189 protein-coding genes, 2 tRNA genes and 2 pseudogenes (1 of these 193 cut by a window edge) are annotated in these 197,595 nt (G+C 56.6%); 90 read left to right on the top strand and 103 right to left on the bottom strand.

What is annotated here, in order from left to right:
• Positions 1-744 precede the first annotated feature (744 nt).
• Positions 745-1,077 (top strand): hypothetical protein, encoded by a 333-nt coding sequence (locus tag AC1DIG_RS02985; protein ID WP_054597882.1) that lies wholly within the window; start codon positions 745-747, stop codon positions 1,075-1,077.
• Positions 1,078-1,230: 153 nt separating this feature from the next.
• Here the strand turns inward: AC1DIG_RS02985 and astA are convergent, their stop codons facing one another.
• The 7 genes from astA to AC1DIG_RS02950 all read right to left on the bottom strand — a co-directional run bounded on the left by astA (position 1,231) and on the right by AC1DIG_RS02950 (position 8,526).
• A complete protein-coding gene (gene astA / locus AC1DIG_RS02980; protein ID WP_103317241.1) occupies positions 1,231-2,265 on the bottom strand; it encodes an arginine N-succinyltransferase in 1,035 nt (344 codons plus the stop codon).
• A 31-nt stretch (positions 2,266-2,296) separates the two neighbouring features.
• Positions 2,297-3,313: an arginine N-succinyltransferase gene (locus AC1DIG_RS02975; RefSeq protein ID WP_477766054.1), complete on the bottom strand. Its 1,017-nt coding sequence runs from the start codon at positions 3,311-3,313 to the stop codon at positions 2,297-2,299.
• A 132-nt stretch (positions 3,314-3,445) separates the two neighbouring features.
• Entirely contained in the window at positions 3,446-4,795 is a 1,350-nt protein-coding gene (locus AC1DIG_RS02970; protein WP_427527380.1) for an APC family permease, read from the bottom strand.
• Between the two features lie 144 nt (positions 4,796-4,939).
• Complete coding sequence (locus tag AC1DIG_RS02965) at positions 4,940-5,692, bottom strand: N-formylglutamate amidohydrolase (RefSeq protein WP_477766053.1); 753 nt, start codon at positions 5,690-5,692, stop codon at positions 4,940-4,942.
• Positions 5,676-7,028, bottom strand: coding sequence for a type I glutamate--ammonia ligase (locus AC1DIG_RS02960; RefSeq protein ID WP_477766052.1), 1,353 nt, complete (start codon positions 7,026-7,028; stop codon positions 5,676-5,678). Before AC1DIG_RS02960 ends, AC1DIG_RS02965 begins: the two co-directional genes overlap by 17 nt.
• Complete coding sequence (locus AC1DIG_RS02955) at positions 7,025-7,669, bottom strand: cysteine hydrolase family protein (RefSeq protein ID WP_477766051.1); 645 nt, start codon at positions 7,667-7,669, stop codon at positions 7,025-7,027. The genes AC1DIG_RS02960 and AC1DIG_RS02955 overlap by 4 nt, the downstream gene beginning before the upstream one ends.
• A 2-nt stretch (positions 7,670-7,671) precedes the next feature.
• Complete coding sequence (locus AC1DIG_RS02950; protein WP_477766050.1) at positions 7,672-8,526, bottom strand: MurR/RpiR family transcriptional regulator; 855 nt, start codon at positions 8,524-8,526, stop codon at positions 7,672-7,674.
• 258 nt (positions 8,527-8,784) lie between these two features.
• Here AC1DIG_RS02950 and cobF point away from each other — a divergent pair, with 258 nt between their 5' ends.
• Positions 8,785-9,552 carry a precorrin-6A synthase (deacetylating) gene (gene cobF / locus AC1DIG_RS02945; protein ID WP_477766049.1) on the top strand — a complete coding sequence of 256 codons (768 nt, stop codon included), beginning with the start codon at positions 8,785-8,787 and terminating at the stop codon, positions 9,550-9,552.
• A 9-nt stretch (positions 9,553-9,561) separates the two neighbouring features.
• Here cobF and AC1DIG_RS02940 read toward each other — a convergent pair whose 3' ends face one another.
• Positions 9,562-10,902: a substrate-binding domain-containing protein gene (locus AC1DIG_RS02940; RefSeq protein WP_477766079.1), complete on the bottom strand. Its 1,341-nt coding sequence runs from the start codon at positions 10,900-10,902 to the stop codon at positions 9,562-9,564.
• Positions 10,903-11,090: 188 nt separating this feature from the next.
• Positions 11,091-11,903 carry an exodeoxyribonuclease III gene (gene xthA, locus AC1DIG_RS02935; RefSeq protein WP_477766048.1) on the bottom strand — a complete coding sequence of 271 codons (813 nt, stop codon included), beginning with the start codon at positions 11,901-11,903 and terminating at the stop codon, positions 11,091-11,093.
• A 351-nt stretch (positions 11,904-12,254) separates the two neighbouring features.
• Between xthA and AC1DIG_RS02930 the strand changes: the two genes are divergently transcribed.
• From AC1DIG_RS02930 to AC1DIG_RS02900, 7 genes are all read left to right on the top strand, one after another.
• On the top strand, positions 12,255-12,905 hold the full coding sequence (locus AC1DIG_RS02930) for a GNAT family N-acetyltransferase (RefSeq protein ID WP_477766047.1): 651 nt from the start codon (positions 12,255-12,257) through the stop codon (positions 12,903-12,905).
• Positions 12,906-12,970: 65 nt separating this feature from the next.
• On the top strand, positions 12,971-14,698 hold the full coding sequence (locus AC1DIG_RS02925) for an autotransporter assembly complex protein TamA (protein WP_477766046.1): 1,728 nt from the start codon (positions 12,971-12,973) through the stop codon (positions 14,696-14,698).
• On the top strand, positions 14,695-18,366 hold the full coding sequence (locus AC1DIG_RS02920; RefSeq protein ID WP_477766045.1) for a translocation/assembly module TamB domain-containing protein: 3,672 nt from the start codon (positions 14,695-14,697) through the stop codon (positions 18,364-18,366). Before AC1DIG_RS02925 ends, AC1DIG_RS02920 begins: the two co-directional genes overlap by 4 nt.
• Before the next feature lie 248 nt (positions 18,367-18,614).
• Positions 18,615-19,088: a MarR family winged helix-turn-helix transcriptional regulator gene (locus AC1DIG_RS02915; RefSeq protein WP_477766044.1), complete on the top strand. Its 474-nt coding sequence runs from the start codon at positions 18,615-18,617 to the stop codon at positions 19,086-19,088.
• Positions 19,085-20,560, top strand: coding sequence for an efflux transporter outer membrane subunit (locus AC1DIG_RS02910; RefSeq protein WP_477766043.1), 1,476 nt, complete (start codon positions 19,085-19,087; stop codon positions 20,558-20,560). Before AC1DIG_RS02915 ends, AC1DIG_RS02910 begins: the two co-directional genes overlap by 4 nt.
• Before the next feature lie 15 nt (positions 20,561-20,575).
• On the top strand, positions 20,576-21,778 hold the full coding sequence (locus AC1DIG_RS02905; protein ID WP_477766042.1) for an EmrA/EmrK family multidrug efflux transporter periplasmic adaptor subunit: 1,203 nt from the start codon (positions 20,576-20,578) through the stop codon (positions 21,776-21,778).
• A 64-nt stretch (positions 21,779-21,842) separates the two neighbouring features.
• The gene (locus AC1DIG_RS02900) at positions 21,843-23,372 is read left to right on the top strand and encodes a DHA2 family efflux MFS transporter permease subunit (protein WP_477766041.1); all 1,530 of its coding nucleotides are present in this window, start codon (positions 21,843-21,845) and stop codon (positions 23,370-23,372) included.
• Between the two features lie 109 nt (positions 23,373-23,481).
• On the opposite strand, the gene AC1DIG_RS02895 is transcribed toward AC1DIG_RS02900, so the two are convergent.
• Positions 23,482-24,231: a UDP-2,3-diacylglucosamine diphosphatase gene (locus tag AC1DIG_RS02895; RefSeq protein WP_477766040.1), complete on the bottom strand. Its 750-nt coding sequence runs from the start codon at positions 24,229-24,231 to the stop codon at positions 23,482-23,484.
• Positions 24,228-24,731: a peptidylprolyl isomerase gene (locus AC1DIG_RS02890; protein WP_019689807.1), complete on the bottom strand. Its 504-nt coding sequence runs from the start codon at positions 24,729-24,731 to the stop codon at positions 24,228-24,230. Before AC1DIG_RS02890 ends, AC1DIG_RS02895 begins: the two co-directional genes overlap by 4 nt.
• Before the next feature lie 263 nt (positions 24,732-24,994).
• On the opposite strand from AC1DIG_RS02890, the gene AC1DIG_RS02885 reads away from it, so the two are divergent.
• Together AC1DIG_RS02885 and cysS are read left to right on the top strand one after the other, a co-directional pair.
• Positions 24,995-26,692 carry a glutamine--tRNA ligase/YqeY domain fusion protein gene (locus tag AC1DIG_RS02885; protein ID WP_477766039.1) on the top strand — a complete coding sequence of 566 codons (1,698 nt, stop codon included), beginning with the start codon at positions 24,995-24,997 and terminating at the stop codon, positions 26,690-26,692.
• A gap of 20 nt (positions 26,693-26,712) precedes the next feature.
• Complete coding sequence (cysS, locus tag AC1DIG_RS02880; protein WP_477766038.1) at positions 26,713-28,095, top strand: cysteine--tRNA ligase; 1,383 nt, start codon at positions 26,713-26,715, stop codon at positions 28,093-28,095.
• Positions 28,096-28,370: 275 nt separating this feature from the next.
• Here the strand turns inward: cysS and nuoN are convergent, their stop codons facing one another.
• From nuoN to AC1DIG_RS02770, 22 genes are all read right to left on the bottom strand, one after another.
• Entirely contained in the window at positions 28,371-29,834 is a 1,464-nt protein-coding gene (gene nuoN / locus AC1DIG_RS02875; RefSeq protein ID WP_145020016.1) for an NADH-quinone oxidoreductase subunit NuoN, read from the bottom strand.
• A 7-nt stretch (positions 29,835-29,841) separates the two neighbouring features.
• Positions 29,842-31,374 (bottom strand): NADH-quinone oxidoreductase subunit M, encoded by a 1,533-nt coding sequence (gene nuoM, locus AC1DIG_RS02870; protein WP_429538571.1) that lies wholly within the window; start codon positions 31,372-31,374, stop codon positions 29,842-29,844.
• 39 nt (positions 31,375-31,413) lie between these two features.
• Complete coding sequence (nuoL, locus tag AC1DIG_RS02865; RefSeq protein WP_427547085.1) at positions 31,414-33,267, bottom strand: NADH-quinone oxidoreductase subunit L; 1,854 nt, start codon at positions 33,265-33,267, stop codon at positions 31,414-31,416.
• Positions 33,264-33,572: an NADH-quinone oxidoreductase subunit NuoK gene (gene nuoK / locus AC1DIG_RS02860; protein WP_054597859.1), complete on the bottom strand. Its 309-nt coding sequence runs from the start codon at positions 33,570-33,572 to the stop codon at positions 33,264-33,266. Before nuoK ends, nuoL begins: the two co-directional genes overlap by 4 nt.
• A 4-nt stretch (positions 33,573-33,576) precedes the next feature.
• Positions 33,577-34,077, bottom strand: coding sequence for an NADH-quinone oxidoreductase subunit J (nuoJ, locus tag AC1DIG_RS02855; RefSeq protein WP_019689817.1), 501 nt, complete (start codon positions 34,075-34,077; stop codon positions 33,577-33,579).
• 9 nt (positions 34,078-34,086) lie between these two features.
• On the bottom strand, positions 34,087-34,632 hold the full coding sequence (gene nuoI, locus AC1DIG_RS02850) for an NADH-quinone oxidoreductase subunit NuoI (RefSeq protein ID WP_218570730.1): 546 nt from the start codon (positions 34,630-34,632) through the stop codon (positions 34,087-34,089).
• Between the two features lie 12 nt (positions 34,633-34,644).
• Positions 34,645-35,652, bottom strand: a complete 1,008-nt coding sequence (gene nuoH, locus AC1DIG_RS02845; RefSeq protein WP_019689819.1) for an NADH-quinone oxidoreductase subunit NuoH — start codon at positions 35,650-35,652, stop codon at positions 34,645-34,647.
• Entirely contained in the window at positions 35,649-38,363 is a 2,715-nt protein-coding gene (gene nuoG, locus AC1DIG_RS02840) for an NADH-quinone oxidoreductase subunit NuoG (protein WP_427547088.1), read from the bottom strand. The genes nuoH and nuoG overlap by 4 nt, the downstream gene beginning before the upstream one ends.
• Before the next feature lie 137 nt (positions 38,364-38,500).
• Positions 38,501-39,856, bottom strand: a complete 1,356-nt coding sequence (nuoF, locus tag AC1DIG_RS02835; RefSeq protein WP_019689821.1) for an NADH-quinone oxidoreductase subunit NuoF — start codon at positions 39,854-39,856, stop codon at positions 38,501-38,503.
• Positions 39,853-40,350, bottom strand: coding sequence for an NADH-quinone oxidoreductase subunit NuoE (gene nuoE / locus AC1DIG_RS02830; RefSeq protein ID WP_007970445.1), 498 nt, complete (start codon positions 40,348-40,350; stop codon positions 39,853-39,855). Before nuoE ends, nuoF begins: the two co-directional genes overlap by 4 nt.
• 2 nt (positions 40,351-40,352) lie before the next feature.
• Positions 40,353-42,137, bottom strand: a complete 1,785-nt coding sequence (nuoC, locus tag AC1DIG_RS02825; RefSeq protein ID WP_427547414.1) for an NADH-quinone oxidoreductase subunit C/D — start codon at positions 42,135-42,137, stop codon at positions 40,353-40,355.
• A gap of 73 nt (positions 42,138-42,210) precedes the next feature.
• Entirely contained in the window at positions 42,211-42,885 is a 675-nt protein-coding gene (locus AC1DIG_RS02820; RefSeq protein ID WP_019689823.1) for a NuoB/complex I 20 kDa subunit family protein, read from the bottom strand.
• Between the two features lie 10 nt (positions 42,886-42,895).
• Positions 42,896-43,309: an NADH-quinone oxidoreductase subunit A gene (locus AC1DIG_RS02815; protein ID WP_019689824.1), complete on the bottom strand. Its 414-nt coding sequence runs from the start codon at positions 43,307-43,309 to the stop codon at positions 42,896-42,898.
• Positions 43,310-43,948: 639 nt separating this feature from the next.
• A complete protein-coding gene (aceA, locus tag AC1DIG_RS02810) occupies positions 43,949-45,274 on the bottom strand; it encodes an isocitrate lyase (protein WP_477766037.1) in 1,326 nt (441 codons plus the stop codon).
• Between the two features lie 496 nt (positions 45,275-45,770).
• A complete protein-coding gene (locus tag AC1DIG_RS02805; RefSeq protein WP_477766036.1) occupies positions 45,771-46,592 on the bottom strand; it encodes a secretin N-terminal domain-containing protein in 822 nt (273 codons plus the stop codon).
• Positions 46,593-46,818: 226 nt separating this feature from the next.
• Positions 46,819-47,244, bottom strand: coding sequence for a GNAT family N-acetyltransferase (locus tag AC1DIG_RS02800; RefSeq protein WP_477766035.1), 426 nt, complete (start codon positions 47,242-47,244; stop codon positions 46,819-46,821).
• A complete protein-coding gene (locus AC1DIG_RS02795; RefSeq protein WP_477766034.1) occupies positions 47,237-48,403 on the bottom strand; it encodes a ribosomal protein uL16 3-hydroxylase in 1,167 nt (388 codons plus the stop codon). The genes AC1DIG_RS02800 and AC1DIG_RS02795 overlap by 8 nt, the downstream gene beginning before the upstream one ends.
• A gap of 85 nt (positions 48,404-48,488) precedes the next feature.
• The gene (gene purB / locus AC1DIG_RS02790; RefSeq protein ID WP_103319869.1) at positions 48,489-49,859 is read right to left on the bottom strand and encodes an adenylosuccinate lyase; all 1,371 of its coding nucleotides are present in this window, start codon (positions 49,857-49,859) and stop codon (positions 48,489-48,491) included.
• A gap of 137 nt (positions 49,860-49,996) precedes the next feature.
• A complete protein-coding gene (gene hflD / locus AC1DIG_RS02785; RefSeq protein ID WP_054597850.1) occupies positions 49,997-50,620 on the bottom strand; it encodes a high frequency lysogenization protein HflD in 624 nt (207 codons plus the stop codon).
• Positions 50,617-51,750 carry a tRNA 2-thiouridine(34) synthase MnmA gene (gene mnmA, locus AC1DIG_RS02780; protein ID WP_477766033.1) on the bottom strand — a complete coding sequence of 378 codons (1,134 nt, stop codon included), beginning with the start codon at positions 51,748-51,750 and terminating at the stop codon, positions 50,617-50,619. Before mnmA ends, hflD begins: the two co-directional genes overlap by 4 nt.
• 59 nt (positions 51,751-51,809) lie before the next feature.
• Positions 51,810-52,256: an NUDIX hydrolase gene (locus AC1DIG_RS02775; RefSeq protein ID WP_477766032.1), complete on the bottom strand. Its 447-nt coding sequence runs from the start codon at positions 52,254-52,256 to the stop codon at positions 51,810-51,812.
• A 241-nt stretch (positions 52,257-52,497) separates the two neighbouring features.
• Complete coding sequence (locus AC1DIG_RS02770) at positions 52,498-54,723, bottom strand: NADP-dependent isocitrate dehydrogenase (protein ID WP_477766031.1); 2,226 nt, start codon at positions 54,721-54,723, stop codon at positions 52,498-52,500.
• Between the two features lie 492 nt (positions 54,724-55,215).
• Between AC1DIG_RS02770 and icd the strand changes: the two genes are divergently transcribed.
• Positions 55,216-56,472 (top strand): NADP-dependent isocitrate dehydrogenase, encoded by a 1,257-nt coding sequence (icd, locus tag AC1DIG_RS02765; RefSeq protein ID WP_071550691.1) that lies wholly within the window; start codon positions 55,216-55,218, stop codon positions 56,470-56,472.
• Positions 56,473-56,552: 80 nt separating this feature from the next.
• Here the strand turns inward: icd and cspD are convergent, their stop codons facing one another.
• Positions 56,553-56,816, bottom strand: a complete 264-nt coding sequence (cspD, locus tag AC1DIG_RS02760) for a cold shock domain-containing protein CspD (RefSeq protein WP_477766030.1) — start codon at positions 56,814-56,816, stop codon at positions 56,553-56,555.
• Positions 56,817-57,039: 223 nt separating this feature from the next.
• Between cspD and clpS the strand changes: the two genes are divergently transcribed.
• Complete coding sequence (clpS, locus tag AC1DIG_RS02755) at positions 57,040-57,402, top strand: ATP-dependent Clp protease adapter ClpS (RefSeq protein ID WP_201197126.1); 363 nt, start codon at positions 57,040-57,042, stop codon at positions 57,400-57,402.
• A gap of 29 nt (positions 57,403-57,431) precedes the next feature.
• Complete coding sequence (gene clpA, locus AC1DIG_RS02750; protein WP_427537189.1) at positions 57,432-59,702, top strand: ATP-dependent Clp protease ATP-binding subunit ClpA; 2,271 nt, start codon at positions 57,432-57,434, stop codon at positions 59,700-59,702.
• A gap of 1,379 nt (positions 59,703-61,081) precedes the next feature.
• On the opposite strand, the gene infA is transcribed toward clpA, so the two are convergent.
• The 4 genes from infA to trxB all read right to left on the bottom strand — a co-directional run bounded on the left by infA (position 61,082) and on the right by trxB (position 63,872).
• Entirely contained in the window at positions 61,082-61,300 is a 219-nt protein-coding gene (gene infA, locus AC1DIG_RS02745) for a translation initiation factor IF-1 (RefSeq protein WP_002553999.1), read from the bottom strand.
• Between the two features lie 111 nt (positions 61,301-61,411).
• Positions 61,412-62,119 carry an arginyltransferase gene (locus tag AC1DIG_RS02740; protein WP_477766029.1) on the bottom strand — a complete coding sequence of 236 codons (708 nt, stop codon included), beginning with the start codon at positions 62,117-62,119 and terminating at the stop codon, positions 61,412-61,414.
• Between the two features lie 58 nt (positions 62,120-62,177).
• Positions 62,178-62,858: a leucyl/phenylalanyl-tRNA--protein transferase gene (aat, locus tag AC1DIG_RS02735; protein ID WP_477766028.1), complete on the bottom strand. Its 681-nt coding sequence runs from the start codon at positions 62,856-62,858 to the stop codon at positions 62,178-62,180.
• Positions 62,859-62,921: 63 nt separating this feature from the next.
• Complete coding sequence (gene trxB, locus AC1DIG_RS02730) at positions 62,922-63,872, bottom strand: thioredoxin-disulfide reductase (RefSeq protein ID WP_477766027.1); 951 nt, start codon at positions 63,870-63,872, stop codon at positions 62,922-62,924.
• A gap of 329 nt (positions 63,873-64,201) precedes the next feature.
• On the opposite strand from trxB, the gene ftsK reads away from it, so the two are divergent.
• From ftsK to cysG, 6 genes are all read left to right on the top strand, one after another.
• Positions 64,202-66,607 carry a DNA translocase FtsK gene (ftsK, locus tag AC1DIG_RS02725; RefSeq protein ID WP_477766026.1) on the top strand — a complete coding sequence of 802 codons (2,406 nt, stop codon included), beginning with the start codon at positions 64,202-64,204 and terminating at the stop codon, positions 66,605-66,607.
• 58 nt (positions 66,608-66,665) lie between these two features.
• Entirely contained in the window at positions 66,666-67,289 is a 624-nt protein-coding gene (gene lolA, locus AC1DIG_RS02720) for an outer membrane lipoprotein periplasmic chaperone LolA (protein WP_019689841.1), read from the top strand.
• 165 nt (positions 67,290-67,454) lie between these two features.
• A complete protein-coding gene (locus AC1DIG_RS02715; protein ID WP_020723510.1) occupies positions 67,455-68,780 on the top strand; it encodes a replication-associated recombination protein A in 1,326 nt (441 codons plus the stop codon).
• Entirely contained in the window at positions 68,777-69,151 is a 375-nt protein-coding gene (gene crcB / locus AC1DIG_RS02710) for a fluoride efflux transporter CrcB (RefSeq protein WP_477766025.1), read from the top strand. Before AC1DIG_RS02715 ends, crcB begins: the two co-directional genes overlap by 4 nt.
• 16 nt (positions 69,152-69,167) lie before the next feature.
• A complete protein-coding gene (gene serS, locus AC1DIG_RS02705; protein ID WP_477766024.1) occupies positions 69,168-70,448 on the top strand; it encodes a serine--tRNA ligase in 1,281 nt (426 codons plus the stop codon).
• Positions 70,449-71,843: a siroheme synthase CysG gene (gene cysG / locus AC1DIG_RS02700; RefSeq protein WP_477766023.1), complete on the top strand. Its 1,395-nt coding sequence runs from the start codon at positions 70,449-70,451 to the stop codon at positions 71,841-71,843.
• 139 nt (positions 71,844-71,982) lie between these two features.
• Here the strand turns inward: cysG and AC1DIG_RS02695 are convergent, their stop codons facing one another.
• The 9 genes from AC1DIG_RS02695 to AC1DIG_RS02655 form a co-directional block, all read right to left on the bottom strand.
• Entirely contained in the window at positions 71,983-72,990 is a 1,008-nt protein-coding gene (locus tag AC1DIG_RS02695) for a glutathione S-transferase family protein (protein WP_477766022.1), read from the bottom strand.
• An 88-nt stretch (positions 72,991-73,078) separates the two neighbouring features.
• Positions 73,079-74,062 (bottom strand): glycosyl transferase family protein, encoded by a 984-nt coding sequence (locus tag AC1DIG_RS02690; RefSeq protein ID WP_477766078.1) that lies wholly within the window; start codon positions 74,060-74,062, stop codon positions 73,079-73,081.
• 14 nt (positions 74,063-74,076) lie between these two features.
• A complete protein-coding gene (locus tag AC1DIG_RS02685) occupies positions 74,077-74,412 on the bottom strand; it encodes a TusE/DsrC/DsvC family sulfur relay protein (protein ID WP_477766021.1) in 336 nt (111 codons plus the stop codon).
• Entirely contained in the window at positions 74,409-74,708 is a 300-nt protein-coding gene (gene tusB / locus AC1DIG_RS02680; RefSeq protein WP_477766020.1) for a sulfurtransferase complex subunit TusB, read from the bottom strand. The genes AC1DIG_RS02685 and tusB overlap by 4 nt, the downstream gene beginning before the upstream one ends.
• Entirely contained in the window at positions 74,708-75,070 is a 363-nt protein-coding gene (tusC, locus tag AC1DIG_RS02675; protein WP_477766019.1) for a sulfurtransferase complex subunit TusC, read from the bottom strand. Before tusC ends, tusB begins: the two co-directional genes overlap by 1 nt.
• 3 nt (positions 75,071-75,073) lie before the next feature.
• Positions 75,074-75,466: a sulfurtransferase complex subunit TusD gene (tusD, locus tag AC1DIG_RS02670; protein ID WP_477766018.1), complete on the bottom strand. Its 393-nt coding sequence runs from the start codon at positions 75,464-75,466 to the stop codon at positions 75,074-75,076.
• A gap of 65 nt (positions 75,467-75,531) precedes the next feature.
• Entirely contained in the window at positions 75,532-76,236 is a 705-nt protein-coding gene (locus AC1DIG_RS02665) for a YoaK family protein (RefSeq protein WP_477766017.1), read from the bottom strand.
• 3 nt (positions 76,237-76,239) lie between these two features.
• Positions 76,240-76,569 (bottom strand): DUF6388 family protein, encoded by a 330-nt coding sequence (locus tag AC1DIG_RS02660; RefSeq protein WP_477766016.1) that lies wholly within the window; start codon positions 76,567-76,569, stop codon positions 76,240-76,242.
• 59 nt (positions 76,570-76,628) lie between these two features.
• Positions 76,629-76,877, bottom strand: coding sequence for a hypothetical protein (locus AC1DIG_RS02655; protein ID WP_477766015.1), 249 nt, complete (start codon positions 76,875-76,877; stop codon positions 76,629-76,631).
• 198 nt (positions 76,878-77,075) lie between these two features.
• On the opposite strand from AC1DIG_RS02655, the gene AC1DIG_RS02650 reads away from it, so the two are divergent.
• Complete coding sequence (locus AC1DIG_RS02650; RefSeq protein WP_019689855.1) at positions 77,076-77,414, top strand: hypothetical protein; 339 nt, start codon at positions 77,076-77,078, stop codon at positions 77,412-77,414.
• Positions 77,415-77,425: 11 nt separating this feature from the next.
• Here AC1DIG_RS02650 and AC1DIG_RS02645 read toward each other — a convergent pair whose 3' ends face one another.
• Positions 77,426-77,869 (bottom strand): GNAT family N-acetyltransferase, encoded by a 444-nt coding sequence (locus AC1DIG_RS02645; protein WP_477766014.1) that lies wholly within the window; start codon positions 77,867-77,869, stop codon positions 77,426-77,428.
• Positions 77,870-78,180: 311 nt separating this feature from the next.
• Between AC1DIG_RS02645 and AC1DIG_RS02640 the strand changes: the two genes are divergently transcribed.
• The 3 genes from AC1DIG_RS02640 (at position 78,181) to AC1DIG_RS02630 (ending at position 79,977) form a co-directional block, all read left to right on the top strand.
• Positions 78,181-78,816, top strand: coding sequence for a lytic polysaccharide monooxygenase auxiliary activity family 9 protein (locus AC1DIG_RS02640; RefSeq protein WP_477766013.1), 636 nt, complete (start codon positions 78,181-78,183; stop codon positions 78,814-78,816).
• Positions 78,817-78,970: 154 nt separating this feature from the next.
• A complete protein-coding gene (locus AC1DIG_RS02635; RefSeq protein WP_477766012.1) occupies positions 78,971-79,564 on the top strand; it encodes an NUDIX domain-containing protein in 594 nt (197 codons plus the stop codon).
• A 221-nt stretch (positions 79,565-79,785) separates the two neighbouring features.
• Positions 79,786-79,977: an SPOR domain-containing protein gene (locus tag AC1DIG_RS02630; protein WP_477766011.1), complete on the top strand. Its 192-nt coding sequence runs from the start codon at positions 79,786-79,788 to the stop codon at positions 79,975-79,977.
• An 82-nt stretch (positions 79,978-80,059) separates the two neighbouring features.
• Here AC1DIG_RS02630 and AC1DIG_RS02625 read toward each other — a convergent pair whose 3' ends face one another.
• The 5 genes from AC1DIG_RS02625 to AC1DIG_RS02605 form a co-directional block, all read right to left on the bottom strand.
• Positions 80,060-80,260 carry a hypothetical protein gene (locus AC1DIG_RS02625; protein ID WP_024264678.1) on the bottom strand — a complete coding sequence of 67 codons (201 nt, stop codon included), beginning with the start codon at positions 80,258-80,260 and terminating at the stop codon, positions 80,060-80,062.
• Between the two features lie 91 nt (positions 80,261-80,351).
• Positions 80,352-81,065 carry an SOS response-associated peptidase family protein gene (locus AC1DIG_RS02620; protein ID WP_477766010.1) on the bottom strand — a complete coding sequence of 238 codons (714 nt, stop codon included), beginning with the start codon at positions 81,063-81,065 and terminating at the stop codon, positions 80,352-80,354.
• Positions 81,066-81,093: 28 nt separating this feature from the next.
• Positions 81,094-81,747, bottom strand: a complete 654-nt coding sequence (locus AC1DIG_RS02615; protein ID WP_477766077.1) for a TetR/AcrR family transcriptional regulator — start codon at positions 81,745-81,747, stop codon at positions 81,094-81,096.
• Complete coding sequence (locus AC1DIG_RS02610; RefSeq protein ID WP_477766009.1) at positions 81,734-82,585, bottom strand: 3-hydroxybutyryl-CoA dehydrogenase; 852 nt, start codon at positions 82,583-82,585, stop codon at positions 81,734-81,736. Before AC1DIG_RS02610 ends, AC1DIG_RS02615 begins: the two co-directional genes overlap by 14 nt.
• Positions 82,586-82,601: 16 nt before the next feature.
• Positions 82,602-83,786: an acetyl-CoA C-acyltransferase family protein gene (locus AC1DIG_RS02605; protein WP_477766008.1), complete on the bottom strand. Its 1,185-nt coding sequence runs from the start codon at positions 83,784-83,786 to the stop codon at positions 82,602-82,604.
• A 133-nt stretch (positions 83,787-83,919) separates the two neighbouring features.
• Here AC1DIG_RS02605 and AC1DIG_RS02600 point away from each other — a divergent pair, with 133 nt between their 5' ends.
• Positions 83,920-84,942 carry an AraC family transcriptional regulator gene (locus tag AC1DIG_RS02600; RefSeq protein ID WP_477766007.1) on the top strand — a complete coding sequence of 341 codons (1,023 nt, stop codon included), beginning with the start codon at positions 83,920-83,922 and terminating at the stop codon, positions 84,940-84,942.
• Positions 84,943-84,990: 48 nt separating this feature from the next.
• On the opposite strand, the gene AC1DIG_RS02595 is transcribed toward AC1DIG_RS02600, so the two are convergent.
• The 6 genes from AC1DIG_RS02595 to AC1DIG_RS02570 form a co-directional block, all read right to left on the bottom strand.
• Complete coding sequence (locus AC1DIG_RS02595; RefSeq protein ID WP_019689867.1) at positions 84,991-85,404, bottom strand: VOC family protein; 414 nt, start codon at positions 85,402-85,404, stop codon at positions 84,991-84,993.
• 218 nt (positions 85,405-85,622) lie between these two features.
• Positions 85,623-87,086: a GDL motif peptide-associated radical SAM/SPASM maturase gene (locus tag AC1DIG_RS02590; RefSeq protein ID WP_477766006.1), complete on the bottom strand. Its 1,464-nt coding sequence runs from the start codon at positions 87,084-87,086 to the stop codon at positions 85,623-85,625.
• Positions 87,087-87,347: 261 nt separating this feature from the next.
• Complete coding sequence (locus tag AC1DIG_RS02585) at positions 87,348-87,926, bottom strand: DUF1842 domain-containing protein (RefSeq protein ID WP_477766005.1); 579 nt, start codon at positions 87,924-87,926, stop codon at positions 87,348-87,350.
• 53 nt (positions 87,927-87,979) lie between these two features.
• A complete protein-coding gene (locus tag AC1DIG_RS02580) occupies positions 87,980-88,612 on the bottom strand; it encodes a DUF1842 domain-containing protein (protein WP_477766004.1) in 633 nt (210 codons plus the stop codon).
• Between the two features lie 40 nt (positions 88,613-88,652).
• Positions 88,653-88,841, bottom strand: a complete 189-nt coding sequence (locus AC1DIG_RS02575; protein ID WP_477766003.1) for a DUF1843 domain-containing protein — start codon at positions 88,839-88,841, stop codon at positions 88,653-88,655.
• A 303-nt stretch (positions 88,842-89,144) separates the two neighbouring features.
• Positions 89,145-90,686 carry an FAD-dependent oxidoreductase gene (locus AC1DIG_RS02570; protein ID WP_477766002.1) on the bottom strand — a complete coding sequence of 514 codons (1,542 nt, stop codon included), beginning with the start codon at positions 90,684-90,686 and terminating at the stop codon, positions 89,145-89,147.
• Between the two features lie 212 nt (positions 90,687-90,898).
• Here AC1DIG_RS02570 and AC1DIG_RS02565 point away from each other — a divergent pair, with 212 nt between their 5' ends.
• The 4 genes from AC1DIG_RS02565 (at position 90,899) to AC1DIG_RS02550 (ending at position 94,976) form a co-directional block, all read left to right on the top strand.
• On the top strand, positions 90,899-91,423 hold the full coding sequence (locus AC1DIG_RS02565; RefSeq protein WP_477766001.1) for a cupin domain-containing protein: 525 nt from the start codon (positions 90,899-90,901) through the stop codon (positions 91,421-91,423).
• Between the two features lie 310 nt (positions 91,424-91,733).
• Entirely contained in the window at positions 91,734-93,023 is a 1,290-nt protein-coding gene (locus AC1DIG_RS02560) for an NAD(P)/FAD-dependent oxidoreductase (protein ID WP_477766000.1), read from the top strand.
• A gap of 25 nt (positions 93,024-93,048) precedes the next feature.
• On the top strand, positions 93,049-93,606 hold the full coding sequence (locus AC1DIG_RS02555; RefSeq protein ID WP_019689871.1) for a helix-turn-helix domain-containing protein: 558 nt from the start codon (positions 93,049-93,051) through the stop codon (positions 93,604-93,606).
• 23 nt (positions 93,607-93,629) lie between these two features.
• Positions 93,630-94,976, top strand: a complete 1,347-nt coding sequence (locus tag AC1DIG_RS02550; RefSeq protein WP_477765999.1) for a glutamine synthetase family protein — start codon at positions 93,630-93,632, stop codon at positions 94,974-94,976.
• 48 nt (positions 94,977-95,024) lie between these two features.
• Here AC1DIG_RS02550 and AC1DIG_RS02545 read toward each other — a convergent pair whose 3' ends face one another.
• On the bottom strand, positions 95,025-95,699 hold the full coding sequence (locus AC1DIG_RS02545) for a DUF3313 domain-containing protein (protein WP_477765998.1): 675 nt from the start codon (positions 95,697-95,699) through the stop codon (positions 95,025-95,027).
• Between the two features lie 473 nt (positions 95,700-96,172).
• On the opposite strand from AC1DIG_RS02545, the gene AC1DIG_RS02540 reads away from it, so the two are divergent.
• Positions 96,173-96,246, top strand: a tRNA-Cys gene (locus tag AC1DIG_RS02540).
• Positions 96,247-96,861: 615 nt separating this feature from the next.
• Here the strand turns inward: AC1DIG_RS02540 and AC1DIG_RS02535 are convergent.
• Positions 96,862-97,065: a helix-turn-helix domain-containing protein gene (locus tag AC1DIG_RS02535; protein WP_154909240.1), complete on the bottom strand. Its 204-nt coding sequence runs from the start codon at positions 97,063-97,065 to the stop codon at positions 96,862-96,864.
• Positions 97,066-98,623: 1,558 nt separating this feature from the next.
• Here AC1DIG_RS02535 and AC1DIG_RS02530 point away from each other — a divergent pair.
• Positions 98,624-98,689 carry a hypothetical protein gene (locus tag AC1DIG_RS02530; RefSeq protein WP_477766076.1) on the top strand — a complete coding sequence of 22 codons (66 nt, stop codon included), beginning with the start codon at positions 98,624-98,626 and terminating at the stop codon, positions 98,687-98,689.
• Positions 98,690-99,024: 335 nt separating this feature from the next.
• On the opposite strand, the gene AC1DIG_RS02525 is transcribed toward AC1DIG_RS02530, so the two are convergent.
• A complete protein-coding gene (locus AC1DIG_RS02525) occupies positions 99,025-99,492 on the bottom strand; it encodes a resolvase (protein WP_477765997.1) in 468 nt (155 codons plus the stop codon).
• 633 nt (positions 99,493-100,125) lie between these two features.
• Between AC1DIG_RS02525 and AC1DIG_RS02520 the strand changes: the two genes are divergently transcribed.
• The 5 genes from AC1DIG_RS02520 to AC1DIG_RS02500 all read left to right on the top strand — a co-directional run bounded on the left by AC1DIG_RS02520 (position 100,126) and on the right by AC1DIG_RS02500 (position 102,176).
• Positions 100,126-100,320 (top strand): hypothetical protein, encoded by a 195-nt coding sequence (locus tag AC1DIG_RS02520; protein WP_477765996.1) that lies wholly within the window; start codon positions 100,126-100,128, stop codon positions 100,318-100,320.
• Positions 100,321-100,337: 17 nt separating this feature from the next.
• Positions 100,338-101,066, top strand: a complete 729-nt coding sequence (locus tag AC1DIG_RS02515) for a metallophosphoesterase family protein (RefSeq protein ID WP_477765995.1) — start codon at positions 100,338-100,340, stop codon at positions 101,064-101,066.
• A gap of 67 nt (positions 101,067-101,133) precedes the next feature.
• Positions 101,134-101,538 (top strand): DUF6957 family protein, encoded by a 405-nt coding sequence (locus tag AC1DIG_RS02510; protein ID WP_477765994.1) that lies wholly within the window; start codon positions 101,134-101,136, stop codon positions 101,536-101,538.
• A 48-nt stretch (positions 101,539-101,586) separates the two neighbouring features.
• On the top strand, positions 101,587-101,943 hold the full coding sequence (locus AC1DIG_RS02505; protein ID WP_477765993.1) for a hypothetical protein: 357 nt from the start codon (positions 101,587-101,589) through the stop codon (positions 101,941-101,943).
• Positions 101,944-101,990: 47 nt separating this feature from the next.
• A complete protein-coding gene (locus AC1DIG_RS02500; RefSeq protein ID WP_477765992.1) occupies positions 101,991-102,176 on the top strand; it encodes a hypothetical protein in 186 nt (61 codons plus the stop codon).
• A 129-nt stretch (positions 102,177-102,305) separates the two neighbouring features.
• Here AC1DIG_RS02500 and AC1DIG_RS02495 read toward each other — a convergent pair whose 3' ends face one another.
• The gene (locus AC1DIG_RS02495; RefSeq protein ID WP_477765991.1) at positions 102,306-102,605 is read right to left on the bottom strand and encodes a hypothetical protein; all 300 of its coding nucleotides are present in this window, start codon (positions 102,603-102,605) and stop codon (positions 102,306-102,308) included.
• Positions 102,606-102,804: 199 nt separating this feature from the next.
• Between AC1DIG_RS02495 and AC1DIG_RS02490 the strand changes: the two genes are divergently transcribed.
• Entirely contained in the window at positions 102,805-103,104 is a 300-nt protein-coding gene (locus AC1DIG_RS02490; RefSeq protein ID WP_477765990.1) for a hypothetical protein, read from the top strand.
• A 51-nt stretch (positions 103,105-103,155) separates the two neighbouring features.
• Here AC1DIG_RS02490 and AC1DIG_RS02485 read toward each other — a convergent pair whose 3' ends face one another.
• Positions 103,156-103,317 carry a type II toxin-antitoxin system CcdA family antitoxin gene (locus AC1DIG_RS02485; RefSeq protein ID WP_477765989.1) on the bottom strand — a complete coding sequence of 54 codons (162 nt, stop codon included), beginning with the start codon at positions 103,315-103,317 and terminating at the stop codon, positions 103,156-103,158.
• 260 nt (positions 103,318-103,577) lie between these two features.
• Here AC1DIG_RS02485 and AC1DIG_RS02480 point away from each other — a divergent pair, with 260 nt between their 5' ends.
• From AC1DIG_RS02480 to gabD, 8 genes are all read left to right on the top strand, one after another.
• A complete protein-coding gene (locus AC1DIG_RS02480; protein ID WP_477765988.1) occupies positions 103,578-104,489 on the top strand; it encodes a LysR substrate-binding domain-containing protein in 912 nt (303 codons plus the stop codon).
• 146 nt (positions 104,490-104,635) lie between these two features.
• Positions 104,636-107,314 (top strand): aconitate hydratase AcnA, encoded by a 2,679-nt coding sequence (gene acnA, locus AC1DIG_RS02475; RefSeq protein ID WP_477765987.1) that lies wholly within the window; start codon positions 104,636-104,638, stop codon positions 107,312-107,314.
• Between the two features lie 248 nt (positions 107,315-107,562).
• On the top strand, positions 107,563-108,615 hold the full coding sequence (locus AC1DIG_RS02470) for a lactonase family protein (RefSeq protein ID WP_477766075.1): 1,053 nt from the start codon (positions 107,563-107,565) through the stop codon (positions 108,613-108,615).
• 59 nt (positions 108,616-108,674) lie between these two features.
• Complete coding sequence (locus tag AC1DIG_RS02465; protein ID WP_477765986.1) at positions 108,675-109,997, top strand: MFS transporter; 1,323 nt, start codon at positions 108,675-108,677, stop codon at positions 109,995-109,997.
• A 167-nt stretch (positions 109,998-110,164) separates the two neighbouring features.
• On the top strand, positions 110,165-111,418 hold the full coding sequence (locus AC1DIG_RS02460; protein WP_477765985.1) for an OprD family porin: 1,254 nt from the start codon (positions 110,165-110,167) through the stop codon (positions 111,416-111,418).
• 31 nt (positions 111,419-111,449) lie between these two features.
• Positions 111,450-112,181: a transporter substrate-binding domain-containing protein gene (locus AC1DIG_RS02455; protein ID WP_477765984.1), complete on the top strand. Its 732-nt coding sequence runs from the start codon at positions 111,450-111,452 to the stop codon at positions 112,179-112,181.
• A gap of 74 nt (positions 112,182-112,255) precedes the next feature.
• A complete protein-coding gene (locus tag AC1DIG_RS02450; protein ID WP_477765983.1) occupies positions 112,256-113,899 on the top strand; it encodes an acetolactate synthase large subunit in 1,644 nt (547 codons plus the stop codon).
• Positions 113,900-113,953: 54 nt separating this feature from the next.
• Positions 113,954-115,396: an NADP-dependent succinate-semialdehyde dehydrogenase gene (gene gabD, locus AC1DIG_RS02445; RefSeq protein WP_477765982.1), complete on the top strand. Its 1,443-nt coding sequence runs from the start codon at positions 113,954-113,956 to the stop codon at positions 115,394-115,396.
• Positions 115,397-115,713: 317 nt separating this feature from the next.
• Here the strand turns inward: gabD and AC1DIG_RS02440 are convergent, their stop codons facing one another.
• Entirely contained in the window at positions 115,714-116,199 is a 486-nt protein-coding gene (locus AC1DIG_RS02440) for a MaoC family dehydratase (RefSeq protein WP_477765981.1), read from the bottom strand.
• Between the two features lie 41 nt (positions 116,200-116,240).
• Entirely contained in the window at positions 116,241-116,858 is a 618-nt protein-coding gene (locus AC1DIG_RS02435) for a LysE family translocator (protein WP_477765980.1), read from the bottom strand.
• Positions 116,859-117,046: 188 nt separating this feature from the next.
• Here AC1DIG_RS02435 and AC1DIG_RS02430 point away from each other — a divergent pair, with 188 nt between their 5' ends.
• Positions 117,047-117,499, top strand: coding sequence for an Lrp/AsnC family transcriptional regulator (locus AC1DIG_RS02430; protein WP_477765979.1), 453 nt, complete (start codon positions 117,047-117,049; stop codon positions 117,497-117,499).
• A gap of 49 nt (positions 117,500-117,548) precedes the next feature.
• Here AC1DIG_RS02430 and AC1DIG_RS02425 read toward each other — a convergent pair whose 3' ends face one another.
• Both AC1DIG_RS02425 and AC1DIG_RS02420 read right to left on the bottom strand, forming a co-directional pair.
• On the bottom strand, positions 117,549-118,376 hold the full coding sequence (locus tag AC1DIG_RS02425) for an EamA family transporter (RefSeq protein WP_477765978.1): 828 nt from the start codon (positions 118,374-118,376) through the stop codon (positions 117,549-117,551).
• A gap of 29 nt (positions 118,377-118,405) precedes the next feature.
• Positions 118,406-118,768 (bottom strand): NUDIX hydrolase, encoded by a 363-nt coding sequence (locus tag AC1DIG_RS02420; RefSeq protein WP_477765977.1) that lies wholly within the window; start codon positions 118,766-118,768, stop codon positions 118,406-118,408.
• A 386-nt stretch (positions 118,769-119,154) separates the two neighbouring features.
• On the opposite strand from AC1DIG_RS02420, the gene AC1DIG_RS02415 reads away from it, so the two are divergent.
• The 8 genes and pseudogenes from AC1DIG_RS02415 to AC1DIG_RS02380 all read left to right on the top strand — a co-directional run bounded on the left by AC1DIG_RS02415 (position 119,155) and on the right by AC1DIG_RS02380 (position 128,929).
• Positions 119,155-120,195, top strand: coding sequence for a DMT family transporter (locus AC1DIG_RS02415; RefSeq protein WP_477765976.1), 1,041 nt, complete (start codon positions 119,155-119,157; stop codon positions 120,193-120,195).
• Between the two features lie 295 nt (positions 120,196-120,490).
• Positions 120,491-120,832: a hypothetical protein gene (locus AC1DIG_RS02410; protein ID WP_477765975.1), complete on the top strand. Its 342-nt coding sequence runs from the start codon at positions 120,491-120,493 to the stop codon at positions 120,830-120,832.
• A gap of 100 nt (positions 120,833-120,932) precedes the next feature.
• Positions 120,933-122,189 carry a TolC family protein gene (locus AC1DIG_RS02405; RefSeq protein WP_477765974.1) on the top strand — a complete coding sequence of 419 codons (1,257 nt, stop codon included), beginning with the start codon at positions 120,933-120,935 and terminating at the stop codon, positions 122,187-122,189.
• A complete protein-coding gene (locus AC1DIG_RS02400; protein WP_477765973.1) occupies positions 122,186-123,670 on the top strand; it encodes an efflux RND transporter periplasmic adaptor subunit in 1,485 nt (494 codons plus the stop codon). The genes AC1DIG_RS02405 and AC1DIG_RS02400 overlap by 4 nt, the downstream gene beginning before the upstream one ends.
• Entirely contained in the window at positions 123,667-126,825 is a 3,159-nt protein-coding gene (locus AC1DIG_RS02395) for an efflux RND transporter permease subunit (protein WP_477765972.1), read from the top strand. The genes AC1DIG_RS02400 and AC1DIG_RS02395 overlap by 4 nt, the downstream gene beginning before the upstream one ends.
• Positions 126,822-127,172 (top strand): copper-binding protein, encoded by a 351-nt coding sequence (locus AC1DIG_RS02390; protein WP_477765971.1) that lies wholly within the window; start codon positions 126,822-126,824, stop codon positions 127,170-127,172. Before AC1DIG_RS02395 ends, AC1DIG_RS02390 begins: the two co-directional genes overlap by 4 nt.
• Before the next feature lie 229 nt (positions 127,173-127,401).
• Positions 127,402-128,369 (top strand): annotated as a pseudogene (locus AC1DIG_RS02385) (DUF4113 domain-containing protein); the annotation flags it as partial.
• 194 nt (positions 128,370-128,563) lie between these two features.
• Positions 128,564-128,929, top strand: a complete 366-nt coding sequence (locus tag AC1DIG_RS02380) for a histone-like nucleoid-structuring protein, MvaT/MvaU family (RefSeq protein WP_477765970.1) — start codon at positions 128,564-128,566, stop codon at positions 128,927-128,929.
• A 173-nt stretch (positions 128,930-129,102) separates the two neighbouring features.
• Here AC1DIG_RS02380 and AC1DIG_RS02375 read toward each other — a convergent pair whose 3' ends face one another.
• The 4 genes from AC1DIG_RS02375 to AC1DIG_RS02360 form a co-directional block, all read right to left on the bottom strand.
• Complete coding sequence (locus tag AC1DIG_RS02375) at positions 129,103-129,669, bottom strand: NADPH-dependent FMN reductase (RefSeq protein ID WP_477765969.1); 567 nt, start codon at positions 129,667-129,669, stop codon at positions 129,103-129,105.
• A 40-nt stretch (positions 129,670-129,709) separates the two neighbouring features.
• A complete protein-coding gene (locus tag AC1DIG_RS02370; protein ID WP_477765968.1) occupies positions 129,710-130,261 on the bottom strand; it encodes a cupin domain-containing protein in 552 nt (183 codons plus the stop codon).
• Positions 130,262-130,356: 95 nt separating this feature from the next.
• Positions 130,357-131,472, bottom strand: a complete 1,116-nt coding sequence (locus tag AC1DIG_RS02365; RefSeq protein ID WP_477765967.1) for an alcohol dehydrogenase catalytic domain-containing protein — start codon at positions 131,470-131,472, stop codon at positions 130,357-130,359.
• 69 nt (positions 131,473-131,541) lie between these two features.
• Positions 131,542-132,123, bottom strand: coding sequence for an amino acid synthesis family protein (locus AC1DIG_RS02360; RefSeq protein WP_477765966.1), 582 nt, complete (start codon positions 132,121-132,123; stop codon positions 131,542-131,544).
• Positions 132,124-132,249: 126 nt separating this feature from the next.
• On the opposite strand from AC1DIG_RS02360, the gene AC1DIG_RS02355 reads away from it, so the two are divergent.
• From AC1DIG_RS02355 to AC1DIG_RS02345, 3 genes are all read left to right on the top strand, one after another.
• A complete protein-coding gene (locus tag AC1DIG_RS02355; RefSeq protein ID WP_477765965.1) occupies positions 132,250-133,101 on the top strand; it encodes a fumarylacetoacetate hydrolase family protein in 852 nt (283 codons plus the stop codon).
• Positions 133,102-133,141: 40 nt separating this feature from the next.
• Positions 133,142-133,702 (top strand): VOC family protein, encoded by a 561-nt coding sequence (locus AC1DIG_RS02350; RefSeq protein WP_057397099.1) that lies wholly within the window; start codon positions 133,142-133,144, stop codon positions 133,700-133,702.
• A 124-nt stretch (positions 133,703-133,826) separates the two neighbouring features.
• Complete coding sequence (locus AC1DIG_RS02345; RefSeq protein WP_477765964.1) at positions 133,827-135,464, top strand: bifunctional 3-(3-hydroxy-phenyl)propionate/3-hydroxycinnamic acid hydroxylase; 1,638 nt, start codon at positions 133,827-133,829, stop codon at positions 135,462-135,464.
• A gap of 138 nt (positions 135,465-135,602) precedes the next feature.
• On the opposite strand, the gene AC1DIG_RS02340 is transcribed toward AC1DIG_RS02345, so the two are convergent.
• On the bottom strand, positions 135,603-136,289 hold the full coding sequence (locus AC1DIG_RS02340; RefSeq protein ID WP_116264904.1) for a GntR family transcriptional regulator: 687 nt from the start codon (positions 136,287-136,289) through the stop codon (positions 135,603-135,605).
• A gap of 436 nt (positions 136,290-136,725) precedes the next feature.
• On the opposite strand from AC1DIG_RS02340, the gene AC1DIG_RS02335 reads away from it, so the two are divergent.
• From AC1DIG_RS02335 to hisN, 7 genes are all read left to right on the top strand, one after another.
• Positions 136,726-137,136 (top strand): GlcG/HbpS family heme-binding protein, encoded by a 411-nt coding sequence (locus AC1DIG_RS02335; protein ID WP_477765963.1) that lies wholly within the window; start codon positions 136,726-136,728, stop codon positions 137,134-137,136.
• A 116-nt stretch (positions 137,137-137,252) separates the two neighbouring features.
• On the top strand, positions 137,253-138,905 hold the full coding sequence (locus tag AC1DIG_RS02330) for a DUF1302 domain-containing protein (protein WP_477765962.1): 1,653 nt from the start codon (positions 137,253-137,255) through the stop codon (positions 138,903-138,905).
• A 24-nt stretch (positions 138,906-138,929) separates the two neighbouring features.
• Positions 138,930-140,279 carry a DUF1329 domain-containing protein gene (locus tag AC1DIG_RS02325; protein WP_477765961.1) on the top strand — a complete coding sequence of 450 codons (1,350 nt, stop codon included), beginning with the start codon at positions 138,930-138,932 and terminating at the stop codon, positions 140,277-140,279.
• Positions 140,280-140,364: 85 nt separating this feature from the next.
• On the top strand, positions 140,365-141,489 hold the full coding sequence (locus tag AC1DIG_RS02320) for a WD40/YVTN/BNR-like repeat-containing protein (RefSeq protein WP_477765960.1): 1,125 nt from the start codon (positions 140,365-140,367) through the stop codon (positions 141,487-141,489).
• A complete protein-coding gene (locus tag AC1DIG_RS02315) occupies positions 141,486-143,888 on the top strand; it encodes an efflux RND transporter permease subunit (protein WP_477765959.1) in 2,403 nt (800 codons plus the stop codon). Before AC1DIG_RS02320 ends, AC1DIG_RS02315 begins: the two co-directional genes overlap by 4 nt.
• Before the next feature lie 82 nt (positions 143,889-143,970).
• Entirely contained in the window at positions 143,971-144,729 is a 759-nt protein-coding gene (locus tag AC1DIG_RS02310) for a hydroxypyruvate isomerase family protein (protein WP_477765958.1), read from the top strand.
• A gap of 99 nt (positions 144,730-144,828) precedes the next feature.
• Entirely contained in the window at positions 144,829-145,620 is a 792-nt protein-coding gene (gene hisN / locus AC1DIG_RS02305; RefSeq protein WP_477765957.1) for a histidinol-phosphatase, read from the top strand.
• A 324-nt stretch (positions 145,621-145,944) separates the two neighbouring features.
• Here hisN and AC1DIG_RS02300 read toward each other — a convergent pair whose 3' ends face one another.
• The 4 genes from AC1DIG_RS02300 to AC1DIG_RS02285 all read right to left on the bottom strand — a co-directional run bounded on the left by AC1DIG_RS02300 (position 145,945) and on the right by AC1DIG_RS02285 (position 150,331).
• On the bottom strand, positions 145,945-146,766 hold the full coding sequence (locus AC1DIG_RS02300; protein WP_477765956.1) for an SDR family oxidoreductase: 822 nt from the start codon (positions 146,764-146,766) through the stop codon (positions 145,945-145,947).
• Positions 146,767-146,919: 153 nt separating this feature from the next.
• A complete protein-coding gene (locus AC1DIG_RS02295) occupies positions 146,920-148,119 on the bottom strand; it encodes an MFS transporter (protein WP_477765955.1) in 1,200 nt (399 codons plus the stop codon).
• A gap of 86 nt (positions 148,120-148,205) precedes the next feature.
• On the bottom strand, positions 148,206-149,228 hold the full coding sequence (locus tag AC1DIG_RS02290; protein ID WP_477765954.1) for an alpha/beta hydrolase: 1,023 nt from the start codon (positions 149,226-149,228) through the stop codon (positions 148,206-148,208).
• A gap of 53 nt (positions 149,229-149,281) precedes the next feature.
• On the bottom strand, positions 149,282-150,331 hold the full coding sequence (locus AC1DIG_RS02285; RefSeq protein ID WP_477765953.1) for an NAD(P)-dependent alcohol dehydrogenase: 1,050 nt from the start codon (positions 150,329-150,331) through the stop codon (positions 149,282-149,284).
• Between the two features lie 164 nt (positions 150,332-150,495).
• On the opposite strand from AC1DIG_RS02285, the gene AC1DIG_RS02280 reads away from it, so the two are divergent.
• The 3 genes from AC1DIG_RS02280 to AC1DIG_RS02270 all read left to right on the top strand — a co-directional run bounded on the left by AC1DIG_RS02280 (position 150,496) and on the right by AC1DIG_RS02270 (position 153,442).
• Entirely contained in the window at positions 150,496-151,413 is a 918-nt protein-coding gene (locus AC1DIG_RS02280) for an AraC family transcriptional regulator (protein ID WP_477765952.1), read from the top strand.
• Positions 151,414-151,444: 31 nt separating this feature from the next.
• Complete coding sequence (locus tag AC1DIG_RS02275; protein ID WP_477765951.1) at positions 151,445-152,347, top strand: LysR family transcriptional regulator; 903 nt, start codon at positions 151,445-151,447, stop codon at positions 152,345-152,347.
• A gap of 105 nt (positions 152,348-152,452) precedes the next feature.
• Positions 152,453-153,442, top strand: a complete 990-nt coding sequence (locus AC1DIG_RS02270) for a zinc-dependent alcohol dehydrogenase family protein (protein ID WP_477765950.1) — start codon at positions 152,453-152,455, stop codon at positions 153,440-153,442.
• A gap of 117 nt (positions 153,443-153,559) precedes the next feature.
• Here AC1DIG_RS02270 and AC1DIG_RS02265 read toward each other — a convergent pair whose 3' ends face one another.
• Positions 153,560-153,769, bottom strand: coding sequence for a hypothetical protein (locus tag AC1DIG_RS02265; protein WP_477765949.1), 210 nt, complete (start codon positions 153,767-153,769; stop codon positions 153,560-153,562).
• A gap of 517 nt (positions 153,770-154,286) precedes the next feature.
• Between AC1DIG_RS02265 and AC1DIG_RS02260 the strand changes: the two genes are divergently transcribed.
• The 3 genes from AC1DIG_RS02260 (at position 154,287) to AC1DIG_RS02250 (ending at position 158,100) form a co-directional block, all read left to right on the top strand.
• Positions 154,287-154,502: a hypothetical protein gene (locus AC1DIG_RS02260; RefSeq protein ID WP_477765948.1), complete on the top strand. Its 216-nt coding sequence runs from the start codon at positions 154,287-154,289 to the stop codon at positions 154,500-154,502.
• Between the two features lie 154 nt (positions 154,503-154,656).
• Positions 154,657-157,428 (top strand): UvrD-helicase domain-containing protein, encoded by a 2,772-nt coding sequence (locus tag AC1DIG_RS02255; RefSeq protein ID WP_477765947.1) that lies wholly within the window; start codon positions 154,657-154,659, stop codon positions 157,426-157,428.
• A gap of 423 nt (positions 157,429-157,851) precedes the next feature.
• Positions 157,852-158,100 (top strand): hypothetical protein, encoded by a 249-nt coding sequence (locus AC1DIG_RS02250; RefSeq protein ID WP_477765946.1) that lies wholly within the window; start codon positions 157,852-157,854, stop codon positions 158,098-158,100.
• Positions 158,101-158,226: 126 nt separating this feature from the next.
• Here AC1DIG_RS02250 and AC1DIG_RS02245 read toward each other — a convergent pair whose 3' ends face one another.
• The gene (locus tag AC1DIG_RS02245; RefSeq protein ID WP_477765945.1) at positions 158,227-159,333 is read right to left on the bottom strand and encodes a reverse transcriptase family protein; all 1,107 of its coding nucleotides are present in this window, start codon (positions 159,331-159,333) and stop codon (positions 158,227-158,229) included.
• Between the two features lie 72 nt (positions 159,334-159,405).
• Positions 159,406-159,660: a hypothetical protein gene (locus AC1DIG_RS02240; RefSeq protein ID WP_477765944.1), complete on the bottom strand. Its 255-nt coding sequence runs from the start codon at positions 159,658-159,660 to the stop codon at positions 159,406-159,408.
• A 703-nt stretch (positions 159,661-160,363) separates the two neighbouring features.
• On the opposite strand from AC1DIG_RS02240, the gene AC1DIG_RS02235 reads away from it, so the two are divergent.
• The gene (locus AC1DIG_RS02235; RefSeq protein ID WP_477765943.1) at positions 160,364-160,996 is read left to right on the top strand and encodes a hypothetical protein; all 633 of its coding nucleotides are present in this window, start codon (positions 160,364-160,366) and stop codon (positions 160,994-160,996) included.
• A 271-nt stretch (positions 160,997-161,267) separates the two neighbouring features.
• Here the strand turns inward: AC1DIG_RS02235 and AC1DIG_RS02230 are convergent, their stop codons facing one another.
• The 4 genes from AC1DIG_RS02230 to AC1DIG_RS02215 form a co-directional block, all read right to left on the bottom strand.
• Positions 161,268-161,744: a hypothetical protein gene (locus tag AC1DIG_RS02230; RefSeq protein WP_477765942.1), complete on the bottom strand. Its 477-nt coding sequence runs from the start codon at positions 161,742-161,744 to the stop codon at positions 161,268-161,270.
• A gap of 37 nt (positions 161,745-161,781) precedes the next feature.
• Complete coding sequence (locus tag AC1DIG_RS02225; RefSeq protein ID WP_477765941.1) at positions 161,782-162,954, bottom strand: DUF3800 domain-containing protein; 1,173 nt, start codon at positions 162,952-162,954, stop codon at positions 161,782-161,784.
• A gap of 59 nt (positions 162,955-163,013) precedes the next feature.
• Complete coding sequence (locus AC1DIG_RS02220; RefSeq protein ID WP_477765940.1) at positions 163,014-163,382, bottom strand: hypothetical protein; 369 nt, start codon at positions 163,380-163,382, stop codon at positions 163,014-163,016.
• A gap of 120 nt (positions 163,383-163,502) precedes the next feature.
• The gene (locus AC1DIG_RS02215) at positions 163,503-164,117 is read right to left on the bottom strand and encodes a histidine phosphatase family protein (protein WP_477765939.1); all 615 of its coding nucleotides are present in this window, start codon (positions 164,115-164,117) and stop codon (positions 163,503-163,505) included.
• A 134-nt stretch (positions 164,118-164,251) separates the two neighbouring features.
• On the opposite strand from AC1DIG_RS02215, the gene AC1DIG_RS02210 reads away from it, so the two are divergent.
• Positions 164,252-164,758 carry a 3'-5' exonuclease family protein gene (locus AC1DIG_RS02210; protein ID WP_477765938.1) on the top strand — a complete coding sequence of 169 codons (507 nt, stop codon included), beginning with the start codon at positions 164,252-164,254 and terminating at the stop codon, positions 164,756-164,758.
• A 154-nt stretch (positions 164,759-164,912) separates the two neighbouring features.
• Here the strand turns inward: AC1DIG_RS02210 and AC1DIG_RS02205 are convergent, their stop codons facing one another.
• The 5 genes from AC1DIG_RS02205 to AC1DIG_RS02185 all read right to left on the bottom strand — a co-directional run bounded on the left by AC1DIG_RS02205 (position 164,913) and on the right by AC1DIG_RS02185 (position 168,914).
• Positions 164,913-165,530: a 3'-5' exonuclease gene (locus tag AC1DIG_RS02205; protein ID WP_477765937.1), complete on the bottom strand. Its 618-nt coding sequence runs from the start codon at positions 165,528-165,530 to the stop codon at positions 164,913-164,915.
• Between the two features lie 118 nt (positions 165,531-165,648).
• Positions 165,649-167,427, bottom strand: a complete 1,779-nt coding sequence (locus AC1DIG_RS02200; RefSeq protein WP_477765936.1) for a hypothetical protein — start codon at positions 167,425-167,427, stop codon at positions 165,649-165,651.
• A 124-nt stretch (positions 167,428-167,551) separates the two neighbouring features.
• Positions 167,552-168,058, bottom strand: a complete 507-nt coding sequence (locus tag AC1DIG_RS02195; protein WP_477765935.1) for an ABC-three component system middle component 5 — start codon at positions 168,056-168,058, stop codon at positions 167,552-167,554.
• Positions 168,052-168,624 (bottom strand): ABC-three component system protein, encoded by a 573-nt coding sequence (locus tag AC1DIG_RS02190; protein WP_060708137.1) that lies wholly within the window; start codon positions 168,622-168,624, stop codon positions 168,052-168,054. Before AC1DIG_RS02190 ends, AC1DIG_RS02195 begins: the two co-directional genes overlap by 7 nt.
• Positions 168,621-168,914, bottom strand: coding sequence for a hypothetical protein (locus AC1DIG_RS02185; RefSeq protein WP_477765934.1), 294 nt, complete (start codon positions 168,912-168,914; stop codon positions 168,621-168,623). The genes AC1DIG_RS02190 and AC1DIG_RS02185 overlap by 4 nt, the downstream gene beginning before the upstream one ends.
• A gap of 353 nt (positions 168,915-169,267) precedes the next feature.
• Between AC1DIG_RS02185 and AC1DIG_RS02180 the strand changes: the two genes are divergently transcribed.
• The gene (locus AC1DIG_RS02180) at positions 169,268-170,806 is read left to right on the top strand and encodes an AAA family ATPase (protein WP_477765933.1); all 1,539 of its coding nucleotides are present in this window, start codon (positions 169,268-169,270) and stop codon (positions 170,804-170,806) included.
• Positions 170,803-171,654, top strand: coding sequence for an HNH endonuclease (locus AC1DIG_RS02175; RefSeq protein ID WP_477765932.1), 852 nt, complete (start codon positions 170,803-170,805; stop codon positions 171,652-171,654). Before AC1DIG_RS02180 ends, AC1DIG_RS02175 begins: the two co-directional genes overlap by 4 nt.
• 593 nt (positions 171,655-172,247) lie before the next feature.
• Here AC1DIG_RS02175 and AC1DIG_RS02170 read toward each other — a convergent pair.
• Positions 172,248-172,490: an AbrB/MazE/SpoVT family DNA-binding domain-containing protein gene (locus tag AC1DIG_RS02170; RefSeq protein ID WP_477765931.1), complete on the bottom strand. Its 243-nt coding sequence runs from the start codon at positions 172,488-172,490 to the stop codon at positions 172,248-172,250.
• A 179-nt stretch (positions 172,491-172,669) separates the two neighbouring features.
• Here AC1DIG_RS02170 and AC1DIG_RS02165 point away from each other — a divergent pair, with 179 nt between their 5' ends.
• Entirely contained in the window at positions 172,670-172,900 is a 231-nt protein-coding gene (locus AC1DIG_RS02165) for an AbrB/MazE/SpoVT family DNA-binding domain-containing protein (RefSeq protein ID WP_477765930.1), read from the top strand.
• An 871-nt stretch (positions 172,901-173,771) separates the two neighbouring features.
• Here the strand turns inward: AC1DIG_RS02165 and AC1DIG_RS02160 are convergent.
• The 6 genes from AC1DIG_RS02160 to AC1DIG_RS02135 all read right to left on the bottom strand — a co-directional run bounded on the left by AC1DIG_RS02160 (position 173,772) and on the right by AC1DIG_RS02135 (position 179,763).
• Entirely contained in the window at positions 173,772-174,173 is a 402-nt protein-coding gene (locus tag AC1DIG_RS02160; protein ID WP_477765929.1) for a hypothetical protein, read from the bottom strand.
• Between the two features lie 40 nt (positions 174,174-174,213).
• Positions 174,214-175,182 (bottom strand): hypothetical protein, encoded by a 969-nt coding sequence (locus tag AC1DIG_RS02155; protein WP_477765928.1) that lies wholly within the window; start codon positions 175,180-175,182, stop codon positions 174,214-174,216.
• A gap of 307 nt (positions 175,183-175,489) precedes the next feature.
• Positions 175,490-175,852: a hypothetical protein gene (locus AC1DIG_RS02150; protein WP_477765927.1), complete on the bottom strand. Its 363-nt coding sequence runs from the start codon at positions 175,850-175,852 to the stop codon at positions 175,490-175,492.
• Positions 175,853-176,500: 648 nt separating this feature from the next.
• A complete protein-coding gene (locus AC1DIG_RS02145; RefSeq protein ID WP_477765926.1) occupies positions 176,501-177,508 on the bottom strand; it encodes a relaxase/mobilization nuclease domain-containing protein in 1,008 nt (335 codons plus the stop codon).
• 167 nt (positions 177,509-177,675) lie between these two features.
• The gene (locus AC1DIG_RS02140) at positions 177,676-177,969 is read right to left on the bottom strand and encodes a plasmid mobilization protein (protein ID WP_477765925.1); all 294 of its coding nucleotides are present in this window, start codon (positions 177,967-177,969) and stop codon (positions 177,676-177,678) included.
• A 420-nt stretch (positions 177,970-178,389) separates the two neighbouring features.
• Entirely contained in the window at positions 178,390-179,763 is a 1,374-nt protein-coding gene (locus AC1DIG_RS02135) for a recombinase (RefSeq protein WP_477765924.1), read from the bottom strand.
• 79 nt (positions 179,764-179,842) lie between these two features.
• On the opposite strand from AC1DIG_RS02135, the gene AC1DIG_RS02130 reads away from it, so the two are divergent.
• Positions 179,843-179,927 (top strand) — tRNA-Leu (locus AC1DIG_RS02130).
• Between the two features lie 448 nt (positions 179,928-180,375).
• Here AC1DIG_RS02130 and AC1DIG_RS02125 read toward each other — a convergent pair.
• Positions 180,376-180,486 (bottom strand): annotated as a pseudogene (locus AC1DIG_RS02125) (tyrosine-type recombinase/integrase); the annotation flags it as partial.
• A gap of 104 nt (positions 180,487-180,590) precedes the next feature.
• On the bottom strand, positions 180,591-181,226 hold the full coding sequence (locus tag AC1DIG_RS02120; RefSeq protein WP_477765923.1) for a LysE family translocator: 636 nt from the start codon (positions 181,224-181,226) through the stop codon (positions 180,591-180,593).
• Positions 181,227-181,819: 593 nt separating this feature from the next.
• Between AC1DIG_RS02120 and AC1DIG_RS02115 the strand changes: the two genes are divergently transcribed.
• Together AC1DIG_RS02115 and AC1DIG_RS02110 are read left to right on the top strand one after the other, a co-directional pair.
• Complete coding sequence (locus tag AC1DIG_RS02115; protein ID WP_054597749.1) at positions 181,820-182,023, top strand: hypothetical protein; 204 nt, start codon at positions 181,820-181,822, stop codon at positions 182,021-182,023.
• Positions 182,024-182,138: 115 nt separating this feature from the next.
• On the top strand, positions 182,139-182,291 hold the full coding sequence (locus AC1DIG_RS02110) for a hypothetical protein (RefSeq protein WP_477765922.1): 153 nt from the start codon (positions 182,139-182,141) through the stop codon (positions 182,289-182,291).
• Positions 182,292-182,453: 162 nt separating this feature from the next.
• Here AC1DIG_RS02110 and AC1DIG_RS02105 read toward each other — a convergent pair whose 3' ends face one another.
• The gene (locus AC1DIG_RS02105; RefSeq protein ID WP_477765921.1) at positions 182,454-182,891 is read right to left on the bottom strand and encodes a glycine zipper domain-containing protein; all 438 of its coding nucleotides are present in this window, start codon (positions 182,889-182,891) and stop codon (positions 182,454-182,456) included.
• Positions 182,892-183,167: 276 nt separating this feature from the next.
• On the opposite strand from AC1DIG_RS02105, the gene AC1DIG_RS02100 reads away from it, so the two are divergent.
• From AC1DIG_RS02100 to AC1DIG_RS02080, 5 genes are all read left to right on the top strand, one after another.
• Positions 183,168-183,410, top strand: a complete 243-nt coding sequence (locus AC1DIG_RS02100; protein ID WP_477765920.1) for a hypothetical protein — start codon at positions 183,168-183,170, stop codon at positions 183,408-183,410.
• 412 nt (positions 183,411-183,822) lie between these two features.
• Positions 183,823-184,221, top strand: coding sequence for a YfeK family protein (locus AC1DIG_RS02095; protein WP_477765919.1), 399 nt, complete (start codon positions 183,823-183,825; stop codon positions 184,219-184,221).
• 290 nt (positions 184,222-184,511) lie between these two features.
• A complete protein-coding gene (locus tag AC1DIG_RS02090; protein ID WP_477765918.1) occupies positions 184,512-187,079 on the top strand; it encodes an EAL domain-containing protein in 2,568 nt (855 codons plus the stop codon).
• 162 nt (positions 187,080-187,241) lie between these two features.
• The gene (locus AC1DIG_RS02085; protein ID WP_477765917.1) at positions 187,242-187,670 is read left to right on the top strand and encodes a hypothetical protein; all 429 of its coding nucleotides are present in this window, start codon (positions 187,242-187,244) and stop codon (positions 187,668-187,670) included.
• Between the two features lie 299 nt (positions 187,671-187,969).
• Entirely contained in the window at positions 187,970-188,149 is a 180-nt protein-coding gene (locus AC1DIG_RS02080; RefSeq protein ID WP_477765916.1) for a hypothetical protein, read from the top strand.
• Between the two features lie 62 nt (positions 188,150-188,211).
• On the opposite strand, the gene AC1DIG_RS02075 is transcribed toward AC1DIG_RS02080, so the two are convergent.
• On the bottom strand, positions 188,212-188,964 hold the full coding sequence (locus AC1DIG_RS02075; protein WP_477765915.1) for a carbonic anhydrase: 753 nt from the start codon (positions 188,962-188,964) through the stop codon (positions 188,212-188,214).
• 241 nt (positions 188,965-189,205) lie between these two features.
• On the opposite strand from AC1DIG_RS02075, the gene AC1DIG_RS02070 reads away from it, so the two are divergent.
• The 7 genes from AC1DIG_RS02070 (at position 189,206) to AC1DIG_RS02040 (ending at position 196,206) form a co-directional block, all read left to right on the top strand.
• Positions 189,206-189,448: a DUF1652 domain-containing protein gene (locus AC1DIG_RS02070; RefSeq protein ID WP_477765914.1), complete on the top strand. Its 243-nt coding sequence runs from the start codon at positions 189,206-189,208 to the stop codon at positions 189,446-189,448.
• 198 nt (positions 189,449-189,646) lie between these two features.
• Positions 189,647-189,877, top strand: coding sequence for a hypothetical protein (locus tag AC1DIG_RS02065; RefSeq protein ID WP_477765913.1), 231 nt, complete (start codon positions 189,647-189,649; stop codon positions 189,875-189,877).
• Entirely contained in the window at positions 189,870-190,265 is a 396-nt protein-coding gene (locus AC1DIG_RS02060) for a hypothetical protein (protein WP_477765912.1), read from the top strand. Before AC1DIG_RS02065 ends, AC1DIG_RS02060 begins: the two co-directional genes overlap by 8 nt.
• Positions 190,266-190,619: 354 nt before the next feature.
• Entirely contained in the window at positions 190,620-193,451 is a 2,832-nt protein-coding gene (locus AC1DIG_RS02055; RefSeq protein ID WP_477765911.1) for a xanthine dehydrogenase family protein molybdopterin-binding subunit, read from the top strand.
• A complete protein-coding gene (locus tag AC1DIG_RS02050; protein WP_477765910.1) occupies positions 193,444-193,983 on the top strand; it encodes a (2Fe-2S)-binding protein in 540 nt (179 codons plus the stop codon). The genes AC1DIG_RS02055 and AC1DIG_RS02050 overlap by 8 nt, the downstream gene beginning before the upstream one ends.
• A gap of 2 nt (positions 193,984-193,985) precedes the next feature.
• Entirely contained in the window at positions 193,986-195,233 is a 1,248-nt protein-coding gene (locus tag AC1DIG_RS02045; protein WP_477765909.1) for a c-type cytochrome, read from the top strand.
• 1 nt (position 195,234) lies between these two features.
• Entirely contained in the window at positions 195,235-196,206 is a 972-nt protein-coding gene (locus AC1DIG_RS02040) for an XdhC family protein (RefSeq protein ID WP_477765908.1), read from the top strand.
• Positions 196,207-196,274: 68 nt separating this feature from the next.
• Here AC1DIG_RS02040 and AC1DIG_RS02035 read toward each other — a convergent pair whose 3' ends face one another.
• The 3 genes from AC1DIG_RS02035 to modC all read right to left on the bottom strand — a co-directional run.
• Entirely contained in the window at positions 196,275-196,505 is a 231-nt protein-coding gene (locus tag AC1DIG_RS02035; protein WP_054597737.1) for a hypothetical protein, read from the bottom strand.
• Between the two features lie 149 nt (positions 196,506-196,654).
• Entirely contained in the window at positions 196,655-196,876 is a 222-nt protein-coding gene (locus AC1DIG_RS02030) for a hypothetical protein (protein WP_477765907.1), read from the bottom strand.
• Between the two features lie 85 nt (positions 196,877-196,961).
• Positions 196,962-197,595 carry the 3' portion of a molybdenum ABC transporter ATP-binding protein gene (gene modC / locus AC1DIG_RS02025; protein WP_477765906.1) on the bottom strand. Its footprint extends 455 nt past the window's final position, so 634 of the gene's 1,089 nt are visible here — the last part of the coding sequence; the start codon falls outside the window, past its right edge — the gene reads right to left on this strand; the stop codon is at positions 196,962-196,964.

Here is a 197,595-nt window from a genome sequence, read left to right as displayed (position 1 = left end):
GGTGTCCATCAGGGGGCATCGCCTACGGTCTGCTTCGCGACGACCTCCTCTCGATGTGTCCGGCTGCGCCGTACGGCGCTGCGCGCCCACCCCCTGATGAACACCTCCACTCGGCCTCCCGAAGGGGCGGGTGGATCAAGATCAACAGCGGCAGGCGAGCTAACGCTCGGCCTGTTGAGTGGTTGGGGCGCGCTACTTCATTTTGGGTGGGTGATATCCGTAGCAGCTGTCGAGCCTGCGAGGCTGCGTTCGAGGACGAAGTCCTCGCAAATCCTGGGAACACGGTTTTCCTGGAAGAACGTGGTGCCTGATTTTACGACCGCTGCGCGGCCGAACGCAGCCTCGCAGGCTCGACAGCTGCTACGGGCGTAGTCCTGCGTGGCATTTCAACGCTGTATAGATTTCTATGCCGCTCAGTCGATGAAGTTTCTGGGCGAACTCGTCGGATATTTCCCGCATGCTGTGGCGGTGTGCATGAACTGGTGCGTGATGGGCATCATCGATAGTCTTGGGCTGTCACTGCAAATTCAGTGACAGGGTGTGGAAGCCCTTCTATCGTTAGGCGCACAAAGCGCCACCAGTTCGGCGTTTTTTATCGTCTGAGTTTTATGGTGGCTGTGCGCGGGGCGCTTTCGAGCGCGCCGGGTGCCTAACGTCCCGGTCTTCCACACCTGCGTACAGCCGCCACCTATTGCGTGGAAGTGATGTCTGGCGGCTTCAACCCATACGTTAGGAATCAGAACAATGAACACCTACACCCCCAATCCACCCTACGTCCCGCCAACCTCCCATCCTTCCAACCGCTACATGGCCCTCACCAGCAACTGCTCCGACATGCCCACCCTGTTCGTCGACACCCACGCACCACTCGATATCCTGCTCGACGCTGCCCGTTATCGCATTCGTGCGGTGACTCAGGTGCTGGAGAACCTGGCGATGCGCGGGGAGATTGCCAGCGATTCGGTGATCCTTAACGACTTCGCCTTGTTGTGCGCCATTCCGTTGCGTGATGGTTGTGATCTGCTGGATGTGCTCGGGCGGCGGTTGCCAGAACCCGTTTCGGCGTCAGTTAAATAGAGTGTTCAGTGGGGTCTGTTTTTTTCTCGATCCTGCGACAAGCTTTTCACGAATTACTTACATCCTGAAGCGCAGATTGAACTGACAAAAGGATTTGACCCCATCAAGCAGAAAGCCCGCCATGTGCGGGTTTTTTGCTATTTGTCTGGCACGTTATGCGGCTACCGCCTGCTGTTGTTGCTTGAGCAACGGCACGGCACGCACGGAGCTGCCAGCTTGCAATTGCAGGCGCTTGGCGGTCAGGCGATCGACCAGCAAGCTGTTGCCGACCAGTCGGGCGCGTGCGGCGGTGATGCGGCAGTTTTCCAGGCGCTGGTTATGGATCAGCCAGAGCGGCGCGTTGTCGTCAGGTGTGCCGACCATCAGGTCCAGCGACTGGCTGTTGCGCACGGCACGGATTTTCGAGACCTGGGCTTCGATGACCGGGCCGCCGTCGAAGATGTCGATGTAACCCTTATGGGCAAAGCCTTCGTTGCAGAGGATTCTGCGCGCCGGTTCGGCGTTTTGATGGGCCTTGCCGATCACTGCCTGAGCTTGCTCGGTGAGCATGCAGGTGTACAGCGGCTGACGTGGCATCAGCTCGGCGATGAACGACTTGTTGCCGAGCCCGGACAGGTGATCGGCGTGGCTGAAATCCATTTTGAAAAAATGTCGACCCAGGCTGTCCCAGAACGGCGAGCACCCGTGCTCGTCGGCGCTGCCGCGCAGTTCGGCGATCAGTTTTTCGCCAAACAGGTGCGGGAACTCGGCGACAAACAGCAATCGCGCAACCGACAGCAGCCGGCCGTTATGGCCCTGACGCTGATCCGGGCGCAGGAACAACGAGCAGATTTCCGATTGGCCGGTCATCTCGTTGTTGAGGAACAAGGTCGGGATTTGTCGACGGATTCCCAGGTCTGCCGAGGTGTTGACCGTCAACCCGACGCGGTAGTTGTACCAGGGCTCGCGCAGCCCGACGGCACCTGCCAGGGCGCTGACGCCGATCACTTGCTGATCGTCGTCTTCGAGCACGAACAGGTAGTCGGCGTCGGCCCGTTCAACCTGACCGGCAAAGGTCCGCTGCGCCCAGCGGACGCGCAGGGTCAGACGTTCTTCGTTGGCCGGCAGCGAAGTGAACCCCGGGCCGGCGCTGCGTGCCAGCGCCAGTAACGCCGGCAGGTCGGTCATTTGAACCGGGCGCACGATCATGATGGAGCTCCTTGAGTGCGGAAGACCTGCTTCATAGCGCAATCAGCCGAACCGGGCCGCCATCGTCCAGTTGCAAGGCGTCGAGCTGAGTGGCGTCGAGCATGACGGGTTCGTCTGCGCTCCAGTCCAGTTCGGCGACAATCGCCCGGTAGTTTTCCAAAGAGTCATTGCTCAGCAGGTACGACGTCTTGCCGCCGCTGTGTGAACTCAAACGGGCAACAGCCGTGCGGGTCTGGGCGATCGAACGAATGCTCGGGGTGCGTGCAAACAGCGTTGGCCCACCGTCGAAGAGGTCGATGTAGCTGTTGGTCTCGAAGCCTTCACGTTCAAGGATATCGAAGGCTTCCTGGCCATCCGGATGAATCCGGCCAATACACGCCTGAGCGCTTTGCGGCAGCATCGGCACGTAGATCGGGTAGTGCGGCATCAACTCGGCGAGAAAGCTTCGGTTCTGCAAGCCACAGAGACGTTCGGCCTCGACGTAGGGCAGGTCGAAAAAGTGCTTGCCCAGTGCATCCCAGAATGGCGATTCACCCGCGTCGCTGCTGTAGCCGACGATTTCGGTAATCACGGCGTCGGAAAAGCGTTGCGGATGGGCGGCGATGAACATCAGTCGGGCCCGTGAAAGCATTTCCGAAGAGGGCGTGCGTTCAAGCTCGGTGTTGATGTGAAAACCGCGAAGCAAGGTATGGGCGCTGAGGTCCTGGCATAACGACAGCGCCGGCACCCCGTGATGAATGTTCAGCTCGCGCGACTCGCTGGTGAACGGGCGGTTGCGCAGGCTGTAGAAGGGCTCGTTGAAACCGGCGGTCGCGAGGACTTCCGAACAGCCCCGCAACTGTTGACTGGCCAGATCTTCCAGCACGAAGAAATAGTTCTCCGGACCATGGCTGTTCACGTCACTGGCAAACGATGCGCAGGACGCGAGAATCTTCTGGCGCAGGCGCTCGGTGTCGTCCGGCAACGAGGTGACACCCACCAGACTGTCGCGCGCAAGTTGTTGCAACTGAGGCAGGTCGGATAACTGAACTGGACGTAAGGCCAGCATGGATGTACTCCTGTATCAAAGGGCCTGATACCGGGCATCAGGCTTGACTATCACTGTCGGTTTCCACGCACTGCAACGGCGGTCGGCTAATCCCTGTCAGCGACCGCTCGACGTTTTAAGTACTGACCTTTTCTAACTGTTGGAAGGGTCCGGCAATACAGCGCTGGCGCCGATTCTGTTGAGGAAAAACAGGTAGACCAGGCCCGCTGCAATCCAGATCCCGCCGAGCTTCTGCGCATCGACACCCATGTTGTACAAGATGGCGCTGACGATGATGAAGCCGATCACCGGGCAGACCAGATGACGGATCAGCTGGCCGGACTTCTGCCGACGCCAGTAGTAATTGATCACTGTCAGGTGCAGCAGCATGAAGCCGCTCAAGGCCCCGAAGTTCACCAGTGAAGTCAGGGTGTCCACCGAGTTGATGAACAGGTAGCAGATCAGCAGCGACAGCACCGCCACCAGGTAAATGCTGATGTACGGGGTGTTGTGTTTGGGGTGGACCTTGGCCAGCACTTTGGGCAGTTTGCCGTCGCGGGCCATGCCGAACAGCAGGCGCGATACCGCGGCTTGCGAGGTGATCGCCACCGCCACGCCCCAGGCCAGTGCCGTGGCTACACCGGTGACGGTCGCCAGCCAGCTGCCGGCGGCGATTTCGGCGATTTCATAGAATGCGGTATCAGCGGACTTGAAGCCCATGCCGGCGGCCAGGTCTGTGGCAATCCAGGTCTGCACGACGAAAATCACCCCCATGACCACCAGCGTGATCAACGCGGCTTTGCCGACGCTGCGGCCCGGATCGCCCTTGATCTCTTCGGCCAGGGTCGAAATTGCATCGAAGCCTAAGAACGACAACACCGCAATCGACACCGCTTGCATCAGCAACGCGAAGTTGAAGTGTTCCGGGTTGTACAACGGCGCCAGGGTCAGCTGGCCGTTACCGGCGCCACCGTGCAAGGCGGTCCAGGCGTAGAACAGGAAGATCCCCAGCACCACCAGTTGCGCCAGCAGAAAGATGATGTTCATCCGTGCGGTAAAGGTGATGCCCCGCAGGTTGACGAAGGTCGCACTGACCAGGAAGGCGAGGATGAAACCGACCTTGGGAATGTCCGGGTACAGGTGATTCAACGCCATCGCCGCATACACGTAGAGCAGCGGCGGAATCAGCAGGTAGTCGAGCAGCATCAGCCAGCCGGCGATAAAGCCGACATGCGGGTGCAGCCCGCGTTGAGCGTAGGAGTAGACCGAGCCGGCAATCGGGAAGGCCCGCGCCATGCTGCCGTAACTCAGGGCGGTGAACAGCATCGCCACCATGCCGATGATGTAGGCCAGCGGCACCATGCCCGGCGCCTCCTGGTTGACGTAGCCGTAAACGCCGAACGGGGCGATGGGGATCATGAAAATCATCCCGTAAACCACCAGATCGGTCAGCGACAGGCTGCGTTTCAACTCTTGCTTGTAGCCGAATTCTTCTATTTCCATGAAGCGCTTCTCCTTGTAGGCCACTACGGCAATGTGTTTGAACCAGGTAGGTAAAAAACACGTTACAGCGTTTGTTATCGTTGTTTTACCGGTACAACCATCCGTGTTTTTTCAGCGTGAAACTGTTCGTTTGAGTCTTCGGTTCTACAGCAACGGCGCCAGGTAATCGCTCCAGGTCTGGACCGCCAACCGATTGCGCAACAGGTCGTTGCGCACCTCGATCAGCACCGAGTCGATGCCACGGACGTCGCCGTGAAACGGCACTGTCATGTCGCTCGCCGGATTGATCTTGTAGGGCTGATTGCCGGCGACCCGCAGTGGATGCCTGGCCAACCCGTCGATCAGCCGGTTCGCATAATCCTCGGCCTGCCCATATAGCACGCCGGCTTCCAGCGCTCGAGGCTGGCCGAAGTAGACCGGCGTGAAGCTGTGAATGCCCACCACCCGCACCGTGCGACCCTCGGCCACGCGGGCATCGATCAGTTCGCCAAGGCGTGTGTGAAACGGCGTGAACAGGCACTCGCGGCGGTAGTCGCGGGTCGCTTCGTCGAGGTTCTGATTCCCCGGCACCTGATAAATTTCGCTCTTGGCCGGGATGCTGTCCGGGGCCTGCAACGGGCGGTTGAGGTCGATCAGCAGGCGCGAGTAGTTGGCCACCAGCAGGGTTGCGCCGAGGGCTTCGGATAGGCTCTCGGCGAGCGCCAGCGCGCCGATGTCCCAGGCGATGTGCTCGTGCGCGGCCTCGCCGCTCAACCCCAGATCGTTCAAGGCCGTCGGGATGTAGCGGCTGGCATGTTCACACACCAGAATCAGCGGGTGCTCGGACGCTTCCCGGCTCAGGCTGTACGCCGGCTCGGTGTAGAGCCCGAACTCGGCGGACTCAGTAGAGGCGCGCATAGTGCTCACAGAGTTGGGCGGGCGACAGGTGTTGGGTCAAGGCAAGTTCCTCGGTTTTGACGGCGAAGTAAGTGTCGAGCAAGGCGCTTGGCAAGGCTTCAAGCAAGGCCTCGCTGCTCCGCAAGTGGCTCAGGGCCTGCGCGAGTGACGCGGGCAGGGCGACGATGCCGCGGCGCTGGCGTTGTTCTTCATTCAGCGAATCCGGGACTTCATCGGTGATCGCGTTTAACGCCAGTCGTTGTTCGATGCCCAGTCGGCCGGCAATCAGTACGGCAGCCATCGCCAGATGCGGGGAGGCCGTGGCGTCCATGGCGCGGAATTCGAGGTTGTATTGCGCGGCCTCGGATTTGCTGCCCAGGCTCACGGTCGGGCAGATGCGCAACGAGGCTTCGCGGTTGCGTTGGCCCAGGCACGCATACGACGCGCTCCAGTGATGCGGTTGCAGGCGCTCATAGGAAATCGGGGTCGGCGCGGTCAACGCGCAGAGGGCCGGCAAGTAGTGCAACACGCCTGCGGACCAGTGCTGGCCGAGGGTCGACAGGCCATTGGCGGTCCCGGCGTCATACAGCACCGGATCGCCGGACAGATCGTGCAGGCTCAAGTGCAGGTGCACGCCATTGCACACCGCGTGCTCGGACGTCTTGGGCGCAAAGCTCAGGTTCAGGCCCATTTGCCGGGCAATCTCACGGGTGATCTCGCGTACGTTGACCGCGCGGTCGGCCGCCGCGACACCCTGGGTCGGCCGGCAGGTGATTTCGTATTGGTGTTTGCCATATTCGGGCAGGAACATTTCCGGCTCGACCCCACCTGCGCGCAAGGCGCTGAGCAGCCAGCCGCCGAACGCTGCGCCTTGACGCTGGGCCTCCAGCGAAAACGCCAGATGTTCGGCCTGGGCGCTGTCGGTGGTGAGGTTGAATTCGTGCTCGAAGGCCGAAGTGATCTGCAACCCCAGTTCATCGTGGTAGCGCTGTACTTCGTTGCGCAGCAGCGTCCGCGGGCAGGCTGCCCATGGACGGCCATCGGTTTCGCAAATGTCGCCATGGATGAAATCCAGGGCCGGAGCACTGGCATCAGGACCGTTGCTGACCGTCACCCGGCTGGCCAGGTCGGGGATCAGCCGCAAGTCGCCGTAAGCACCCCACGGATTGCTGGAGGCGATGATGTCTTGCGGGGTCAACGCGCTGTTGGCCGGGACCCAACCGCAACCGGCGGTTTTGTAGTGTTCGAGTTCATCGCTGGGAAACGACCGGCCGCGGGTCACGCCGATCAGGTCCGTGGTGACGATGGTGGTCATGGCCACGGGCGTCAGGGGCTCACTGCTGTTGGCGCGGCTCATGCGTGCAACGCCTGCAAACGGTCGAGCACGGTCTGCGTGTCGGTAATCCAGCAATAGCCCTTGATCGCGTTCAGGCACGCCAGATGGCGTTGCTCGGTGTAGGTCGCGCAGGCGTCTTCGACCAACGTCACCAGATAACCACGGTCAGCCGCATCGCGCACGGCCATGTCGACACACTGGTCGGTGACGATGCCGGCGATGATCAGATGGCGGGTTTGCAGGTTGCGCAGCACATAGTCGATGTTGGTCGAGTTGAAGACCCCGGAGGAGGTCTTGGGCAAGACGATTTCGTTTTCGGCCGGTGTCAGTTCTTCAATGATCGCGGCGTGCGGGCTGCCTTTTGGCAGGTGCATGTCCGACAGCTTGTGGTCCAGCGAGCGGTCGCGACCGTCGGCGGTGAGGCTTTCGATGAGCGTGTGCAGAACGTTTTGCCGAGCCGTGCGCACGGCGGCCAATAGCCTGAGCTGGTTGGGAATCACCTGCTGGCGGGTGCGCTCGAGGAAATACCTGGCGTCAGGCCCTTGCAGATGCGGGTCGAACTGCGGCTCAAGCCAGGCGCGTTGCATGTCCACCAACAGCAGCGCGGTGTGGTCGGTAGCAAACGGCAGGTCGCGGGGTGAGTGATGGGGGAGCATAAACATCCTTATTTTTCCTCCAGCAGGTGAGTGGTGAAATCGCTTCGTAGCGCGTCGATGCCTTCCAGTCGCTCTGCAAGATCGGGACAACGCAGCGTCAGGCAGGCAATCAACGCTTCGACCTGGGCCAGTGCTGGCACCAGGGTGTCGAAGGCCGACGCCGAGTCCACGGGCGCGGTAATCACCAGATCCGCCATCTCGCGCAGCGGCGAGGCGTAGATGTCGGTGAACAGCACAACGCGCGCATGCCGGTTCTTGGCCGCGCTGGCGACACGCAGTGCCTGGGATTGATAGCGTCGATAGTCGAACAGCAGCACCACGTCCTGGCGTTGCACATCGAACAGCCGATCGGGCAGTTGCGCGTTGTCTTCCAGGGCAAAGCAACCTGCACGCAACAGGCGTAAATGATTGAGCAGGTAGTGGGCGAGGAAGCTGCTGAAGCGTCCGCCGAAGCAATGCACCTGATGCCGTGTATCCAGCAGCCACTCCACCAGAATGCGCACATCTTCGGGCTGGGTCAGGGCCTGGGTTTCGAGCAGGGCGCGGTGACTGTCCGCCAGATAATGGGTCCAGGCGTCGTCTTGCTTGAGGTGCGAACGCGGTTGCAACAGCGCACTGGGCGAGCGCAGCCGGTGATCCATGTCGCTGAGGAGCGCGTCCTGAAAATCGGCATAACCACCGAAGCCGAGCTTTTTCACCAGGCGCACGATGGTCGGATCACTGACGCCGGCATGCTCGGCCAGGCGCGACATCGGCCCCAGCCCGTTACGCGGGTACTGGTCCAGCAATGCGCGTATGACTTTGCGTTCTGACGGCGTGAGGTCCAGGCCGGGATCGGTGATCCGGTCTCTGAGTGAGGGCATCCGAGCTCCTGCTAGAGGGGTGTGTTGCTTTTATTTCATAATCCGTTAAATCAGTATTTATGTAATTTATGCTACATGTCTAGTGAATTTTTTCATGTACTTGAAAAGCACTAAAGTGGGGCGAAAGTCTTGTCCGACAAGGCCTGCGTGGGTTTCGCTCGATGTTGTACGCTAGTGCTTTAGTTCGTGTAGGAAATTGGCGCGTTTTTCTACGGATAAGCCGTTGGGCACAATGACGCACAGCGAGGTGAAGCATTCATGAAGCAGCTACTGGTCATTGGTATCGGTGCCGGCAATCCCGAATACATCACGATGCAGGCGGTCAATGCGTTGAACCGGGTCGATGTGTTCTTTCTGATGGACAAGGGGCAGAGCAAGGACAAGCTGATCGACCTGCGGCGGGAAATCTGCGAGCGCTATATCACCGATCCGGCTTATCGCTTCGTCGAGGCCCACAGCCCCGAGCGGGTGCGTGGCGATGTGGATTACAACGCCAGCGTTGTCGATCTGAACCGCGACAAGCAACAGATCTTCGAGCGCTTGATCAACGAAGAGATGACGGACGACGAGTGTGCGGCGTTTCTGGTATGGGGCGATCCGGCGTTGTACGACAGCACCCTGCGGATCTTGCAGGCGATCCTCGAATCAGGTCGTTGTACCTTCAATTTCGAGGTGATTCCCGGCATCAGCAGCGTCCAGGCCTTGGCAGCGCGGCATAAGGTGCCGTTGAACCGCATTGGGCGCTCGGTTGAAATCACCACCGGCCGCCGACTGGCTGCGGGTCAGGTCAGCGAGGCTGACAGCCTGGTGGTGATGCTCGACGCCGAAGATTCCTACCAGCAGGTGGCCGATCAGGAACAGCAGATTTACTGGGGTGCCTACCTCGGCACGCCGGATGAAATTCTCATTTCCGGCAAGCTAAAAGACGTTGCGCAAGAGATTGAGCGGGTGAGGAAAGCTGCACGGTTGGCCAACGGCTGGATTATGGACACCTATTTATTGCGCAAGCCTGAATCACCGGAGTGAGCGCGGATTTCAGTAAACCCAGACTTCCACCCGGCGATTCTTGATCCGTCCTTCATCGGCACTGTTGGCCGCCACCGGCATTTCGGCTCCGAAGCCACGAATCTCGCGAAACACCACACCACTTTTCACCAGCTCGCGACGCACCGCCATGGCGCGCAGTTTCGAGAGCAGGGCGGCCCGCTGCGAATCGCTCTTGGCATCGCCGAAGCCGACCAGTGTCACCTGTTTGTTCAGCTTGTCGTGCTGCTTTAAATAGTCGAGCACCCGCGACAGGTCCTGCCGGGCCTTGTTGTCCAGGCTGGCGCTGCCTTCTTCGAAGCGAAAATTCACCGTGAGTCGTTGTGCATGATCGATGATTGCCCGGTAGCCGTCAGGCATCTGCGGGCTCGGCGCAACGTTCATGGCTTGCACGGTCTGCGCGATAAAACCACTGGCGGCGACAGTTGCCTGGCCCTTGCTGCTCTGGGCGAATGTCACCAACGCGTCGGCCCAGGGATTCTGGCCATTGGGCGGTAAATAGAAATACAACCGACGCGACAGCGGATAGTCCTCGGTGGCGATCAGGCTGTTGAGCGGCAACATGGGTTGCGAGTCGCCATCGACAATCGCCACGGCCTTGGCCTGACGCACGTAAGGCAAACCGATGAAGCCGATGCCTTGCGGGTCCTGGCTGACCGCATCGGACAGCTGTTCGCTGGATTCGAAGCGTTTTGCCGAACTGGCCAGCGTTTTCCCGCGATGGCTCAGCACCAGTTCCTTGAAGGTGTCATAGGTGCCCGAATGGTCATCCCGAGCGTAAAGGTTCACCGGGCCACCGGTACCGCCGAGTTCTTCCCAGGTTTTCACTTCGCCGCTGAAAATTCGCGCCAGTTGTTCGGTGTTCAGCTGCGTTAGCGGGTTTTGCGGATGCAGGATGATTGCCAGGCCGTCGATGGCGATGACTTGCTCGGCGTTCGGGCTTTTCAGGTCGCCGAGGGTTTCGAGGTCGACCAGTTCGCTGTCCTTGATCGGACGCGAAGACGCCGCCAGGTCGGCGCTGGCGTTTTTCAGTGCGGCGAATCCGGTGCTGGAGCCGTGGGCGGCGATGTCCACGACCACCCGCCGACCTTGGGCCGTCTGGCCGACAATCTGCTGTTCGTTGTCTCTGTCCGAGACTTCGCTATGAACCTTCAGCAACCCTTGATCCAGCAACAACCCTTTGACCAGCGCCGGACCCAGGGCCGCACCGATGGTGTTGGAGCCTTGAATGCGCAGGGCAGGGCCGCGCTCGGGTATCGGCAGCTCAGCGGCGGTGGCAGAGAGCGGAAGCAAACCGCAGAGCAGCAGCGGTAACAGAGCGCGCAGCATCAGGCCGACACCTTTCAAGGTCACAGGAAGTGTCGGGAGAATAAGACAGGGAGGTTGCCGAAATATGACGATGTTCAGTGTGGGAGCGAGCTTGCTCGCGATAGCAATATGTCTGTCACCTTTAATGTGACAGACATAGCCTCATCGCGAGCAAGCTCGCTCCCACATTTGTTTGTGTTGACCTCTGGAAATCAGCTCAGCTCAAGCCAGATCGGCGCATGGTCCGAGGGTTTTTCCATGCCGCGCAGTTCGTAGTCGACACCGGCGGCCTTGACCCGTGGCAACAGCCCTTGGGAGGCGAGGATCAAGTCGATGCGCAGGCCGCGCTTGGGCTCGTCTTCAAAGCCACGGCTGCGGTAGTCGAACCAGCTGAAGCGGTCTGTCACGTCCGGGTTCAGGTGCCGGAAGCTGTCCACCAGGCCCCAGTTCTTCAAACGGGCCATCCACTCGCGCTCTTCCGGCAAGAAGCTGCATTTACCGGTTTTCAGCCAGCGCTTCATGTTGTCCGGGCCGATGCCGATGTCGCAGTCTTCCGGGGAAATGTTCACATCGCCCATCACCACCAACGGCTGGTCATTGCTGAACTGGGTTTCGAGCAGCGTCTGCAAGTCGTTGTAGAAGCGCTCCTTGGCCGGGAACTTGGTCGGGTGGTCGCGGTTTTCACCTTGTGGGAAATAGCCGTTCATGATCGTCACCGGCACACCGTTGGCATCGGCGAACGTGCCCCAGATGAAGCGGCGCTGGGCGTCTTCTTCATCGCTGGCAAAGCCCTTGTGCAACGCGAGCGGCGCTTGGCGCGACAGCAGGGCGACGCCGTAATGACCTTTTTGGCCGTGGTAATACACGTGATAGCCCAGCGCCTGAACCTCGGCGAGCGGGAACTGGTCGTCGTGCACCTTGGTTTCCTGCAAACCGATGACGTCCGGCTGGTGCTTCTCGATCAGTGCCGCCAGTTGATGGGGGCGGGCGCGCAGGCCATTGATGTTGAACGAGACGATCTTCATGGTCGGCAGTCCTGGCAAAAGTGCGATGCTAGCTGACATGTACGAAGTCAGCCAGCATGGCAGTAGGGCAGATGCACTGCTAATGTCCTTTAACGAGGGAACGATAACCGCTGCGCCGGGTTCGTATTAACACGTGTAGCAGCTGCCGAGCCTGCGAGGCTGCGTTCGAGGACGAAGTCCTCGCAAACCCGGCGTACACGGTTTGCCTGAAGGAACGCATTGCCTGATTCAACGACTGCTTTGCAGCCGAACGCAGCCTCGCAGGCTCGGCAGCCGAACGCAGCCTCGCAGGCTCGGCAGCTGCTACGGGAGCAATCCTGAAGTGCATTTCAACGGGGGAGATAAGCCGTCATGCCTGAAACCTCAACTGCCATCGCTGACGTTCATCCGCTCGACAGTGGCTATTCGCACGAAGCGCGCTCCTTGCTGTACCACGCCTATCGGCATGAGCCGGTCTTCAAGTACTTGTTCGAGTCTGAGCGTCCCGGCTATGAACATCGGGTGCGGGCCACGGTACGCGAACTGGTTGAACAGCATTTTGTGCAGGATTTGCCGGCGATCGGTTTGCTGGTCAATGACCGGCTGATCGGCATTGCGCTGATCGCGCCGCCGCAACGTCGCCTGGGCATCACCGAAAGCTGGGCCTGGCGCCTGCGGATGGTGCTGAGCACCGGGCTGCGTTGCACCCGGCGTTATCTGGAGTATCACGCGGCGGTGGCGGCCTGCCTGCCATCGGACTCGGTGCATGTCTTGCCGTTGCTGGGGGTTCATCCGGAGTTTCAAGGCCGGCACTTCGGCGAACAGTTGCTCGAAGCCGTACATAACTGGTGCGCCGTCGATGAACATTCCCAAGGTGTAGTACTCGACACGGGAAATCCGCGTTATCTGGAGTTCTATAAGCGTCAGGGTTATGAAGAAATTGGCGAAGTTGCTGTAGGGCCTGTTCTCGAGCACGTGTTTTTCCACGCCAATCCGCAGGTGTTACATAGCGCAACAGGTTGAGGTCGAACTTTTGTTCAGATTGTTCGCTCTATCACGCCCCTACGCTCGTGATAGCATCCGCGCCTATGAAGTTTCCAGGAAGATTTACCAGCGGTTTGCTCGTGCTGTTCAGCAGCGTAGCGGCCCTGGCACAAAGTGAATTGGACGTCAGGATCAAACCGTCCAACGATGAACTGAAGGCCAATATAGAGGGCTATATCGGTGGTCTGGGCGATCGCGACGAGGAAGCCTTGTTGCGCTTTCGTCGTGGCGCCGAAGAGCAAGCCCGCAAGGCCGCCCAGGCCTTGGGTTATTACCAGCCCCATATAGAAAGCGAAGTCAAAAACGGCAAGTCGCCAACGTTGGTGTTGAACATCGACCCCGGCGAACCGGTGCATTTACGCAACGTGACCATTCGTGTCGACGGCCCGGCCGCCAGCCTCAAATCCTTTCGTGTACCCAAGAGCGACCTGCTCAAATCCGGTGCCGTGCTCAATCACGGCCATTACGAAGACGCCAAGCGGCTGATCCAGAATCAGGCTTCGCGCTTCGGCTTTTTCAGTGGGCGCTTTACCAGTCAGAAACTGTTGGTCGACCCTCGGGCCGGTGTCGCCGACATCGAGCTGATTTACGACAGTGGCCCGCGTTATGCCCTGGGCAAGGTCAATTTCACCGGCGATACACCGTTCGACGAAGACCTGCTGCAACGCATGGTGCCGTTCAAGAACGGGGCACCGTATGACTCCGAACTGATCGCCGAACTCAATCAGGCGTTGCAATCGAGCGGCTACTTCGACGCAGTGCGGGTTGATGCGGCGCCGACTGCTGCGGCCAATGACGTGATACCGGTGGAGGTCAAACTCGACACACGCAAACCGCGCACCATGGGCCTGGGTCTTGGCTTTTCGACTGACGTCGGGCCACGGGCCAAGGCCAACTGGACCCGGCATTGGGTCAACGCCGAAGGTCACAGTTATGGCTGGGAAGCGGAAGTCTCGGCGCCGCGGCAGAACGTCGGCCTCTGGTACGACGTGCCGCTGGATCCGCCACTCACCGACAAACTGCGCTTTGCCGGCGGTTATCAAAATGAAGAACTGGCCAACACTGACAGCCTGAGCAAATTGCTCACCGTAGGCCCTGAATGGCACAGCAAATTGCCCAGCGGCTGGCAGCGGGTGATTTCGTTGAAATGGCAGCGTGAGGAATATCGCCTGGGCGACGATTCGGGCCTGAGTACTTTGCTGATGCCCGGCATCAGCTATTCCTATCTGCGCAGTGACAACCGCATCGACCCGCACAACGGTTACCGCTTGCAGTTCGAGAGCAAGGTGGCCAAGGAAGGGGTGGGTTCGGACAACAACGTGGTGTATGGCACCGCCTTGATCAAAGGCATCACCACGGTGTGGGACAACCATCGGTTCCTCGCTCGCGCACAGCTCGGTGGCAGTGCCACCAATGGCTATCGAACCATTCCGCCGTCATTGCGCTTCTTCGCCGGTGGCGATCAGAGCGTGCGCGGTTACGACTACCAGAGCCTGTCCCCGGTAAACTCCAACGGCGACCGCGTGGGCGGGCGTTACATGGTGGCCGGCAGCGTCGAGTATCAATATTCCATCGCCGAAAAATGGCGGATCGCAACCTTTGTCGATCAGGGCAACTCGTTTAACACGCTGGACCTGCCGAGCCTCAAGACCGGGGTCGGTGTTGGCGTGCGCTGGGTTTCGCCGGTCGGGCCGATCCGCCTCGACCTGGCCCATGCGCTGGATGACCCCGGTGGTATTCGTTTGCACTTTTCCATGGGGCCTGAGCTGTGAAGCGTGGTTTGAAAATAGCGCTGCTGGCGATGCTCACGCTGGTGGCGTTGCTGTTGCTGAGCATCGGCGCCTTGCTCGGTACACAAGCGGGCAGCCGTTGGACGCTGGGCCAGGTGCCGGGTTTGAGCGTGGAGAATTTCCAGGGCCGCCTGGGTGGCCAATGGAGTGCCGATCATCTGCTCTGGCAGCAAACGGGCAGTCGGGTCGAGCTGAACAAACCGGTGTTTGCCTGGTCGCCACTGTGTCTGCTGCGCATGACCCTGTGCATCGAGCAATTGAAGGCTGAGCAAGTCATTCTGCAGTTTGCCCCGAGCAGCGAAGCCAGCAGCGGGCCGATCAGCCTGCCCGAGTTGAAATTGCCGATGGCGATCCAGTTGGGCGAGGTGCAGATCGGCAGTCTGTTGCTCAACGGCAGCGAGCAGCTCAAAGACCTGCAACTGGCCGCGCACTGGACGGCCAAGGGCTTGCAGATCGACTCCGTACATCTGCAGCGCGACGACCTCAGTCTGGATTTGTCCGGGCTGCTGCAACCGACCGGCAACTGGCCGCTCAGCGTCGAAGGCAAGCTGACCTTGCCGGCACCGGGTAAAGCACCCTGGGCGTTGGCGCTGAAGATCGACGGCGACTTGCTGAAAACCCTGAACCTGCGCGCCGACAGCAGCGGTTACCTGCAAGGCCAACTGACGGGTGAGCTGCAACCGCTGGTGGAAAACCTGCCGGCCAAGGTGCGGATTACCGCCGATGGCTTCAAGGCCAGTGCGGATTTGCCGGACACCTTGCAGCTCAACCAGTTGGAACTGACTGGCAACGGCGATCTGAAAAACGGTTACCAGTTGCTCGGCAAAGCGACATTGCCGGCCGAGCAGGGCCCGGTCGCGTTGCTGTTGCAAGGCAAGGTTGACGCCAAAGGGGCGCAGATCGCCGGGCTCGATCTGAGCGCCAGCGATACGCAAAACCTCAAGCTGAGCGGGCAACTCGATTGGTCCGAGGGACTCAGTGCCGAGGCGAAAATCGATTGGCTGGACTTCCCGTGGCATCGGTTGTATCCGCTGATCGACGAGCCTCAAGTGGCGCTGCGCAGCTTCAATGGTGAAGTGTCCTACCGCGACGGCAACTATCTGGGCAACTTCAAGGCAGCGCTGGATGGTCCGGCCGGGGCGTTCAGCCTGAGCAGCCCGTTCAGCGGCGACCTGACGAAAATTTTCCTGCCGGAATTCAAACTGGCGGCCGGGCAGGGCAAGGCCGAAGGGCATTTGAATCTGCAATTCACCGATGGCATCGCCTGGGACACCGCGCTGGATTTGTCGGCGATCAACCCGGCGTACTGGCTGGCGGAGCTGCCGGGAACCCTGGCCGGTCCGTTGCGCAGCAAGGGTGAAATGAAAGATCAACACCTGAGCCTCAACGCTGACCTCGACCTCAAGGGCAAGCTGCGCGGTCAGCCGGCCGTCTTGCAAGCCAAGGCCGATGGCGCGGGCGAGCGCTGGAACCTCAGCGCGCTGCATATCCGTCTGGGCGACAACCACATCGATGGCAGCGGCAGCCTGCAACAGAAACTCGCCGGCCAGATCGACATCAAGGCGCCGCGTCTTGGTCAGCTCTGGCCGCAGTTGCGCGGTCAGCTCAACGGTCGGGTCGACGTCGCCGGCAACCTCCAGGCACCGCAAGGCAAACTCAGCCTGCAAGGCGTGCAGTTGGCGTTCGACGACAATCGCCTGCAAAGCCTGAATCTCGATGCCAGTCTCGACAGCGCGCAACGGGCGAAGATCGACCTCAAGGGCAGCGGCATTCAGGCCGGCGACACTCAACTGGGCACGCTGACCGCCAGCGGCCAGGGCGATATCAAAAGCCAGAAGCTGCAACTGGACCTGCTGGGTCCGCAACTGAAACTGGCGCTGGGCCTCGACGGCAATCTGGATAAAGGCAATTGGCGCGGCCGTTTGGCCAGTGGTGACATACAGGCTGGCGGCCAGGACTGGAAGCTGCAAAATCCGGCAAAAATCGAACGCCTGGCCGACGGCAAGCTGACCTTTGGCGCCCATTGCTGGATGTCCGGGCAGGCCAGCCTGTGTGGCGAAGACCAGCGCCTGATGCCCGAGCCGAAGCTGCGTTACCACCTCAAGCAGTTCCCGATCGACAGCCTCGCGCAATGGCTGCCGAAAGACTTCGCCTGGCACGGCAAGCTCAATGCCGACGTGCAACTCGACCTGCCGGCCAGCGGCCCGAAAGGCCAGATCATGGTCGATGCCAGCGGCGGTACGCTGCGGATGAAGGAAAAGGATCAGTGGCTGGATTTCCCTTACCAGACGCTGAAGCTGACCAGTACCTTGAGCCCGAAACGCATCGACACGCAGCTCGACTTTGTCGGGGGCAAGTTGGGCGAGCTGATGGTGCAGGCGCAGATCAATCCGCTGCCCAAGAACAAGCCTTTGAGCGGCTCGTTCCGTCTGAGCGGTCTGGACCTGTCGGTGGCGCGACCGTTTGTGCCGATGGTCGAGAAACTCACCGGGCGCTTGAATGGCAGCGGCAGTTTGTCGGGCGGGCTGCTGGCGCCGCAGGTCAACGGCAACCTGACCCTCAGTGACGGTGAAATCTCCGGGCCGCAACTGCCGACGCGTTTCGAGGCGTTGCAGCTTCAGGCGCAGATTGCCGGCGAGAGCGTGCAGCTCAACGGCGGCTGGAAAAGCGGCAAGGCCGGGCAGGGCAGCTTGAGCGGGCATGTCGCCTGGGGCCAGGCGTTGGTTGTGGATCTGAGCCTCAAAGGCACACAACTGCCGGTCACGGTCGAGCCGTACGCCGCGCTGGAAGTGGCGCCGGACCTGAAAATCTCGATCAACAACGACAAACTGGCGATTGTCGGCAAGGTGCAGGTGCCCAAGGGCGAAATCACCGTGCGTGAGTTGCCGCCGTCAACGGTCAAGGTCTCCGATGACACGGTAATCGTCGGCCACCAGACTGAAGCGGGCAAACCGCCGATGGCCATGGCAATGGACATCGATGTGGTGGTGGGCGAGGACAAGCTCAGCTTTGCCGGTTTCGGCCTGACGGCGAACCTGCAAGGTCATGTGCACATCGGTGACAACATGGACACCCGTGGCGAGCTCTGGCTCAACGATGGCCGTTATCGTGCGTACGGCCAGCGCCTGACGGTACGGCGTGCGCGGCTGCTGTTCGCCGGGCCCATCGATCAGCCGTATCTGGACATCGAAGCGGTGCGCCAGACCGACGACGTGATCGCCGGTATTCGCCTGAGCGGCAGCGCCGAGCAGCCGACCACGCAGATCTTCTCGGAACCGGCGATGAGCCAGGAACAGGCGTTGTCCTACCTGGTGCTCGGGCGTCCGCTGACCAGCAACGGCGAAGACAACAACATGCTGGCTCAAGCTGCGCTGGGACTGGGCTTGATGGGCAGTTCCGATCTGACCGGCAGTCTGGCCAAGGATCTGGGCATTCAGGACTTCCAGCTCGACACCCAGGGCAGCGGCACCACCACCAGCGTGGTGGCCAGCGGAAACCTCTCCGAAAAACTCAGTTTGCGTTATGGCGTCGGCGTCTTCGAACCGGCCAACACCATCGCACTGCGTTACAAGCTGAGCAAAATGGTCTACCTGGAAGCCGCCAGCGGCATCGCCAGTTCGCTGGATATCTTCTACAAGCGGGATTTCTAAGCCCCCCGCTCCTCCACAAAAACCGAGTCGCTCCAATCGCGAGCAAGCTCGCTCCCACAGGTTCAGCGTGATCCCTGTGGGAGCGAGCTTGCTCGCGATGGCCGCGCCGCGGTCGTCGATCCGAAGCAACTTCCCCTCGCCATTTATCACCTAATTACAAAGCTTCCTAACTATTGCGTTGACATTCGCTGCCTAAGCAGTAATATCTCGACATACTTTCCCTGCCTAGGCAGCTAATGGGTGGTCAGATGAAACATTTCAAACCAGACGATTTTCACAATTGCCACCTCGGTCTCTTGCTCGGGCGCGCTGCGCTGCTCAAGGACCGGATCATCGATACGCACATGGAACCCCATGGCATCACCGCCGCACAGTTCAAGGTGCTGATCATCATGGCCCAGTTCGGCGTCGATACCCCGGCCGAGCTGTGTCGGCACCTGTCGCTGGACAGCGGGTCGATGACCCGCATGCTCGATCGTCTGGAACAGAAGGGTTTTCTCTCCCGCCAACGCTGCGAAGGCGACCGTCGCCAGGTGCGACTAGTGCTGACGGAAGAAGGCCAGAAGCTGGCCGACCGCCTGCCGCATATCGGTGCCGAGGCGATGAACGAACTGGCAGGCGCCATCACGCCAGAAGAGTTGAAAACCCTGGAGCAGATCCTGAAGAAAATTTTGCTGGCGGCCGGTGACTCGATCACCTTGCTGCGGGTAGGTGACAAATGAGCAGTAAAACCTTGCGTACTCGCGTCAGCCTGGTGCTGTTGGCCATGAGCCTGGCCGGGTGTGCCAGCTACAGTGGCCTGAACACCCAAGGCGTGAGCCTCGATGCGAAAAACCTCAAGGCCGGGCAGTCCCTCAACGGTGTCACCCTGTCGCCGGCGGCCTGGCCAAAAAGCGACTGGTGGAAAAGCCTTGGTGACCCGCAGCTCGACGGCCTGATCCGCGAAGCCCTGCACGACAGCCCGGACATGCAGATCGCCGACGCCCGTGCCCACCAGGCCAGCGCCGCCGCTTACGCCGCCGATGCCGCGCGGATGCCGACCCTCGACGCCAGCGCCAGTGTCAGCCGCTCGCGCCTGGCGCGTGACAAGGACCCGACCGGAGCGGGCGGCAACTACGCCACGGTGCGCAGCATCGGTGCCAGCTTCAATTACACCTTCGACCTCTGGGGCGGTCAGCGTGCCAACTGGGAAGCGGCGCTGGGCCAGGCCCGCGCGGCTGAAGTCGATCAGCAAGCCGCGCAACTGACCTTGTCGGCCGACGTCGCCCGCGCCTACAGCAACCTCGGGCAGGCCCATATCGTTTATGACCTGGCTAACGACGACCTCAAGCGCACCCGGCAAATGCTCGATCTGAGCAAGCGCCGGCTGAGCTCCGGTATCGATAGCCAATACCAGTATCAGCAAACCGAAAGCCTGGAAGCCAGCTCCGAAGCGACGTTGATCGACGCTGAAAAGACCCTGCAGAGCGCGAAAATCGCCCTGGCCGTGCTGCTCGGCAAAGGCCCGGATCGTGGTAATGAGATTGCCCGACCGAAAGTCCTTCAGGCCAGCGCCGTGGCGTTGCCGTCGACACTGCCGGCCGAGTTGCTCGGTCGTCGCCCAGACCTGATCGCCGCGCGCTGGCGGGTCGAGGCAGCGAGCAAAAGCATCGACGCCGGCAAGACAAAGTTCTACCCGAACCTCAACCTGAGCGCCGCCGCCGGTACCGAATCGTTGTTGGGGGACGCCCTGTTCGGCTCGGCGAGTCGCTTCTTCAACATCATGCCAACCGTGTCGTTGCCGATCTTCGATGGCGGCCGCTTGCGCGCCAACCTCGATGCACGCGACGCCGACTACGACCTCGCCGTTGCGCAGTACAACAAAACACTGGTGAAGGCCTTGGGGGATGTCAGCGACACGATTTCCCAATTGCGTGACATCGGTCGGCAGATCGGTGCGCAGCAACATTCCACCGACATCGCCCAGGACTCTTACAACACGGTGGTCCAGCGTTACGGATCCGGGATCGGTAACTACCTGGACGTGCTCAGCATCGAGCAGCAATTGCTCCAGGCCCAGCGTCAGCTGGCGAACCTGAATGCCGAGCAGATCGATCTGTCGATTCAACTGATGCAGGCACTGGGCGGCGGGTTTCAAGCCGACACCCTGGCCGCGGCCACCCCATCCCCAGCGCCTGCCACGCTGAATCAATAATTCAAGGTACTTGTCATGGCCACTATCGAAAACAACCCAACGCCTGAAAGCGCCGAAGACACGGGCAACCCAGGCAAACGTAAATTCATGCTGCTGGTGCTGACGGTCCTGGTGATTGTTGGCTGCCTGGGTGTCTGGGGCTGGCACGAACTCTACGGACGCTGGAGCGAAAGCACCGACGATGCCTACGTCAACGGCAACGTGGTGGAAATCACGCCGCTGGTCACCGGCACGGTTGTCAGCATCGGCGCAGACGATGGCGATCTGGTCCACGAAGGCCAGGTGCTGGTCAACTTCGACCCGAACGACGCGCAAGTCGGCCTGCAAAGTGCACAAGCCAATCTGGCCCGCACCGTGCGCCAGGTGCGCGGCCTGTACAGCAACGTTGACGGCATGAAAGCCCAGGTCAACGCCCAGAAAGCCGAAGTGCAGAAGGCTCAGGACAACTTCAATCGCCGGAAGAATCTGGCGGCGGGCGGGGCGATCTCCCAGGAAGAACTGTCCCACGCTCGGGATGACCTGGCCTCGGCGCAAAACGCCCTGGCCAATGCTCAGCAGCAACTCGCCACCACCAGCGCGCTGGTCGACGATACGGTGGTTTCGTCTCACCCGGACGTCCAGGCCGCTGCTGCGCAAGTGCGTCAGGCTTACCTGGCCAACGCCCGCAGCACACTGATCGCGCCGGTTACCGGTTATGTGGCCAAACGCACCGTGCAACTGGGCCAACGGGTTCAGCCGGGAACTGCGCTGATGGCGGTGATCCCGCTGGATCAACTGTGGATCGACGCCAACTTCAAGGAAACTCAGCTGCATGACATGCGCATCGGTCAGCCGGTGGACATCGAGGCCGACCTCTATGGCAGCGAAGTGAAATACAACGGCACCATCGACAGTCTCGGCGCCGGGACCGGCAGTGCATTTGCCTTGCTGCCGGCGCAAAACGCGACCGGCAACTGGATCAAGATCGTTCAGCGGGTGCCAGTGCGCATTCACATCAACGCCGAGCAACTGGCCGCACATCCGTTGCGGGTAGGCTTGTCGACGATGGTCAACGTCAACCTGCATGACCAGAGCGGTCCGGTACTGGCGCAACAGCCGCCGCAAAAGGCCTCGTTCAGCACCAACGTCTACGACCGTCAGTTGGCTGAGGCCGACGCGATGATTACCCGCCTGATCCACGACAATAGTTCAGTGGCGAGCAAAACCGCTCAACGCTGATTCGCCAATCCGTCAGCTGCGGCCGTAACGGTCGCAGCGACTGCCTCGTTCCAAAGGATTCGCGATGAGTACTAACGCGTCTTTCAAGCCGCCCAGCCTGGTGCTCAGCACCATTGGTCTGTCGCTGGCGACCTTCATGCAGGTGCTCGACACCACCATCGCCAACGTGGCCTTGCCGACTATTTCCGGCAACCTGGGCGTGAGTTCGGAGCAGGGCACCTGGGTCATCACCTCGTTCGCCGTAAGCAACGCCATCGCGCTGCCGTTGACCGGTTGGTTGAGCCGGCGCTTTGGTGAAGTGAAGCTGTTTCTGTGGGCGACGATCCTGTTCGTGCTGGCGTCGTTCCTCTGCGGTATCTCGACCTCGATGCCCGAGCTGGTCGGCTTCCGGGTGGTGCAAGGGTTGGTCGCAGGGCCGTTGTACCCGATGACCCAGACGCTGCTGATCGCGGTCTATCCGCCGGCGAGACGGGGGATGGCCTTGGCATTGCTGGCGATGGTCACGGTGGTTGCGCCGATTGCCGGCCCCATACTCGGTGGCTGGATTACCGACAGTTATAGCTGGCCGTGGATTTTCTTCATCAACGTGCCGATTGGCGTGTTCGCGGTGATGGTGGTCAAGCAGCAGCTCAAGGAACGTCCGGTGGTGATCAGTCGCCAGCCGATGGATTACATCGGCCTGCTGACCTTGATCATTGGTGTCGGCGCGCTGCAGATCATCCTCGATAAAGGTAATGACCTGGACTGGTTCGAGTCGAACTTCATCATTATTGGTGCGGCTATTTCGGCGATTGCGCTGGCCGTGTTCGTGATCTGGGAGATGACTGACAAGCACCCGGTGGTGAATCTGCGGCTGTTCGCCTATCGCAACTTCCGCATCGGCACCATCGTGTTGGTCTTGGGTTACGCCGGGTTCTTTGGCATCAACCTGATTCTGCCGCAGTGGCTGCAAACCCAGATGGGCTACACCGCAACCTGGGCCGGTTTGGCGGTGGCGCCGATCGGGATTCTGCCGGTGTTGATGTCGCCCTTTGTCGGCAAGTACGCGCACCGGTTCGACCTGCGGCTGCTGGCCGGGCTGGCGTTCCTGGCGATTGGCCTGAGCTGCTTCATGCGTGCCGGCTTCAATAATGAAGTGGACGTCCAGCACGTGGCGCTGGTGCAACTGTTCATGGGGATTGGCGTGGCGCTGTTCTTCATGCCGACCCTGAGCATTCTGATGTCGGATCTTCCACCGCATCAGATCGCCGATGGCGCGGGGCTGGCGACATTCCTGCGGACCCTGGGCGGTAGTTTTGCGGCATCGCTGACCACCTGGATCTGGATCCGTCGCGCCGATCAGCATCACGCGTACCTGAGCGAAAGCCTCAGCACCTTCGATTCGGCGACCCGCGATACGTTGAATACCTTGGGTGGGGCGGGCAATCCGGCGTATGCGCAGCTCGATCACCTGCTGACCAGCCAGGCGTACATGCTCTCCACCGTGGATTACTTCACGCTGTTGGGCTGGGGCTTTATGGGCTTGATTCTGCTGGTGTGGCTGGCCAAGCCGCCGTTTGCGGCGAAGGCGGGGCCGGAGGCGAGTGGACACTAAGCAACACGCGGTCAATGTGGGAGCGAGCTTGCTCGCGAAGGCGGACTCAAATTCAATATCTTTATTGACTGTTTTACCGCCATCGCGAGCAAGCTCGCTCCCACAGGGGTCAGCTACCTGGCAACGTCAGCTGCGGGTTCACAAAATCAAACGCCGCCAACTGAAACCCCTGCTCATCCACCTGCAACGCCCAGCCCTGGCGATCCCAATCCCCCAGCACAATGCGCTTGGCCGCTTGCTCGCCAATCTGCAATTTATGGATGGCGGGGCGGTGGGTGTGGCCGTGGATCAGGGTTTTCACCCCGTACTGCTGCATGATCCGCGGGATTTCCTCGGGGGTCACATCGACGATGTCGTTGGCTTTCATCCGGGTTTGCGCGCGGCTTTCGCTGCGCAGCTTGCGCGCCAGTTTGCGGCGGGTGCGCAGCGGCAGATGGCGCAGGATGAACAAGCTGATGGGGTTGCGTAGGTAGCGGCGCAGTTTCATGTAGCTTTCGTCGCGGGTACACAGGCTGTCGCCGTGCATCAACAGCACCGGCTCACCCGCAAATTGCACGACACTCGGATCCTTGAGCAAGGTGCAGCCGGCTGCTTTGCAGAAGGCCTTGCCGAGCAGGAAGTCGCGATTGCCGTGCATCAGGAATATGGCCGTGCCGCTCTCGCTAAGTTCGCGCAGGGCCTGGCAGATGGAGCGTTGGAAGGGGCTCATGGCGTCGTCGCCAATCCACACCTCGAAAAAGTCGCCGAGAATGTACAACGCCTGCGCCGAACGGGCGCGGGTGGCGAGCAAATCCAGAAACGCCCGGGTAATTTCCGGGCGCTCCTCTTCCAGATGTAAATCTGAAATCAGCAATATCACTCAATGATCTCGGCTTTCTCGATGATCACGTCGTCTGCTGGTACGTCCTGGTGGCCGGACTTCATGGTGGTCGAAACACCTTTGATCTTGTCGACGACGTCGGTACCGGCGGTCACTTTACCGAACACGGCATAACCCCAACCCTGAACGTTCTTGCCGCTGTGGTTGAGGAAGCTGTTGTCGGCGACGTTGATGAAGAACTGCGCGGAAGCCGAATGCGGCTCCATGGTGCGAGCCATGGCGACGGTGTACTTGTCGTTGGAAAGACCGTTGTCAGCTTCGTTCTGGATGCTTGGGCGCTTGTCTTTCTTTTCCTTCATGCCTGGCTCGAAACCGCCGCCCTGGATCATGAAGTTGCCGATAACACGGTGGAAAATGGTGTTTTCGTAGTGGCCGGCCTTAACATACTCGATGAAGTTGGCCACGGTGATCGGGGCTTTCTCGGCGTTCAGTTCCAGGACGATGTCGCCATGGTTGGTGGTCAGTTTGACTTGAGTCATGATTACTACTCTATTCAAGGAATTCGTGGCTTTCGGGGCGCTGCGTGACGCGTGCGAGCCCGTACCTGTTTGGCGAAAAGTCACCAAGGTGCGCAGTTTAGCGCGATGGCCGCGAATTTCGAGGCAGTTTTTTCAAATCAGGTGCATTAAACGCACCTGTTTTAGGGCCTGCTCTGTCAGGCGCTTGACCGCATCGGCTATGATAGCGGCTTTGTTTTGTCAGGCCTCCATGAAGGCCACGCACTTGTACGTTCAAGGATCCTATGAGCAAGCCCACTGTCGACCCTACCTCGAATTCCAAGACTGGCCCTGCCGTGCCGGTCAACTTCCTGCGGCCGATCATCCAGGCAGACCTGGACTCGGGTAAGCACACGCAGATCGTCACCCGTTTCCCGCCTGAGCCCAACGGCTACCTGCACATCGGTCACGCCAAGTCGATCTGTGTGAACTTCGGCCTGGCCCAGGAGTTCGGTGGCGTGACGCACCTGCGTTTCGACGACACCAACCCGGCCAAGGAAGACCAGGAATACATCGACGCCATCGAAAGCGACGTCAAGTGGCTGGGCTTTGAGTGGTCCGGTGAAGTGCGCTATGCCTCTCAGTATTTCGACCAGTTGCACGCGTGGGCGGTCGAGCTGATCAAGGCGGGCAAGGCCTACGTCGACGACCTGACCCCTGAACAAGCCAAGGAATACCGCGGCAGCCTGACCGAGCCGGGCAAGAACAGCCCGTTCCGCGACCGCTCGGTTGAGGAAAACCTCGACCTGTTCGCCCGCATGAAGGCTGGCGAGTTCAAGGACGGCGCACGCGTGCTGCGGGCCAAGATCGACATGGCCTCGCCGAACATGAACCTGCGCGACCCGATCATGTACCGCATCCGTCATGCCCATCACCACCAGACCGGCGACAAGTGGTGCATCTACCCAAACTACGACTTCACCCACGGTCAGTCGGACGCCATCGAAGGCATCACCCATTCGATCTGCACCCTGGAGTTCGAAAGCCATCGTCCGCTGTACGACTGGTTCCTCGACAGCCTGCCAGTACCGGCGCACCCGCGTCAGTATGAGTTCAGCCGTCTGAACCTGAACTACACCATCACCAGCAAGCGCAAGCTCAAGCAACTGGTCGATGAAAAGCACGTCAATGGCTGGGACGATCCGCGCATGTCCACGCTGTCGGGTTTCCGCCGCCGTGGCTACACGCCGAAATCGATCCGCAACTTCTGCGAAATGATCGGCACCAACCGTTCCGACGGCGTGGTGGATTTCGGCATGCTTGAATTCAGCATCCGTGACGACCTCGATCACAGTGCCCCGCGCGCCATGTGTGTACTGCGTCCACTGAAAGTCGTGATCACCAACTACCCGGAAGGTCAGGTCGAGAACCTCGAGCTGGCTTGCCACCCGAAAGAAGACATGGGCGTGCGCGTTCTGCCATTCGCCCGTGAGATCTACATCGACCGTGAAGACTTCATGGAAGAGCCGCCGAAGGGCTACAAGCGCCTGGAGCCAGCCGGTGAAGTGCGCCTGCGCGGCAGCTACGTGATCCGTGCCGACGAAGCGATCAAGGATGCCGATGGCAACATCGTCGAACTGCGTTGCTCGTATGACCCGGACACCCTGGGCAAGAACCCTGAAGGCCGCAAGGTCAAAGGCGTGATTCACTGGGTGCCGGCGGCGGCCAGCGTCGAGTGCGAAGTGCGTCTGTACGATCGTCTGTTCCGTTCTCCGAACCCGGAGAAGGCCGAAGACAGCGCCAGTTTCCTGGACAACATCAACCCTGACTCACTGCAAGTCCTCACCGGTTGTCGTGCTGAACCCTCGTTGGGCAACGCACAGCCGGAAGACCGTTTCCAGTTCGAGCGCGAAGGTTACTTCGTTGCGGATATCAAGGACTCGAAACCGGGCGCTCCGGTATTCAACCGTACCGTGACCCTGCGTGATTCGTGGGGCCAGTGATCAAGTCTTAAGGAACTGTCGTGCTTACGATCTACAACACGCTCACCAAGAGCAAAGAAGTCTTCAAGCCGCTGGATGGCAACAAGGTGCGCATGTACGTCTGCGGGATGACCGTGTACGACTACTGCCACCTGGGCCACGGCCGCAGCATGGTCGCGTTCGACCTGGTGACCCGCTGGTTGCGGTTCAGCGGTTACGACCTGACCTACGTGCGCAACATCACCGACATCGACGACAAGATCATCAACCGCGCCCGTGAAAACGGCGAGTCGTTCGAAGCGTTGACCGAGCGCATGATCGCGGCGATGCACGAAGACGAGTCGCGCTTGAACATCCTCAAGCCGGACATGGAACCGCGCGCCACCGGCCACATCGCCGGCATGCACGCGATGATCCAGACGCTGATCGACAAGGGCTACGCCTACGCGCCGGGTAACGGTGACGTGTACTACCGCGTTGCGAAGTTCATGGGTTACGGCAAGCTGTCGCGCAAGAAAATCGAAGACCTGCGCATCGGCGCCCGCATCGAAGTCGACGAGTCGAAACAGGACCCGCTGGACTTCGTCCTGTGGAAAGCCGCCAAGCCGGGCGAGCCAAGCTGGGAATCGCCATGGGGCGCCGGGCGTCCGGGCTGGCACATCGAGTGCTCGGTGATGTCGACTTGCTGCCTCGGTGAGACCTTCGATATTCATGGCGGCGGCAGCGACCTTGAGTTCCCGCACCACGAAAACGAAATCGCCCAGAGCGAAGCGGCTACCGGCAAGACCTACGCCAACGCGTGGATGCATTGCGGGATGATTCGCATCAATGGCGAGAAGATGTCCAAGTCCTTGAACAACTTCTTCACCATTCGCGACGTGCTCGACAAGTACCACCCGGAAGTCGTGCGTTACCTGCTGGTATCGAGTCATTACCGCAGCGCGATCAACTACTCGGAAGACAACCTCAAGGACGCCAAAGGCGCTCTGGAGCGTTTCTACCACGCGTTGAAAGGTCTGCCAGCCGTGGCGCCGGCCGGCGGCGAAGCGTTCGTGGCACGGTTTACCGAAGTGATGAACGACGACTTCGGCACCCCGGAAGCGTGCGCGGTGCTGTTCGAGATGGTGCGCGAGATCAACCGTCTGCGTGAGAGCGATCTGAATGCAGCGGCAGGTCTGGCGGCACGCCTGAAAGAACTGGCCAGTGTGCTTGGCGTGTTGCAGCTTGAAGCCGATGACTTCCTGCAAGCCGGCGCTGAAGGCCGGGTCGATGCAGCAGAAGTCGAGGCGCTGATTCAGGCGCGCCTGACCGCCCGTGCCAACAAGGACTGGGCCGAGTCTGACCGCATCCGCGACCAGCTCACCGCCATGGGTGTGGTGCTGGAAGACGGGAAGGGCGGCACGACGTGGCGCCTGGCTGACTGAAGCCTGCTTGAGCAAAAAACAAAACCCGCCTTGTGCGGGTTTTTGTTTATGGGCAGGGCACAAGTGCAGTGGTGTCTGGACTGACGCCATCGCGAGCAAGCTCGCTCCCACAATTAATCGCAGGCATGCACGAATAGTGGGCTCACAGTAGATCCCCTGTGGGAGCGAGCTTGCTCGCGATGGGGCCATCCCAGACACTAGATTTCTCCAGCCCAAACGCAAAAACGGCACCCGAAGGTGCCGTTTCTGTTTTCTGCTGCGTATCGCTTAAGCGATCAACCCGCCAGGCCAGTCTGCTGAACCAGTGTCAGCAGCGGTTGTGGGTACAGGCCGAGGAAGAACGCCAGCACTGCGATGGCCAGCAGCATCACGCCGCCTGCCTTTTGTTCCCAGTGCAGTTGGGCGTCGACGCGACGCAGGTTTGGCTCGATCAGGTACAGGGTGACCATGACGCGCAGGTAGTAGAAGACGCCGATGGCGCTGCCCAGTACCAGGGAGCCGACCAGCCACCATTGGTGAGATTCGACACCGGTAGCGATGATGTAGAACTTGCCGATGAAGCCTGCGGTCAGCGGGATACCGGCCAGCGACAACATCATCACGGTCAGAACAGCGGTCAGGTACGGACGACGCCAGAACAGGCCGCGGTACTCGTACAGTGCGTCAGCGTCACGGCCCTTGTAAGGCGAGGACATCAGGGTGATCACACCGAAAGCGCCGAGGCTGGTGATCACGTAGGTGACCAGGTACACGCCGATGGCTTCCATGGCCAGACCCTTGCTCGCCACGAGGGCGATCAGCAGGTAACCGAAGTGGGCGATGGACGAGTAACCCAGCAGACGCTTGAGGTTGCTCTGGGTCAGTGCCAACAGGTTACCGAACAGGATCGAGGCAATCGCGATCACGGTCAGCACGGTGCTCAACACACCGCTGCTGGCCACTGGCGAGATCTGGAACAGACGCACCATGACCGCGAACACGGCAACTTTCGAGGCGGTGGCCAGGAATGCTGCAACCGGTGCCGGGGCACCTTCGTAGACGTCCGGCGTCCAGAGGTGGAACGGTACCAGCGACAGCTTGAACGCCAGGCCGATCAGCATCATGCCCAGGCCCATCTGTGCCAGCGGGCTTGGCAGGCCGGTGGCCGCAAGGGCGTGACCGATGCCGCTGAAGCTCAGGGTGCCGGCTTCGGCGTAGAGCAGGGCCATACCGAACAACAGGAACGCGGAACCGGCTGCCGACAGCACCATGTACTTGATGCCGGCTTCCAGTGAGCGCTTGTTGAAGAAGGCATAGGCCACCAGACCGTAGACCGGTACCGAGAGCAGTTCCAGACCGACGAACAAGCCGGCCAGGTGCTGCGCGCTGACCAGAACCAGGCCACCGGCGGCGGCCATCAGGATCAGCAGGTACAGTTCTTCACGGTTGCCCGGGTAACCCGTACCGCCTTCGCCGAGGTAGGCGTGGGCGAGAGTGACGCAAGCGAGGGTGGCGACCAGGATCAGCGCCATGTACAGGCAGGCAAAGCTGTCGATCTGCAGCAGTGGCGTCACGGCCAGAGGCGCGACTTTCAAGGCTGGCAGGATCGACAGCAAGGCCAGGTTCAGACCCGCGACCGACAGCAGGAAGGTCTGCGAGTGGTTGCGGCGCCAGGCGATCGCCAGCATCACCACGATGATCGTGGCGCTGGTGATCAACAATGGCGCAAGCGCGATAAAGTGTTGAATCGTAAAGTCCATAGCGCTCTTACCGGGCCGAAGCGAGTTGAGTGAAGGCGGTACCGAACCATTGCTGCACGCCATGCATCGTCGCGGCAGAGGTATCGAGGAACGGTTGCGGGTAGACGCCGATGTAAATCAGCAGTGCCGCCAGTCCAACCACCATGATCATTTCGCGAGTATCCATGCCATGCAGCACGGCGTCCGATTTGGACGGACCGAAGTAGGCACGGTGAATCATGATCAGCGAGTAGACCGAACCGAACACCAGGCCGGCAGTCGCGATCACGGTGACCCACGGCGCGCTGGCGAAGGTGCCGATCAGGATCAGGAACTCACCGACGAAGTTACCGGTCACCGGCAAGCCCAGCGAAGCTGCAGCGAAGAACAGGCTGATGGCGGGCAGGTAGGCGATCTTCGACCACAGGCCGCCCATCTCACGCATGTCACGAGTGTGGGTGCGCTCGTAGAGCTGGCCGCAGAGGATAAAGAGTGCCGCTGCCGACAGGCCGTGCGCGAGCATCTGGATCACTGCGCCTTGCAGGGCCAGTTGGCTGCCGGAGTAGATGCCGATCAGCACGAAGCCCATGTGCGAAACGCTGGAGTACGCAACCAGGCGCTTGATGTCGGTCTGGGCGAAAGCCAGGAACGCACCGTAGAAGATCCCGACCAGGCCCAGGGCCATGGCGAACGGCGCGAACTCGGCCGACGCATTCGGGAACAACGGCAGGGCGAAACGCAGCAGGCCGTACGCAGCGGTCTTCAGCAGAATACCGGCCAGGTCAACGGAACCCGCAGTCGGTGCCTGTGCGTGAGCATCCGGCAGCCAGGAGTGGAACGGCACGACTGGCAGCTTCACCGCGAAGGCGATGAAGAAGCCGAGCATCAGAACGTACTCGGTGGTCAGCGACATCTTGGTTTTCAACAGGTCGGCGTAGTTGAAAGTAATCACGCCCGTGCTGTTGAAGTTGACCAGTACCAGACCCAGGATCGCCACCAGCATGATCAGGCCGCTGGCCTGGGTGAAGATGAAGAACTTGGTCGCCGCGTAGATCCGGGTTTTCTTGCCGTCCGAAGAACTGTGACCCCAGAGCGCGATGAGGAAGTACATCGGCACCAGCATCATTTCCCAGAAGAAGAAGAACATGAACAGGTCGAGGGCCAGGAACACGCCGACGACACCGCCCAGGATCCACATCAGGTTCAGGTGGAAGAAGCCAACGTGACGCTGGATCTCTTTCCACGAGCAGAGTACCGAGAGGACACCCAGCAGACCGGTCAGCATGATCATCAACAGCGACAGGCCGTCGAGGGCCAGGTGCACGTTGATGCCGAAGCGCTGGATCCAGACATGCTTGAACTCAAGCGCCCAGGTCGGATCGGCGCCAGGCGCCGGAGCAAATGAATAGTCACCGTGGGCCCACAGCCAGAGGCCGAGGGAGAGCAGCAGGGACATGGTGATCAGCGCAATCCAGCGGGGGAGGGTAGCGCCGAAGCGCTCACCCATCCAGCACAGCAGGCCGCCGATGAAGGGGATCAGGATTAGCCATGGCAAAATCATGACGGGCTCGTTTCCTTTCGCAAGTTCGCAAGGTTCATATCAGACCGCTACCAGCACGACAGCGCCGATAACCAGCACGGCACCAGCAGCCATCGAGGCGGCGTACCAACGCAGTTGACCAGTTTCGGTACGGCTCAGGGAGTTGTGACCCCCTTTGGCCATCCGTGGGATCAAACCGATGGTTTGGTCGAACGGGTCTTTGCGCAGCATGTGGCTGATCGCAAGGTACGGCTTGACGAACAGTTTGTCGTAGATCCAGTCGAAGCCCCAGGCCGCGAACCACCAGGCCGAGAGCAGACGGCCGATGCCGCTGTTGGCGATGGCGGTGACGAAGCTACGCTTGCCGAGGAACAGCAGCGCGGCCAGCAGGATACCGGACAGGGCGATAGCACCCGAGACCAGTTCCAGGCTGTGCTTGGCTTCGCCGCCGGCATGCCCAACGCTTTCTGGCAGTACGCCGTGCAGTGGCGGAACGATCATCGCGCCAATGGCGGTCGACAACACGATCAGCACCGACAGTGGCAGCCAGTGGGCAATGCCGTGACCGGCATGGGCTTCGGTCTTCACTTCACCGTGGAACGCAATGAAGATCAGGCGGAAGGTGTACAGCGACGTCATGAAGGCACCCACCAGACCTGCATAGAGCAGACCGTGGTTGCCGCTGGCGAAGGCTTCCCAGAGGATTTCGTCTTTCGAGTAGAAACCTGCAGTCACCAGTGGCAGGGCTGCAAGGGCCGCGCCGCCAACGATGAAGCTGGCGTAGGCCAGTGGCAGTTTCTTCCACAGGCCGCCCATCTTGAAGATGTTCTGCTCGTGGTGGCAGGCAACGATCACCGAACCGGAAGCAAGGAACAGCAGCGCCTTGAAGAACGCGTGCGTCATCAGGTGGAAGATCGCGCCTTCCCAGGCACCCACGCCCAGCGCCAGGAACATGTAGCCGATCTGGCTCATGGTCGAGTAGGCGAGGATACGTTTGATGTCGGTCTGGACCAGGGCTGCGAAACCGGCGAGCACCAGAGTCACACCGCCGACGATGCCGACCAGGTGCAGGATATCCGGCGCCAGGGCGAACAGACCGTGCGTACGGGCGATCAGGTAGACACCGGCGGTCACCATGGTCGCGGCGTGGATCAGTGCCGAAACCGGGGTAGGACCGGCCATTGCATCCGCCAGCCAGGTTTGCAGCGGCAGTTGTGCGGATTTACCGACAGCGCCGCCCAGCAGCATCAGGGTCGCCATGACGATCCAGAAGTCACCGGTCTTGAAGTGCTCAGGCGCTTTGACCAGCAGCTCTTGAATGTTCAGCGTGCCCAACTGCTGGAACAGGATGAACAGGCCGATGGCCATGAACACGTCGCCGATACGGGTGACGATGAAGGCTTTGAGTGCGGCGTTACCGTTGTTGCGGTTGCTGTAGTAGAAACCGATCAACAGGTAGCTGCACAGGCCCACGCCTTCCCAACCGAAGTACAGGAACAACAGGTTATCGCCCAGCACCAGGAACAGCATGCTGGCGATAAACAGGTTGGTGTACGCGAAGAAGCGCGAGTAACCGTCTTCACCGCGCATGTACCAGGACGCGAACAGGTGGATCAGGAAGCCCACGCCGACGACCACACCGAGCATGGTCACGGACAGTCCATCCAGGTACAGGGCGAAGTTCGGCTTGAAGTCGCCTACCGACATCCACTGCCACAACACCTGGGTGACGTGACCGCCTTCAGGCGGCGCGACGTTGAACTGCCAGATCACGTAGGCAGCAACGATCGCCGAGAGGCCGACGGAGCCGACGCCGATCAGCGCCGAGAGGTTTTCCGAGAGGCGGCCGCGTGAGAACGACAGCAGCAGGAAACCGATCAGGGGGAATACGAAAGTCAGATAGAGAAGGTTCATCCGCGCATCTCGCTGGCAGCGTCGATATCGAGAGTGTGGAAGCGGCGATGCAACTGCAACAGAATCGCCAGGCCAATACTGGCCTCGGCGGCTGCCAGGCTGATCACCAGGATGAACATGATCTGTCCATCCGGCTGGCCCCAACGGCTACCGGCAACGATGAAAGCCAGTGCGGAGGCATTCATCATGACCTCCAGGCTCATCAGCACGAAAAGAATGTTGCGGCGGACCATCAGGCCAACCAGACCGAGGCAGAACAGGATGCCGGCAACCGCCAGACCATGCTCGAGAGGGATAGCAGGCATAAAGTTACTCCTTCGCCTCGTTGCGGCCCAAGTGGAACGCCGTGACGGCTGCAGCGAGCAGCAGCATCGAGGCGAGTTCGACCACCAGCAGATAAGGACCGAACAGGCTGATGCCCACGGCCTTGGCGTCTACGGTGGTGTGGCCGACGCCGGTGCCGCTGGAATGGCTGAACAGCACATACAGCAGCTCAGCCAGCAGCAGCGCAGCCAGTACAACGGGACCCGCCCAGATACCGGGCTTGAGCCAGACGCGTTCTTGCTGAACCGAGGCGGGGCCGAGGTTCAGCATCATCACCACGAACACGAACAGCACCATGATGGCGCCGGCGTAGGCGATCACTTCCAGTACACCGGCAAATGGAGCACCGAGGCTGAAAAAGGTCATCGCCACGGCGAGCAGCGAAATAATCAGGTAGAGCAGGGCGTGTACAGGATTGGTGTTGGTGATCACGCGAAGCGTGGACACAACGGCAACTCCTGACGCGAAATAGAAAGCGAATTCCATCTTTCTTCCTTAAGGCAGCAAGCTCTTCACGTTGATCGGTTCGGCTTCATTCTGCGCGGAGCCTTTCGGCTTGCCGGCAATGGCCATACCTGCAACACGATAGAAGTTGTAGTCAGGGTTTTTGCCGGGGCCGGAGATCAACAGATCTTCTTTCTCGTAAACCAGGTCCTGACGCTTGAACTCGGCCATTTCGAAATCCGGTGTCAGCTGGATCGCGGTGGTCGGGCAGGCTTCCTCGCAGAGGCCACAGAAAATGCAGCGCGAGAAGTTGATACGGAAAAACTCCGGGTACCAGCGACCGTCTTCGGTTTCGGCTTTCTGCAACGAGATACAGCCGACCGGGCACGCCACGGCGCACAGGTTGCAGGCAACGCAACGCTCTTCACCATCGGGGTCGCGGGTCAGGACGATACGCCCACGAAAGCGCGGCGGCAGGTACACCGCCTCTTCCGGATACTGCAGCGTGTCACGCTTGCGGAAGGCGTGGCCGAAGATCATCACCAGGCTGCGAAGCTGGGTGAAGAAGCCATGCACGATGTCAAAAATATACTTCATGATTCTCTATCCTCACTGAGCCGCGATGGCGGGCGTGTTGAGCAACACGATCGCAGCGGTCACCAGCATGTTGACGAGGGTCAGCGGCAGGCAGAACTTCCAGCTGAAGTCCATCACTTGGTCATACCGTGGGCGCGGAATCGAGGCGCGCAGCAGGATGAAGAACATGATGAAGAACGCGGTTTTCAGTGCGAACCAGATGAACGGGATCTGCGGCAGAATGCCGAACGGACCGTGCCAGCCACCGAAGAACAAGGTTACCAGCAGCGCCGAAATCAACACGATGCCGATGTACTCGCCGACGAAGAACATGCCCCATTTCATGCCGGCGTATTCAATGTGGTAACCGTCGGCCAGTTCCTGCTCCGCTTCCGGCTGGTCGAACGGGTGACGGTGAGTCACGGCGACGCCGGCAATGAAGAAGGTCAGGAAACCGAAGATCTGCGGAATGACGAACCACAGGTGCTGGGCCTGGTAGTCAACGATGTCGCGCATGTTGAACGAGCCGACCTGGATCACGATGCCCATCAGCGACAGGCCCATGAACACTTCGTACGACACGGTTTGTGCCGAGGCCCGCAAGCTGCCCAGCAGGGCGAACTTGTTGTTACTCGACCAGCCGGCGAACAACACCGCGTAGACCGACAGACCGGCCATGGCGAAGAAGAACAGGATGCCGATGTTCAGGTCCGCGACACCCCAGGTCGGGGTGATCGGGATGATCGCGAAGGCAATCAGCAAGGCGCTCATGGCCACGACCGGCGCCAGGGTGAAGATCACCTTGTCGGCGAACGGCGGCGTCCAGTCTTCCTTGAAGAACATCTTGATCATGTCGGCGGCGATCTGGAACGCGCCGAACGGGCCGACGCGGTTCGGACCGTAACGGTCCTGCCAGAGGGCGAGCAAACGACGCTCGACCCAGCTCAACAGCGCGCCGCAGACCACCACGGCGAGCAGGATCACGATGGCCTTGAGCACCGCGATGATGATGTCGATCACTTCAGGAGTGAACAAGGTCATTGCGCTGCCTCCTGCAGACCGTCAACGGATTTGCCAAAGATTGCCGGTGGAATGCCGGCGATACCCGCAGGCAGCGCCACCAGGCCAGCGCCCAGTTCTTCGTTGATGCGCAGCGGCAGACGCAGGGTCTGGCCGGCAACGTTCAAGCTCAGCATGGCACCGTCATTGACGCCCAGACGATCGGCTTCGGACTTGGCCAGCGACACGTAGGCGGCTGGAATGCGTTCCTGGACCGGAGCGGCTTTCGAAGAGTTCTCTTCGCTACCGAACAGGTGATAGAACGGCACAACCTGCCAGGTGCCTTGGGCCGGGTTGAATGCACGCGGAACACTGGCGAACCAGTTCAGCGAATCACCCTGGCTTTCGATCAGGCGAGCACCCGGATCACCGGCACGCAGGTGACCACCGACTTCGTCCTGGAACTTGTTCCAGGCTTGCGGCGAGTTCCAGCCCGGAGACCAGGCAAATGGCACTTGCTGACGCGGTTCGACGGAGCCCGAGTAACCTTCCATGGAGAACGAGAATGCGGTGTCGTTGTCCTGGGAAGTGCGTGGCTCGTGCACGCTGATGTCGGCACGCATGGCAGTCCGACCGCTGTAACGCAGCGGTTCGCGAGCCAGTTTCAGGCCTTTGATCCGGAACGAAGCGGACGGTGCGGCGTTGACGATGCCGGCCAGTTGTGGAGTGCTCGAAGCGCAAGCGGCGGTGACGTGGTCCAGTTGGGTCCAGTCGATTGGCTGGTTCAACAGGGTCGCGCGCAGGGCATGCAGCCAGCGCCAGCCTTCGTGAACCAGGATGCTTGCATCGAGGTAAGTCGGGTCGAAGACCTGGAAGAAGCGCTGGGCGCGGCCTTCCTGGCTGACCAGCGTACCGTCGCCTTCAGCGAAGCTGGCGGCTGGCAGAACCAGGTGCGCACGATCGCTGGTAGCGGTTTTCTGATGGTCGGCAACGATCACCACTTTAGCGGCGGTCAGGGCCGCATCGACCTTGGCTTTGTCGGTACGGGTGTACAGATCGTTTTCCAGCACCACGATGGCGTCGGCTTTACCGTCGATCACCGCTTGCAGGGCTGCGTCGACCGATTCGCCGCCGAGCATGGCCAGGCCGAGGCTGTTGGCCTCTGGCACGATCAGGCTGATGGAACCGTTCTTCTCGCGCAGCTTCAAGGCTTTGGCGATGTTCGCCGCTGCTTCGATCAAGGCTTTGGAGCCCAGCGAAGTACCGGCGATGATCAGCGGACGCTTGGCCGCGAGCAGGGCGTTGGCGATGCGTTGAGCCAGTTCGAGGGCTTCGCTGTCCAGGCCTTCAACGGCTGGGGCGCTGGCGTCGAGGGCGTGAGCCACGGCGAAACCGATACGTGCCAGGTCGTCTGGAGCGGCGTGAACACATTCTTCAGCTACGTCGTCGAGCTTGGTTTCAGCCAGGCTTGCGATAAACAGCGGGTTCAGCGCGTGCTGACCGATGTTTTTCACCGCGGCGTCGAGCCAAGGCTGAACGCGCATCGCGTCGGCCATGTCTTCGGCTTTGCCCTTGACCGATTGACGCAGGGCCAGGGCCATGCGCGCAGCGGTCTGGGTCAGGTCTTCACCGAGGACGAAAATCGCGTCGTGGTCTTCGACGTCGCGCATGTTCGGGATTGGCAGCGGGCTGTCTTTCAGCACCTGCATGACCAGGCGAATACGCTCAAGCTCGGAAGCTTCGATACCCGAGTAGAAGTGCTCGGCACCGACCAGTTCGCGCAGGGCGTAGTTGCTTTCAAGGCTGGCACGCGGCGAACCGATACCGACGATGTTGCGACCGCGCAGCAGGTCAGCGGCTTTATCCAGCGCTTCGTCGAGGCTCAGCTTCGCACCGTTGGCCAGCAATGGCTGACGTGGACGATCTTCGCGGTTGACGTAGCCATAGCCGAAACGGCCACGGTCGCACAGGAAATACTGGTTCACCGAACCGTTGAAACGGTTTTCGATGCGACGCAGTTCGCCGTAACGCTCACCCGGGCTGATGTTGCAACCGCTGGAGCAGCCATGGCAGATGCTCGGCGAGAACTGCATGTCCCATTTACGGTTGTAGCGCTCGGAGTGAGTCTTGTCGGTGAACACACCGGTCGGGCAGACCTCGGTGAGGTTGCCGGAGAACTCGCTTTCGAGGGTGCCGTCTTCAACGCGACCGAAGTACACGTTGTCGTGGGCGCCGAATACACCGAGGTCAGTACCGCCGGCGTAGTCTTTATAGAAACGTACGCAGCGATAGCAGGCGATGCAGCGGTTCATTTCGTGGGAAATGAACGGGCCCAGTTGCTGGTTCTGGTGGGTACGCTTGGTGAAGCGGTAACGGCGCTCGTTGTGGCCGGTCATTACCGTCATGTCTTGCAGGTGGCAGTGACCGCCTTCCTCGCACACGGGGCAGTCGTGCGGGTGGTTGGTCATCAGCCATTCGACGACGCTTGCGCGAAACACTTTGGCTTCTTCGTCATCGATGGAGATCCAGCTGCCGTCGGTCGCAGGGGTCATGCAGGACATGACGATACGACCACGCTTGTCGTTCTCGTCGGTGTACTGCTTGACGGCGCACTGGCGGCAAGCGCCAACGCTGCCGAGGGCGGGGTGCCAGCAGAAATAAGGGATATCGAGGCCTAGCGACAGACATGCCTGTAACAGGTTGTCTGCCCCATCGACTTCGAGCTCTTTGCCGTCTACGTGGATAGTGGCCATGGTTCAAAGTTCTTCGTTGGCCCGGTGTCAGCGGGCGTGGCTAATGGAATCTTGTTATCCGTCCAAATCCAAACAGCCTTGAAAGGCGTCATCGGACGAAAGGCGAACGGCACGGACCGTTCGCCTTTTTTAAAGCGTTAAGCGCCGACTACGATCGGCCTTGCCAGAGGCGGGACGGCGGCGCGGGTAGGCGCGATACCGGCTTCGAACTCTGGACGGAAATACTTGATGGCACTGCCCAATGGCTCCACGGCACCCGGTGCGTGAGCACAGAAGGTCTTGCCTGGGCCGAGGAAACCGACCAGACCCAGCAGGGTCTCGATGTCGCCGGCTTGCCCTTCACCGTTCTCGATGGCGCGCAGGAGCTTGACGCTCCACGGCAAACCGTCACGGCACGGGGTGCAGAAACCGCACGACTCACGGGCGAAGAACTCTTCCATGTTGCGCAGCAGGGACACCATGTTGACGCTGTCGTCCACCGCCATGGCCAGGCCGGTACCCATACGGGTGCCCACTTTGGCGATGCCGCCGGCGTACATTTGTGCGTCCAGGTGTTCCGGCAACAGGAAGCCGGTACCGGCGCCGCCTGGCTGCCAGCACTTGAGCTTGTAACCGTCGCGCATGCCGCCGGCGTAGTCTTCGAACAGCTCGCGCGCAGGGACGCCGAACGGCAGTTCCCACAGGCCAGGGTTCTTCACTTTGCCGGAGAAGCCCATCAGCTTGGTGCCGTGGTCTTCACTGCCTTCGCGAGCGAGGGATTTGTACCAGTCCACGCCGTCGCCGATGATCGCTGGCACGTTGCACAGCGTTTCGACGTTGTTCACGCAAGTCGGCTTGCCCCATACGCCGACGGCGGCAGGGAAGGGCGGCTTGGAGCGCGGGTTGGCACGGCGGCCTTCGAGGGAGTTGATCAGTGCGGTTTCTTCACCGCAGATGTAACGCCCGGCGCCTGTGTGGACGAACAGTTCGAAATCGAAACCGCTGCCCAGGATGTTCTTGCCCAGCAGACCTGCAGCCTTGGCTTCTTCCACGGCACGGTTGAGGTGCTTGGCGGCAGTGGTGTATTCGCCACGCAGGAAGATGTAGCCACGGTAGGTTTTCAGTGCGCGAGCACTGATCAGCATGCCTTCGATCAGCAGATGGGGCAGTTGCTCCATCAGCATGCGGTCTTTCCAGGTGTTGGGTTCCATTTCATCCGCGTTGCACAGCAGGTAGCGGATGTTCATGGATTCGTCTTTGGGCATCAGGCCCCACTTCACGCCAGTGGGGAAGCCCGCGCCGCCGCGACCCTTGAGGCCGGAGTCCTTGACGGTCTGGACGATATCGTCCTGGGACATGTCGGCGAAGGCTTTACGCGCTGCCGCGTAGCCGTTCTTGGCCTGGTACTCGTCGAGCCAGACAGCCTCGCCGTCGTCACGCAGACGCCAGGTCAGCGGATGGGTCTCTGCACTGCGCTTGATGCGGTTGGCAGGGCCGAAGGAAGTCAGGGTCATACGTAGCCCTCGAGCAATTTGGCAACGCCAGCAGGCTGCACATCACCGAATGTGTCGTCGTCGATCATCAACGCCGGCGCCTTGTCGCAGTTGCCGAGGCAGCAGACCGGCAGCAGGGTGAAACGACCGTCGGCGGTGGTTTGACCCAGGCCGATGCCCAGCTTGCTCTGGATTTCGCTGACCACCGACTCGTGGCCACCGATGTAGCAGACCATGCTGTCGCAGACGCGAATGATGTGACGACCGACTGGCTGACGGAAGATCTGGCTATAGAACGTCGCCACGCCTTCAACGTCGCTGGCCGGGATGCCGAGGATTTCGCCGATGGCGTAGAGCGCGCCGTCAGGCACCCAGCCACGTTCCTTCTGGACGATCTTCAGGGCTTCGATCGACGCCGCGCGCGGGTCTTCGTAGTGATGCAGCTCGTGCTCGATGGCCGAGCGCTCGGTTTCGCTCAGGGCGAAACGGTCTGTCTGGATAAGCGTGCTATTCATGCTTAGCGGTCCACGTCGGCCATAACGAAGTCGATACTACCCAGGTACGCGATCAAGTCCGCGACCATGCTGCCTTTGATCACCGAAGGGATCTGTTGCAGATGCGGGAAGCTTGGGGTGCGAATCCGGGTGCGGTAGCTCATGGTGCCGCCATCGCTCGTCAGGTAATAACTGTTGATGCCCTTGGTCGCTTCGATCATCTGGAAGGATTCGTTGGCCGGCATGACCGGGCCCCACGAAACTTGCAGGAAGTGCGTGATCAAGGTCTCGATGTGCTGCAGCGTGCGCTCTTTGGGCGGCGGCGTGGTCAGCGGGTGATCCGCCTTGTACGGGCCTTCCGGCATGTTGCGCAGGCACTGGTCGATGATCTTGATGCTCTGGCGCATTTCTTCCACGCGCACGATGCAACGATCATAGGCATCGCCATTGGCCGCCAGCGGTACTTCGAATTCGAAGTTCTCGTAGCCGGAGTATGGACGGGCCTTGCGCAGGTCGAAATTGCAACCGGTCGAACGCAAGCCTGCACCGGTGACGCCCCATTCCAGGGCTTCTTTGGTGTTGTAGGCGGCGACGCCGATGGTCCGGCCACGCAGGATGCTGTTGTCCAGTGCGGCTTTCTGGTATTCGTCCAGACGCTTTGGCATCCACTCGACGAAGTCTTTGACCAGTTTTTGCCAGCCGCGCGGCAGGTCGTGGGCGACGCCACCGATGCGGTACCAGGCCGGGTGCAGACGGAAACCGGTGATGGCTTCGATCACCGTGTACGCCTTCTGGCGGTCGGTGAAGGTGAAGAACACCGGGGTCATGGCGCCGACGTCCTGGATGTATGTACCCAGGAACAGCAGGTGGCTGGTGATCCGGAAGAACTCGGCCATCATGATGCGGATGACGTCGACCTTCTCTGGCACCTTGATGCCGGCCAGCTTCTCGACCGAGAGCACGTACGGCAGGTTGTTCATCACGCCGCCGAGGTAGTCGATACGGTCGGTGTACGGGATGAAGCTGTGCCAGGACTGACGCTCGGCCATCTTCTCGGCACCACGGTGGTGGTAGCCAACGTCCGGCACGCAGTCGACGATCTCTTCGCCGTCCAGTTGCAGGATGATGCGGAACGCACCGTGAGCGGAAGGGTGGTTGGGACCCAGGTTGAGGAACATGTAGTCCTCGTTGGCACCGGAACGTTTCATGCCCCAGTCTTCAGGCTTGAAGCGCGCAGCTTCTTCTTCAAGCTGATGCTTGGCCAGCGTCAGGCTGAACGGGTCGAACTCGGTGGCACGGGCCGGGAAGTCCTTGCGCAGCGGGTGACCTTCCCAGGTCGGCGGCATCATGATGCGGGTCAGGTGCGGGTGGCCGGCAAAGTTGATGCCGTACATGTCCCACACTTCACGCTCGTACCAGTTGGCGTTCGGCCAGATACCGGTCACGGTCGGCACGCTGAGGTCGCTCTCGGACAAGGCGACCTTGATCATTACGTCACTATTACGTTCGATCGACATCAAGTGATAGAACACAGTGAAGTCGGCACCGCTCGGCAAGCCCTGGCGCTTGGTGCGCAGACGCTCGTCCACGCCGTGCAGGTCATAGAGCATGACGTACGGCTTGGGCAGGTTGCGCAGGAAGGTCAGGACTTCGACGAGTTTGGCGCGGGCAACCCAAAGCACCGGCATGCCGGTGCGGGTGGCCTGGGCGCTGAACGCCTCAGGGCCAAAACGGTTGTTCAATTCGACGACCACATCCTGGTCGTCTGCCTTGTAAGGCGGGATGTACAGAGCACTGCCTGTAGTCATGGTTTTTTTATCGCTTTCGGTCAACGTAAAGAATGAAGCCAGTTTCTCGTTTCTTTGTAAGAACAGATCTGGATCAGACTTCGTCGGGGCTGCGCAGGTTGGTTACCTGAATACGCTGTTCGCGGCGCTGTTCCTTTTGCGAAGGCATCTCGGCGCGGTAAACGCCTTGATCGCCAACGACCCAGGAAAGTGGGCGACGCTCCTGGCCAATCGACTCCTGCAACAGCATCAAGCCTTGCAGAAAAGCTTCAGGGCGGGGCGGGCAGCCAGGCACGTAGACGTCCACGGGCAGGAACTTGTCCACCCCTTGAACGACGGAGTAGATGTCGTACATGCCACCGGAGTTGGCGCACGAACCCATGGAGATAACCCACTTCGGCTCGAGCATCTGCTCGTAGAGACGCTGAATGATCGGCGCCATCTTGATGAAGCAGGTTCCGGCAATAACCATGAAATCCGCCTGACGCGGCGATGCCCGGATAACCTCGGCGCCAAAGCGCGCGATGTCGTGGGGCGCCGTGAAGGCGGTGGTCATTTCCACGTAGCAGCACGAAAGACCGAAGTTATACGGCCACAGGGAGTTCTTACGCCCCCAGTTGATCGTGCCGTTAAGCACGTCTTCGAGCTTGCCCATGAAAATGTTTTTGTGGACTTGATCTTCTAACGGATCGGAGACGGTTTCCCGTGCGCCAATCGGGTACTGCTCGTTAGGAGCATCGGGGTCGATCCTGGTGAGATTGTATTGCATCGCCAAAGCCTCATTGTTTCAGCTTCGCCTGCCGCTTATGACGAGCTGCCGGAGCCCAATCAAGGGCGCCCACTCGAAATAGGTAGACAAGACCTGCCAACAGAATTGCTATGAAAACGAGAGCTTCGACGAATCCGGTCCAGCCGCTTTCGCGGACGGACACAGACCAGGCAAAGAGAAATAGGGCTTCGATATCGAAGATCACGAACAGCATCGCGACCAGATAGAATTTGGCTGAGAGCCGCAAGCGGGCGCCACCGGTAGGTAGCATGCCGGACTCGAACGGTTCGTTTTTGCTGCGGCCCCAGGCTTTTGACCCGAGGAGGCTGGAGACGCCGAGCATGAAGGCGCATAGGCCGCCGACACCCAGAAGGAAAATGGCAAAGCCCCAGTTGTGGGCCATGAGTCCTGTCGCTTCGGGCATGCTGGTAATCCTTAACAGAGAGCAAAGGTCTCTGAGCTTGAAAAGAAATAAAGCAGTGACGATATGTCGCAGCAATCAATCGCGGTGATTTTATGGCTAAACACCGAGCAAGTAAAATTCCTGTAGCGAAATTATTTATAAGAATAAGGACATAGCGCACCTCAAAAGGCCTGCAGCCCATGCGTTGCGGGCATTAGCCGGGGTTTCGTCAATAATGTTTTGTGCGGGTTGTAACGAACATGATTGGCGCCAAATGATAATCAATATTGTTTGCGGCGGTTTTTGAACTGTAAGTCGGGGTGGTGGCTGGAAAGTTGAGCTTACATGCGGGCTACTGCAAGTAGCGCGCGGGGTCGTTTTACTCTGTTTTGCCGATCGAAATACCGCTCTGGATCAATGTTTTCTTTTGCCCGCCATCATCCCTTGTGGGAGCGAGCTTGCTCGCGATAGCGGACCGTCAGACAGCACAGTATCGACTGGAAGACCGCCATCGCGAGCAAGCTCGCTCCCACAGGGTTTTTCTGTGATTGTGAAATTGCGGGCAAAAAAACGCCCCGAACCAGTCGGGGCGTCAGATGTGCGGCATTCCGGTTAGTTTTTTAGCTGGTCCGGAAGGGCCGTTTGCTCGTTCGAATCAGATCAGTGGAACTGATCTTCTTCGGTGGAGCCGGTCAGCGCGGTCACCGAAGACGAGCCGCCCTGGATCACGGTGGTCATGTCGTCGAAGTAGCCGGTGCCCACTTCCTGCTGGTGCGCCACAAAGGTGTAACCCTTGGCGGCGTCAGCGAATTCCTGCTCTTGCAGCTTCACGTAGGCAGTCATGTCGTTGCGGGCGTAGTCGTGCGCCAGGTTGAACATGCTGTGCCACATGTTGTGAATGCCGGCCAGGGTGATGAACTGGTGCTTGTAGCCCATGGCGGACAGTTCGCGCTGGAACTTGGCGATGGTCGCGTCGTCCAGGTTTTTCTTCCAGTTGAAGGAAGGCGAGCAGTTGTACGACAGCAGTTGGTCCGGATATTCCTTTTTGATCGCTTCGGCGAAGCGACGGGCTTCGTCGAGATCCGGCTTGGCGGTTTCGCACCAGATCAGATCGGCGTACGGCGCGTAGGCCAGGCCGCGAGCGATAGCTTGGTCCAGGCCAGCGCGAACTTTGTAGAAGCCTTCCTGGGTGCGCTCGCCAGTCACGAAAGGCTGGTCGTACGGGTCGCAGTCGGACGTCAGCAAATCAGCAGCGTTAGCGTCGGTACGAGCCAGGATGATGGTCGGAGTGCCGGCAACGTCAGCCGCCAGGCGGGCAGCGGTCAGCTTCTGTACGGCTTCCTGGGTAGGGACCAGTACCTTGCCGCCCATGTGGCCGCATTTTTTCACGGAGGCCAGCTGGTCTTCGAAGTGCACGCCGGCAGCGCCTGCTTCGATCATGCTCTTCATCAGCTCGTAGGCGTTCAGAACGCCACCGAAACCGGCTTCAGCGTCGGCAACGATCGGTGCGAAGTAGTCGATGTAGCCTTCGTCGCCCGGGTTCTTGCCGGCTTTCCACTGGATCTGGTCGGCACGACGGAACGAGTTGTTGATGCGCTTGACCACGGTCGGTACGGAGTCGACCGGGTACAGCGACTGGTCCGGGTACATCGATTCGGCAGAGTTGTTGTCTGCAGCAACCTGCCAACCCGACAGGTAGATCGCCTGGATACCGGCTTTAACTTGTTGTACTGCCTGGCCGCCAGTCAGGGCGCCCATGCAGTTGACGAAATCTTTCTCTGGGCGGAAGGCTGGCTTGGCACCCTGGGTGACCAGGTTCCAGAGCTTCTCGGCGCCCATTTTTGCAAAGGTGTGCTCAGGTTGAACCGAGCCACGCAGACGGACGACGTCAGCAGCGGAGTAAGTGCGTGTCACGCCTTTCCAGCGCGGGTTTTCAGCCCAGTCTTTTTCAAGGGCTGCAATTTGCTGTTCGCGTGTCAGTGCCATGGAGATAAACCTCGTCGCATAGGTCTGGTGGAAAATTCCTGTTGCCAGATACGCACATTCAAATGGGGCGTAGATGGCGCTCGCTGACCAGAAGCTTAGGCGGTCAAGTCGGGTCTGGCGGGGAAGGCGACGGGATGAACGATGGGCTCGAGGATGAAAGCTGAGCAGGTAAGGGCGAACTGGCGGCGCATTCGGGCGTCGTGGGCCTTTATACGATCATCAGTGTGTTGCCGGGCTACCTATTACGCTTCCGTCCCTCGGGACAACTTCGTTCCAGTCGCAACCTCGTCAAACACACCTTGTGGGCGGTACAGACACGAATCGGCTCAGGTCGGTAAGGTTAGAGCGCGATCCGAAGGCCCTTGCCAGGGCCCCTGATTAGCGGGAGCGAGGCCATCATGCCTTCGCTTTTTTGGCTCGTCAAACGATTTGTAGTGCTTTTTTTCAAGCACTACATCTTTGGTCTAATACGACTAATCAGTCAGTTTTTGGTGTGTTAGTCCAAGGTGTCGACTTTGACTCGCAATGTCATGTCATCCCGGCCCTGAGTAGAGTAGCTGCGGCTCATGGCCTGTTTGTCGGCTTGGGTCTGGCGGTTGACGCCGGCCAGGGTGATCCACTCGCCCAGGCGACCGCTGACGGTTGTGTCGGTGCTTTGCACATTCACTACATCGGGACGTTCCTGGCTCATGCGGTCACGGTTGGTACTGATTGCCAGGTGAACGATGTCGCCGGTGACGCTGGCGGTGACGTAGAAACCCTGGGTGACGTTGCGGTATTGGGTCTGGTTTTGCTGGTGAGCGTAGTTGTTGAACGGGTTTTGCGGCTGTCCGGAGGTGTTGGCCTGGGGTTGGCGGGAGGTGTTTGTCTGGTTTGGCAGGCTGGTGTAGGTGTCGGTCTGGGTGGTGGTCAGCGGCACGCTCTGGCCAATCTGGATCAGGGCGGGCGTGCCTTCGCTGGTCTGGACCTGCTGGATGCCGCCTTCACGGCTGTCGGTGCTGTAGGTGATGATCTGCGTTTGTCGATCGGCGTTGTCTTGCTGGTTGTTTTCGTTGGTGTCGACCGTGATCAGCAGGCGCTTAGGCACGGTGTCGAGCTGTGCGATCAGAGCTTTGAGTTCGTCGATCTTGTCGGGTTCGGCGTTGACTATGAGCTGGTTGCCGTAGGCGCTGACCTTGCCGTCCCTGCCGATAAAATTCTGCGCCACCGGCAGCAGGTCGGCGCTGGTGCGATTGTTGAGTTGCACCACTTCGGTAGCGGCGACGACCGAGAAACTGCAGGTCAGCAGCAGCGTGGTGAGCAGGGTGCGTAGGGACATGTCCGTTATCTCCGCGATCAAAGGCTTGAGTTTGCCAGTTTGTCGGCCTGCGGTGGGGCAAGTTGAATCGTAGACAGCAAAACGCCCCGCTACCTGAGGATGGCGGGGCGTTTTTGTGGTTGTCGCTGAAATTGCCATCGCGAGCAAGCTCGCTCCCACAGTGGTTCTGTGTCGTTCACAGATCAAGTGTGGGAGCGAGCTTGCTCGCGATGGCCGCGCCGCGGTCTCAAGCTAAATTGCGCACCATGTCCACGTGCGGAATCCCTGCTTCCAGGAACTCCTCGCTGACCACGGTAAAGCCCAGGCGCTCGTAGAACGCCGTGGCCTGAACCTGGGCGCTGAGCATCTGCTGCTTGAGCCCGCGCTTCTCGGCTTCACCGATCACCGCTTGCATCAGCTTGTCGCCGACCTTCAGGCCGCGCCAGTCCTTGAGCACCGACACCCGGCCGATGTGACCATCGGGCAGCAGGCGGGCGGTGCCAATCGGAAAGTCGCCTTCGAAGGCGAGGAAATGCACGGCGCTCGCGTCGTCGGCATCCCATTCCAGTTCGGGTGGAACGGATTGCTCGGCGATGAACACCGTTTCACGAATGCGCCGGATCTCGGCGTTATCCTTTTGCCAGTCTGCGACACGTACGCGAATTTTATTCATCAGCAAATCCCAGGCTACCTTGCTTGACCAGTTCGCACAGCAGGTTGCGGCCGTCTTCATCGCTCAGCCATTGGCCAAGGTTGTCGATGTGCAGCGCATCGGCGGCGCAAATCATTTTCAGCAGTTCGCGGAGTTTGCCCGGCAGATAACGGCTCTGGCCGCTGGCGAACAACAGCAGGTCGTCGTCGACTTCGGACCAGGCCAGGCGCGCGCTTGGGTTGCGAATCAACACGGCGCCTTGTTCGAGGCTGCTCAGCAGATCGTCTTCTTCCAGTTCCGGGCCAACCACCAGCTCCGGGTAGCGTGGCTCGGTCATGAATTGGCCGAACCAGGTCAGCAACAGGCGCTCGTCGCTCATGTGCTCGGCCAGCAGGCTTTTCAAACGGTCGAGTGCGTCATGCTGGATCTGGTGCGGGTCGATCGCTGGCTGTGCGTCGGCATCGGTGTAGCGCTCTTCGTCAGGCAGGAACTGGCTGAGGAAGTCAGTGAAGTGGGTCAGCACTTCGGCGGCGCTTGGGGCACGGAAACCGACCGAGTAGGTCATGCAGTCATCGACGGCCACGCCGCAGTGGGCCAGGCGCGGTGGCAGGTACAGCATGTCGCCCGGTTCCAGGGTCCACTCGTCGGTGGCTTCGAAGTCGGCGAGGATGCGCAGGTCGGCATGTTGCAGCAGCGGGCTGTCGGAATCGCACATCTGGCCGATTTTCCAGTTGCGCTTGCCGTGGCCTTGCAGCAGGAACACGTCGTAGTTGTCGAAGTGCGGGCCGACACTGCCACCCGGGGCGGCAAAGCTGATCATCACGTCGTCGATGCGCCAGCTCGGCAGGAAACGGAAGTTTTCCAGCAGCTCGGCGACTTCCGGCACGAACTGGTCGACGGCCTGCACCAGCAGGGTCCACTCGCGCTCTGGCAGCTTGCTGAATTCGTCTTCGGCGAACGGGCCGCGACGCAGTTCCCAGGGACGCTCGCCGTGCTCGATGACCAGGCGCGATTCGACTTCTTCTTCCAGCGCCAGACCGGCCAGTTCGTCGGCGTCGATCGGGCTTTCGAAGTCAGGGATCGCCTGGCGGATCAACAGCGGTTTTTTCTGCCAGTAGTCGCGCAGGAATTCCCGTGCCGTGATGCCGCCCAGAAGTTGAAGAGGAGTATCAGGATTCATGTGTAACCTATTGAAAAAAAGCACTTTTCAGACGGGAATAAAAACGCCCGGCGCTGCCGGGCGTCTCAAAGGGTCAAGCGGTCGATCAGATGCGTTTGGCTTGTGCCACGGCGTTGCCGATGTAATTGGCCGGGGTGAGCTTTTTCAGCTCGGCCTTTGCTTCGGCAGGCATGTCCAGCGCATCGATGAAAGTCTGCAACGCTTCAGGGCTGATGCCCTTGCCGCGCGTCAGTTCTTTCAGCTTTTCGTACGGGTTTTCAATGTTGTAGCGACGCATCACGGTCTGGATTGGCTCGGCCAGAACTTCCCAACACGCGTCCAGGTCCGCAGAAATCTTCTGAGCATTGAGCTCTAACTTACTGATTCCCTTGAGACTTGCTTCGTACGCGATCACGCTGTGGGCGAAGCCGACACCGAGGTTGCGCAGAACAGTGGAGTCGGTCAGGTCGCGCTGCCAGCGGGAAATCGGCAGTTTGCTCGCCAGGTGCTGGAACAGTGCGTTGGCGATACCCAGGTTGCCTTCGGAGTTTTCGAAGTCGATCGGGTTGACCTTGTGCGGCATGGTCGAGGAACCGATTTCGCCAGCGATGGTGCGCTGCTTGAAGTAGCCCAGGGAGATGTAGCCCCAGATATCGCGATCGAAGTCGATCAGGATGGTGTTGAAGCGCGCGATCGCATCAAACAGCTCGGCGATGTAGTCGTGCGGCTCGATTTGCGTGGTGTACGGGTTGAAGCCCAGGCCCAGCTCGTCTTCGATGAAGGCGCGGGCGTTGGCTTCCCAGTCGATCTCAGGGTAAGCCGACAGGTGAGCGTTGTAGTTGCCGACGGCGCCGTTGATCTTGCCCAGCAGCGGTACGGCCGCGACTTGAGCAATCTGGCGCTCCAGACGGTAAACCACGTTCGCCAGTTCTTTGCCCAGGGTGGTCGGCGACGCCGGCTGACCGTGGGTGCGCGACAGCATGGGTACGTCGGCGAAGCGAATGGCCAGCTCGCGAATGGCTTCGGCAGTCTGGCGCATCAGCGGCAGCATCACGTCATCACGACCTTCGCGCAGCATCAGGGCGTGGGACAGGTTGTTGATGTCCTCGCTGGTGCAGGCAAAGTGGATGAATTCACTGACGTTGGCCAGCTCAGGCAGCTTGGCCGCCTGTTCCTTGAGCAGGTACTCAATGGCTTTAACGTCGTGGTTGGTGGTGCGCTCGATCTCTTTGACGCGCTCGGCGTGTTCCAGAGAGAAGTTTTCCGCCAGGGTGTTCAGCACGGCGTTAGCTTCGGCGGAGAACGCCGGCACTTCGCTGATGGCAGGGTGAGCGGCCAGGCGCTGGAGCCAGCGCACTTCAACCAGGACGCGAGCACGGATCAGACCGTATTCGCTGAAAATTGGGCGCAGGGCCTGGGTTTTGCCGGCGTAGCGGCCGTCAACAGGGGAAACCGCAGTGAGCGAAGAGAGCTGCATGGGGTGTTCTCGGACAGTCGGGCAACGAAATGGGGCGCGTATCATACATGAAAAAAATCCGCCGGTCCGTTGCCAACTGACCAGCGTCTTACGCGTTACAGGCTACAAAAGGGTGTTGCTGGCTGTGCGGGTGTGGTTCAGCTGCTGCGCATCAGCGGATAAAGCTCTTTGAGCAGTTTGCGGCGACTGATCACCAACTGCCAGCGATGACCGCCCAACTGCCGCCACAAGCGTGCCGAGCGGATGCCGGCCAGCAACAGGGCGCGGATCTTGGAGGCATTGCTTGGCTGCTGCAGGTTGCGCATATCGCCGTGCACTTGAATGCGTTGGCGCAGGGTGCTCAAGGTGTCCTGATACAGCGCGCCACAGGCGGCGATCACGTTTTCGTGGGCCGGGCCGAAATGCTCGACCTGGGACTGAATCTGCGGCAAGCGCTTGCCGATCACTTCAAGCATGTCGCCGCGCTTGGCCAGTTGCCGCTCAAGACCGAGCATCGACAGGGCATAGCGCAGGGGTTCGCGCTGCAAGGTGCTCGGGTCGCGTTCGAGGGCGCCGATCAAGGCGCGATAACCTTCGCGCAGATTGATATCGTCACCACCGTAGACCTCCAGCGTGTCTTTGGGGTCGATGATCAACAAGCTGCCAAGCATGCAGGTCAGGCCGGCTTCGCTGACCTGACCGGTCTTGGCAATCTTGTCGACCAGGACGGCAGCGAGAAACACGCCGCCGAGCGCTGTCAGTTGCTCCTGAGTCGGGCTCATGCGCGCGAATCCTTGCTGCTCCAGGGTTCGGCGACTTCGATGACACCGCCACCGAGGCAGATCTCACCGTCATAAAACACCACCGATTGACCAGGGGTGACCGCGCGCTGCGGGTCATCGAAGGTGGCGCGGTAGCCGTTGGCGGTTTTTTCCAGAGTGCAAGGCTGGTCGCTCTGGCGATAGCGGACTTTCGCCGTGAGTTTGCGTGGCGAGCTCAGGTCGACCGGGTTGACCCAGTAGATGTCCGAGGCGAGCAGGGCGCGGGAGAACAGCCAGGGATGGTCATTGCCCTGGCCAACGATCAACTCGTTGTGTTCCAGGTCCTTGATCAGCACGTACCACGGCTCGTCGCCGGCGTCTTTCAAGCCGCCGATGCCCAGGCCCTGGCGCTGGCCGATGGTGTGGTACATCAGGCCATGGTGGCGGCCGATCACTTCACCTTCAGTGGTTTTGATTTCGCCCGGCTGTGCCGGCAGGTATTGCTTGAGGAAGTCGCTGAAGCGTCGTTCACCAATAAAGCAGATACCGGTGGAGTCTTTCTTCTTTGCGGTGGCCAGGTCGTGTTTCTCGGCAATCGCGCGAACTTCGGGTTTTTCCAGTTCGCCGACCGGGAACAGGGTCTTGGCGATCTGTTCGCCACCGACGGCGTGCAGGAAGTAGCTCTGGTCCTTGTTCGGGTCCAGGCCTTTGAGCAATTCGGTACGGCCGTCGACGTCGCGACGGCGCACGTAATGGCCGGTGGCAATCAGGTCGGCGCCGAGCATCATGGCGTAGTCGAGGAACGCCTTGAACTTGATTTCACGGTTGCACAGGATGTCCGGGTTCGGCGTACGGCCGGCCTTGTACTCAGCCAGGAAGTGCTCGAACACGTTGTCCCAGTACTCGGCGGCGAAGTTGGCGGTGTGCAGCTTGATGCCAATCTTGTCGCACACGGCCTGGGCGTCCGCCAGGTCGTCCATGGCGGTGCAGTACTCCGTTCCGTCGTCCTCTTCCCAGTTCTTCATGAACAGGCCTTCCACCTGATAACCCTGCTCGATCAGCAGTAGGGCAGAAACGGAAGAGTCCACGCCGCCGGACATGCCGACAATGACGCGCTTCTTTTGTGTGTCAGAAGGGGCTGGATCACGCATAGGGATTTAATGAGTGTCTTGAAAAAGGACGCGATTCTATCAGGCCCGAGCCTGCAAGGCTAAAGAGAAGGGCGGATCAGTTCGAGACTGAAGAGTTTACCGCTCAGGTAATCGTCGATACAGCGAATAATCAGCTCGCTGCGCCAGTGCTCGCGTTGTGCAAGGAGCTCGTCGCGGGTCAGCCATTTTGCGCCGACGATGCCGTCGTCGAGTTGATAATCGGGGCGGTGTTTCACTGCTTTGGCGGCAAAACACACACGTTGGTAAGTCACGCCGTTGCTCGGGGCGGTGTAGAGGTAGATGCCTACTACGCCGGTGGCTTCAACGTCCCAGCCGGTTTCTTCGAGGGTTTCGCGAATGGCAGCTTCGGTCAGGGTTTCGTTCGGGTCCAGGTGCCCGGCCGGTTGATTGAGTACCGAGCGTCCGGCCTTGAGCTCTTCGACCATCAGGAAGCGGCCGTTGTCTTCGACGATGGTGGCGACGGTGATGTGGGGTAGCCAGGTCATGAAATTGCTCCATCTGGTGTTGAGTGACTCGTAGCAGCTGCCGAGCCTGCGAGGCTGCGTTCGGCTGCGAAGCGGCCGTAAATCATGCGATGTGGTCTTTCAGGCATACCGTGCATAACGGTTTTACGACTGCTTCGCAGCCGAACGCAGCCTCGCAAGCTCGGCAGCTGCTACGGGGCTGTGGGTGTTGGAAACAGAAACCCCGGCACGGGGCCGGGGTTTCTGGTGTTCCCTTACAACCTTAAACCAGCGCAGCAATCGCCGCGTTGAAGGTGTTGCTTGGGCGCATGGCCTTGCTGATCAGCTCGGCGTCGGCGTGGTAGTAACCGCCGATGTCGACTGGCTTGCCCTGAACGGCGTTGAGCTCGGCAACGATGGTTGCCTCGTTCTCGGTCAGGGTTTTCGCCAGTTGGCTGAACTGCGCTTGCAGCGCTGCGTCTTCAGTCTGGGCGGCCAGGGCCTGAGCCCAGTACAGCGCCAGGTAGAAGTGGCTGCCGCGGTTGTCGATGTTGCCGACTTTGCGCGATGGCGACTTGTTGTTGTCCAGGAACTGGCCGGTGGCCTGATCCAGGGTCTTGGCCAGCACCAGCGCTTTAGGGTTGTTGTAAGTAACACCCAGATGCTCAAGGGAAGCGGCCAGGGCCAGGAACTCGCCCAGGGAATCCCAGCGCAGGAAGTTTTCTTCCAGCAGCTGTTGAACGTGCTTCGGCGCCGAACCGCCAGCGCCGGTTTCGAACAGACCGCCGCCATTCATCAGCGGAACGATCGACAGCATCTTGGCGCTGGTGCCCAGCTCCATGATCGGGAACAGGTCGGTCAGGTAGTCGCGCAGCACGTTGCCGGTCACCGAGATGGTGTCCTTGCCTTCGCGAGTGCGAGCCAGGGTGAATGCCATGGCGTCGACTGGCGACATGATGCGGATGTCCAGGCCCGAAGTGTCGTGATCCTTCAGGTAAGCCTGAACTTTCTCGATCACTACGCCGTCGTGGGCGCGCATTGGGTCCAGCCAGAAAATCGCCGGAGTTGCGCTTGCGCGAGCACGGTTGACGGCCAGTTTGACCCAGTCCTGGATCGGCGCATCTTTGGTCTGGCACATGCGGAAGATATCGCCAGCTTCAACCGGTTGCTCCAGCAGAGTGCGACCAGCGCTGTCGGAAACGCGAACCACGCCGTTTGCCTTGATCTGGAAAGTCTTGTCGTGGGAGCCGTACTCTTCGGCTTTTTTCGCCATCAGGCCAACGTTTGGCACGCTGCCCATGGTGGTTGGATCGAAAGCGCCGTGCAGCTTGCAGTCTTCGATTACCGCCTGGTAGATGGTGGCGTAGCAGCGATCCGGGATCACGGCCTTGGTGTCGTGCAGCTGGCCGTCGGTGCCCCACATCTTGCCGGAGTCACGGATCATGGCTGGCATCGAGGCGTCGACGATGACGTCGCTCGGCACGTGCAGGTTGGTGATGCCTTTGTCGGAGTTGACCATCGCCAGCGACGGACGAACGGCGTAGACCGCCTGGATGTCGGCTTCGATCTGGGCTTGCTGCTCGACAGGCAAAGCCTTGATGCGGGCGTACAGGTCGCCGATGCCGTTGTTCAGGTTGAAGCCGATCTGTGCCAGCACGTCAGCGTGTTTGGCCAGGGCGTCTTTATAGAACTCGGCAACGATCTGGCCGAACATGATCGGGTCGGAGACCTTCATCATGGTGGCTTTCAGGTGAACCGACAGCAGTACGCCTTGTTGCTTGGCGTCTTCGATTTCTGCGGCGATGAAGCTGCGCAGGGCGTTTTTGCTCATCACGGCGCAATCGAGGATCTCACCGGCTTGCACGGTGGTTTTTTCTTTCAGGACGGTGGTGGTGCCGTCTTGAGCGATCAGTTCGATTTTCACGGCGTCAGCGGCGTCGATCAGGGCAGCTTTTTCGCTGCCGTAGAAATCGCCGGTGCTCATGTGAGCGACGTGAGACTTGGAGTCTTTTGCCCAGGCGCCCATTTTGTGCGGGTGCTTGCGAGCATAGTTCTTGACCGACAGCGGAGCGCGACGATCGGAGTTGCCTTCACGCAGAACCGGGTTTACCGCGCTGCCCTTGATCTTGTCGTAACGGGACTTGGCGTCCTTGTCAGCGTCGCTGGTCACGGTTTCCGGGTAGTCCGGCAGTGCATAGCCCTGGGCTTGCAGCTCTTTGATCGCGGCCTGCAGTTGCGGAACCGAAGCACTGATGTTCGGCAGCTTGATGATGTTGGCTTCAGGCGTGACAGCCAGCGCGCCCAGTTCGGCGAGGTGGTCGGCTACGGCTTTATTACCCAATTGCTCGGGGAAGCTGGCCAGGATGCGCCCTGCAAGAGAGATATCGCGAGTTTCCACGGCGATATCAGCGGAGGCGGTGAAGGCCTCTACGATAGGCAACAGTGAATAGGTGGCGAGGGCTGGGGCTTCGTCGGTGAAGGTATAGATGATCTTCGAGCGGTTGGGCATATTCGGATTAACTCTCTTCTTTGCTAAAGCGTGCGCAGAAACTCGAGGGGCGCCGGGTAAGCGCGTTCGTTCAAAGTCATCCATGAGCCGAATGTCGAGGTTTCTTCGCGGTGATGTTGGGTGCATCAGTCGAGCGTCAAGCGGGTGGACTGCGGTAACAGTCCAGCTTTAATCGGGCGGAAAGTCTCGTCTTAGAGAGGTCCGCCTGCGTGACCCTGCGGTCAGCGGCGGCATTATACATAGGTAGCTGGCAATCTGCCGATGGTTCATATGCAACGATTCTCGTCCATTGGTCTAAAGGTCGCACGGGCGCGCGCGGCGTAGAGTCGTCCATCGTGCTTGAGTTTGGCGCTTTTCCCTTTGCTTTCAGGCTTGTACGTCGCGAACTGTGCGGCTTTGCGGCAGATCGATGGAACATAGGGTTTGCGTGCCGATTCAACTGGGGTACGCTCGGACGAAGCCAGATGTTCAATCCAAACAATGGAGTTCAGCATGGGATACAAGAAGATTCAGGTTCCAGCAGTCGGCGACAAAATCACCGTCAATGCAGACCATTCTCTCAATGTTCCTAACAACCCGATCATCCCTTTCATTGAAGGTGATGGTATTGGCGTTGATATCAGCCCGGTCATGATCAAGGTTGTCGATGCTGCTGTTAAGAAGGCTTACGGCGGCGAGCGCAAAATTTCCTGGATGGAAGTCTACGCCGGGGAAAAAGCGACTCAGGTTTACGATCAGGACACCTGGCTGCCTCAGGAAACTCTGGATGCAGTCAAGGATTACGTGGTTTCCATCAAGGGCCCGCTGACCACGCCGGTCGGTGGCGGTATCCGTTCCCTCAACGTTGCGCTGCGCCAGCAACTCGACCTTTATGTGTGCCTGCGCCCTGTGCGCTGGTTCGAAGGCGTGCCTAGCCCGGTCAAAAAGCCTGGCGACGTCGACATGACGATCTTCCGCGAGAACTCGGAAGACATCTACGCCGGTATCGAATGGAAGGCCGGTTCGCCGGAGGCGACCAAGGTCATCAAGTTCCTTAAAGAAGAAATGGGCGTTACCAAGATCCGTTTCGACCAAAATTGCGGTATCGGCGTCAAGCCGGTTTCCCTGGAAGGCACCAAGCGTCTGGCGCGCAAGGCCCTGCAATACGTTGTCGACAATGATCGCGATTCGCTGACCATCGTCCACAAAGGCAACATCATGAAGTTCACCGAAGGTGCCTTCAAAGAGTGGGCCTACGAAGTGGCCGCTGAAGAATTCGGCGCAACCCTGCTCGACGGCGGCCCGTGGATGCAGTTCAAGAACCCGAAAACCGGCAAGAACGTCATCGTCAAGGATGCCATCGCCGACGCCATGCTCCAGCAGATCCTGCTGCGCCCGGCTGAATACGATGTGATCGCGACCCTGAACCTGAACGGCGACTACCTGTCCGACGCCCTGGCGGCTGAGGTGGGTGGTATCGGTATCGCGCCAGGGGCCAACCTGTCCGACACCGTGGCGATGTTCGAAGCCACCCACGGCACCGCACCGAAGTACGCCGGCAAGGACCAGGTAAACCCGGGTTCGCTGATTCTGTCTGCTGAAATGATGCTGCGTCACATGGGCTGGACCGAAGCGGCCGACCTGATCATCAAGGGCACCAACGGCGCCATCTCGGCCAAAACCGTGACCTATGACTTCGAACGTCTGATGGAAGGCGCCAAACTGCTGTCTTCTTCCGCGTTCGGCGATGCGCTGATCTCGCACATGTAAGCTGATTGGCGTTAAATAAAAAACCGGCCGACTCAAATGATGAGTCGGCCGGTTTTTTTATGTCTCGAAGTTTGCTGGTATCAGCTCAACGCACGCTCGTGCTGGACGGTCGTTGCAGGTACGGGCGCATTGGCCTTTACTGTAGCTGAGTCGATGTTGATCGCATGCAGGCCTTTGGGGCCCTGGATGATATCGAAATTCACGGGTTGGCCTGCTTTCAAGGTCTTGTAGCCGTCCATTTTAATGGCCGAGTAGTGGGCAAAGAGATCTTCGCTTTTGCCGTCCTCGTTGATGAAGCCATATCCCTTGGCATTGTTGAACCACTTGACCTTACCGCTAGCCATGCTCATATCCCTCTGCAACAGACTCCATCACTGGAGTATCATCCAGTTAATCCGCATCAACCCTGAAACGGGGTTGACCGTGCGGACCTTTTTTACCCACCGTGGGCTCTATTGGTTGTAACACTGATTTGCCGATAGTCAAGGTGACCAAGCAGTCGGGGTTGAAAAGCTCTGGGGCCGCCCCCACCACTGTATTCAGCTCAACTAACGAACCTTTCTTTCCATGCATGCTATCAGCCAGATTCGACTAACATTCAATCAGGATCACCCTGATTTACACGACGACGATTCAGCAGGCATTGCTGTACAGGAGGCTAAGCCTGCGTTACAGGCGCCGCCGATGTACAAGGTGGTTTTGTTCAACGATGACTACACACCGATGGATTTCGTCGTCGAAGTGCTCGAGGTGTTTTTTAACCTGAATCGCGAGCTGGCGACCAAGGTCATGCTGGCCGTCCACACAGAAGGACGGGCAGTATGTGGAGTGTTTACCCGCGACATCGCCGAGACCAAGGCCATGCAGGTCAACCAGTACGCCAGGGAAAGCCAGCATCCGCTACTCTGTGAAATCGAGAAGGACGGTTAACGCCGACCACTTGGGTATGAGGTGAAGCTATGTTAAACCGCGAGCTCGAAGTCACCCTCAATCTCGCCTTCAAGGAGGCGCGTTCGAAACGTCATGAATTCATGACCGTCGAACACCTCCTGTTGGCTCTATTGGATAATGAGGCAGCCGCCACCGTTTTGCGTGCGTGCGGCGCAAACCTCGACAAACTCAAGCATGACCTGCAGGAGTTCATCGACTCCACCACGCCTTTGATCCCCCTTCATGACGAGGATCGCGAAACCCAGCCAACCCTGGGCTTCCAGCGTGTACTGCAACGTGCTGTCTTTCATGTACAGAGCTCGGGCAAACGCGAAGTAACTGGCGCCAACGTGCTGGTTGCAATCTTCAGTGAGCAAGAGAGTCAGGCGGTGTTCCTGCTGAAACAGCAGAGCGTTGCACGCATTGATGTCGTCAATTACATCGCTCATGGCATTTCGAAAGTGCCAGGGCACGGCGAACACTCTGAAGGTGAGCAAGATATGCAGGACGACGAGGGCGGTGAGTCTTCTTCTTCAGGCAATCCTCTGGATGCATATGCCAGCAACCTCAACGAACTGGCGCGCCAGGGGCGTATCGACCCATTGGTCGGGCGTGAGATGGAAGTTGAGCGTGTCGCGCAGATTCTGGCGCGTCGGCGTAAAAACAATCCGTTGCTGGTCGGCGAGGCAGGCGTGGGTAAAACCGCAATCGCCGAAGGTCTGGCCAAACGCATTGTCGACAATCAGGTGCCTGATCTGTTGGCCAATAGCGTGGTTTATTCGCTCGATCTGGGCGCGTTGCTGGCTGGGACCAAGTACCGTGGTGATTTCGAGAAGCGCTTCAAGGCGCTGCTCAATGAGCTGAAAAAACGTCCACAAGCGATCCTGTTCATCGACGAGATCCACACCATTATTGGTGCGGGTGCCGCCTCTGGCGGTGTCATGGATGCTTCGAACCTGCTCAAGCCGCTGCTGTCGTCGGGTGATATCCGTTGCATCGGCTCGACCACGTTCCAGGAATTCCGTGGGATCTTCGAAAAAGACCGTGCTCTGGCCCGGCGCTTCCAGAAGGTCGATGTATCGGAGCCTTCGGTCGAAGACACCATTGGTATCTTGCGCGGTCTCAAGGGGCGTTTCGAACTCCATCACAACATCGAATACAGTGATGAAGCCCTGCGCGCCGCCGCCGAACTGGCATCGCGCTACATCAATGATCGGCATATGCCGGACAAGGCCATCGACGTCATCGACGAGGCGGGCGCCTACCAGCGTCTGCAGCCAATCGAGAAGCGTGTGAAGCGCATCGAAGTGCCTCAGGTCGAGGACATTGTGGCGAAGATCGCGCGGATTCCGCCGAAACACGTCACCAGTTCCGACAAAGAGCTGCTGCGTAACCTTGAGCGCGATCTGAAGTTGACGGTGTTTGGCCAGGATGCGGCGATCGACTCGTTGTCGACCGCGATCAAGCTGTCCCGTGCCGGTCTGAAGTCGCCTGACAAGCCTGTCGGTTCGTTCCTGTTTGCCGGCCCTACGGGTGTCGGTAAAACCGAAGCGGCCCGGCAACTGGCCAAGGCGCTGGGTATCGAACTGGTTCGCTTCGACATGTCCGAGTACATGGAGCGCCACACTGTTTCGCGTTTGATTGGTGCACCTCCAGGTTATGTCGGGTTCGATCAGGGCGGCCTGCTGACCGAAGCCATCACCAAGCAGCCTCACTGCGTGCTGTTGCTCGATGAGATCGAGAAGGCGCATCCCGAAGTCTTCAACCTGCTGTTGCAGGTCATGGACCACGGTACGCTCACCGATAACAACGGGCGCAAGGCGGATTTCCGTAACGTGATCGTCATTATGACGACCAACGCCGGTGCCGAAACCGCAGCTCGGGCTTCTATCGGCTTCGCGTATCAGGATCACTCTTCCGACGCGATGGAAGTGATCAAGAAGAGCTTCACGCCGGAATTCCGTAACCGTCTGGACACCATTATCCAGTTTGGTCGCCTCAGTCATGAGGTCATCAAAAGCGTGGTGGACAAGTTCCTTACCGAACTGCAGGCGCAGCTGGAAGACAAGCGTGTACTGCTCGAGGTCACCGACGCTGCGCGCAGTTGGCTGGCGGCCGGTGGTTACGATGCGACCATGGGTGCGCGACCAATGGCGCGCTTGATCCAGGACAAGATCAAGCGTCCGCTGGCGGAGGAGATTCTCTTTGGCGAACTGGCCGAGCATGGCGGTGTGGTGCACATCGACATCAAGGATGGCGAGTTGACCTTTGAGTTCGAGACCACAGCAGAGATGGCCTGACGGTTGTTGCTGTTGCTTTAAAGCAGAAGGCGCCTGGTGGCGCCTTTTTGCTGTCTGTGGGTTGGGTTTGGGTTTGGGGTTTGGTTTGGGGTGTATATCCATTGCTGCGGTAACGGCGGCTGGCGGTTTCGCCCTTACGGCGACTCACTTTTTTTACAAGCGCCAAAAAAAAGTAAGCAAAAAAACGCTCGCCCCAAGCGTACGGCACCTCGCTTAGGCTCGGCGTTCCCTCGTTATGGTATTCATCAGGAGGCATCGCCTACGGTCTGCTTCGCGACGACCTCCTCTCGATGTGTCCGGCTACGCCGTACGGCGCTACGCGCCAACCTCCTGATGAACACCTCCACTCGGCCTCCCGAAGGGGCGGGCGGATCAAGATCAACAGCGGCAGGCGAGCTAACGCTCGGCCTGTTGAGTGGTGGGGGGGGATGCGCTGCTTTGCCTTTTTGCCTTTTTTGTGGGAGCCGGGCTTGCCCGCGATGACGGCCTGACAGCCGATCAATCTCTTGCAGATGCACACCAATCAAAAGTGTGGGAGCGAGCCTGCTCGCGATGACGGCCTGACAGCCGACCAATCTCTCACAGATGCACGCCATTCAAAAGTGTGGGAGCTGGCTTGCCTGCGATGGGGGCCTGACAGCTGACCAATCACTCACAGATGCACGCCATTCAAAAGTGTGGGAGCTGGCTTGTCTGCGATGGGGGCCTGACAGCTGACCAATCACTCACAGATGCACGCCATTCAAAAGTGTGGGAGCTGGCTTGCCTGCGATGGCGACCTGACAGTCGACCAATCACTCACAGATGCACGCCATTCAAAAGTGTGGGAGCTGGCTTGCCTGCGATGGGGGCCTGACAGCTGACCAATCACTCACAGATGCACGCCATTCAAAAGTGTGGGAGCTGGCTTGCCTGTGATGGCGGCCTGACTGTTGATCGGTTTCTGGTGGATGTACTCGAATTACATTGGGTCTACAAAACGCTTTGGCTTTGGCTTTGGCTTTGGCTTTGGCTTTGGCTTTGGCTTTTGATCTGCTTTTGATCTCTCGCCCCATCGGCAGGCCGAGCGTAGGTGTCCATCAGGGGGTAGGCGCGTAGCGCCGTTCGACGAAGTCGAACACATCGAGAGGAGGTCGTCGCGAAGCAGACCGTAGGCGATGCTCCCTGATGGGCACCGTAGCGAGGGAACACCGAGCCTTGGCGAGGTGCCGTACGCCGGGGCGAAGCCTTTTGCTTACTTTTCGGCGTCTGGAAAAGTGAGTCGCTGTAAAAGCGAAACCGCCAGCAGCCGTTACCGCAGCAACGGATATACACCCCAGCCGAAAAATCCCGGACAAACAAAAACGCCCGGCAGAACCGGGCGTTTTGTATTGACTTGATTAACGAGCGCGGTAAGTGATCCGCCCTTTGCTCAAATCATAGGGCGTCAGCTCGACGCGCACTTTGTCACCGGTAAGAATACGAATGTAGTTCTTGCGCATCTTGCCGGAAATATGCGCGGTTACGACGTGCCCATTTTCCAACTCCACACGAAACATGGTGTTGGGCAGGGTGTCGACGACAGTGCCTTCCATTTCGAAGCTGTCTTCTTTCGACATGCAGTAAAGCCCTCGGTATCCAATGAATGGCCCGGTGCAACTGCGCCAGGCAAAAGCGGCGTGCATTGTGCCCGAAAAGTGGGGTTTAAGCCAAGGGCTTTAGGGCTGAACCTAGTTCAGTACCACCCAGCGCTGATTAATCAGCAGCTCTATGGGGCGATATTGGGTCTTGTAGTTCATTTTCTTGCAGTTTTTGATCCAGTATCCGAGGTAGACGGCGTCCAGTCCCAGGCGCCGGGCTTCGTTGATTTGCCAGAGAATCGCGTAACGTCCCAGGCTACGGCGATCTTCTTCGGGCTCATAGAAGGTATAAACCGCCGACAAGCCATTGGGCAGCAGATCCGTCACGGCGATCGCCAGCAGACGGCCTTCGAGGCGGAACTCATAGAAGCGCGAAAATGGCAGGTCGCGGACCAGAAAGGTCGAAAACTGATCGCGGCTGGGCGGGTACATGTCGCCATCGGCGTGGCGTTGTTCGATATAGCGCTGGTAAAGGTCGAAATATTCTTCGCTGAAACCCGGTTTGGCCGGGCGAACCTGCAGGTCGGCATTGCGTTTGAAAATACGTTTCTGCTGACGGTTAGGCGAAAACTGCGCAACGGGAATGCGCGCAGGCACACACGCATTGCAATTTTGGCAATGCGGCCGGTACAGGTGATCACCACTGCGACGAAAACCCATTTCCGACAGGTCTGCGTAGACATGCACATCCATGGGCTGGCTAGGGTCGAGGAACAGCGTGGTGGCCTGTTCATCGGGCAGATAACTGCAAGAGTGGGGCTGAGTGGCATAAAACTTGAGGCGCGCCAACTCGGTCATGAATCAACCCTCGGGAATAGCTGTTCAATTAAGTGTAAGCCACGGCTGCAAAAATCGCTCAGCAAACCCATGTGGCACGGCTGGGTTGATCAAGATGTTGCTGAAGATAACCAGCAAACTCGCGACGAGGGATCGCCCGGGCACCCAGGCTGTGCAGATGACCGGTCGGCATCTGGCAGTCGATCAGCACGAAACCGGCGTCCTTGAGGTGATTGACCAGCGTGGCGAAGCCGACTTTGGAGGCGTTGTCGGCACGGCTGAACATCGATTCACCGAAAAACAACTGACCCATGGCCAGACCGTAGAGACCGCCCACCAGCTCTCCTTGGTCCCAGACCTCGACCGAATGGGCGTAGCCGCGAGCGTGCAGCTCCATATAGGCGGTTTGCATCGCTTCGGTGATCCAGGTGCCATCGGCGTACTCCCGCGGCGCTGCACAGGCGCGTATGACGGCAGGGAAGTCCTGGTCGAACGTCACGTCGTAGCGCTTTTGGCGCAACAGCTTGCCGAGGCTGCGAGAAACATGCAGTTCGTCGGGAAACAATACGGTGCGTGGATCCGGTGACCACCAGAGGATCGGCTGGCCCTCCGAAAACCATGGGAAGCAACCGTGGCGGTAAGCCTGGATCAGCCGATCAGCGCTCAGGTCGCCGCCGGCGGCAAGCAGGCCGTTGGGGTCGCGCATGGCTTTTTCCAGCGGCGGGAATTTCAGGGAGTCGCGTTGTAACCAGGTCAGCATGGTATCCAGGCTTGCAGAAGGGGAGGGCAGCGACAGGCCTGGGCCCGCCGCAATGAATGTATATCAGTTGTCATCGAGGTATTTTTCAGCGTCCAGTGCCGCCATGCAGCCGGCACCGGCGGAAGTCACCGCCTGACGGTAGACGTGGTCGGCCACATCGCCGGCGGCAAACACCCCTTCGATCTCGGTGGCGGTGGCATTGCCTTCGCTGCCGCCGCGGACTCGCAGGTAGCCGTTATGCATTTCCAGCTGCCCCTGGAACAGGTCGGTATTGGGTTTATGGCCGATGGCGATGAATACGCCGGTCAGCTCCAGGTCTTTCATCTCGCCGGTCAGGCTGTCGCGCAGGCGTGCACCGGTTACGCCGCTGGCATCGCCCAATACCTCTTCAAGGTTCTGGTTCCAGTGAAGGCGAATGTTGCCATTTTTGGCGCGCTCGAACAGTTTGTCCTGAAGAATCTTCTCTGAGCGCAGTTTGTCGCGACGATGAATCAGATGCACTTCTTTGGCGATATTGGCCAGGTACAGGGCTTCTTCAACGGCCGTGTTGCCGCCGCCAATCACCGCGACCACTTGATTGCGGTAGAAAAAGCCATCGCAGGTGGCGCAGGCGGAAACGCCTTTGCCGGCGAACGCGTCTTCGGAGGGCAGCCCCAGGTATTGTGCCGAGGCACCGGTCGCGATAATCAGCGCATCGCAGGTGTAGGTGCCACTGTCGCCGGTGAGGCGGAACGGCCGCTGCTGCAACTCTGCGGTGTGAATGTGGTCGTAGACGATCTCGGTGTCGAAACGCTCGGCGTGTTTTTGCATGCGCTCCATCAGCACCGGGCCGGTCAGGCCTTCAACATCGCCTGGCCAGTTGTCGACTTCAATGGTGGTGGTCAATTGACCGCCGGCTTGCAGGCCCGTGATAACGGTCGGCTTGAGGTTGGCGCGAGCGGCATAAACGGCAGCGCTGTAACCGGCAGGGCCGGAACCCAGAATGATCAGGCGTGAATGCTTAGCTTCGCTCATAAAAACACCTCATAAGCCTTTGTCACAAAAGAGAATGCATGCTCAAATTGAAGCGCGCGCAACGTACTTTTGGCTATGCTACACCTTAGCTGCTCTGGCGTGGCATCGTGCGGGCAAACCCGTACAATGCCGGTCTGTATCAGGATGTTCCGAAATGTTCGTTATAAAAGATCGCTGTCTTCGGCATCTCCGACGGTTTCAGATTTCGATGTCAGAGTGTTAAAAGTAGTCTCTGTTGCGCCCGTTAACTTTGTTACCTGCCCGGAGTGGGCAGTTTTTTGTAGTCAATCAACAGTTGGACGCGCTACAGGCGCAGGAAAAGACGCGTTTTGAAGAAATCCACCGCAGCACCTAAAACAGTAGTTCCACTCTGGCGTCAGCATCTGCACTACCGGCTCAAGGAAGGTGCACTGATCGCCATCGGTGCCTTGTGCCTGTTCCTGATGATGGCCTTGCTGACCTATGGCAAGGACGATCCGGGCTGGAGTCATAACAGCAAAATCGACGATGTACAGAACTTCGGTGGGCCGGCCGGCTCTTACAGCGCCGATATTCTGTTCATGGTGCTGGGTTACTTCGCCTATATCTTCCCGCTGTTGCTGGCGATCAAGACTTACCAGATATTCCGCCAACGCCACGAACCGTGGCAGTGGAGCGGCTGGCTGTTTTCCTGGCGTCTGATCGGCCTGGTGTTTCTGGTGCTGTCGGGCGCAGCCCTGGCGCATATCCATTTCCATGCCCCAACCGGTTTGCCTGCTGGCGCTGGCGGCGCGCTGGGCGAAAGCCTCGGCGATCTGGCGAAGAACGCGCTGAATATCCAGGGCAGTACCCTGATGTTCATCGCGCTGTTTCTATTCGGTTTGACCGTGTTCACCGACCTCTCGTGGTTCAAGGTGATGGACGTCACCGGCAAGATCACCCTCGACCTGTTCGAATTGTTCCAGGGTGCCGCCAATCGCTGGTGGGCTGCGCGCACCGAGCGCAAGCAACTGGTTGCGCAATTGCGTGAAGTCGACGATCGGGTGCACGACGTCGTGGCACCGTCCGTGCCCGACAAACGCGAGCAAGCCAAGGTCAAGGAGCGCCTGATCGAGCGTGAGCAGGCCCTGAGCAAGCACATGTCCGAGCGCGAGAAGCAGGTTCCACCGGTGATTGCCCCAGCGCCGCCGAAAGCGCCGCTGCCAAGCAAGCGCGTCGAAAAAGAGAAACAGGCGCCGCTGTTCGTTGACAGCGCGGTCGAAGGCACCTTGCCGCCGATCTCGATCCTCGACCCGGCAGAAAAGAAACAACTCAACTATTCGCCTGAGTCGCTGGCTGCGGTCGGTCACCTGCTGGAAATCAAGCTCAAGGAATTCGGCGTCGAAGTCTCGGTGGATTCGATTCACCCTGGCCCGGTGATTACCCGTTACGAGATTCAACCGGCGGCCGGGGTAAAAGTCAGCCGTATCTCCAACCTGGCCAAAGACCTTGCGCGTTCGCTGGCAGTGACCAGTGTGCGGGTGGTGGAAGTGATTCCCGGCAAGACCACAGTCGGCATCGAGATTCCCAACGAAGACCGTCAGATCGTGCGCTTCTCCGAAGTGCTGTCGACGCCGGAATACGATGACGCCAAGTCCCCGGTCACCTTGGCCCTGGGCCATGACATCGGCGGCAAGCCGGTTATCACCGACCTGGCAAAAATGCCTCACCTGCTGGTAGCCGGTACCACCGGTTCCGGTAAGTCGGTGGGCGTGAACGCAATGATTCTGTCGATCCTGTTCAAGTCGGGCCCGGAAGACGCCAAGCTGATCATGATCGACCCGAAAATGCTTGAATTGTCGATCTACGAAGGCATTCCACACCTGCTGTGCCCGGTGGTCACCGACATGAAGGACGCCGCCAACGCGTTGCGCTGGAGCGTGGCCGAGATGGAGCGTCGCTACAAGCTGATGGCGAAGATGGGCGTGCGTAACCTGTCCGGTTTCAACCAGAAGGTCAGAGAGGCGCAGGAAGCCGGTACGCCGCTGACAGATCCGTTGTACAACCGCGAAAGCATCCACGACGAAGCACCGCTGCTGACCAAGCTGCCAACCATCGTGGTGGTGGTCGACGAATTTGCCGACATGATGATGATCGTCGGCAAGAAGGTTGAAGAACTGATTGCGCGGATTGCCCAGAAAGCCCGTGCGGCCGGTATTCACTTGATCCTCGCGACCCAGCGTCCGTCGGTGGACGTGATCACCGGTCTGATCAAGGCCAACATTCCGACCCGTATGGCGTTCCAGGTATCGAGCAAGATCGACTCGCGAACCATCATCGACCAGGGTGGCGCCGAGCAATTGCTGGGTCACGGTGACATGCTCTACATGCCACCGGGCACCAGTCTGCCGATTCGGGTTCACGGCGCGTTCGTTTCCGACGACGAAGTTCACCGGGTGGTTGAAGCCTGGAAGCTGCGCGGTGCACCGGAGTACAACGACGACATCCTCAACGGTGTCGAAGAGGCGGGCAGTGGCTTTGAAGGCGGCAGCGGTGGTGGCGACGATGATGCCGAAACCGATGCGCTTTATGACGAAGCGGTGCAGTTCGTTCTGGAAAGCCGCCGCGCCTCGATCTCTGCGGTTCAGCGTAAGCTGAAGATCGGCTACAACCGCGCTGCACGTATGATCGAAGCCATGGAAATGGCCGGGGTCGTGACGTCCATGAATACCAACGGCTCGCGCGAAGTGTTGGCCCCAGGCCCAATGCGCGACTGATCAGTGCCGCGTGAGGTCGCGCGGCACGCCATTCAAACGAATATCAATGAGGACTCCCATGCGTCTTATCCGCATGTTGCTGCTGCCGGTACTGGCTTTAACCACGCTCTCGGCCCACGCCGATGACAAGGACGTGGCGCGTCTGACTCAACTGCTCGAAAAGTCGCAGACCCTGACCGCACGTTTCTCTCAGCTGACCCTCGACGGCAGCGGCACTCAGTTGCAGGAAACCGCTGGCGAGATGTCGTTGCAGCGTCCGGGCCTGTTCTACTGGCACACCGATGCACCGCAAGAGCAGTTGATGGTATCGGATGGCAAGAAAGTGTCCTTGTGGGACCCTGATTTGCAGCAGGTCACCATCAAGAACCTCGATCAGCGCCTGACTCAGACTCCGGCATTGTTGCTGTCCGGTGACGTGTCGAAAATCAGTCAGAGCTTCGCCATCACGTCCAAGGAAGCCGGCGGCGTGATCGACTTCACGCTCAAGCCCAAGACCAAGGACACGCTGTTCGACAGCCTGCGCCTGTCGTTCCGCAACGGCATGGTCAATGACATGCAGATGATCGACAGCGTCGGCCAACGCACCAATATCCTGTTCACCGGGGTCAAGGCCAACGAGCCGATTCCGGCCTCCAAGTTCAAGTTCGACATCCCCAAGGGTGCCGACGTGATCCAGGAGTAAGACGCAGGACCGGTGGGAGCGGGTTTGCTCGCGAAGAGGGCGTGTCAGTCCCATCAAAGGTGTCTGCCACACCGCTTTTGCGAGCAAGCCCGCTCCCACAAGGATTGTGGCGTTTGACACTTTTACTGATCGGCATCAGGACCCAGTGAGGTTTCATAAGTAGTGATGGACTTGTTTCGCAGTGCTCCGATAGCTCAGCCCTTGGCCGCCCGTTTACGTGCGGCCAACCTGGACGAGTACGTCGGTCAGGAACACCTGTTGGCCCGCGGCAAGCCGTTGCGCGAGGCGCTGGAGCAGGGTGCCTTGCACTCGATGATTTTCTGGGGGCCGCCGGGCGTGGGTAAAACCACTCTGGCGCGGCTGCTCGCGGAAGTCTCGGATGCGCACTTCGAAACGGTCTCGGCGGTGCTGGCCGGGGTCAAGGAGATCCGCCAGGCGGTGGAAGTCGCCAAGCAGCAGGCCGGGCAATATGGCCGTCGAACCATTCTGTTCGTCGACGAAGTGCATCGCTTCAACAAGTCGCAACAAGATGCCTTTTTGCCGTACGTCGAAGACGGTACGCTGATTTTCATTGGCGCGACCACCGAAAACCCATCCTTTGAACTGAACAACGCACTGCTGTCCCGTGCCCGCGTCTACGTGCTCAAGAGTCTCGACGAAACTGCGCTGCACAAACTGGTGCAGCGGGCGTTGACCGAAGAGCGCGGCCTGGGCAAGCGTCAGCTGAGCCTCGGCGATGACGGCTTCAAGATGCTGCTCAGCGCCGCTGACGGTGACGGCCGGCGTCTGCTGAACTTGCTGGAGAACGCCTCCGACCTGGCCGAAGACGGCACGGAAATCGGCGTCGAGCTGCTGCAAAGCCTGCTCGGCGACACCCGTCGACGTTTCGACAAGGGTGGCGAAGCGTTTTACGACCAGATTTCTGCGCTGCACAAATCGGTCCGTGGTTCCAACCCGGACGGCGCGCTGTACTGGTTCGCGCGCATGCTCGATGGTGGCTGCGATCCGTTGTACCTGGCCCGGCGCGTGGTGCGCATGGCCAGCGAAGACATCGGCAATGCCGATCCGCGCGCTTTGAGCCTGTGCCTGGCGGCGTGGGATGTGCAGGAGCGACTGGGCAGCCCTGAAGGCGAGTTGGCGGTCGCGCAAGCGATTACCTATCTGGCCTGTGCGCCGAAAAGCAACGCCGTTTATATGGGCTTCAAAGCCGCCATGCGCAGCGCTGCCGAGCACGGCTCGCTGGAAGTCCCGCTGCATTTGCGCAATGCCCCGACCAAGTTGATGAAGCAACTCGGTTACGGCGACGAATACCGTTATGCCCACGACGAACCGGACGCTTACGCTGCTGGTGAAGATTATTTCCCGGAGGAGCTGGAGCCGCAGTCGTTCTATCGTCCGGTACCGCGTGGCCTCGAATTGAAGATCGGCGAGAAGCTCAATCACCTTGCGCAGCTGGACCGTCTGAGCCCCAAACAGCGGAGAAAACCTTGATTCCCTTGATCGTTGCGGTCTCCGTCGGCGGTGTTGCTGGCACCTTGTTGCGTTTCGCTACCGGCAACTGGATCAACGCAAATTGGCCGCGGCACTTCTATACCGCTACGCTGGCCGTTAATATCATTGGCTGCCTGTTGATCGGCTTTTTGTACGGTCTGTTTATGCTGCGCCCGGAAGTGCCGATTGAGGTGCGTGCCGGGTTGATGGTGGGCTTCCTTGGCGGCCTGACAACTTTTTCATCCTTTTCACTGGATACGGTGCGCTTGCTCGAAAGCGGGCAAGTGCCGCTGGCCCTGGGCTATGCGGCGATCAGCGTATTCGGCGGGCTGCTCGCGACGTGGGCTGGCCTATCCTTGACCAAACTTTGATAAACGAGAGACCGACATGCTCGATTCCAAACTGTTACGTAGCAACCTTCAGGACGTAGCGGATCGCCTGGCATCCCGTGGCTTCAGCCTGGATGTTGCGCGCATCGAAGCGCTGGAAGAACAGCGCAAGACCGTCCAGACCCGCACCGAAGCACTGCAGGCTGAACGTAATGCGCGCTCCAAATCCATCGGTCAGGCCAAGCAGCGCGGCGAAGACATCGCGCCGTTGATGGCCGACGTCGAGCGCATGGCGAACGAGCTCGGTATCGGCAAAGTCGAGCTGGACGAGATCCAGACCGAGCTGGACTCGATCCTGCTGAACATTCCTAACCTGCCACACGAGTCGGTGCCGATTGGTTCCGACGAAGAAGGCAACGTTGAAGTGCGCCGCTGGGGCACGCCGACCACCTTCGACTTCGAGATCAAGGATCACGTCGCGCTGGGTGAGAAGTTCGGCTGGCTGGATTTTGAAACCGCAGCCAAGCTGTCCGGTGCCCGTTTCTCCCTGCTGCGTGGGCCGATTGCCCGCCTGCACCGCGCACTGGCGCAGTTCATGATCAACCTGCACACCAGCGAGCATGGCTACGAAGAAGCCTACACGCCATATCTGGTTCAGGCGCCGGCCTTGCAGGGTACCGGTCAACTGCCGAAGTTCGAGGAAGACCTGTTCAAGATCAGCCGCGAAGGCGAAGCCGATCTGTACCTGATCCCGACCGCTGAAGTGTCGCTGACCAACATCGTGGCTGGCGAAATCGTCGATGCCAAACAACTGCCGATCAAGTTCGTCGCCCACACCCCATGCTTCCGCAGCGAAGCCGGTGCGTCGGGCCGTGACACCCGCGGGATGATTCGTCAGCACCAGTTCGACAAGGTCGAAATGGTCCAGATCGTTGAGCCATCGACTTCGATGGAAGCGCTGGAAAGCCTGACCGCCAACGCCGAGAAAGTCCTGCAATTGCTGGAACTGCCATACCGTACCCTGGCGCTGTGCACCGGCGACATGGGCTTCAGCGCGGTCAAGACGTACGACCTGGAAGTGTGGGTTCCGAGCCAGGGCAAATACCGTGAAATTTCGTCGTGCTCCAACTGCGGCGATTTCCAGGCCCGTCGCATGCAAGCACGTTTCCGTAACCCGGAAACCGGCAAGCCCGAGCTGGTCCACACCCTGAACGGTTCCGGCCTGGCGGTCGGTCGTACCCTGGTGGCGGTGCTGGAGAACTATCAGCAGGCCGACGGTTCGATCCGCGTGCCAGCGGTGCTCAAGCCGTACATGGGCGGCCTTGAGGTCATCGGCTAAATGGAATTTCTGCCGCTGTTTCACAACCTGCGCGGCAGTCGTGTGTTGGTCGTCGGTGGAGGGGAGATTGCCTTGCGCAAATCCCGTCTGCTGGCCGACGCCGGCGCGCTGTTGCGGGTCGTTGCACCTGAGATCGAAGCCCAGCTGCGTGAGCTGGTGCAGAACAGTGGCGGCGAGCTGGTGTTGCGCGGCTATCGTGAGTCGGACCTCGACGGTTGCGGGCTGATCATTGCCGCTACCGACGACGAACCGCTGAATGCGCAAGTTTCCAAAGATGCTCATCGGCGCTGCGTGCCGGTCAACGTGGTGGACGCGCCGGCCCTGTGCAGCGTGATCTTCCCGGCGATCGTCGACCGTTCGCCGTTGGTGATTGCGGTTTCCAGCGGCGGCGATGCGCCGGTGCTGGCGCGGTTGATCCGCGCCAAACTGGAAACCTGGATTCCCTCGACCTACGGCCAACTGGCCGGGTTGGCGGCGCGTTTTCGCAACCAGGTCAAAGGTCTGTTCCCGGATGTGCAGCAGCGTCGGGCGTTCTGGGAAGAGGTGTTCCAGGGGCCGATCGCGGATCGTCAATTGGCCGGGCAGGGCGCTGAAGCCGAGCGTTTGCTGCTGGCGAAAATCAACGGCCAATCCCCCAACGCTCCAGGTGAGGTGTATCTGGTAGGCGCAGGGCCGGGTGATCCGGATCTACTGACATTCCGCGCCTTGCGGCTGATGCAGCAAGCCGATGTGGTGTTGTATGACCGTCTGGTGGCGCCAGCGATTCTTGAGCTGTGCCGTCGTGATGCCGAGCGGATTTATGTCGGTAAACGACGTGCCGATCACGCGGTGCCTCAGGACCAGATCAACCAGCAATTGGTCGACCTGGCCAAGCAGGGCAAACGTGTGGTGCGGTTGAAGGGCGGTGATCCGTTCATTTTCGGCCGTGGTGGCGAAGAGATCGAAGAACTGGCGGCCCACGGCATTCCGTTCCAGGTCGTACCGGGCATTACCGCTGCCAGCGGTTGCGCGGCCTACGCCGGGATTCCGCTGACCCACCGTGATTACGCGCAGTCGGTGCGTTTTATCACCGGCCACCTGAAGGACGGCACCTCGGATCTGCCGTGGAGCGATTTGGTCGCACCCGCGCAAACCCTGGTGTTTTACATGGGGCTGGTGGGACTGCCGATCATCTGCGAACAACTGATCAGGCATGGTCGTTCGGCGGACACGCCAGCGGCATTGATCCAGCAGGGCACGACGCCGAATCAGCGTGTCTTCACCGGCACACTGGCCGACCTTCCACAACTGGTGGCGGAGCATGAAGTGCATGCGCCGACTTTGGTGATCGTGGGAGAAGTGGTGCAACTTCGCGAGAAGCTCGCCTGGTTTGAAGGCGCCCAGTCGCAAGTCTAAGGACCGCGTCGTGCCCTTCGCGAGCAAGCCCGCTCCCACATTGGACCGTGTTCAACCACAGAATCATGGCTGAACATAGATCAAATGTGGGAGCGGGCTTGCTCGCGAAGGGGTCATCAAACCCGACACATCCTATGGATCAAACCTCGGTCTTGCGCCAAACCCCTTTCCCGCTCAACCGCTCCCGATCATGGGCAACGGTGAAATCCTGCGCCGGTCCCTTCGGCACAATGCCGGTTGGATTGATCGTGCGATGGCTCGCGTAGTAGTGCCCCTTGATGTGGGTAAAATCCACGGTGTCGCTGATCCCCGGCCACTGATACAGCTCGCGTAGCCAGTTCGACAGGTTCGGGTAATCGGCGATCCGCCGCAGGTTGCACTTGAAGTGGCTGTAATACACCGCATCAAAGCGAATCAGCGTGGTGAACAGGCGAATGTCCGCCTCGGTCAGGTACTCGCCTGCCAGATAGCGCTTCTGGCCCAGCCGGTTTTCCAGCCAGTCGAGTTCACTGAACAACTCATCAAACGCCTCTTCATAGGCCGTTTGCGAGGTGGCAAACCCGGCGCGATACACGCCGTTGTTCACCGCCGGATAAATCCGTGCATTCAGCTCATCGATTTCAGCGCGCAAAGGTTGCGGGTAGAAGTCCAGGCCGTTGCCGGTCAGACCGTCGAAGGCGCTGTTGAACATGCGGATGATTTCCGCCGATTCGTTGCTGACAATGCGTTTTTGCTGGTTGTCCCACAGCACGGGCACCGTTACGCGGCCGGTGTAGTTGGCAGTATCGGCGGTGTAGCGCTGGTGCATGAACGTGAGGTGGTCGAGCTTGTCGCCAGTGGAGCCGAAGGCCTTGTCGAAGGTCCAGCCGTTTTCCAGCATCAGCCAGCTGACTACCGACACATCGACCAGGCTTTCCAGGCCTTTGAGCTTGCGCAGAATCAGCGTGCGATGCGCCCAGGGACAGGCGAGCGAGACATAGAGGTGATAGCGGCCGGCTTGCGCAGGGAAGCCACCTTCACCGCTGGGACCAGGTTTGCCGTCAGCGGTCAGCCAATTGCGGCGCTGCGCTTGTTCGCGCTGGAACGCGCCATCCTTGCTGCTTTCGTACCACTGATCACGCCAATGCCCTTCAATCAGCAAACCCATCTTGAACTCCAAAGTCGTTAAACGTTGGAGTTGAGTCTATTCCGATCCCTTCGAACAAAAAGCGCAAAGGTTGAGCGTTTATGATCGATTAAATAGATTTGTTGCGAGCATCCCAGAACTGCTGAGCCTTGACGAAGGCTTCATCACGCGGTGTACCGAGACCGCGCAAGGCCAGGGCCATGGTCGAAATCAGCGCCATTTGCGGGTAGCTGTCGACCACATCGCCGCGCCATACGGCTTTCAAGTGTTCCGGATCGAGGCTTGCCGGTTTGACATGGCGTTGCGCCGACAGCTGCGGCCATTCCTCGTCCCAGCTCTCACCGCCAGTGGTGCCGTACAAGTGACTATCGGCATCCGGGTTGATCTCGATCTCACCGCCATCGCCCTTGACCACGATCGCGTTATCGCCCAGCAAGCCACTGGCGTCGCGATGTACGCCCTGATAGCCGGGGTGGAAGATGCTTTGCAGGCCGCAGCGCGCACCCAACGGATTGAGAATCCGTGCCAGCGAGTGGATCGGCGAACGCAGGCCGAGAGTGTTGCGCAGGTCGATCATCCGTTGCAGTTGCGGCGCCCAGTCGCCCAGCGGGATGAACGCCAGATTGCCTTGTTCCAGCGCCTCACCGACTTGTTGCCAGTTACGGCACAGCGGGATCTGCAATTGCTCGAGCAATTGCTCGCTGTACAGCCGCCCGGCGGTATGTGCACCACCGCCGTGCATCAGGATCCGCACGCCGTTTTGCGCCAGGCACTTGGCCGCCAGCAGGTACCACGGCAGGTGGCGTTTCTTGCCGGCGTAGGTCGGCCAGTCCAGATCGACCGCCAGCGCTGGCGCGTTCAACCGCTCGCGCAAGGCTTCGGTGAAGCCCGCCAGCTCTTCCGGGCTTTCTTCCTTGTGCCGCAGCAGCATCAGGAAGGCACCGAGTTGAGTGTCCTCGACCTTGTCGTCGAGCAGCATGCCCATGGCCTCGCGGGCCTCTTCGCGGGTCAGGCTGCGGGCGCCGCGTTTGCCTTTGCCGAGAATCCGCACGAACTGCGCGAAAGGGTGTTCGGCAGGTGTTTCAGTGATCAGTGGGGCGAAATCGGTCATAGACAATTCGTCGGTTTGGGCAGGCCCGCCAGCTTGGCGGCAAGTTTGGCGGGAGTGCCTTTGAACAATCGGTTCAGGTGCAGGCTGTTGCCCTTGTCCGGGCCCAGCTTCAGCGCGGTGTATTTGATCAACGGGCGAGTGGCCGGCGACAGCTGGAACTCCTGATAGAAGCCGCGCAGCAGCTCAAGGATTTCCCAGTGTTCGGGGCTCAGCTCCAGTTCTTCGGCGGCAGCCAGCGCCGTGGCGACTTCGGCGGACCAGTCACCGAGATCAACCAGGTAACCGTCCTTGTCCAGATCGATGTGACGAGCGCCTACGGTGAGCGAATTCATAGCCAGCTGTTGACCTTGTCGTAGTGAATCGACAGTTCGACAAAGGCCGGATAGTCGACGCTTTTGACCCAGTCAGGCACCTGCAATCCGCGGGCCTGAACGTCTTCGTCGAGGACGAACAGGCGCAAGGTTTCGCTGTGTGCTTGCAGTGCGCTGAGTGGCGCAGTGCCGGGTTGCAAGGCGTAAACCGCATCGCCGCTGAGCAGAACCGCATCGCTCGCGCCGAGCAGGCGCAGGCAACTGGTCAGCCGGTTATCGGTAAACGGCGAGTGAGACAACACATGCAAAGTCGACATCAGAGGGTGATCACTTGGTCATAACGGTCAATAACAGCCGAGATTTGCTCAGCAGCCAGCACCTGCAACGGGTCGAGGCTCAAGGCCGTCGGCACCAGGCCGCGTGCGGTTGCGCTGTCGCCACACACATACAGGTCTTCTATACCAAACAACCCAAGCGCCTGCAGGTTGGCGCTGAGGTCTTTTTGTTGCACGGCTTTGGCGACCTGCCCGGTGGCGAGCTGGAACACGCCGTCATCGAGAAACAGCAGGCCGATCGGCAAATCGAAGGCGCCGCCGGCGAGTACGATATCCAGCGCTTCACGGGCGCTTGGGCCAGACCAGGGTGCCTGCCGGCTGATAATCAGCAACGATTTAGGCATGTTTCATGGCCCTCCAAAACAGATCAGGCGATCGGCGTCTTGCACCGCATCGTGCAACTGCCCGAGCCCGGACAATTCCCACGGTGCGCCGACATTGATTGCCGTGCGCTGATAACGCCTGGCTTCTGCTTCATCCAGCACGCCACGGCGCAAGGCGGCGGCAATGCAGACCACGCCGTCGAGCTGGTGCTCGCTGACGAAGGTGCGCCATTGCAGCGCCAGGTCCTGCTCGTCCTGTGGCGTAACGACGTTGCTCGACGCGTTGTAAACGCCGTCCTGATAGAAAAACAGCCGCACGATCTCGTGCCCACCGGCCAGCGCTGCCTGGGCAAACAGCAGGGCGCGGCGCGAGGAGGGCGCGTGTGCGGCGGAAAACAGCGCAATGGCGAACTTCATGGTGAACTCTGACAACAAATCTGCGGCCATGATAAAGCTTTATCGCCGGTGCGGCGAAGGGCGATTCAGCGCGGCATGTAGCCCAACTGCCAACGCCGTGGAATCTTCAGCGAAACAACCCCGAGCACGCCGGCCAGCAGGCCACTGGCGTACAGGGCTTGCAGGCCGAGATGGTGTTCGAGCACCGCGCCCAGGACGGCACCGGCAAACATGCCGGTCCAGGGGATCAGCTGCACCCGCCAGCCATTGCGGCGTTCGCCGAGCAACCAGCGTCCCAGACCACGACCAAAGCGTGACAGGGCGCCTGTGACATAGGTCAGCCCGACCGGAAAGCCGTTGACCTGTTCGACAGCGGCATTGAGCATTCCCATGGCAAGGATCGCTGCCAGCAACGCCGGGTATTTAGCCTCGAATGGCCACGCAGCCGCGGCGCACAGCAGGGTGGCGATGCTCAGCATCAATGGCAGGGCGCGTCGACCGCCCATGCGACTGACCACAATGCCCAAGGCGTTGCCGACGACAAACATGGCGACCAGCACCAGCAAGCGTAAGGTCATGCCCAGATCACCGTTGCTGATCGCCACCGCCAGGCGGGTGGTGTTGCCGCTCATGAAGGAGACGAAGTCGCCGGTGGCCATGAAGCCAATAGCGTCGGTCATGCCGGCCAGCACTGAAAGATTGGCCACCAGCAACATACCGATCCGGCCGCGCCATTTCTGCACGTGCAACAGGCCGGGCGTATGGGCGCGATTAGGTGAAGATGGCAGCATTTGTCAGCTCTCGAGACCATGCAGTTTGCGATATTCCTTCCAGTCCATGCCGGCCATTTGCGCCACTTCCTTGTGCACCTCCAGCCGCCGGGCTTCATAGTCCTCAACAGTGGCCACGGTCAATTGCAACGTCAACTCCCAGGCAAACAGGCCCAGACGCTCGGCTTCCGCCTCGTAGGCCTCATGCAGCCGTTCGTTGCGATACTGCGCCATGGTTTCGCCTTTGGCCTGGGCGGCCAGAGGGTTCAGGTGATCGAGTTCTTCGCGTAACGCCGGTCGTGCATTGAGAAATCGTTGCAGCGCCAGTTCGTGTTGCGAGTCGATGGGGGCCATGGACCGTCCTTGTCAAAGGGAAAGTATGCGCGTCTTGAGGGCGTTTGCCTTGACGCGGGTCAGGAGGTCTTTTTCTTGTTGGCTTTGGCCTCGGCCGCCAGACACTCCAGCGCAAACTGCTCGGTGTAGGTCATCTGGATCGGTGTGGTTTCACCTTTGACAGTTCTTTCGCCATCGAGGATGTAGCGAATGCGCTTGTCGGTCACGCCAATGCGTTTGGCGATCCACGACGGGGTCTGGCCGATCTGGCTGATCAGCTTGTCGGCGTAGTCGATGGAAGGTTTGTAGAGTTCGGCATTGGGGGTCATGGGCTTTCCAGAAAGGTTGCTCGGCGCGACGCGCCAATTATGGCGCGACAGGGTGCGCGAATCGGCACGGTCTGTCGCCCTCTATATGAAGTAAAGCAGAGCGGCGCCGAGGACAAGGCATGAGGAACTGGTGAGTCTGGCGCTTCGGGACGGCCGCTTGCGGTGATACAGTCAGCGTTTTGCGAATAAGGAAACACAATGCGTATTTTGATGGTGGCGCTGGCTGGCGTGTTGCTGGCGGGTTGCGCGGGATCGACGATGAAAGAAGCGCGCTCCCAGAGCCCCTACAAGACGCTCGCCTCGAACAAGCCTGACCTGGTCGTCGCCCAATGTGTGCAGTTTGCCTGGCAGGATGAGGCGGTGTTCGGTGTCGACGCCAGTGGTTACCTGCAACCTGGCGAAACCGGCGGTTTCACCGTTTACACCCGTTCGGCCGAGTCCTTCATCGACGTGCAAGGCGGCGCATTGAAGTACTACGCCACTCAGGACAACTGGGTTGCCAAGCGCCGACTGGCAGCACTGGCAACCTGTCTGTGAGTCAGTGAGCGTCAGGTGTTTGGCTCAGCGGCCGTCAGGCGTTTCTGAAAAAAGAAGCGCTTGCTGCCCGGCGGGTAATCGGCAATCTGCCCAATCTCGGTAAACCCCAGCTTCTTGTAAAACTCCGGTGCCTGGAATTCGAAGGTGTCGAGGTAAATCCCGATGCAGTTCTTCTCCCGTGCCAGCTCTTCGGCCATCTGCATCAGCCGTGAGCCGGTGCCCTGGCCGCGTGCCTGTTCAGGCACCGACAACAAGTCGATGAACATCCATTGGTAAAACAGTTTTGCGTAGAGCCCGCCGAGGATTTCGTCGCTCTGTTCATTGCGAACCAGCAGGGCAATTTCCTGGTAGTGACCTTCGCCGGCATGGGCGATGTTGTAGGCGCGCAGGGGGTTGATAATCGCCTGGCGTTCTTCGGGTAGGGGGTTTTGCGACAGCTCGATGCGCAGTTTCATTCGTGACGTCCTTGTAACGGTATTGGGAGCAATCGATACCGAGACTACCGCGTGTTGTTAACGAAGTGAATGGCTGTGATGCGCAACTGTCTTGATGTGAATCGTTCCGATTGCGGGGTTGTGTTGTAGTACTTTTGCCAGTCTATACGTAGGAATTAGTACATTTAACTGTATGGATAGCCAGTATTTATTGAGTCCGGCTCAAAAACGCGACCGAAACGCGAAAAAAGCGCCCGTGGACTTCACCTGTCATTCGGTTAGGTTGAAAGCGTTCCTCAGGAAGGAACGTTCTTAATCAACGGAGTGAAAAAATGAACAAGCCACAAACCCAACCGCAACTCAAACATGGTCGTGTCACTACCCCTGCCAGCCGCGGCTCTGTCGCCATGGAGGTCGGTCTCCTGGAAGGATGGCAGGTCAACGAAATGGAAGGCGGGAAGAACTTCCCGTCACTGACCGCCGGACCTTTCCCCGCACCGTATCAGACGGACAGCGACAGCGTCGCACCACCGGCTGATGGTTTTATTCTCAGCGGCGGCAAGACTGATGCTCGTGATTGCATCAACTTCACCAACGAGGAAATGAGCAAAAAGCTCAACCGCCCATTTACCTGGCCACTGCTGAACGTGAACCCGGGCCAGACCTTTCATGTCACCTGGCAGTACACCGCGCCTCATACCACCCGCGGCTACAGCTGGTTCATCACCAAGGATGGCTGGGACCCGAAACAGCGCATCAGCCGTGCGCAACTCGAGGCCAAACCGTTCGCGGAAGACTTCTACACCCAGGTGCCTTATTACGCGCACAGCAGCGAGCTCAAAGCCAAAGTCGAGCATGAAGTGAAGTTGCCAGCAGGCAAGAAAGGCCATCACGTCATTGTGCTGCTGTGGATTGTCGCCAACACCGGCAATGCGTTCTATCAAGCCTTCGACGTGGACTTCAAGTAAGGCCTCGCTCGCCGAGTGAAAGCAAACAGGTTCTAAAGGATTAGAGCCGAAAGCCCGGTAGCGCTGCCGGGCTTTTTTGGTTTCAGCCGTCGCTGCGGCCGTCACGCTGATGGAATACCATGGCGCCCTCTGACAACAAACAGGATGGATTGTCATGTCGAATACGGCCGAGCGCGTCAACATCATTGAGTCCAAGGTGTTGTCCCACGACTGGTACCTGCTGAAGAAAATTACCTTCGATTACCTGCGCAACAACGGCGTTTGGCAGCGCCAAACCCGTGAGGTCTACGACCGAGGCAATGGTGCCGCCATTCTGCTGTTCAACCGTGCGCAAAAAACCATCGTACTGACCCGCCAGTTCAGGTTGCCGGTCTTCGTCAACGGTCATGACGGCTTGCTGCTTGAAGTGGCAGCAGGGTTGCTGGAAGGCGCCTCGCCGCAGGAGCGCATTCGCGCCGAAGCCGAGGAGGAAACCGGCTATCGCGTTCACGATGTGCAGAAAGTATTCGAGGCTTACATGAGCCCGGGGTCGGTGACCGAGAAGCTGCATTTTTTTGTGGCTGAATATGATGCTGCTTCACGCGTCGGATCGGGGGGTGGGTTGGAGGCGGAAACTGAAGACCTTGAGGTGCTGGAGTTGAAGTTCGATGAGGCACTCGAGGCGTTTTACAGTGGGCAGATCGTCGACGCGAAAACCATCATGCTGCTGCAGTACGCGGCGATGAAGGATCTTTTTGCGACGGTGTAGACCGGCGTTTCTGCTGGGCAAAAAAAAGCCCGCGGGAGGAGGCGGGCCGAATGTTTCTTGAATGAGCGGCGAGGAATATAAGCGTTCAGCGTCGAAATCACTGTGAAAGATGTTTCATATGTCATGCCGGGCCGTTCGACCGTTCGACCTATTCAGCCCACAGAACGCCAAACCGGGTGTAAGTTAGGTCCGGACCTGTCTGTACTTGAATGGAGGTGACTATGAGTGCTCCGATGCTTAGCAAAATGCAGATGAACGGTTATCAAGTGGTCAGCGTCAACAGCGGTCTCTGGAAGGTCTGTACCCGTAACGACCGGCTCGGGTCCTTTGGCAGCCGAGAAGAAGCGCTGGCTTACGCCGCATCGTTGCCTGCCCGTGCATCCAGAACGAAACCCGTTTCCAATACACAGTGAGGCGAGCATCTGGATGAGTGTGTCGGCCTTGCTTCCAGCCGCCGCAAATGAAAAAAGAGCCCGCTTTCAGCGGGCTCTCTTGTCAGGTGTTATCGGTCGACTGAGGTTTGCGTCGATCCTTGCCGGCAGGGTTGCCGGTGTTCAGAAGTCTTCTCTCCACCAGTACGTTTTCAAGTGCCTGGCGGTCTGAAGGTTGCAGCTGATGTTCCCTCTCTTTGAGCTCAAGCAGGATCGGGCTGGACCAAGTGCGATAGGTCCGCTCGGCCATTCGAATCGGGTTCATTTTCGTCTCCCAGACCAAGTGTTCGCTAACAGCGCGATGCGTTTCCATATCGCGAAAATCCTAGTCGAGAAACCTCGGTGTCGCCACCTGCTCAGCCATTGCTTTTGTGATTGCCACTGATGATCTTGCCGATCGGCGTGATGAGATCAGGTCTCTGGTTCTTCACGTTGCCGATCGCCATATCCACCTTGAACCACTCGAAGGTTTCAGCAGGTTCGCCCTGGTGCAGCACCATCTGCTCGGCGCTCTCCTTGGGCATTGCCAGGTTGAGCCACTCTCGGGCCAACTCCGGCGACAGCACCACCGGTCGCCGATCATGCAGATCGACCAGGCCACCTCCACTGTCTGCGGTGAAAATCACAAAGCCATCGTCTTTCTTCGGTTCCCGGCCACCCGCAGGGTACTGACCAATGGCCGCGCAGAGTATGGGGGCCCGATCCCGGCGCCGGATAAGGTAAGGCTGTTTATTTGGGCCGCCTTCATAAACCCATTCGAACCAGTTATCGATGGGTACGATGGCGCGGTGCGGCCAGATCGCCCGGAAGAATGAGCCGTGTGCGACTTTCTCGACTCGGGTATTAATCGGCACAGAGTTGTCTTTCGACCAGGCCGGTCGCCATCCCCAGCGTACCCGGTCAGCGTGCAGGGTTTCACCTTCGAGGTGGAAGAGCGCGACCTGGGTCGAGGGCGCGACGTTGTACAGACCCAGAGGCTGGTCGCCCACAGTGTTGACCAGGGCATTGGGCATGCTCAGCGCCGCGACGAAGTCGTGGATACCTCGGTACTGCGAAAGTCTTCCACACATTGGAAAATCCTCCGGTGGAGCTTTCAGCTTAGCCGAGTCGCGCCGGGGGTGGAGGCGTCGCGAGTGGATCTATTGTCTGAAGGGCTGGCAGATCGCGGGAGGTACGGGCCAGCAAACGCTCAATGGCTCCGGTCATCAGGTTCTCCAGCAGTTCGTTGCGTTCCCGATCATCCAGCGGGTGCAGCGCCAGCCAGCTGGGTGCGCTGTTGAGCATGCTGGCAATGGTGTGCCCGGCAGCCAGTAGCCCTTGCTCACTGAATCGGGGCGAGGGGCAGAGGATCATCAGCAATTGCCGTTCGTAATGCTCCTGCAACTGCCGAACACGCGCTTGCTGATCCTCGTTCAGGCAACCGCTGTCGCGCTCCACCAGGCGAAAATGCCAGGGCATTTCCCGATGCAGGTTCAGGTGTGCATGGATGACGTTGTGCAGGCTGCCGTGCAGGTCTCGCGGCTGTCGCTCGATGCGTCCGAGGGTTGCCAGCAGCTCCTCGTAAAACTCTTCGATGAGGTCGAGTAGCAAGTGCTGCTTGCTCGGGTAATGGTGGTACAGCGAGCCTGGGGCAAGCCCCAGGAACGCTGCCAGCTCACGCATGCCGACCTGGCCAAAACCCTTGCTGGCAAACAGCTCCAGGGCCTTGTCCCGGCTCTCGGCAAAGCGTGAGCAACGCTCAGCCATAGGTATGGAAACCTCGGCCGGTCTTGCGCCCCAGGTAACCGGCCGCGACCATTTCCTTGAGCAGCGGAGCGGGGCGGTACTTGCTGTCGTTGAAGCCGTCGTAGAAGGCCTGCATGATCGCCAGCAAGGTATCCAGGCCAATCAGGTCGGCCAGAGCCAACGGACCTATCGGCTGGTTGCAGCCCAGACGCATGCCCGCATCGATGTCTTCGGCGCTGGCCAGGCCCTCCTGAAACACCAGGATCGCTTCGTTGATCATCGGCACCAGAATCCGGTTCACCACGAAACCCGGACGGTTACCGGCGGTGATCGCGGTCTTGCCCAGGCGTTGCGCCAGTTCCAGGGCCAGGGTGTGCGTGGCGTCGCTGGTTTGCAGGCCGCGAATCACTTCGATCAACCCCATCACCGGCACCGGGTTGAAGAAGTGCAGGCCGATGAAACGCGCCGGCGAACTGACGCTGGCGGCGAGCTCGGTGATCGACAGCGATGAGGTGTTGGAGGCGATTACGCAGTCGGCGCTGACCTGAGCGGCGATCTGTTGCAATACCCGCAGTTTCAGTTCGAGGTTTTCGGTTGCGGCCTCGATCACCAACTGCACATTGTGCAGGGTGCTGTAGTCGGTGCTGGTGCGGATCTTGTCCAATGCCGCGAGCTTTTGCTCCTCGGTCAGTGACGCCTTGGCGACCTGTCGGTCGAGGTTCTTGCCCACGGTCGCCAGCGCTTTTTGCAGGGCGCTGTCGGAGATGTCCAGCAAGGTCACGTTGAAACCGGCCAGTGCGCAGATTTGCGCAATGCCGTTGCCCATGGTGCCGGCGCCGATGACGCCAATGTTCTGCAGATTCATCTTCAAGTCCTTCCCGTCAAACCCGTTCGAACAGCACGGCAATGCCTTGGCCGCCGCCAATGCACATGGTCGCCAGGGCATAACGTCCCTGAATCCGATGCAGTTCGTGAATGGCTTTGGTCGCGATGATTGCGCCAGTGGCGCCCACCGGATGGCCCAGGGAGATGCCCGAACCGTTGGGGTTAACCTTCTCGGGATCGAAGCCCAGCTCTTGCGCCACGGCACAGGCCTGGGCCGCGAAGGCTTCGTTGGACTCGATCACATCAAGGTCGGCAACGGTCAGGCCGGCGCGTTTGAGCACCAGGCGGGTGGCGGGAATCGGACCCAGGCCCATCATTGAAGGCTCAACGCCGGCGTGGGCATAACCCACCAGTCGGGCCATCGGCTTGAGGCCTTGTTCCTGGACAACTTGCCCGGTGGCCATGATCAGCGCGCCAGCGCCATCATTGAGGCCAGAGGCGTTGCCGGCGGTGACGCTGCCGTCTTTTTTGAACGCGGGTTTCATGCCGCTCAATTGCTCGAAGCTGACCTCTGCCCGTACATGCTCATCCGTGGCAAACGAAACCGTGCCTTTGCGGCTCGCCACTTCGATCGGCACGATCTGCCCGGCAAAACGTCCTTCGGCAATCGCCCGGGCGGCACGCTGCTGGCTGAGCAGCGCCAGTTGATCCTGGGTCTGACGGGAGATGCCGTAGTGCTCGGCGATGTTTTCTGCGGTGATGCCCATGTGGAAGCCGGCAAACGGGTCTTGCAGCGCACCGAGCATGTAGTCGATGCCCTGAATGTCGCCCATTCGTGCCCCCCAGCGCGCCTGTGGCAACAAGTAGGCACCACGGCTCATGGACTCGACACCACCGGCCAGCACGGCAGATGCATCACCGAGCATCAGACTTTGTGCCGCACTGACAATCGCCTGCAGACCCGAACCGCAGAGGCGGTTGACGTTGAAGGCCGGGGTCTCTTTCGGCAGGCCGGCATTCATCGCCACGGCCCGTGAAATGTAGGCGTCGCGTGCCTCCGTCGGAATCACATGCCCCATCACCGCATGGCCGATGTGCTCGGGCGCCAGGCCTGAACGTTCAATGGCTGCGCGGCACACGTCGGTTGCCAACTGGATAGGTGGTACATCCTTGAGTGAACCGCCAAAACTGCCGATGGCAGAACGGACCGCGCTCACAACAAAAATATCGGAAGGGTTCATGTGGGTTTCCTGAAAGAGGTCTTTTTTGTTGGTCACGAGTCTAGAATCAGCAACGCCGCTGGCCTATGCCGGAACTGTTCAACGGTGATGGCGTTTTTTGCCACTTTCAGATGATGAGGAGAGAGACGATCACATGCGGGATACGGATTCGGTGGCGGTCTATTTCATGTATCCAATGATCCATGCCCTGCGTGAAAATCCGCAGCGCCTGCGGTCGGTACTCGAGCAGGTGGGAATCGATCCGGCACTGATGGATCAGCCTACGGCACGGGTGCCGGCCACGGCTTTTGCGGCGTTATGGCTGGTGCAGATTCGTGAGCTGAATGACGAGTTTTTTCAGCTGGACTCCCATGGCATGCCGCCAGGCAGTTTCGCCTTGATCTGTCGGGCATTGATTCAGGAGCCGACACTGGAAAAAGCCATGCGTCAGTGCCTGGCCAATTTCGGCCTGTTCCTGCGGGATTTTCGCGGCACGTTAACGGTGCGTGGCAAGCGTGCAGTCATCAGCTTGCAGACTCAGGCGCAAAACAGCGACGTCGCGCATTTCGGTGAGGAGACGTTTCTGGTGTTGATGATCAGTCTGCTGTGCTGGCTGGGCGGGCGGCGCATTCCCATCGATCGTGCAGACTTTCGTCATGAGCGGTTGTCGCTCAATGATGATTCAATGCTCTGGGGTGCCAACCTGACCTTTGGCGCCGAGCGCACCGAGATCGAGTTCGACAGCCGTTATCTGCAATTGCCGGTGGTACAGGACCTTGCTTCGCTCAAGGCATTTTTGCGCAGTGCGCCGCAGTGGCTGGTGATTCGTTTCCGTAACCAGCATGGCTTGGCCTCGCAGGTTCATCAGCGTTTGCGCAACAGCCATTACAGCCAATGGCCGACCCTGGAGGCGTTTGCGCTCGAACAGCATTTGAGCCCCAGCACCGTTCGCCGAAAACTGGAGCGTGAAGGCTGTTCATTTCAGGAGATCAAGGACGAAGTACGCCGCGGTGTTGCCTTTGAACAATTGCGCCAAACCCAATCGAGCATCACCGCGATTGCCGAGCAGATCGGGTTTCAGGAGCCCAGCGCGTTCCATCGGGCGTTCAAGAAATGGACCGGTGAGAGTCCGGGGCGTTACCGGGCGAGGTTTCAGGGCAAGCGCCTCGATGCTTGATGTGTACCCGGCTAAAACGCCACTCATCGAGTGGCGTTATCAGCACGCTTACTTGTCTGCTTCGCAATTGACCATCCATGGCACTCCGAAACGGTCAACCAGCATGCCGAAGCGTGCGGCCCAGAACGTCGCCTCCAGCGGCATTTGAATGGTGCCCCGGTCCGCCAGCGCGGTAAAAATTCGCTCGGCTTCAGCGATGCTGGTGACATTCAGCGAAACAGAGCAACCGCTGATGCCGTGGTAGGGCCGCTCAGGTGTGGTGTCGGACCCCATGAGGACCTGGTCGCCGACCACCAGCCGGGTATGCATGATCAGGTCATGGCTACTCGCCGGAATTTGATCACGAGCCGGCGATTCGCCGAAGGTCATCATCATTTCAAGGGTGCCTTGCAGGCATTGGGCGTAGAACGTGAAGGCTGCTTTGCAATCACCGTTGAAGATCAGGTAGGGATTGATTTTCATCGTCAGCTCCAGGAACGCAGAGGGAAAGGGCACTATTGGTTCCAGCGTGCCCGCGTGGGTAAAACCATGGGAAAGACGTTCAGCTATCGAGTAGCAGGGTGCTAATTATGGCTGACAGGTGTGGTTTTTTTAGATGATTTTGTTTGCTGTGGGTGAGCGTTATTACCGGCGGTAAAAAAATCGCAGGGGGCAACCCGCCCCCTGGTATCGAGGCCTCGCTACATCAAGTTGTTTTGCGGCAACCCCAGCAGGCCGGTCAGCGTATTGATAATGGTTTGTTGCCGGGCGCGGTTGACCTGGTGCTCGGCTTCTGCGGCGGCGACATCGGCGGCGCAGTGAGGACAGATCACTTCGTGTGCATGGATGTACTGCAAGCAGCCCCGACACAGCGCCAGTTGTGGCGGAATACGGCCTTCGTCAGGCGACTTCTGGCCCTGGTTCGCCCAGGCCAGTTTGATCACCTGGCCACTGTCGCTGACGCTGTTGACCTTCTCGCCGGTGTCGATGCGTTCGGTAATCAGGTCAAAACGTCCGACGGCGAAGGAGGTTTTCGCGGCATCCTCGAGTTTGACGATTCGTTCGCGCAGTCCCTTTTTTTGCAGGTCCAGCGCGCGGTAATGACAGTAGGGGTTGTTGCCGGGTTTGCCGAGCAAGGAGTGCGACGTCCAGGTACAGCCGCCACGGCAGACATCGTTGTAGTAGCAGCTTCGGCAGTAGCCCCACAGATCCTCGACACCGCGCAGGCGGCCAAAGTGCATGCCTTCGCTGTAGTGCCAGATATCGTGCAGGCTCATGTTGCGCACGTTACCGCCCGAAAAGCCCACCGTTGCCAATGACGGGCAGCCTTTGACGGTGCCGTCGGCTTCGAGTGCCAGCACGGTTTGCCCGGCAGCGCAGCCGCTCCAGTGCACGCGCTCGTCGCCAAAACCACGCCACATATGCTCGTAAGGGCCGTAGTAACCAATATTGTTGCCCACGTTCATCAGCAGGCCGCGATCGACACCCTCGCGGTAGAGACGCGCCAGCAACGGCATCACTTCAAGCAGTTGATAGGGCTGCAACAGCAACTCTGGGTGGTCGACGGCATTGCCCATGGCGACCGTCAGCTGGATCTGCCAGTGGGTGGCGCCGAGTTCGATGATCAGGTCCATCAGTTCGGGCAGATCGGGCAGGGTGGCTGCACCGATCTGGGTGTTGACGCTCACCGCAAGCCCCGACTGTTTGGCGCGTCGCAGGGTATCGATAGCCTTGTCGAACGAGCCCGGAACGTTGCGCACGGCGTCATGCAATGGGGCCAGTCCATCCAGCGAAACACCGACGCCATTGAGCCCGGCATCAACCGCGGCCTGCATTTTTGCCGGCGTCAGGTTGCGTCCACCGGTTTGTATCGCGCAATACATGCCGTGATCGTGGATCGCCTGGATCAGTTGAGTCCAGTCCTTGCGCAAATAGGCTTCACCGCCGATCAAGGTGATCTCGCGGGTGCCGAGAGCCGCGAGGGAGTCGATGACATCCAGGCATTCCCGGGTGTTCAGTTCATCGGGGCGTCGATGGCCTGCGCGTGAGCCGCAATGCAGGCATTTGAGATCGCAGGCCAGGGTGATTTCCCAGACCACATGGACCGGCACGTAACGTTTGAGGTCGGTTTCACTGAGGTAGCGGGCGGGGCGATTGTCTGACATGGAAAATCCTTGCGCACAGACACGTACGCGGCACGAATCCATCGAAGTGTTCGCGCCTTCCATAGCATCAACGGCGCGAGTGGATTTACCTTTTGTTGTTGGCCAACGGGCGCAGAACCTGTGGGAGCGGGCTTGCCCGCGAAGACGGCGGCACAGTCATCATTGATGTCGCCTGGCACACCGCTTTCGCGGGCAAGCCCGCTCCCACAGGGATACCCAGGCGCGGCCACTTTTTAAGTGACCAAGCCCGGGCATTGCCGGTTAGCGTGCTTCCAGTCGGGCGATTTCTGCCTGCAACTGTTCCAGCGCACTGCGCAACGCGCCGCTGTTGGCCAGTTGCTGTTCGCCCTGGCTCACCACGGTTTTCAGTTGCGCCAGGTCACCGCTGGCTTGCGCTTGCTGTACCGCGACGGCGTAGAGCGGGTGCGCATGTGACGGATGCTCCGGGTGCTGAGCCGGGGCCTGGCTGACAGCCGCGTGTCTGACTGTCGTCCAGTGGTCCTGATCGTAGTACTTGTAGTCGGCAAAACCGCTGGCCCAATCGGCGCCTAGAATGCCCCGTAGATCGAAGGTCTGGGCGATATTGCTGTTAGGGCCGCTCGGGCTGCCATCCAGAGTAAGGATGATGTGGTTTTCCGTATCGGCGGTCAGCTTGGCCTCGGAATACTCACCCCATACCCGGGCACGGAAGTTGAGGGGGGGATAGGTGCTTTGAAAAATGCTCGCAATACCGCTGACTTTCTTGTTGACGGTATCCACCAGCAGATCCAGGGTTAAAACCGGTGCGCCGAGTAGTGAGCTGGAAACGTTGAGGCGCGTGTGAAAAAGTCCAATTGACATGGTGCAACTCCCTTAATTGTATTCAGGACAAGCCAGGCACATTCAGTTGCCGGTCAGCGGCGTTCCAGCCTGCTGATTTCACCCTTGGCCGCCTCAAGCGCACTTTGCAGCTGTGGTTGCTGGTCCAGTTGTTGTTTGGCAAGGCTCGCCAGATTTTTCATCTGGGCCAGGTCACCGCTGGCAATGGCACTCTGAATCGGTGCGGCGTACAGCGGCATGATCGGCGGATACGGCAGGATTACCGGGCCCGGTTCCAATGGCAGTGGGTAGGCCCTGGAAGGCACCGACTCGACGAGATGGGCGGGCGCATTGACCTTGACCCAGCGCTGACCATTGAAGTACTCGTAGTTGGCGACCCCTGCTTTCCAGTCGCTACCGACCACCAGATGCAGCTTGAAATTCACGATGGAGTTCGAGCCTGGGCCACCTTGGTTGCCTTGAACGGTGATCAGGATTTTGCTGACGCCGGGTTTCATCACCGTCATGTAGGTGTATTCACCCCAGACATCGGAATGCACATCCAGCGGCGGGTTGGTTGCCTGAGTGATTGCGGCGGTCCCACTGACAGTTTGCTCGGGTGTAAACACCAGCAGATTGAGCGCCAGGTTTTGTGCGCCTGGTGCCGAAGTACCAATTTGATAGCAGAGTGGGAATAAACCGACAGATTGTTGAGAAGAACCAGACATAATTATTGCCTCCATTGCAATAGGGGAACGGAAACAGCAGTTAGTGCTGTTCCAGGCGTGCGACTTCCTTAGCCAACTTCTCGTAAGCGGCACTTAGCTCTTTGGCTTCTGGCTTGGATGCATCGCGTTGTTTCAATAAAGCTTTCATTTGCGGCAGCTTGCCTTCCGAGATCGCGCTTTGAATCGCGACCCCGTAAGGGGGGATTGGGTGACGAGTTGAGGTGCTCATATCGATCCCTTCCGTGGTGTTTGTGGACACTGCTGTCATCAGCAGTTTTTGCAGTTAAGCAGGGGTTGATAAATATGCAATGGGCAATGGGCTAGTACGGCTTATAAATATTTTATTAATAGCGACGTGTTAGGGAGTTGGCCGTTTGTTATCAGGATTGGCGATGAGGGGAAGTGTGCTGGGTTCTTTTCTCATAAGCAGGTCGAGTTCTTATCGCCATTGATAATGAATATGTGTGATTGTTTAATTTACGGGTAATTAAGTACGATAGTTCCAATAAGAGCGTCGTTTAATTGTGACTGTTCAGCCTTCCTGAGCGGCGATTCGTCGAATGATCTGCAAGGCTTCTTCGCGCAGCAACGGCTGTTTCATCCGCTCGGCCAGCAACGCCATTTGCTGCGAGTACTCGCAGGCGACCACCGCCTCGACCTGTTCGCCCTTGCACAGCAGCGCGATGAAAGCGTATTGCTCGGGGTTGCCTTCGAAGACGATCCGGTCCCATTGGTCGGCGTGACCGAGCATCTCGAAAGTCTTGTCGAAGTGATACGTCCAGAAGAACGGCACATCCACATAGTGTGTATCAGCGCCCAGCATGTTTTGCGCGGCGATCCGCGCCTGCTGCTGGGCCAGGCGCCAGTGCTCGATGCGTGTGGGGAAACCTTGCAATGTAAAGGCGGCGATGTCGCCGGCGGCCCACAGGCCAGGCGCAGCGCGCATGCCTTCGTTTACCGGCAGCCCGCCGTCATCGTCCAGCTCAACACCTTCGAGCAGGTCGGTGACCGGGTTGACGCCGATGCCGATCAGCACCAGGTCGGTGGGAAGTCGTTGGCCATTCTCGAGCAGAACGGCCTCGACATTGTCCTGGCCCTCGAACGCCTTCGGCTGGGTATTGGCATGAAAGACCACACCGTTGTCTTCGTGCAGGGACAAAATCGCCATGCCGATGCGCTCACCGAACAGCGTACTGAACGGTGTTTCATGGTGCGCGACCACACTGACTTCCAGACCATGGCGGCGTAAGGCCGATGCTGACTCCAGGCCGATGAAGCTGGCACCGATGATGACCACCCGGGCACCGGGTTTTGTGATGTGCAGAATGCGCTCGGCGTCCGCTCGCGAACGTAGCGCCAGGATGTTGTGCAGATGCGCACCGTCTACCGACAACGGCCTGGGTTCGCCGCCAGTGGCCAGGAGCGCGGCGTCGTAGTCGAAGGTGCGCCCGTCAGCCAGGGAAACCCTTTTGGCGGCTACATCGAGACGGATGACTTCACCTTGAACACGCTCGATGTGCTGTTCGTTGTAAAAGCGTTCATCCAGCAGCGGTGGGGTTTCTTCAGCGGACATTTCCCCGGCAAGCACGTATTTGCTCAGTACGGTGCGGTCATAGCCAGGGTCCGTTTCGCGATCGATCAACACCAGGCGCCCGGTAAAGCCGTGTTCACGCAGGGCGGCTGTTGCCGCTGTGCCCGCAGCGCCTGCACCAACGATCACGAAGCAGCGTGAATCAGGGGCACGAACTGCTTCGAGGGGCGCAAGGGGCTGGTCGTCCACGTATACGTCGCCATCGACCACGTTGACCGGATAGCGGATCAGTCCACTCAGGGCTGGCGGTTCGCACACTTGACCATCCTCGACCGTGAACATCGCCTTGTGCCACGGGCAAATCAGCCGACCATTGCAGACAACGCCTTCGTCCAGTGGAGCCTGCGCGTGCGGACATTCGCCCTGATAGGCGTAGACCTGTTCGCCGGCCCGCAACAGCACAATCTTCAGCGAGCCGATTTCTACACGAGTACCACGGTCTTCACGAAGGTCGGTAAAGCGGGCGACGTTGTGCAGGGACATGACAACTCTCCGGGGCGGGATTTTCCGTTGGCGCCGGCAGTGGCGGGGGAGCGTTAGTGAAACTGCGACCCCGTCTGGCAGGCTCGACCCTTACAGTAAAGCAGTGAAATCGATTGCCCATCGGCACCCTCGATAGCCGCTCCAAGGAACGCTTGCGCTGCGTTACACGCTATGCAAACTGTCGCGACTCCACCTGACTGATGGCCTTTAACATGACGGATAGCAAACACGGCACACACACTCCCAGCGCCCAGGACATCGTCGCCGCACTCGACCTGGAACCCCATGTGGAAGGCGGTTATTACCGCAGGACCTTTCAGTCTGATCACCAGCCCATGGTCGAGACCGCAGGTGGTCGGCGTTATGCAATGACCTCGATCTATTACCTGCTGACGGGCACGTCTCCCGTCGGCCACTTTCATTTGAACCGATCCGACATCGTTCACTACTACCATCTGGGCGATGCGATTCAGTACTTCCTCATTTACCCGGACGGCACTTTGAAAACCGTGGAAATGGGCAATGACGTCATTGCCGGGCAGTGCCTGCAATTGCATGTGCCGGGCGGTGTCTGGAAGGCTTCGCAGCTCATGGCTGGACCGACCGCTTACGGCCTGATCAGTGAAGCCGTTTCGCCAGGGTTTGATTTCGCGGATATGCAATTGGGGAGTCGGCGCGGGCTCAGCGAGCTGTTTCCAGAGTATTCGGCGCTGTTTGAGCGGCTGGCGCGAGAATAAAACAGTAAGACCAGCACGCACTCCGTAGCAGCTGTCGAGCCTGCGAGGCTGCGTTCGGCTGCGTAGCAGTCGTAAACCCTGCCTCCACGGTCGATCTGGTAGACCGTGTTGCATGATTTTACGAGTGCTGCGCACTCGAACGCAGCCTCGCAGGCTCGACAGCTGCTACGGATCGCGTGCTGGCGCTAATTTCGGGGCGCTTTTCCCGCGCCCATCCGGCTCGCAAGAAAGAGGCTGGATGTTGCGCTCGTGAAATTTATTCTGTAGTTTTTCATGAAATTATAAAAACATAATTTCATGGGTGCCCTGAATGTTTCAGCAGTCCTCGCAGCACGTCGCCAGCTATTACGCCTACAGTTGCGCGGATCGCCTGCTGAACCGAGCCGCATTGGAAGGTGAACACACTGCCGAGGTGCTGATCATCGGTGCCGGTTTCAGTGGCTTGCATACCGCTTTGCGCCTGGCCTTGGCTGGCAAGCGCGTGACGGTGCTGGAAGCCAGTCGTGTTGCCTGGGCGGCCTCAGGGCGTAATGGTGGGCAGGCGATTCTCGGTTGGTCGTGTGACATGCCGCCCCTGGAAGCTGCGCTGGGTTATGAACGCGCGCGGCGCTTGTGGGACGGCATGCGCTGGGCAGCGCAGGAGCTGCGCGAGTTGCCTGCGCGCCATGGTTTCGACTGCGATTATCGACCCGGCCACTTGTGGACGTCGGTCATGCCGCGTCGGGTCAGTCTCCTGACCGAGTGGCAACGTGAGGCCAGTCACAAGTGGGGCCACGATGGCCTGCAATTCATAACGCGTGAGCAGCTACCGCAGTGGGTCGCCAGCGAGCGTTATCAGGCCGGTCTCTATGACCCCGAAGGCGGGCATCTGAATCCATTGAAGCTGGCGCTGGGTCTGGCCGCAGCCATCGAACGTGCTGGCGGCTGCATCTTTGAGCAAAGCAAAGCACTGAGCTATCGCGAAGACGGCGATCAGTACCTGGTGACTACCGAGCGCGGGAGCATTCGGGCAAATGTCCTGGTGCTGGCGTGCAATGCCTATCTTGATCAACTCGATCCTACACTTGCCAGTTGCGTGTTGCCGGTGGGCACTTATCAGGTGGCCACCGCGCCGCTGACTGCCGAGCAAGCCAGCGCGCTGCTGCCGAGTAATGTCTGTGTCACCGACAACCAGTTCGTCCTCGATTATTTCCGTCGCACACCGGATAACCGCTTGTTGTTCGGTGGCGGCTGCACCTATCTGGGCGGGATGCCCAAAGACATCGCCGCCGCGACACGGCCCTATCTGGAACGAGTCTTCCCGCAGCTCAAAGGTGTCGAGCTGGAGTTTGCCTGGGGAGGGCATATCGACCTGACCCTCAAGCGCACCCCTGACATTGGCCGGCGCGGCGACCTCTACTGGCTGCAGGGCTATTCCGGGCATGGCGTGCTTCCGACATTGGCAGGGGCTCGTGCCGTGTCCGATGCGATTCTCGGTCAGCCGGACGAGCTGGCCTTGTACCAGGGGTTGCGTAATGACAGCTTTCCCGGCGGTAAATACCTGGCAGCGCCATTGGAAGCAATCGGCAAGGCCTGGTACCGACTGCGTGACAGCCTTTGATGAGTCATCTTCCGGAATTACTGGCATGAACAAGCAAGAAGAAATCGCCGCGCTGGCGATCCTGATCCACGATCTGCGCAAGCACAAGAAATACACCCTCAAGGAATTGGCCGACAAAATCGACCGTTCCGTGGGCTTTCTTTCGCAAGTCGAACGTGGCTTGTCACGGCCGACCGTGGCGGACCTGACCGCCATCAGCGAAACCCTCGGCGTGCCAACCACCTATTTTTACAGCCTGCCGAAACCCAAGGTGTTGCCTTGGGTGACTCGGCCGGATGAGCGCCGCACGTTGTACTACGCCAACGGGATTACCGACATTCTGGTCTCGCCGAAGATCAGGGCCTCGTTCTCGATGCTCGAAAGCCAGCTGGAGGCCGGCGCCAGCAGTGGCGAGCGGCACTTGAGCGACAGCTCGGAGCAGGGCGGCTACGTGCTGGAAGGCGCATTGACGCTGTGGTTGGGCGATGACGACGAGCCGGTCACCTTGCAGGCCGGCGACAGTTTTCAGCTCGACAGCCACACGCGCTGTCGCTACGGCAACCTCACCGACCAGCTCACGCGAGTGCTTTGGGTTTACACCTGATAACAATAAAAGGAACAACGATGATGGATGCTGCCTGCTCTGATCTGCTGGCCGAAGTGCGTGCTTTTCGCCAACGCTACCCCGAGGTGCGCTATGTCGACCTGATTTCCCTGGACATTCCCGGGCATTTCTACGGCAAGCGTTATCCGATAGAGATGCTCGAAAAGGTGGCTGCCGGCAGCGCTCTCAAGCTGCCGCAGAACTGTGTGTTACTGGGCGTGCAGGGTGGGTTGTTCAAGATCGGCGACTACTGTTTTAACGACGGCGACCCGGATGCTCTGCGGCGCCTGGTGCCAGGCACGCTCAAGCCGGTGAGCTGGGAATCCAAGCCACTGGGGCAGATGCTGATCACCTCGGATGGCACCGAGAAGCCAATCGTCTTCGAGCCCCGCGAAGTCCTCGCGCAAGTGCTGGAGCGGTTGCGTGGTAAAGGCATTCATCCGGTGGTGGCGTTCGAGCTGGAGTTCTATCTGTTCGATAAACAGCTGCGCGACGGGCAGCCGCAGTTCCCGCGCGATCAGCTGTCGGACGATGCGGATGACCAGCCGAACATGCACATCGAGCGGCTGTCGCGCTTTTCACCGGTGCTCGATGAAATGGTCGAAGCGGCGAGGGCGCAAGGCATCGATACCACGGTGATCACTGCCGAACTTGGGCCGGGCCAGTTCGAGATCAATTTCGGCCACCTTGATGACGGCCTGCGCGCTGCTGACTGGGCGGCACTGTTTTGCCGTAGCACCCGTGGCGTCGCACTCAAGCACGGTTACCGCGCCAGCTTCATGGCCAAGCCTTACTTGCAGCATCCGGGCAGCGGCATGCATGTGCATGTCAGCCTCTATGATGCCGAGGGTAAAAACCTGCTGGCCGCCAACCAGCAGCAAACACTGCGGCATGCGGTGGCCGGCTGCCTGGAACTGTTGCCGCATTGCATGCCGATCTTCGCGCCGAACCAGAACGCCTTCCGTCGTTTGGGCGGTACGGTGAACGCGGCGACACGTGCCAGTTGGGGTTTCGAGGATCGCGATGCGTGCGTGCGGATTCCTGATTCGGATTCGAAAAATCTGCGCATCGAGCATCGCCTGGCGGGCGCAGATGCCAACCCTTATCTCGTGCTGGCAGCGATTCTGGTGGGATTGGAACAGGGGCTGGAAGCCGGTCGCGAGCCGATCGCAGCGCTCAATGAAGACCGCAACAGCGGGATCGATTTCCCGCTGGAAATGCTCGAAGCCGTGCGCGCGATGCAGCATCAGCCACAACTTCGTGAAGGGTTGGGTGCGGAGTTTGTTGATGTGTACTGCGAGAACAAGCGCCAGGACCACCTGGCCTTCATGCAGGAGATCAGCGCGCGCGAGTACCGCTGGTATCTGTAACAACCGCCGACTCAGTCCCGCGAACTGCGTCGGCGTTTTACCCTGTTGTTATCGAAGGAATGCCTGCATGTCGCTGGTCAGTTTCTTCAGTGCCGCCTTGAAATCGTTGGCAGTCACCTGCTGGCTTGTATTCTTCAACTGTTCACCGAAGACCTTGCGAGCGACTTTAGCCACGGTTTGGCCGTTGCTCGCATCGATCATCTCCGCTTCGATGTACAACTCGGTGTCTTGGTCGCGGTGACCGGTGGCCGCCTGAGTCGCGCCTATCGCAGCTGCGACCGGAACTACTTCATACCATTTCATACCCTCGTTAGAGGCCGTGACCCCGGTAATCGCGGCGCGTACGATCAGGACTCGCGAACCGGCAGGGGCCGACTGAACGTTTGGCACTACACGGTACTTCTGGCTGAGTGTGCTCTTGGCACTGTCCGTCATGTAGGTTTGCAGCTGATCCAGCGTCTGGCGGTTGACACGCTCATTGGGCTTGGGGGCCGGGTACAGTTCCAGTTGCTTGAAGGCCACCGTGTTGTAAGCGTTCGGGTTCCAGGAAGGCGTCACCCAACGCATGGCTTTCTCGCCACTGGGTGTGGTGACTTCTTGCAGGTTGCTGTAGTTGGAAAGAAACCCCGAGTATTGTTCCTTCTGTGTCACTTTTGAGGTGCAGCCGCCGAGCAGCAGGCCGGTCAAGGCAACACCGATAAGCAGGTTTCTGGACAGGTTCATGTTTTTACTCCATGGATTGAGACGTTTTATTCGGGTCGCCTTGTACTTGGCTCGAACCCGTCGGGCAACGGTTGATAATTGATGGTTTTCGCACCCGGGTGGCAGCGCCGGTATTGCTGAGGCCGGCGTTATCCATACCGATTTTGTGCGTTACTCAATCACCCCCGCCAGAAGCCTGGATCCCTCGCGAATTAGCGTAGGTACGAATGGCGAAATATCCAGTAGTGATGCTCGTGGACGCATTGCCCGTGACATCGTCTGCCTGATTGTGGAATGCACTCGGTAGCGTGCTATAGAAATTTTTTCTTCCTGTCCTTGACATGCCCGGCGAACACGTCCAGAATTGCGTCCATTCCTGATTCAGGAACGAGAAAAACCCTTTAGATATCAAAGGGTTGGAAACAGATAACAATCCAGTTTCCCTCTTCAGTTTGTATGCGTTTGATGTTGTTTTTAAGGCATCGGACGTTTGGGGCCGAGTAGCAAAATGGTTATGCAGCGGATTGCAAATCCGCCTACGCCGGTTCGATTCCGACCTCGGCCTCCACTATAAATAGCTCCGTAGATCACTGATTTACGGAGCTTTTTTATTTGCAGTAGACGGCAAGATTTTGTCTTGAATTTGACGTCAGCGAACTTGCTTAGCGGGGAAGGGGTGTATATATTTCTTCCCCTGCTGCACCGCACCAAAAAGGATTGATCGTTAATTCGATCGTTCTTGAACGCTTCACCGCGCTACCGCCCGAATGGCGAAACTGGTAGACGCATGGGACTTAAAATCCCTCGGGGGTCAACCCCCATCATCCCTCCGCGTTACCAAGATCAAGAAAAACCTCAATTAAATCATACGGTTGAAGCGATTTCATCTCTGTAAAATATCTTCCACGTCCATACAGGTCAGTGCTTGGGAGCTATTTGGGAGCCGCAGCGCTCAAAAGTCCAATCTCCAGCAAGCTACGCACCGCCCACCTCAGCTCACCCAGCCACAGAAGCTCCTGATTGATCGCCACTCTCAATTGGCAAGCGAGCAGCTCCCAAGCAGCTTTCAAGTGGATCTTTGGTGATGATGTGGGAGAGGTGATGGCTCAAAAGAAAAGGCGCACCGTCTCAACCAAAGACGGTGCGCCTTATTTTCTACCGCGAGTAAAACACCAGGCTGGTGTTAGGCGGCGGTCATGCTCATTTCGGAAAATCGCTCTACATCAGCTTTTTTGTAAAAGATCTGCCGGCTGATGTGCATAAATGGTGGCAGCATGTCTTTGTACTTGCCGGTGTACCGCCAAAAGCGAAGGGTCTCAGGAGAAAGGCCGAGAATTGCGGCAGCTTCTTTAGCCGGGACGTAATCGCTATTTTGTGGCAAACGCATAAAAATACCCTTTAAGATCAATAGGTTTCACCTTTCGCACGTCCTGGGGCTGTCTGGTGTCAATACATGCTCATTGTTTTCTGTGGAGAGGTCAACGACCGTTCGTCGTATTTGTTTGGATTGTCTATTGACAGGTTGTCAATTTAAGGAATGAGTACAGAAAAAGTATACCGTTAAGGTTCGACTTAAGCTTGAGGCGGGGGGGGCGTATTATTAGGGGGTGACCACAAATGGCCTTTTAAAAGCTGGAATTGCTAGGGCGGTTGACATTACCTACGTTGCTCCATCTGTAAGTGCCTAGCGACACACCTTCAGAATCCCTTAACTAAAGGGCGATTGTGTCTTTCTAATTTTTAGCGGACGCGATCGCCCATCTCGCTAGGATTTCCATGCGCCAATGAAGCTCTGATCCCAAACCCTTCTAGACTTATGTTGTGTAGGAGTGCCTGCTACCCGGAGCCGCGGTTCCAGGTCGCGCTCAACCATGGCATCAGCGCAAACTCGATCCGAAAATGCCTGCCTAACCACTTAGGTGTGTTGAGCAGACGCTAACGCTTTACGAGCTTCTAGGCGTATAAAAGCTCATTGCAACACTCGGGCAGGCGGTGAGGGGGGCCGGGAATCAGAGGCCGTACCAACGCGTAATCCGAAGAAATGTAGGAGATCAAATCGCACTCAGCCATCGCCAGCCGGTGCCGATCAGGAAAATACTGCATAAGCCTACTCTTGAGCGCCCTGAAGAGATATGCGGGAGAAGGGGATGGTGTCACCTCGGGATGTGAGTTCGGGTAGGGTTTCCTGGTTGACGTTCCAAGTGGCCGATCCGCCCTAAGGAGGGAGTCGAATCCGTCTAAAATTTTCTCGTCTGTGAGTTTTTTCAATCCAGCTTCTTTGTTTTTACTTTGACGGCATGGCGATTCTCAAATTTTGGACGTAGTTACCCCAAAAATTTAGCCGCTTGGTTTGGACTCAAAAGACAAGCTAGCCGTCCTGCGGCCGGATAAACGACTTCTATAAGCAAAGTGGCTTCGTTAGGCTTTCGGTAACATTGATGAATTTTCTTATCAAGCTACCAATTGGCCAGTAAGCAAGTTGAATGTCAGAAGCGTTGGGCAAAGGTCAGTTGAGTTTTGCTTGAAAAGGTGAGTATTGATTGAGAGGGTTTGGAGAAAGCTGTTTTTGAATTCAATAACTATACACTCCGTTTTAAAAAAATGAATTCAAGGGGGTACCCGAAAATATATAATGCTTGACATTTCGTGAGTGCTGAAAAATCTAGGGTTTGCGTCGTTTGTGGCTCATTGATAGCTGACCTGAAAGCGGCTAACCGCCTGGGCCTTGTATCATTTTGAAACCGTCACTCGAAGGGAAATCTCTGGCTAATGCCACCCGATCATCTCTCGATCACGCCTGAACTTCATTGCGCAATGACCGTAGCTTGCTGGGGTGATGGCGCTGTGCCATCAAAATTCTCCAGTTACTTAAATCCGCATCTGATTTGTTGTTGCTGCAAATTGAGCTGAAGTGGATCACTCCGAAGATCTGGCGTCGGTTCGCGGTGTTTGAAATCATCACCTTGGGCAAACCGCACCATGTCTTCCTGGTCGTGATGGGCTGGAGATGATAGCGGGTGAAAAGTACGATACTACAGGGCCCGATTGCCCGGGGCCGCCGGTAAACCAGAGGGTCACAAGACATTCCGAATGGCAATGAGATCAGGCTGCATGAAATCCAGCCCTCATCAAAAGGCCATAAGTGTTATCGCGTTCGCTTAAATGCCGACACCATCACCTTTAGTACTGGAGTTCGGGCGGTGTGTTCCCTCGATGTTTACGAAGCAATGGAAAATTCAATTTTCAAAGTGAGAGGGTAGGGCTTGCAGCCAAAATGGCAGCTGCCTAGGGCAATTGGGAGTTGCATCAAACCCCACATCTTCGCGGTATTATCGTAGTGAAACCGTCAAGTCTGCCAGTACCGAAACACCGTTGAACTCGCCAACCCAAGCCTCTGCGCCACCTCCGCCTGACTCAATCCTAAAGCCTTCAGCTCTCTCACGGCATCGGCATTCTTGGTATTGCCAGGCTTACCCGAAGGCCTCTTTTTCAGCTCTTTGCCCACAAACTGACTCCGGACAAGCTCCTCTCCACCTTCTTCTTTGAATGAGTCGAGTTCTGCACGTGCCCGCTCTAGAGTGGTGTCGGTAGGTTCATCCTTCTGAATGGCGACGCAGAGCGTCATAAGAGCAATAGGATCGAATTGGAGGGCCTCTGCTAGCTCGATCAATTTGGCAACCGTGATGTTGCTCTTTCCTTGCTCCAACTTACCGATGTTTGCTTTTGCACTTACGTCTGCCAAATCACCGTAGTCAAAGCCGCGGATTGTTCTGATTGCCCTGAGTGCTCCGGCGATCTCATTCTTAAGCGACATGGTCTGCCCCAAAAGCGAGGATAGAGCCATAACGCTTATCTTCCGATAAACCACGTTTGGTGGTAGTATCGGAAATGCGCGGTGATGCCTTCTCAAAGCCAAGCCGCACAATCATAGGTTTCAGAGTCTTTTGGGTATGGGCATCAGGCAGTTTTAGCGACCTGAACACCAAACATATCACATGTATTGTCAGACGCTTTTTGATCGGATCTCAAAGAGATGCCGGTGACCAGCAGGGTGCGTCCAAGCATCACAGACGCCTCGACGCCTCGATGGATCTATGGAAAGCCAGGATATGAAAGATCGTTAGTGGGACGACTTGAGGTTGATCACTGATCCGGACGGTAAGGAAAACGCGAAATGTTTATTACACATGAATCTTATAGGGAAGGGCGACCCGGCTTCCCGGGGCCAGGACGAACCGCATGGCGAATGATCGAACGGGAATCAATTGATCCTTGGTATCACGTCATCCTTCGGTTCACAGAGGGAGCCAGACAATTCACCAAGAGGTTTATGCCAACGGACGCCTCTTTATTGTCCAACCTACTGGAGCTGGAGGGCCCAACTTGCCTTGTTGAAGAGGTTCAGGTCATAACTTCACCGTGGGTCAATGGAGGCCTCTCAGAGCGTATGGAGAAGCTAATCAGCCTGGTCATCGGTTATGACCAGAAAGGCGAGTGCGTGTTGCTTCATAAGGTGGCGGGTGGCGCCGTTTATAGCAGTGTTCGAGATGGACTCGACGCCGGTTCACTCACAGGTATTCGGACGATCTACGAAGATACAAAAACTGCGCCTTCAGTAGTTCCGGAATTTGCTGAGCACTGACCAACGTGGCGGCTCCAATGAAGCTTCAAATCTATTCAGATCTGCACATTGAATTTGCTCGGTTCGATCCCACCCCAAGCGACGCAGACGTTGTGATTCTCGCCGGCGACATTCAGACAAAATCACGTGGAGTCTCATGGGCGAACGACACATTCAAGTGCCCTGTGATCTACGTGTGTGGCAATCACGAATTTTACGGTGGCCACATTGATCAGACGTTGCGGAAGATGAAGGAGGCAGCAGCGCCACATGTCCACGTCCTTGAAAACCAAGTCTTGATCCTCAATCAAACCAGGTTTTTGGTCACGACGGCGTGGACAGATTACTCGTCGACCGGAGACGTTGCTGCCGCGAAACGCGTTGCCTGGGAATGGATGAACGACTTCACCGTCATCAGAAAAGATGAGAATTACCGACGCCTTCGTCCCGATGACCTGATCGCTAAATCTAAAGCAGCTTATGCCTGGCTCATACAGGAACTAGACAAGCCATTTGATGGCAAAACGGTTGTAGTTACACACCATGCGCCGGCGTTGGATCACGTGGCTGATGATCTTCCTGCACACCTGAACGCAGCCTACGCCAACGATTGGCCGGAGCTTCTGGGCAAAGCGGATCTTTGGATTTACGGACATACCCACATTGCAGCGGATTTCTTAAAGCATGGATGCCGAGTCGTTTCAAATCCTCGCGGATATCCAAATCAACAGACTGGGTTCGATCCGGATTTTTTGATCGAGCTTTGATGCCAGCAACTGGTCATTTGGCAAAGCTCACGTGGTAGGTCACACCTAATGAGATGGAGAATTTTTGATGGTGACGTTGGAGGAAATCTCGCAGCTTTTTTACGGGGCTGGGGAAGAGGTTGCCGGCTGGGAAGGCTCACAAGAAGACCTAATCTCTTTGGCAGCAAAGTCATTCCCAGGCAAAGCATTCTGTGTGGTGAAACAGTGGATTTTAATCGACCTCACAGTGACGCCCGATGAAAAGGAAAAGCTTACGAACCTCGGGTTACTTCCCGCGACGCTTTTCGCTCACGAAGTCGTCTTGGACAGTAAGGGGCGCTTCCAGCCACAAATGTGGGTGCGCAGCAATTTCGGAAAATCATTCACGGAAGGCTGCATGTTTGAAACCAAAAGTACTGTGTATCTGCTGCTCGGAGCTGGCCAGAGAAAAGAGGCAAGCGTGGCCACGGCTTTTTCGATGAAAGCGTTCTGAGCGGTGCTCGCCGTAAATACATATTGAATCGTTTGGAGATATGGCCGGATGCCTGAGGCACTGGAAGTGGAGTTTCACAGCAAAGAGTTCACCGATTTTCAACTAGGTCGCCTCGTGCAGGCGAGCCTTAGGAAATACACAGTACCTGTTACGGCATTCATCAGCGATGCAGTGATCATGGAGGATAGGTGCCTGGGGGTGTCTTTCGATCACTCTGAGCAGGATGATGCGTATCACCGAGCAGATGGTTCTATTCTTGGCACAGGTAAAATTCAGTCAGCGAGGAAAGAAGGGCGGTTTTGGCTACTCGAAACTCAAGATGGTAATTACGTCATCGCTAGCTTCAAACGAGGCCTCGGCAAAGCGAGTTTTCTGAAGCTTCTCGAGTCCGCCGACCATTTCTGAATGATGGTGAGATGTCCGCTTTTTCTTCTCGAAATAGGGCCAGGTACATGAAGGAAGAACGATGGTCAGTTGCTCGAGCAACAACCCACTTTGACGAGTTGCTTGACCAAGTGATCATGACTCGAAAACCGGTTTTCATCGACGGGGAACGCAGGACTGCGGTGCTTATTTCAATGGTGGAGTGGGAGTCGATGCAGGCCAAGTTTATTTCTCAAGCTCCGTCAGACCTCTGAAAAATTACTCGCTAGGCCTCTTACGGTTTTAGTCAGTAGCGCTCCGAGTCAGTCGTGCGGAGCGCTTCAGATTGCTTCTATCCTGGGATGCTCATTTTGCCGCCGGACGGATTCGCAGCTCGTCATGGCTCAGTAACGATATTCGTGCAGCAACCTCTGCAAAAAATCACGCCGTCGTTGAACGACGCTCAGAATGAGATAGTCGCGATCGGTGTCTCTCGTCGATAAATGCCCAGCGTCTACAAGGCCATGGATGTAGCCCTCGGCTCTGCCTCTTGCTTCGAGTAACGCCTCTTTGGACGTGCTTTTGTAGATGTCTTCAGCGATGAGCTGCCACCGCTTTTTCTGCCGGTGCCCAACGGGGTCGTCGGAAAATTTCGGTGCGTTGATCATGGTGTTGAAATCGGCATGCGCGTTAGGTGTGTTCAAAGCGGAGTCTCACAACGGTTACGTCTATGCCGGAAGCTACTATGCGCACATCTAATCGTCTGTTGATGGCTGGTTTTTGTAGGCGCGGGCGCGAAGGAGCGATTGCAATGATGGTGCACTTTTTCCATGGCGTCTTTGAACATTGTGGAGCGTACAGACAGTGCTATTCAACGAGCACATCTTTAGCCCGGAGTTCGATATGGGATACCTCAGCCTAGAGGACATCTACCCCGATGACGTAGAAAAATATGGCCATATGCGTGTGGGAATGACTGACCTCTATGTAAAAGATAATCACGCTATTTATGGTGCGGTTACGCGTGGTGAATGTCGCGAGCTGACCAGCAGGTTACTGCGTGACGAGGCGGTGCAAATGATGGTCAGCTCTAAACTCGCCGCTTTGCCCGAGGACTACGATCCGTGGATTAGGCGGATCGAACGCAATCGCGCCTTACACGCTAGGTATGGGGACAAATTCGATCCCTGGGGAGACGAATGACAGTCCCATTTCCACAGTCGTTTTTGAGGAATCTCAAAACTCGCTTAGGCTTCAGAAGATCCGTACGAAGTCGCGGAAAACGCCATAGGCTTCCACGCGTTCGTTGTAGGCATTAATGGCCTCACTGTTCTCTGCCAGCCATTGCTCGCACTGCTTCGTCCAAAGTGCCTCGGCCAGAGCCAGCTCCAATTGAATCTCTGCCTGGGTCTGCATGGTTTTGTCTCCTCAGCCGCGATAACCAAGCTTACTCCTAAGCAAGCCACGTATTTTATGCGGCCAAGTAGACCGTTCCTGGTTGCAATATTCCAACCTGCACGGCGAGTCCATCACACCTCAATGCTCAAACAGTTCGATAGAGGCGTTCAAGAACGCATTTTGCCCACGGATTCGCACTGCCGTTAGCCATAGACTTCCAACGACAGTTACCATCGGCCTGTTCTCCGGTTGTATCGTGCAGCCGTAGATCATCCCAAATGGGTATCAAGGAAACCGCCGTGCGTTATGACCTGACCAGCTTGGATATTTTCATAACTGTCGCGGAAGAGAGGAACTTGACGCGAGTGGGCCGCATGAAGCACTTGGCCGTCTCTGCGATCAGCAAGCGCGTGTCTGAGCTCGAAAGCCAGATCGGAGCGCCGCTCTTGGTGCGTAACGCCCGAGGAGTGGATCTTACCCCGGCGGGACAATCACTGCTTTTCTATGCACGTCAGGTGAGGCAGACGCTTACGCAGCTTGACCAAGAGCTTGGTGACTATACAGCTGGGGTCAAAGGTCATCTGCGTATTCATGCGATCACCTCCGCTCTTTCTCAGTTCCTTCCTCAGGACATCGCCGACTTCGTTTCGCTTTATCCACAAATTAAGTTCGACATCGAGGAGCGAGTCGGGTCTGCGGTTATTCGGGCGGTCGCGGATGGCCGAGCAGATCTTGGCATCATTGCCAGTCAGACACCTGCTCAAGGGTTAGAAGCAATACCGTATCGCAATGATGAGTTGACGTTGGTTGTGCCTGGCGGGCATACGCTCGCCGGTCGCAAGACCATCCGCTTCCAGGAAGTGCTGGAGCACGAATTTGTCGGGCCTCACCTTGAAAGCTCGATGCACACGTTGCTGACCACCGAGGCTGAGAAACTAGGTATGGCGCTCAAGCTTCGAATCAGGATCAGTAGCTTCGACTGCATGTGTCGGATGGTCTCTGCGGGGCTGGGGCTGGCCGTCCTGCCACGTAGCGTGATAAACCAATACCTGCGCAGCCATAAGTTGAAAGCAGTGACGCTAGACGAGCCCTGGGCCCACAGGTCGTTGCAGTTAGTCGTCAAAAGATACGACACGGCCCCATCCACGCTAAAAACTCTCATCGACAATCTGAGGCTAATAGAGAACTAATTTAGCGTTCTCCTTTGGAGAACGCTGCTATGGCGATTCATCAATTTTCACCAGTCTGAAGTAGTCCTAGTATCGGCTCATCAGCGGTATAGATCGGCTAGCCCCCGAATCCCGCGACCATTATAAAAAGCCTGAGCGATACGAGAATGACCGAGACTGCCTACGACCTCATCAATCATCTGGTGATCGACGAAGAGCAATTTGCCTATGTCGACCTGACCAAGATGCTTTCCTCCGCACAGGTTTCGAAACTTCCTTATTCGATCCGAATCCTGCTGGAGAACGTAGCGCGTTGCTCCCCCGAAGCACTGCCGTCTGTACTGGCTCGTGCCATTGGCCAAGGCCCTGATTGTGAAGTGCCATTTCAACCCAATCGATTGATGTTCCACGACACCACCTGTCTGCCTGCGTTGGCTGACTTTGCTGGCATGCGCGATGTTGTAGCCGAGCTGGGCGGCGATCCCAAAACCATGAATCCGCTGATCCCAGCCGTATTGACGATTGACCATTCCGTTATCGTTGAGCACTACGCTGAATCGGATGCGGTCGAGCAGAATCTGGACATCGATTTTCGCCGCAACAGCGAACGCTACCGCTTCATCAAATGGGCTCAGAAGAGCCTGACCAATTTCGGCGTGATTCCTCCTGGCACCGGCATCATTCACCAGATGAACATGGAAGCCTTGGCACAAGTGGTGTGGGAAAGCACCACCGAGGATGGTCAACGGCTGCTGCATCCGGACGATATGGTGGCGACCGACAGCCACACTCCCATGATCAACGCCATCGGTGTACTGGGCTGGGGTGTCGGAGGTCTGGAAGGGCAGGCAGCTATGGTTGGCGAGCCAGTGCCAATCAGCTTTCCAAAGGTTGTCGGTATTCGCGTCACCAATGCGTTGCGTCCCGGAGTGACTGCTACCGATCTGTCGTTGCATGTGGCGGAAATTCTGCGCAAGCGTTCAGTCGTCGGTAAGTTCGTAGAGTTCACTGGCCCTGGTCTTTCCGGGCTGAGCTGGGCCGCACGTGGCACTGTCTCCAACATGGCGCCTGAATACGGTGCGACCGTAGTGTTCTTCCCTTTCGACAACGAAACCCTTTCGTACCTGGAGCTCAGTGGCCGGTCTCCGGGGCTTTGCCGGAAAGTCACCAGCTACATGAGCGCTCAGCCGCTCTGGCGTCGGGATGAGTTCGCCGAGCCGGAGTTTGATGAGCTGATCGATCTGGATCTGGCTGCGATTGAGCCCAGTGTCGCCGGCCCTCACCAACCGCATCAGCGTCAGAAGCTCTCGAATGCTGCCGCTTCATTCCGTCGGGAAGTGATGGGTGAAGGAAAGCTGATCACAGCTCCTGCGCAGCAGAGCTTTTTTGAACCCTCTTTTGGTCAGCCGATCACTCACGGCGCGGTCGTAATGTCGGCAATCACCAGTTGCACAAACACCGCGAACCCCGCGCAGATGATCCAGGCTGGCTTGCTGGCCCGCAAAGCCCGCGAGCTGGGTGTTCAGCGCAAGCCCTGGGTTAAAACTTCCTTGTCTCCAGGCTCTCGCGTAGTCGCGGACTATCTGGCGGAGGCAAACCTACTGGAGGACTTCTCCGCACTGGGTTTTGATCTGGCTGGGTTTGGTTGCATGACCTGCATCGGTAACTCGGGCTCGCTTGAAGAACATGTGGATGCGTTCGCCGATCAAGGCCTGAAAGGCGTGGTGGTGTTGTCCGGCAACCGAAACTTCGAAGGGCGGGTGAATCCGAAGATTCCAGCGGGATATTTGGCTTCACCGGCTTTGTGCGTGGCCTATGCCATCGCGGGCACCATTGATATCGACCTTCAATCTGATCCACTGGCCAATGATCGTGATGGCAATCCCGTGTATCTGCGTGACTTGATGCCTTCGGACGGTGAAATTGCCGAGCAAGCTGCCAAAGCGGTTAAACCTGAGTTCTTTCAGAAGCGTCTGGCCAAGGTTTGGGAGGGTACCCATCACTGGCAAGCTCTGTCGGCAGAGGGCAGCGTGCAATTTCCTTGGAGTCCAGACTCGACATACCTGCGTCGACCTCAATACCTGGCTGACATCGCTCGCGAACCTAAAACGAGCTTGGCGATCAGCGGCGCTCGTTCGCTGATGGTACTGGGTGACAACGTGACCACCGACCATATTTCCCCAGCCTACTCCATTCCGGCGGATAGCCTGGCAGGCCAATGGTTACTCGAACGCGGTGAAGATCCAGCAGACTTGAACCAATACTCCACTCGCCGCAGTAACCATGAAGTCATGTTGCGTGGTGCCTTCACCAACAAGTCGGTCAAGAACTTACAGTTGGGTGAGAACCAGCCAGGGCTAGGAGTGTGGGCTTGGAACGCGGATCACAGTGCCTGCCTGCAGCTCTATGAGGCAGCAAAAAGTTATGCCGCCCAGCAGACCCCGATGGTCGTTTTTGCAGGGATCAACTATGGCGCAGGCTCCAGTCGTGACTGGGCCGCGAAAGCTCAGGCATTGCTCGGAGTTAAGGCGGTGGTGGCGCAAAGCGTTGAGCGTATCCACCGCAGTAACCTGATTGGCATGGGTGTGATTCCACTGCAATTCAAAAGTGGGCAGTCAGTGAGTGACCTCCATCTTGTGGGGGACGAGCGCTTCGATTTCATCGGCCTGGATGACCTGGTTGTAGGTGACAACCGAGTGACTCTGGTTATCCATCGTGGAAATGGCGACCAACAGCATGTTGAGCTGAGTGTCCGTTTGGATTCGCTGCAAGAGATTCGTTATCTGATGCATGGAGGCGTTCTCCCGTTCGTCATCCGCAAAGTGGTAGCGCGAACGCAGCACTGATTCGACCCCGGCCTCGCTCAGGGGCCGGACAAAATGCGATTAACAATAAGAAGGACGCATCTATGCACAGCGATGATCAGGGCGCAGGCACCCGCTTGCCTGCTTCAAACGGCGCAACCCGCCGAACTGTACTCAAACAGATGGGCACTGTAGCCGGCATTTCAGCGCTGAGTGCGTTGTTGCCCTCTGGTCTCGCACAGGCCGCTAGCCTTCTGAATAACAATACTGAGTCACGGAGAAATACACCTATGTACGCCTATGTCGGGTCGCGCACTACACGTGAGCGCAAAGCACGCGGTGAAGGGATCACTGTTTACAAGGTCGATCAAGACGCCGGTACGCTGGCTCTTGTGCAGGTCGTTAAGGATCTGGTTAACCCATCATTTCTTGCTCTCAACAAGGCCGGAGATCGGTTGTACACGGTGCATGGAGACATGACGGAAGTCAGTGCTTTCAGCGTAGATAAAGCCACTGGCAAGCTCACGTTCATTAACCGCCAAAGTTGTGAAGGTAAGAACCCGGTTCACCTGGCCCTCGACCCTACGCAGCGCTTTCTGGTTGTTTCCAACCATGTTGGTGGATCGTTGGCGGTCATGAACATCGCCGAGGATGGATCGCTTGGCAGTATCAACCAATTGCTTAAGTTGGAAGGCCCGCTGGGCCCACACCGCGTCGAGCAGCCATTCCCTAAGCCGCATTTCAACCCGTTCGATCCTTCGGGCCAATTTGTGCTGGTGCCTGACAAAGGTCTGGACAGGGTGTTCAGCTTTAAATTCGACAACGGCAAGTTATATCCGGCAGATCAGCCTTTTGTGACCAGCCGAGAAGGTGCAGGGCCGCGTCATCTGGCGTTCCATCCCAAGGCTGGATTTGCCTATGTGATCAATGAGCTTGATTCAAGCGTGACCGCGTACCGGTTCGATGGCCAGACGGGAGCGCTTTCGCCAATACAAGTGTTGCCGTCACTGCCGGCGACTTTCACCGGCAACAGCCGTGCTTCGGAGATTGAGATCGACCGCAGTGGCCGTTTCCTCTACGCGTCGAACCGAGGCTACGACAGCGTGGCAGTTTTCGCCATCGATCAGGGTACCGGGATGCTCAGCGCCGTGGAGTTCATGCCCACTGACGGAAAGACGCCGCGCTTTTTCACCCTTACGCCTAACGAGCGTTTCCTGTTTGCGCTTAATGAGGACAGCGACACCATTATCTCAATGGCGACGGATGCCAAGACCGGTGCGTTGAGTAAAACGGGGTTCACGGTGTCGACCGGTAGCCCTGTCTGCATGATTTTCTCGGCCTGACCGGTCGAGTCTTACAATAATGAAGGGAGCGGGCTAAGGTCTGCTCCGATGAGGTCGCCATGAATAACAATAAGCTTGATGAGTCCGCCATCGTACGTAAGGTTACGTGGCGCATCATCCCGTTCGTTTTTCTGCTCTATATCGTGTCTTACCTAGACCGCGCCAACATCGGCTATGCAGCCTTGCAAATGAACAAAGAATTGGCGCTATCCAGTGAGGCCTTTGGATTCGTCTCGGGCATCTTTTTCATTGGTTATTTCCTGTTTGAAGTCCCCAGCAACGTGATGCTGAACAAATTCGGAGCTCGGGTCTGGATTGCCCGCATCCTTGTAACCTGGGGGGCGATTGCTGCACTGACTGCCTTCGCACAAACGGCGAATCAGCTCTACATACTTCGCTTCTTCCTTGGCGTTGCTGAAGCGGGCTTTTTCCCGGGCATCATTGTCTACCTGACTTTCTGGTTTCGCTCCAAGGAACTGGCCACGACGGTTGCGCTGTTTACTGCAGCTATCCCCGTGAGTTACATCATCGGTGCCCCGATGAGCACCTGGATCATGGACAACATCAGCTGGTTCAACTGGAGTGGCTGGCGGTGGATGTTGTTCCTCGAAGGTATTCCTGCTGTCTTCCTGGGTGTTGCTTGCTACTTTTACCTCACTGACAAACCGGAGCAGGCCAAATGGCTCAAGCCTGAAGAGAAAGCCTGGTTGCTCGAAGAGCTTGAGCGTGATCGTCAAAGCCGCAAGAACGTCAAGCATCTGAGTGTGCTCAAGACGATGACCAACCCCAAGGTGCTGTACCTGAGTTTCATCTACTTCGTGTATCAGTGCGGGAGCCTCGGAATTGGCTACTGGATGCCGCAGATCATCAAGAGCTTTTCGGATTCCTTGACGCACACACAGATTGGTTTGATCGCAATGCTGCCTTACATCGTTGCTACTGCCGCCATGATCGTCTGGTCGCGAAGCTCCGATAAGCGCAACGAACGCAAGTTGCACTCCGCCATTCCATTGCTCATCGCAGCATTAGGTATGGTCGGTGCAGGCGTGCTGCAAAACCCCTACCTGGCGACGGCGATGATCTGTGTCGCTCTGTCTGGCCTTTACAGTTTCAAATCCCCGTTCTGGGCGTTGCCGACACTCTTTCTCGACCGTACCACCGCTGCAGTCTCGATTGCTGTTATTAACTCCATCGGCAACCTGGGTGGTTTCGCCGGGCCATCATTGATCGGCATGGTCAAAGGCAATAGCCAAAGCGCAGCCACTGGTCTGTTGTTCCTGAGTGCATTGCTGGTGGCCGGCTTTCTCATGACCATCCTGATGCGCGTGAGCAATAAGAGCGAGGCGGAAGCTGGCAATCCGGTAACCCGAGAGGCTCACTAAGCAAAATATAACTGGCAGCATCCAGATAGGTGCTGCCAGTTCTAAGTCTCGTAATTGGCGTCATTGCCATCCCCAGAAAATGTTGTTCACCCTCTGATTTTCCACGTTCTTTGAAATCGGCCACATCTGACCGAGATGGGCTCTGCTGTGTCGCATTTGGAGCAGGCATGAATAAAAATAAAAATGTAATTCGCACTCTGATTACAGTTTCACCGTGCTTTGCAGTTGGCATGGTGAATGCGCAAGGCTTCGTTGATGACAGCAAAGCAACTTTGCAAACTACAAACTACTACTTCAATCGTGACTTTCGTGACGGCGCGGGCCAAAACAAGCGCGAAGAGTGGGCTCAAGGATTTATCCTTGATTATCGTTCTGGCTACACGCCTGGCACTGTAGGTTTCGGTTTGGATGCAATGGGAATGCTGGGAGTCAAACTGGACTCCAGTCCTGATCGAACTGGCTCTGGTCTTCTTCCTACGCATGATGATGGCCGCGCAGCCGATGAGTTCAGTCGTTTGGGCCTGACTGCCAAGGCCAAGATTTCTAAAACAGAATTCAAGTACGGGACATTCATCCCAAAGCTGCCAACGTTGCAAGCCAACACTGGCCGGATTTTGCCGCAGACATTCGAAGGCGGCATGGTCACGATGAAGGAGTTCGATGGTCTAACCCTGACCGGGGTTCGGTTCAATCGAGTGACCGACCGCGACTCGACTGATGCGCAAAACATTACGCTCAACAATCGCAATCGACGCTTCACCACCACGGCAGAAGGCGATGACTACTGGATCGGCGGCGCCGATTACCAGATCAACAAATATCTGGTGGTCAGCTATCAGCATGCCGAACTTCAGGATGTCTATAGCCAGAGCTTTTTCGGTCTAGTGAACAACCTCGATATTGGGCCCGGCAAGCTGAAAAGCGACCTGCGCTACATGTTCAGCGATGACGCTGGCGCGGCTCGGGGTGGGAAGATTGATAGCGGTGCACTCAATGTCTTGTTCACCTACACCCTGGGTGGGCATGCCTTCGGCGTCGGCTTGCAGAAGATGAACGGCTCCACATCGATGCCGTACATCAACGGTACCGACCCATACCTGACCAACTACATTCAGATCAACGATTTCGCTGAGCCAGGCGAGCGTTCGTGGCAGCTGCGTTACGACTATGACTTCGCGGCAATGGGTGTTCCGGGTCTGACATTCATGACTCGTTACGTCAGTGGCGACCATGCAGACGCCAAGACCTCCACAACAGAAGGCCACGAATGGGAGCGCAATACTGACGTCGGCTATGTGATACAGAGCGGTGCTCTCAAGAACGTCGGCTTCAAATGGCGTAACGCCAGTTATCGCTCCAGCTTTGCTCGCGGAATAGATGAAAATCGACTGATTGTTTCCTACACCTTGCCAATTTGGTGAGGACTACTGAACTCATACTCGGAGCAAACAAATGACCCCTCTCAACCGTGCTGTGCTTGATGACCTGGCCCCGGAAGGTGTGCTGCGCGCCGCGATTAATTTCGGCAATCCTGTCTTGGCTCAACAGGGGCAGGGTGGTTCGCCTCAAGGCGTATCGGTGGCATTGGCCAAGGCTTTGGCTCAGGAGCTGAACGTACGGCTGGAGATGGTCACGTTCGATGCCGCCGGCAAAGTGTTTGCGGCGCTTGAGGAGAATGTATGGAACGTGGCGTTTCTGGCCATCGAACCGGTGCGCGAAGCGCAGATCGCGTTCAGTGAACCTTACGTCATTATCGAGGGTACTTACCTGGTGGCAGCGGAGTCGACCTATCAGCATGTCCAGGATCTCGACCAGTCAGGGCTGAAAATCGCGGTGGGCAAAGGCGCAGCCTATGACCTGTTCCTTTCTCGCACTTTGAAGCATGCGCAGCTTGAACGAGCTGCAACATCTGCTGGTGCCGTGGATCTGTACATCGAACAGTCCCTGGATGCGGCTGCAGGTGTGAGGCAGCCACTTGAAGGAGTTTCCGCCAGCAACCCCGCATACCGCGTTCTTGATGGCGCCTTTACTTCCATCAGGCAGGCAATGGCCGTTCCGCGAGCTCGTGAAGCAGGGGCAGCCTATGTCCGGGATTTCGTCGAGCGCAAAAAGGCAGAGGGTTTCGTGCGTGCTGTTTTGAACGATAACGGCCAGACCGACGTGACTGTCGCGCCTTTGGCGTAAGAGAAGCAGGGTTTCATCACGCCATTCTGAATTGCAAATGCGTGCAAGCGCTTAATTGAAACTGAGGTAAGAAAATGGCCAAGGCCGCAGATGTCGTCGTGCAATGTCTGGAAAACGAAGGCGTGAAATACGTTTTCGGCATTCCCGGTGAAGAAAATCTCGATCTGCTCGAATCCCTGCGCAAATCACAGATCAAACTGGTGCTGACTCGCCACGAGCAATCCGCTGGCTTCATGGCGGCGACTTATGGCCGTCTGACCGGAAAGACCGGCGTCAGCCTGTCGACCCTGGGCCCCGGCGCGACCAACCTTGTGACCGCCGGTGCCTACGCTTATCTGGGCGGTATGCCGATGCTGATGATCACCGGCCAGAAGCCGATCAAGAAGTCCAAGCAGGGGCGGTTCCAGATCATCGACGTCTGCGACATGATGGCCCCGATCACCAAGTACACCCACCAGTTCGCCTCGGCGGACAACATCCCGGCGCGCATGCGTGAAGCCTTCCGCCTCGCCGAAGAAGAGAAGCCGGGTGCTGTGCATTTGGAACTGCCGGAAGACATCGCTGCCGAGCAGACCGACAGCATGCCGATTCCTCCGAGCCTGCACCGCCGTCCGCTGGCCGAGCACAAGTCGGTCGAAGCCGCTGTCGAGAAACTGCAGAAGGCCCGCAGCCCGATCCTGGTGATCGGCGCCGGCGCCAACCGCAAGATGACCGCCAAAGTCCTGCAGCAGCTGATCGACAAGACCGGCATTCCGTTCATCACCACCCAGCTGGGTAAGGGCGTGGTCGATGAACGCCATCCACGCTTTCTCGGGAACGCTGCGCTGTCGTCTGGTGACTTCGTTCACCGCGCTGTGGAAGCCGCTGACCTGATCATCAACATCGGCCACGATGTGATCGAGAAGCCGCCGTTCTTTATGGTGCGTGGCGGCACCGAGGTCGTTCACATCAATTTCCGCTCCGCTGAAGTCGATGCGGTCTACTTCCCTCAGATCGAAGTGATCGGTGATATCGCCAATGCCGTATGGCAAATCGGCGAAGCGCTGAGCGACACCTCGCATTGGGATTTCACCCGTTTGCTGGATATCCGCGAAGCCAATGAAACGCAGATCGTCGAAGGCGCTGACGATGATCGTTTCCCGATTTACCCGCAGCGTCTGGTCGCTGACGTTCGCCGCGTGCTGCCCTCCGAAGGCATCGTCGCGCTGGACAACGGCATCTACAAGATCTGGTTTGCCCGTAACTACAAGGCGCACAAACCCAACACCGTTCTTCTGGACAACGCCCTTGCGACCATGGGGGCCGGTCTGCCATCGGGCATGGCGGCGCACTTGGTGCACCCCGATCGTCCGGTGATTTCGGTGTGCGGCGACGGCGGCTTCATGATGAACAGCCAGGAACTGGAGACCGCTGTACGTCTGGGCATGCACATCACCGTAGTAATCCTGCGTGACGACGGCTACGGCATGATTCGCTGGAAGCAGGCGAACATGGGCTTCACCGATTTTGGATTGGACTACGGCAACCCGGACTTCGTGAAATACGCCGAAGCCTACGGTGCCAACGGCCATCGCGTGGAAAGCGCCGAAGGTCTGCTGCCGCTCCTAGAGCACTGCATCAAGACGCCGGGCGTGCATGTGATCGATTGCCCGGTCGACTACTCCGAGAACGACCGCATCTTGAATATGGAACTGCGCGAGCGCAGCGCGGCCATCTGAATCACGGCGGGCAAGTGCCCGCCGTTTCTTCATTCGTGAGCACAGGATTTTTCCATGCAACTGAAAGACTCAACCCTGTTCCGTCAACAGGCATATATCAATGGCGCCTGGGCTGATGCCGACAGCGGCCAGACCATCAAGGTCAACAACCCTTCCACAAACGAAATCTTGGGCACCGTTCCAAAAATGGGCGCCGTTGAAACCCGCCGTGCCATCGAAGCCGCCGAGAAGGCCCTGCCAGCCTGGCGCGCACTGACTGCCAAAGAACGTGGCGCCAAGTTGCGTCGCTGGTTCGAGCTGATGATCGAAAACCAGGACGACCTCGGTCGCCTGATGTCCCTCGAGCAAGGGAAACCACTGGCTGAAGCCAAAGGCGAAATCGCCTATGCTGCCTCGTTCATCGAGTGGTTCTCCGAAGAAGCTAAGCGTATCTACGGCGACGTGATTCCTGGCCACCAGCCGGACAAGCGCCTTATCGTGCTCAAGCAGCCAATTGGCGTCACCGCTGCCATCACCCCGTGGAATTTCCCAGCAGCTATGATCACGCGCAAGGCTGGCCCGGCACTGGCCGCCGGCTGCACCATGGTGCTTAAGCCTGCATCGCAAACCCCGTATTCCGCACTGGCGCTGGCTGAACTGGCCGAGCGCGCCGGCATTCCTACGGGGGTGTTCAGCGTAGTGACCGGCAGCGCTGGTGACATCGGCACCGAGCTGACCAGCAACCCGATTGTGCGCAAACTGTCGTTCACCGGATCGACCGAAATCGGTCGTCAGCTGATGGCGGAGTGCGCCCACGATATCAAGAAAGTCTCGCTGGAGCTGGGCGGCAACGCGCCGTTCATCGTGTTCGACGACGCCGACCTGGATAAGGCGGTCGAAGGGACGATCATCTCCAAGTTCCGCAACAACGGTCAGACCTGCGTCTGCGCCAACCGCATCTACGTGCAGGACGCGGTTTACGACGCCTTCGCTGAGAAACTGAAGGACGCCGTGGCCAAACTGAAGGTAGGCGACGGTCTGATCGAAGGCACCACCACCGGCCCACTGATCGATGGCAAGGCTGTGACGAAAGTCCAGGAACACATCGAAGACGCTGTCTCCAAAGGAGCTAAGGTGCTGTCCGGTGGCAAGTTGATCGAAGGAAATTTCTTCGAACCGACCATTCTAGTCGACGTACCAAAGACTGCCGCAGTCGCCAAGGAGGAGACCTTCGGCCCACTGGCGGCTCTGTTCCGCTTCAAAGATGAAGCCGAAGTCATCGCCATGTCGAACGACACCGAATTCGGTCTAGCGTCGTACTTCTATGCGCAGAACATGAGCCGTGTATTCCGTGTTGCCGAGGCATTGGAGTATGGCATGGTCGGCATCAACACCGGGTTGATCTCAAACGAAGTCGCGCCGTTCGGTGGTGTGAAGGCTTCTGGCTTGGGCCGTGAAGGCTCGAAATACGGAATTGAGGATTACCTGGAAATCAAGTACTTGTGTCTGAGCATTTGACGCATGGAGAGGTGGAGCAGCAAGTACTCCGCCTCATAGTCCTCCTCAGTGAGTCATCGAACTTTCCACGGCAGACCACCTGTTTTCCATCTAAGCCACTGGGCACTTCGGATCTTGTCGAGTGATGTGGCATCAGTGCTCGTTTCGCTTCGTGTCACACAATCCATTGGTCAATGTTTTCTACGTTGAGTCATTGAGCGTCGGTGTAGTGGGCAAGAGCGTTCTGTAGGAATGACCGGTTCTGATCGATTCTTGCTTGTTGCGACCGAACTCAATCGACCCTCGATGAACACATGAAACGCGTGTCAGTCGCTATATCAAATGAGAGTTACGTCAGCTCCGTTAGAGAGATCGCCCTCAGCAAGCATTTGTTTGAGGCGTTCACGCTCTTCAGTTCCGGGGAGAACGCCTGTCGTTGTTGCCTCCAGTACCGTGAATCCCTGCGTGTTGAGTATTCTGACTTCAGCTTTTGCGTGACCACGTTCATTGATGTCAGAAATGAGCCAGTGACAGGTGATTTCTTCACCCGCATAAACGGGGAGTTTGAATTCAAAACTCATCCCTGTTGCCAGCCACCCAATTTGTCCGCCAATTTCGGTGACGAGGCTGGCGGTCAGAAGGCCATGGGCAATGGGAGCCTTGAACCTACGTAGTTCCGCGTAACGCGCATCACAATGAACCGGGTTGTAGTCTCGTGAAATGTGCGCGAAATGACGGATATCGTCATCTGAAAAGCAGCGGACTACAGTGAACCGATCACCGACCTTGAGACCTTCGGCAGCGCACTCTCTTGGGCTTTTCATTACGACTCCTTGGAAGGCGAGGGAGAGACTCAAGAGGTGAATTAACGCAGCAGTTGTTCGGCAAACAGAGCCACGGCGATAAGGATCATGGCCGCTCCAGAACAACGACTGACCCGGAGAGCAGCGGCCGGGCGCGTCCGAAGAACAACCTGAGAGCCAAATCCGACCAGAAGGTAGATCACGCCACAACTGAACGTGTGAACGAGCCCGAGCGCAATCATCTGCATCGGTACAGGCCAAGGTGCAGTGGCGTCGGCAAATTGAGGCAGGAGCGCCAGAAACAGCAGGAACACTTTTGGATTCAGTCCGCTGACGCAGAGCCCTTTGAGCGCCCAGCGCTTCCATGAGCCTGAAGCCTGAACCTCTTCCGCGCGCGGTGTGGACGGATGTACGAGCATATTGATACCTAACCACAGCAGGTAACCCGCCCCAGCCATCGTCAGCACCGACAGGGTCAGGGGGTGGCTGCCGACCAGGGTGCCAACACCACCAGCTACCACCATTGTGGCAATCAAGTGGCCGGATAGCAGTCCGCCCACAGCGGGTATGACGACTCGATGCTTCAAGCCGGCGGATATGGCGTAAGCCCAATCGGCTCCGGGCGTAATGACGAACAAAATCGACACTGCCCAGAATGCGACCAAGACACTGAAGGTCATGGCGTCACCTGCGCCAATTCGTAATTCACCGCGTAATTCATCATCCCAACTCTCAAATCTAGGCCGTCCCTCTGGTTCTCTTAACAGGTGGCCGGTAGTTAATGGTGGGAGGAAGATTAATGAAATGTGGTTAGAATTAGCTCTCAAATATGGTCGTTATGATTATGTGATATGGGAGAATTTTCTACGTGGACAGGATTGATCGGAAGATTCTTGCTGAACTGCAAGCGGATGGTCGCCTTTCGATCACTGAGCTTGCCGAACGTGTAGGCCTGAGTCTCTCTCCTTGCCATCGGCGAGTACGGGCACTGGAGGAGTCCGGTGTGTTGCTGGGCTATCGTGCGCAGCTTGACCCCGGTGCATTAGGCCTAAATTTTTCTGCCATGGTGTTTGCCACCCTTCGCGAGGGTGACCGACAAGCTGTCGAGGCTTTCGAGACGGCGCTCATTGATATACCTCAGGTGGTGGATGCCCAGAGATTATTTGGAGAGCCGGACTACCTGCTGCACGTCATTGCCCAGGACTTGCCAGCCTTTCAAAGACTTTACGATGAGAGCCTTTCGACTTTGCCCAATGTGCAACGGCTGACCTCGACCCTGGTCATGAAACGGGTCATTCAAGACAGACCTCTTCCTCTGTGATTGGAGAGGATCCGACCCTTAGCCGGCCATCGGCTTTACACCCCAGCCGTCAGCCAATGATGATCGTGCCGATGGTAATCACCGCGCAGGCCAGAATTTTTCGGACAGTCAGTGTCTCCCCCAAGAAAAAATATCCGATCAATGCCGCGAACAACACGCTGGTTTCGCGCAATGCCGATACCGCTCCCATGGGCGCAGCGGACATGGCATAGATGACGATTCCATAGGCCAGCAGTGAAACTAGGCCTCCGAAGAAAGCCGTCATAAAACCGGGCCGGAAGGTAAATAAGCTCTTTGCTTCGCGCATGCTGACATACACCAATGGCATCAAGACGCCCCACATGGCGCACATCCAGACCGTGTATGCCATCGGCGCACCGGACATCCGAACGCCAATGCCATCCGTCACGCTATATGCCGCAATGAAGCAACCCGTTCCCAAGGCGTAAGGCAGACTGGGAACGGCCAACTTTCGCCCTTTAAACGCCAGTGAGATGATGCCGCCTGACACCAGCACAATGCCGAACATCGCGACTGCCCCGACCGTTTCGCCGGCAAAAACCGTGGCGGCGAGGGTGATCAGGATAGGCGAGGAGCCTCGCGAGATAGGGTAAGTTTGCCCAAGGTCTCCAACCTTGTAGCTGCGCACCAGGAATAAGTTGTAGCCAACATGCAGAACCGCTGAAAGTACTGCATAGAACCAGCTGGCTTCGGCTGGAGCTTCCAGAAACAAGGCCATTGCAACGCTGGCAATGGCAACCGCCACGCACATAATCGTCATCGACCAAAGCCTGTCGGCGCCACCGCGCAACGCGGCATTCCAGCTGGCATGCAAGAGCGCTGCGAAAAGTATGAGCAAGATGATGTGGTAGGGCATGCGCCATCCTGGGGATGATTCAGCGGGGACTAGAGGCGCCGTAGAAATGATCTGACAATCGATTTCGTAGCTTCGCTTGTGTCCAGATCTTGAAACGTATTCAAGGAATGCCACATGCATTCAGCAATCTCGTTTTGTGGTACGGCGCTTTCACCCTCCGGAACAGAGGCTTCAAAAACATGGTGGCGGGTGTTGCCTGCATCGAACTCAAAAACGTAGAGGAGCTGATCAACATTTAGCCCGGTTTCTTCTTGGAGTTCTCGCACGGCAGCTCCTGCGATAGGTTCGCCAGACTCCACCTTGCCACCAGGCAAAGACCATTTTGATCGAGGTTTGCGAACGAACAAGATCTCCCTATCTCTCTCGCATATGACAGTAGCTCTGACTTTCATCTTTTGGCCCGAATCGCCTGTCATCTAATTGTAATTAAAATGCCATTTTCAGGGCGCGCTTCTCGTCGAATGCAATATAAGAGCCAGCCTAACTCACAAAAGTGCCGGGTTGCCTTAGCAGTCATTGGTTTTTATTTGTCTTTGGCGACTGACCGCTTCTGGCTGACTTCTGCCTGTCGCATACCTTGCTCCTTGCCCAATTTGGTTTAGGGAAAAACAATGTGATTGGCGGATTGAATTCAACCCCATTGGGACTGGAATGCAGCTCGCAACCTGGGACGGCACATCGAAATTCGGCCAAGCGCTGGCCGGCGCTTTAAGCTCAAAGCAAGCTGTGTGCCTCGCGGTATTATGGCTGCTCACAATAGTTTGGTGCGGAGTTATCAATGAACCTGAGCATTTTGTATGCGCTCGCCGCCGCCGCGTTATTTGGTGCCAGCACGCCGCTTGCCAAGCTGCTTGGTCTCAACATCTCCCCTGTGTTACTCGCAGGCCTTCTGTACGTGGGTAGCGGTCTGGGTCTTACAGTTGTCCGCTTTGTGCGTGACCGTGGCTGGAAAAAGGTAGGCCTCTTGTCGTCTGAATGGCCCTGGCTTATCGGCGCAATTGCATTCGGGGGAGTTCTTGGGCCCGTTGCGTTGATGTTCGGGTTAACTAGGACTTCAGGTGCGACAGCTTCTCTGATGCTTAACCTGGAAGCAGTGCTTACTGCGTTCTTGGCTTGGGTCGTGTTCAAGGAGAATGCTGACCGGCGCATTGTGGTGGGCATGGTTGCGATCATTACCGGAGGCGCGGTCTTGGCATGGCCTGATGAAACCGCCCAAGCTCATGACTGGCTGGGGCCGTTGGCGGTTGCGCTGGCATGCTTGTGCTGGGCCATCGACAACAACCTGACACGTAAGGTGTCCGCGTCGGATGCGCTCTTTGTGGCAGGTTTCAAAGGCTTAGTAGCTGGATTGGTCAACTGTTCGTTGGCGTTGCTTCTGGGGGCTAGGCTTCCTAGTTTCTCTGTGTTTGCCCCGACGATAGTGCTTGGTTTTCTGGGCTATGGCGTCAGCCTAGTGCTTTTTGTCCTTGCTCTGCGAGGTCTCGGCTCAGCGCGTACAGGGGCATATTTTTCGACCGCTCCGTTCTTAGGAGCAGCCATCGCAATCCTGGCTCTGGGCGAGTCGGTATCATTTTCGTTCTGGGCCGCCGCCGTATTGATGGGAATTGGGGTCTGGCTTCACATTACGGAAAACCACTCGCATGAACACCAGCACTTACCTATGACGCATGAACATCGCCACGTTCACGACGAGCACCACCAGCACGAACATTCGTTTGAGTGGAATGGGACAGGAGCACATAGCCATGTTCATGAACATGCGCCGATCCAACACAGCCATCCACACTTTCCGGATGTTCATCACAGGCATACACATTAGGTGCCTGAGTGAAAATACTCAGCGCGGATTATCGAGCGAGCCTTGAATAGGGAGGCTTCTGCCGGAAGTGAAAACTCTCGTTCCAGGCTTCTACCCCAGACGATAGGGGGCGTGATTCCAAGAGTGCCCCTACGGACTGCCTCGCAATGCCTGTCTCGGCCAAATGTTTAATTTTTTTGCGTAATACTGGCTTAATTCTTAAAAGGCTTGATTGCCTGCTTTGGAGTTTGACGACAGTTTTTTGATGATCAGTACCCAATTGTAAGAGCCATTTTCAGCGACTACACTCCAGCCCATGAAACGCTACCTGCGGTTTTGTCTCATTTTCTTGATCAGCCTAGCGCTTCCCCTCAGTGGGATGGCGGGGGTTCAGGCACCGACAGAACCTTGCCCGATGAAGACCATGGGTATGGCGATGATGGACGACATGGGCATGGATTGCTGCAACGACATGAAAAGCCCTGTCGAGCACGGCAAACCTTGCAAGCCGGGCCAGGAGTGCAAGTCGGGCGGTATGTTGCAAGTCTCAATCTTCAAGCCTCCTGTGACCGTGTTCAGCCCCGTAGTGCTTTCCCTCATCAGCGATTCTCTGCCCCTACAGACCCCGTCCGGGGTATGGCGACCGCCACGCGTTTGATTCCTATCCCACATTGAGCCTCATTCCGCATTAGCGGGATGGACTAGCTGCGCGCGTTCCATTTTTTCGCGTGCAGTGGATGATCACAGGAATCGTAAACATGAACTCCAAGTGCAATTGCACAAGCTGGTCTCTTATGGCCGGCTTGGCGGCAAGCGTGCTGGCATTGCCGAGCTTCGCTGCGCCATTGACGCTCGATGAAGCTCTGCGTCTGGCCGAAAACAATGCGCCGTCGCTGACCGCACAAGACGCAAAAATTCAGGCAGCCAGCAGTGCTGCAATCCCGGCGGGTGAATTACCTGATCCCAAGCTGCTGATGGGCGTGCAGAACTACCCCATTGGGGGCCCGGATCGCTGGAGCATCGACCAAGACTTCATGACCATGCAAATGGTCGGGGTCAGGCAGGAGATGCCCAACAGCGACAAGCGCAAAGCGCGGATTGAGGTCGCCGATGCAGCTATTGATCGCGCCTCTGCGGAGCGTCGAGTCGAACGTCTGAAGGTACGCCAGTCCACGGCACTGGCCTGGATCAGCAGCTACTCGGTTGAGCGCAAAGATGCACTGTTCCAGGACTTCTACAAAGAAAATCTCCTGCTAGCCGATACTGTACGGGCTCAGATTGCCGGTGGCCGCGCTCAACCTGCTGACGCGGTGACACCCAAACAAGAAGCAGCCAAACTGGCAGAACAACAGGACGATCTGATTCTCCAAAGAGCGCAAGCACAAGCCGCTCTCAAACGCTGGATTGGTTCTGCCGCTAACGACAAGCCTGTGGGTAGTTTTCCTGAATGGCCGGTCGACACCTCAGGCTACTCTCATAAGCTGCAACACCATCCCGAGTTGGCTGCGTTTGCACCGATGACCCGCGAAGCGCAGGCCAAGGTTCGCGAAGCCGTATCAGAGAAGCAGTCGGACTGGAGCTGGGAAGTGGATTACCAGCATCGTGGCCGTGAGTTCGGCGATATGGTCAGCGTGCAATTTTTTTGGGATTTACCACTGTTTCCTGACTCGCGCCAAAACCCCAAAATCGCTGCCAAGCAGGCTGAACTCAGCCAGCTTGAGGCCGAGCGCGAAGCCCTGTCACGCGAGCACACTCAGCAATTGGAGAGCGAACTGGCCGACTATGAGCGCCTGAATCGTGCGGTACGTCGAAATCAGGAAAGCCTGTTGCCTTTGGCCAGGGAAAAGGTTGAACTCAGTATGGCGAGTTATCGGTCGGGCAAAGGCGATTTGAGCGCCGTGGTTACCGCCCGACGTGAACTCATCGAAGCCCGCCTCAAACAGATCGACGTGGAGGAGCAACGAGCGCTGACCAGTGCGCGCCTGTATTTCGCCTATGGGGAGACCAGCCAATGAACCTCAAAAAATGGAATGGGTCATTGGTGATATGCATCTCGTTGGCATTGGGTGTAGCCGGTGGGTACTGGTTCGCTCACCTGCGCATGAGCGAAGTGCCAAGTACCGTTGCAGAGCAGAGCCTCAATTCTCCGAACGAGCGGAAAGCCCTGTATTGGTACGACCCCATGTACCCGCAACAAAAATTCGACAAGCCGGGGAAATCCCCCTTCATGGACATGCAGTTGGTTCCCCAGTACGCCAGCGGTGCAGGGGATCGGGCAACTGTCAGTATCGATCCGAGCTTGACTCAAAATCTCGGGCTGCGTTTTGCGACCGTCACCCGTGGTGTCCTGGACTCCAGCCTCAATGTGACAGGCATCCTGGCGTTCAACGAGCGTGATGTCGCGGTGATTCAGGCTCGCACCAGTGGTTTTGTAGAGCGGGTCTACGCCCATGCTCCCGGTGACGTGCTCAAGGCCAACGCGGCATTGGCGGATATCCTAGTGCCAGAGTGGGCAGCCGCCCAGACGGAGTTCCTTGCCCTGAAACGCAGCGGGGATGCTGAGCTACTGGCTGCGGCCCGCCAACGATTACTGCTCACGGGAATGCCAGCGGCACTGATTACTCAGGTCGGGCGTAGCGGCAAGGTTCAGCCTTACTTGACGCTTACCAGCCCTATAGGTGGTGTGCTGCAAGAATTGAATGTTCGTGCAGGCATGACCGTGGCGATTGGCGACACTCTGGCACGTGTGAACGGCTTGAGTAGTATCTGGCTGGCCGTGGCCATTCCAGAATCGGAAGCCGGAACTCTCACCGTAGGACAGACCGTCGAAGCACGCTTGCCTGCCTTTCCGGGAACAACACTCAATGGCAAGGTCAGCGCGATTTTACCCGAGACCAACTCGGACAGTCGCACAATTCGTGTGCGGGTGGAGCTGCCCAATCCTGACGGTCACCTGAGACCAGGTCTGTCGGCGGAGGTGCGTCTGAATCGCTCGACCCAGCAAAGTGTCTTGTGGGTGCCAAGCGAGGCAGTCATTCGCACTGGTCGACGTGCTCTGGTGATGCTCGCCGCAGACGCAGGTCGCTACCGTCCTGTGGAGATACAACTTGGGCAGGAAAGCGATGGTAGAACGGCGATCCTGAAGGGCTTGGAAGAAGGTCAGAAGGTGGTTACGTCTGGCCAATTCCTGCTCGACTCGGAGGCCAGTCTTAAGGGCGTTGTCACGGGGTCGGAGGACGAGTCACCTCCAGGCGTAGCAGGCTCCAGCTTACATGAAGCGGATGGGCAGATTGTTGAGATCAACGACAAAGAGGTCACTCTTGCCCATGGCCCTTTCAAGACGTTGGGCATGCCTGGCATGACGATGACTTTCCCGCTTGCCAAACCGGCACTAATGCAGGGACTTAAAACGGGTGACAAGGTTCGTATCGGAGTTACTCAAACCGATGATGGTTTGCGTGTGGATCGCTTGGATAAATCGGGGAGCCAGCCATGATCGCTGCCCTGATTCGTTGGTCAGTGGCCAACCGTTTCCTAGTGCTACTGGCGACACTGTTCGTTACGGCTTGGGGCATTTGGTCGGTGCAGAACACCCCTATAGACGCGCTGCCCGATCTCTCTGATGTGCAGGTAATCATCCGTACACCTTACGCAGGCCAGGCGCCGCAGATTGTCGAGAACCAGGTCACCTATCCGTTAGCCACCACCATGCTCTCGGTGCCGGGTGCCGAGACGGTACGTGGTTACTCCTTCTTTGGTGATAGCTTCGTTTACGTGCTGTTCGAAGACGGCACTGACTTGTATTGGGCCCGCTCGCGGGTGTTGGAATATCTGAGCCAAATACAAAGTCGGTTGCCTGCCAGTGCCAAGCCGGCGTTGGGGCCGGATGCGACAGGGGTGGGGTGGATCTATCAATATGCACTGGTAGATCGCAGTGGTGGACACGACTTGGCACAGCTTCGCGCTATTCAGGACTGGTTCCTCAAGTTCGAGCTCAAGACTTTGCCCAACGTTGCGGAAGTGGCTACCGTGGGAGGCATGGTAAAGCAGTACCAGGTGCAGCTCGATCCGCTCAAACTGGCCAGCCTCGGCATCACTCAAGTCGAGGTGAGCGAGGCTATCGGCAAAGCCAACCAGGAAACCGGTGGTGCCGTGTTGGAGATGGCAGAGACCGAGTTCATCGTGCGGGCTTCGGGCTATTTAAAGACACTCAATGACTTTCGAGCGATTCCGCTTAAGTTAGTTGCGGGTGGCGTACCAGTAACTCTTGGTGATGTCGCCACGATTCAGTTAGGGCCGGAAATGCGGAGGGGCATCTCTGAACTCGACGGCGAAGGTGAGACCGTCGGTGGTGTGGTGATTTTGCGTAGCGGCAAGAATGCTCGCGAAACCATTACGGCGGTTAAGACCAAGCTCGATGAACTTAAAAGCAGCTTGCCGGCTGGTGTGGAAATCGTTACCACCTACGACCGCAGCAAGCTGATCGACCGCGCTGTTGAAAACCTCAGCCACAAGCTGATCGAAGAGTTCATTGTCGTCGCGTTGGTCTGTGGAGTCTTCCTCTGGCACCTGCGCTCATCCCTGGTGGCGATCATCTCCCTGCCTGTTGGTGTATTGATTGCCTTCATCGTCATGCGCTACCAAGGCATCAACGCCAACATCATGTCCTTGGGCGGGATTGCCATCGCCATTGGCGCCATGGTCGATGCCGCCGTGGTGATGATCGAGAATGCCCACAAGAAGATTGAGGCATGGCACGCGGCCAATCCGGGGGAAGAACTGAATGGTGAACGTCATTGGCATGTAATGACCGAAGCGGCGGCAGAGGTAGGCCCCGCGCTGTTCTTCTGTTTGTTGATCATCACCCTGTCGTTCATTCCGGTGTTCACGCTGGAAGCTCAGGAAGGACGGTTGTTCGGCCCTTTGGCTTTCACCAAGACCTACGCCATGGCGGCAGCGGCGGGATTGTCAGTGACTCTGGTGCCCGTACTGATGGGCTACTGGATTCGAGGGCGAATACCCAATGAGCAACAGAACCCGTTAAACCGTTGGCTGATCCGGATCTATCAGCCGGCTTTGGATGTGGTCTTGCGTCGACCTAAGATCACATTGCTGTTGGCGCTACTGATTTTTGTCAGTGCACTATGGCCAATGTCGCGCTTGGGTGGTGAGTTTCTTCCCCCTTTGGATGAGGGCGATCTGCTCTATATGCCATCAGCTTTGCCGGGATTGTCGGCGCAGAAAGCGGCTCAACTGCTGCAACAGACCGACCGCCTGATCAAGACTGTGCCCGAAGTCGAACACGTCTTCGGTAAAGCGGGACGCGCGGAAACTGCCACCGACCCCGCGCCGCTAGAGATGTTTGAAACCACCATCCAATTCAAGCCGCACGAGCAATGGCGTGCAGGCATGACCCAGGAAAAACTGGTGGAAGAACTGGATCGAGTGGTGCGAGTCCCTGGACTGACAAATATCTGGATACCACCGATTCGCAACCGTATCGACATGCTGGCCACTGGGATCAAGAGTCCCATCGGGGTGAAAGTTGCCGGCACCAACCTGACGGAGATCGATGCCGCTACTCAGGCGGTAGAGCGCGTTGCCAAGGGTGTGCCTGGTGTCAGTTCAGCTCTGGCTGAGCGCCTGACCGGTGGCCGTTATATCGACGTGGATATCGACCGCAAGGCCGCCGCGCGCTACGGGCTGAATATTGCCGATGTGCAGTCCATCGTGGCCGGTGCTATCGGTGGTGAAAACGTCGGGGAGACCATTGAAGGGCTCGCCCGTTTTCCGATCAGCGTGCGCTACCCACGGGAGTGGCGTGATTCGGTCGGCGCCTTGGAGCAATTGCCGATCTATACCCCGCTAGGGAGCCAGATCACCCTCGGCATAGTGGCGAAGGTCAAGGTCACGGATGGCCCACCGATGCTCAAGAGCGAGAACGCACGACCTTCGGGTTGGGTATACATCGATGTGCGTGGTCGAGACATTGCCTCGGTGGTCGCCGATCTGCGCCGAATCGTCAGTGAGCAGGTCAAGTTGCAGCCCGGAATGAGCCTGAGCTATTCAGGACAGTTTGAATTTCTCGAAAGGGCCAACGCACGACTCAAGCTGGTGGTGCCTGCCACGCTGCTGATCATCTTCGTGCTGCTCTATCTGACGTTCGCCCGCTTCGATGAGGCTTTGCTGATCATGGCCACGCTGCCATTCGCACTTACGGGCGGAGCATGGTTCCTCTATCTGTTGGGATTCAACCTCTCGGTCGCCACCGGGGTCGGCTTTATCGCCTTGGCCGGTGTGTCCGCCGAGTTTGGTGTGATCATGCTGCTCTACCTGAAGAATGCCTGGGCCGAACGGGAAGACCTCGGCGACAGCACTGAGCGCGGGCTGGTGGCAGCGATTCGTGAAGGCGCTGTGCAGCGCGTTCGACCCAAGGCCATGACCGTGGCGGTCATTATTGCCGGTTTGCTGCCGATCCTGTTGGGCAGTGGCACTGGTAGCGAAGTGATGAGCCGCATTGCTGCGCCCATGGTCGGCGGCATGGTCACGGCCCCCTTGCTTTCCCTGTTTGTCATTCCGGCAGCCTATCGCCTGATGCGTCGCCGGCACCTCATCGTTGAACCGATCAAACCACAAGGAAAATTCGTATGAAACTGACCCTGATCGCAGCTGCCAGTACCGTATTTATGTTTTCACTTTCTGCCTACTCGGAGGACATGCCGGGTATGAAAATGGACGGTATGGAGGGCATGAAGATGGAGCAGGAAACAAAACAGGCTCCAGTTGCTGACGCTGAGGGAACCATCAAGGCTATGGATACTGCGAAGCATACGGTGACCATCTCCCACGGAGCTGTGCCAGCGGTGCAATGGCCGCCAATGACTATGGCCTTTTCAGTGACGGAGGATCAGCTGGCAGGTCTGAAGGTCGGAGACCATGTATCGTTTTCCTTTAGGGTAAAGGATGGAAAAGCCGCAATCGTTTCCATTAAAAAATAAGACTGTAGTGATGAGAACTACCGGCACGCTCTGTCGTGCCGGTTTGGAAAGGCTGCCCTTGCTAAAATCCGCCATCTGTTCGTCGCCACAAAATTCGCGTATTTACCATGGACACCACGTGATCCATTTCTGTGAAAATGCGTGTGGTCTATGGACGCCGGAAACTTGCTCTAAACCCCGACAACTGTTCATTCAAACTGATGTCCATGGGTTGACATCTTTCCTTTACATCGATGAAGCCTTCGCTGATCTAGCTGGTGTTCCAGGTGATCTCGAAGCGCTCGGTCGTCGTATCCGTACTCAGGTTTATCGAAGCACTGGCATCCCTGTGGGTGTAGGTATCGCAGCTACGAAAACCTTGAGCAAACTCGCGAATCATTCGGCCAAAAAGTGGTAGGCGCAGACTGGAGGCGTGGTTGATCTACGTGACCAGGTTAAGCGTGACTGGGTGCTGAAGAAATGCTTGGTCTCAGACGTCTGGGGTGTAGGTCGGAAGATGACTCTTCACTTGGAGAGCATGGGCATCAAGACAGCTGGGATCTCTCCAAAACTGATCCCTGGATGCTCCGCAAAAAATTCAGCGTGGTGATCGAGAAGACCGCCCGGGAGTTGGCCGGCACGCCGTGCCTAGAACTCGACGAGCCCGACCCACCCAAGCAGGAGATTTGCTGTAGTCGAATGTTCGGCAAGCGCCTCACCGAGATTGCCCCGATCAAAGAGGCCGTGGCGACCTACATAATGCGGGCCACAGAGAAGCTCCGGGCTCAGCAGTCACTGTGTAAGAAGATTCGAGTCAGCATACGTACTGGCATGTTCAATCCGGAGGAAGCCAAATACGCCAATGGAGTCCTGGTCGAATTGCCGTACCCAACTGACGATGTCCGTTTGATGACAAAGGCTGCCGTGGAAGCGGTGGATCGAGTCTTCCGACCAGGATTCAAGTACAGCAAAGCTGAGGTGCTTTTGGTTAGCCTTTGTCAGAAAGGCGAGTACACGGAAGACCTCTTCGCGATCTCCCAGCCGGCAGCCACTGAAAAGGTTATGGGGGTGTTGGATGCGATCAATGGCCGATGGGGTCGGGGGACGATGCGTCTTGCGAGTGTGCCTACTGATCCGGATTGGGGCATGCGAAGGGAGATGATGAGTCAGAGTTTTACGACACGTGTTGATCAGCTTTGGACGGTGTACTGCAGGTAATTCGAGTTGCGCCATCGACAGAAGCACTCAGGGAACCGGCATAGCTGAATTATCTCAAATTATGGCTCAGCCATAATTATTGCGGAGCCATAATTTTTTGCCTTTCCCGTAACTGTTTAGTTGTCGCTAGCAGCGCCTGTGGCGATGATCGATTTGCAATATACTGTTAGGCAACTATCTAAAAGAGATCCGTCATGTCTAAGCTCGCTGAATTTCGCCAACTCGAAAAACACTTGGCCGAGCAGCTCCAAGCTCTCGAAGCACTGAAAGGCGATGCTGGCCTAAAAAAAGAAATCGAATTTGAAACGAAGCTGCGCGCACTGCTTGCCGAATACGGTTACAGCCTGCCAAACGTGATCGCTCTGCTTGACCCTCAAGCTGGCCGTCGCGCTCCAGCAGCCGACTCTAAAGCCGGCAGCCGCAAACCGCGCCAGGTAAAGGTCTACAAGAATCCCCACACCGGCGAAGTCGTCGAAACCAAAGGCGGCAATCACAAGACGCTGAAGGAGTGGAAAGCACAGCACGGCGCCGCGACTGTAGAGTCTTGGCTGGCCAAGTGATCTTGGTTTGAGTACAAGAAAGGGCCCTTCGGGGCCCTTGTTGTTGATGAAGGTGATTAGCTAAACGATTTTGGGTAAGGCAGCTGAATGCCTTGTCGCTGACGAAGAAAAAGAACATCTCTGGATCAGCTTACGCCTCACTCTGTTTCATCGCTTTGAATTTGCTAGCCATCTCAATTTTGCTCTGTAACAAGGTTGATTTCCCTCATCAACTCTTCGAAGGCTGCGAGTATGAATTCAATCGTTTGCTCGTCGGTGAATCTGCCGTTCTGAATTTTTTGATTGACGTTAGGAATGACAATTTGGGGGCAGCAAACCACTTTGGACAGTGTGGCTGACAACGTTTCACGCAACTGAGCCTGGGCGCGTACCCCGCCGAGTAAGCCCGGTGAAGACGTCATTATCAGAACGGGCTTGTTTTTTAGAGGTGAATTGAAGCCAGGACGAGAGGCCCAATCCAGTGCGTTTTTCAGAACGCCAGAAATGCCGTAGTTATACTCAGGTGAGCAGAGGATTAAGCCATCGGCGAGTGAGATCGCTTCCTTCAGAGCTGCCACTGAGGTCGGTAACGCCTCCGTTTCGAGATCACTGTTGTACAGGGGGATATCGTTCAACGGAAATAGGCTCAGCTCTGCTTGATGAATCAATCGAGACGCGAGTGTTTCCAGTATCGCAGTGTTGTTTGACGCTGAGCGCAAGCTACCGGATATGCCGATGAAACGGAGAGTTGAAGTGCTCATAAAACTCCTTGAGCCGAGAGAAGGCTTGGCCTCGGTAAGACTACTGTCTAGGTTTCTCTGGGAGCGATGCGCCTATCATCACAAAAAGCGCCCTGGCAATTCGTTCGCTTTTATTGCGCCACGCGTGTCTAGTGCCGCTCTGAATAACGACGTCGCCGGGCTTCACTAGGCGGCTCTCGCCATGATCCAATTCAAGCCACATTTCGCCTTCCAAAATGATCCCGTAATCGATGGTGGCAGTGGTGTGCATGCCCGGATTTCCTGGCTCAAAGCTTTCAATCAAACCAGGCAGTGCAGCACCCAGTTCTTCATAGGCCCGGACACCATCGGCAGGATTCTGCATGACCGAGTCAGGTGGGAAATCAAATATGGCGAGACTGGTGCCTCCTAGTGGCGGAATTAGCGACGCGTACTCAAGCGTGGGGTCGTTCCTCTGCTCAAGACAAACCGGATGTGCTGAAGTCGCCCACAGTTGGGCCATAGCGTGGCCAGGAATCGAGGTAAAGGACTGTGCTCTTGGAGCGTAATCATCAGAAACGAACACGGAGTTTCCATGTTCGTCGTGACCGGTCACGATTCTTCTTATTTTCATTCTAAATTACTCGACTAATAGTGAAAAAGCTTAGGCGTAACTGACAACCGAAAGACAGCGAGGGGCGGCTAAACCGCACCGCTCGCCGAGCTTAATCAAGGACAGATGACGTAGTTGCTGAAGCCGCCGTTGCGGTTTTCGATACCGGTAATTGCGTTGTTGACGTCCTCAAGGTTGAAGGCCGTATTTTCAAAAAATGAGAGATCAAGCACTCCTGATTCAACCATGTCCGCCATGGCTTGGCCTTGTCCTGTGGTGAACCAGGCCGACCCGCTGATCTGAATGTCGTTGTCCATGATCCAATGCAGGTCGATGGGGACTTCGCCGGCGATGGCGCCGACGTTGACCAGGTGCCCACCGCGATGGAGAGATTTAAGTGCTTGGGTCAGACTTTCGTGGGGGGCCCCTGGGCCCAAGGCATCAATGACCACATCGACGCCTTCGCCATGGGTGACTTCAAAGACCCATTCATTGGTGGGAATCGTACCAAGTGTATGAATTTCAATCCGGCCTGGGGCAGCTAGGGCTTTCACCTTTTGGAACAGTTCCTGGTTTCTCGCAGTGCCGAGGATTTTACGCACACCCATAGCCAGAGCCAGGGCGACCGCACCCAAGCCAAGTGTGCCGCTGATCCCGTTAATTAGCACCGTGCTGCCGGGGCCTGCGTTGGCCTTGATCAAAGCCTTGTAGGCGGTGCCCAGATAGCCTAAGCGCGCGGCTGTTTCGAAACTGATGTTGTTCGGTAGCTTGACCAGACTGTATTGCGGGGCCGGGATGTACTCGCAAAGGCCGCCGTAGGGGTAGTCTTCGAACATGCGCGGGCTTTTCGGCGTAAAGCCAAAATAGCCGTTGAAGGTATAGGCGGTGCAGGCAATTGTGTTACCCGCACGGCACGCTCTGCAGGAGCCGCAGTGTCGGCCCGGATTGACATACACCCGGTCGCCGACCTTGAAGTCGTAGACTTGAGCGCCTACTGCTTCGACGACACCTGATGGATCGAGCCCGAAAATGGCAGGAAGTTTAGGCAGCGGATTTTGAGGGAACCACTTCACCCAATTGGTGAGAATGTTGTGCAGGTTTGGGACGATCCCGCATGCTTTCACCTTGACCAGCACCTCGGTAGGGCGGATTTCGGGTACAGCAACTTGCTCGATGACCATGGGTTTGCCGCCTTCGTACAGACGTGCAGCGCGCATTGTTTTTGCAGTCATGATGTTCTCCAACACATATTGTTTTTGTAGTGGTACCTAACCTTTGGAGCACGCTTCAAATCTAGGGCACTAACGCAGTCCGTCTTCGCCCTTTACGTCGGAGGCAGCTAGACCGCCCAATCGTGCATGTATCCGTCCGCCTGTAGCCATGGCTAGGCCAAAGGCTATTTCGCCACGGCGAGGGCCATCCCATACGGTCATTTCAGCCACACCGAAGTGGCTTCGAACATACGCAGCTTGGATATGGCCCAGAGGGATCATTACCCGGCAACCTGGGCCACCGATGGTCTTCGCCGCTGGCACGATTGCCTTCGGGTTACCGAGGGCTTCGCGCATTGCCCAGCCACCGGCTTCATGCCAGACAGCTCCGTGTTCCAACTCGCCGTCTTCTCCGACGATGGCACCCTTGCCATAGGCTTGTACCTGCTTTGCACCACCGAGCGCATGGATCAGTTGCTCGGACAGCTCTGCTCCTAAAGCCCGTAATTCCTGCATAAACGGCAACAGGTCTTCGACATATCGGCCTGCGTAAGGATTGGTAACCACGGCAGTGGCCACAGCAATCCTGAGTGGAACGGACGAGCGGGGCCCGCCTTCGTGGAATACTTCTTCGACGTCCAGTTTCACCTTACGAACCATCACAAGCGGCATACCTAACCTCCAGAACCGAGAGCCTCAAGTGGCTCGCTATTTTTTTAAACCGGCCTTTTGCATTATGCATTTAATGATGTATGGTGCAAGAAGTTAGTTTTTGTGCACAAAAAATAGGAGAGGATCATGAAGCTGATTTCGTATCGAAAAGAGGGGAAGGCCCATTTCGGAGCCGTGTCTGGTGACGGAGTGGTTGAGCTGACCAACCGTTTCTCGGAGGTTCCGGATCTCGCGACTTTTCTGAGCAACCCATCCTTGCTTCAGGAGGCGCGCCAGATCCTAGAGGCTGTGCAGCCTGACTACCCATTTTCTAGCATCCAGTTGGATTCAGTAATTCCCAATCCTGGAAAGGTGATTTGCGTAGGTATTAACTATGTTGCTCACGCTGAAGAGGCGGGCCGAAAGGTCGGCGAGTTTCCGGTCATTTTTCAGCGTTTTGCTGAAACCTTGCTTCCCCATGGAGAGCCACTGGTAAGGCCTCAGGTTTCAGAGCAATTTGATTTCGAAGCAGAGCTGGCCGTTGTGATCGGAAAAGGCGGCGCGCACATCGATCCGAAAGATGCGATGGATCATGTTGCGGGTTACACCTGCTTCAACGATGCCAGTGTGCGCGATTGGCAATTCCATACGCACCAGTACGGTATGGGCAAGACCTTCAGGAAAACCGGTGCGCTAGGCCCATGGCTGGTTCCGGCTTCAGAAATTCCCGATTACCGTAAGCTGGTAGTGCGGGGAGTACTCAATGGCGAGCAGTTGCAGGAAGGCAGCCTTTCGGAGCTGGCTTTTGACATTCCCCATTTGATTTCTTATGTATCGAAGGCACTTCCCTGGAACCCGGGAGACATTCTGGCAACGGGTACGCCAAGCGGGATTGGCTTCAAGAGGAAGCCTCCAATTTTCCTGAAACCCGGTGATGTTTTTGAAGTGATCATCACGGAGATCGGGACGCTATCGAACGGCGTTATTGACGAAGCCTAAGCGTTGTCCTCTACACAATCATAAAAACCGGAGGTTCCATATGCCCGCATTACCCACTATCAATTTCACCCACACCGGCGTGTTTTGCGCAGACCTTGATCGTATGGTCGATTTTTACTGCCGTACCCTAGGCTTCATCGTCAGTGACAAAGGTGTCGCTTCTACAGGGCATCGGTTGTTTTTTATGACGCAGAACCCCGAATTGCATCACCAGGTTGTGCTCTTCGACGGTAAGCCTGTCGACCTACCATTCAACCCGATCAACCAGCTTTCGTTTCTCCTGAACTCTCTGGATGACCTGAAGGCCTACTATCAATTCGCCAAAAAGAGCGGCATCGAAGGGATTGCTCAGGTGGATCACGGCAACGCCTGGTCGATGTACTTCAAAGACCCTGAAGGGAACCCCGTCGAAATGTATGTCGATGCGCCGTTCTACACCGCACAGCCTTGCAAGGAACCACTTGATCTCGAGTTGCCGACTGAAGTCATCCTGGCTCAGACCGAAGCCATGTGTAAGCGACGCCCCGGTTTCCAGACGCGAGAGCAATGGATGGACTCCATTCGGGCGAAGATCGAAGAGCAACGGGTTCGAATCGGTTAGTCGTGTAGGGAAGGGCCATTGGGCCGTTCTGAATGTTGGATGCCGAGGTCTGGTGGGTGAGCGTGCGAAAGTCGGTTCATCGGCCAGACGTTGCGATAGATAAAAACAAAAAGCGGAGTAGACGATGGACTACGATGTCATCATTGTTGGAATGGGGCCGGTCGGTGCTCTGTGCGCGAATCTCGCCGGCATGTGGGGGCTGAATGCTCTCGTCGTGGACAAGTCCGAAACGGTGTACACCAATCCAAGGGCTATGGGTTTTGACCACGAGGTGATGCGCGTCTTCGGCAACATTGGCTTGGCTGATGACATTGCCGAACATGTCATGCCTTATCGTCCATCGGAGTACCGCACTACCGGTTCTCAGCTGATCAAACGCATTGATGCCGCCAAACCTCCATTTCCATTGGGTTGGGCACCAAACTACGTGTTCTCACAGCCACCTGTAGAGCGTGCGCTGCGTAATAAAATTTCGGGTTTCAAGTCTGTAACGGTAGAACTCGGTTCAGAGGTTTTATCGGTTGACTCCAAAGATGTACAAGCTGATGTTCGCATCCAAGCCAGGGATGGAACTGAGCGCACTGTGTCTGCGGACTATGTCTTGGCATGTGATGGGGGCACCAGCCCGATCCGAACCCGTCTAGGGTTAAAAATGGAGGATCTCGCATTCGATGAGCCGTGGCTCGTCGTCGACGTAATCCTGAATGAAGGGGCGGGTGAGCACCTGCCAAAGACGAATGTGCAGTTTTGCGAGCTGGCCAGACCTTGCACCTTTGTCGTAGGCCCGGGCCAACATCGGCGTTGGGAGTTCATGATCAATCCTGATGAACAACCGACGGAAATTTCTCAGCCCGAAGCGATCAAGAAACTGATCTCCCGCTGGTTGCCTGAGGGCGACTATCAGCTATGGCGAGCTTCTGCTTACCGATTCCATGCACTGATTTTGGAGCAGTGGAAGTCCGATCGAGTGTTCTTTCTAGGGGATGCCGCACACATGACGCCTCCCTTCCTGGCTCAAGGCATGTGTCAGGGAATCCGCGATGCACTGAACCTGGTCTGGAAGCTCGCGCTGGTAAAAGGAGGTCTGGCAGCACCGGCCTTCCTGAATACCTACCAAACTGAACGAATTCCTCACGTCCGCCAAACCACCCTGGCAGCCAAAGAATTTGGTGTTGTGATCTGTGAGCGTGATAACGAGAGAGCAGCGATCCGGGATGCGCGATTGATCCAGCAGATGACGGAAAATCCGGGAGGTACGATCAGGCAATCGCTGATTCCTGGGCTGTCGCGAGGCTTTGTCTCGCAAGTCGCTCCTGGCGGTGAGCTGTTTCCTCAGCCAATGGTCATCGACCATACGGGTAAAAAAGCTCTGCTGGATGAATTTACCGGGCAATCCTTTCGAGTCGTGATTGCGCCTGGGTTCGACGCTAGCGCGTTACTGAGATGTCTGCGCAGCAGCCAATCCCTTAAAGGGCTGCCCATTCAGGTCGTGCGATTGGTCAGCCCTCAGCAGACTGCTGCTCGCACTGTTGATGATTTTGAAGAGGTCGACGGCGTACTGACACAATGGCTTGAGTGTCGAGGCTGCAATGTGGTCATCGTGCGGCCGGATCACTACGTGTACGGCGGAGCAGTCACTGTCGCCTGGGCGATGGAACTGCTAGAGGGAATGGAGCTTGCCTTGTGGTGCAAGGAGCCTGAACAGGCTAAGCATAGTAGCGGCGGAGCGTGCGACACGACAATCAGGTTTGCGCAGGCGTAAACCTGCAAGGGGCTGTAGAGCCTTCGCATTGCACTGTCCACGAAAGCAGTTGTGATGCGAAGGTTTTTTTGAGTTTGAATTCGACGCTGAGAACATCGAGTGTCGCCCCGAATGGGGGGCGACAGGCTATCGATTCAGTTATTGGAGCGTGGCTTGTTGGCGTTCGATAGCTTCGACAGTTCGGCCCAAAGTGCCTTGGATGTGATTGCGCAAGAGCGTCACTGCTTTGTCTGAATCGCGTGCAAGCGCAGCATCCATTAACTCTTGATGCTCATTTCCCTTGTGCCTTGGGGTCTGCCGCTGCTTGGCTGAGAAGCGTCTGTAGCGCTCTGCTCTGTCGAACAGGGAGTCAACCATCTTCAACATCAACGGTGACGGGCAGGCCGCGAACAGCGCAAAGTGGAAAGCCTTATGCCGGATAGACCACTCATCATCGAGTACGAGCACACCGCTACCGAGTTTTTTCTCAATCAGATTCAGGCGGTGAAATGCACCTAGCACATCTGCTTCCCAGGCATCGTCGCCATACTGGATGGCATCGCTTAGCGCTTCGCATTCGAGCAGGCAGCGCAATCGCGTAATGTCGCGAAAGTCTGTCGTGGAAATCGGAGCGACCCTAAACCCCTTGTTATCGCTGGCTTCGACGACACCGTCCTGAGTCAGTCGATTGAGGGCTTCACGAATAGGGGAGCTACTGAGTCCATACGTTTTGGACAGTTCGGCCACTTTGAGTTTTTCACCCGGGGCCAGCTCGCAGCAAACAATCGCTTTTTTCATCTTCGTCAACGCGACATCGATCAGCGGACTGCCGGGGGAGGTGATCATGGTCGGAGTCATCCTAAAATTTGCACTAAATCGATTTTATGCGCAAAACATTCTTTAGTGCAAAGGATGAATGCCTGAATTGCGCATAAATTTTCCCGAGCCGCAAGCAAAGAATCGTTGGCCACTCTGTCAGCAGCTCTGATTCGCCTGCGCCTCTATTGCTCCCGCCTGTACCCCTTCCAGATCCACCTCTCCTGGTTGATTTCAGAATGTTCCGTCCTTTGAAACATCCCCCTAGCCGGTTGGCATCGGATGCCTTTTTCCCGTCTCGCCTTATCCATGTAGCAAAAAAATGCGTCGGAGAATCTCCTTGACTTTAAATTTGCCCAGGATTACGTTTTGTGCACAAAGTGATTTGTAGTGCAGTAAATATATTTTTATGCACGAATGATTCATGCATAGGCTGACCACAAACCATACGTTCAAGAGGGGCGTGATGAAAACGAAGCGGGTACTCGAGTTGGCTGACGCCGAATTGATGCTTGTGGCCGCCATGGAAAAAGCCACCCGGGAAAACTGGAAGGTTTCCATGGCCGTGGTTGATGAGGCGGGCTGCCTCATGACGTTCAAAAGGCTTGATGGCGCATCCGTCTCGTCTGTCCAAACGGCCATTGAAAAAGCCCGCAGCGCCGCAGTCACACGCCGACCGACGAAGTTTTTTGAGGACATGGTCGCCGAAGGCCGGTCTGGCGCTTCGATGATCCATGGGGTCTTCCCCATCGAAGGCGGGCTTCCAATCGTTGTCGAGGGCGAGGTCGTAGGAGGGTTTGCTGTCAGCGGGTTGAAGTCTCAGCTGGACATCGTCCTTGTGGAGACGGGCTTACAAGCGCTGGCAGCTCATCAGTAACGGTAAGTGGGTAAGGAAGAAGCCGAGAGCACCACGCACGCAGTACGCAGATGTATTCGCAGCTGAGGCTGCGAGTTGATGACCTTTTACAAAAACAAAAAAACAGGAACATCTTCATGAAAACAGCTAACCAGCGGCTCTGCCCGTTGCCGGTTTCAAGCATCGCCTGTGCAGTCAGCGCAATGGCGCTGTTGAGTCTTTCTACTCAATCGCTAGCCTTCCAGATCGATACTGGTAACCCCGATCTTTCGGCGACTTGGGACAACACGATCAAGTACAGCAATGCATGGCGTGTGAACAAGCTTGATCACAAGGTCGCGGTCGGCCCAGGCACTTCCAACAGTAATCCCAATCTGGATGACGGCGACCGAAACTTTGATCGTGGGCTCATATCGAATCGCCTGGATCTCCTGTCCGAGTTCGACATCAAGTACAAAGATGTTGGTGCCCGTCTCAGCGCGGCCTCCTGGTACGACAATGTCTACAGTCATGACAACGATAACGACTCACCGGGCACGGCGAACTCGGTGAGTGTCGATCACGATCAGTTCACCAGCGACACGCGTCGGATCCACGAAACGAACACTGAAATCCTCGATGCCTTCGTCTATGGCTCGAAGGAAATCGGCAGTACTTCGTTGTCTGGCAGATTGGGTCAGTTCACCCAAATTTACGGCGAAAGCCTTTTCTTTGGTGCCAACGGTATTGCGAATGCGCAGTCCACCGTTGACCTGGTAAAGCTGCAGTCAGTACCCAGTTCGCAGTTCAAAGAGATTCTGATGCCGACGAAGCAGGTCTCGGGCAACTGGCAGTTGAGCGATACGGTCAGTGTCGGTGCCTATTACCAATTCGAGTGGAACAAAACTCGTCTTCCCGCAGCGGGGAGCTACTTCAGCGGTGCGGATTTTGTCGGTGAAGGAGGCGAACGTGTATTTTTTCCTACTGGTGCACTACTTCACGGCAAGGACATTGATGCCAAGGACTCAGGCCAATTTGGCGCTCAGCTGAAATTCGCTATCGAAGACTGGGAGTTCGGTCTATACGCGGCTAAGTATCACGAAAAAACTCCGGTGTTTTACTTCCGACCAACAGCACTGGTGCCTGGAGCAGATGACACTTTCGTCAACGTTTATCCCGAGGACATCAAGGTCTTTGGCGCAAGTTTCAGTACCTTGGTCGGCGAAGCGAACATTGCGGGTGAGACTTCAATCCGGGTCGATACACCGTTGGCAGGCGTTGGTGGCACCATCATTACCGGCCTGGATTCTGACAACGATTCCAATCCGGCTTATCCCATTGGTCGCTCGTGGCATGCCCAGGTGTCGATGGTCAATGTCTATGGCGGATCGGCACTTTGGGATGGTGCTTCATTCGTCGGCGAGCTTGCATTCAACCGTCGGTTGAGCGTGACAAAAAATGCCGATCAGCTGGATCCCAACACAACGCGTGATGCCTTCGCACTGCGGTTCACCTTTGAACCTCAGTACTTCCAGGTCTTTCCAGGGATCGACGTTCAAGCCCCAATCACCATTGGTTACAACCCGTCCGGGCGCTCTTCAGTCACACCTCAGGCATTTGGGCCAGAGCATGGTGGGGATCTAACACTAGGTCTCAAGGCTGATTACAAGAAGCAATGGTACGCGTCCCTGAGCTACACCAATTTCTTTGGCGAGGCGGGGCCTGTCATCAACTCCTCAAACTCGTTCACCTACCAGCAAAACATGAAAGACAGAGATTTCGTGGCGTTTTCGATCCAGCGAACCTTTTAAGCAAAGAAGAGGCGGGCCCTGATAATGACAAAAATTAAACTGCTGCTTTCCACCCTGTCTATCTCACTGTGTGCCAGCACCGCCTTCGCAGCGGTGACCCCAGACGAAGCGGCAAAGCTCAAGACTACATTGACTCCCATGGGCGCCGAAAAAGCCGGCAATGCCGATGGCTCTATTCCTGCCTGGACAGGTGGATTGACCAAAGATGTCGCTGGGACAAAGCTTGGCGACATGCCGGCTGATCCATTCCCAGGTGAGAAGTCTTTACTACAGATCACCGCTAAAAACGCTGCGCAGTACGCGGACAAATTGAGCGAAGGTACAAAGGCACTGCTGGCCAAATATCCCGACACCTTCCATTTGGATATTTACCCAACCCACCGTACTGCTGCAGCACCCGATAGCGTGTATCAAAATACATTTGCTAATGCGACCCGCTGCAAGACGACCAGCAATGGTTTGTCAGTGGAAGGGTGTTACGGCGGCATTCCGTTTCCTATTCCAAAAACTGGTAATGAGGTCATCTGGAATTTCCTTCTGCGCGTAGAGGCGGAATCAATTCAGATGGGATACGCCAACGTGATTGGTAACGCTGACGGAACCCGGACGTTGGCAAGCCGTGGGATCGAAAACTGGCAATACCCGTATTACTTCAAAGACGGAAGTGCTGATAAATGGTCAGGGCAGTATGCGCTGCTGCGCTTTTTGACCAACGAGCCACCGTTTAAAGCTGGTGAGTCGCTTGTGACGCACGACAGTATCAATGTCCAGGAGCCACGAGAGGCTTGGCAATACCTAGTCGGCCAACGCCGTGTGCGACGGGCTCCCACTGTCGGCTATGACACCCCCGATTTTGTAGCCTCGGGCGCTAACTACTTTGATGAGGTGCATGGCTTCATTGGCCATCCAGATCGCTATGACTGGAAGCTCGTTGGCAAAAAAGAAATGTACATCCCTTACAACGACAACAAGTTCAACGCAGAAAAACGAGATGACGCCTTCGTGGCCAATCACCTCAATCCAGACAAATTGCGCTGGGAGCTCCATCGCGTCTGGGAGTTGGAGGCCACGGTTGCACCAGGCAAACGCCATGCAGTACCTAAGCGCAAGTTCTTCATTGATGAAGACAGCTGGACGGTATCGCTAGTAGACGGATATGACGCTGAGGGCAAGCTGTGGCGTGTCTCACAAGTGCTGCCATTTGTTGTGCCTTCCATCCCGGCGGTAGTGGTGAAACCTGTGGTGATTTACAACCTGCAAGCCAAGACGTACAGCGTCGTGCAGGGCCTGAACGGCGAAACCTATAGCGTTATCCCGCGCAAACCAGAGAACTTTTTTACCGGTAATGCGGTAGCGTCCGGATCGGTGCGCTGAACCTCGAAACGACTCATTCAATTTGTTCCATGGACGCAGTGTCAGTAGCACTGCGCCCAGTGAACCGCATCCTCGAGGTTCTCAAATGCGCATTCAAATACCCAGGCTTCTACATAAATATCCGCTCAGGGCACTCATGCTGAGCATGTTGATCATGCCGGCATGCTTCTCCTGCACAGCTGTTGCACAACCAGATGGATTGCAGGTGCAGCCTGCAATTACGAGTGCCATGGCTGCGCAGTCAGTAATGCTCAGCGTTGCGCGTGCAGGGCAACGCCTGGTGGCAGTCGGAGAGCGAGGGTTCATTATTGTCTCAGATGACAATGGCAATTCTTGGCAGCAAGTCAGTTCGCCCGTGAGCATGACGCTGGTCAAAGTTAGATTCATCAATGACAGCGAAGGTTGGGTTGTTGGGCATGCAGGGATCGTATTGCACACCCAAGATGGTGGGTTGAGTTGGAAGAAGCAGTTTGATGGTGTCCAAGCCGCGGGTATCGAACTGCAGGAAGCGAAGCGCGCCGTTGAGAGTTCCGAAAAAACAGAAATGGCACAGGAGGGGCTCGCTCAAGCACAACAACTCGTTGACGAGGGCCCAGACAAACCTTTTCTCGATCTGCTCTTCCTGGACGCAAAAAATGGGCTAGTGGTGGGCGCTTACGGTCTCGCGTTTGTCACGCATGATGGCGGACTCAGCTGGCAATCCATCCGTTCCCGTATCGACAATCCATCCGGATTGCATCTCTACAGCATTGAGCGGGTGGGGGTTGACCTCTTCATCGCCGGAGAGCAGGGCACTCTGTTGCGGTCAAGCGACGAGGGGCAAACCTTCGAGTCGCTGACTTCCCCCTATGAGGGTACGACCTTCGGGCTTCAGGCGACCAACAGCGGATCGATTCTGGCGTTCGGGCTTCGCGGCAAAGCGTTTGAGTCCAAGGATCGCGGCGATACCTGGCAGCCCCTCGACACTTTGCAGCCCGTCACTTTGACCAGTGGGTTGCGTCTTGCCGATGGATCGGTGCTGCTCACCGATGAGTCGGGAAGAGTGTTTCGCTATGCGGATGGCGATACCAAAGCGGCAGTCCTTCAGATTGCTCAACCCAGTTATTTCACAGGCATGGCACAAGCCGCGAACGGCAACCTGATCATCAGTAGTGCACGCGGCATGCTGTCGTCCGCAGTCGCCGTGGACTTGCCGGAGCACGATCAATGAACAGCTTTACGCGTACTGCCGAGCATCACACCGTTCCTCAAACGGACACATTCGATCCTTCTTCCGGCACGCTGGTTGAACGGCTGTTGTTCAATCATCGCAGCATCATTTTGGGCATTTGCGTGTTGCTCAGTCTAATACTGGGCTACCAGGCACTGAGCCTGAAGCTTAATGCCGCCTTCGAAAAAATGATCCCGACAGATCACCCTTATGTGCAGAACTACCTGAAAAACCGAGGCCAGTTGGGGGAGGGTGGAAACACCTTGAGGATTGCGGTCGAGGCCAAACAGGGCAGTATTTTTGATGCTGCCTACCTCGAGACGGTCAAGAAAATCAATGATGAGGTGTTTCTACTCCCCGGCGTCGACCGCTCATACATGAAGTCCCTGTGGACTCCGGCAACCCGTTGGATCGGCGTGACGGAGGAGGGTTTCGATGGTGGGCCAGTCATACCTGACGATTACGATGGTTCTGCCAAGAGTCTTGATCAGGTTCGGCAGAACGTTGATCGGTCGGGTGAAGTAGGTCGGCTCGTAGCCTCCAATTTCAACTCCAGCATTGTACTGTTGCCTCTTCAGGACATCACCTCGGACGACGGCAAACCTCTGGATTACAACGCGCTTTCCGGCCAGCTCGAACAGATCCGGGCCAAGTACGAAACCGACAACATCAAAATCCACATCACTGGCTTTGCCAAAGTGGTGGGTGATCTGATTGACGGCATGCGCCAGATGCAACTGTTCTTCGCCGCGACATTGGTGATTTGCGGAATCGTGTTGTTCTGGTACACCCGTTGCGTGCGTAGCACATTGTTGGTGTTGCTGTGCTCGATTGTCGCGGTTATCTGGTTGCTGGGATTACTGCCCACTCTGGGCTTTGATCTCGATCCTTACTCGATCCTCGTCCCGTTCCTGGTGTTTGCAATCGGGTTGAGTCATGGCGCCCAGAAAATGAACGGCATCATGCAGGACATCGGGCGTGGAGCCGACAAGCTCGTGGCGGCACGCTTCACCTTTCGCCGGTTGTTTCTGACCGGGCTGATGGCGCTGGTGGCGGACGCCGTAGGTTTTGCTGTGCTGATGATCATCAAGATTCCGGTCATCCAGGATCTGGCTATCGCCGCGACGATCGGTGTGCTGACGTTGATTTTCACCAACCTGATTCTGTTGCCGATTCTGTTGTCGTACACCGGGGTCAGCAAAGCGGCGGCGCAACGTGAAGCGGCGAACGACAAGTTCTCGCAGTTGGACGCTCACCACACCCGCCATCCACTTTGGGCATTTCTGGATAGATTCACTGAGCGTAAATGGGCAAGCGGAGCAATCATTGTCGCCGTGATTTTAGGCGTGGCAGGCTTTGCGGTGAGCCTTCATGTGAAGATCGGCGATCTGAATCCCGGGGCACCGGAATTGCGTCCTGAATCGCGTTACAACAGCGATAACCGCTTCATGGTCAGTAACTTTTCCGCCAGTAGCGACAAGTATGTTGTGATGGTGAAAACGCCCCAATACTACTGCGCCAATTACCAGACCCTGGTGTCAGTCGACGCGCTGGAAGCGCAGCTTCAGCAGTTGCCGGGCGTGGTGTCCACGACGTCTTTAGCGGCGCTGAGTAAGCAGGCGGCGGCCGGCATGAATGAAGGCAGCATGACCTGGTACGAGATACCCCGTAACCAGGGATTATTGAATGCAATCATCACCCGGGCGCCGCGAGAGCTGTTCAACCAGAATTGCGATCTGCTGACCGTGTATGTCTATCTGAAGGATCACAAGGCGGACACGCTCACCAGCGTGGTTCAGACAGTCGAACAGTTCGCGGCGACCCATAACTCGGATCAGATCCAGTTCCTCAATGCAGCGGGCAATGCCGGCATTGAAGCGGCCACCAATATCGTGGTGAAGCGTTCCAACGTACAGATGCTGTTCATGGTGTACGCGGCCGTCATCGCGCTGTGCTTCATTACATTCAGATCTTGGCGCGCGGTCGTGTGTACGGTGCTGCCGCTGATGCTGACCTCCATTTTGTGCGAAGCCTTGATGGTCGGACTTAACATCGGCGTGAAGGTCGCGACGCTGCCCGTGATCGCGTTGGGGGTGGGCATTGGTGTGGACTACGCGTTGTACATCCTCAGCGTAACACTCACTAATTTGCGAAATGGCTCAAGCCTGTCGGATGCTTACTACCTGGCCCTGCTTTCTACGGGGAAGGTGGTGGTGATGACCGGGATCACGCTGGGCATTGCCGTCCTCACCTGGGTGCTGTCACCTATCAAGTTCCAAGCTGACATGGGCATCTTGCTCGGGTTCATGTTCATCTGGAACATGGTGGGGGCGTTGGTACTGGTTCCGGCACTGGCGCACTTTCTGCTCAAGCCAAAATCTTTTCCTGTAACTGCGTAATTTCCAAGCACGAGTGCGGATTCAGTGGCACTGAATCCGCTTTTCGTGGTGCAACTCAAACACAATGGCTTGATTTAATTGAATGATCAAATATGCAGCGAATCTCACCTTGCTCTTCACCGAATGGTCTTTCGAGGATCGATTTAGCGCCGCACGGGACGCTGGCTTTGAGGCTGTTGAGTTCAGTTTTCCTCGCGACATGGCGGCAGCAGAAATAGCTGGGACTTTACGTCGCACAGGCCTTCAACAAGTATTGGCAACAGTACCTCTACGACCTGGTAGTAAGGGGCTAGCTGCTCAGTCCGGAAAGGCTCGGGTCTTTCGTGAGGATTTTAACCTAGGACTTGAATATGCCGTCGAAGGAGGAAGTCCACTGCTTCACGTGCTATCTGGAGTGGTTGAGCAGAAAAATTACGCTGTATCAGGGGGGCAATTTGACGACAACATGCGCTGGGCCATCGAAGAGGCTGCCCGTCATGACGTAAAGGTTGTGATTGAAGCCATCAATCAAACTTCAGTGCCCGGGTATTTTATTCGAACATTGGCGGGGGCCGTCAGCTGGACGCAGAGACTTGAAGGGCTAGGCCTGATCCTGGATCTTTATCATGCTGCGATGGAACGGTTGGATCCTCTTGCTTGCCTCGATCTCCTTCTTCCTCAATCCGACCATTTACAGATTGCCGGATACCCAGGACGGCATGAGCCTAATATCGGTAATTTGAACCTACCTGAAGTCCTTGAATCGATAAATGCACATTCTTATACAGGATGGGTTGGTTGCGAATATCAGCCTGCTGATGGCACGCTCAAGGGCATGAGGTGGCTCGATCATTTTCGTTGAATGATGGATGTGGCGGAGGTGAGTAGAGAATGAGTCAGTGTACGTGTTCGGTCTATCCTCTAGCCAGACATAGTGACACTCATAAAGGGGGGCTGACCGATGCCCATTAGCACAGCTCAAATTGCTGAGTATCAAGCCTTCGCCGAGCAGCTAGCGGAGGCTGCCGCGGTAGCTATCCATCCGTACTTTCGAGCAACGCTGGATGTGGAGGATAAGGGCGGTCGTGTCTTCGATCCGGTCACCTTGGCGGATAAGGCTGCTGAACGAGCCATGCGCGAATTGATTCAAAATCGGTATCCCGCACACGGAATCCTGGGCGAGGAGGAGGGCTCAATCGTAGGCAGCAGCGAGCTAACCTGGGTGCTCGATCCTATCGACGGTACCCGAGCTTTTATCACCGGCTTGCCGCTATGGGGAACGCTAATAGCCCTCAACGATGGTCAGCGCCCTGTGCTCGGGGTCATGAATCAGCCTTTCACTGGCGAGCGCTACATGGGCACTCCGGATGGTGCGTGGCGCAATGGTACGAAGCTACAGACACGACCATGCCAAGGCCTCTCCTCAGCAAGACTGATGTGCACAACCCCCGATATGTTCGACACCCCCGAGCGGCGAGACGCGTTTCAATCCGTGGCCAGTCAGGCGCAATTGGTTCGCTTCGGCGGTGATTGCTATGCGTACTGCATGCTCGCTTCAGGTTTCGTCGATGTGATTATCGAGGCTAGCTTGCAGCCATACGACGTACAGGCGCTGATACCGATTATCGAAGGTGCCGGTGGAGTGATTACCGCCTGGGATGGCAGCACAGCTCAAAATGGCGGGAGTGTCGTTGCTTGTGGTGATCCTGCATTGCATGCTCAATTGGTGGCGCTGCTGCGGCACGCTGTCTGATCCGGGTAGGGGCTAAAGGTGGAAACTATGAAACTATGACACAGCGGAAAGTTGAGCACGGTACTGTAATGGTCGAAATCATGGCTGACCTAGTGATCTTGGTTTGAGTACAAAGCGGCCTTGCTTACCTGAGCTGCAGGTTACAGAACCGATGCTTGGTGGACACCTGATGCACCTGCTCGACTGAGGCTCTTTTTTCAGGCGCCTGTCTCTTCCATCCGTTTCTAACACCCACCCGCAGCCCCGCGTACGCTCTGGGGCAGTAGGCGAGCGGGCGCGCCAGATGGAAGTATACCGCCCACTTCTGACGGGATGACACACACGTTACTTATCGTCGCCATACCAGTATTGGGCCGTCACACCGCCATCCATGAGGACGTCACTGCCGGTAATGAACGTCCCTTCAGGCCCCATGAGCAGGGCAGCTACAGCAGCCACTTCATCGGGCGTACCCCCACGTTTGGCGGCACAGGACTCGATCATGCGTCGATACCCATCGCCGCGCGGGCCATTGAGTTCATCCCTGGCCAATGGAGTGAAAATGATGCCCGGACTGATCGTGTTGACACGAGCGCCGCGTTTTCCCCAGCGGACGGCTTCGGCGGCCACGCGCAGCGAATTGCCACGTTTGGAAATCTGGTAGGCATTCAGCGGATCTGTTACTTGCTCTGGTTGAAGCATTGGTAGAGCAAGGAGCTCTTCAACCGGGGTCAACGCCAAGGCCTTGTTCTGCTCATCTGTCAGTGCCGGCAATCGATGACCTGACTGCGAGGCGATGACGATTGCCGAACCGCCTTTTGCAATCACATTTCCGAACAGCTCCAGCACGAGAGCAGTGCCATACAGATCGACTAGAAGAATGGTGGCAGGTGCAGCTTGGGAGGGGGATACGCCTGCCGCGTGGATGACGCCGGTTATGTCCCCGATGCTTGTAGCCTTGGCTACGAGTGCCTGGACTGAGTCCCTGGACGAGATATCGACAACGGTCGAGGTAACCTCAAAACCCGCATCGTTCAAAACCTTTGCTGCTGCGTCGGCAGCTTCTTGCCGCAGATCTGCGAGCAACAGATGCTTGCCTGCGCTGACACGCCGAGCTATGGCTTGCCCAATCGAACCCGCACCAATTACAACAGTTACATTTGTCATCGTTATTATCCTAGAAGAACAGGACTTCACTCAAAGGTAGGGTAGGTATCAGGCACTCAGTCAAATCATCGACAGCGCACGCTGATCGTAACGTCCTAAATTCGAGCCTATGTTTGAACCACAAGACATTCCTTGCCGTGCCTTGTGGTTATTTCAAATGATGTTCGCCACCGCAAGAGACTCTCGCGATACTGCGCGTGCAGCCAGGAAGGCAAGAACTGCCGCTACGCCCAGCAAGGTGGCGCTCAACTCGAAGGTCGCTCGATATCCGCTCAAGTCAAAGACCAGCCCGCCAACGGTTGCGCCAGACGCGATTGCTAGTTGGATGATCGCCACCATTAAGCCGCCTCCAGCTTCAGCAGCGTCTGGCAACGTTCTCGCCAGCCACGTCCACCATCCTACGGGCGCTGCGGTCGCAACCAGTCCCCATAGGCCAAGCAAAACGGTCGTGGTGGCGGCCGAGCTACCGAATGAAACAAGCGCCAGTGCAATCACCGCCATCAAAATTGGGATAACGATGAGGGTTCGATGCAGGTCGTTTTTCAAGAATGATTCGATCAGGAAGGTTCCCGCGAGGCCCGCCAGACCCAGGACGAGCAGCATCAACGACAGCATGGAAACACTGACGTGCGTGACCGTTTCAAGAAACGGGCGTAAATAGGTGAACAGCATGAACTGGCCCATGAAAAAGACGCTGACCGCCACCATGCCTAAAGCTACCGGTAGGCTTTTCATCAACCTGAAGACGTTTCCGGTGCCTGAGCCGCTGTGCGATTTCATCGCTGGAAGACTTAACGACAGCCAGACACCGGCGACTATCGCGACTGGGATGACGCACAAGAATGCACCGCGCCAGCCAATCAAGGCACCGAGGAAACTGCCTAATGGCGCTGCAATCACCGTCGCCAAAGCGTTGCCGCCGTTGACGATTGCCATGGCCCGTGTGACCTGATCATCAGGTACCAGGCGCATGGCCGTCGCCGCCGATAATGACCAGAATCCACCGATTGCCACTCCGATCAGTGCTCGTCCGACCATGAAGACCCAGTAGTTCGGCGCGAACGCGACCACCGTTCCGGAAAGAATCATCATCAGTGTCAGTGAAAGAAGTAGCGGTTTACGGTCAACCCGTGCCGCCACCAGCGGGATAAGAAGGCTGGTGAACAAGGCAAACAGCCCCGAAACGGAGATCCCCTGACCGGCTTGCCCCTCGGTGATATGCAGATCTGCGGCAATTGGTGTCAGCAGGCTGACGGGCATGAACTCCGATGCCACGAGCACGAAGGCTGCGAGCGACATGGCGAATACGGCGCCCCATGATTTATGGGGCACTGGGAGGAGGTGATCAGTCATTGCTTGAATCCTGTATTGCGCGAAGCGTCGTAGTCCCGAGGGCGAGGCTCCGAAAGAACCGATGCCCTGTCAGGGTGCCGACCGGGCTACTTCAGGTTGCTTTTGAAGAACGTGGTCAACTTGGTGAATGGAATGAGGCTGACCCGGTCGTAAAGATCCACGTGTCCGGCATTTGGAATAATGAGCAGCTCTTTAGGCTCGGCAGCCCGCTGGTAGGCATTCTCACTGAACTCGCGTGAGTGAGCCTGGTCGCCAGCAATGAACAGCAGTGGGCGCGGAGAGATGGTCTCGATGTCATTGAACGGGTAGAAGTTCATGAACTTCACGTTGCTGGTCAGCGTCGGCATGGTGGTTGTCTGCGGCGTTGCGCCTGCCGGAGTGACCTCACCTCGTGGGGTGCGATAGAAGTCGAAGAACTCGTCGCCTACTTCGTTGCCGGTCAGTTTGAGCGGTGTGCCGCCGGTGTAGCGGATTTCGCCACCCTGGAGTTCCGCATAGCGTTGCTCGGACGCTTCGCGAATGATCTGCTGGCGTTGTTCGAGAGTCACGGCGTGTTTGAGTCCGTTACGGTTGGCCGCACCCATGTCATACATGCTGACGGTGGCGATTGCCTTTAGGCGTGGATCGATTTTGGCCGCGCTGATGGCGAAGCTGCCACTGCCGCAGATGCCGATGACGCCAATACGCTCACGGTCGACTATGGGGCGAGTGCCGAGAAAATCTACGGCGGCACTGAAGTCTTCTGCGTATATATCTGGCGAGACTGCCTGGCGAGGTGTGCCTTCGCTCGCGCCCCAGAAGGACAAGTCCAGCGACAGCGTGACAAAGCCCTGCTCGGCCATTTTGGTGGCGTACAGGTTCGCGCTTTGCTCCTTCACTGCCCCCATGGGATGGCCGACAATGATGGCAGCATTTTTCGCTTTGGGGTTGAGACCCTTCAAGGTGAACAGGTTACCCACCACCTTCATACCGTATTGATTCTTGAAGGTGACCTTTTCAACGGTCACTTTCTCGCTTTTGTAGAAGTTGTCCGCGCCGTTCGACATATCGGCTCCCATTGAAGAAAAAGAGGTAACGAGCATTCCCAGGGCTAGCAAAATTCCTTTCATTGGATATTCCTTTCGATTGAATGGTTGTTCGCTGGAGTTTTTGACTCAGGCGTTTAGTCGGCCAACGTGGCGTTGTCGATCACGAAGCGGTACTTGACGTCGCCCTTGAGCATTCGCTCATAGGACTCGTTTATCTGATCGGCTCGAACCATTTCGATGTCGGCGACGATGCCGTGCTCGGCACAGAAATCCAGCATTTCCTGGGTCTCGGGAATGCCGCCGATCATCGAGCCGGCAATCGTTCGGCGCTTCATGATCAGGTTGAATACGTTCGGCGACGGATGTGGCGATGCGGGCGCACCGACGAGAGTCAGCGCGCCATCGCGCTTGAGCAGCACCAGGAAAGCATCGAGATCGTGCGGGGCTGCGACGGTGTTGAGAATGAAGTCAAAGCTCTTGGCATGCGCGGCCATTTCTTCGGCACTGCGCGACACGACAACCTCGTCGGCGCCCAGTTGCTTCGCCGCCTCGCGCTTGGATTCAGAAGTGGTGAACGCCACGACATGGGCGCCCATCGCGTGGGCCAGCTTAATACCCATGTGACCCAGGCCACCGATGCCGACCACGCCGATTTTCTTGCCTGGCCCGGCGTTCCAATGACGGAGTGGGGAGTAGGTGGTGATGCCCGCGCACAACAGCGGCGCAACGGCAGCCAATTGGTCTTCGGGATGGCGGATGCTCAGTACGTAACGTTCATGCACCACAATGTTTTGTGAGTAGCCGCCGAGTGTCCACCCGGGCGCGTCCGAAGTCGGGAAGTTGTAGGTGCCGATCATGTCGTCGCAGTAGTTTTCCAGACCCGTGGCACAGTCGTCACAGTGTTTGCAACTGTCGACGATGCAACCGACCCCGACGAGATCACCGACTGTGAAGTCAGAAACATGCGCCCCCACTGCTGATACGCGGCCAACAATTTCATGCCCAGGTACGCAGGGGAATTGCGTGCCTGCCCACTCGGCACGCACCTGATGCAGATCCGAATGGCAGATACCACAAAAGGCGATATCGATTTGTACGTCATGGGCAGCAGGTGTACGGCGGCTGATCTGCAACGGCTCAAGCGGTTTGTCGCCCGCGTGAGCACCATAGGCTTTTACAAGCATGGGAAAGTCCTGAATGGCGGTGTCGGATGATCATTCTCCGGCTCTGCTCAGAGACTCTGTAGAGCAATCCGCTTGATTACTTGCCTGATCCTATGAGTCTTGGCTTTTTTGCAGGACGGTCGTCAGCTGACGAGTTAGAGTTCAGCGAAGAGGTACAAGCGAACATGACGATCAAACACGAAACCGCCGCTGCATACACATCACCCCAAGAAGCACTTGCGCATACCATTGGTGCTCGGATTTCAAAGCCTGGTGACTGCGCTACTTCGATTGCTGGCCTTGGCTTTTATCGGCGTGAGCATCCTTCTCCCCCTGTTGTTTGCATGGTCGAGCCGAGCATCATTCTTGTCGCTCAGGGCGAGAAGCAGCTGTGGGTAGGCGGAGAAGGTTATCCATATGACACGTCGCGATTCCTGGTCACGTCATTGGACTTGCCAGCCAATTCAGAGGTGCTTGCTGCAAGCACGGAAAAGCCATGCCTGGGGCTGACTTTGAAACTCGATTTGCGCATGCTGACTGAGCTGATATCGCAAAGTGACCTGCCGCCAATCCGTGATCGATCAGTTGCGAAAGGGGTAGGAATTGGTTCAGTGACTCTGGCAATGCTGGCGTCATTCGAGCGCTTATTGGCTCTGCTCGATGAGCCGGAGTCCATCCCTGTTCTCGCACCCTTGATCCAGCGCGAGATTCACTACCGTCTCTTGCAAAGTGATCAGGCAGGCAGACTACGACAAATCACATCCGTCGATGGCCAGGGTTACCGGATCGCTAAAGCCATCGATTGGCTGAAGTTGAATTACACCTTGGCGCTTCGCGTCGAGGAACTTGCTGACCGAGTACAGATGAGCACGCCGACGTTTCACCACCACTTCCGCCAACTCACCGCAATGAGTCCCTTGCAGTACCAGAAATGGCTGCGATTGAATGAGGCGAGGCGATTGATGCTCAATGAACATCAGGACGTATCCAGTGCGGCTTTCAAGGTCGGCTATGAAAGTCCATCGCAATTCAGCCGCGAATACAGCCGGTTGTTTGGCGTGCCTCCCAAGCGAGATATCGCGGTGCTGCGAGGGCAGGGGTAAGCTGTGATGACCCTTCGTCAGGTGCGTTTTAATGGACATCGTTCACTCGATGCAGGTTTTCGTCAGCGTCATGGAAACCGGCAGTTTTACCAAGGCAGCGCAGGTCTTACGCCTTCACCGGCCTGCTGTTTCCAAAACGATTCAGCTTTTGGAGCTGCAACTGGGAGGGCGATTGCTCAATCGAACAACTCGCCAGTTGAGCTTCACCCCTGAAGGTGAAGTGTTCTACAAACGGTGCAAAGCCATCTTGGCCGGGGTCGATGAGACCATGGCGTCATTCGGTAATCGTCCAGCACGTCTCACTGGAAAGCTGCGTGTAGATCTGCCTGTCGCCCTGGGGAAGCTGCTTGTCATCCCGTCCCTGATGGAGTTCCAAAGCCAATATCCAGGTATCGAATTGACCCTTGGCGCGAGTGACAAGCCTATCGACATGATCGCAGAGGGAGTGGATTGTGTGGTGCGGTTGGGCGCTCTCGAAGACTCGAGCATGGTCGCTACCGGCATAGGTTTTCTACCGATGGTGACATGTGCTGCGCCGGCCTACCTTGAGCGCTTTGGAGTGCCACGCACATTAACTGACCTGGACACCCATCAAGCAGTCAATTATTTATCCGGTACCAATCCACGGCCAATCGAATGGATCTTCGTCGAGGACGGGCAGGTGAAGACTATGCGCCTTAATTCGGGAATCAACGTGAATGATAGCGAAGCGTTCGTTGCGTCGGCACTAGCCGGGTTTGGACTGGTTCAAGGGCTTGAGTTAACAGTGCGAGAGCATCTGAAAGACGGTTCGCTTGTCCGAGTACTGGACGGTTACCCGGTACCTTCCAAGCGGATTTCTATTCTCTACCCCCACCGAGACCTATTGCCGCCAAAGGTCGAGGCCTTTGTGCAATGGCTGAAGGCTTTGATGGCCACACATAATCTGATCTAGACCGGATTGTTATTTTTGGGATAACAGTCTGTGTCTCTGGCCGGTCTTCTGGGCGGTGCAGTAACGAATTACCTTTGACGCTTTCCAGATACCAGGAGTTTACCCATGTCAAAAGTCGTCCGTTTCCACCGTATAGGTGGCCCAGAAGTGCTCCAGATCGATGAAGTCGATGTACGTGAACCCGACGCCGGAGAGGTTCGAATCAAGGTGAAAGCTTTGGGGCTGAACCGCGCTGAGGCGATGTACCGTTCCGGCCAATACGGGTTCGTTCCTGAAATGCCTGCCATCTTGGGTTATGAAGCAGCTGGCACCATCGAAAGCATCGGTGAAGGTGTATCAGAGTACGCTGTTGGCGATGAGGTCAACGTCATCCCTGCGTTTTCCTTCGCTGATTACGGAATGTATGGCGAACTGGTCATCGCTCCGCTACACGCCGTTGTAATGCAGCCTGCTGGTATGACGGCAGTGGAGGGAGCGGCAACCTGGATGCAGTTTGTTACTGCATACGGCGCCCTTATCGACATTGGAAAACTCCAAAAAGGCGAAACTGTACTGATTCGCGCAGCCTCCAGTAGCGTCGGTTTAGCTGCCATTCAAATCGCAAATTTGGTGGGTGCGGTGCCTGTTGCGCTCACCCGTACAAGTGAGAAACGACAAGCTCTTCTGGATGCCGGGGCTGCCTACGTGATCGCAACTGAAGAGCAGGATCTGGTCGCTGAAGTTACCCGCATTACTGACGGAAAAGGCGCTCGTATGGCGTTCGACCCGGTCGGAGGAGATGGGGTTGCAAACATTCTTCGCTCGCTGTCTACCTGGGGTATTTTCTTCCAGTACGGTGCTCTCGAAACCGGTGATATGAGCATTCCGGTATGGGAAGTACTCGGCAAGAGCCTGACTATTCGCGGATATCAGTTATTTGAGGTCACCCAAGCGCCTGAGCGCCTGAATCGGGCCAAAGTCTTCATCACCAGGGGGCTGGAGGCTGGTACGCTGCATCCGCTAATCGCCAAAACGTTCCCGCTAGCTCAGATTGTTGAGGCTCATCAGTACATGGAATCCAACACCCAAATCGGCAAAATCGTTATCGAAGTTTGACGCAACAATCGGTAAAAACGGGGATGCTCACCTCTCGTTGTCCTGAAGCGTTGGCGACTACCGAGTCGCTCCTTCGGGCCAACGAGGCCAGGCTAACCAACTTAACTCGAGACCTACTCAATCTGGCGTCATGAGTACCGCTAACGTCATGTTGATAAACTCTTCGTTCTTGCTGATCGTGTCCAAAGCACCACGAACGTTGCCGGCAACCTCCGCTGAACCGCGCTGCTCGACCCAAAGCGTGAGCTCCATGATGGCCGCCTCGAGGGCAAGCTGATTTTGGTTGATCTTGAATAGCAGGGAAGGGAGCAGGTCGGCATTGGACATCGTGATTCCTCCGTGAAAAAGAAGAGCGTAGCAGGAGGTGCTGTTAAAAATCGGGCAGTCCTCGACTTTGCTATAGGCACTCGCCAAATCCCGAATAGCCTTCGGCGACTGGCGTTCTGAGAAGAGTGGATCAAAGACTCAGGGACGTACGACCTACACCGTGCTGATATGGATGCTCGCCATTTAGGAGCGCACGAACAGCCTCTGCCTCGCCCCTGGACTTGAACACACCGTGCTTGCTAGCAGAGCCTCCCTCGACGAGATCTACAACTCGATATTGCTTGATGCCATCGTCAAGTCTCGTGGTCTCGATCACTCTGAAACTTGAATTCATGACGCGCTCCCTGCCGAAAACTGGTGTCCTAGGAGTACCGACATGACTCCATGATTTCAACATTTATGGAGGACTGAGCTGCGACAATTTGTGACAACCCACCGTGACCTACGTTTCCCAACTGAAACACGGACGAAACATTCCAGCCATATGATTCGCGTCACTGAAATCTAGGGGTTGAAGATGAATCGGCCATCGAGAAGCATTCGAAAACTGCTCGACTCTGTCGCGACTAACAATGAGGCTGCGGCGCTCGATGTGATGCGCGCAGCAGAGCAGCTTCAAGACGAAGTGCTTCGCCAACGGTTGCTCAACATGATTCACCGGCTCAACCAAGACGCCCATGATTTGCGAATGGCGCGTGACGAAATCCAAGGCGGAGCCATAAAGCTCGCATGATCGTCCTTGCAGGAGTTTTGCGTTCGCTCCTTCGGGCCAACGAGGCCCGGCTAACACCTTTTTTTCTGATGCTGTAAGCCAGGCCAGGCCTGGCTGGTCATTGCAAGGATGTGGGGTCTGATAAGCTGGCTTCTTTTAGGCCGTGATCACCAGCATGACGACGCAATGGGAGCCATCTTGGTTAGGACGACTGCTCACGCGCTCGAAGCCGTGGCAGCTGACCCTGGACGGCGACCAGCTACAACTTCGTGTCGGTGATGGAGTTCATCCTCTCACGGCTGAAAATTTCGCAAGGGGCGGAGTTAAACGTGGTCTGGTCTGGACAAGTGTGACGGTGTTCGTCGGGCACAAGCTCCGACTAGGTGGCCTTCCTAACTCTGAACAGCCAACCCTGAGCCAGGCGTTTACCCACCTGGAACATCTCAAGCATCAACGACAGTTCGACGCCTACTACGCGAAAGTCACCCAGTGGCTTGAGCAGGTTACTCGTACGATAGAAACCTTAGATGCCGAGTGTCGTTGGCTGACTCACGACATGCAGCAAGTGTTGTTGGAATCTAGAGCATCGCTGGGCGTTGATGACGTAACCTTATGTACACTTTTCGACCGTCCAGAGGTTCAGTCCCTACTAGGGGATAAAGCCGTCCAGGTAAAGTCCCAGCTGGACGACTGGGCATCAGATTGGCCTGGGCGGTGGGAGACCCGCAACAAGCTGCATTTGGAGCGCGAGCTCGAAGCGTGTGCGACCTTGTTACAGAAGGTCGAAAGCAGGCCGCTCACCGATGAGCAATCCCGCGCAGTCCTATGTTTCGACAATCGTGTTCAGGTTATTGCTTCGGCTGGATCCGGAAAGACCTCGACCATGGTGGCCAAAGCAATCTACGCGGTTCACCGGGAGTTGGTCGCTCCTGCTGCAATCATCATGTTGGCTTTTAACAAACACGCTGCCACAGAGCTTAAGGCTCGCGCCGCTCAGTCGCTTGTACGTTTGGGAAAGGAAAGCATCGCAATCAACGCAATGACCTTCCACTCTCTTGGCCTGAATATTATTGGAGACGCAACCGGGAAGAAGCCGCACGTGCCCGACTGGGCCAGCGAAACGCTCCCAGGGCTCGAAAAGCTGGCAGAACTGATAGATGCACTCAAGGATCAATCAGAAGCCTTCCGTACCAATTGGGATCTCTTTCGTCTTGTCTTCGGTCGCGATTATTCTTCAATGTCGATTGAAGACTTGTTTGAGGCCTTTGATAGCGAAGGGAATGCGCGCCTAGTCAGCCTGAATGGCGATCGTGTGGCCAGCCAAGAAGAACGCCTGATCGCCAACTGGCTGTTCTACAACGGCGTGGACTATGCCTACGAGAGGCCGTACGAGCACGACACGGCCACCGCAGAGCGCAGACAATATTTCCCTGATTTTTACTACCCGAAGATCAATCTTTATCACGAGCACTTTGCCTTCGATGCCAACGGCCAAGCTCCGGCACATTTCGAAGGCTATCTAGAAGACGCCAACTGGAAGCGAGCGCTTCACAAATCTAAAGGCACTCAGCTGATGGAGACCACGTCTCACCAGCTGAACTCAGGCCAAATATTCAACCATCTCAGGTTCGAGCTGACTTCCCGTGGGATTACCCTAGATCCCAATCCTGATCGACCCTTACCGGTATCAGGGTTGGCACCGATGGAGCATGTGGAACTCATAAAAGTGCTGCGATCGTTCATCACTCACTTTAAGAGCAACAGCCTCAACGAAAAGTCCTTGTACGAGCGCATGAATGCCCTCCCGGTGAGCGCTTTCAAGTATCGCTACCAGATGTTTTTAGCGCTCGCGATTCCAGTCATCAGATCATGGGATGGGGCACTGCAGATGGAGCGGGGCATCGATTTTGAAGACATGATCAACCTGGCTGCGGAACACCTTGAGCGTGGGCACAAATCTCCTTATCAGCTTGTCATGGCCGATGAATACCAAGATGCCTCGCGCGCCCGCGCTCGACTATGCCGAGCATTGGTCGCAGCGCCACATCGCTTCCTGTTCGCGGTAGGGGATGACTGGCAGTCAATCAATCGCTTTGCTGGCGCTGACGTCTCTGTCATGACGGGTTTTCGTGAGTGGTACGGTCATGGGCAGGTTCTGCATTTGGAAACAACGTTTCGCTGTCCGCAGGCGATTTGCGACGCCTCCAGTCGTTTTGTGTCCAAGAATCCTATACAGCTGAGGAAGACTGTTGTTTCAGTGACACCCGCAATTGGCCCGGCTCTCCAAGCGTACCAAGTGACAAGTCATGGCGAGATACGTGACGCAATTGGTCAATATCTTGAGACCCTGTATTCGGGTCTCGTCGATGGCTCGGTGCCACAGAATCGCAATGGGAAGATCACTGTTTTTGTTCTAGGTCGCTACAAGAACGACAGGCAATACGTCCCTGAAGGATGGGGTCATCGCTACGGCGATCGGTTGGAGGTGCGGTTCAAATCGATCCATACATCCAAAGGTGATCAAGCGGACTACGTGATCCTTCCTGGAATGGTGGCTAGAGGCTTCCCCAACCTCAAGGGTGACGATCCAGTGTTTGGCCTGGTCATGCCTGAAGGGGACACCTTTAAGCATGGTGAGGAGCGCCGTCTGTTCTATGTGGCACTGACTAGGGCCCGTCGATCAGTCGCTATGTTCACCGTGTCCGGACGGTGCTCGCCATTCCTGGATGAATTGGTAAAGGACGGCGCAGTGACAATCACCAGTATCAAGGGTGAGGCTGTCCAGGAGGATCGATGCCCGGTGTGTAAAATCGGCGTCATCGTGGAGCGCACCGGACTATATGGAGACTTCAAGTCCTGTTCAAATTTCCCACGATGCAAATTCAAGCCAAGATCAAGTACGTCTTTCCAATCTAAGCGGAATGCCTTCCGGCCTCGTAGGTTTTAAGCTGGATTGCCCTTCAAGTGATTTCGCTATCGTGTCGTAGGTGACTGGCCAATCCTCGACTGCGCAGTACTTTTCACTGATCGAACACGCTTATCCAAAGTCGTAGTGAAACATCAAAACGACGCTGGTAATGTCCCGGCCACGTTCGCCAACATTAAGGGATGGAGGCCAAAATAGGAGCCCTGGAGCCGCGAACCTTCGGGGCTTCGTTCTGCACGGCAACCACGTAGGCAATCAACATGTAGTTTCACAGCGGGATCACGTGACTGGCTCCGACAGTGTGGTTTATCGGGTCATCGCTGTAGGCGAAAACTGATTGTGAGCCAGGCTTTATGGACGACCTAAGCTGAGTCCTTGAGTGATGGTTCTGCACTGCGCGAAAATGGACATCACCTAGGATATTGCTGAAGCGGAGTGCTAGAGATGGTCTTCCCCTTCACCCTCAATTACCAGATCACCTCTGACGAGAGTGATGTGGACGCGCTTTTGGAGCGCTTGGCTGAAGAAGGTTGCGATGATGCACTGGTCGGAACAGGTCTTCCGGGGCGTTTAGCTCTCGAGTTTGTTCGCGAAGCGTTTTCTGCGGATGAAGCAATAGAGGAAGCCATGGCAGACGTGAGTCGAGCTCTACCTAGCGCACGATTGATTGAAGCGGCATTTTTTTCAGGTTGAATTCGGGTGCCGTGGTGCTCGCATATCAGCGACATCTACTCAGATCTCTAGCCAAAACCGCTCTGCAGAACAGTGGAAACAGAAGCAGGTGAATCAGGGAGAGTCGTTAGCCAGCAATTAATTTGCTTACCATGGGAGATCCGCCGGCAGGTCATCTGGCAAGGCGCTCGTCATCACGCTTTGCTCTGCAGGGGGAGCCGCAACCATCTGAGGTTCAAGTTTGTTATCAGCTGCATACCGCTCCAAGAGTGGTGCCCGTGTTAGCACCGCTCTAACACGAGTCTTAAGGCGTTGGCCCTCTGGATGCCCGCAAGCGATCAGTCTACCAATGCGCCCCATAACCCGACGTACTTCCTTTTCGTCCTCAATGGACAGTTGGCCTGGATAACCATTTACTCGATCCTCCAGTTGCTTCACAGCGGCCCGGATAGCCATTCGTGCTTTTTTGGGAAGCGCTGGAATTGGCTTGTCCACGACTAGCCCGGTCACCGTGACTGCCTCAGCTTTTTCGCCAGAAATTAAAGCTTGCCCGCGTTTGCGTACATGCAGCTTGCTTCGCTTCTGCAGGCATCCTTTTTGGCCGAGCATCCAAGTGACGGAGGCAATGATTTGGGTGGTTTCGGCAGGAGAAATACGCGCTTTACTGGACACAGTGATGTCATCTGCGAAGCGTGAATATTCCAATCCTTGGGCTTTGAAGCGTCCAACCAACGCCGGCTCGATATCCCAGAAGACAAGGTTTGCCAGGTAGCTACTCGTACTCGCGCCTTGTGGCACTTGCCCATCACGTGTAACCAGGTTGGCGAGCAACGCGGCTACCTCTGCAGAGAAGCGGAAGAGGCCTGCGAATATGCGATAAATATGCTCGGTAGTAATCGATGGGAAGAAATCAGCAATGTCCTGGAGGATAACTGCTTTGGCGCCGGTATGAACCCGGGCGTTCGAGTAGATGCTGCGGGGTAGTTTGGGATCTCTGATTCCGCCGTGTAGGTATCCAGGGTACGTGACCTTGCTGAGCATCCGATCTACGATCTTGCGCTGAATGGTCTTCAGCGGCTCATGGGCATCATAGGTATGCCGTGGTGTTCCGTCTTTTTTTGTTTGAGGGACGTAGCGATAAAGTTGAGAACTACGCTGAGCAAGCGCAAGAAGTCTCTCAGCAGGTTCTCCAAGAGCACGTGCCAAGGCTTTGATGCTGTGAATGGGGCTGTGTGGGTAGAACGGAGCATCCATGTCCAGGCTTCCGACGATGGGCCGGCTCCGATGAACCGGCCCCTCTGAATTCGAATGATGTGGTTTGTTGCGTCATAGGATGTTCTCAATAAGTGGAATCACCACTGTCTCAATGTAATCCCAACCCTCAACAGCCTTCTCCCATAGCCAGATGCATAACCGAATGTGTGCGATCCACTTCAGCAGGGTTACTGCCTTCGCCTTTACCCACGCAATACGACCCGTTCTAGACTCTTGGGATGGAGCTGCCTCGATGACACGAGCATCTTCACTGTTGTGCATAGACTGACGAGCCTTGCGGCGCGCCAGGTTCTTTAAATTAACCATGACTGATGTTCCCAACGACAGGCGAAATTGCCCCGCCGTCAAGCATTCCGGGCCGAAAGGAACGCTGAAGATGCCACTACAAACCACAGTTCTGCTTATCAAGTCCCTTGATAAGCCGTCCGCCGCTTTACCGCCGCATCACTTTTCGCCTCAACGTATCAAACGATCAGTGACAAACCCTTGGATCACCTTTGGGATTGCCCTAGGCGCTAAGCACTGAGGAGCGATGGGCAGCAACAACCTGCGCGGCGAAGAAAGCCAAGGAGAACACCAAGGCGACCAGTTTCCTGGTCAATAACCGCAAGCCCGAATATTTAGTCATGTTTAAAGAGCACCTGGGTGGTAGCACCCAGCAGGTACTGTTTTTATCAGAGTGATCGAGGTAGCTACAACTGATATTTGTTGCAAGGATTGTTTTCCTAAATGGTCGTTTTTTTGACTGCATAAAGCGTCAAAATTCAACTGGTACAAACGATAAGTTGTAGTTATCGATCTAGTTAATCAGAGTTGTTCGAGGGTTGAAGAGCAGGACTTGATGACCTATTATCACGGCCAGGCGGTGATGGTCGCCTGGCGCCTGTTTCGCGAAGCAATAGCCCATCGTTGACACCCTCCAGCATTACATCGGCATGTCCATAACCAGACGCTGCCCGGTGAACAGGCAATCGGTAACCAGAGCGTCGTATGTTTTGGAGCTATTGCCATGTCAGATTTTTCCCCGCTTAACATTTTCAAATCTCAAGCCAAGCAACTCGCTCGCGACCAGGGCCTCAAGCTTGCTGCTGCTCAAGAAGCGCTCGCCAAAAAGTCCGGCTTCGCTGATTACCATGAGCTTTCAGTGGTCGCCCAGCGGAGCCCGAAAGATTCGCGTGTGATGGAGGCCGTTTTTGGGGTCAAGGATTTCGGCGAAGCGATCCATGAAGACGATGTCTATTCCGACCTGGATCAAGAGCTGGAGGATCAACTCTCCGGTGCAATTGCAGATACCAACGCAAGCGGATTCACGATCTATGCCCTTGAGGTGGAGGCTGCTGACTACAGCGACACAACCGGCAAGCTCACCCTAGGGGTTTCACTTACCTACCAGGGGCAACAAGACCAGGAGCGTGTGTATCACGGCGCAGCGTTCTTCCTCACGGTTTCGGTTGAGCTGTTGCGCCGTGATGGTAGGTGGTTGCTTGCACAGGAGGGCGTCTCCATCTCCAGCAGTGAGTCTGATGCTGATCGCGACCGCAGGTCTGAATGGGAGCATTGGGCACAAGAGGAAGAAGCTGAACGTGGCAGCCGCATATCCATGGCTCAAGCCTTGGCGAGTGAGTTGGGGGATATCCGTTGAAGACGCAGAGCTTCTGTCAGATGCGGAAGTCACGAGTAATGAATCGGATGACGGCCTCGTGTACAGCTACTGGATTGATTTGGAGTCAGTTGCTGAGGGCGCTCTAAGGTCTGACCTGCTCGCACGGTTTGGCTCTCTTGAGTACGAGCTAGGCCCGAACTTCTTCGACGATATTGAACGAAACGTTTAACGTTTATAGGGCTATGGCCGGCTGAAAAAGCTAGCCATTTAAACCACTGCCTTTCCCTCTGTGCAAGGACGGCCGCGAATTCTACGAAGTGCTGGGTTCATGGCGAGCCCAGCGCAACGTAGCTATCGACATGAATTGCCTAATGGCCAGAGCTCCCCGTTCATTTCTGGCTTTAGACCCTGGCACGGTCAGCGCGGCCTCCACCTTTGCGCGACTCGCTTCGTAAATTGCAAAGGCGTTGAACTCGGAATCAAGCAGCACTAACAAAACAGCATCGAAAGGTTGTCGCAAGTCAATTGCTCCCAAGCGACCATTGATCTTTAGTGGATTCAGGACACATCGCCCTTTGATCTGGATTCTTGCGATGCCATCCTCTTTGACTTCAGTTGCGTCAAAGCCTGCCTGCCTGGCAGGGTGGAGTTGAAGGCCAAGTTTTATAGCTGCTTCATATTCAGCAACCTCGCCAGTAATTCCCAGCGGCTTGCCGGTCAGGCGATAGAATTTCCGCGCTAGTACCTTGGCCTCACTTAACACCTCCAGGACTTCTTTGTGGATCATTTCTGTGTCCGGCGGCTCGGTGGTACAACTGTGTAGCTCAGTCATCCGCAAGTGCTTCTAGCGATGCGAGGAGTTTGGCTAGTTCGGTCAGGTTCGCTGCCGTCACGATGTCATATTCTCCGCGACTACTCAGCCGGTACACCTCTCGAGCCTTTTTGACCCGTTCCAGCAGAGGAACGACAATCCCTGACGCCCTTTCAAGAAACTCGTTGATGTCCGCACGCGTCTGGGGAATCTTGTAGCCCTTCGCCGCGCTTGTGATGATGACGTCCGCATCGCGGAGTTTGGCAACGCCACTGGAGGGAATTCTTTGGCCGTTGACCTCTCCAAACCCGCTGTCTTTTAGGTGGGCCATGATTTCCGTAGTCAGCACGTAGTCCTTGGTGACGAATTCGCTTTGAAATCTCAAGAACCGTAAGATGCTTAGCTGAAAGTGCTCATCTTCATCTGGGTGCTGACCAACGCGCTCGCTAAAACGGTCAGCCTGGCGTAGAGCTTCCTGGTGTACCTGGTAGTCTGCATATCCAGACTCATTCGTCGGCGGAGGCAGGAGAGACTGGTATTTGGATGGCCACTCAAGCATGCCAAGAGTCAGACTGCGGAGGATCTTCTTGTAGGCAAGAACTGCTTTTTTCGATGCTTTCTCTTCGTAAATCTGAGCTACTGACCCGGCGAAAAAATCTGCAATCTGAACCAAAACGTTGTCCTTACTGGACGTCGTCTGGAAGGCATCTTCATCGCCAAATAGGTCATCGACGAACCGTTCTACAACGTAGCTTTTCAGGCTCTCCTGAAACTCCTGCCCACCATGCTCGTCTACGACCATCCGGAGGTCAGGGTAGGCGCGGAACAAACGATCATAAAGCAACCCGTTCACGTATTTAATGAACGAAGTCTTGATGCGAAGACCGCCATCTTTGTGGATCCGCGACTTATCAACGACGGTGAAATAGAGCTTGAATGGCAGCTCGGCCAGCTCGCTCAGGATCCGGGCACGGCGATCTGAATCCTTGTGCTTCAGTTTGCTAGATTTGATCTCGCCTGTTTGAAAATGACGCTTCCGAAGCTCTTCAGCTTGGGCATACGCAGCATCTAGGTCTTTCTCTGCCACCAGAATGGAGCACACGATGAAAAAGCCCGAGTTTCCACCCTTTGAAGTATCAAGGGCTGAATTCCCGGACTCATCCACGAAAGCATACGTTCTGTCCATGAGCGTGCTCCATCAACACCTGACTGAGCGGCGGGGCGCCCAGTGCGAAGGTGGCAGCCTCAGTCGGTGGCGGTGGTTGTGCCGGGCGCAGGGCCCTCACTGAATGTGTAGTTGATGACAACGTCATTGCGGATCAGAACGTCGAGCGTTTTCTGAGTGCCAGTGGTCGTCACCTTCATGGTAACCACGTAGTTTTGAGCATGGGCTGAGCCATTGGTGTAGGTGTATACCCACTTTTCGTCAGTCTCGCTGACTGCGCTCTTTGCATAGGGTTCACCGAATAGCAACTTCAATTCGGTAGTCGTGGTTTTACCCTTGGTGATATTGGTCACGCTTGTCGACGGAAAATCTCGGCCTGCGGTGAAATGCGAAGTAGCGCAACCGCTAAGTGCCAAACAAACTGCCATAACTGCGATGAGACTTTTCATATCTGTCCTTGATGTTGAAGTGCTCCAAATCCTAGCTCGCATCGAAGCCAATAGCCATCATCAGGTTGACCAGCTGCTATCACGTGCACGCAGCAATCAGAGCGCCCTGGGAGCCCTGAGCTACCTTACTTCCCAGAAGGCATTGTCTGGATGCCTGGTTAGCAGGTAGCCCCGGCAATTGGGCACGTGGTTCGTGATCTCGTATTCGCGCCAGTCCGCCATAGCTCGGCCATCAATGGTCAGCGGCTTTCGCTTGATCAGCCAGGCTACGGCATTGATGAACTGCCCATGCGAAAATACAGCGATCTCCCGGGCAGGATGCTCTGCCAGTTGATCCAGGAAAGACTGAACTCTAAATATGAAGTCCAAGAACGACTCGGCGCCTTCACCATCTCTGAATGCGGGGTCTGACCGAGACCAATATGTTTCGACCCAATCCCGCCTCTCGGCAACGGTCGTGTTGCTACACCGCACTGGCTCAAGGTAAGTGAATTCATGAATGGGCCAGGTTTCAAACGGGGTAGCTGGGAAGGCAGCTAAGGTCGCCATTGCAGTTGCCTGCGCTCGAGAGAACGGTGAGGCGACAATGAGAACAGGAGCATGGTTGAATGACTGGGCCACCAGGTATGCCTGCTCAACACCTTTCGGCGTGAGAGGAATAGTCGCGTGATCCTGGCTGGCTTCGCCAGCGTTGGCAGCACTTTCTCCGTGGCGAATTAGTCGGACATTCTTCATTAACCAGATACTCGCATAGCTTCGGCCACTCGTTTCTTTTCGATTCGCTAGGCTTCACCCATCTGGTGTCTGCCCTGGTCAAGGATACAACGCAGTCTCGAGTACGGATGAGTTCACGCATAGGAAGAAAGGTGATGAAGCTTTTTATGGACTGTGAGTTCACTCAGCTCAACCAGAATACGAAGCTGATCTCCTTGGCATTGGTCTCAGAGGCCGGTGACGAGTTTTATGTGGAGCTGACCAATACCTATCAGGTCGAAGATTGCAGTGACTTTGTAATCCAGCATGTCTTGCCGCAGTTGAGTCTACCTCGGTACGGGATGTCACTCGTGGAAGCCCAAGCCGCGCTGAGGGTTTTCCTCGGCAGTATTTTCGGCCATGTAGAGGTTTGCTCAGATGCTCCAGAATGGGACTGGGAGTTTTTCTGCCAGCTTGCGTATGTTGATCACAAGTGGCCGAATCATGTGGAAAACAGGCCTACCAATCTGATCCACTTGTTCAGGCATTTGGAAGCCGACGACATCGGTAACATTACGCTTCCCGACCTTCCGCATCATGCCTTGCTCGATGCCCGACTCCTTGCCGGTCTTTACGAACGCTTGGCAGGAGTCTCCAAGCAGGTTGGAGATTCGTTGCGATGAGTCATGACGAAGAGCTCCGGCATTGAGAGATCGCTTTGCGAATGGCTCACAGGCGCTTGCTTCCAGGCGAGTCATCGCATGCCCAAAGCTAAGTTGTGGTGTGAAGTAAATGGAGGGGATCGCTCCTTCGGGCCAAAGGGCCCGGCTCACATAATCAGTCGAGCATCTCCTTGATGATGGATGCAACGTTCCTGGCATCGTCGATTCCTCGATGATAGGTACCCCGCCAAACCAGTCCCAACGACTCTACCGTTTGCTTAAGTGATCTAGGTCGATCGTCATATAGGCCGGCATGCCATTTCCTGGCATTGAAGTGTGGCAAGCCTTCGAGCAGGGAAGGGCACGCTGCAAAGCCAGCATCGCGCTCAAGCTGTCGGGCATCATAGTCACCCCATGACGTCCAGGCCGCGTTTGGATAACTCGCAGCAAATGTTCGTAGCTCGTCGCCAACCTCTCGATAGGTTCGGGCTCCGTCCACGTCTGCTTGTTGGATGGAGGTAAGTTTTTTGCAGAAAGCAGTCAGGGTAGGGTTGATCTGAGGCCGGACGAAACGCTGGAATTCATCGATGATCTCAAGCGACTCCAAGTCGATTACCACCAGGCCAATCTCGATCGTTTCCATCTGATCGGGGACGACTGTGAGCGGCCTAGGTGATTCCGATTTTTCAACCTCGTCACAGGTTGCCTCAAGGTCAACGCAATAGAGGTAGCGGTATGGTGCGAGAAGATTTTGGATGGATTGAAGGTGAAGAAGCTTTGCTTGAATGCTCATGGCATGGATGTCCCATGGCTGCCAGACGATGAGATCTGAATCTTAACCTCCAGACTTTTGATGCGTCGCTCACGTGCCCGGTTTGAATCCCAGGCATCGGGGCGCCGGCGCAGATTGGCTACAGATTCAGCGTGTGCATCCCCTTCGCATAGTGCGGGCCTACGCAAAGTGCAGACTTATCCAGCTCCGGGTCAACCATGGAGGTCGTCATGATGACCTGATAGGGCGTGGAATCGTGATGCGATAGCGACTCCACCAAGACGCGCTGAAAATTTTGACTGCGGTCGGAGTTCATTCCCTTGTCTTCTGTGTTGTCCAGCAACAAAAGTCGAGGGTAACGCATTGTCTGATCTTCCAAAGACTCCAGCAGGATCGCAAGATGAAAGCTATTTTTAAGAATCGTCTCCGAGCTCGCGGAGAATTTTGAACGACCGTCAACCAACATAAAGTCTTTACCGAAATCGAACATCACAGCTTCGGCATCGTTGAAGGCCGGCTCGAAACCACCATCCTGCTTAAGCAGCTGCACTGTCTTTTCAGAAATGCGGCTTTCTACGGTTTCCCGGCGCGTGCTAGTTTGACTTCTCTTAATCTTGATCTCTTCTCCAAGATTTAGAATGGACTCGTTAAGAATCCGTTTCTTCTCGATGAGCCCCTCTATCGCAGAAACCAGCTTGGCTTTGGTGTCGTAATTTTTAACACGCTCCTCAACGCTCCCAATTTTTGCAGAGACCTCGTTAAGTTGCAGAGTTCGGTCGGAGCTTATACGTAGGGTCGTGACGTGCTTAGCCCTTAAAGCTTGAAGTGCTAGCTGGTTGGATTCCAGATAGTGGGAGTGCTCACTAAACTTCGTCCTCATTTCAAGTAATACTTGAGTGCTTTCCTTTTTTTGAAAAATCAGCTCATTCAAGGCTGCTAAATAAGATGCCTCTCTAGAGTTTGTATCGATCTCAGTTTTGCACAGGTGGCACTGATCTCTCTCTTGATTAGTAATGGCGGAAAGACAGCTTGGGCAAAACTTAAACCTTACTTCGCCAAAAAAGTCATAGGCAGTCTTCGATTCTTTAAGTGATTTGATTCGTGAGTCTATGGCCGAAATAAACAATTCGGATTCTACTATTTCATTCACCATCTCCGCCTGCTTAGCAGTTCGAATGTCGATCTCCTTGGAGAGCTCGCCAATGGCTTTGGCTGCCTTCTCCGCCTCTACATTAAGCGCCGCGTCAGAGGTCTCTTCAGGCTGGACAATCAAGCGCTCGCGTTCCGCAAGAAGCTCCTTTAGTTCTAGATTGGCATTTTTGATGGCAGTATTGAGAGATGTCTCACGCAACGTGCCTTCGGATGGCGATACGTATCTGTAGATTGAGTCTAATTGCCCATCAATTTTGGCGAATTCTGATTCGGCTTTTGCGAGCTTTTGCTTCAGCGAGTAAATCCCGAGATCATCAAGGCCGAGTAGGAAGTCACCTATCGCCTGGCGCATACTAGGCTTGTCGAAGGTTGTATGCTCAGCTCTCAAGATTTTGTTTACTGCAGTGCCCTGGTCGACATAAATCAGTCGCAAGACCTGATGAATAGTCAAGTTGGCAAAGTCATCAGTTTGGTCGTGAGGCCAATCTAATAATTCAAAAATTTGTTGAGAAAAGCTTAATTTTTCATCGGTTCGAATCAAGCCATATTTTTGCCACACGGCTGATGTGTTTGCTTCGCAGAGTTCAGTGTATGACCCTCCGAAAAAGCTCATGGGTGGCTTCTTTCCAGGCTCTACCGTCCTGTGTATAGTCATCACATGACCGTTAATTTCAATTTCAGCAAAAACCCCATCACAGGTTTGTGCTTCTTCATTCCACCGATTTTCAGCAATATCCCCACCCAGGCAGCTAAATAGAAAGTCCATGATTGTTGACTTTCCGACACTGTTGGCACCTCGGATTATATTGACGCCCCTGTGGAACACTGCGTCATACACCGCCTTCCCCGATCTGGTAATTATGAATCGGTTCACAAATAATGTTGAAGGCTTAGATGTCATAAATAAATTCCATTAGGCCGGAACGAGACTTGAGTCCGTTCGATCCGTAAAAAGGTGTTTCTGGCAGACCTTTTGTAATGACAGTGAATGCGTCGCTCTTCAAAAACTCATCGGTTTCAAGGAGTGCAATATAACCGGGCGGTAAAGCGTCTGGCTCTAACTGCATGAAGCCTTTATCGAATTCGGATTTCGATAAACAACCTTTCGCAATGAGCTCGAGTGTCGCTGCTTTTTGGAAACTCTGAAGGTCAAAGAATGTGCGAGCGGGATTTGTCAGATCTTCAAACTGATCTTGAATTTTAGCTGTTTTTGATTTGTACTTGCCGATTTCCCTGGGCCACGGTTTTATCGCCTTAAGCTGGCTAGGGAACAAGTAATAAAAATCAAGCATGCGAAACAGTGGCCAACTAATCGGCGTGCTCCCAGTCGCATTGAGAATTGATACTATTCTGTAAAGACAATGGTTTGCATCGAAGGCTGGGTGATACATCAGCATTTCGGCTTCTCCCAGATCAAGTGGCACTTCCCAGTGAGAAAATATAACATCCCTGAAATCATGTACTGATCTATTGTGAAGTCTTCTGCCATAACCTCCCGGTAAATGGTATCGACAATTCCGTTGAGGATTACCCCGTCGATAACATCGTTCGGGACACCTTGTTTTATTAGCGGTCGAATGGATTCTTCGAAACCAAAACTAATTTTTTGGAGAATGTAGAGAAATATAGCTTGCCGTCTTCGATTGAGCTGGGACTTCATTAATCTCTTCGCAAAGGCATCTTTGCGCTCGATTGCTACCTCTAGCAAATCCTCACGCCCTCCGTTTTTGAGTTTTTGCTCCAGACCGATCATCGGAGACTGAGTTTTCTGGTTGGTAAAAAAATCCAGGCGTTCGATGAAGTACATAAAATCTTCATCGTGCTCACTCAACTCTTGGATTCTTGCGAGTGCGCGAGTAATTGCAGTCGGATCTGCAGGGGGTAGGTTGATGACGTAGTTGGTGTCATCACCCACACGCACGCCGCCCTGAATGTTGGAGCCCCAAATGCTTGCTTTATTCATTTGGGCGAGTTGTTTGTGTCGTTGCCAGCCCGTACTGAACCATGAACTGTGGAACCCTTGATGTTCACGGTATTGCTTCCAGAGCGTCCTTTTGTACCGGCATTAATCAATGCCACGCATAATGCGAAGGTCACAACCCCCAGAAGGCACATCAGAGCGAACAGTTCGGTATGCGTCAGATTCTTGAGGTAAGGCGAGGAGATGATTTGCGGATAAACCGTGTACCCCAACAGGCCGGCTAGCGCCGCACTGCCGCAATACTTGACAGCGCTTTTCCAAAATTCGTCCATGATGAACCCAAGCTGGTAGTCAAAACGCTATCATCGTGTATCCGAGGGCCCTCGTAAAGGAACGGAACTGCGAACTCACGCAATCGGATGCGAACCGACGGCGCTAGCCTTTCTTTTTGACGTGGAGCCGCCTGCATACGTAGGCTGGTGTCGGTTTAGATTGACGTATCTGAGGTTTTTTACGCTGTCCCGGTATCAGAATAGAGGGCCGTGAGGGATCCAGCGAGACGCCAGTTTTTGAGGGCAACTTCTACGGTAGGGGTACCAAGAACGTGCAGCGAGACAAGCATGAATCATGCGAACCCACTACCTCAGGGGGCGGGGGGCACCTATCCTAAAGGAGACCAGGCGAAATGGATTTTTATGTGATTGGTAGGGATACGAAATTCCCTGATCGAGCAACGAATGCAACCTACCTGAAAATGGATCGATGGAACGACTTCAGCTTCGTCACCATGTTTTACGCTGTGGCCTTCGACGAGGAAGGCGTACGTTATGAGCTTGAAAATCTAAAAATCGGATTCAAGGGGCAGGATACCTCTACCTCCACGTACTCAAAGCTTCCCGCGCACTTCACAGAGTTACCAGATGATTTTTTCTCTCTGGGTAACAATGTCGAGTATTACACCAAAATCGCCCAAATTCCGTCACCGCCTCTCAAATATGCTTATTTGGCAGGTTTGAGGGACATCGTTGCCAACCCTGAGCTTGTTGAACAAATCACAGGTGAGCCTGTTTTTTCGACGTCTTTACTGCGCGATGTAAGTCTTAGCAGCGTTAAAGAGCAGTTTGTCCGTGTGCTTCAGGGAGGGGCTGTTCGTACGGACTACTCCTTCACGTTTGTTAAACAGAGTGATAGTGCTACTGCGGGCATAGAACTCGATTTTCAGGTTACAGCTGGCTCTACACCGCTGACCAACGTACATGCCTTGATTGGACGGAATGGTATCGGCAAAACCACCATTTTGAATGGCATGATAAACGCTATCAGTAATGGGCACGCTGGACTGGATGCTATTTTCCGGGTTAACCCTTGGGGCGGAGCAAAAACACCGATTGGTCAGGATTTTTTCAGCAGCGTTGTGCTTGTTTCTTTCAGCGCATTCGATCCATTCGACCCACCACCTGAACAGCCTGATCCGGCACTGGGCACTTGTTTTTACTACATTGGGTTAAAGGCGAAAGCCACGGACGGGCATGACCTGAAGCGACGTGAGGCTCTGAAAGCTGAGTTTCTCGCCGGCTTAAGGGCTTGCCTCAAAGATGCCTACAAGCGAAATCGCTGGAAGCGGGCCATTGAAACTTTGCAGTCTGATGAAAACTTTGCAGGCATGGGTTTTCTGGGGCTTTTGTCGTTAAGCGGCGAAGAGTTTATTGCTACTTCCGAGTATCTTTTTTCAAATTTGAGCTCCGGGCACTCTATCGTCTTGCTGACAATTACAAAGCTGGTTGAGCGGGTTGAAGAGAAGACGCTTGTACTTCTGGACGAGCCGGAGAGTCACCTCCATCCGCCACTTTTGTCCGCTTTCATTAGAGCTTTGAGCGAGTTGCTCTTGGAACGCAACGGTGTGGCGATCATCGCAACTCACTCACCTGTTGTTCTCCAAGAGATCCCCTCATCGTGCGTGTGGAAAATTAACCGCTCACATCTCGTAGCAGCAGCCCATCGCCCATCTGTCGAAACCTTTGGTGAGAATGTAGGGATATTGACCCGAGAGGTCTTCGGACTGGAAGTGACATCGTCTGGCTTTCACACCCTGTTAGCTGCAGCGGTGGATCAAGGTAAGGACTTTGACCAAATTTTCCTAGAGTTCAACCGACAGTTGGGTTTTGAGGCTCAGGCGATACTCCGGGCGCTTCTTGCTGACCGAGACAACGGGGCCAAGTCATGAAGCGGCTAACTTGTCCGGAATACGCTCCAGAATACTCTTACGCCACCTGTGTATCGGCAATCCTCGACGAGCCAGAACGAACCCGGATGATGGCGGGGGTGAACGATATACGAGACACGGCCATTGACTTCGTCGAGCGGGCCGCCGCCGGGGCGACCTGGGAGCTACCTCCTCTCGTTGTGGCGAAAGGCGAAGATCCGATTGTGGTCGGCGATATTCGAAAGAGCGAATTGGTCGCACTATATGAGTATTACATGGTCAGACGCCCCCTAGGGCGCGTCATTTACGATTCGATTTTAGTTGGAGCGGGGGATGAATGCCCAACCTGTGGGGGAATAGGTCATCCACGTACGCTAGATCACTACCTTCCGAAAGCTAACTACCCCAAATTGGCAGTGCTTCCTCAAAACCTCATTCCCGCGTGCCGAGATTGCAACACCGACAAGGGCAATCCGCTAATCGACCAAGCTCATAAACAGCTAATCCACCCGTATTTTGATCAGCCTTGCTTCTTTGATCAAACGTGGATTAGCGCATCAGTCACGCATAGCCAGCCCCACGTAATCAGCTATGCAGCAACTCCTCCAGACACCTGGACAGAAGTGGATCGTGAACGTGCCATAAATCATTTTGAGTTTTTCGGGATCGCGAAGCGTTACAGCGTCGCCGCGAGTAGCGAGCTTATTTTTTTGCTGGATATGCACAGGAGTTATTTCCGCAACAGACCGGCTGAGGAGTTCTCGCAATATCTACGTTCGGCGGCTGAAAGCTCGAGTGTGTTCCCTAATCACTGGCGTAAGGTAATGTATTCCGCTTTGGCAGAGGATCCTCTGTTCTGCGCTCCTTAGCTGTCAAGTTGTGCGATAGGGAGCGCATAGATTGCTTTTAGACTGCTCTGTTGACTAGAACAGCTAGGGCTGGGGCTCTTTCGGTAGGTCTCCACTGGCAGTAAGAGACTGCATGATTTCTTTCGGTAAGATCAGTCTGAAACCAACTTCCTCCGAGCGGCGCAGTCGAAGCATTCCTGATTGGATAAGGCTCCATTTCTGGTGCTCCATCGAAATCGGCGCCAATTCGCGTATGAGGTTGGAAAACGCCTGTAACCACTGAGAGGGTGATTGGGATGCGTCAACACGTCCGTCAGTACCTGGTAGACCTCGCGGGCGGTAAGAGGAGAGGTTATGTTCAAATCATTCTGTGTGCGAGTCATCGCATGCCTAGAGCTAAGCTGAGGGATGACGTAAATGAAAAGTCGCCCTTTCGGGCCAATGGGCCCGGCTCACTTAATCAGCCAAGCATCTCCTTGATGATGGATGCAACGTTCCTGACGCAGTAGAGGGCGCCATAGAAGCCCTGCGCCGAGCGGCACCTAACGCACGGTTGATCGAGGCAGCTTTTACTCCATCACTGTCTGCAAGCGCCGTCCATTGCGCCAGAGCATTCATTCATCATCCGCTGAGAGCGGAGAGTTGATGTCAACATCGATACAGCCGATCAAAGAATCGAGGCGAACCTGGAGAGTTGAATCGAGGGCGATCAGCTTCCCAGGGTTACCCAGGATGTCGTCCTCTAACAGCGTCAGAAACTCGCAAAGCTCCTGGCCATTTTTTGAAGCGTCTGTGCCATCCGTCTCACTGCGAGAAAGGATCGTGGATACGGATGAAGCAGGATTTAAGTCGTTCATGGAACTGACATTATCCGCGCTTGAAGCGCTTGTCATGCGCCTAGTGTGGATTTTGAAAGAAGCTCCTTTGGTTGTCGCTTCTTCGGGCCAAAGCCCGGCTCGCCCCCATGTCTTGACGTTATGTGGCCTACCGTACAGCTCGACTATCATGTAAGTGCTCAATCGCGTAGGTATCCCTGATGGCTAATGCCACTGTGAACGCTAAAGGCCAAATAACCATCCCTGTCCAGGTACGGGCTACTCTTGGCCTGCGACCAGGAGATGAAATCGAATTCGTCGAACTGGAGAATGGTCAGTTCGCCATAGTGGCAGCAACGTATTCCGTTGAGCGACTTAAGGTCATGATTCGCAAACCAAAGGTCAACGTGAGCATTGATGACATGAACGCAGCTTTTGCGCTGAAGGATTAAGTGCTCGTCGATAGCGTTTCCCAAGCAGAAAAGCTTGCTAAGGTTGCGTCGGGTCACTGATGTGTGAGTACACAGAACGCACCGTGTTTGCACGAAACAATAGTCTCAGGATTCACGAAGGCGATTAAGAAGGCCAGAAACAATCTATATGCCTATGATTTTCAGTAGAGAAACCGCCGGGAAAATCGTGCAGCGAGAGCTTTTCGCGATTTCTGTGCCACTGGCTTCATGCATTGCAGAGTTCTAGAAATCTATGGCCGACGCCGCTGTTGGTGAAGTTGTAACGTTCACGTGACCAGCGCAAAAAATCAAAAAAAATTTTGATGCGGATTACTGCTGTCGGCCTTGGCGCACCAATTGACGGTTCTGTTCGGCTGAATGTGATTCAGGACGTTTTCGGGGTTTTTGAGAGTTTTTACGCAACGAGATCTGGGGCCCAATGGCAGAAACCGTCTTTCGATCTGGTCGACGTTACTAGGTACGACTTCATCGAGTTACCCGCAATCCTGACGCCATTTCAGACAACGCGCAGCATCCTGATCGCAGCCGAAAAACCGGGCGCTGGGCGCGACTTCCGTTTGTAAGCAAAGGGTAACTCCGAGGGTTCCTGGGTAGACGGTGGTGTTCAGCAGTTCAGGCCGATGTGCTTTTGAGCAGAGCTTTGACAGCAAATCGGTTTTTTGAAGCCGAGGTCGAGCTGGGAGGGGATGTCAGCGAACTGGATGAGTACACATCTGAGGACGTGAGGAGTGGGCTCGGGCTTCTACTGGTTTCTCGTGCTGCCGGTTTCGAGTGGATGTCACATGAGTCTGCCATGCATGGCTCTACTCGGCGACGATCAGCGCTGTGAACCGAGGGGTTGTCGGTTACGTCATGGCAGTGCGTGGCTGGTGACACTGTTGGTGTGAAAATGCTGGTCGGCACACAGACCGGTAGGCAAGAGGATGCTGCGCTGAGATTGTTCATGGGTGGCGCGCGGAATGATCAGCCATGCACGACGGGGAGGGTAGTGGTAAATGGGCACGCGTCCGGATTTATCAGCGGGCCAGCAACTACTACATGGCGTAGGCGAGATGGTGGCGCGCCGGCTGAAGTTTTCGATGATGATGACGTGATCTATGGCGGAGCGCTGACTCGGATTGTCGTTAGGTCTGACGACCTGGTTGTGAAGGAGGTCGATGGAATTGAAGGGGAGTCGCGGGTTTTTGATGATGACGCAGCACTGAATGGCGGAACTTGGTTTAGCAACCTGGCTTTCGAGGTTTCTGCTCAATAACCAGGGTTCGTGGATTCATCGCCTGCGGTGATTTCCGTTACGCGGTGATAGCGGTTGATGGTTGGATTGTGAGGTAGCCGAGGCGGGTCTTTTGGATCACTCCGAGTTCCTCGGCTTGTTTAAAGACCTGGCATGCTTTGAGGTTGCCTACACGGTTTTCCATGGCAAAGTCTTTCACTTTGATTTTGCTGTGCTTGGGGAGTGTAGCGGCCTGCCGGAGTAGGGAATCGAGCAGACAGTTGTTTGGCACCAATTCGAGATTTTGTGTCTCCGGATTTACTGACTCGTTCAGTGTTGACTCCGGTTCCTCTTTTACCTGTTCAACCTTAGGCTTTTGACTCGGCAGGATGGCCAGGATCAAGGCTGGCACGAGCTCAAGTGATAAAGCAAAGCCTCCACAGATCAGGGCAGCTAGTAGTGCAGGGATGGACGATGCTTTAGACACGGTTGCCTGAATCTCGGCGATCTCCTGAGAGTTAGTTTTTATCCGCTCCATAGCGGCCTGGCGCTGAGTATCCGTCCGGTCGTATGCGGACGATTCGAGTTCCTGGGCTTTTGTGACCATACCTTTGTCCCTCAAGGCCGACGATTCAGAGCTGATCTTCTTTTCCGCCTCACCAAGGGTTTCAATGAAATCGGTGTCCGTCTTTGTCAAAGCTAATAGCTGCACAAGCCGCGCGCCGCTGAGTGCTTCCAAGCGTGAGTGGCTCGAGTTTATTGACCCAACCAATCGGTCATAGGTTGACCACCCAGAAACAGCTCCGAGGATTATTGAGCAAAATAGTACACTGCAAGCGGCAACCAAAAGACGCTCATTAATTAGACGCATAGCTGCAGGCCACGCAAGGTACTTAAAAATATCCAACAAAACAGCAGCCCCAGCAAAGACGAACCGGAGGAAAGGGTCGTCGATGAGACTATAAACTGTCATTGCGACAGATATAGCAGTAACGGATGACAATGCAAAAGCCAGGCAGGCGAGCACCGCAGACAATTTTCTGTCCATGCCGATTTTCCTTGGTTGTTAACTGCGAATTGGTAGTGCGCTAATTATTGTAAAACGGAAGGCCCATCAGAGTTGTATATAACTCGTCTAGATGTTTTTTGGCATCAAAGCCGGTAGAAAAATCTCAATCGCCATAAGCTCATAGTCACCGAAAACTGTGCAAACTAAATAAAGTTCTTCGCCGATAACCAAAAAGTCATCGAGCTCTGATTGCATAGCAACTACGACACACGATGTGTACACCGGGCTTCATACATTCCATCACAGATAAATCGAAACTCGGCAAGTTTTATCGGCGATACACTTATCAACTTACTGGCCTTGGTAGCCACAAGTTGCATAATGTCTCGTGCAAATTTAGATCACCAGCCTCAGTAACGACGTTTGCTATGACATACCGGTAGCCATCCAGGATCGCCATCAATTCACCTTTTTCGACAGTTAATTCCATCAAAAAACCGTAGGCGTCAGTGACTGTTCCATCCTGTAATGATGACTGTCCGGCGACGTGGCCGTTTCTCAAAAAGCGAGCATTTCGGAGAGTGCGTGTAATCGGCTTAGGCGTTGAAAATATTTTTATGTAAAACCTTACGATGGATACTGGAATAAGCAAAAAGTAAGCTGTGAAATATACCCAATATTTGATCTTTTCAAAAATAGCCTTGAACATCACTACTCTTCCTGCGTGGCGCGCCGAGCCAATTCGAGACCACGTCTGCAAGAAGCCAGGACATTGCTGACACCTTGGGGACTCGTACCAACCTGGCGTGCAGCTTCGGTTGTAGACAAGCCCTTAACAAGCACAAGGCGCGCGGCCTCTTGACTTGCTCCACCACGCATCCGCAAAAGTTCGGCCAGCGCCATAAATTGTTCCTCAGTCACCGCTCCCCCTAAAACCCAGATTTAGGCGAGGGATCTTATCGCGTTGGCAGCATTCTGCCTTCAATTGAGCAAAACATACACCCTTAAGGGTTACATTGACAGTGGTTTTTTTGCGAGACCCTCCACACCATGCCGTGGATGAGGCGAGGATGATGCGTGATATTTGTTTGCACATTGAAGCTGCTCCAACGAGTGTGTGAAAAAACCACGAAAAATCTCGTCGCACATGCTCCCGATCTGGTGTGCCGCATCGTCGTACTCAAAGTTGGCGATCTGGTACGTGCTGCCAGCTTTGTCTTCAATGTATAGCTTACCGTCGACTTCGAAGATCGCTTGGATCGGTTGCGTTTGGATGTAGGAGTCGCCGTTTGGAAGGCTTAAAACGTACCCAGCAACGCATTGTCCGGGTACGCCATCACCATTAACGAACCGAGTGTTATGGATGCAGTGAATCAAACTCGTACTCCATTGGCTTTTTGGCAGGTAGAACCAGCGGCTGGCCTGGGATGTACTCGACATAATACTTTGATGGCCTATTGTTGGTGCCTTTGAAGGTCAGATCTATGCCAAGCAAGGCCTCCAGGGCTTCCAGGATCAATCGGGTGTCCCGGTCGAGGCGCCAGTTTGCGCTTTTGATTTTGATTGGGATTCTTCGCGCGCCGGCCTGGAATATGAGGTAGAAGTATCGTAGTCGCTCAGATTGGCGATGTTCGTCTTGATCTCGTCTTTCAATTTCTGTCTGAAGCTCTGAAAGGGTTTCTGGGTCATAGCTGATACCTTCTTGTGTGGTGAGTTTCTGCCAAGTCAATCTGGAACGCTTTAGTTGCCGGCCACTGATGTGTTTGCCGTCGTATTCGTATGAGATGCCTTTGGGTTGGCCTTGTTCGTTGAGGGTTAGGTGGATGTAGACCCTTTGCTTTCTCAGCGCTGCGACGAGATCGAACATGTCGCCGTGGATTGCATTGGTGTGCTCGATGGCGCCGGCAATCTTCGCGATCATCTTGTGTTTCAGAGGGAGGTCACCGTCAGGGACTGATGCTTTGACCTCTGCGTGAGTGAGTGCAACTCCCCAGGTTTCTTTGGGGCTTGGGGCTTTTTTCAACCGGAATATGTCTTCGATCTCGGACACTGAATCCAAGCTCGTAGAGCGCTCGTTGCTGTCTTTCACCATGCTGAATTCGTCGTTGAGCCTGATGCGGTTGGCAACGATGTGAACATGCTGATGATCTTTGTCCTGATGCATCACGGCGACGTATTGATTCGTCTCGTCGAAGCCAAGGTCTGTCAGGTACTTCCGAACTGATGTGCGCCACTGATCTGTAGTTAGGGATTCACCAGGACGGAGTGACATCATCGCGTGGAAGACGGGCTTGATAGGCTTGTCAGCGTCCATGGACATGCGGCGCAGGATCTCGACCTGGTCGAACTCCTTGATGATTTCCATTATGTCGCACTCACTCCCGGCTAGCAGCGCGGAGAGGGGGTCAGACGAAATGCAGTTTGAGTCGATAGTCAGGATTTGGCAGATATCATGGTCATGCTTAGTGCAGCCAAAAATGTACCGAATCCTTTTCTTGAAAGAACCCGAGGACTTAGGGAAGATTTTGCCGATCATGCAACACCCCCAACATTGATCTTGGCGATGTGCTTAACCTTTGCCAGGAGTTCGCTGCTAGATTTCTCCGCGTTTATCATTGAGGCAAGGCTCATTAGTTCGCGAGCGATTTGAACCACGTCAGAGCTGACTTTTGGTTTTGTGTTGTTGTTAGCCACGAAGTCTCGAATGAATGCTCCTGCAGCCTTATAACCAGCTTCCGCCATCTTGTGCTTAAGAGAGTCAATATCGGACTTGCTGAGCCGGATCGTGATCCTCGCGTCTTTTTTCTGCTTCTCAACTACTTTCATTTCGGCCTACCTATTATTGTTTTTATTGGTTAGCTTTTATCAACGCAACACCCGAAGGGATGTGAGTAGTCGCGTATTGTCTGCCGCAGACACAACTGGCTAGCTACTGATATAAGACTATTATGCCGATGGATCCGTAGCAGGTGGGAGTATTTTCGAAAATATAGTAGTTTATTTTCGGTTATACAAAGGTTCGCTGTTGTGAGTGTGAAATCGCAGTAGGGGAGTGCGATTATTGGTTACCTCGCACTATATGAGAGTGATTTCGCAGTAGGTGAGTGCGGATTCACAGGGGGAGAGTGCGAACATGGTTGGATGTCGCAGTATGTGAGTGTGGATTCGCAGTGTGGTAAAGCGATTTTGCAACTGAGAGTGCGGACTAATTCAGGGTGTGACTAATTTGGCCTTGATGGTCACACTTTATGAGTGTGCTACTAGCTGACCCAGTGCTTTTTGATCGAGGGGGGCCAAGGTTTCCAGCAACCCACGGCAAACAACATCTTTTCCCATTTTAGACATTGTATAAATATCGCTTTCTACAAGTACAATTGCGTTCCTGAGTTCCGAGAGATAATCGGTTTTATACCCATCAGTCACATCCACGTCTTGCCCCTTACCATCATGGTTAGATAGCACTTTAGTATAATACTGGCCGATACGCGCTTTTTGAGCCGTCGAGATAAAACTAGCCCGCATAATTTTTCGTGGTAGGCTTTTACCAACCTTATCCTGAACTCTAATCAGAAAGTCCCTGACGCTGGATTCACTGATTTTTTCTTGCTTAACTCCGGAGAAGACGTATTCGCTGATTGAGTGCTTCATCGCATAAAGTAGTTGGCAATACGCACTGTCACTAAGTACCAGGTGAAACTCCTCTCCGTTTTTCAGGGAGTCAAGTTCGTTGAGCTTTGTCCGCGCTGAAAAGATGATTGATCTAGTTGGATGGTGTATATCCGTCTTGCGAATTTTTGCGATTTCACCAGGCCGCACTCCGCTGAAAAGCATAAAGAGGACGGCGGCTGAGACTGTCTTAAAAGATGTTGGCACATCTCGCATCGGTTGTTGATCAGCAATAGCCAAGCACTCCGTAATAAAACCCTCAAGCTCATTCGGATTTATGCGAATCTTGGATCGCTTATTTTCGTGCCAAATATCTAGCCTGGTCATAATGTCGACAGGATTGTATTCGACCAGCCTTTTTGAGCCGTTATCGTAAAAGGCCATGGCAAACGAAAAGATCGAGCCAAGCAGTGATAGTGTCTTGTTAGCTGTCCGCTCCCGTGGCGCGCCAAGTGTCCCATCCTTTTTTGGTACCGGCTTAGTCACCTTTTTGTGCAGGGCGGTCACATCTTTAGCAGCTATTGTGCGCAAAGGCCTGCCGGACAAATTCGGAGCAATGTGATTTTTAAAAGTCTTGCGATAGTCGTCGATGGTGCACTCAGTGAGTTTCGCTTTTGCGATCAGCATGTCCTCGAATGCGCTCTCGACTGTCACTTCGTCCTGCAAGCCTTTAGTGGTTTTTTCCTCCAGCATCGCCTCCAGGTTGGTGTACACCGACAGGGCTTCGTCGCGAATCATCGGAATTTTTGTCGTGCGTTTGTCGTAAGCACTCAGCTTAATCCTGTGGTCGCGCCCCTTGATTTTGCGCACCACAAAAAAGGTTTTACCGCCTGCTTTGGTGACCCTGATCGCCAGGCCTTTGATTTCCGTGTCGTACACCAGGATGTCGGATTTGCCTTTCGGGCAGGTCAGGTCGTCAAGCGCGGATTTGGTGAAATTGATTTTCATAGCCATAAGTGGTGTCTCACTCCCTAAGTGATTGATTCTGGTTTTGTTTTGGGGTTAAATCAGCGCCTGCTTTTGCATTTCCCATGCCCCGATGGTGAAATTGGTAGACACATCAGACTTAAAATCTGCCGCCGCAGGGCGTGCCGGTTCGATTCCGGCTCGGGGCACCATCTCGCTTCATCAAAAAACACCTTTATCTGTCACCAGCGTCTAACTAGACCTTGGTGTTTTTTGCCGTCTGCGATTTGGCATCCAGCACCTTAAATTTGGCAGCCGGCTTGGGAGCTATTTGGGAGCTGACTTGGGAGCTTGGTTGGCAGCTTTCGCCATTCCTGGCACGCCGAGCTCAGCTCTCACCCGCGCTTCAATGCAGCCAAGAATGTCCGTAAGTTATTGATCTAACAAGTTTTTAAGCCTGTAATCACGGGCAAAAGCCGGCCTCAGCGCTCAACTGCTTTTGTATGCTGGCGAGGGGTAAGATGACTTAAAATCCCCCGCTCGTAAGGGCGTGCCGGTTCGATTCCGGCTTCGGGCACCATATATATCAAGGGTTTGCGAGCGAAAGCTAAGCAAACCCTTGTTCGTTTCTGGTCCGCAAATTTAGCGTTGCTCCGCCATTCACTTGGTTGGCGAGACTTTCTTGCCTTTTCGGTTGCGGATGTACTGCTCTGTCATAACAACAGCGGTATGCCCAAGTTGATCCTTGGTCTGCATGATGTCGCCGCCCGACTTTCCCGAAGGCAACCCAACTGCCGGCCCGGCGCAGAAAGCGTTGAATATCTGGTGCATCGACCAGAACGGCGAGGTGACTGGCTACTGCTAGCCGATTGGCTTTAGCGCCGCCCTTCGATGATCATGCGTACTGCCAAGCCCGCGAGAACCGTCCCCATCAGCCAGCGTTGCACGATCTGCCACACGGGCCTGCCTGCGAGGAATGTGGCGATGGAGCCAGCCATGACAGCAATCAGCGCGTTGACGCTCACGCTAATGGCAATCTGTGTAGAGCCAAGCACGATGGATTGCGTCAGCACGCTGCCGTGGTCGGTGGGGTCGATGAACTGAGGTAGCAGCGACAAATACATGACTGCAACTTTTGGATTCAGCAGGTTGGTTACAAAGCCCATCATGAACAGCTTGCGCGGGCCGTCCTTGGGCAGCTCTCGCACCTGGAACGGGGAACGGCCGCCGGGCTTGACCGCCTGCCAGGCCAGGTAGAGCAGATAGAGCGCGCCGCCGAGTCGCAGGGCGTCATACGCATAGGGAACTGCCATGACCAGGGCGGTGATGCCCAATGCGGCGCAAAACATATAAACGACGAAACCCAACGCCACGCCACCCAAAGAAACCAGTCCGGCCGTTCGTCCCTGGCAGATCGACCGCGAGATGAGATAGATCATGTTCGGGCCTGGGGTCAGCACCATGCCGAGTGAGATCAGGCCGTAGGCGAGCAGGTTGGACAGTTCGGGCATCGCGTAACTCCTGATGGATGAGATAACGAATCGAAAGCACCGCTAATTCAATACAAGCGGTTTTCGCCATCTCTGATGGTTTGCACTTGGATGGTGCGGACGATAGTAGAGCCGTCAACAGGAGAGTGTTAGATACAGATTGACTCACAAAACGTCATACAGCACTGGCTACCTAACCGCCGTCCACGCCAGCCTGGGCGATGCGGGGATATTTCCTGAGTCTATAAGGACGGGGCAAAAGGTTATTAGACGTGCCGAAGCTGCTTTGTTAAAAAAATAGTGCATGGCACGCTATCTGCGTGCCCATGCATCTCCATTTGGCTAAATGGAAATCGCCCAACATTGAGCTGGGCAACGATCAATGAGTCTGATTGCCGATACAGGGAAAAGTAGCTGCGACTTTGGCCAACTGCTCGCGCACTAGTGCATTGGGCTCATTGATCCCTCTTCTTTTCGGCCGCTTGACCCTCTCACCCAAAAACCTTCACGCCGGCTCGCCGGGGCCGACAGACACATCCGATGTACGACTCCTTGCCGATTGGCGCACCAGTGGTTGCGGGTCAATACTTTTTACCTGTCCTTGGAGCGCTCCTATGAACCGGCAAGAAGAGTTTTTGGCGAAAGCGTTAGAGGTTCATCATGAATATGAAGAAGCTACGGTCGCCGTTCACAAGATGATGCGTGAGAACAGGGCTATAGGCGCGGAATGGGATGCGGCTGTAGCGCGGCAGATCGCATCTCTTGATGCCTGGATGGAGCTGCCCCACGAATTCGGGGACTTCAAGGCGGATGAGTGACAGGTTTCGATTTCAGTGGCGTGGGGTCTTCGGCAACCGGGCGTTTTGAACCTCCTCAATCTGAGGACATCAAACGACTATAACGTCAGGCACGGGCCTGCCCGGAGATGATCAAATGAAACGCACAACTGCTTTGATTTTTGTGGTGTCAGCGGCGTTGTTACTTGGTGGTTGCTGGCCGTATTGGCATGACCATGACCGTCGCGGACATGATCATGGGCGTTACTACGGTGACACTCATCACGCACAAGAGTATCGCCGTGCATGAATCGATGTAGCGGAGCCAGGATAAATTCGTCTCGAGCCCGGCAGTTCAATTGACTGCCGGGAGGAGGGCGTCTTATAGCCAATAGCGGCGGGTGGAGCGATCCCGGCGAAGGGAAAAGCCCGACACGAGATCGGGCTTGAACGTGCACGTCAACTCAACCGTTTAATCGTGTTTGTACTTATTCTTGTATTTATGATGGTGTTTACCGTTGTAACCTCTGCCCTCTGAGCCACGATGGCGATTATCGTCGGACAGGTTATTACCTAGTGCGCCGCCCGCGGCACCGCCGAGGCCTGCGCCAATGGTGGAGCCGGTTGAGCCACCCAACTGATGACCAATCACCGAGCCCCCCGCCGATCCGAGCCCGCCGCCGATCGCGGCGTTGGTTTTGTTGCCCCTCGGCGCAGCGACAGCGCTGCCTGCAGCGCCCCCTACACCCGCGCCGATCGCTGCACCGGTGCTACCGCCCATTTGCTGACCGACTATGTTGCCCAGCGCGCCGCCAAGGCCTCCGCCAACGGCTGCGTTGCCATCTCCAGCGGCCATTGCTCCTTGTGTGATCAGGGCACCTAGAGCAAGGGTAAGCAGTGTGATTCGCATGCTGTGCACCTCAATAAGTAGTTTTTGTGTTCAGACTGCTATTTTGACTATTGAGCATTGTGAAACGTGCATTGTTGCTTCCTGCCGCCAAGCTGCTCTCGTCAGCGCATTGACGATAAAGAGAGCACTTGAACTGTAGAGGGTGCGGCAAAGCCAAAGTTCGACTTGCGATAATGGCACGTTGTCGAAAGTTTACACAGGAGCAACAAAAAGCCCGCACGCGGTGGGCTCTTTAGTGCGGGTTACTCGACGATCAACTACCAGAGGGATGCAGCAATGACTGAGCGCCATATGATCCACTCGGAAACGCTTTCGAACGGACGCAAGATCGAGGTCAGGGCCAAGATTATGAGGGACGGCTCGTTGCAGATGTTCATCGGTGTTTACCAGCCTGACGGTGCGGTCCTCTTTGAGGATCACGACCCAAAACCGCATCTGCTGGACATGGAGGACGCTCTGGACTGGGGGATCGAAATCGCGAGACGCACTGGTAACGCCCCTGAAGCCAGTCAGGCTTGATAATCACTGGGCCTGTTTTTTGCTGTGCCACCGTTCTCTAATGAATCATTGATCTGCTTCATGGTCGTATCTATGGGTGAACGCTCTGCGAACTAAACTTGCGGGTAGCGAAAATCCTTCTCCGTAGTACTGACCCTTGCTTTTAGGATGTTCATATGAAGCGCACAGCGATAATGATCCTGGCCATTTCAAGCTCTCTCCTGCTGGGAGGCTGCTGGCCTTACTGGGAAGATGGAGACGGGTACGGTCGAGGTCACGACCGTGGTCGTGAGTATCACCGTAGTTATGATCGCCATGATGACCGTGGATACGAGCGTCGTGAGAATGATCAGGGCGAAGGTCGTTACCACAAACGTGATCATGACGACAGAGACGACTGACGCTTGAGGCCTGGTCGGAACGAGGAAAGGTCATGCAGATTCTGACAGCAAGGACGGTTCGGCCCGTCAGCCAATGGTTGATGGCGGCGGGTATCGGCCTGATCGCGATGATGACCAATGTGCAGGCTCAAACTTCACCTCAAGCCACTCAAGAAATAAAGAGCCTGCTGGATTTTGTCGAGCACAGTGAGTGTCGGTTCGTGCGTAACGGAAGCGAATATCCGGGCTCCCAGGCTCGGGCGCATCTGGAGAAAAAGCTGAACTACCTCGAAAGCAAGAACATGATCGGCAGTGCAGAAGACTTCATCGATCTGGCGGCCACTAAAAGCAGCATGAGTGGCAGTCTCTATGAAGTGCGATGCCCAGCAGGTGTACAACCCGCAAGCCTCTGGCTGAAGACCGAGCTACAAAGGCAGCGTCAGCTTCATTGAATCGGTCTGAAGTCGAGAAAGCCCAGTGTGATGCTGGGCTTTTTCGTTTCCGGGCGTCGTACTGCTGGATTGGATCGGCCGGTCAGTCACTTCGAGGCTATCCTGTGATTTCAAGCCGAGGGCGCAGTGACGTATAGGTGCGACTAGAGTGAATAAATCCCGACTTTCGATATAGAAACAGTAGTGAGCGTTGCTCCGTTGATAGTCCCCTTCCTGGTCTGAAGGTTCTTATGGCGCCCCACACGCAACCAGGGAGGGTGGGCCGTGGTGGCATTGGAAAAGTGGCGATTATGGACACGAGAGTCAGACTGGCGAGCGGCGAAGAGGCAGAAGACTTTTTCGTGCAAACACTGGAGCAGGCTGTCGATGCCGTGGTGGTCATTGATGACCAGAACGACGTGGTGTTTTTCAATGCGGCTGCCGAACAATTTTGGGGGTGTTCCCGTGTAGAAATACTGGGAAGCAACGTCAATAGACTGGTTCCTCATGCCATACGTCCCCACCATGACGGATATGTCGGCGCAAACCGGGAGACCGGGGTCAACAAGATCGTAGGCGCTAGCCGGGATATCCATATCACGCGCAAGGATGGCGAGGAGCGCTGGGGCGCGATGTCGATCTCGAAAATCACCTTGCAGGGCCGAATCCTTTATGCGGCCTTCCTCAAGGATGTGACACAGACGCGCCTGAAAGATATCGAACACCGATTGCTGTCGATGTCGGTCAATATCACCAGTTCTGCCACCTGTATTGTCGACGCCGATGCGCGTCTCATCTATGTCAATGACGGGCTTATTCGATTGCTCGGGTATTCCCGTGAGGAGGTCATCGGACGGTCGCCCCTGATGTTCTTTGTCTCCGATATTCAGGCCGAAACGCGTGCGCAAGCGGTGCTCGAAAGAGTCCTGCATGGTGAGTCCAGTGAGGCCAGCGCACTGATCAGCAAGCGTAATGGTCAACGGTTGTGGGTGCATATTTCGTCGACCCCCGTGTTCGACGCTCAAGGGAAGGTCGACAACATTGTCATCGTGCTGACCGACATCACCCGGTCAAAGCTGCATGAGGTGTTGCAGGACAAGGTGATAGGGGCTCTTTTGAAAGAGCAGTCTTTGGAACGCGTATTGACCCTGATGTGTCAGGAAATCGAACGCATCGCGCCCGAAGTCATCGTTTCGATCCTGAGTGTGGACCCGGAGGGATTTCTGCACCCGCTGGCCAGTCCTGGTTTGCCGACCGATTACTCGAGAGCGATCGAGGGGTTACCGATAGGTCCTGTTGCCGGGTCTTGCGGGACGGCGGCCTACAGGGGCGAACCGGTTCTGGTGACGGATATCATCCACGATCCGCTCTGGGCGGATTACAAGTCGCTGGCCGAGAAGTCGGGTTTGCGAGCATGCTGGTCTATTCCCGTGCGCAACGGTGCAGGACGGATCGCTGCCACCTTTGCACTCTATTTCAAGGAATGTCGCGGCCCCGACACCTTGCATGCTCACCTGGTGACGGCGGGAACTCACCTGTGCATGTTGGCGCTCGAGCGGGAAGAGGCGCGTGAATCCATTCGAAGGATGGCGTTTTATGATGCGTTGACCGGTTTACCCAATCGCAGTTTTTTGCTGGCACAAGCGGACCGCGCCATTGCCGAAGTTGCTCAGGAGCAGGCTGAACTGGCGGTACTGTTTGTCGACCTGGACCGCTTCAAGCAGGTCAATGATGCGCTGGGGCATGCTTCGGGCGACGAGTTGCTGCAAGTCGTGGCGCAACGGCTACGCAGTGTGCTCCGGGAGTCGGACATTGTCGGGCGGTTATCCGGCGATGAGTTCGTTCTGGTGCTTCCAAGGATGAATGCCACGCAGGTCACGACCTTTCTCGAGCGGCTGAAGATGACCCTGAGTATTGCGGCCAATATAGCCGGCACCTCCGTGGTCCTGTCGGCCAGTATCGGTATAAGCATGTTTCCAGTTGACGGGCAGGATATGGAAAACCTGCTGCATTGCGCCGATATTGCGATGTACCAGGCCAAACGTACCGGCCGTGGCAGCTTCAGTTTTTTTCTCGAAGAGATGAACAAGATCGCTCAGGAACGTTTGATACTTGAGACGGCGTTGCGTGTGACCCTGGCTGACAATGCTCTTCACCTGGTTTATCAGCCACAAGTCGATCTGAGGAACGGGCGTCTTGTTGGCGTAGAGGCGCTGGCACGCTGGGAACACTCAATACTGGGCAGTATCTCGCCAGCACGATTCATACCTTTGGCCGAGGAGTGCGGGTTAATCAACGAGTTGAGTCAGTGGGTATTGCAAGAGGCCTGCGGGCAATTGGCGCAGTGGCGCCAGCAAGGATTCGTGGTCCCGTCCATGTCGATCAATCTGTCACCGATCAACTTTCACAATCTGAATCTGGTGGGGCTGATCGCCGAGCAATTGCGCCGATGTAAATTGCAGCCCGCCGATTTGTGCGTGGAGGTGACGGAAGGCGTATTGCTTTGCAACAGCCCTGGTTCAGAGCAAACCATCCAGGACCTGCATGCCTTGGGTGTGCGTCTGGCGATCGATGACTTTGGTACGGGTTATTCCAGCCTGGGGTACTTGCGGCGGTTGCCGATCAGTGAGCTGAAACTGGACAAGAGTTTTGTTGATGACCTGGAACACGATGCTTCCTGCCGCGCATTAAGCGAGTCGGTCATCGGTATTGGCAAGGGGCTTTCCTTGCATGTTGTTGCTGAAGGCATTGAGCACGCTGCCCAGCGTGACATTCTCAGAGCGCAAGGTTATGAGGTCGGGCAGGGATATTTCTTCTCTGTCCCATTGTCTTCCGGGGCGCTCATGCAATGGATGCTGAGCAGCCCGAGCGGGCGATAAACGGCGTAGAAATAACCCTGGCGAGCCACGGCCGTCGATCAGGTCCTCATCCCTGACATCTATACTCTTTGTCATGCATTCAGCCATGGGATCCCGATCCCGGGACCTATCCTGTTCACTCGCTGGTGATAAAGCCTTGGCATAGATTTACGAGGGCTCAACATGCGGATTTTGATAGAGGTTGCAGCCTTTTTATTCATTTCAGGGTGCATGACTTCTCCAGTGCCAGCAGAGAAAGCCGCTCGGGTTCCAAGTGATCGGGTTTTTGCGTTTCAGCAACCCATCGAGGGAAGCAGCGGAACGATTTTTGTGACGCGTGATGGCGGTTTGCTGGGTTCGGCCTGCTACATCGGTGTTTATGTGAACGGTGATTTTGTTGCGCGAGTGGGACCTGGTGAAGGAGCAAGATTTTTCACCAAGCCCGGGGAAGTCTTTGTCGGCGCAGGAGAAGACCTGAAGGGTAACGGCCTGTGCTCCATAGGTATTTCCTTGCGCGAAGTCGTAACGACCATGGATGCCGGAGAGGTAAGGCATTTTCGAATTTACGGTGATGCGAGCGAGGGCATTTCAATAGCGCCAAGCTCTCATTGAAGTAGCAGCATGCTTCATCGAGCCGCGCTTCGACCTTTAAAAAAGTGTGGTTATTTAAGGACTTAGGTGATTTTTTGTGTGGAAAAAAGATGTAAATATCTTGTTACATCTAGAATGGTGAGCTATTATCGCGCTCGTGTTCACCTACCACGGTTTACGCATTTTTAAGCCCCAAGCGTCCATCAGCTGCTTGGGCTTTTTTTTGCCTGAAATTTGCCGCTGGCTGGTACTGGTTTTGAACATGGGTCGTTTCTAAACTTCTAATACGTATCGACCGCAGGGCGTACGAGAGGTGAGCCATGAAGACCGATCCGCAAGCTCCGGGTACTAAAAAACCGGTTGAACCGAGCACCCGCTCGGGTGATACACAGCAGGACCGCGATGAACTCCAACCAGATAATCCGAAAAAGTGGAAGGATGTTCAAAGCGCGGTCGAGAGCGAGCTGGAAACACTGCACGATAAAGCCAGACCCCTCTAAGTGGCGTTCGCCAGCAAGTACAAGTCATGCATCTCACCGTTGGGTGAGATGCATCTTGCGAATCAGGCAATCAGATCCACTTTGCCACTGGCCAGGCGATAGATGCCCCCGACAACTTTCAATGTGCCCTTGCTCAGCGCTTCAGTCAGCACAGGTGAGGCTTTCTTGAGGTTGTTTACCGTGTCTTTGACGTTTTGCACGGTCGCGTTCTCGAGAAGATTTCCCGGATCCTTGAGTACCTTCTCGATAGAGGGCCTCAGTGCGTCAGTCAGTTTCTGGATTTGACCGGGGAAAACCGCATTGTCCTTCGTTGCCTTGATGCCGGCATTGAGTGCGCCGCAGTCTTCATGCCCCAGCACCAGAATCAGTGGTGCGCCGAGCACCAGGACCGAGTATTCCAGGCTTGCCAGGCCTTCCTCCGTGACGAAGTTGCCCGCGACACGCACCGCGAAAAGGTCGCCACGGGCCGTGTCGAACGCGTACTCGGGGGCGATGCGCGAATCAGCACAACTCAAAACTGCCACGAACGGGTTCTGACCAGAGACCAGGGCTTCACGCTCGGACTTGAAATCATGTGTCTTGGAGGTACCGCTGATGTACCTCTTATTGCCAGCGACCAGTCGTTGAAGGGCCTTATCGGGGGTGATCGCATTTTGTGGTTTTGGAGGCGGGGCCTTTTTCTCGGCGGCCTGGACGATGCTGTCAGGCAGCGCACCGGCAAGCAGCAGGGCGCCAGCCCCTAGTCCTGCAAGCCGGAGAAAACGACGACGGCCATTTGCGTCCGGCGCGGGGTTTGAATCACAGGATTCACACATGATTTGTGTACTCAGGATTTGGGAGGGAGTGGCTCGCTATCAAGGGCTAATACTTCCGGAACCTTCAGCACTTCTTCGTTGGAGTCTAGATGCTTTGCAAAAGCCTGTTGCGGGCTTCGCATCATTACAAAGTGCGAAACAGACAGTACTTTGAGATTAATTCATTCGCGTTTGCCGAGGTCAGCTAACCTGTAATGGTCAAGCAACACTCCAGTACACGCCCCCCCACGGACGGAATACCATGTTTCCTCTTCTTCAGCTTTGCCAGATTGTGGAGTCCGGTTTCTATCCACTCTCATGCACCTGCACGGTGAATCCCGACGGGTCGTTGAGGGTCACAATTGTCGATCCAGAATCCGGACGGGTTGAACTGCTGATCACCGGCGTGTCGACGTCGACGCTGACCAGTGTCCGGGAGATCGCCAACTTTATCGGTGAGCTGCGTACTGAATTGAAAGCCGGACGCAGGGCGTTCGCAGGCTGATGCAACGATCAAGTCAGGTCACAGGCCGACGATTGGGCGCCTGGCCAATGATCGGGTGGCTGGCTTGATTCGCCGCTCAAGCGAGGTACCAACTCTGGGAGTTGCATCCAGTGCACAAGAGGGTTATCAAGTCTTTTGCAGTGGAAACGATTTTCAGAGCGTCGCATCGAGTGATGCCGTGACGCGGAGGGAATTGCCATGTTACTCAACAAACCCGAACACGAACTGCGCAGCGATTTCCAGAACCTTGCATCTGATTTGCGATGGTCGGCGGTGGAGCTCAAAGCCATTGCCGAGCGGCTGAGACAGACCGGTAATGAGGTCGATGCCCAGTCACTGCTGAAGACGTGTCAGGTGTTGGAGACCGCCGAAGAACGGCTGGCCATCTACGCGGGGGAAGTGAAGGCTCATCGAATACACCTTGAATAAGCATGGGCCGCCGTTGCAGCTTGCTCAGGGCTGCCAGGTTGGCTCTGCGGCAGCATTGCAGATTTTTTGGAACAATGGAGATTTCCGGGCGTCTCACATGAGGTTGCCGCACAGAGTCAGGAGATATACCCAGTTGAAGGAAAGGTTATCAAGTCTTGCCGTCGTCACGTTAATGGCAATTGGCGGTATTTCGTTGCTGTTCGTTGCTAAATACTGCATTGAATACTTCGTAGGCCCCATTGCTGAATCATGGATCGATCTCGCGCTCGTCCTCTCGGGCTATGTACTGTTCTTTCTTCTTGAGCCCATTCGCAAGTCGGTGAGTAAAAAATGGAGCAAAGGGGGGGAGCCGAAAAAGACACGGCGAGGGAGTGTGAGGGGGCATTGATAAGGCGCTGGCTTCCGTGGGGTGCTGTGATATTTCCGTAACCATGACAACCCTTTCACGAAGTCTTCACCCTGACGGGCCTAGATTGACCTGACTCCTTTGAGATATCCCCTTCAAGCCCGCCCGCATGCGGGCTTTTTTTCGTCTTCAATATTGTCCATTCGTCGACAGGCTCTCCAATGAGTCTTTATTTATTACTTTTGCCGAGGCCTGACAAATTCGATAAAGTTAACCATTAGGTCAGCTTTTCGGCTTTTCAGCCCTTCGTATCGTCAGGAGGGCTCCTGAGACCAGAGATTTCCCTGTACACCATAACGACATGGGCGGAATTCATAACCGTCCAGAGGATGATCCATGTCCAACCGTGATATATCCCGGCGCTCCTTCCTGCAGGGCGGGTTGATTGCTGGCGTCAGCGTCACGCTGACCCCGCTCAGCTCCCAGGCGCTGGCTGCCTTGATGGAAAACAGCGTGACCGTGCCGTCCGAGCAATGGCTCGGCAACAACGGCAAGGCACGCATGCGCAACGACTCATTGTCCAAGGTCTGCGGCAGCAAGGTATTTGCCCGCGACATCCGGGCCAAGGACATGCCAGGCTGGCCGCAGCAACAAGGTCACGCGATGTTGCTCAAAACCATTCGCGCCGACCGCATTTATGACGGTTTCGACTTGTCGTTGCTTGGGGCCGATCTGCAGCCGGATCGCATCGTCACCGCTGAAGACCTGGACAAGGACGGCATCGTTTTCCCTGAAGACCACGCACCTGATCCGTTGCTGCCGACTGGCAAGGTGCCGATGTTCATCGGCCACCCGGTAGCGATCCTGATCTGGAACGATTTCGAGCGTTTCCGCCAGGCCAAGAACAAGCTCAAGTTCAACGACAAAGCGATCCGCTACGGCGCCGAGGCACCGTTTTACACGCGTGATCCTTATGGCAGTTTCCGTTACGTGCGGGTTGGTGGGGCGACCTCAGCGGATGAAGATGAATTCGCCAGCCTGAAGGACTCGATCCTGTTCCCGATGATTCGCGAACGGCGCCCGGTATGGAACGCCCAGCCGAACCTGCATGGCAACCTGACCGAACGCGGCCTGTTTTATGCCGATCGCATGAAGCAGCAACTGGAAACCCCGCCAGAAGGCTGGATGGTCTTCGACGAACGCTACAAGACACCGTCGATTGAACCGGCTGCAATGGAACCGGACAACGGCAATGGTTGGTACGACCCGGCAACCAAGACGCTGCATTTTGTCGTCGCAACCCAGTGCCCGCTGGAAGCTGCGACCGAAACCGCGAAGATGATCGCGCCGTCGCGTTTCGGCTTGAGCACGCTGAACATGCACCCTGGCTACACCGTCGGCTACGGCTCGAAAGACCACAACATTTTTGTCTACTACGCGGCGTTGGCGGCGTTGTATGGCGCCGGTGTACCGGTGCGTCTTGCCAACGACCGATACGAGCAATTCCAGAGCGGTATCAAGCGTCATCCGTTCGACATTCGCTACCAGTTGGCCGTCGATAAACAGGATCAAAGCTTCAAGATTTTCCGTGCGGACATGTCCATCGATGGCGGTGGTCGAATCAACTACAGCCCTTCGGTGGCGGCGGTCGGTGCGACGGCCGCGCAGTCGATTTACTACATGCCACAAAACGACCTGCAAGTGACCGCGTACCACTCGCGCGGCGTTGAAGCCGGCTCCATGCGTGGCTACGGCACGCTGCAAAGCATGGCTGCCACCGAGATGATGGTGGATGAAATCGCTGATCGTCTGGGTATCGACGCCATTGACCTGCGCAAGAAAAACGCGCTGCGGTCCGGGATGAAAAACACCCAGGGCGCAGTGCCGGCCGGTGCGTTGCGCCTGCATGAAATTCTCGAAAAAGCGGCTCATAACGAACTCTGGAAAAACCGCCACGCGCTGAAAAAACAAGAGGACGCCAAGGACCCGGAAAACTGGTACGGCATTGGCTTCGCCATTTGCCAGAAAGACTTCGGCACCGGTTCCGAAGCGCCGATGGCAAGTGTCGAATTTACCGCCGAAGGGCATATCACGCTGCGCCATATCGGCATCGAGATCGGTACCGGCATGTCCACTTCCCAGGCCTTGGTGGTCGCCGATTTCCTTGGCAACCCGGCCAGTGAAGTGAAGACCGGCGAAACAGAATGGAAGGAGCTGCAACTGACCAGCAGCGGCAACCCGTACCTCATGAGCCAGGCTGAGCAGGATGCCGTGCTGCGCAATCCGCGCTGGGTCGGCAAGATTGCCTCGGCGTCGTCGGCGACCAACTCCGCCTACTACTTCAGCCACGCCACCCGTGAAGCAGCGCGCGTGCTGTTCAACCACGGTCTGTGGCCGGCCGCCGTCGAAATCTGGCGTCAGGGGCCGTTCGGTGGTCAGGCCAACCCGTATGTGCTGCGCCGCGAAGACGCCCATTGGGTGGACGGCAAACTGACCGCCAACGGCATGGAACCGCTGCCATTTGCGGTGCTGGCCAAACGTGCCCATGAGCGCGGCCTGGTGACTGGCGCGACGGTGCACGGTTTCAACCGCTGGAGCTGGGCCGAGGCCGAGTACAGCATCAATGGCGTGCGCAAGCGTCTACCTCTCGACGGTCTCGCCGTGAAGTATGGCGACGGTGCGCCGAACGCGATCAAGGCACAGATGAACAGCGCCGGTTTCCACCTGCTGGATCGGCAGAACATTGCCTACCCGGCGACCCAGCTGAACAACGCGGCGGTGACCTATTACAGCCCCGTGGCGACGCTGGTTGAACTGAAAGTGAACAAGGGTTCGGGCGAGGTGAAAGTCCTCAACCATCACTCCTGGCTTGAATGTGGCCGGGTGCTGGTGCCAGAACTGGTCAAGGGCCAGCTCGAGGGCGGGATCGCCATGGGCATCGGCCACGCGCTGCTGGAAGAAATGCCACTGTACGAAGGTGGACCGGGGGAGGGTGACTGGAACTTCAACCGTTACCGTTTGCCGCGTGCCAAGGACGTCGCGGTGTGGACGCAGACCTCGGAAATCCTCCCGCCGTTGTCGCCGAGCGACCCGTCCAAGGGCATCGCCGAAGTGGTGATGATTCCGGTGGTGGGCGCCATTGCCAACGCCGTGGCCCACGCAATCGGCAAACGGGTCCGTGACCTGCCTATCACTCCAGCACGCATCAAGGAGGCCCTCAATGGCTAACCGTCCGCTTCAAATGACCCTCAATGGTCAATCCGTCGGTCCCGTCGAGGTCCCTGATGATCTGCCGATGATCGACTATCTGCACGAATACCGAAACCTGACCGGCTCGCGCCTGGGCTGCGGCCAGGGCATTTGTCACGCTTGCGTGGTGATTGTCGACAACCCCGACGGCACCAGTGAAGAAGTACGCACCTGCATCACCGGCGCGCATTACTTCGAGGGCAAGAAAGTCCGCACCATCGAAGGCCACGCGACCCGCGATGAAAACGGCAAGGTCACCGAACTGAATCCGATCCAGCAACGCTTTGTCGACGAGTTCGCCTTCCAGTGCAGTTATTGTGCCCCGGGCTTCGTCAACGCCGCGACCGTGCTGGTGGAAAAACTCCAGCGTCAGCCGATCAGAAAAAGCCAGCTGGAGGCGGTTATCGAAGACAGCCTCGGCCACCACATTTGCCGCTGCACCGGCTACGTGCGCTATTACAGCGCCACGCGCAACGTGCTGACCGATCTTGGCCTGGTCAAGGAGGGTTGAGCATGAAGCGACTACTTTCCAGCCTTGGCACGGCGGTTGGCCTGGCCGTTTCGCTGATGGCGATCCAGCAGGCCCAGGCAGCTGATCAGCAGCAGATCAAGCGCGGTGAATACCTGGCGCGGGCGGCGGACTGCATGGCTTGCCATACCGCGCCCGGTGGCGCGCCTTATGCGGGCGGACTGCCGATCGTGTCACCGTTCGGCACCATTTATGGCACTAACATCACCCCGGACAAGGATCACGGCATTGGTTTGTACAGCGATGATGAGTTCTTTGCCGCGCTGACTGAAGGCAAGCGTCGTGACGGCGCCAACCTGTACCCGGCGATGCCATACACCTCGTATCACCTGATGCCGCGTGAAGACTCCGATGCCATTCACGCGTACCTGAGGACGGTTGCGCCGATCAACCGTGCTGCACCGGTCACCAGCCTGAGCTTTCCGTTCAACGTGCGTATGGGGCTGATGGGCTGGAACATGCTCTACGGCAAGGACGTGAAACTGACGCCGGCTGAAGGCAAAAGTGAAGACTGGAAACGCGGCCAGTACCTGGTCGACGTACTCGGTCACTGTGGCGAATGCCACACGCCGCGTGGTTTGCCCGGCGCGATGCAGCAAGACAAACGCTTGACCGGCGGCCTGCTCAATGGCTATCTGGCGCCAAGCTTGCTCGCCAACGATCTGGCGGCACGCGGCTGGACGCATCAGGACCTGAGCTCCTTCCTCAAGCACGGCATGAGCGCTCAGGGTACGATGTTCAACGAGATGTTTCCGGTGTTCCATAACAGCACCCAGAACCTCAATGATCCGGACCTGGCGTCCATGGCGACTTTTCTGCTCGGCGACCCGCCACCGCAAGCGCGGGTGTTGAGCGAAGTGCCGTTGGACAAGATGACCGAAAGCGCCCAGCGCGGCCGTCAGGATTACCTGAACGTTTGCGCCGGTTGCCATGGCGTCAACGGCGAGGGCAAGCCGCACATTGCGGTGGCGATGCAAGGCAACACCACGTTGCGCCTGGAAGATCCGCGCAATCTGTTGCGGGTGATTGAGGACGGGATTGGCGAGCAAAAATTTGCCGGCTTCGAGCGTATGCAACCGATGCCGGGTTTCGCCGACAAGTTGAGCAATCAACAAATGACGGACCTGATCAGCTATTTGCGTCAGGCCTGGGGCGGTCAACCGGCTGATCTGTTGATCGGCCAGATCGAGCAATTGAAGGCAGATGCTCCCGTTGAGCACAAGGCACACTGATATGCAGCATCTTGACCTGCAAGTGGTTCGGCGAGCGTTGGCCTGGTCCAGCGCCGGTCAGCGTGTATGGCTCTGCAGCGTGCTCGGCACCTACGGCTCGGCGCCTCGTGCGCCGGGCTCGATGTTGGCGGTCAACGACAGCGGGCAATGGATTGGCTCGTTGTCGGGCGGCTGTGTCGAGGACGACTTTCTGGCGCGCATGGCCGAAGGGGCGTTTCTCGACGCCGTTTCGGTGGTGCGTTACGGCGAAGGCGATGATCCGCGCTCCACGATAAAACTGCCCTGCGGCGGGTTACTCGACGTGCTGGTGGAAAAGCTTGAGCCTGAGTGCGAGGTGCAAGCCCATCTGCGCGAACTGGAGTCCGCGTTGCTGGGGCAGCGTCGTTTGATTCGCGAAGTGAATCTGGCCAGCGGCGCACGCAGTCTACTGGTTGACCGTGAACACGGGCCGCGTATCGAACGGGAAATCGACCGGGTGCGTGTGCGTGTCGGTGCGGCCCAACGCTTGTTGCTCGCCGGTTATTCCAGTGTCGCCCAGGCGTGTGCCGAATTCGCGGTGGGGCTGGGTTTCGAGGTGATTCTGTGCGACCCGCGCGATGAGGTTCTCGAGGGTGTGGTCCTTGAGAACGTGGAGATTCGTCGTGAGTTGCCGTCGATGTTCATTGCCGATGGCGGCTGTCACAGCGATACCGCCGTGGTGGCGCTGACCCACGATCCGCGCATCGACGATTTGGCCATGATGGAAGCGGTGCGCACCGAGGCGTTTTACATCGGTGTGATGGGCTCGATGCAAACCTCGCAAAAGCGCTTTGAGCGTTTACGGCGTATCGGTGGTTTGGGCGAAGCTGAGCTGGCACGTATTCACGCGCCGATCGGGCTTAATCTGGGCAGCAAGACGCCGGCGGAAATCGCTTTGGCGGTGCTTGCCGATATTCTGCGTATACGCAGCGGTATAGCTCGGGATCAACTCTGAAAAACAGCGTGTCGGCGTGCTGCCGATCCCTGGCGAGTCCCGACTTCAGCGTATGAACCGAGACTTGCTTAGCGGAATCGAGGCAGTGGCCGGTCAACAGGTTTGAGTGATGTCAGCGCGTTCTGAATCAGCGGGGCATCTTTCTCGATGTCTTGCAGACGGTCGCGAATTTTCATCGCGGTGGGGTGGCCGCCATGGATGTCGACCCAGTCGGCGATTTCCTTGCAGGCAGCCGCCAAGCGCGCCTGACGTGAGTCGAGCAGGGTCAGCAGGGTAGTGATGGACTCTTTTTCGGACATGAGAAACACCTCCGTATCAGAGAAGCTTTTGATCGAGCAACAAAACGCTCGCCGGGCGCGAGCGTTTGCCGATGGGGCGCCGATCCTTCAGCTGGAATCAGTATAGACCCGCAATGCCAATGGCGGTGGAGCCGCATGCAGCCTGCGTTTCAGACTTTACGCGAGCTCCGTGAGCTGGCGGCATTGAGCCGTCGACACTCCTTCATGGCATCTTCCATATGCTCATAACCGTCGCCGATAAAGCCGCCCGTGCGCGTATCGGCGATCCGGTACCAGACCGCCGTTATCGGCTGCTGATGAGACACTTCACCCTCACGGCGACCCTGAGCGGTGGCCTTGTTGAAGCGTTTCACAACGAATATGTCTTCCATGGCGTCACCGACGCTCCTGTCGTGTACACATCAACTATAGAAGCAAGTTGAAAAGGTGCAAAAACGGTCTGTGCTGTTTGTCGACTTACGCGAGGACCGCCACCGCCTTGATTTGTGCCCACAGTTGCTGGCCGGGGTGCAGTTGCAAGTGATCGCGGGAGTAGCGGGTGATGCGCGCCAGCAAGGGGGTTCCGGCAGCGTCCAGGCGCACCAGCACGTGGGCGGCGTTGTCCGCGGAAATTTCGCTGGTCACCGTCACTGGCAGGCGATTGAGGATGCTGCTGAGTTCACCGCCCTGAAGACTCAGGCTGACATCGCGAGCCTGGACTTTGACACGCAACAACTTGCCCACGGCCAAAGGCGAATGCGCGACCCGCACGTTCAATTGGCTGCGGGGCAGTTGCAGGGTCAGCAGTTGATAATTGGCGTCGTAGTCCGTCACCTGACCCTCGATCACCACGCCGGCGTCGTCGCCCAAGGCCAGCGGCAGGTCGAGCCGCGCCAGCGTTTCGCCGACAGGTCCACTGGCCAGGGCTTTGCCGTAGCTGAGCAGGACAATGTGGTCGGCCAGTCGCGCGACTTCATCCTGCGAGTGACTGACGTACAGCACCGGGATTTCCAGTTCGTCGTGGAGTCGTTCGAGGTACGGCAGGATTTCACTTTTGCGCTGTGAATCCAGCGCTGCCAGTGGCTCGTCCATCAACAGTAGTTTCGGGCTG

The sequence above is a fragment of the Pseudomonas sp. 05N431 genome (genome assembly GCF_056397005.1).
This window is presented reverse-complemented; position numbering and strand designations above follow the sequence as displayed.

Bases quoted from the DNA above. Each gene is read 5' to 3' on its own strand.
- AC1DIG_RS02805 (WP_477766036.1), bottom strand. From the start codon at position 46,592: ATGTCCCTACGCACCCTGCTCACCACGCTGCTGCTGACCTGCAGTTTC.
- nuoI (WP_218570730.1), bottom strand. From the start codon at position 34,632: ATGAAGTATATTTTTGACATCGTGCATGGCTTCTTCACCCAGCTTCGC.
- hflD (WP_054597850.1), bottom strand. From the start codon at position 50,620: ATGAGCCCGACTCAGGAGCAACTGACAGCGCTCGGCGGCGTGTTTCTC.
- AC1DIG_RS02040 (WP_477765908.1), top strand. From the start codon at position 195,235: ATGCAGCATCTTGACCTGCAAGTGGTTCGGCGAGCGTTGGCCTGGTCC.
- AC1DIG_RS02190 (WP_060708137.1), bottom strand. From the start codon at position 168,624: ATGAATAAAGCAAGCATTTGGGGCTCCAACATTCAGGGCGGCGTGCGT.
- AC1DIG_RS02255 (WP_477765947.1), top strand. From the start codon at position 154,657: ATGACGACGCAATGGGAGCCATCTTGGTTAGGACGACTGCTCACGCGC.
- AC1DIG_RS02185 (WP_477765934.1), bottom strand. From the start codon at position 168,914: ATGGACGAATTTTGGAAAAGCGCTGTCAAGTATTGCGGCAGTGCGGCG.
- AC1DIG_RS02175 (WP_477765932.1), top strand. From the start codon at position 170,803: ATGAAGCGGCTAACTTGTCCGGAATACGCTCCAGAATACTCTTACGCC.
- AC1DIG_RS02105 (WP_477765921.1), bottom strand. From the start codon at position 182,891: ATGCGAATCACACTGCTTACCCTTGCTCTAGGTGCCCTGATCACACAA.
- AC1DIG_RS02030 (WP_477765907.1), bottom strand. From the start codon at position 196,876: ATGGAAGACATATTCGTTGTGAAACGCTTCAACAAGGCCACCGCTCAG.
- purB (WP_103319869.1), bottom strand. From the start codon at position 49,859: ATGCAGCTCTCTTCGCTCACTGCGGTTTCCCCTGTTGACGGCCGCTAC.
- serS (WP_477766024.1), top strand. From the start codon at position 69,168: ATGCTCGATTCCAAACTGTTACGTAGCAACCTTCAGGACGTAGCGGAT.
- AC1DIG_RS02925 (WP_477766046.1), top strand. From the start codon at position 12,971: ATGAAGTTTCCAGGAAGATTTACCAGCGGTTTGCTCGTGCTGTTCAGC.
- AC1DIG_RS02420 (WP_477765977.1), bottom strand. From the start codon at position 118,768: ATGAAAGTCAGAGCTACTGTCATATGCGAGAGAGATAGGGAGATCTTG.
- nuoJ (WP_019689817.1), bottom strand. From the start codon at position 34,077: ATGGAATTCGCTTTCTATTTCGCGTCAGGAGTTGCCGTTGTGTCCACG.
- AC1DIG_RS02815 (WP_019689824.1), bottom strand. From the start codon at position 43,309: ATGCCCGAAGCGACAGGACTCATGGCCCACAACTGGGGCTTTGCCATT.
- AC1DIG_RS02325 (WP_477765961.1), top strand. From the start codon at position 138,930: ATGACAAAAATTAAACTGCTGCTTTCCACCCTGTCTATCTCACTGTGT.
- AC1DIG_RS02580 (WP_477766004.1), bottom strand. From the start codon at position 88,612: ATGTCTGGTTCTTCTCAACAATCTGTCGGTTTATTCCCACTCTGCTAT.
- AC1DIG_RS02085 (WP_477765917.1), top strand. From the start codon at position 187,242: ATGCGGATTTTGATAGAGGTTGCAGCCTTTTTATTCATTTCAGGGTGC.
- AC1DIG_RS02910 (WP_477766043.1), top strand. From the start codon at position 19,085: ATGAGCAGTAAAACCTTGCGTACTCGCGTCAGCCTGGTGCTGTTGGCC.
- AC1DIG_RS02630 (WP_477766011.1), top strand. From the start codon at position 79,786: ATGAGTGCTCCGATGCTTAGCAAAATGCAGATGAACGGTTATCAAGTG.
- AC1DIG_RS02900 (WP_477766041.1), top strand. From the start codon at position 21,843: ATGAGTACTAACGCGTCTTTCAAGCCGCCCAGCCTGGTGCTCAGCACC.
- AC1DIG_RS02350 (WP_057397099.1), top strand. From the start codon at position 133,142: ATGCCCGCATTACCCACTATCAATTTCACCCACACCGGCGTGTTTTGC.
- AC1DIG_RS02885 (WP_477766039.1), top strand. From the start codon at position 24,995: ATGAGCAAGCCCACTGTCGACCCTACCTCGAATTCCAAGACTGGCCCT.
- AC1DIG_RS02610 (WP_477766009.1), bottom strand. From the start codon at position 82,585: ATGAATCTGCAGAACATTGGCGTCATCGGCGCCGGCACCATGGGCAAC.
- AC1DIG_RS02905 (WP_477766042.1), top strand. From the start codon at position 20,576: ATGGCCACTATCGAAAACAACCCAACGCCTGAAAGCGCCGAAGACACG.
- tusC (WP_477766019.1), bottom strand. From the start codon at position 75,070: ATGCCTAAATCGTTGCTGATTATCAGCCGGCAGGCACCCTGGTCTGGC.
- AC1DIG_RS02505 (WP_477765993.1), top strand. From the start codon at position 101,587: ATGCCTGAGGCACTGGAAGTGGAGTTTCACAGCAAAGAGTTCACCGAT.
- AC1DIG_RS02715 (WP_020723510.1), top strand. From the start codon at position 67,455: ATGGACTTGTTTCGCAGTGCTCCGATAGCTCAGCCCTTGGCCGCCCGT.
- AC1DIG_RS02960 (WP_477766052.1), bottom strand. From the start codon at position 7,028: ATGAGCCGCGCCAACAGCAGTGAGCCCCTGACGCCCGTGGCCATGACC.
- nuoN (WP_145020016.1), bottom strand. From the start codon at position 29,834: ATGGACTTTACGATTCAACACTTTATCGCGCTTGCGCCATTGTTGATC.
- AC1DIG_RS02600 (WP_477766007.1), top strand. From the start codon at position 83,920: ATGCGGGATACGGATTCGGTGGCGGTCTATTTCATGTATCCAATGATC.
- AC1DIG_RS02890 (WP_019689807.1), bottom strand. From the start codon at position 24,731: ATGACTCAAGTCAAACTGACCACCAACCATGGCGACATCGTCCTGGAA.
- AC1DIG_RS02140 (WP_477765925.1), bottom strand. From the start codon at position 177,969: ATGAAAGTAGTTGAGAAGCAGAAAAAAGACGCGAGGATCACGATCCGG.
- AC1DIG_RS02770 (WP_477766031.1), bottom strand. From the start codon at position 54,723: ATGCCCAACCGCTCGAAGATCATCTATACCTTCACCGACGAAGCCCCA.
- AC1DIG_RS02215 (WP_477765939.1), bottom strand. From the start codon at position 164,117: ATGAAGAATGTCCGACTAATTCGCCACGGAGAAAGTGCTGCCAACGCT.
- clpA (WP_427537189.1), top strand. From the start codon at position 57,432: ATGTTAAACCGCGAGCTCGAAGTCACCCTCAATCTCGCCTTCAAGGAG.
- AC1DIG_RS02135 (WP_477765924.1), bottom strand. From the start codon at position 179,763: ATGGCTATGAAAATCAATTTCACCAAATCCGCGCTTGACGACCTGACC.
- AC1DIG_RS02390 (WP_477765971.1), top strand. From the start codon at position 126,822: ATGAAACTGACCCTGATCGCAGCTGCCAGTACCGTATTTATGTTTTCA.
- AC1DIG_RS02490 (WP_477765990.1), top strand. From the start codon at position 102,805: ATGGGATACCTCAGCCTAGAGGACATCTACCCCGATGACGTAGAAAAA.
- AC1DIG_RS02120 (WP_477765923.1), bottom strand. From the start codon at position 181,226: ATGCCCGAACTGTCCAACCTGCTCGCCTACGGCCTGATCTCACTCGGC.
- AC1DIG_RS02405 (WP_477765974.1), top strand. From the start codon at position 120,933: ATGAACTCCAAGTGCAATTGCACAAGCTGGTCTCTTATGGCCGGCTTG.
- nuoL (WP_427547085.1), bottom strand. From the start codon at position 33,267: ATGAACCTTCTCTATCTGACTTTCGTATTCCCCCTGATCGGTTTCCTG.
- nuoC (WP_427547414.1), bottom strand. From the start codon at position 42,137: ATGACTACAGGCAGTGCTCTGTACATCCCGCCTTACAAGGCAGACGAC.
- AC1DIG_RS02310 (WP_477765958.1), top strand. From the start codon at position 143,971: ATGATCAAATATGCAGCGAATCTCACCTTGCTCTTCACCGAATGGTCT.
- AC1DIG_RS02655 (WP_477766015.1), bottom strand. From the start codon at position 76,877: ATGACCCCCAATGCCGAACTCTACAAACCTTCCATCGACTACGCCGAC.
- AC1DIG_RS02165 (WP_477765930.1), top strand. From the start codon at position 172,670: ATGGCTAATGCCACTGTGAACGCTAAAGGCCAAATAACCATCCCTGTC.
- AC1DIG_RS02985 (WP_054597882.1), top strand. From the start codon at position 745: ATGAACACCTACACCCCCAATCCACCCTACGTCCCGCCAACCTCCCAT.
- xthA (WP_477766048.1), bottom strand. From the start codon at position 11,903: ATGAAGATCGTCTCGTTCAACATCAATGGCCTGCGCGCCCGCCCCCAT.
- AC1DIG_RS02220 (WP_477765940.1), bottom strand. From the start codon at position 163,382: ATGAAAAGTCTCATCGCAGTTATGGCAGTTTGTTTGGCACTTAGCGGT.
- AC1DIG_RS02210 (WP_477765938.1), top strand. From the start codon at position 164,252: ATGAAGCTTTTTATGGACTGTGAGTTCACTCAGCTCAACCAGAATACG.
- AC1DIG_RS02180 (WP_477765933.1), top strand. From the start codon at position 169,268: ATGGATTTTTATGTGATTGGTAGGGATACGAAATTCCCTGATCGAGCA.
- AC1DIG_RS02225 (WP_477765941.1), bottom strand. From the start codon at position 162,954: ATGGACAGAACGTATGCTTTCGTGGATGAGTCCGGGAATTCAGCCCTT.
- AC1DIG_RS02740 (WP_477766029.1), bottom strand. From the start codon at position 62,119: ATGACCGAGTTGGCGCGCCTCAAGTTTTATGCCACTCAGCCCCACTCT.
- AC1DIG_RS02290 (WP_477765954.1), bottom strand. From the start codon at position 149,228: ATGAAAGGAATTTTGCTAGCCCTGGGAATGCTCGTTACCTCTTTTTCT.
- AC1DIG_RS02470 (WP_477766075.1), top strand. From the start codon at position 107,563: ATGTACGCCTATGTCGGGTCGCGCACTACACGTGAGCGCAAAGCACGC.
- AC1DIG_RS02565 (WP_477766001.1), top strand. From the start codon at position 90,899: ATGACGGATAGCAAACACGGCACACACACTCCCAGCGCCCAGGACATC.
- AC1DIG_RS02115 (WP_054597749.1), top strand. From the start codon at position 181,820: ATGAACCGGCAAGAAGAGTTTTTGGCGAAAGCGTTAGAGGTTCATCAT.
- AC1DIG_RS02800 (WP_477766035.1), bottom strand. From the start codon at position 47,244: ATGAATAAAATTCGCGTACGTGTCGCAGACTGGCAAAAGGATAACGCC.
- AC1DIG_RS02820 (WP_019689823.1), bottom strand. From the start codon at position 42,885: ATGCAATACAATCTCACCAGGATCGACCCCGATGCTCCTAACGAGCAG.
- AC1DIG_RS02095 (WP_477765919.1), top strand. From the start codon at position 183,823: ATGCAGATTCTGACAGCAAGGACGGTTCGGCCCGTCAGCCAATGGTTG.
- AC1DIG_RS02055 (WP_477765911.1), top strand. From the start codon at position 190,620: ATGTCCAACCGTGATATATCCCGGCGCTCCTTCCTGCAGGGCGGGTTG.
- AC1DIG_RS02550 (WP_477765999.1), top strand. From the start codon at position 93,630: ATGGATGCTGCCTGCTCTGATCTGCTGGCCGAAGTGCGTGCTTTTCGC.
- AC1DIG_RS02460 (WP_477765985.1), top strand. From the start codon at position 110,165: ATGAATAAAAATAAAAATGTAATTCGCACTCTGATTACAGTTTCACCG.
- clpS (WP_201197126.1), top strand. From the start codon at position 57,040: ATGCATGCTATCAGCCAGATTCGACTAACATTCAATCAGGATCACCCT.
- acnA (WP_477765987.1), top strand. From the start codon at position 104,636: ATGACCGAGACTGCCTACGACCTCATCAATCATCTGGTGATCGACGAA.
- AC1DIG_RS02425 (WP_477765978.1), bottom strand. From the start codon at position 118,376: ATGCCCTACCACATCATCTTGCTCATACTTTTCGCAGCGCTCTTGCAT.
- AC1DIG_RS02330 (WP_477765962.1), top strand. From the start codon at position 137,253: ATGAAAACAGCTAACCAGCGGCTCTGCCCGTTGCCGGTTTCAAGCATC.
- nuoM (WP_429538571.1), bottom strand. From the start codon at position 31,374: ATGATTTTGCCATGGCTAATCCTGATCCCCTTCATCGGCGGCCTGCTG.
- AC1DIG_RS02110 (WP_477765922.1), top strand. From the start codon at position 182,139: ATGAAACGCACAACTGCTTTGATTTTTGTGGTGTCAGCGGCGTTGTTA.
- AC1DIG_RS02575 (WP_477766003.1), bottom strand. From the start codon at position 88,841: ATGAGCACCTCAACTCGTCACCCAATCCCCCCTTACGGGGTCGCGATT.
- AC1DIG_RS02520 (WP_477765996.1), top strand. From the start codon at position 100,126: ATGGAGAAGCTAATCAGCCTGGTCATCGGTTATGACCAGAAAGGCGAG.
- AC1DIG_RS02605 (WP_477766008.1), bottom strand. From the start codon at position 83,786: ATGAACCCTTCCGATATTTTTGTTGTGAGCGCGGTCCGTTCTGCCATC.
- AC1DIG_RS02595 (WP_019689867.1), bottom strand. From the start codon at position 85,404: ATGAAAATCAATCCCTACCTGATCTTCAACGGTGATTGCAAAGCAGCC.
- AC1DIG_RS02975 (WP_477766054.1), bottom strand. From the start codon at position 3,313: ATGCTGGCCTTACGTCCAGTTCAGTTATCCGACCTGCCTCAGTTGCAA.
- AC1DIG_RS02410 (WP_477765975.1), top strand. From the start codon at position 120,491: ATGAAACGCTACCTGCGGTTTTGTCTCATTTTCTTGATCAGCCTAGCG.
- AC1DIG_RS02650 (WP_019689855.1), top strand. From the start codon at position 77,076: ATGCGTATTTTGATGGTGGCGCTGGCTGGCGTGTTGCTGGCGGGTTGC.
- tusD (WP_477766018.1), bottom strand. From the start codon at position 75,466: ATGAAGTTCGCCATTGCGCTGTTTTCCGCCGCACACGCGCCCTCCTCG.
- AC1DIG_RS02500 (WP_477765992.1), top strand. From the start codon at position 101,991: ATGAAGGAAGAACGATGGTCAGTTGCTCGAGCAACAACCCACTTTGAC.
- AC1DIG_RS02535 (WP_154909240.1), bottom strand. From the start codon at position 97,065: ATGCGTTTGCCACAAAATAGCGATTACGTCCCGGCTAAAGAAGCTGCC.
- AC1DIG_RS02950 (WP_477766050.1), bottom strand. From the start codon at position 8,526: ATGCCCTCACTCAGAGACCGGATCACCGATCCCGGCCTGGACCTCACG.
- icd (WP_071550691.1), top strand. From the start codon at position 55,216: ATGGGATACAAGAAGATTCAGGTTCCAGCAGTCGGCGACAAAATCACC.
- AC1DIG_RS02930 (WP_477766047.1), top strand. From the start codon at position 12,255: ATGCCTGAAACCTCAACTGCCATCGCTGACGTTCATCCGCTCGACAGT.
- AC1DIG_RS02640 (WP_477766013.1), top strand. From the start codon at position 78,181: ATGAACAAGCCACAAACCCAACCGCAACTCAAACATGGTCGTGTCACT.
- aceA (WP_477766037.1), bottom strand. From the start codon at position 45,274: ATGGCACTGACACGCGAACAGCAAATTGCAGCCCTTGAAAAAGACTGG.
- AC1DIG_RS02970 (WP_427527380.1), bottom strand. From the start codon at position 4,795: ATGGAAATAGAAGAATTCGGCTACAAGCAAGAGTTGAAACGCAGCCTG.
- AC1DIG_RS02155 (WP_477765928.1), bottom strand. From the start codon at position 175,182: ATGGACAGAAAATTGTCTGCGGTGCTCGCCTGCCTGGCTTTTGCATTG.
- AC1DIG_RS02285 (WP_477765953.1), bottom strand. From the start codon at position 150,331: ATGCTTGTAAAAGCCTATGGTGCTCACGCGGGCGACAAACCGCTTGAG.
- AC1DIG_RS02235 (WP_477765943.1), top strand. From the start codon at position 160,364: ATGTCAGATTTTTCCCCGCTTAACATTTTCAAATCTCAAGCCAAGCAA.
- AC1DIG_RS02265 (WP_477765949.1), bottom strand. From the start codon at position 153,769: ATGTCCAATGCCGACCTGCTCCCTTCCCTGCTATTCAAGATCAACCAA.
- AC1DIG_RS02045 (WP_477765909.1), top strand. From the start codon at position 193,986: ATGAAGCGACTACTTTCCAGCCTTGGCACGGCGGTTGGCCTGGCCGTT.
- AC1DIG_RS02625 (WP_024264678.1), bottom strand. From the start codon at position 80,260: ATGAACCCGATTCGAATGGCCGAGCGGACCTATCGCACTTGGTCCAGC.
- AC1DIG_RS02355 (WP_477765965.1), top strand. From the start codon at position 132,250: ATGAAGCTGATTTCGTATCGAAAAGAGGGGAAGGCCCATTTCGGAGCC.
- AC1DIG_RS02510 (WP_477765994.1), top strand. From the start codon at position 101,134: ATGGTGACGTTGGAGGAAATCTCGCAGCTTTTTTACGGGGCTGGGGAA.
- AC1DIG_RS02380 (WP_477765970.1), top strand. From the start codon at position 128,564: ATGTCTAAGCTCGCTGAATTTCGCCAACTCGAAAAACACTTGGCCGAG.
- AC1DIG_RS02335 (WP_477765963.1), top strand. From the start codon at position 136,726: ATGAAAACGAAGCGGGTACTCGAGTTGGCTGACGCCGAATTGATGCTT.
- trxB (WP_477766027.1), bottom strand. From the start codon at position 63,872: ATGAGCGAAGCTAAGCATTCACGCCTGATCATTCTGGGTTCCGGCCCT.
- AC1DIG_RS02795 (WP_477766034.1), bottom strand. From the start codon at position 48,403: ATGAATCCTGATACTCCTCTTCAACTTCTGGGCGGCATCACGGCACGG.
- AC1DIG_RS02065 (WP_477765913.1), top strand. From the start codon at position 189,647: ATGTTACTCAACAAACCCGAACACGAACTGCGCAGCGATTTCCAGAAC.
- AC1DIG_RS02635 (WP_477766012.1), top strand. From the start codon at position 78,971: ATGTCGAATACGGCCGAGCGCGTCAACATCATTGAGTCCAAGGTGTTG.
- AC1DIG_RS02340 (WP_116264904.1), bottom strand. From the start codon at position 136,289: ATGATCACCTCCCCCGGCAGTCCGCTGATCGATGTCGCGTTGACGAAG.
- AC1DIG_RS02195 (WP_477765935.1), bottom strand. From the start codon at position 168,058: ATGCTGATGTATCACCCAGCCTTCGATGCAAACCATTGTCTTTACAGA.
- AC1DIG_RS02555 (WP_019689871.1), top strand. From the start codon at position 93,049: ATGAACAAGCAAGAAGAAATCGCCGCGCTGGCGATCCTGATCCACGAT.
- AC1DIG_RS02485 (WP_477765989.1), bottom strand. From the start codon at position 103,317: ATGCAGACCCAGGCAGAGATTCAATTGGAGCTGGCTCTGGCCGAGGCA.
- AC1DIG_RS02620 (WP_477766010.1), bottom strand. From the start codon at position 81,065: ATGTGTGGAAGACTTTCGCAGTACCGAGGTATCCACGACTTCGTCGCG.
- AC1DIG_RS02585 (WP_477766005.1), bottom strand. From the start codon at position 87,926: ATGTCAATTGGACTTTTTCACACGCGCCTCAACGTTTCCAGCTCACTA.
- cspD (WP_477766030.1), bottom strand. From the start codon at position 56,816: ATGGCTAGCGGTAAGGTCAAGTGGTTCAACAATGCCAAGGGATATGGC.
- AC1DIG_RS02370 (WP_477765968.1), bottom strand. From the start codon at position 130,261: ATGAAAATAAGAAGAATCGTGACCGGTCACGACGAACATGGAAACTCC.
- astA (WP_103317241.1), bottom strand. From the start codon at position 2,265: ATGATCGTGCGCCCGGTTCAAATGACCGACCTGCCGGCGTTACTGGCG.
- AC1DIG_RS02295 (WP_477765955.1), bottom strand. From the start codon at position 148,119: ATGACTGATCACCTCCTCCCAGTGCCCCATAAATCATGGGGCGCCGTA.
- AC1DIG_RS02075 (WP_477765915.1), bottom strand. From the start codon at position 188,964: ATGTGTGAATCCTGTGATTCAAACCCCGCGCCGGACGCAAATGGCCGT.
- AC1DIG_RS02320 (WP_477765960.1), top strand. From the start codon at position 140,365: ATGCGCATTCAAATACCCAGGCTTCTACATAAATATCCGCTCAGGGCA.
- AC1DIG_RS02455 (WP_477765984.1), top strand. From the start codon at position 111,450: ATGACCCCTCTCAACCGTGCTGTGCTTGATGACCTGGCCCCGGAAGGT.
- infA (WP_002553999.1), bottom strand. From the start codon at position 61,300: ATGTCGAAAGAAGACAGCTTCGAAATGGAAGGCACTGTCGTCGACACC.
- AC1DIG_RS02250 (WP_477765946.1), top strand. From the start codon at position 157,852: ATGGTCTTCCCCTTCACCCTCAATTACCAGATCACCTCTGACGAGAGT.
- AC1DIG_RS02365 (WP_477765967.1), bottom strand. From the start codon at position 131,472: ATGACTGCAAAAACAATGCGCGCTGCACGTCTGTACGAAGGCGGCAAA.
- cobF (WP_477766049.1), top strand. From the start codon at position 8,785: ATGAAGCAGCTACTGGTCATTGGTATCGGTGCCGGCAATCCCGAATAC.
- AC1DIG_RS02270 (WP_477765950.1), top strand. From the start codon at position 152,453: ATGTCAAAAGTCGTCCGTTTCCACCGTATAGGTGGCCCAGAAGTGCTC.
- hisN (WP_477765957.1), top strand. From the start codon at position 144,829: ATGCCCATTAGCACAGCTCAAATTGCTGAGTATCAAGCCTTCGCCGAG.
- AC1DIG_RS02260 (WP_477765948.1), top strand. From the start codon at position 154,287: ATGAATCGGCCATCGAGAAGCATTCGAAAACTGCTCGACTCTGTCGCG.
- mnmA (WP_477766033.1), bottom strand. From the start codon at position 51,750: ATGCGTGATCCAGCCCCTTCTGACACACAAAAGAAGCGCGTCATTGTC.
- AC1DIG_RS02360 (WP_477765966.1), bottom strand. From the start codon at position 132,123: ATGCCGCTTGTGATGGTTCGTAAGGTGAAACTGGACGTCGAAGAAGTA.
- AC1DIG_RS02070 (WP_477765914.1), top strand. From the start codon at position 189,206: ATGTTTCCTCTTCTTCAGCTTTGCCAGATTGTGGAGTCCGGTTTCTAT.
- nuoG (WP_427547088.1), bottom strand. From the start codon at position 38,363: ATGGCCACTATCCACGTAGACGGCAAAGAGCTCGAAGTCGATGGGGCA.
- nuoF (WP_019689821.1), bottom strand. From the start codon at position 39,856: ATGACCCTGACTTCCTTCGGCCCTGCCAACCGCATCAAGCGCAGTGCA.
- AC1DIG_RS02100 (WP_477765920.1), top strand. From the start codon at position 183,168: ATGACTGAGCGCCATATGATCCACTCGGAAACGCTTTCGAACGGACGC.
- tusB (WP_477766020.1), bottom strand. From the start codon at position 74,708: ATGTCGACTTTGCATGTGTTGTCTCACTCGCCGTTTACCGATAACCGG.
- AC1DIG_RS02205 (WP_477765937.1), bottom strand. From the start codon at position 165,530: ATGAGCATTCAAGCAAAGCTTCTTCACCTTCAATCCATCCAAAATCTT.
- AC1DIG_RS02665 (WP_477766017.1), bottom strand. From the start codon at position 76,236: ATGCTGCCATCTTCACCTAATCGCGCCCATACGCCCGGCCTGTTGCAC.
- nuoH (WP_019689819.1), bottom strand. From the start codon at position 35,652: ATGACCTTGTTCACTCCTGAAGTGATCGACATCATCATCGCGGTGCTC.
- cysG (WP_477766023.1), top strand. From the start codon at position 70,449: ATGGAATTTCTGCCGCTGTTTCACAACCTGCGCGGCAGTCGTGTGTTG.
- AC1DIG_RS02050 (WP_477765910.1), top strand. From the start codon at position 193,444: ATGGCTAACCGTCCGCTTCAAATGACCCTCAATGGTCAATCCGTCGGT.
- AC1DIG_RS02545 (WP_477765998.1), bottom strand. From the start codon at position 95,699: ATGAACCTGTCCAGAAACCTGCTTATCGGTGTTGCCTTGACCGGCCTG.
- AC1DIG_RS02200 (WP_477765936.1), bottom strand. From the start codon at position 167,427: ATGGACTTTCTATTTAGCTGCCTGGGTGGGGATATTGCTGAAAATCGG.
- AC1DIG_RS02415 (WP_477765976.1), top strand. From the start codon at position 119,155: ATGAACCTGAGCATTTTGTATGCGCTCGCCGCCGCCGCGTTATTTGGT.
- AC1DIG_RS02035 (WP_054597737.1), bottom strand. From the start codon at position 196,505: ATGTCCGAAAAAGAGTCCATCACTACCCTGCTGACCCTGCTCGACTCA.
- AC1DIG_RS02685 (WP_477766021.1), bottom strand. From the start codon at position 74,412: ATGAATTCGCTCACCGTAGGCGCTCGTCACATCGATCTGGACAAGGAC.
- AC1DIG_RS02245 (WP_477765945.1), bottom strand. From the start codon at position 159,333: ATGGATGCTCCGTTCTACCCACACAGCCCCATTCACAGCATCAAAGCC.
- AC1DIG_RS02465 (WP_477765986.1), top strand. From the start codon at position 108,675: ATGAATAACAATAAGCTTGATGAGTCCGCCATCGTACGTAAGGTTACG.
- AC1DIG_RS02345 (WP_477765964.1), top strand. From the start codon at position 133,827: ATGGACTACGATGTCATCATTGTTGGAATGGGGCCGGTCGGTGCTCTG.
- AC1DIG_RS02660 (WP_477766016.1), bottom strand. From the start codon at position 76,569: ATGGCCCCCATCGACTCGCAACACGAACTGGCGCTGCAACGATTTCTC.
- AC1DIG_RS02590 (WP_477766006.1), bottom strand. From the start codon at position 87,086: ATGTCAGACAATCGCCCCGCCCGCTACCTCAGTGAAACCGACCTCAAA.
- AC1DIG_RS02570 (WP_477766002.1), bottom strand. From the start codon at position 90,686: ATGTCCCTGCACAACGTCGCCCGCTTTACCGACCTTCGTGAAGACCGT.
- nuoK (WP_054597859.1), bottom strand. From the start codon at position 33,572: ATGCCTGCTATCCCTCTCGAGCATGGTCTGGCGGTTGCCGGCATCCTG.
- aat (WP_477766028.1), bottom strand. From the start codon at position 62,858: ATGCTGACCTGGTTACAACGCGACTCCCTGAAATTCCCGCCGCTGGAA.
- AC1DIG_RS02315 (WP_477765959.1), top strand. From the start codon at position 141,486: ATGAACAGCTTTACGCGTACTGCCGAGCATCACACCGTTCCTCAAACG.
- AC1DIG_RS02645 (WP_477766014.1), bottom strand. From the start codon at position 77,869: ATGAAACTGCGCATCGAGCTGTCGCAAAACCCCCTACCCGAAGAACGC.
- AC1DIG_RS02300 (WP_477765956.1), bottom strand. From the start codon at position 146,766: ATGACAAATGTAACTGTTGTAATTGGTGCGGGTTCGATTGGGCAAGCC.
- AC1DIG_RS02090 (WP_477765918.1), top strand. From the start codon at position 184,512: ATGGACACGAGAGTCAGACTGGCGAGCGGCGAAGAGGCAGAAGACTTT.
- AC1DIG_RS02560 (WP_477766000.1), top strand. From the start codon at position 91,734: ATGTTTCAGCAGTCCTCGCAGCACGTCGCCAGCTATTACGCCTACAGT.
- AC1DIG_RS02400 (WP_477765973.1), top strand. From the start codon at position 122,186: ATGAACCTCAAAAAATGGAATGGGTCATTGGTGATATGCATCTCGTTG.
- AC1DIG_RS02525 (WP_477765997.1), bottom strand. From the start codon at position 99,492: ATGTCGCTTAAGAATGAGATCGCCGGAGCACTCAGGGCAATCAGAACA.
- AC1DIG_RS02965 (WP_477766053.1), bottom strand. From the start codon at position 5,692: ATGCGCGCCTCTACTGAGTCCGCCGAGTTCGGGCTCTACACCGAGCCG.
- AC1DIG_RS02440 (WP_477765981.1), bottom strand. From the start codon at position 116,199: ATGAAAAGCCCAAGAGAGTGCGCTGCCGAAGGTCTCAAGGTCGGTGAT.
- AC1DIG_RS02435 (WP_477765980.1), bottom strand. From the start codon at position 116,858: ATGACCTTCAGTGTCTTGGTCGCATTCTGGGCAGTGTCGATTTTGTTC.
- AC1DIG_RS02395 (WP_477765972.1), top strand. From the start codon at position 123,667: ATGATCGCTGCCCTGATTCGTTGGTCAGTGGCCAACCGTTTCCTAGTG.
- AC1DIG_RS02280 (WP_477765952.1), top strand. From the start codon at position 150,496: ATGACGATCAAACACGAAACCGCCGCTGCATACACATCACCCCAAGAA.
- AC1DIG_RS02145 (WP_477765926.1), bottom strand. From the start codon at position 177,508: ATGGAAATCATCAAGGAGTTCGACCAGGTCGAGATCCTGCGCCGCATG.
- AC1DIG_RS02375 (WP_477765969.1), bottom strand. From the start codon at position 129,669: ATGAGCACTTCAACTCTCCGTTTCATCGGCATATCCGGTAGCTTGCGC.
- AC1DIG_RS02915 (WP_477766044.1), top strand. From the start codon at position 18,615: ATGAAACATTTCAAACCAGACGATTTTCACAATTGCCACCTCGGTCTC.
- AC1DIG_RS02515 (WP_477765995.1), top strand. From the start codon at position 100,338: ATGAAGCTTCAAATCTATTCAGATCTGCACATTGAATTTGCTCGGTTC.
- AC1DIG_RS02450 (WP_477765983.1), top strand. From the start codon at position 112,256: ATGGCCAAGGCCGCAGATGTCGTCGTGCAATGTCTGGAAAACGAAGGC.
- AC1DIG_RS02150 (WP_477765927.1), bottom strand. From the start codon at position 175,852: ATGTTCAAGGCTATTTTTGAAAAGATCAAATATTGGGTATATTTCACA.
- AC1DIG_RS02695 (WP_477766022.1), bottom strand. From the start codon at position 72,990: ATGGGTTTGCTGATTGAAGGGCATTGGCGTGATCAGTGGTACGAAAGC.
- lolA (WP_019689841.1), top strand. From the start codon at position 66,666: ATGCGTCTTATCCGCATGTTGCTGCTGCCGGTACTGGCTTTAACCACG.
- AC1DIG_RS02240 (WP_477765944.1), bottom strand. From the start codon at position 159,660: ATGGTTAATTTAAAGAACCTGGCGCGCCGCAAGGCTCGTCAGTCTATG.
- AC1DIG_RS02230 (WP_477765942.1), bottom strand. From the start codon at position 161,744: ATGATCCACAAAGAAGTCCTGGAGGTGTTAAGTGAGGCCAAGGTACTA.
- nuoE (WP_007970445.1), bottom strand. From the start codon at position 40,350: ATGAATAGCACGCTTATCCAGACAGACCGTTTCGCCCTGAGCGAAACC.
- gabD (WP_477765982.1), top strand. From the start codon at position 113,954: ATGCAACTGAAAGACTCAACCCTGTTCCGTCAACAGGCATATATCAAT.
- AC1DIG_RS02080 (WP_477765916.1), top strand. From the start codon at position 187,970: ATGAAGACCGATCCGCAAGCTCCGGGTACTAAAAAACCGGTTGAACCG.
- AC1DIG_RS02775 (WP_477766032.1), bottom strand. From the start codon at position 52,256: ATGACCTGGCTACCCCACATCACCGTCGCCACCATCGTCGAAGACAAC.
- AC1DIG_RS02955 (WP_477766051.1), bottom strand. From the start codon at position 7,669: ATGTTTATGCTCCCCCATCACTCACCCCGCGACCTGCCGTTTGCTACC.
- AC1DIG_RS02170 (WP_477765931.1), bottom strand. From the start codon at position 172,490: ATGAACGACTTAAATCCTGCTTCATCCGTATCCACGATCCTTTCTCGC.
- AC1DIG_RS02480 (WP_477765988.1), top strand. From the start codon at position 103,578: ATGGGTATCAAGGAAACCGCCGTGCGTTATGACCTGACCAGCTTGGAT.
- AC1DIG_RS02275 (WP_477765951.1), top strand. From the start codon at position 151,445: ATGGACATCGTTCACTCGATGCAGGTTTTCGTCAGCGTCATGGAAACC.